The sequence below is a fragment of the Nitrospira sp. genome (genome assembly GCA_024760545.1).
Lineage (GTDB): Bacteria > Nitrospirota > Nitrospiria > Nitrospirales > Nitrospiraceae > Nitrospira_D.
The window spans coordinates 4081362-4308223 of sequence record CP060501.1; the positions used below are offsets into that span (position 1 = coordinate 4081362).

The window sequence follows — 226862 nt, forward strand, 5'->3', positions numbered from 1 at the left end:
GAAGACGTGATGGTCGCGGAAAAGGAAGGAACTCCCGTCTTCATCAAGACACTGGGAACAGTGACGGTTGGGCATCGCGTGCGCCTTGGCAAAGTGGGCATTGACGACCGTGACGATGTGGTGGAAGGTGTCGTGCTGCTTCAGCGCGGGTATAAGGCGTTACAGGTCTTGGATAAAGTCAGAACCAAGGTCGAGGAACTGAATGCATCGAAATTGCCCGCTGGAGTCAAGATCAAGACCTTCTATGATCGGACCACTCTGATCCATACCACGGTGGAAACGGTCACCGACATCCTCATCAGTGGAATGGTGCTCGTGTTCATCGTCCTGTTTGTTTTTCTGGGGCATCTCCGCGCGGCCGTCATCGTCGCACTGACGATTCCTCTGTCCCTATTGTTTACTTTCACGATGATGGTGTTTGTCGGACAGTCGGCCAATTTGATGTCATTGGGGGCGATCGATTTCGGGATCATTGTGGACGCGACGTTGGTGATGGTTGAATGTATCTTCTTCCAGTTGGCGCACAGGAAAACACCCGGGATCACGATTCATCAGCTCATCATCCGAGCGGCTCGCCAGGTCGGAAGACCCATTTTCTTTTCGACGGCGATCATCGTGGTGGCGTTTGTGCCCCTGTTTACGATGACCGGAGTGCCTGGGAAGATCTTTGCGCCCATGTCCATTACATACGGATTTGCTCTGGTCGGCGCGCTGTTGATGGCGTTTACGCTTGCACCCGTGCTGTGTTCGTTTCTCTTGAGATCGCCGATCAAAGAAACCGATACGGCGGTGATCGGCGTCATACGCAGGAGCTACATGACGGCTGTTGCATGGGCGCTGGAGCATAAGATAGGTGTGATTGGTTTTGCGACAAGCCTCGTCGTGCTCGGGTTTCTTGGGCTGCACTTGTTGGGCGGTGAATTCATGCCGACTTTGGAAGAAGGAAACTTATGGGTTCGAGCCACGATGCCGGTCGACATTTCGTTCGATCAGGCCGATCAACTGACCAACGAGATCCGCCGCATATTCCGAGAATCACCCGAGGTGGAAACGGTCATGTCTCAACTGGGCCGTCCGGACGATGGCACCGACCCTACCAGCTTTTTCAACGGAGAGTTCTTGGCAAGCCTCAAACCCATGTCTGAGTGGCGTCCACGAATGACCAAAGACAGGCTTATCGAAGAAATCGAGCATCGGTTGAAGACCATACCGGGTGTGGTTTTCAATTTCTCTCAGGTCATCGAAGACAATGTGGAGGAGGCGATGTCCGGTGTGAAGGGTGAGAACTCGATCAAGTTGTTCGGCACCGATTTGAAGACCATGGAAGCCAAGGCGGTCGAGATTGAATCGGTGATGAAGGAGGTTCCCGGAGTAAAGGATCTGGGCGTGTTTCGGCTGATCGGTCAGCCGAATCTGCTGATTCAAGTGGCCCGCGAAGCCAGCGCTCGGTATGGGTTACGGGTCTCGGATGTGAACGCGGTGGTTCAAGCCGCCATCGGCGGTCAAGCGGTAACTCAGGTGTATGAGGGAGAGAAGCTCTTCGATCTGGTCGTCAGGTTTCTTCCCGAGTATCGTCAGGATGTCGACTCCATCGGCAATATTTTGGTGAGCACCCCGGATGGAGCGCGCATTCCGCTCAAACAGGTGGCGACCATTACGATGCAGACCGGAGCCTTTATCATCAATCGCGAGAACAACGAGCGGTATATTCCGATCAAATTCAGTGTGCGCGACCGCGATCTTCAGGGGACGGTAGAAGACGCTCAGGAGAGATTGGCACAGCGGGTCACGTTGCCCGAGGGCTACCGTATGGAGTGGGCCGGGCAGTACGATCAACTCAAGGCGGAGCAGAAGCGGCTGGCAAAGATCGTTCCCGTGAGCCTTGTCATTATTATTTTCTTGCTCTATGTGACCTTCGATTCACTCAAGAATGCCTTGCTGGTGCTGGCCGTTGTCCCCTTTGCACTGGTGGGAGGCGCACTGTCGCTGGTGATCACCCATACCCATTTCAGTATTTCCGCCGCGGTGGGCATGATTTCGACGTTGGGAGTCGCAATATTGGGTGGCGTGTTGCTGGTCTCCCGTATCGAAGAGTTCAGGAAGTCAGGGCTTGACTTGCGACAGGCCGTGCTGCGCGGCGCCGATGTACAGATGCGTCCCATTTTGATGGCGACCTTGAGTGCGGGTATCGGACTGCTGCCCGCCTCCTTTGCGACCGGCATCGGTGCCCAGGCGCAGAAGCCCTTGGCGCGCGTGGTTGTCGGCGGAATGCTGACGGCGGCGTTCTTGATTCTCGTGGTGTTGCCGGTCCTCTACGAAATTGTGCATCAGCGCGATCGTCTTGAAGAAGTCGAATAGAGAGCGCCAGTCGCCCCCTGTGAGGGTGAAAGGAGTTTCGTCATCGTGAATCAATCATACCTATTCCGGTTTGGAATCGCTGTGGTGATCGGTCTGATTGGAGGGGTCACACCGCCGTATGGATCTGCAGATACAACGTCCCTGGTATGGCGGGTCCAAATGCCCTATGAGGCTCCGCCGAAGAATCCGGAGATACCGGATATCTCGATCCCGCCGAACAAGAGCCCGCTGAGTCCCGAAGAACTGCAGCGTGCCGAGGCCTTGCTGCCGTTACTGGAAGGCAAACAGGAGTTTTGGGCCATGGGAGAATTCGTCCATCTGGGAGAGCCCTCCGTCCCGGTCTTGGTCAAGGCACTCACTATGTCCAGTCCGAGAATCCGGTACAATGCGATCGAGACCCTGTTGATGATGAAAGGGGTAGCAGGGGTTTCAGCGCTCATCTCCACGGCAAAGGAGCAGGGTGAAATTCCTCGCGTGAGGGAACATGCATTGCGGGTTGCGGTCCGTCTGGATCCGGCCAAAGCGCCCGAAGCCATCGAGGTGATGGCGAAAGACCCCAATCCGTCGGTCAGAAAGGCTGCCGCGTTTGAAGCGCGGTATGTCCGGCAAAGGGCCGTGATTCCACTCTTGATCCCGATCGTAAGCGATGACGAACGCTTCGTGGCCCTGTCGGCGCTGCAATCGCTGTGGATCCTTACGCGCCATGAGACCGAATTCCACGATTGGGATACCTCGACCAAGCAGGATCGTGCGCTGTGGTCGAACGAATGGGTCGAGTGGTGGGACACCAACAAGGACGTCTTTGAGATTCCGGAACCTCGTCGGTCGAAGCGGAGCTCCTAGCGAAGGGGGAGGTTGCGGGCCAAGAGATTCCTATGTTACGAATATAATGATATGAAAACGAAGACGGGAACCATGCTGAATATCGCCAAACTGGGGAATCCGATCCTTCGCAAAATCGCCGCTCCGGTCGATCCCCGAGACATCAAATCGTCAGAACTGCAACGGTTGATCGACGACATGTTTGAAACCATGTATGACGAGCCGGGCATTGGGCTGGCCGCGCCTCAGGTATCACGCTCGATTCAACTGGTCGTAATGGCCTGCAAGGGCGAAGGGGGGTTCCCCGAGACAGTCCTCATCAATCCGTCGATCGTGTATTACGGTCCACAGCAGGTGGAGAGTTGGGAAGGCTGCCTGAGCGTCGACGGACTGCGAGGGAAAGTCACGAGGCCCTCCTTGGTGCGCGTCAAAGGACTCGATCGGAAAGGGAAGGCCCTGGATTTTGAGGCGACCGGCCTCTATGCGGTATGCATTCAACACGAGCTTGATCACTTGATCGGCAAAGTCTTTCTCGATCGTATGACGGACATGTCCACCCTGACGCAACTTCAAGAGTTCTCGCAGTATTGGCAACAAGAGCCCACAAACGTGATTTAATGCCTTCCGTGCCTGGCCGATCGTGAAATCTCTTTTTCGCGTTCTTCTCTATCTTCGGCCCCATCGGACACTCGCGATCGCGACGTTGGTCTGCGCCGGTTGCGCCACGGCGATGGAGCTGGTTCCTCCTTGGGTCATCAAAATCATCATCGACGACGTGATCCAGGCCAAACAAGCGTCGCTCTTGCCATGGGCGATCGGCCTCCTGGTCGGCGCCTATGTGTTCAAAAATCTGTTCGCCTCGCTGCGGATCAGGCTCAACAATCAACTTGAGCAGACCGTCGTCCATGATCTTCGCCGGCACATCTTTTCCGCCCTCCAACGCCTCTCGATTACCTATTTTGAGAATCGGTCCACGGGCGAGATCATGTCCCGAGTGACAAACGACACGGAGCATGTCGAGCGGATCTTTATCGATGGGCTCGAAGGGATGCTGACGGCATCGTTGACGCTTATCGGGATCACGGGGCTGTTATTCATGCTCAACTGGAAGCTGGCGGCACTTTCGCTCTTGCCGATTCCACTGCTGGCCCTGTCCGCGAGTTGGTTTACGTCCAAGGTTCACGGGTACTATCAGCAGACCAGACAAAGCGCCGCCGAGCTGAACGGCTATCTGCAAGATTCGTTGTCCGGCATCAGGGAGACGATGGGGTTCGGCCGACAAGAGCATGAACAGGCCAGGTTCGACCGGCTGAGCCACGCGTATAGTGAGAAGAACCTCAAAGCGATGGTGCTGTGGTCGGTCTATTCGCCGGGAATGATTCTCGTCGCGGCCTTCGGGACCGTCTTGATCCTGTGGTATGGCGCGGGAGAGGTCATGGAAGGCCGCCTCACACTGGGCGAGATGGTGTTGTTTCTGTCCTATCTGGCGATGTTCTACATCCCGATCAATCAGATTCATTCAGTCAATCATATGTTGCAACATGCGTTGGCGGCGAGCGAGCGGGTGTTCGATGTGCTGGATACGGTTCCTGAAGTCGCCGATCGTCCCGGTGCGGTCGCGCCGAGCCGGCGCGCCCATGGGGAGGTTCGATTCACCCACGTGAGGTTCCACTACCGTCCCGATGTCCCCGTGCTGAAAGAGTTCGCAGCGACGGTGCCGGCAGGAGAACGCGTGGCACTGGTTGGGATGAGCGGTGCCGGGAAGAGCACGTTGCTCAAGTTGTTGATGCGGTTTTACGATGTGACAGACGGGGCGATCCTCATTGATGGAACAGATATTCGGGACCTTCCGATTGCGTATCTGCGAGAGCAGATCGGGTTTGTGCAACAGGAACCGTTTTTATTCAACGGGACGGTGAAAGACAATCTCCTGTACGGCGACTTGAACGCGGATCAGGATCGGCTGGAAGCGGCGGCGCGCGTTGCGAGAGCGCACGAGTTCATTGCGGCATTGCCGGAAGGATATGACACCTGGATCGGTGAACGAGGGGTCAAGTTGTCGGTCGGCCAAAAGCAGCGGGTTTCGATCGCGCGGGTGTTGTTGAAGGATCCACCCATCGTTATTTTTGACGAAGCGACGTCCAATATCGACACGGAGACCGAAGTGAAAATCCGCGAAGCCTTGACCGACCTGACTGTTGGTCGAACCACGTTCATCATTGCCCACCGTTTGTCTACCCTCCATGATGTGGATCGGATTTTGGTGCTCGATAAAGGTCGGCTGGTGGAAGATGGCCGGCATGATGCTCTGCTCAGTCGTGGAGGGGTCTATGCGGGCCTCTACGAGGCTCAGTTCCAGGTATGAGCGCCTACCGGGAAGACGGCAAGAGTGGCCGGTCTTGACATTGCTTTCTTCCGAGGCTCACATTTAGCCGTACATTCGTGAATTGAGAGGGCACTGCGTGATGGACCGATGGGTCACACAGTGGGTGGACCGGCTTCGCATTCAACACAAGGTATGGGCGGCGCTTCTCTTGCTTTGTGTGCCGCTTAGTGTCGGCATTGCTCTTCATCTCTATTTCGTCCAACAGCTGCTCGTGCTTCAACAACAGCGGCAGGAAGTCATGCTGGCAGAAGAGGAAGTACATCTGCTGGGGAGACTGGCCATCGACATTGAAGACGGATTTCGCGGCTATGTCTTGACTCAGAGCCCGGCTTTTCTTGCTCCCCTGGCCGACGCGGAAGCGAGACTCGATCAAGCGTTGTCCAATGCCACCACGTCGCTCGCCAGGCTACCGGGTGCTTCGAACGGTCTCGAGAAGATCGAGCAGCACCTAAAAGTGTTGTTGCGATCGAAGCTCGATTTGATCGCGGACATTCGAAACGGACTGGCGGAGAAAGCGCTCGCCTATGTACGGTCTGGTGAAGGACTTCGACTATCCGATCTCCTACTCCAAGACCTCCGCACCCTCGAAGACCGCTTGGAACGAGAACGCAACTCACTTCAGAAACAGGCCGATGGGCTGTCACAGCGAACATTTATCGGACTGTGGGTGACCTTGGCCGGTGTGGTTGCGCTGGGATGGATTGTCTCACGAGTGTTGGCTCAAGCGCTCACCGAGCCTATCACGCGGCTTCAATCCGCCACGGCAAGGATCGGAGCGCAAGTCGATGTGGCGGGAATTACTCAACTGTTGGCCGACGGTGGAAAGACAAAGGACGAACTCGGTCAGTTGGCAGACGCCTACCTCGCCATGGCCCGCCGCATCGAGACGAATCTCAAGGAGATCGAGGCGCTCAATGCCATCGGGCAAGAGATCAATGCCAGCGGTCCGGACGAGCTCGACCAGGCGCTCTATCGAATCACAGACCGAGCGGTTGGATTGGTGCGCGCAGATATCTGTCTGCTGCTGCTGTGCGATGAACGGGAGATTTCTTGGATTGTTGAAGCCGCCTCCGGCGACTGGAACGACCGACTGAAGAAATCGGTTGTGCCTTGGAAAGAACTTCCGATTTGTGTCCAGGCGTTTGCGACGCGCGGGACGGCCGCCGGGGAACGGTCTCGTTCGGACGAGTGGCTCTGGACGAAGGGCAGCAACCTGATAGAAGGCAGCGTACTGGCGGTCCCGCTGTTGGCGGACGGAATTCCGTTCGGTGTCCTGTCGTTTATGAGCGAGCGACCACGGGCGGGACATGAGTGGAATCAGCGTTTGGCGGAAGGCTTGGGTCAGGAAATCTCGCTGGCCATTTTTAACGCGCGACTGCAGAGGGCGGCCCAACAAAAACAACGCGGATTGATGACACGCCTCCGGCAACTCGAGCATTTGGCGGAAGCGTTGGCTCATGATCTCAAGGGACCCGGAGCCCGCATGGAAGAACTTGCCCGGTTACTCATTCAACAGGATGTCGGGAAGCTCGATGCAAGGACAAAGCGCTGGTTATCGCTTATTGAAGAAAATGGAAAGGACCTGGTGCAGCGGGTGGAAGGTATCCTGACGGTGGCTCGTGTGGGTGCGGAACCGGGGATCGCCGTAGCCGTCGATCCGGCCGCGGTCATCCGTGAGGTGATGAAGGTCCATGCCGAAGAGATCGAACGGCTCCGGGCGGTCGTGTCTGTCGAACCAGGACTACCGCTCGTCGCCTGCCATGATGCGCATCTTCGACAGGTCTTTGACAATCTGATCTCGAATGCGCTGAAATTCGCTCGGGAGGGGGAGTCGCCTGCAGTGAAGATCCGCGCTCGTGTCCATGGTCCTTTGGTCACGTTCGATGTGGAAGACAACGGCATCGGAATTCCCCCGCATCAACGCACTCGAGTGTTTCAACCGTTTGTCCGTTTGTTGATGTCCGACACGACCGGAAGCGGGATCGGGTTGACCATCACCCAGCGCATCGTGGAGCTATACGGCGGCAAGGTGTGGATTGAAGACTCCGAAGGACCCGGCTGTACGGTACGGTTCACAGTCCCGGGTGTGCAGGAGTCCGTGGGGATGTTCAACGAGCGGGCGCAGTTGTCCACACGACTCGATGCGGCCGGTGTCATTCGACGGGAGGTCCCGTGAGGAAGGATGAGATGATGACCTACGGTGGAGTATCAGCCTTGCGATCAACCAGAGCCAGATCAACGGCGCCATTCACGATTTTGGTCGTCGAGGATAACGCAACGGACGTGGAGTTGATGCTGCATGCCCTCGAAGCGGCGGATCTGAAGCCGCTGGGGGGAGACTTCGACATGGAAGTGCGTCCCACGGCCGAAGGGGCCTTGCAATTGATCAGTGAACGGGCCGTCGATGTGGTGCTCACCGACCTCGTGTTGCCAGGGATGGACGGGCTGGATCTTGTCAGTCGCCTCCAGACGATCGATCCGGAATTGCCGGTGTTGGTGGTGACGCGGATGAACGCGGTCCCCATGGCCGTAGATGCGATGCGGCGAGGCGCGTTCGACTATGTGCTCAAACCCGTCAATGCCCAGGATTTAGGGATCCGTCTCCATCGGGCGATCCGAATCTCCGAAATACTGCGGCGGCATGCGATCTACGAACAGCAGGATCGCCGGCAATTCGAAGTCAATGGCTTCGTGGGGGGCAGCATTGCCTTCGAGCAAGTCAGGCGAAGTATCAGTGAGGCGGCCCAAGTCCAGTCCACAGTCTTGATCACCGGGGAAACGGGAACGGGAAAGGGGATGATCGCCCGAGCCATTCACCAGCAGAGCTCAAAGGCCGATCAACCGTTTCAGGTGATCGATTGTACGACGGTCCCTGATGGAATGATGGAGTCCGAGCTGTTTGGGCATGTGCGGGGTGCCTTTACGGGGGCTATCGCCGACAAACCGGGGCTCATTGAACTGGCGAACGGCGGCACCGTATTCCTGGACGAAATCGGGGAACTGCCTCTTCTCCTTCAAGCAAAACTCTTGCGTGTTTTGGAGGAAAACGAAGTACGTCCGGTGGGCGGAACCAGAGTTCGCCGAGTAGATATGCGCGTTATTGCAGCGACCAACCGAGATCTCGAGGCACGGGTGCGGGCGGGGACCTTCAGGAAGGATTTGTATTATCGGCTCGCCGTCGTCTCGATTCGAGTGCCCCCGCTTCGGGAGCGCCGTGAAGACGTTCCCCTTATCGCGCGCCATATGCTCAGCCGCCTCGTTCAAGCGATGGGCAAGGCTCCGTGCCATCTTGATGAAGAGGCGGTGCGCGTGCTGATGTCCTATGCTTGGCCCGGGAACGGGCGAGAGCTTCGCAATGTCATGGAGCGGCTGGTCATGTTTTTGACCAGCGATACCATTTCAGCTCGAGATGTCCAACGGGTGCTTCAGCAGGATGATACGGACAGTCTTGTGTCAGTGGACCCTGGTTTGGCCGCCCTTCCGTATATGGAGGCGAAGGAGCGAGCGCTCGAAGAGTTTACGAAGTCCTACCTGCGGGTCAAACTCGCGCAGCACGGCGGTGTCATCACGAAAGCTGCCGCAGACAGCGGAATTCCTCGTCAACATTTCTCACTGCTCATGAAACGATTTTTAGGGAGCGACGATGGTCTGGAGAGTCAGTAAGAGTTGTCGCCCGTAAGTAACAGTCCGTCTATAGCCGATCCTTCTTCAGGAATTCTCGTCTTTAACCTTCTACAGTCACGTTTATTTTTCGTAGCAAAATGATCGCCTAATCGAACTCATAATCCATTTCCCTAGGTCATTGCGACATCTTCTGGTCGGCGAATATATAAATATGCCGATATAAGATATTGATAGATCGAATAAAAAATAAAATTTATCATATGACGCATACCATCATATTCGATCGGCACGAGACGAGTCTTCCTCTTTTCTTCGGCGCCTTCCAATAGTTCAATTGTTTCCATTCCATTTCATGTAGTTAGCACCATCGATTCTATCTGGGCGTAGTTCTTTTCATCTTGGCAACGCTTTTGCTCTCAACCCCTAACGGTATTCGTAGTCTTCATACACCTACGATTTTGCTTGGAACTAAAAGAGCTCGGATGACGACCGAAAAGTACGAAAAAATTGCAGTCCCCAACTTGAGGAGGTAGCTACAATGTTCTTGTCACGTCGCCAATTTCTGAAGGTCTCCGCCGGCACGGTCGCCGCTGCCGCCGTGGCGGACAAGGTCCTGGCGTTGACCGCGCTCCAGCCGGTGATCGAGGTGGGCAATCCCCTGGGGGACTACCCGGACCGCTCCTGGGAGCGCGTCTATCATGACCAGTATCGGTACGATTCCTCCTTCACCTGGGTTTGCTCGCCCAACGACACGCACGCCTGCCGGATTCGGGCCTTTGTGCGCAACGGCGTGGTCATGCGCGTGGAGCAGAACTACGACCACCAAACCTATGAAGACTTGTACGGCAACCGGGGGACGTTCGCCCATAATCCCCGCATGTGTCTGAAAGGGTTCACCTTCCACCGGCGGGTCTACGGGCCCTATCGGCTGAAAGGCCCCTTGATGCGGAAGGGCTGGAAACAGTGGATGGATGATGGCTCACCGGAGCTCACTCCTGAATCCAAGCGGAAGTACAAGTTTGACAGTCGCTTCTTGGACGACATGCTGCGCGTCTCGTGGGATACCGCGTTTACCTATGCGGCCAAGGCCATGGTGGTGATCGCCACCCGTTACAGTGGCGAAGCCGGGGCGCGGCGGCTGCGGGAGCAGGGCTATGCGCCGGAGATGATCGAAATGATGAAGGGCGCCGGCGTGCGCTGCTTCAAACACAGGGCCGGCATGCCCATTCTCGGACTCATCGGCAAGCACGGGAATACCCGTTTCAACAACAGCGTCCTGCCGTTGTTGGACAGTTGGATTCGCAAGGTCGGACCTGACCAAGCTCAAGGAGGCCGATACTGGAACAATTACACCTGGCACGGCGATCAGGATCCATCCCAGCCGTTTTGGAACGGCACGCAAAACTGCGATGTCGATTTGAGCGATATGCGGTTCACCAAAATGAACACGAGCTGGGGCAAGAACTTCGTTGAGAATAAAATGCCGGAAGCGCACTGGAAGCTCGAATCGATCGAGCGCGGCGCTCGTATCTGCGTCATCACTCCGGAATATAATCCGACGGCCCAACGAGCCGACTACTGGATTCCTGTTCGGCCGAATGCGGATGCCGCACTGTTCCTCGGCGCATGCAAGATCATTCTCGATGAGAACATGCAGGACATCGACTATATCAAGCAGTTCACGGATTTGCCTCTGTTGGTCCGGACGGACACCTTGCAGTATTTGGATCCCCGGGAAGTGATTGCAGACTACAAGTTCCCCGACTTTTCACACAGCTATTCGGGCCGTGTCCAATCGTTGAAACCAAATCAGATCGAACGATTAGGCGGGTTCATGGTCTGGGACTCGGACAAAAAACAGGCTGTCCCGCTGCATCGCGAACAGGTCGGCTGGCATTTGGACAAAAGCGGGGTTGATCCGGCTTTGACCGGCACCTATCGTGTCAAACTCCTCAACGGTCGTGAAATCGACGCGATGCCGATTTACCAGATGTACTTGGTACACTTCCAAGATTACGATTTGGACACTGTGCACCAGATCACGCGGGCGCCTAAGGATTTGATCGTGCGTTGGGCTCGCGACAACGGCACGATTAAACCCGCGGCGATTCACAATGGCGAAGGGGTTTGCCACTATTTCCATATGACGGAGATGGGGCGGGCTGCGGCGCTCGTCATGACCTTGACCGGGAATATCGGCAAGTTCGGCACCGGTTGCCATACCTGGTCCGGGAACTACAAAGTGGGGATTTGGAATGCCACTCCCTGGTCAGGCGTCGGCTGCGGCGTCCACCTATCGGAAGATCCTTGGAATATCAATCTGGATCCCAACGCCCATGGAAAGGAAATCAAATACAGGAACTACTATTACGGTGAAGAGCCCGGCTACTGGAACCATGGCGATACGGCGTTGATCGTCAATACACCCAAGTATGGCCGCAAGGTATTCACCGGCAAAACCCACATGCCGAGTCCTAGTAAGCTACGTTGGGTGGTGAACGTCAACATCTTGAATAACTCAAAACACCATTACGACATGGTGCGCAACGTCGATCCGAACATCGAATGTCTCATCACGCAGGATATCGAGATGACGTCCGACGTCAATCACAACGATATCGCCTTCGCCTGCAATTCCTGGATGGAATTCACCTATCCGGAAATGACGGCCACCGTATCGAATCCCTGGGTGCAGCTTTGGAAAGGTGGCATTCGCCCTTTGTACGATACCCGCAACGATCTCGACACCTTCACCGGGGTGGCGGCCAAACTGGCCGACATGACGGGCGACCAGCGCATGCGGGACATCTTTCAGTTCGTCTTTCAGAATCGGGTTGACGTCTATGCACAGCGGATACTCGACGCCTCCAGCACCTTCTATGGCTACAGTGCCGACGTGCTGTTGAAGTCGGAAAAAGGGTGGATGGTCATGGTGCGCACCTACCCGCGGCATCCACTCTGGGAAGAGACCAACGAGTCGAAGCCGATGTGGACGAGATCCGGGAGAATCGAGACCTATCGCATCGAGCCGGAAGCCATTGAGTACGGAGAAAACTTCGTCGTGCATCGAGAGGGACCTGAAGCGACTCCTTACTTGCCGAACGCCATCTTCACGACGAATCCCTACGTCCGGCCCGACGACTACGGTATTCCGATTACGGCGCAACACCATGACGACAAGATGATTCGGAACATCAAACTGTCATGGGCGGAAATCAAGCGCCATAGCAATCCCTTGTGGGAGAAGGGCTATCAGTTCTACTGCGTGACACCTAAGACGCGCCACCGGGTGCATAGTCAATGGTCGGTGAACGATTGGGTACAGATCTACGAATCCAACTTCGGGGATCCGTACCGCATGGATAAGCGGACGCCGGGGGTGGGAGAGCACCAGATTCACATCAACCCGCAAGCGGCGAAGGATCGCGGCATCAACGACGGCGACTATGTGTATGTCGACGGGAACCCCGTCGACCGTCCGTACCGCGGCTGGAAGCCCAGCGATCCGTACTACAAAGTCGCGCGGCTCATGATCCGCGCGAAGTACAACCCTGCTTATCCATACCATGTCACGATGGCGAAGCATGCGCCCTACGTCGCGACTCCGAAGTCGGTGAAGGGCCATGAAACCCGCCCGGACGGTCGTGCCATCGCGATCGACACGGGGTATCAATCGAACTTCCGGTACGGCGCGCAACAGTCCTTTACACGCAGCTGGCTGATGCCCATGCACCAGCTCGACTCGCTGCCGGGTAAACATGCGAACGGACTCAAGTTTAAGTGGGGATTTGAAATTGACCACCATGCGGTTAATACGGTCCCGAAGGAATGCTTGGTCCGCATCACCAAGGCGGAAGACGGCGGGATCGGGGCCCGGGGGCCGTGGGAGCCGGTGCGCACCGGCTTTACGCCCGGGCAAGAGAACGAGTTCATGATCAAGTGGCTCAAAGGCGAACACATCAAAATCAAGGTCTAGCGGCGGGCTCGTGAAGCCTGAAGCGTCGCTCGTGAGATACGAGGGGCGCTTCACGAACAACGAGCAAGACGCGAGGCGGGATGCGAACCACTGACGACTTGCGTATAAGAAGGAGAATGTCCAATGCCTGAAGTCTATAACTGGCAACTGGGGCGGAAGATGTTGTACCCGTACGAGGAACGACATCCGAAGTGGCAGTTTGCCTTTGTGTTCAACATCAACCGGTGCCTGGCGTGCCAGACCTGCAGCATGGCGGACAAGTCGACGTGGCTGTTCTCCAAGGGGCAGGAATACATGTGGTGGAACAACGTGGAGACCAAGCCCTATGGCGGGTACCCGCAGTTCTACGACGTGAAGATCACGCAGCTGATCGAACAGGTCAACCCCGGAGGGCAGGTGTGGAACGTGCGGGTGGGCCGCAAACACCATGCGCCCTACGGCGTGTTCGAAGGGATGACCATCTTCGATGCGGGGGCCAAAGTGGGCCAGGCCGCGATCGGGTACATTCCGACCGACCAGGAATGGCGGTTCGTGAACATCTACGAAGACACCGCCACCTCCATGCGGGCCTTGGTCGAAGGGATCGACAAGACCGGCTTCTCCCGGGACGAGCCGTGGAAAATGACGGGGAGCAGCCTGCCGGAGCACGAAACCTTCTTCTTCTACCTGCAGCGGATCTGTAACCACTGTACCTACCCGGGCTGCTTGGCCGCCTGCCCGCGCAAAGCGATCTACAAGCGGCCGGAGGACGGCATCGTCTTGATCGATCAGAACCGCTGCCGGGGGTACAAGAAATGTGTCGAGCAGTGTCCGTACAAGAAGCCGATGTACCGGGGGACGACCCGAGTCAGTGAAAAGTGTATCGCGTGCTATCCCCGGATCGAAGGCAAGGATCCGCTGACGGGCGGCGAGCCGATGGAAACGCGCTGTATGGCGGCCTGCGTCGGCAAGATTCGCATGCAGAGCCTGGTGCGGATCGGGGAGGACGGCCTCTGGGCGGAGGATCGGTGGCACCCCCTGTACTACGCCATTCGGGTCGAGCAAGTGGCGCTCCCGCTCTATCCGCAATGGGGGACCGAGCCCAATGGCTACTACATTCCGCCGCGGCACAGCCCGCGCGGCTATGCCCGGCAGATGTTCGGTCCCGGGGTCGACAATGCCATCGAGAAGTATCTCGTGCCGAGCCGGGAACTGTTGGCCGTGCTGCAGCTGTGGCGGGCCAGCCAGCAGATCGTCTTCCGCTATGACGTGATTCCCGGGCCGAAAGTCTTCGAGACGCAGATCCACGGCAAGCGGTTCGAGATGTACAACGATACGGTCTTGGGCTTCAACAAGTCGGGCAAGGAAGTCGCCCGTATTCAGGTCGAGGAGCCCATCTATATTCGCCCCGCCGAACGCGTCACCTGGCTCTAGGCCTGGCGCGCGGCAGCCCCAGACCGTGGCACACCCACCCATGGTCTCGGAAGCAGGAGCGGAGGTCCGACGAGGAGCTCCGCTCCTGCTTTGCTAAAAAGTTGTGGTTTCGAGTACCTGTGGAATTGGATCGATAGATCCTGTCCTTTCCATCGCTCCTATCTCTTCCTCATGCGCTCAAGCTCCTTGTCCCTCGATGGAAACTTTTGATACCATTCAGAGCAATCACTTCCAGGCATGCTAAACGCTTGCCGGCACCAGGTAATAGTGCGGCAATGGATTGGCTTGGCCTGTGAGGTTGCGGATGAGCATGAGCGGCCGGTATATTCCATAGAAGAACGTGAGGCGGTCGATCGATGGTGCTGTTGTATGAGAGTGACCCGTTGGATGACGAGCATGCGCGAGGGCGTTTCTATCACGTCTGCCGAGGAAGAATCGATCGTATCCCGTTGAACGTTCCGGAACCGGATGTGCCGTACGAATGCCCGCAATGCGGAATTGATCTCGAAGCCGAGGATTTTTTCGTGGCGCTCCAAAAAGGATCGGTGTAGCACATGGGAAGCGGTGGAAGGAAAACGGTGGCGGTCTCGCGCGGCCTCATCATGCTGTGTGATACCTGCCATGATCAGGTGGTGGCCGAGAAACTGCCGGATGCCAAGAATTTTGTTGCTGATTTTGAAGCCCTGTTCGATACCATGTGTCTTGGCTGTACCGATATCAATCGACCCCTCATCGACGACATGGCCGGCAGCGGAGAATAGCCTCCTTCCGTTTTCCCTCTTGGGATATCCCGTACCTTCCGGACCTCGTTAACTCCGACGACTGAAGGAACGGAGCCATGCGAGACGTTTCTTGGCTCGGTCAAGATAGTCGCGAGACTTTTGCCAGCGTTGCTGTAACTGCCCATACATCCCATCCAGTCGAACTTGCTGTTCTGCAGAGAGTTTTCCCTTCAGATCAGCCACCCCTCGAGTCAGGATGTCTTCCACTTCCGCCTGGTGCGCAAATCTCAACTCCAAGATCGCGACATGGGCACGCGTCACGAGGGGTTCGATATCGGCTTGCTGAGCAGGTGTGAGCGAAAGTTCGTGTGTGAGTCGTTTCATGAGTCTCTCGTGCTGCGCAGCGGGCCCACGCTCGCCTCGACGCTCTTGCTCATAAGAATGATAGAACCAGCTTCCGGCGACTCCGCAGAGAATGCCGGCGCCGAACAGGACGACCAAACCTGCCCACAATGTGCCTCGTGACATGGCGCAACCCTCCTCCTCACGACGTGCTACTCGAAGAACAGCGGAGTAGATTCAAACTCCTCCGTCAGCAATCCCATCCCTTCGTGTAACGGTGCTTGCGACCAAGCCATCATCGAGACCGTCACGATCAGCGCAACGGCGGCGGCGATGGCGGCAGTCTGCCAGACAATACGCTCGACGCAAGTTTGTGGATTCAGCGGGGTTTCGACATTGCGGATGTCGCGCATCACCTGCTCAGTCCAGCCCGGTTTAAGAATCGGCACTGGTCGAACCCGATGCGCTTCGGTCAAGACGCGCTCAAGTTTTTGCAAGTTCTCATCTTCCGGCGTCATGTTCGCTCTCCCAATGATTGTTGATGAGGATCGTGCGAAGCGCCTGTCGAGCGCGGTGTGCTCGGACCTTGACGTTGATGATGCTCCATCCCAATAGCTGTGCCGCTTCGCGAACGGAATGCCCCTCGAGATGGACCAAGGTCAGTACCGCGCGATTCTCCGGAGAGAGTTGTTCAAGTGCCCACTCCAACACCTCCGCCGCTTCCCGTCTCCGGGCCTGCTCACAAAATTGGTCGTCCGACTGGCTCGCCAATACATGGTCCATCCACTGTTGATGTTCAGCAGTCAGGGCGCTGACCGGCAGCGCCTCGCTTTTCCGCGTCCTCCAGAAGTCATAACAGGTCCGTACGGCGATCCCGGCGAGCCAATGCTCAAATGCGACCGAACGCGAGAATTGTGCTAATCCGACATAGGCTCTGACAAACACATCGTGGGCGATTTCGTCGACACGATCCGCGGGGACTCGCCGACTGACGATTCGAATGACATGCTTCTGGTATCGGCTGATGAGATCGGCAAAGCGATCGATCTCTCCCCGGCCAATACGGCGAAGAAGCTCCTCGTCGTCTGTGGTTGCCCGACCTGGCGGTGCTTCATCGGCCATCGGCAGTCCCACCACACTGAGCGCATTCGTCGGAAGCGAATGGACACTCATCATACCACTCCGGTATGCCATGGTCTGGCATGCTGACGGCTGATGGAACTATCCGACTGACAAGCCATCTTCTGAGTTGTTCATCTCAATCCCGTAAACATCCATGTTGCCGTTTGAAGCGTTGGATTGCTCAATCCCATGCCCGGCTTTCCCCTCTGTTTCTTAGTCGCACGAAGATTGGAGAAGGTTACAGCCAGTTACAAAGGAGGATTGATCCCGGGGTTTGGTAGGACATTTCCCAGTTGGGAGGACAGCTTCGAAACCTTGGATTCCTGTTGGCTGGGTCACTCGATACCGGGAGAGGAAGCCGGAGAGGTAAGTCATTCATCTATTTGCATTCTTTCCCGTTGAAATACATGCAGGTTGATTCGCCGGATTTCACTTTCCAGCTCTTGATCAGAGGGAGCTGATCCTCACCGCGCATTTCGACCACAAAATCCACGAGTCCGGAAATAGGCAGCTTTTCGATGTGCGGCTTCGCCGGGTCCGGCACTTCGATGTAGAACACTTTTCCGCTCGTGGAAATGAGGATCTGATTCTGCTCCTTGTCGATGTAAATCACCGGACTGTAAAAACTCCGGTCTTCGGCGTAGACCGGTGTCAGCATCGAGGCGAATAGGTACGCTATAAGAGAAAGGCCGTAGCTCAATTGTCGTCGCCGAACGCGCACGTGCAACACCTCACAACCGGTTCAAGGGAACATTATTACATTCCCGCGAAGATGTGAACCGTAAAAATCAGGTTCAACGGATGAGGACATCGGCGAGAGTGACTCGGCCGGACCTGATCCAATAGGTCTTGATGTCTGGTTCGGAATTCATGAGCGAGACGAGAAGATACGCGGGAAGCGGCAGATTGATCTTCGGCCAAATCTCTTCATAGTCGGTGGCGATCTTGATGTCGGTAACCGAGGGCCGGGCCGGATCGTGAGGATGGGAGTGATAAACTATTTGAAGGTCCAGACCTTGGTTGCGCATATCCTTCTTCGCGGCCGAGAAGTCCTGCATGTCCATGACGAATGCGATTTCCGCGCGCTCAGCGGGGGACAGCCGTTCAAGGTGTGCGGCTTTCGCCGAATCGAACGAGGACAGATGTTGAGCGCCCTCCATCGCGACGATGTTCTTGATTCGATACAGATGGCTGACGAGGCCATCGGTTCCGGCCAGAAGCCCGCAGCATTCGTAGGGAGTGAGTTCTTTTGCGTGCGCGATGATGTCGTCGAGGATATGCTGTGGAATAACCAAGTCCGCCACGATCATTCACTAGATGGTGCAGCTGACTGCGTAATCTAGACTCAAATCCTTGATTTTGGGGTTTGGTCCGCAGAGCGGACAGGCCGGATCCTTCGGGCGATTGACTTTTCTGAATTTCATGTCGAGGGCATCGTAGATCACCAGCTTGTCGGCCACTGTTTCTCCGATACCGAGGATCTCCTTGATGGCTTCCGACGCCTGCAGGATTCCCATCGTGCCCGCCAAGACCCCAAGCACACCGGCCTCCTGGCAATTGGGTACTAAGCCGGCCGGAGGCGGCTCGGGATAGAGACAACGATAGCAGGGATAGCCCTGGTGCGGCTTAATGGTCGTCAGTTGGCCTTCAAACCGAAACATGCTGGCCGAGATCAGCGTAGTCTTGGCAAAGAAACAGGCGTCGTTGACCAAGAATCGCGTCGTGAAGTTATCGGAACCGTCGAGCACGATATCGTACTGCGAGACGAGCGGTAAGATATTCTCTGCGTCGACCAGCTGATGATAGGTCTTGATGGTAATGTCAGGATTGATCGCCGAGAGAGTCTTTCGACCGGATTCAACCTTGGGTTGTCCAAGCGTCGCAGTCGAGTGCATGATTTGCCGCTGGAGGTTCGAGAGGTCGACGACATCCCCGTCGACCAATCCAATAGTTCCAATACCGGCCGCGGCGAGATACAGACCGGCCGGAGAGCCGAGACCACCTGCCCCAATCAGAAGGACCTTAGCCTGGTTGAGTTTCAACTGGCCCTTTCCTCCGACGTCTTGAAGGAGGATGTGCCGGCTGTACCGTTGGATTTGTTTCTCGGTGAGTTCCATCTGATTCGTCTCTCGTCGTTCGTGAATCGTGAAGCGCGATCTTAACGCGAGATATGCTTTACGAAGTACGCGTCACGTTCTGTCATTCCACCACGTTCAATTCAATCGGATCGACGACACAGCCTTTGGCGCGTAACCCGGCGACCGCCCGTTCAATCTCCATCGTGTCACCGGTAAATTCCACATCCGCCCAGCCTGTCGTGTCGCGGACATCGGCTCGTCTGACATCGGTCACGACGTTATATTCACGTCCGATCTGATAAATAATCGGCTCCCGAATCTTGTCTTCGGGAAAACGAATATGGAAGCGAAAATGTGCCATGGCTATCCTCCCGCGATCGCCGGAACGATGGAAACCTCATCGCCATCCTTGAGGGAGGTGTCTTTCCCTTTGAGGAAACGAATGTCTTCTTCGTTGACATAAATGTTCACGAAGCGACGGAGCTCTCCCGTTTCATCGCACAGGCGATCTTTGATGCCGGGATGTGCGCTATTCAACACCTCAATCAGCTCTACCACGCTGCCGGCTTTGGTCTCGACCTCACCCTGGCCTTTGGTCAGGGGACGAAGGGGAGTCGGAATACGAACTTTGATCATGCGTCACCACCACCGTTCTTTCCCATTTTGAATGTCTTTTCGAAGGCCACCAGGCTGGGTTGGATGCGTACCGGGCGACCGACGGAATCGATCACTGCTTCCTGGGTCTTCAGGCCGTTGCCGGTGACGTAAGCCACCGTCACTTCATCTTTCTTGATCACTCCTTGCTTGACGAGCTTCTTGAGCACACCGATTGTCACGCCTCCGGCTGTCTCCGCGAAGATGCCTTCGGTTTGGGCCAGCAGCTGGATCCCTTCTACCACTTCTGCATCCGTCACCATGTCCATGGATCCATGACTCTCGGTGGTGGCCTTGAGCGCATAGTACCCATCGGCGGGATTGCCGATGGCAAGGGACTTGGCAATCGTCTGCGGTTTCACCGGTTTGAAGAAGTCGCGCCCCGCCTTGAATGCGGTGGAAATCGGCGAGCAGCCTTCCGCTTGGGCGCCGTTGATCTTTGTGTGAACGGCGTCGATCAGGCCCAAGGCTTTCATTTCGTGCAACCCCTTCCAAATCTTGGTCAACAGAGAGCCTGATGCCATGGGAATGACGACTTGATCGGGCGTTCTCCATCCAAGTTGCTCCACAGTCTCAAAGGCGAGCGTCTTCGAGCCTTCCGCATAATATGGGCGAATGTTGATATTCACGAAGGCCCAGCCATGTTCAGCGGCGATCTCGCTGCAGAGGCGGTTGACATCGTCATAGTTGCCCTCTATCTCGACGACGTGCGGTTTATAGATCAGATTGCCGAGCACCTTCGCGGCTTCAAGGTCGCCGGGGATGAACACGTAGCAGTGAAGATTGGCGGAGGCTGCGTGGGCGGCCACCGAGTTCGCCAAGTTGCCCGTCGATGCGCAAGCCACGGTTTCGAAGCCTAGCTCGCGCGCGCGTGTGAGGGCCACGGCGACGACGCGATCCTTAAACGAGAGGGTCGGATGATTTACCGTGTCGTTCTTGATGTACAGCTCGTCGAGTCCGAGATAGGCGCCGAGATTTTTGGCGCGCACGAGCGGAGTGAGCCCGGCGTGCGGGCCGACAAAATTCGTTCCCTCCACCGGCAGCAGATCGATGTAACGCCACATGCTGCGTGGGCCGTCCTCGATCTTCTTGCGAGAAATGGTTTTCTTGATTTCGTCGTAGTTGTACTTCACTTCAAGCGGGCCGAAGCACATCTCGCAGACGTGGATGGCTTTTGTCGGGTATTCCTTGCCGCACTCGCGACAGACCAGCGCTTTCATTTTGCTCATCGGCTCACCACCTTTTCAACGCTATGCGGATGAACGTTCGGCACATCCGGCATAGGGGTCCCCGTCATCGAACAGCTCAGTGATCGTCGGATGCTCCCCGCAGAGCGCACAGCTCGGGTTCCGGCGGACTTTGATCTCTCGAAACAGTGTCTTACGGGCGTCGAAGTCGAGCAAGCGATCCGTCAGCGGTCGTCCGATGCCCAGCACGAGCTTCAGCGCCTCGGTTGCCTGAATCGTTCCGATGATACCCGCCAGCACACCGATGACTCCCGCTTCCTGGCAGGAAGCCACCAACCCCGGCGGGGGAGGCGCTTTGAACACGCAACGATAGCAGGCCGATTTCTTTGGGATGATGGTCGTGACACGCCCGTCGAATCGAAGAATGCCTCCGTGGACCAGCGGTTTTCCCGCGAAGAAACAGGCGTCGTTGATCAGAAACTTCGCCGTAAAGTTGTCGACACCATCGATCACGACATCGTAATCGGCGAAGATCTTGAGCGCATTTCCGGCCGTGAGACGTTCTTCATACATCGACACCGACACGTCGGGGTTCAGCGCTTGGATCTTTTCTTTGCCTGACACGACCTTGGGACGGCCGATGTCGGGCGTATGGTGAAGAATCTGACGTTGGAGGTTTGTCAGGTCCACGACATCACTGTCGATCAACCCGATCGTGCCGACTCCAGCCGCGGCTAAATACAAAGCTGCCGGTGAGCCCAGACCACCGGCGCCGACCAGGAGAATCCTGGATTTGGCGATCTTCTTCTGCCCCTTGCCACCGACTTCGGGCAACAGAATATGCCGGCTGTAACGGTTGATCTGTTCTTCAGTGAAATCCATTGCGTCGCTCGTCGTTCGTGAAACGTGAAGCGTCTGAACTTCCGGACGAGATACGCTTCACGAGGTGCGCTTCACGCACTAGATATTGAAATACTTTTCTATGCTGATATACCGTTCGCCGGTATCGCAGAGCACTGTGACGACATTCTTACCGGGACCCAGTTCTTCGGCGACCTTTTGGGCGGCAAAGACATTCGCGCCGGCTGAGATGCCGACCAGCAGGCCTTCTTTCCTCGACAGCTGTTTCGCGGTTTGATAGGCCTCGTCATCCGTGACAATGATCACGCGATCGAGAATTTTTCGATTGAGCACCTTCGGAATAAATCCCGCGCCGATCCCTTGAATCTTGTGAGGGCCGGGATCACCGCCGGACAACACTGGTGAGCCGGCCGGTTCAACCGCGATGATTTGTACGTGTGGATTCCTTTCCTTGAACACTTCGCCGCATCCTGTGATGGTTCCACCGGTTCCTACGGCGGCCACGAAGGCATCGATCTTTCCTTCGAGCGCATCCCAAATTTCCAACGCCGTCGTCATCCTATGCATTGCGGGGTTGGCCGGGTTCGAGAATTGGTCAGGCATGAAATACGACGGATTCTGGGCCAGGATGCTTTCCGCTTCCTTGATCGATCCTTTCATACCTTCCCAGGCCGGGGTCAAGACCAACTGGGCCCCATACGAGGACAGCAAGCTGGCCCGTTCCATGCTCATGCTTTCCGGCATGACGAGGATCAACTTGTACCCGCGCACGGCAGCGACCAAGGCCAGGCCGATACCCGTGTTTCCGCTGGTTGGTTCGACAATGGTTCCGCCCGGCTTGAGCTTCCCTTGGCGTTCCGCCTCGTCGATCATGTTGAGGCAGATCCGATCCTTGACGCTGCCGGCGGGATTGAAAAACTCCACTTTCCCATAGATCGTGGCTGAGCCCGTGTTTGTCAGGCGGTTGAGCCGGACAAGCGGGGTCTTGCCGATCAGTTCAGTGATGTCCTTGTGCAAGGTCGTGCTCACCGACCCCCTCCCATATAGAAGAGAAACTCTATCTGATCACCTTCATTGAGGTGGGTCGTGGGAAAATGGTCACGTTCCAGCACCTTGTCGTTGACTTCTACGGCGACCATATGCGGCTCGATGTTCTTGGTTTGCAACAGATCGAGAACGGTTCCGCTCTGGATCTCCTCAGGCTTTCCATTGATCTTGACCTGCACAAATTCTCCCAAGTTGGCTTATAGATTGAAGAATTTTCAAAGTAACAAAGGCGCGCTCCGCTTGTCAAGGATGCTCCCTGTGTTCATGAGAGGCAAGGATCTTGGATTGGATTCAGCAAATCCATGGATGATCGTGACTCGAGCGAGAGTGACTTGACTTTGAACCGCCTCGTCGCCACTATGCCGCTGGTAAGGATGATGGGATGTGGAAAAAGAATTTCCTCTTTCGCGCTGCAGAATCTACTCCTTTACCTGAGTCTGAGAATGAACTGTTCCATGACACAGAACCGGCTCTGGATAGCGCCGGCCTCGTCTTGGACAAGTTTCTTTCCGTCTGGGTTCAAGGCGAGGGGACGGAGGACAAGCCGGATGCTTTTACGAATCTGTATGTCCGGACAGCGATGCTGGATGTCGGGAAGCAGGTGAGTCTTCTTCAACCCCTCCAAGGACGGTCTCATCAGATCAAGCAGCTGCTCACGCAGGAGCAAAAGCAATTTCTCCGACAATGGCTCCAGGTTCAAGCGCCACAGGCCTGGGAATCTTCGGAAGACCACTTCCGCGATCTCTTCGAGCTGGAATGACCCGGCCCGCTCAGTCCCGGTTCGGCAATCGGCTTTGTGTCGGTCTCTGGCTTGCCTGCGCAGTAATGGTCCTGATGGGGTCGCGTTGCGACGTCTCAGCTGCGTCGGTGGACGTCTGGTATTCCCCCGAGGATAAACCGCTCGAACGCGTCGTGAAGATTTATGATCGTGCCAAGCGGTACATCTTCGTGGCCGCGTACGGTTTGACATCGCCTCTCTCGGTGAAGGCGCTGGTCGAAGCCAAAAAACGCGGTGTTGATGTGCGTATCCTCTCGGATCGCGATCGGCTTCAGGATATGAAGCAGCAGACGGCTCTTTCAACGTTGCGGGAAGCCGGCATTCCGATCAAAATCAATCGACATGACGGTCTTATGCATTTGAAACAGGTCGTCGTCGATGACGAGGTCAATACCAACGGATCCATGAATCAGACCACCAGTGGAAACCGTTACAATGATGAGCGGGTGGATATTATTCGAGACCATGCGATTACCGTCAAAGCCCGTGAAAAGTTTCTCTCGCTCTGGACAGACCAGGAGCGATTCACAGAGTGGAAATAGCGAGAGAGTCACAGTCTTGAGACTTTGGAAAGAAGGCGCAATCTTGGTTGCCGCTCGGATGCATAGTCGAGTGGGTATAGATATGAGGAGCAATGGTTGAGGAAACGGATATTGCGGTGGTTGGAGCAGGTGGGGGTGGGGCAGTGCTTGCCCTGGCACTAGCCCAGAAGGGAATCAAAACGATTGTTTTCGAACAAGCGCCTGGACCTCCACAGGGCTTGCGAGGGGAAATCTTGCAACCGAACGGACAGCAAGTTCTCGATCGCTTGGGATTGCTGGGCCGATTGCCGGTGGAGTCCACGCGCATCGTGCATAAGTTTCATTTCTGCCGCGTCGGCGGCGAGCGGCTGTGCACCGTGGACTATGGGGATCTTCCACCACCCTACAATCGGGCCGTGGTGACATTGCCCAATGTGGCTCACCATTCGATTCTGAACGCGATCGAGAGCGAATCCTCCGTCTCGCTACGGTACCGCACGACCTTTATGGAGTTGCTTCGTGAGAATGGCCGGGTTGTCGGGCTGACGGCCCAGCAGGGAGACGACCACGTAACCGTGAAAGCGAAGGTGGTGGTAGGTGCCGATGGGGCGTTCTCAAAAGTTCGCGAAGCCTTGCAGATCCCAGCCGATCTCCATCTCTACCCGCAAGGGTACCTGATTGCCATGTTGGAAGCCGCGGTTCCTCTGAATGAAGCCAAGTATTTCGTCGGCAAGCGGACGATCCTCGGCATGTTTCCCGCCGCGGGGAACAAAGTCTATGCGTTCTATATGATCAACGCAGGGTCATACGACCGTTTGAAGGAGGGAGGCATTCCAGCCCTACAAGAGGCCTGGATCGGGATCGATCCGTCCAGCGAGGCAATATTTCGGACATTAGCCGATTGGAAGCAAACTGCCTTTATGCCGACCGGGCGTGTCCGCACTCCGACATGGGTGGCCGACGGGGCGGTGCTGATCGGGGATGCAGCGCATGCCATGAATCCGCATGCCTCGCAAGGACGCATGCAGGCTATGGTGGATGCGATGACACTGGCAGACCTCTTACCTGAGTGTCTGGCAAAGAACGATTATTCCGCCGGGACGCTGAAGGCGTACGAACACGCGCGTCGGCCTCACGTCACGATGCTGCAGAAGTTGGCCGACGAACAAGTGTTATTTTGGAACACGGCGAATCCGGCCATCGCGTTTCTCCGCGATCGGGTCTTTCGCACGCTCGATCACAACGCGCGCCTGCGCTATCGTGTCCTGTGCACCACGGCGGGACTCCGCAAGACCCCTCCATTTAGTCCTCTTGATCGGATCATGGCGGCTGGATTCCTGCCGGATCCGTCAGCTCGCCACATCGCAGCGGGAGGCATGCAGTAGGATCATGTCCCCGATAGACTGGACTATAGACGGCTTGCCCGATGAGACTCAAAAATTATTAAAGTCTTACATAAATGATGTCACAAAAGCATATGGAAATGAAGTAGAAGGGATCATCTTATATGGTAGCGCGGTGCGAGGAGAATTCCTGCCGGGGCGTTCCAACCTCAATGTGCTGTTGGTGATGTCGTCTTACGATCTTGCTGTCTTGAAAAAATATAACGCCATTCACAAACGCTGGAGCAAAGAGCAAGTGGTTGTTCCGTTGTTTCTGACGGCAGACGACCTCCAATCCGGTTCATCCGCATTCCCTCTCGAATATCAAGATATTCTCGAATGCCATCGGCTGATCTGGGGGCAAGATCCTTTCGTCGGCCTCAAAATTGACCCTCGGTATTTGGCTGCTCAAGTCATACAGGCGTTACGAGGCAATCTCCTCCGTCTCCGCCAGCGGCTCGTCGAAGGACAAAGTTCAGAAGAAGCCATTATCATTCTCTTGCCGCTGTCCGTTACGGCACTCCTTCCGGCACTGCGGGGTCTGCAACGATTGCTGGGGCGTCCGGTTCTTGCCCACGGAGAGCCTCTCCTGAAGGACCTCGAGTCCTACTTGAAGATCGATCTTGCGGGGCTTCATGACGCGCTATCACTCAAGCGTGGGCACATTTCTCCAGGCCAGAAGGAGATTCCAAGACTCATGGACCGATACCTCGACACTCTGACTCGACTCGTACACTCCACAGAAGAGTGTATCAAGCGATGATGCTTCGATCCGGCCGACGACTTGCCAGTGTGACTGTGCTGAGTTCGATCGTCGTGCTGTGGGCGGCAGCCGCTCACGCGTCATTGTACGATCGGCCCAAAGAGCGTGTGCCTCTTCCCAGTCCCATCGGATATGTCAGCGATCATGCGCAAGTGGTGGAGGCAGAATGGAAGGAACGCATTAGGTCCGTCTGCATAGACCTTGAAAAGAAAAGCGGCGTGGAAATGGTCATCGTGACGGTGCCCACGATTAAACCGTATCCATCGGCCAAGGAATACGCGGACGCGCTGTATGAAAAATGGCAAATCGGCTCCACGCAGCAGGAACATGGGGTGATGGTGCTGGTCGCCGTGCAGGAACGACAGGCGGCGATGGCCTTAGGGCGAAAAATGTTTCCGGTGATCACACCAACTGTCAGGAGTGAGGTCAGCCGAATCTATCTTCAACCTGCGATTGAGCGCGGGCATTTTGGTGAAGGTCTGTACCGATCAGCTGTTGCGCTGGCCACACCTGCGCAAGAGGTGAGGTTCGATGCCCCAACAAGGACTCGGTTTCGAGGCCTTGGGGTTTGGATTACGCTCGGCACCACCATTGCGATCATTTCATTTTTCTGGTGGATCAGCCGGCCGGATCTGCGGCACCCCTACAGGCGCATTCAAAATGGTGAATATTGGGGAACGGGTCAAGGCGGATTCGGAGGGAACTGGGGCGGCTTTGGCGGCGGCACGAGTGGGGAGGGGTGGAGATAGCGGAGAGAAGCGAAACTGACCCACGGATTTGGTGCGACTCATCTGTGCAGTGTCCCATACTGCCGGTTCTCAATTTTCTAACCATAGTGGAGATTCAGCAATGAACAGTACCTGTATCTGGAGCCGGTTCCAGTCGACGCTGAGCGTCGTTGCAATCCTATCTCTATTCATATCAGGCTGTGCAACCACGGCCCATGAAAGTAAGACCGCTTCAACTCCCTCTCAAGACATCACCGATGCCGCGATCGAACGCTACATTCGCACCCACCCGGAAGTGATCGTCCAATCGCTGCAAGCCATGGAAGCCAAGCGGCAGGCTGAACTGCAAGAGCGTCAAAAAACAGCTGTCGCGGCGAAACAAAAGGAGCTGCTGCACGATCCGACATCACCGGTCAGTGGAAATGCGAAAGGCGAGATTACCGTGGTGGAGTTTTACGACTACCGCTGCGGCTACTGCAAGAAAGCGGCTTCGGCTGTTACGGAACTTCAGAAGGAAGATCGCCGTGTGCGGGTGGTTTATAAGGACTTCCCAATATTGGGCGAGCCGTCGGAGCTTGCGGCCAAGGCCGCGCTCGCGTCTCAGGCGCAAGGCAAGCACCAGGCATTCCATGAAGCGTTGCTTGCGTCTCATGCCGATATGACCAAGGAAGCGATCTTGAAGATTGCCATTCGCGTTGGCCTCGACGCCAAACGTCTGGAGGCTGACATGGCCGACCCAAAGTGGCAGGCTGTCATCGAGAAGAATCGAGCGCTCGCTAACGAGCTCGGCATCTCGGGCACCCCCGGCTTCATCGTGGGAACCGAACTGGTGCCTGGAGCACTGGATTTGAATGGACTGAAAGAATTAATTGCTCGGGCGGGATATGGAAAATGACGAATGCGGAAATCAAAGCCGGCCAAACGAAACCAATATGGACTGGCAGTCACCTCGCGGCGCTTGACGACGGCCGCGAACCGGCCGAGAATGTGCGCGCGCGTGGGCGTGTATAGTCTCTTGCCGAGACCAACAGGATCCTAGAAAGTGAGCCTCCGGCTTACAACGAGAGACGAGGGTAACTTGAGGGACGGAAATATCAACCGGGGAGTCCTCAATGATCGACATCGTTCGCTGTCGGCATGGGATGCTGGTTGGCGCGGCGTGGTTGTGCTGCACCACATTTCTGTGCAGCCTCTCGATGGCCTTCGCGGAAGAACCGGCACCGCCGGCCACTGCTGACACGAGCCATGAAGAGATAGGTCAGACGGCAGAAGGTGTCGACAATCAGGGACGAGGGGGCCTGCCGGGGCTTGTTGAACCCAACGCCACCGTACATGTGACCGCGCCGACAGCGAGTCTCGCCACTGTCCGAAACGCGATCCAGGTGACGTCGAAGAGCGTCTCCGTGAACCTCCGCATCGCCCCGAACCTTCCGGTGACGGTCCCCGTCGAGATCAGCGTCGCATATATCTCTCCTGCCCAAACCCAGCGCCAGACGAAGACCTATAATCCCGCCACCGGTCTGACCCTTCTGTATCATGAGGCCGAAGGGGACGGTAAGCCTCGATCTATGCATCTCGATATCACGGTGCGCGAGCTGGTTCCGAATGGGCAATCTTTCTCATCCGGTAAAGATCTCACGATCATCCCGCTCTACGACGTCTCGCTCAGTCAGTTGAGGTTCGCTATGCTTTCCGCTTGTGATCTCCATGGGAAAAATGACATCACCTTGCGCTGGGACTCGCCTGACGGACGGAGGAGAGAGGCCAAATTTGTCGTCGCCAAACACGGGGAAAAGGTGATCAGGCAGTTCTCGTGGGGCCACCGGGGAGTCAGCGCGCAGTCGACTCTCGTTGAGCCAAGCATGCAATTTGTTGAGCGTGATCCCATCCCTGATTTGGGCTTCAACCCGTTACGTCGTTCATCAACTCCGTTAGTGCCGGGACCGAAGAAACAGGTGTTTAACTTTGTCTTGGATGAGAAGGCATCAGGGCCGTTTGACCAGACGACCGTGATCGCCGGATGTCAGGCGAGGATTAAATACCGCATCGACCGCAAGGTGATGACGTTTGATCGATTCTAGGGCATCTGTTTTCCTGCACACGACTGTGCGCGCTATCGACACGGAGTAACGTGCAACGGCGACGTGAGCCACTTAGTCATTACTTCCGAGCACTTGATGAAGGCCCTTCGGCTCGAGAGTGGATCGGAATTCTGATGATCCCAGGCGGCGTACTCACTCCTAGCACTAGGAAGATGGATCTACCACGGTGATAGGCCATCATTGAGAAGAATCTGGCTCTCAGCCAAACTCAAGATCATACCGTTCGCGAAAAAAAAGAACAGACCCTGACTCATTAACGGCTCACTCAGCCGATCTTGGGCTGCACAAGCCAGGTACTAGCTATACACATCTACCATGTCCTCCTTGTTCTGGCTTTTCTTCTGTACGTTGGTTATCGGTGTCGGCATCGTGCTGTGGTTCGGCGTTGATACTAGACGCGCGTACGCACGGATCGCCGGCAACAGCAGGATCTTACCGTCGCCGCCGGGAAATATTGAATTCAAGTGCGAAGGCAACGGGGTTCCTGTCCTGGTTATCCACGGAAGCGGAGGAGGGTACGACCAAGGTGAGCTCATCGCAAAGGCCCTCCTAGACGAACACTTCGAATGGATAGCGCCGTCTCGCTTTGGATACCTGCGCTCGACATTCCATCAAGGCGCGACGTTTGACGACCAAGCTGAGGCCTATGCCCACCTTCTCGATAGTCTTGGCCTGCATAAGGTTGCCGTCCTGGCACTCTCGCACGGTGGTCCGTCGGCGCTGCTGTTCGCGGCACTGTACCCTGAGCGGGTCTCCTCGCTTACGCTACTGTCCTGCGGGGTTGCGTCTTCGTTGGATGCGGGACAGGTCGAGGCAAGTCAAAAGGGGGAGGCGCTGACGATGATTTTCAAGTTCGATGTACTCTACTGGCTTGTCAGGAAGTTTCTGCGCAAGCGCCTGATGCGCTTGATGGGTGCCAGTGAAAGCGTGATCGCGAATTTCTCAACCGACCAGCGCACCTTGGTCAATCAGGTAATCGATTGCATGGCACCGGTCACTCCACGATATGCTGGGGTCGTGTTTGACAACAAGGCAGCGATGCCGAATGCGCGGGTGCACGCCATCCGCGCTCCGACACTCATCTTGCACGCAAAGGACGACAGTCTTCAGCTCTTTCGAAACGCAGAGTACGCGCTGGCCAATATCCCCGGGGCCCGCTTGGTTGCCTTCGATCGGGGAGGCCATCTTCTGCTTGCGGTCGAGCAGCCGGCTATTCAAATGGAAGTCAGGAAATTCATCTTGACCCATGCCGGCAAGTAATCCAGCAGGCTGGGGCCAAGATCGTTGTTCCGATCGGCGATCGCTCCTACGGGATGCAAGATTTTCGAATCGCAGATCCAAACGGTAACGAACTCAATATCGGACAGGCGCTCGCAGACGACAGCTGGCGCTGACTACTCGCTCTCCACCTTGCCATAGACCTGCCTCTCTCGGTGAACGATGGCCGTTCGAACAGCACATTGAACTACGCTCACAGATCGCGATCGGTCAACAGATTAAGGCGAAGCGAAACTAAGCGGCCATGATGAAGTAAGTACATTCTAGTAAGGTTGTCGCTGAGAACCAGTAGGTGCCCTAGTTGTGAGGAGTGCGATTGCATGTCAGCATCGAAATGCCGGATCGCTGAGTACATATCGCCGCGGGGCGCTTCGTGTCATGGCTGCAACGGCCGTGCAGTGAGTGGTAAGTGTGATGGACACAAATAATTCATCATTTAGTCGGAGCTTTTGGATCACTGGTATTGTTTTCATAGCGACAATTTCAGCCTCGTGTTCATATACAGGCCGACATGTGCTTGGGTTTTGTAAAACATTCGATGAGCTTCCGCTGACTCCGTCGGTTCAGACATTTCCGTCCGTCGGACTTGAAAATCTGGGGATTATCAAAGTGATGAATGGGACCGGCACTGCGACACTCGATCACGGAGCTTTCATGCGGGTCGAGCACAGTGTAGATATTCCGGACTACGCAAATAAGGCCACCGTTTTTCTTAACGGTTGGAACTTGAGTTACCGTGGTCCTGACGACCAGCATGTCGTCGGGCTTGCAACGTTAGTCGGTAGGGTCAGACTTGAGGGCAAGAAGCTGACATGGAATGCAATGGGTATCCTCAGCGACAATGATGCCGCTGAAGCGTACGCGTGGACCTACCACTATACCGTCATCGCCTGGAACGACACGGCGCTTAATGTGCTCGTGAACCACGACGACACCGACAATTTCTGTCAGCCGGGGACCGGCGCCTCGGACAACTTCTATTTCGCCGATAACAGAGAAACCTACACGGCTCTTTCCTCGTTTAGTTCGTTTCTCCAGAACCCCGACTTTCCTCCAAACGGGCCCGTTGCCATTCTCCCACGCGGGTTTGGATTCAGTTGGACCAACGACCACAAGTTGCTGCAACTGGCATACAGTTTGGATCACAGTGAAGCCTTTGCTGAGTACGGCAAGAAATATAAAAAGGCATTTGACGAGATTCCCGCTCCGTTGCCGACTCCCGCCAGCACCTTGGACGCGCGTTTTGTAAGTTGGAACACCTATGGCATTCTCAAGGACAATAGTCTGAGAAGGGAATATCTATTCGGCGAAATGGTCTCTGCCGTAGGTGGGAGTGATGTTGGAGCACGGCAACCTCCTTTTTCGATTCTGCCGCTTCAGAGTCCTAGCGGAGATGCCTGCATTCCTCAGGGCGACTTTCATGGTGTGCAGGCCGAAGACTTTGTCATTGAGAATGTCCCATTCGATTACGCCATACCGATGCTGACGGGTTGGGAGTTGCGTTACCCGTGTAATGATGAAAATGTTAAGGAGATCGGGATTTGGATAGATAGATGGGAATATGTGAAGGACCCTGCCGTCTCTACGGGAAGATTGAGTTATACGCTTTCTTCAGTCCTGCATGACAAGGATAATGATCCCGGACACAACCGCCGTCACAAAGTGACGATCCTTGGACTAAAGCCGACGAGCGCTGTGACAGCGAAACCGGGTGCGCCACGGTAGCGCCTTTCAGTCCGTCGGGATGGTCGATGCTGCGTTGTGTTACGCAAAGCCTTCTCTCGGTCCCACTGGAACTGCATGAAGCCATTCTAGAGGAGTGACTCAGTATTGTTCATGAGGCTCCGGCCAAACTTCTGCATCGTGAATAGAGTGCCCACGTTGCCATAGACCTGCCTCTCTCGAAAACGTAGAATGTGCCCAGCTGTCCTTCCTTCGTGGAGATCAAGAGCTAAGGGAATAGGCACATGAAGATCGCCATTATCGGTGCCTCGGCCGGTATCGGGCTTGAGGTGACGCGTCTCGCCCTTCAGAAGGGCCATGAAGTGAGCACCTTGTCGCGGCGGGTCGTTCCACTCCCAGATCACCCCAATCTAAGAAGGGTGCAGGGCAGTGCGACGAACCTCAATGACGTCAGGGCTGTAGTGGCGGGAGCCGAGGTTATCCACGTGACACTCGGCACAAAAAGTCCTTTCCCCACAACGATGTTCTCCGACTCGGCGCGCCTCTTACTTCAGGCATTACAGGAGACCGGTTCTTCCGCAACGCTTCTCGTGCTCACCGGGTTCGGTGCAGGCGATAGCTGGAGCTACAACGCTCTCCCGATGAGGATCCTGTTCACACTGTTGCTCAAGACAGTCTATGCGGACAAGAGCGAACAGGAGCGGCTGATTGCCGAGGCCTATCCACGCTGGGAAATTGTGCGGCCGGGCCGGTTAACCAACGGCACAATGACGGGCCGTTATCGCGTACTGGATGAGCTGGTCGAAGGGATGCGGATCGGGGCTATTTCCCGATCTGATGTGGCGCACTTCATGGTAGCGCAGGCGGAACACCCGACTTGCCTTGGCAAGTACGTGGCGCTTACGTACTGACGTCGATCAGGAGGTTCTGTCATGAAGTCAAACACCAAACGGGTATGCATCATGTCGTTCGTGGCGGCATTGGTGATCACGGGAGACGCTGTTTCTGCGCGAGCAGCAGAGGTTGAACCGATTTCGGAAGGGGCGCCGGTTCTGATGGTTCAGGCACCGGTTGCGCCTGAAGCCCCACAGTCGAGCACTCCACTGTCTGAGAACGCGCGCATCCTCGTGGGGCACTGGCGCAAGACGACCATCGTGTTCGAACAGCCAAAGGACGAACATTTGGTCTTACATGCCGACGGTACGTTGGAGAACTGGATCGTGACGGCTTCCAGCCGCTCGCCGATGACGCCTGGTGTGTGGAGAAGCGAAGGGAAGATTCTTGAACTGCTATTAGAAGGACAAGAGCACATCGCTCAGCCGTTTACGATCCACGAGGGGCAGCTTGTGTTTCCGAACATCCCAAACCGGCGCCGCTTCTGGGAAAAAATCGAGTGATCGAGCGGCAAAAACAAATACGCGGCGCTCATCTCCTGAAAGCGATGTGATGACTTTCGCCTCAGAAGCCCCTACCATTCTGTATCTTTTTCGATCCAAGAGTGAATCAAATCTGATTCAATTAAAATCTCTGTAAGGGTCTAACTCAAGCCAGCACCGCCGAATTCATTTGGGGATGCTCGCTGTGAAAGATTCTGACGCCATAGCATCGAACTTGCTAGCAATAACATATGAAGGTTTGTTCGCGTTCCTGCAGGGTTGAGGAGAGGTCGATGACTGTGGCGGTTTGTCTTGAATGCGGACGGATGAAGGCTGGCGCATGGACGTCCTGCCCTCACTGTAACTTTCAGCCACATGGTGAGGAGGAGCTAGCCAAGTCATTGATGGTGTCCGACCAGTGGGTCCCATCCGACATACTGGTAGAGTTCGCCGCTCGCCGGCAGTTGGGTGAACAGTTCAACTTCGAGCCGGAGTTGGTAGAGCAGTTCAAACAGCGGGTGGTGGCTTTGATCCCGCTTACTCAGGATGGGCTACCAGTTCGGAGCCAGGATATGCAGCAGCTCCCCGCCGAGATACCGGCCTTATCCGTTGAGGCTGCGCCGTTCCGCAAGCCGTGGTGGCGGTTTTGGAATTAGGAGAAATGACGGTTCTCTCGTCAATGTAAGAAAACGCTACCGAACGGCAGATTGATCTAGCGGATTCTGTCTAGGAACGGCCCGTCCTTCCTCCAAGTCTTGTAAGTCCGACCAAGCAGTGATGTCGGTCCGGGATGGATCGATGGCGGCAAGGTATTTTTTGAACCGTGCTGCACTCGCAGGAGAACTCGGTCCGCGGTTCAGCAGCTTCTGATTCCATTCTTCCAACTCGGCGGCCGTACGCGGCCGTGCCTGCCGTTCAAACCATCCCACGACTCCTTCATCGGCAGGATTGGCCTGGACAGCGTCCGTGAATTGCCCGCTGGTGATTCCCGCAAACTCCATCAGCCGTTCGTCCATCGGGCAGGGATAGATGTATTCGCCTTCGGTGCCGGCAAGCACGGCGCGACACTTGTCGATCATGCGCGCGAGATGGGCATAGCCCGCCAGCCTGAATCGCATGCTGCGGGGGAAGTTTTTCCGCAGATCCATAATCAGAGCAACTTGTGGTTCTTGAACGTCAGGTGTTTGACCACGACCTGCCCCTGCTCGTAGGAGATAATCCGTCTTGTCGCCGGCAGATCGCATGCGCCGACGCGGACATGGCTGTCGGTGAAGCTTTCGACATTGGTCAATTTGCCGTCGGTGGGTGAATAGTAATACACCGTGTATTTGGTAGTGAGATTCTTCTGATCCTGCGTGACCGAACTTTCTTCAACATTGATCGTAAACGCAAACGGATTCATGCCCGGATGGGCCATTTTTCGATTGATCTGTGTGATGCGATTGTCCTTAACGCGGTAAAAGGAATTGGAGCCATGGATGTTCAGCTTGGCGCCGAATGGATGGCCATCTTCCTCCATCGTGAGCGAATACTTCCCGTCGGATTCTTCGAAGCTCCGCGGCCCACGATGGACTGCGATCATGCCCAGCTGCTCTTGCGCCCACTTTTGTGTTTCACCGTCGGTCAACTGAACGGAGACTTCGCGGGGACTCTTGACGAGCACCGAGCCGCTGGTTTCTTTCCCGTTCACATTCACCGTGAGATCTGCCGTGAATCCCTGAAAATCCTTCGGCCACCGGGCGGTCGATTCGAATGCTCGGCGCAGGACCGAACGAGCTTGCGGGTCATCGGTTATGGTCGATGCTTCTTGCGTATGTTCCATGATGGCTCCTCTTAGAGAATGTACCAGACTGGTATAGTTATACCGAGGCCCGCGGTATTGCTCAATAGTGAAATCCCCTTGATTCGTCGGCATCTCGCCCTCAAAAGCGTGAGGACGCATTGCGGACAGGCCATACATTCGATATTCAAAAAACTTTATAGTTCTGATATACTTCGACAATTTTTAGGTCGGGATGTTGAGACCTTGTAGCCCCGATCAGCCGTGAGTCTTTGAGAAAGGGTGGGCATGGAACGACGAGCTGCTTCGCATACCGAAGAAGAGGAGATGAACCAACGCCGTAAATTGTTGAATGCGGCAAGGCGAGGCGACACGAAAGCCATCAGTAAACTGTTCGAGCTCTATCAAGTTCGCGTGCTCAGTGGAGATCAGCTGGCAAAGGTCAACAAAACGTCCATGTATATGGCTCCCGTTAAGAACTCACATGGGAGCAAGTCCAAGGCTCTGGACAAAAAGGCGAAATCGACCGCTTCGGCGGCGGTGAAGAATGCGAAGACGGTTCCAGCGAAACCAGCCCATAAAAAGCCGGTCAAAGCAGCTAAAGGCACATCCAAGCATAAGTGAAGGACGATTAGACTACTGCACAACCACTCTTAACCCTCCCCCTGCGAGTTTTGCCGCAATATCATTCGCCTGTTCCGTCGACCCGGCGAAGACGATCGCCTCTCCGTCGTGATCGATACGCCAAGCCAATTCAAATGCTTTGGTGGAAGTCATGCCGGGAATGAACCGGCAAAAGAGCTCGATGACTTGTTGGTAGGTGTGACAATCGCAGTTGTACACGACCACGCGCGACTCGAATCCGACGTCCAAGCCGATTTGCACATCTTCACTGGTTCCCGGAATCGTCTGTGGTGTGGAGGGTGTCGGCATCGAACAGAAATTCTAGCAGATCCGATGGAAAGGGTTCCTTTTTAAGCTGTTCGATCGCGAATCAGTAAACCGGATTTCTACACCTTGTCCATATCGATCACTTCGGTCGCGTCCCATAGGTTTTTCAATTCGGCGTCGGCTAATTCTTTCTCTCGATCCTCGGCAGTTTCTGCGCCAAACGTTTGGGCTGGTGGGCTCGATGCCGCGCTCGTGGGCGTATCCGCAGGAGCCGGCAATGTAGCCGGATGAGAGCGGCGACGTTTCTTCGTCGGATCCATATTTACCGGCATGACGTGCTCTCCGAAACTTCTGTTAGTGTCCTCCGGTTGCGAGCGTCTTGTCAATCCGGGAAGCGCTCGTTCATGTGAGACGGTACAATCAGGATAACCTTGCCGGACTCATGATGCGTCTGGCCCTGACTCACTCAAAAGAGTTTCTCCGCCACGGTATCGGCATAGTGCCGTCCCAAGGGAGTGAGCCAAACTCGATCCCGATCCGAGTTGAGCAATCCGGACTCCACAAGTTCGTCGATCTGAAGATCTCGCTCTGCCTGTTGAATTGTCCTTTGTGGGACACCGCGAAGGAGGCGCAGCCCGAATACCAGGGCGTCTCGCTGGCGCTCGGAGGTCGAAAGCGGTGTGCGATCCGTTATCGGCGGACACTGGGTGCTCAGCATGTCCGCATAGGCTTCGAGATCCGCAACGTTCCCAAATCTGGTTCCATCGAGATAGGACTGAGCGCTTGGGCCAAGTCCCAGATAGTCACCACCGGTCCAGTACAGCAAATTGTGCCGGCAGGCGAATCCGGGCTTGGCATAGTTGGAAATCTCATAGCGCGAAAATCCTGCCTCAGTGAGGAGGCCTTCTGCCGCGGACTCCATGTCGGTTTGAAGCGCATCATCGGCGGGCACGATGAGGTTTCGCGCCACGTCATGTGCGAGCCGTGTACCGTCTTCAACCGTAAGCGAGTAACAAGAGATATGCGATGGTTCAAGCGTCAGGAGCGATTCCAACGTATTCGTCCAATCCGTCAATGACTGACCCGGTAACCCGTACATCAGATCGAGGTTGACATTTGTAAACCCGGCGCGGCGCGCGGCCTGAACGGCAGTTGCCGTGTCCTGAACCCGTCCAAAGCGTCCAATGGGCGCAAAATCCTGGTCGTTCATCGATTCCGCCCCGAGACTGATCCGATTGAATCCGGCATCAGCTAAGACCGAAAGATCTTCGACAGTGACGGTAGATGGATGAGCTTCCACTGTGATTTCCGCTATCGGACTGGTCGGCCATGTGTCTCGAATCAGATTCAGAAGCGCGGCCAGGTGATCGGCGGGAAGGGACGTCGGCGTCCCGCCGCCGAAATAGATACTGTGCAGGGATCGACCGTTCAGAAACTCTTGCCGGCGATAGAGCGCCATCTCTTGGACGAGGGCGGAACGAAATCGGGCCATACGATCGGATTGAGCGATCTCCAGGTAGAAGGCGCAGAAATGGCACCGACGGCGACAGAAGGGGACATGAATATACAGGCCGATATCCACTGGGGCTGTCATCGTTCGAATGACAATGGAAGAGGCTTGGAAAAATCTCTCGTCAAGACAACCTCGATCTCATCTGTCGGGGACACCCCTCGGTTGCGGATGTGGGAAGCCCACCCTCCCTGCTGACGGAGCGATTCAAAGACGGTCTTGATCAGTTGCGGTTTGATGCGAGCTTCCCACTCGCGCACCCAGCTGTGCGCATCCTCGTCGCCGGCATAATCGTCAGGGAACGAAGCTTCGAGTGAGAAGCGAAGGACGAAAGATTTTTCTTCTTGATACATAGAGTTCCTGTCGTTGCCATTCAGCCGGTGTGATTTTATAATACGGGCTCACACTAAGGAGTCGTGACCTATGCCTATCTTCGAATATGTGTGCCGTGAATGCAATCATCGTTTTGAGTTGCTGACCCATGGATCGACGGCGGCAGTCTGCCCCAAATGCAAGGCCACCGAGCTCGACAAGCAGTTTTCCTCCTTTGGAGTGGGGGCCACGGCTGGCTGGGCTTCATCAGGCGGGTCAGGTGCCTGCGGCAGTTGCGGTGATCCCCGAGGACCCGGCGCCTGCTCGATGAACTAGCCACATTATTCATGCGCGCTTCTACTGCAACCGTCAAGACGCCGCTGCGACAGGCTTGGCCGCGCGCAAGCTCACGGCCAAGCGGGCAGGCTCGCCGCTCGGGCGGTCGACATACTGTTTCAAGTATGCCTCCCTTCCTTGCGACTCCGCGTGCCCGTCTCGCGTGGCGCCTTGGCGGTTTCGTTGCGAACCGCTATGAACAATGTGGGCTGAACCATCCATGAGCATGGCGGGTGAACAGGCGCTGCAACAGGCGATCTCGACTATTTTGCAGTCCGATCCTCTGATCAAGCTGCTGCAACAAGTACGATTGGGCCGCATGAAATCGGCGGACGCGGGATTGCGCGCTGTGACGGAATCGTGGCTCGGCATCTATGGCAAGGCGCTGACCACGGATGGCCTGACTCAATCCGGCCTTCGGCGACTGAATCCCGCCCCTCGACTTGGGGTCCTTGTCGAGACCGGGGTGCTCACCGACGAACACGCGGGCGTCATGGCCCTGAGGGCCTCTTACGATGAACTGCTTGCTCGCGCTCCTGTTGAGTAGGCTCCTCGCCCCCCTGCTTTCGCTCCTGTGCTTGTCTGATCTGATCCTTGCGCCGGCTGGAGTACGATCGGAAGATGCGGCGGGACTTCATCCCCTGAAGATGATTCCCTTGGCGCAGCTTGATTCTCTCTTACCATCGGGTACTCATCTCTTGATCGAACGGAGCGCCATTGAGGCGTTTCTGACGGCGTTGGAAGGGGCGCCTCCCGACTGGGCCGCGGTGTATGGCTCCGGCCACCATGATCCAGGCCATGACGATCGGCTCTTCAACCTGAATCGTGAGCGGGATGCAGCTCGCGAAGGGAATCCGGCTCTCAACCGGCATGTGGCATTTGTGTGGACCGGAGAATTGTCGCAATTCGATCCGGAGACCAAGGGGTATTCGGTGGCGGTCGGGCCTGAGTTCAATGCAACAGGTTGGGGGATGGTCCGATTCAAGCCCGAGGAGTTGCCGAGCAATCTGCGGGTACGACCGGACAACACACTCGCTGATCTCATCCGCAGGCGCCTCGCCGGACATGAGAAGGTGGAAGTGATTGTCGTAATGGCCGGTGCTTTGAGTCCTTCCGAGTCGATCATCTACGACTTCTCGCACGACGAGGAAGGCGTTGGTTTGATCATGCCCGTGGTGAGGGTCGAGCAGGTGGAGGTTGTATTCAGAAAACCATAAGCGCCCTGATGTTCGCGAAAGATAAGGTCTGTTGCCCCTAGACAAGGATAGCCGGCTAGTGTGCGTCGTTGGCGCAGCGAAACCCGGTCCCACTGGGGCGGCTGTCCATCGTTCCCCAATCACGATCGCTTGTTCGAAGGCTTGCCGCGGGTTTCAGCCATGACCCGCCGCGCATGGCTTTGATCGCCCCTCGACTTGGACCCTGAGGATCGCTCAGAGGCGCATTCCGGTAATAGTTCGGATCGTACCAGTCCTGCACCCATTCCGCTGCATTGCCGGCCATGCCGAATACACCGTAAGGGCTGACCGATTGGGGAAAGCGGTCCACCGGCATCGTCAAGATTTCTCCCTGTATGCCTTTTTCTTTGGCCAGACGAGCTCCGTCGCCCCTGATCCAGAAGGCGTCCCATTCCGCTCCGCTGTTGAACTCGATCGTTCGTTGTGCCCAATAGCTGGCGCTGTTGGCTTGTGTAAAGTCCCAGTCGTTTCCCCAGGGGTATCGCCGGCCGTCGGTTCCGCGCGCCGCCTTTTCCCATTCGGCTTCAGTGGGCAGGCGTTTCCCGGCCCAATGACAATAGGCGTCGGCATCTTCCCAACTCACGTTGACGACGGGATGGTCTTCGATGCCGGGAATAGGCCGATCGTGTGCCCAAAGCGTCGCGGCTTGGCTCGAGTTCGCCGGAGCGCGATGACCGGTCCCTCGAACGAATGCGGCATAGGCCTCGTTGGTCACCTCGTAACGGTCGAGTAGGTACCCACTGAGAAGGACACGACGTTCCGGGTGTTCGTCAGGAAAGCCGTCGCTCCCCTCGGGCGTTCCCATCGTAAACTCTCCGGAAGGAATCAAGACCATGTCGCTCGGAATTTCTGCGCCGTCAGCGGGCGGTTGATGGCCGACGGCGATCAACAGCACGCACAACCGGACAAGAAACCCTATCATTGGGGCTTTGTGAGACGGCAGACCTTGGCGACGGCATCGCGATAGGTCAGCCACAACGACAAGCTTCGTTTGACGCACGTCAGGACCGATGGTCGAAGCGCCGGCGGTGTGTAGTTCACGACCATGTCATACGCATCATATCGATGTCCTGCTTCAACCAGTTGGTGGGCTCGAACCAGGTCCATGCGGTTGGACGAAACACCATGATGACGGACGAGGGGGTGAATGCCGACGATGGATTCGATGTCTTCGGCGCTTTTCTTCTTCGACGGGGCACGAAGTTCTTGGCGATCCTTCACACTCCCTTCGACGAACACCGTCAAGGTTGCAGCGGCAAACACCCAATGGCGGTGGTTGGACATTCTCTCCAGCCAGGCTCGATAGATTCGGGCCGCGGGCAGGAGATGATCGCGTTCGAAATCCTTACGGCTGAAACCCAACCCTTCCATCATCGTCAGGAAAAGTTCAGGATGGGATTTCCCCAACGAGAGACCTCCGGTCTCTTCCTCGTAGATGTTTTCGGCCAACATGTGACGGACCGGAAAGGGCGGGTTCTTTCCCAGGATCCGCGCCAAGTAGACCGGAAAGTCTCGAACATAGACGGCGTACTCGTGCTGGAAGTGAGTCTTGAGCTGGGATTTGGTGAGCCTGCCCGAAGAAAAATGCTCCCAGGCCCAGTGATGTTTGGTGTCCATGATATCGAGAAGCGCTTCAAGGAACACAGATTTCTTCATGCGCGTGGACACGATACCTTGCCTTCTTGGGTCGTGCGTCGTTACAATTTGGGTCGAAGGGAACAGCCGATGAACCCGATCACGATACAGAATCCCGACGAAATCCTGAATGTGTTGGCCGACGTCACCCTTCGTGGGGCCGGTTTTACGACCGATTCGTTACTCGACTATGTGTTGGAAGAGGGGTTTACCGAACCCATCTTCCTCAATGCCAGCGGTGAAGATCCTACCGCCTTCTTCAAGGGCCAGCCGAACGCATGGGCGATCTACCAAGTCCGTGAATGGAAACGCGTGCTCACCATTTCGGGAGGTCCAGGCCAGGAACGGCGTGCCCGAATCACGGAAACGCCGTGACATCTTTTTGAGTGTAAAGAGATGGGCGGCAAAGTGCAATCAATGGAAGGGTTTCAAGCATACATGAGCGAGCAGTAAGCGGCGTATGCGGCGGATGATCCATCTCACCAACGCGCAGGACGTCGGCGAGCTCGCGATGATCAAAAGCTTGCTCGACGGCAACCGCATCGCATACGTCGTCCATGGTGAACATGTCAGCAGCTTGTATCCGGGGATGCCGTTCTTTGTGAGCCGCATCTTGGTCGATGTGGCCGATCAGGTTCGTGCCGAAGTGTTGTTGAGCCGGCTCCGGCTCTCCATTCGCGAGACACAGGCCTAACGCTGCCGCCCGGTAGCCTACGGCTGGATTTTGGGGTGGGGTTTCTCGGTCGGGAAGTCGCGAGAGCGGCGTTCGCCGGATCCTTCGTACCATCCGCCGATCAGGATTCCCTCTTCGAAATAGAGATAGCGGTGACGGACGACCGCCGCGCTTTCCCAATCCTCGAAGATCCATTCCTCTTGCCGTATTCCGTCTTTGGTGAAGGTGGTATTGATCGTCTGTGGCCCACCCCAGGACTGCAGCACCTGCTCCTTGCTCATGCCCACCATGACACGGTGTTGTTCGATGTGTTTCTGAAAGTCAGGGTCGCCAAGCTGAACGATCAGCGGCCAAATCACCGCCATGAGGACAAAGAGTGCGAGACCGGCATAGATGATGATCCTCACCGGGCGGCGGCGAATAAACGACGGTTCTTCGGGTTGTGATTCGGGCAAAGCCGGCTGAAGGTCGGTGGTCATGATGTCTCGCGAAAGCGGCGCATGCTAACAACGGCGTGTGATGGAGTCAAGGAATGGGCTGTTTTCAGTAATCAATTCCAAATGCCGGGCGAAACGATATACTGACAGCTATGTCGTATCGAGAATACCGGAGCGTCATTTCGGTCTGCTTGGCCGCTGCGTTCGCCGTCTGGCACTGGGGCGTCGTCGAGGTGCACGCTGCCACCGTGTATTCCTACATCGATGATCAAGGGACCCCGGTCTTTACCGACTCACCGGAGACGATTCCTGAAAAGTATCGCGCCAAGGTCAAGACTCACGAGCGTCCCGATCCGGTGAAAAAGTCGCCCTCAGTGGTGGATACGGTACGGGATACGGTCAAAGAACAGGTCAAAGGTTTCGGGTTTCAGCTGCCTTCGGTCGATATGAAGAATCCCAGTTGGACTCAGTCGCCCATTCTGACTTATGCCGGTATTGCGGCGATGGTCCTGTTGATTATCATGTATTTGAGCAAAAACAGTCCCATGATCCGGTTGCTGGCCATGGGTCTGCTGATCGTCATTGCGATCGGCACTCCCGTGCTCATGTATACGAGCGACGGGGGTCCGATGGATACCATGAAGAAGAAGGCCGCTGCATCGGGACAAGCTCAACTGGATCGCCTACAACAAGTTCCGCAGTAAGTCCCATCACTTCCAGTAGAATACTGTCGATCATTCCGAATATTTTGGAACGGGAACAGGCCTGGCTCGCGGTTTATCGGGAGTTAGTCGCTGGTTGAATTGATCAGAATATGGATTGGTCATGGGCTCATGGGTGTGCCGCTGGCGCTGCGTCACCAAGGCAAGGCTTTGCGCACTGATTTCCACACGATCGATCAGGGCATCGGTTGTGAGCCGGTCGGGAAGACCTTGCAATGAGAATAATTGAAAGCACAGGGTCCAATCGAGCTGATCCTTGCCGTGTTCTCTCACGATGAAACGCGCTTCCGGTGAGGGCTGGCCTTTGAACAACAACAACCAAATGTTGGATCGAAAGGCAGGGCTGGTTGCATCGGCCGAAGGACGAAACTCTGAGATGATGGCCGGGAGCCGGCTGATCGGCACAGCCGGGGATAATTCGATGTCCACCAGCCGCACGATCAACGGTCGGTTTTCTTCGTGATCGTTCGGATCGACTATGTAGCTGAAGGAATAGCGGATATCGATGCCCTCACGCTTGTAGGTGTACACATCTTCACCGTTTTCTGGGGAGACCAGCTTGCTGAAGTAGTTAGACCAATCGGCGATCGGGTAATAGGTGAAGACTCGCAGCGCGGATTTTCGGTCCCGTACCGCCTGCGGCATGCCAAGTTTGTCGTGCAGTTCTTTCTGGGAGAGCCCTAAAAAGCCATCCTCGAAATAGGCCGCCGCATGAGAGAGGCCCGGAAGGAGGATAGGGATTCCAAGGACGATCAACGCCGCCAGAGTTCTCGCGGCAACCTGAGGAATTGACATGGCTCCCCATGGTATGCGGATCGGCCGAAAGGTGTCAATTTGCAGTCTGGCTTCTTCACGAGTGGCCGACTGTCGGAGCCGTTGGCGTGCTGAACACCTTATCTCATCGATCACATATCTCTGGAAAGCGGCGCCTGCTACACCGTAAAACCTCTGTTGATAGACTTGCCAGGAACACTTTGCTCCAGTAGGATCAGGCGCAATATCTGATTGTGAAAGAAGGGGGTTTTGGCAATGGCGTCCGCGCCGGGAAGCAGCGAGCTCGAACGGCTTCTACATGAGCGGATTCTCATCCTCGACGGAGCGATGGGCACGATGATCCAGCAACGGAAGCTGGATGAGGCCGCCTTTCGCGGGGTCCGATTCAAAGATTGGAAGAAGGATCTCAAGGGTCACAACGACCTGTTGAACCTCACGCAGCCCACGGTTATTGAAGAGATCCATCGGCAGTATCTGGAAGCCGGCGCGGATATTATCGAGACAAATACGTTCAATTCTCAGTCGATCTCGCTGGCGGATTACGGGATGGACACCCTGGGCTATGAATTGGCCAAAGCGGGAGCGGAGTGTGCCCGACGGGCAGCCGTGGCCGTAGAGCAGGCCCAGCCGGGACGGCGCTGTTTTGTAGCGGGAGCGATCGGACCGACCACAAAGACCTCGTCGATTTCCACCGACGTCAATAGTCCTGCTTCACGTGGGACGACTTATGAAGAGCTGGTCACAGCCTATGACCAACAAGTGAGGGGTTTGCTCGACGGTGGCGTCGATCTCCTGCTCGTGGAGACCATCTTCGACACGTTGAATGCCAAGGCGGCATTCTTTGCGATCCAACAGGTGTTCGCGTCCGGCGCGCGGCGGGTCCCGATTATGGCGTCGGTCACGTTCATTCAAGCCGGCAGCAATCGTGGTGTGACCGGCCAAACCGTCGAGGCGTTCTGGAATTCCATCTCCCATGTGCCGTTGTTGAGTGTGGGGATGAATTGTGCGCTCGGTCCCAAAGAGATGCGTCCTCTGATCGAAGAATTGTCGCAGATCGCGCCGATCTACGTGAGCGCGCATCCCAACGCGGGCCTTCCGAATCCGTTGTTACCGACCGGATTTCCCGAGACGCCGGAAACGTTGGCCCCCCAGCTCCGGGAATGGGCGGAAAACGGGTGGCTGAACATCGTCGGCGGTTGTTGCGGCACGACGCCGCCTCATATCAAGCAGATTGCGGAAGCTGTGCGCGGGGTGAAACCGCATGCCCTCTCAAAAGTCGAGCCATACACACGACTGAGCGGTCTTGAAGCCGTCACCATTCGGCCGGACTCAAACTTCGTCAACATCGGCGAGCGAACGAACGTGACCGGCTCGCCTGCCTTCGCGAAGCTGATTCTGGCCGGCGATTATGAAGCGGCACTGTCGGTGGCGCGGCAACAGGTCGAGGGCGGCGCCCAAATTGTCGATGTGAACATGGATGAAGGCATGCTCGATTCCAGGGCGGCGATGGAAAAGTTTCTTCGCTTAGTCGCCTCGGAGCCGGATATCTGCAAAGTGCCCATCATGGTCGACAGCTCAAAGTGGGAGGTGCTTGAGACCGGCCTGAGAAATATTCAAGGCAAGGCCGTCGTGAATAGTATCAGTTTGAAGGAAGGCGAGCAGAAATTCATCGACCAGGCGACGCTCGTCCGTCGCTACGGTGCAGCGGTCGTCGTCATGGCGTTCGACGAACACGGCCAGGCGGACACACTGGAGCGCAAGAAGGAGATCTGCGCGCGCTCTTATAAGATCCTCACGGAGCAAGTCGGGTTTCCTCCGCAAGATATCATCTTCGATCCGAACATCCTGACCGTGGCGACGGGCATCGAGGAACACAATAACTATGCCGTGAATTTCATCGAGGCGGCGCGCTGGATCAAACAGAACCTGCCGGGTGCGAAAGTCAGCGGAGGCATCAGCAATATTTCGTTCTCGTTCCGAGGAAACAACGTGGTGCGGGAAGCCATGCACGCAGCGTTCCTCTATCATGCCATCAAAGCCGGGCTTGATATGGGCATCGTCAATGCCGGCCAATTGGCAGTCTACCAGGAGGTTCCTAAAGACTTACTTGAGCTGGTGGAAGACGTGTTGCTCAACCGGCGGCCGGATGCCACCGAACGTCTGGTGACGTTCGCGGAAACCGTGAAGGCGAAAGGGAAAACGGTTGCCAAGGACGATGAATGGCGCCAAGGGACGGTAGAGGAACGGTTATCCCATGCGCTCATCAAGGGCATTACGGACTACATCGATCAGGATACAGAGGAGGCACGTCGGAACTATGCCAAACCGTTGGAGGTGATCGAAGGACCGTTGATGGCCGGCATGAACGTCGTCGGCGATTTGTTCGGTTCAGGCAAGATGTTCCTGCCTCAGGTCGTCAAGAGCGCCCGTGTGATGAAAAAGGCCGTGGCCTATCTCATGCCGTTCATGGAAGAAGAAAAGAAGCGGACCGGTAATTTTCAGGCGCAGGGCAAGATCTTGCTCGCCACCGTCAAGGGCGATGTCCACGATATCGGGAAAAACATCGTCGGCGTCGTGCTTGGCTGCAACAACTATGAAGTCATCGATCTCGGCGTGATGGTGCCGTGCGAGAAGATTTTAGCCGCGGCTCGAGAGAATAAACCCGACATCATCGGCTTGAGTGGGCTCATCACTCCATCACTTGACGAAATGGTCCATGTGGCGAAGGAAATGACGCGCGAAGGCTTTGACCTGCCGCTCTTGATCGGTGGCGCGACGACCAGTAAGGCGCACACGGCGGTCAAGATCGCGCCTTCTTATGAACCGGGCGTGGTCCACGTCTTGGATGCGTCACGAGCGGTGGGTGTCGTGGGAAGTCTGGTCAGCCGAACGCAGAAGCCAGATTTCGTGAAACGAGTGCGGGACGACTATGAGCGAGTGAGACAATCGCACCGCGATCGAGGCGAGAAACCGCTCGTCTCGATCGCCCACGCGCGCGCCAATCGGTTCATATCGGACTGGGAAAAGACCGATATTCCCATGCCGTCGGCATTGGGCGTCCGGATGGTCCTCGATCAATCGTTGGTCGAACTGATTCCCTATATCGACTGGTCGCCGTTCTTTCACACGTGGGAATTGAGAGGACGCTATCCGACGATCTTTGAGGATCCAACCGTCGGCCCCAAAGCCAAGGAACTGTACGACGATGCGCGGCGTCTCCTCGATGAGATTGTTCAGAAGGGACAACTCAAGGCCAAGGGCGTCTATGGATTCTTCCCCGCATCGAGCGTTGGAGACGACATTGAGCTCTATCAAGATCTGTCTCGGAGGACCGTCCTCACGACGATCCATCATCTGCGTCAGCAATCGGAAAAGCCGACGGGACAGCCCAATCTGTCATTGGCCGACTATGTCGCGCCGAAGGAATCAGGCCGGCAGGACTACATGGGAGCTTTCGCCGTTACGGCCGGCATTGGGCTGGACGAACTGTGTAGGCGGTTTGATAAAGACCATGACGACTACAATTCGATCATGGCCAAGGCCCTCGCGGACCGCTTGGCTGAAGCCTTTGCTGAATTTCTCCATAAACGGGTCCGAGGAGAGTGGGGGTATGGCAAGAAAGAACAATTGACAAATGAGGATTTGATCCGTGAACGATACCGTGGCATCCGTCCCGCACCAGGGTATCCGGCCTGTCCGGATCATACCGAGAAACGGATACTGTTTGATCTCTTGTCGGCGGAAAAGCATGCCGGAATCATCCTGACCGAGAGCTTTGCCATGTTGCCAGCCGCGGCGGTAAGCGGGTTCTATTTTGCCCATCCGGACGCCAAATACTTTGCCGTGGGCAAGATCGGGAAAGATCAAGTCGAAGACTACGCCCACCGTAAGGGAATGGACCTCCGCACCGTCGAACGCTGGCTCTCGCCCAATCTGAACTACGAACCGGCCTGACGTTACTCTAGAACATCGACGATCGGCCTGCTGACCACGGATGCCGAGGAACCCCTGCGAGACGTCGTGCCACAGACCTCTAGGCTGTTGTCAGTGAGATGGCAGGCGCATTTCACACTTGAATAATTCTATCGGACAGTGGCTTACTATCGGCTCACTGCCGCAGGCCACGTAAGTCGTCCTTGTTTCCACGGCCTGTAGTCGTAAGTTCGGGTACATGCTCCGAAGCGATGGGTACGCAGAGGAGCAGAAGACGAGAACGGATGCCTCTCTTCATCGGCCGAAACTATCCAATGCCCCATGGAAGCGTTCAAATCTGTCTTGCGATGAGGGCTCGATGACGGCCAAATTCTTGATCGTAGACGATGACCACGACATCATCGAATCGCTCAAAAACCGTCTCAAATGGATCGGTCACGAGGTGGTCACGGCAACGGACGGCCATGCCGCGCTCGAGGTCATCGAGAAAGAATCCCCTGATCTCATGCTCCTCGACTTGGAAATGCCCCATGTGTCGGGGCTCGATGTTCTCGCCCGACTGGCTGCCTGGCGCAGCCAGAAGGAAAAGAGCAAACCCTTCCTTGATCAGCCCGTCGCTATCGTCATGACGGCGTTTGCGACCGTGAACAGCGCAGTCGAAGCCATGAGGCTCGGCGCGTTCGATTTTTTGACGAAGCCGTTCAAGATGGACCATCTCACCGTCGTCATCGACAAAGCGCTTGCCAACCTGTCACTCACACGTCGGGTCGAAACCTTGACCGTCGAACTCGATAAAGCATACGAAGTCGTCATGGGGAAGAGCGCTGCCATGAAGAGTGTGGTCGACATCGCCCGCCAAGCCGTTTGTTCTCCCGTCACGGTGTTATTGTTGGGAGAAACCGGTACGGGGAAGGAAGTCATCGCCCGCGCCATTCATCGGTGGAGCAACCGAGCATCGAAACCGTTCATGGTGGTCAATTGCGCGGCGATGCCCGAAAACCTGCTGGAGAATGAGTTGTTCGGGCATGAAAAGGGTGCGTTTACGGGAGCCACGACGAGAGAGATTGGGAAGATCGAAGCGGCAGACGACGGGACCATATTCCTCGATGAGATAGGGGACATGCCGCTCGCTCTTCAATCGAGACTGTTGCGTGTGTTGCAGGACCGGGAGTTCCACCGCATCGGCGGGCACCAGCATGTACGGACCAACGTACGGTTTATCGCGGCGACAAACAGAGACCTCCAAGCAGCCGTCAGGAACCAGGCCTTTCGCGCGGATCTCTACTTTCGATTGGACGTGATGACGCTGACGATGCCGCCACTCAGGGAGCGGGTGGAGGATATTCCGGAGCTGGCCCATCATTTTCTCGGTCAGCACGCGGCCACAGTGCGCAAACGAGGGATGAAGATCAGCCCGGAGGCGATGGCCTGTCTCTCACGCTATAGCTGGCCGGGCAACGTGCGGGAGTTGGAAAATGTCTTGGCTCGCGCCGTCATTCTCTGCGCGGACGATGCGATCAGGCCGGCCCATCTCCGTCTGTCGTCGCTGCAGCCTTACGAGGCAAATCACTTGAGTGAGGACGCGTCCGATTCTCTGTATTACGATGCGATGGATCGGTGTAGCCGGAAACTGATCGAAGAAGCGTTGAGCCGTGCCGGGTGGAACCAGACGAAAGCCGCAAAGGCGCTGGGCATCCAGCGAACCTATCTCACCAAACTGTTGCGCCAAAAGGGCATCTCAGGTCATCCTCCCCAGAACCGCTAAGGGGCCTTGCGCACCGGTGGCCCCGGCAAGCGGGGATTCCCATATGGGGAGGTATGTCGGGACATGAGAACCGGCTCCTCGTGATCAACCAAGCATGGGTTTGCCCCTGTCCATTTGACCAAGGTGAAGAAGAAACAGGCGCCCTGTCCCGCTACACTTTCCGCCCACAGGCGACCTCGATGAAGCTCAACCAAGTGTTTGGCGATCGGCAGGCCTAAGCCGGTTCCCCGTGTTTTAAGGGAGACGTGCTCCGATCGGTAAAACGGTTCGAAGATTCTCTCCGTTTCCCCGTGCGCAATTCCACACCCTGAATCTTGAACGGCGATTCGGACGAAGCCGTCGTCGGTCGGCTGTCCGGTGATCCGGATGATCCCGTGGTCCGGCGAAAATTTGACCGCGTTATGCAGGAGATTGGTCACGATTTGATGGAGCTTTTCGGCGTCCGCTTCGACCGAGGATAGTGTCGATGGAAACTGGACTTCGAAACGCAACTGTTTTCTGGCGGCAAGAGACTGTAACCCGTCGATTGCCTGAGCGACAACCAACGCCGTATTGACCGCGCGAAGATCCACTGTCGTCTCGCCCAGCTCAATTTTTGACAGATCGAGCAACTCCACGAGCAAGTGCTGGAGGCGCCCGATGTTCACTTGCACCCGTTCGAGCGTCTTCGCTTGCTCCGTTGTCAGCGGACCGTCGACACCCATCAGAAGGTTCTCGAGGCGGCAGGTAATCGAGGTCAATGGAGTCTTGATTTCGTGCGAAGCTGTGGAAACAAAGAATGACTTCCGTCGATCCAGTTCCCGAAGTTTGCTGTTGACGCGCCGCAGTTCCTCGGTTCTGGCCGCAATCGCGGTTTCCAACGTGTGATTCAGGTTGTGCAACGTGGTTTCACGTTCATGAATTGAATGGAGCATATGCGAGAAGACGCGGGTCAGGTCGCCGATTTCGTCGGAAGTCGTCGAGCGTAGGTCGATCTGGACGTTCCCGGCAGCGACACGGCTCGCAGCGTCCGTGAGGCGACGCAGCGACGTGGTGATGTGATGACTAAAGAAGCCAAGGAGGAGAAAACTTAAGACAAGAATGAGGACGGTAATTCCGATGGCCTCCCACATCAGTTTCCGGAGTTGCTCTTGCATCGAGAGGCTCGACATGCCCACTTCGACGATTCCCAGTAGAGGGCGGGGCGTCGTAGGCGTGCTCAAAACGGGCGCGTCGTATTGTTCGAAGAGGAGCCGCAAACTTGCATCCTGCGCGGTTGAGGACTCACTTTGGCGGATCGGGATGCCAATATCATAGTAGAGGGCGACATCTCGACCGACGAGCAAGGTCAGAATACTGGTGAGGGTAAAACCGCTTCTTGAGGAAAACATGGGGCGGCCATTCACGATGCGGACTTCACCGGTGACGGAAGATTCCAGGCGGAGAGACGGCAGAACCGGATTGACGGGAAGTACTGTGGACTGCGGCGTTGCCAGCAGGCGCTCCCACAGGCCTTTCCCGAGAGCCACCAGCGGCCGGCCGTCCGGCGTAAAAATGGACACGTAAGACACATCCTGAACGGCGAGGATTCCGCGAGCCAGCCGGACGAGCTCATCCCGGTCGCCCGTCACCACACCGTAGCGGCTGTTCACCGCGAGATTTTCGCCGAGGAGGCTGCCGCTTCTGTACAGCCCGCTTGTAATGCTGTCGATTTGCTGGCTGACCAAAAACCATCCGAGGGTGATGCAGGCTGCGCTGAGCAGCATCGCCGCCATGAGCATGAGTTGACCGCGAAGGCCATGCGGAACTCTGGGATATCGAAGCGGGGCGGATGAGACGAGGGGCAACTTTTCCATGAGAGTTCTATCGAATGCTCTTGTCCGTGTTCGGATGCTGTGCGACCGCGCCAGGCCCATAGAGAGTGGCGGCCATGCGAACCAGTTCTGGCGGCGGGGAGATCCCTAAATACTCGGCCACACGCAAGTTGAGTACGAGTCGCGGTTGGTCGGGATTGAGGAGCGAACCCAAGGATTTTGTGTCGCCATGGAGTAACCGAATCGCTTGTCCGCCTGCTTGCTTGCCGAGTTCCCAGGGCTGGAGCACCAGTCCACCTAAGGCGCCTTGGCGAATCATGGTATCGGAGAACGTGAACATCGGAATTTTGGCATCCAGCAGGGCCTTTTGAAAAAACGATACCGAGGCTTCCGTGAGGACGGTGCGGTCCTGGATGACCCACAGCGCATCAACCGTCGGCAAAAGCGCCTTTAAGGCATCGAACACATCGGTTGTCGAGCGGACAGGTGTGGGTACCAGGGTGATCCCGAGACGGCGTGCGCTCCGTCCGGCCTCGGCAAGAAAAGCGATGCGATCGTCTTCTTCATAGAGAACTCCCACGCGCTGCGCCCGGGGCAACAGCTCGTGAAGGGTGGATAATTGCCGGTCGGGGGACACCACGACACGAATGCCTACCATTCGTTCTGTCGGTATCTGATGCGTCTCCGGATTCAGCACTTGACTGAACACGACCGGCGTATCCGGCAATTCGAGCTTGGCGGCCAATGTGGCTTTGAGCCCTACGGCAAAGACGAGCGCCGGGGGGTCTGCGCGCAGCATTCTGGCAATCTCCCGTCCATTCGAGAGGCTTCCCTCAAGGTTGTATTCTTTGACGGTAGCCTGTGGTGGAATCATTGTGCGAAATCCTTGAATCGCTTCATCGTAATATGAAATGTCAGCGGATTTGAGGATGGCGATCTCTGCCGCGACTGCGGAGTGAAGGGCGGGTAGCACGGCGAGCAATCCCAGTGCGAAGCACAGACGGAGGGGAGCAGGCCTTCTATGCGGATGACGATTGATATGCATGGAGATCTCAGACCTCAAAGCCTAGCTCAGTTGCTCTCCATATTTCAAATTGACGTCCTTGTATCAAGTCCGCGGCCGATTCCGTATCGAATCTAATACCGCAGCGTCAGCCATCCCATCAGTCGACTGCCGATGACATCGCCCAAGGGATGCTCCCGGTGCTTGTCGTTGAGCGCGTTGAACGCGGATATCGCGACCTCCGCTTCGCGTCGATAGCCGGCTACCGCGGCTTCCTGCCAGAACCGATAGGCCCCGCGCAGATTCAAGAGCTGGTAGCTCCCGACATGTGGATCGGGCTGGATTACGCCGAAGTCGGAGAACATTGAAAAAGCGGAAGAAAGCGGATAGGTGGCGGCACCGACCCAGTGATAGGTGATCTCCCCGCTGAGTCCGTTTTCCCACTGGCCTCGGAGACCGGCGTTGTATTTGAAGCGAGGCCCGCCGCGCTGAGAAGTTCCCGTGAGGGTCTGGCCGATTTGTTGATACGAAAAGTTGCCGAACCCGCTCAACCATTTGGTCGCTAGGAATTCAAGGCCGGCTTCGCCCCCAAAGATGTCGGCCACTCCACCTTGGATGGGTGCCGGGACAGTCGTGGTGATCAAGTCGGAGATGTGGTTATAAAAGATGGCCGCACGACCCCTGAGCCGGTGCTGTACATACCAACCCTGATACTCCAGTTCATAGGATACGATTTGCTCAGGCCTGAGATTTCCCCTCCCGTTTACTTGGATAGGGGGTGGCGAGGGAAAAGGAACTGGGAGGGTGATGAGCACCCGAGAGTCATGATAGGCCTCAAAAAACGTCGGTGGGCGGTACCCAACAGCCATGGTGGCCCGGAAAGAATGGTTCGGAGCCGGGGTAAACACAAGCGAACCGCGCGGACTGATGGTGGGACTGATGAAGGTATCGAGGTCATACCGCACTCCGCCGACTACTTGGAACATGGGTGACGGCTTCCATTCCCCCTGTACATAGAACCCCATGCGATCCTCGGTGCGAAAGCGATCAATGAAGTTATGCGAGAGGGTATTATGCCGGTAGTTGATTCCGGCGGTGAGGCGCGTGGTGTCCCCCAACTCGATTCCCTGCTGAGCTTCGATATTGTACGTGTTGCCTCGCAGCCTCTGATCAGAACTGAAGCTTCGGTCAGTGAAACGCAGCAACGGCGCAAGCAGGGGATTGGTCGCGACAAGGCCTTCATCGATATCGTAGCCGTTCCAAAATCCACGAATAAAAAAATTCGGTCGTTCATAGACCGCGTGGGCATGCCCAAAATCTGGCACGCCGGTTTGCACAGCCGCATCTGTAATGAGACCGTCGAAGTGATTCACATCAACGAGGCCACCAGAGAACGAGAGCTTGGATTCACCTCCCAGGGCATACTCCGTCTGCACATTGAACTTGTTATCGCGATACGCCAACTCGCTGCCGTTGCGCCACTGCCGGTTTTGATCGAGGCCGTACGAGAGACGGAATCCCAATTTCTTGTAACTGTTGGCATAGATGGCAGCGCTGTTGATCGTGCCGTAGGCCCCCCCACCAACTTGAGCGGTGACACCTTTTATCTCTTCCGGCGATTTCGTGATGATATTGATGATGCCATCGAAGGCATTGAAGCCGTAAAGGACGGAGGCTGGTCCTTTCTGGACCTCGATGCGTTTGATCTCCGGCAAGGTGACAGGAATTGCTTTCCAGTACACGCTTCCTTGCACATCGACATAGATGGAACGGCCATCGACCATGACCAAGAGTTTGTTGCTGACCAGTTGATTATCCCCACGCATGCTCACGTTGAAGTCCGCGCCTGTAACCTGCATCACTTCCAGGCCGGGAATGCGCCGGAGCACCGTGGGAAGATCCGGAGCGCCGGACTGGCGGATATCCTCATCGGTGATGACGTACACGTTAGACGGCGCTTGTGAGATCGGCTGCTCGTGCCGGCTGGCGATGCTGACGGTTTCCTCTCGCATGAAGAGAAGTTCCTCTTTCAGCGCTTGCTCTGACGTCGATGACGTGCGTGGAGGTTCCATGCTCTCGTCCTGTGCACGGACTGAGAACAGCGGAAAGAACGGAACGGTGCAGAGGATCAGGCAAATGAGATACCAGCACATCCCTGTTTGGAGCCTCTCGTATCAGAAACGCCGCAGGGTACTCCGGTCCTAGGGGCGATATCCATGCTTTTCCTCAGTTGCGAAAAACTACGTAGTCCGTGCCTCGTTCGATGCTGCCAAGGTGGATCGAATCGATTCAACCTGAATCCTATTGGATTCAGTTATGCAAACCTAGACATCCTGGTTGATGCGAACGCACATCGAGCGTTCAACCTAAAGCCTCCATTATTGGACGGAGTTTTAAGGGGCGCATGGTGCCACCGCGGACCACAATATCCGGCACGACAAGGGCCATTTCTGTGCCAAGCTTCTTCGAATTGCAACGGGAACATACGAGCGGGACAGTCACTTCCTAAATGCTGTCGTGGTTCTCAGGGATTTCAGCGAGCCGATCCGAAGGGAAACAGTAGTGTTAACGACAGGTAGGCAGGACCGCAGATTATTGTCGCTGGTCGTGAGTGACTTGCTGCTGTTCGGCGCAAGCGGTTGCGGTTCACCGGTTTCCGATGGGCCGGAGAATCCGGTGTCCCGCACGGAAGTTGGCAAGGCTGATGATCGCACGACAGCGGCGCCGGCGCTTGCTGGGAAAGCTCGCACAGAGCCGACGATAGGGGCCGAATTAACCGACACGAGTCTGCGTAGCGAGGACAGATCGCCCGATGTTCGTGTGCGTTACCGAGCGCTGGAACATTGGGAGCAACAAGACAGCAAACCGAGTTGGACCACAATGGTGGTCGCCGTGAGCCATTCGAAGCGGGAGGGGGCAGGCGTGCGGAGAAACCGTCTGCCCCCTCATCAGGGACCGGGCGCGGCGTTCAACTTCCAGTGTTCGGAATTCGGCTCCTTCGCGATACAAAAAACCGCTAACGATCAACTCGACGACTACGCCCACTGCATGGGAACGGATCTCCGCACCGGCATTAGCGGCGGGACTGGGATTGTGGGTTAGGGTGTGGGTGCAGAGCGGGAGCAGCTTAGACCACTGATCTCAGCAGGTCATCCTCTACTTGCACCATGGCGTTTCGTAGAGCATTCACGAGCTGCCGGTACCGCTCTTCGGCCCAGGCGTTGAAGGACTCCGCGTCCGAGAACACGAGGTCCCATGCCTTGGCGGCATCCAGCATCAAAAGCTGTTGAGGTTTGTTGTGTCCCGGGAACAAGACGATGAGGACCGCAGAGTTGCCGGTGAGGCTGATGTCGGTGAAGATGTGCACCATTGAGGCGGACGGAAGCAGAACGTCCCGCGAGGCGGCTTCAGCGATCGGGTGATACAGGCGATGCAACAACTGCGCGGTGACCTCGTGAGGATTGGCAGGGGTCAGGAGGCGCGGGTTTGGTTTTTCCCCGAACAAGTTCTCGGTCAGATAAGTGGCGGCTTCCCACGTCGGCATCGCGCCGGAGGTGACCAAGGCTTCACAGAGGTACGCGATCCAATTTCGGCTTCGGGTACGCTTTCGAACCGCGGTCATCTTTTTTGCCATGCTCGGCAATGCCTTTCCCTCATTGGCCCCGATTGAGAGCGGGTGAGGTGCTTCAGGTAGGTTGAAACGAGTATATCGACGGTACCAAAGTGGGTCAACGAATTGCGGAGAAGTGAGCAAGCTGCGGGCCCTGAGCGCTCTCTACGACTGGCGGAATGTGGTGAGGTCCGTGCGGTCTGCGTATTGATCGCGGATATGCGCCAATTCATCGACCGATGCGACGAAGAGATCCAGCAGCTCGGGGTCGAAATGCTTGCCACGGTTTTTCAGCATCAGTTCAATCGCGTGACTGATCTCGAAGGCCGGTTTATAAACCCGCTGTGTCGTGAGCGCATCAAAGGCATCAGCGATCGCGACGATTCGTCCCTCGATAGGAATGGCCTCACCCTTCAGTCCGCGGGGATAGCCAGTACCGTCATAGCGCTCGTGATGGGTGTAGGCGATCAAGGCCGCGACTTTCAGGAGCTCTGCATCAGAACCGCTGAGAATTCGGTAGCCGATCTCCGCATGTTGCGCGATGACTCCGAATTCTTCCTCCGTGAACCGTCCAGGTTTCAGCAACACATGATCCGGAGTGCCGATCTTGCCGATATCGTGCATGGGGCTGGCGGTACGAATCAGGTCGCACCGTTCGGGAGACAGCCCCGCCTTGCGGGCGAGCAACTCGGAGTAGTGGGCCATGCGCTGAATATGTTGTGCGGTCGAGCTGTCACGGAACTCTGCGGCGATGGCCAGCCGTTGAATGGTCTCTTCGCGCGAGAGGCGGAGCTCTTTTTCGCTACGTTCAAGCCAGTCCAATGCCTGCTGTAACGCCAGCGTTCTCGTCCGGACCATATCCTCCAGGTTCTCGCGATGGAGACGGTTTTCCATCTCAAGCCGGCGGCGGCGGAGCGCGTTGGCGACGTCGATCAGTACTTCGTTCGACTCGAACGGCTTGATGATATATCCAAAGGCGCCGACATCTAGTGCAGCATTGGCCAGGACAGAGCTGTCGAGGCCTGTGACCATGATGGCCGCAGTATGATGATGTTCCCCGAGGGTGTGGCGTACGAGGTCCATGCCGGATTCTCCGGGCATATTGACGTCGCAGAGCATCAAGGCAAAGGGTTCCGATCCCAGTTTTTGTCGGGCCTCACGCGCGTCTGCAGCGCAATCAACGGAATAACCGTGAGATTCAAGCATGTAGGCGAGGAGACGTCTGATCGGCTCTTCATCGTCGACAACCAGAATGTTGCGGTTATCGAGAAGCGCCTGATGCGTGGAATCCAGAAGTGTCGCCATGAGTCGGATCTTGTTCGTTTCGTCGGGACCGAGGATTGTGTTGTGTACTCTCTATCGGCTCATTGGCGTCAGACCTGAATATGCGAGACCGGCGTACCCTTGGTGCACTTTTTATGCCAATGGATTTTGCCTCGATGGGGTCATTTCGTTATTGTCTCATGGTGATTGACTCGAGCGCTGAAGGATAGAATCGCTGCATCAGGAGAGGTTTTGGGATAGACCCCGTCGGATGATCCGATCCAGTCTCGATTCCGATGTCGGAGTATGCGTCAAAAGTTTGTACAGAATTCGTCAAACTCGGCCGGCAGCTTTTGTACATATGAGAAGAGAGCGGCACATCGACTCATCCGCGCTGCTCAACCGAGTGGTTGGTTTGCGCTTTCCCGGAGCCTTCACTATAATTCCGCTTTCACCGGTGAGGAAGGAACTTAGAAATGAGCGGAATTTCAGGGTTAGGACGTTTCGATGGGCGTCGGAAGGATCAAGTCCGCCCCGTTAAGGTGACGCGGAATTTTATCAAGCATGCGGAAGGGGCTGTGCTCATCGAGATGGGAGATACGAAGGTGATCTGTACGGCATCGGTGGAGGAAAAGGTTCCGCCGTTTCTCAAAGGCAAGGGCACCGGATGGGTCACCGCGGAATACGCCATGTTGCCTCGTGCGACGCACGAGCGGTCGCCTCGAGAGGCGGTCAAGGGCAAACAAGGCGGGAGAACGCTGGAAATTCAGCGCCTGGTCGGGCGAGCTTTGCGATCCGTTACCGACTTGTCTCAATTGGGAGAGCGGTCTATCTGGATCGATTGCGACGTAATTCAAGCGGATGGGGGTACCAGGACAGCCTCCATTACAGGTGCCTTCATTGCACTGGCCGATGCCTGTACCGTGCTGAAAAAGAGAGATCTCTTGAAAAAGATGCCATTAACCGACTACTTGGCGGCCATCAGCGTCGGAAAGGTCGGCGGAGAAGTCATGGTGGACCTGGCGTACACCGAGGATTCGATGGCGGAAGTGGATATGAACTTAGTCATGACCGGTCGCGGCCGCTATGTCGAAGTGCAAGGCACGGCGGAACGCACGCCGTTTGCCAAGCAGGATATGGATGACTTTTTGGCGCTCGGGTGGCAAGCCATCCAACGGCTTACCGCCATTCAGAAAGAGCTGATCGGTGAGCTCGATTGAAGGAATGTTAAACGAAATCGTCCTTGCGACTCGAAATCCGGACAAAGTCAAAGAACTTACTGCGCTTCTGGGAGACCTTGGAATCCGCATTCGAACCCTCGCCGATTTTCCTACTGCGCCGGAAGTAGAAGAAGACGGGCTAACCTGCGAAGCTAATGCTATAAAAAAAGCATCGGAGATTGCCCATGCGACGCGGACTCCGGCGGTCGCAGACGATACAGGGCTGGAGGTTGATGCACTGGGGGGGAGACCGGGTGCATTTGCGGCCCGCTATGCCGGCGAAGGGGCGACCTACCAAGACAACTGCAGGAAACTCCTCAAGGAGTTGGATGGCGTGCCCATGGCTGAGCGGACGGCTCGTTTCTTAACAGTGGCTGCATTGGCGATGCCGGGAGGACACTGTCGCGTGACCAAGGGCACCCTCGACGGCGTCATCGCTGAAGAATGCACGGGTTCACAAGGGTTCGGGTATGACCCTGTATTCTTCGTTCCAGGGCTTGGCCGTACGTTGGCTGAGTTGACTGCTGCGGAAAAGAACCGTGTGAGTCACCGTGCCAAGGCATTCGAAGCTCTGCGGGCTGTCGTGCAACATGAGATTGATGTCTGCGCTGAACGCAGCCCCACGGTCCATCAGCATTCCCAGTAAAAGGTACGAACGAGAGACTGTGTCACTTTCCACGATTGACCCTCACAGTGGGAATGAGTCCAGTAAGGTCACGACGATCGTTTGGGCCACCACGAGCTTCGGCCTTCTGTGGGCGTATATTCTTTGCGTGGGATTTCTTGAGGAAACGATAGCTGGGTTTCATGTTTCTACTGCACATGTCCTGATCGCCGTCCTGGTGGGAGTTGTCTTTTTAGGCATCGTGTTCACCTGGGCCGCGACACGAAGGCTGTTCGGCAACACGGCGATCCGAGACGCAGCCCTCGGAGCTTCGACCGTTGTGATAGGCCTTCTGGTACTTGATATCGGATACAGCGTTTTCCTGAACTCGTCTCAGCCTCGCTCGTCAGCTGGTGATCGGTCTTCAGATCCGAACACATGGGTCGGAGAGTTATATCCGGAATTGTACTACCCGACAGAGAAGAATTTTCGTCTGCATAAACCTGGGCGCACCGTCACCGGCTCCCATTATGGAGATATGTATCGGCCGGCATTGTTGGCTTCCCCGTTATTATCCGCTTCGGTGTTTTCCAAGAAGCACGTGACGGTATCGATTAACGATGACGGATTCCGCGAGACGTCCAAGCTCGAGGGGCATAAGATTCTGGCGATTGGTGACTCATTCACATTTGGCTGGGGGGTTGACCAAAGCCGAACGTGGGTGGAGCTACTGGAACACTCGATAGGCAAATCGATCTACAACATGGGAATGCATGATTCTTCCCCCAAACAGGAATTCTTGCTGCTCGAGCATGTGATCGACTCCCGGAAACTCGATCTCAAGGGGGGGCTACTGCTGTGGATGATTTTTGAAGGTAACGATTTGGAAGACTCCTATGACGACCTCCATCCGGCACAGAGTTCCGTCCCGACATCTGGGAGGCTCTTCAAAGACACGATCATTGAAACCCTCTGGGGGCTCCCCTCTGTCGTTCGGCAGGAGTCGGTTTTTGCGAGGTTCAAGGATGGCCGCATTGAGTTTTCAGGCCTTGGCGGAGACGATCGAACCAAAAGTCATTATGTGGTAGATGGGATTGCGTCGCCATTTCCGCTCTACACGTCTTCGCGGTTCGGAGCGACGCTCTTTATCCCCAATCAGCTCAAACGGGCTCAGAGCCCTGAGCAGTATGTTGAATCGCACCCTAATCGACGGCCGCTTCAGAAGACCTTTGAACAGATGCAGTCCTTGGCGCGTCGAGAAGGCTTTCGGGTTGTGGTGATTATCGCTCCAACTGATGTGCGATTATACAGAGCAGAGTTCGAAGATTTTCCGAGCTTGTCAGAAAAATCTTATTTCAATATACTGGTCTCACGGCTGGCTGATCAGTCTGGTTTCGAGGTCGTCAACCTGGAAGAGTCGCTGCGCCCTTATGCCACCAAAGAATTTCTATACTTTCACGATGATGACCATTGGAATGAACGAGGCCATGCGGCGGTTGCCAGTATTCTAAGCGGGTTTCTTCAATCGACCTCGGGGCGTAGCGCAGCCCGGTAGCGCGCCTGCTTTGGGAGCAGGATGTCGGAGGTTCAAATCCTCCCGCCCCGACCAAACCCCACTTCATGCGTACCGTCGGCTATTCATCGCTTTATCGTAATGAGTGCCGGCGGATAAAACCCATCAGTGATCTCAAGGTTTTTAACTTGATCGTGCCGACGCCGAATAGCTGGTAACATGCTCATGACGTCGTCCAGAGCTATTCGACGCGAGCCGGTGAGATAGTAGAAATCATCCGGCTCGCTCCCAGTTTCTATCCTCACTATGAACCCCCTTTTGATCCAAACTATTCGCCTCACGCCGATTACTAGCGGCCCGGGTCAATCATTACATACATTACTCCCACTACGGCACTGACCAACAGAACTTCTATCATCAACGCCATCATAGCCGCACACCTCCTTTCATGTAGAATTCGTTGCAATGCTCGCCTCGCACCTCCGTGTCCTGCATGAGCATTGTCAACGCTGTGATTGCAATGTTTATAGCGACTCAGACTCGTTCATATTCATGCCTTCATCAAAGATAATTCCCTGGGGCTTAAGCGTCTTGGTTAGACTCAGTGATAAAAACCAGCCTCCAGAGTGCAAATATGCATTGTGGATTCTCCAACCTTTGTTAATGCACGGTGCTAAAGCATTTCTTAGGCCACGCGTGATCACGCACAAATTATTGTATTTATGTCACTTTCCACTTTGATGCGAAGTTCAGACATCTCGCCTTCGAATCGGAACGGATTCCAACTGGATCGGATGTGATCCGAAAGGGAGAGGAATTGCGGTTATGGTAATGGTGCTGCACGCTGGCGGTTGGGGGAACTCACCGAGGACTCACCAGAAGACCCGGTGCGACCGTATCTTGAACGATCGTCACCGGGCCTTTGGCTGTGCGGGGATATGAGGGTACTGATTATGGCACTGGATTTTGTTGCGCGGCGGTCAGCTGATTCTTAAATTCGTCCGGCAACTTCTGCACCCAACCATTATAGACATTAGGCACAGGCAACACGCCCTGTCCGCCCATGCCCTTGTTGCCAGTGATCGGGTCGTCGGTCGGGGCTGCGTCGTTAGCCAGCACCACCCACCCGGCAATCACCGGCGAGTCTGGCCCCGTTTGGGTCACAATGCCGTCATTATCCGCATCGTAGTCTAAGACGATCAAACGATTGGAGAACTTGCTGGTGACATAGGCATAGTATCCACCGCCTTTCTTGGCGCCAAAGTTCACGCCGTGGCAGCCGGGATCGCACGCGATGCTTGCAACCAGGGTGTCGTTCTGGACATCGATGATCGTGATCGTCCCGGTCAAGGTGTTCCCCGTGATCACGAATTTCCCGTCCGGACTCACCGGCGTTTGGATCGGCAACCCACCGATGGCTCCATTCCCACCAACGGTGCCCGTAATCGGGTCGTAGTTTTGGAGCAAACTGATGTCCTTGATCTTGTTCCCTGTCGCCATATCGATCACGGAGATACTGTGGCCGAGGTAGTTGGACACATAGTACTTCGTCGAGGTCGGGTTGATTCCGGCGGCGATCGGCAGAGTGCCGGTAGCAGGTTTAGATTTGATCTTGTCAGTAATGAAATCCCAGAACGTGGAATCATTTGTATTGGAGTTGGGGGTCACCATCGTCTGGCCGTCATGGCCCATCCAATGGGCGTGCGGCTGTGCTTGCTTCTCCCCAGGTCGTTGCACCAGAATCCGGCGGTTGATAGTCAAGCTCCCATTTGCAGCCTTGTTCAGCTCAACCACGGCATCTTCCCCGTTAAGTCCCACGTGCACCTGCTCGTTATTGACCCTGGTCATCACGTGAGCGGGATCATGGCCGAGCACGAGTTCCTGTAATAACACTCCGTCTGCGCGTCTCAGGACGTATAAGCTGGTGCCGTGCCACTCAGTATTATAAATTTGCGTCTGATCGTGACTGGCCCACAGATTGTGCGCGTTATTCATTTTTTGAGCAGGCAGCGCGATCTTACGCTTGACGGTCCATTTGTCCGCTCCTTCCACGTCGACCACGGTCACGGTGCTGGGATAGGCGTCCCCCTTACCAGCGCTATGCTCGTACTGCGTATCGACCCACACTTCGCCCACTCCATCGATTGCGGGTGTCTTCAATGCGGGAATTGTATCGCCGTCAAACGCTCCTTGGAGCGCCAGGTTTAGGTCTGGAACGACTGCGGAAGCACCATCTTTGTCAGTGACGCGGACAGGTACCGCAGGGTAGGTTGGCTGATACTTCTCTCCCTCCTTGGTGTAGTCCTTCCAATTGGTCGGACTGGTGACGAGGAAGAATGCACGTAACAGTCTGAGGCCCAGGTTTGAATTGCTGGGGAAGGCGTTTGCTGCAGTTGCAGGTTTACGAGCATCATCCGTGTGGGTGACGCCTAAGAGATGGAGCTTCTCGCCGATGTCGAGCCCCTCGGTCTTCGCATCATCGACAATCACACCAGCCAACATGTAAGGATGCAGCTTGCACACGAACACATGGAGACCCGGGCTCCTCAGGACTACGTCATGGTCGTCCTTGTTCGCTTTGTCCTGATCAAGACGCTCAGCGGGGGTCGCATCGACGGGCCAAATCAGGCTCGTGACGGTGTGAAAGGCCTCAACGCGCGACTGGCCATTCGGGCCAAATTGTGACTTCGTTTGGAGAAACCGTACCCTGTCACCTGGCTTTACGATGGCCAAGGAACGAGTTCCGGCAACCGGAGTTCCAGTATCGAACCAGTAGCCCGGTTCGTCCGTCACGTCAAAGGTCACCGCTGCTGCAGGCCCCTTCCCTTGACTATTAGTGGAACTAGCAACAGGCGAAGCAGCGTCCTCGCCCGAACAACCGGCGACTCCCGCCGCAAGGCAGAGAGCAGCCACAAAGGTACCAGACCGGTTCATCGAACCCTCCTTTTGTCAGAGTAAAATCATTAATGGCGGTTATCTGAATAAGTCGTCGGCCAGGGCTAAGCATTTCTCGAGCCACAGAGGGTTCAAATCTAAGTGATTGTATTACAAAGCCGTTGACTCTCTTCGCATACATCTGATGGCTCGCTTCTGAATCAAAATGGATTCAGGGGGTGAATCAATTAGATACAGGAGAGTAGGAGAAGTAATTACGAAGGTCTCAGGTGGGTTTCCCTGAGAGGCCGAATATGAACGAGGATTTCCAAGAAGAGCCGCTTGCCGGTTAGATAAAGGAGGGAGAGGTTGGCGGCCTTCCTGAGATCCGTTTTTGGCGCAGCAGTTTGGTCAAGTAGGTGCGCTGAAGGCCGAGTTCGGCTGCCGCTTTCGTTTGGTTCCACCCGTTCCGAATCAACGCATTTTCGATAAGCTTTCGGCTATGGGCATCCATACTTTCATGATAAGAATGAAAAACGGTTTGACCATCTGCAGAAATGTCTGGTTCCTGCCTGGGGCGAGTGGGAGCATCAGGCAATAATAGATCTTCCGGTTCAATCGTGTCTCCGGTACATAAGACGAGAGCGCGGGAGATCACATTCTCTAACTCACGGATATTGCCGGGCCAGGAATAATGTTGCAATGCCTCCAACGCCACATCGCTGAGCACGAAACGTTTCTGAAGTCCCAGCTTGACGGGTCGAGAACTGATGAAGTGCTGCGCAAGAGCGAGAAGATCGTCCATTCGCTCCCGCAGGGGAGGCGGTGTGACCGTGATGACGGCAAGGCGAAAATATAAGTCTTCACGGAAAGTTCCTTGACGGATTGCCTGTCTCAGGTCTTTATTCGTAGCGGCAAGAACCCTCACGTCGACTTTGACCGACTTGGTACCCCCGACCCTGGTGAACACCTGATCTTGCAACGCGCGCAGGACTTTGGCCTGCGTGCTCATACTCATGTCACCGATCTCGTCGAGAAACAATGTTCCACCGTCCGCTTCTTCGAATTGGCCTCGCTTCATTGACGCGGCGCCTGTGAAGGCGCCTTTTTCATGCCCGAAGAGTTCGCTCTCGATCAATGTTTCAGGAATGGCTGCGCAATTGACGGCCACGAATGGTTTGTGGGCGCGAGGACTCCAACGATGAATGGCGCGGGCTAGAATTTCCTTGCCGGTTCCGGTTTCCCCAAGCAATAAAACGGTTGCGGTCGAAGCGGCCGCTTTTTTCGCACAAGCGAGTTGTACAGCCATATGCTTGTTTGTGGCGACGATGGGGTCAAGCTGGTCATCAACCTCCTTTCGAAGCCGATTGAATTGGTGATGGAGGGCGACGGTCTCCAATGCCTTCTTGATCACGACGGTCAAGTGATCCGCGGTAAACGGCTTCGGAACAAAATCGAAGGCACCGAGTTGCATGGCCTGCACGGCAAGCTCGATGGTTCCGAACGCCGTAAGGATGACAATGAGCGGGGTCGTGTACGTACCCGAAGTAGGCGGGGTGGCCTCTCCTTTAGGCTGATTCGCATGTGACATATCACGAACTTGTCGTAAGACCTCCAGCCCGGATTCCTGGCCAAGCTTCAAATCCAACAAGACGAGATCGGGCACCTCTTCGCGGATCAGGCGAAGCGCACTCGCGACATCGGTGGCGATGAGGGGCTCATGTCCCATCCAGGTGACGCGATTCTCCAAGCTCATGCGGATATCATTCTCGTCATCCACAATCAGTATCTTGGCGTGCATAGAATTCCCGTCCTTTCGAGATAGGCTTCTCCATCCCAAGGAATATGGCGATGCGCGGCGGATGGTTTATGTTGTCTGACTTGGCTCATGCGGCGATCCAGCAATGGGCAGCGTAAAGAAAAAACGTGATCCGGTCCCAGGTTGACTTTCCACCCAGATCCGCCCGTGATGTCTCTCGACAAGCGTTTTTGTGATGTACAGGCCCAGTTGGGCACCCTGTGATGCAGGCATGGCCGACGGCACCTCAGAAAACTCGTCGAAAATATACGGGAGGTGAGAGGAGTCTATTCCACAGCCGGTATCGGTGACGCATGTCTGTACGAATCCTGATGGGCATACACTAAAATCGACCACGACACGACCGCCGGATGGTGTGAATTTGATGGCATTTCCGACGAGATTCACCAGAATCTGCTCCAATTTGTCGAGGTCACCCTGGATCAATGGAAGATGTTCTCTCGGAGTCACAGCGAGGGACACGTGGCTATCTGATGCGACCGTTTCCAAACCTTCGGTAACGATCGTTGCAATCTGCCCGATACAGACATGTTCCAAGCGAAGATTGTCGGAACGTAGCCAATCAAGCAACTCATTGGCCAATCTCGCAAGCCGAGCGACGCTGTGTTTGATGCGTGTGAGATAGGTACGCTGTTGTTCGGTGAGCGGTCCAGTGACACCGTCGAGCATGTTTTCCGCGAAACTACGGATCGCTGTCATAGGAGTCCGCAGCTCATGCGAAACGACTTTGACATACTTTGATCGGCGCGTGTCGTGGGCCTGAAGCTGTAAATTGGCGAGTGACAGCTCTTCCGTCCGTTGCGCGATGCGCTCCTCGAGATGCTGCGTGAGCTCGGTCAGTTCGGAATAGGCCTTGGCATTGTCGATCGCGGCCGCAACGTGGCCGGCGATCGTTACGAGTATATGGAGGTCCTCTTCGCTGCACTGGCGTGAGCAGCGGTCGCCGGCGAGAAATCCCAATATCTTGGTATGGCTCTGGAGCGGTACGGCGACGAACGACTGCACGTCTGAACGGCGTGCCATCTCAAGTATCGGCGGGTACATCCGTTGTGTGACGGTTTCGACATCTTGGATCAGCAATGGTTTGCCATGAACGATGAGGTCGGCCGTGATACTGCCATTATCGACGACTGGTATGTCGATCCGGCGAATAGCCTCTGCGATCTCCGGCGAGACGCCGATGATTCTGGCAAGTGAAGCACAGTTCCGATCCGGATGGTGTAGGAACACAGTCATCCGAGAAAATCCAAGGTTATCGACGAGCAGGTGGAGCACCGAATCCAGCAGTTGGTTCATATCGAACATGTTGGCGCTCGCGATCGCAGTGCTGGCTTGATGGACCGTGGTCAATTGTCTGACCTGTTTCCTGATCGTGTCGAGGTTCATGGTGATCGCATGATTACGATCATGGAGGGACTGTGTCATCACGTTGAACACCTGTGTCAACTCACCGACTTCGTCGTGGGTGGAGGCTGTGAGTCGAACCGGTGCATCGTTGCGTTCCGCGAGCTGCCGAGCCGCGCCGGCCAGGCTCCTCAGAGGTGTGGTGATGCGTGATGTCAGAAAGTGAGCACTGAGGATGCCTGCCATGATGATGAGAACTGTCATGGCCGATACATTGCGGAGGATCACCAATAAAGCCTCTTTGGCCAGTGCGTCGGTAATTCCGATGCGCACGACGCCGATCACCGGAGAGAGTGTAGTCGGGGTCATTGAACCCTGCTTGTCTTCCAATTCGACCGAAAAGTGTGGCTGGGTGGGCTCGGACGAGGATGCCCGAAGGACGGGCATCGCAAAGTCAAACAAGGTTTCCTTGCGTACGAGATAGGGGAGGAGCCAGTCTGAATGCTGTTCTTGGGGGACTAATGTCTGCTCCGCAGACAGAACCAGTTTGGTCATGAGCGGAACGGTCAGCGGGGCCTGGAGCAGTGATGCTGAGATGCGGTCGTCCGGGTAGAGGGGCTGTTCCGTGGCCGGAGCGGACCCGTTCGACGTCCTCCGTGTGCGTTTGCTTTGCTGTTCCAGGATACGACCGTCTGCGGAAGTGATGGTTACGTAGACGACGTGGTCGATCGTCATAAGACTCTGTATAAATTGGCCAAGCGTGATGCGATCCTCGAGAACGACACCGGCGATCCGAAAGTGATCGTTCCGAACGGTATTGGTCAGCAAGATGTTTCCGAGTTCTTCCAGATTGTCCGTCATGGCCTGGCGTCGTGTTTCGAGGAAATACCAGCTCAGAGACGAACAGGTCATCACGAGAATAAAGCTGAACAAGCTTACGAACTTCAATCGGAGGCCAAAAAACCGAGCGGTGGACTTCGATTCCTGTCCGTCGTGAAGGTGTGTGCTCATGATCAGACCGGTCAATATGTCTCGTCGATAAGGCTGTCGAACTCTTTCGGAATCGTGATGTCCAAATACCGCGCCATCTTCTGATTGACCGTAATCTTGATCCGGTGAACTGAAATTGGCTTGAGCGGCAACTGTTCACCGTTCAAAATCCGTTTGGCAAGCAGGCCGGCTTCACGTCCGACTTCCCCGTAATCGATCGAGATACTGAGTAACGCGCCGAGACGTGTAAATTCAGAAGAGAACCCGACGACCGGAACCCGTTTGGCTACCGCCGATTCCAGAATGAAGCGAATCGATTCATCCGTCAGGACGGTTGAGTCCGGAATGAACCATAAGGCTTCGGATTCGGATAAAAGTGATCGCAGTTGCTGCGGGACTTCTTTCTCGTTCTCGACCGGAAACCCCTGTACTTGGAACTGGTGGTCGGCAGCTTGAGATTCTGCCTCCTTCAGCTTGGCCACAGTCTTGTCGGCACTGTAGATCACGCCGATGCGGCGAAGGGCGGGAAGGAACATGCGCATGACTTTGAACTGACGATCCATCGGAACTTCCAGCAGCACGCCGGCCATATTGGCGGCAGTGAGATGGTGTTTCAATGGATCGAGGATCATCATGTAAAGAATGGGAACGTCCACAATCTCAAGCTGAGCCGCCAGCGCTGCCTTCAGACCGACGGCAACCACGAGCGAAGATGTCGAATTGCGGATTGTCCTGGCAAGTTGCTTTCCCCGTTCCAGATCGCCTCGAAGATCATATTCAGCGTAGATGGAAGTCCCTGGCGCCGTCACCTTGAACCCTTCGATTGCCTCGTTGTAGGCCTTGAGGTCGGATGACTTCAGGATAGCAATCTCGCCCCCGGCAGCGTGAGCGCTCGCAGGGGCAACGGACCAGAGAGCGGTGAACACGAGGGACAGTAGCCATGTGTGTGAGAAGCACACTCTCATCTGTTTACGGCCGGTAAAAGGAAGAGCGAGCATCAATGTGCCGTTCTAGCCATGATCACGGAGACTCTAAGACCACTGCGTCAGGATAGCGCAACCGAAACGTTTGGATCGGACGAGAGACGGTATGTTTCTGTATGTGAACTTGTTCGGTTGAGAATGTTGTCGTTGTATTATTGTGATACAGCAAGCGCTGTGCCATTGGGATCAAGGGTTTCCCACTTCCTCAAATGACGCGGACAGGCTAGGGACACTTAGCCTCAGCGGTCTCGACTAAACTTCGCAGGGTGAATCCAAATAGATACGAACTGAATCCAATTAGATTCTCCAGCCTGGATCGCACATTGATACCGATGGGTAGCGTGCAAGCCACTATTGAGCATTGATCTGAATGGATCTGAGATCCCAGTCTGCCACGCCATGCAGGCCGACTTGCCTGAGCAAGGTGGCTCGCATCCTTCGCAGCGATGCATCTCTGGGATCCTTCGTGATCAATGAGCAGAGACAATCCATTGCGTCGTACCAGAGCCCCATCATGGCGTTGGTACGCACACTCTCACGATCGCAGTTCATATTCGGGGAGGCGATCGTCAGACATTCGCTGAACTCGCATCGCTCGATCATTCCGCCCGCGACGATATCTTGGGAGTGGGAGTCGGCATTGCGACGGGCGGAGACGAACCATCGATACTGGACATTGGGCTCAAGCACGAGTCCGAAAGCCTTGAGGTCGATAGACTGAACCCCTGCGTCAGTGGGAGTGGGGAGCGGGCCTTCATAGACCGGACGAATTTTCTGCGTGTCGTTGAGCGTGAATCGTAGAGGGTAGGTCGTCGGTTTCGAGAGATACCAACTGAGCGTGGGCGTCTGCTTGACGGTCAACCCGACATGGTCGGGCACCAATGCGACGATTTCGGGGTCATTGCCCTCCGTTCCCCGCAATGCTCCCCCGACACGCGCGCGGGGAGTCAACTTTTTTGGCGGAGTATAGACAGGATTTGACAAGTCATCCTGCTGACCTGCCGCTGGGCTGGTCGGTTTGTCTGCCGCAGCAACGAACCTATGTGGTCCAACAATGGTCAGGACGAGGCTCAATCCTGCGATTAGTAAAGCACTCGTGGAAAATCGCATGGATCCTCCTTTCATAGCCAATTGTTCAGCAGGAGAAATGGTGACCAGTAAGCCGGATGTTCATACACGCGGTCACCCAAGAGTTTCATCTGTGCGCGCTGGAGCGCGACGGCTTTCGACAGGGATGGATTGCGCAATTGCCGATAAAATTCGGAAATCAACGTCGCCGACGCTTCGTCGTTGATAAACCATAACGTCGCCAATGCGCTACGGGCCCCGGCCTTCAGTGCGACGCCGGCCAGGCCCAGAGCGGCGCGATCGTCACCGACCCCTGTCTGGCAAGCGCTCAAGGTCAAAAGTTCCAGCGGCTCTTGCCGGAACCGAAAGAGGCCGACCAGTTGATCAAGCGTCTGCATCGTCAATTTCCCGTCGAACGTCAGAAGAAACGAATCGTTTACGTCGGTTGAAAACATACCGTGCGTTGCTATATGCAACGCCCCATAGCGTCCATCGCGCAACTCCTGTTCCAGCCTTGGCGCCTGGAAGGCATTATTCATAAGTTGGTCGCTCGTGTACAGCTGCTCGATCGAGGCGACCTCCTCCGCGACGTAGGGAAGAGGAGGGAAACCCTGGACGGATTTCGTGAGGCCGACGGCTAGGAAGCGCAGCTTATCGCGGTTCAACGGTCTTGGATCGGTCAACGTAATGCCCGGAGTCAAGGCCAGGGCGAATTTTGTGATCAGGAAGGAAGAGCCGTCATGGAGGGACGCCAGCGGAATTGTGCGTAGTGAACTGTCCGGCACGAATACCAGTGTGGTAATCACTGAATTCAAAAGGTCCGGTTCGATCGGACGCACCAGCCAGTCGTACAACTGTTGTGCATGGGGTAGATACTCCCGGGTGGTCCGCTTTTCCACCACTCGGCGAAAAGCCCGGATCTCCTGGGTCAACCGGTCGGAGGTCACGGGCACCGAGATGCGCTTGAGTCCGGAGGGCAGGCTGACAAGCAGCTCCAGACGGGAGGTGAACATGATAGGGTAAATAACGGCAGTATCCGGAGACAAGTAATCGAACGTCGTCACTCTCGAGCGGACCGCATCGACACAGTCGTCCCGAAAATAGTCCCGAAGCTCGGCCGTCTTGTACGCCTCAATCGCATCTCGAGCTGCAAGCAGATACCCTTCGGCTGCTGTGCGCTCATCAGTGAGCGATGCCCGCTGGAGTAAGAGGTCGGCCAGCTCAAAGAACATCGGCTTTATGGCATCCTGGCCGGCGATAGGATCTTCGGAGGATGTTTGCGCCACCTCCACCCGAATCGGTTGGAGCGTGGATACCGCTTGTCGATAGGAAGCGATGGCGTTATCCAATTCTCCGATAGCGGCCAACTGCCGCCCCAACTGCCATTGCCAGCGGTAGAGGGACTCGGGTGCGTCCACCGATTGCGCCGCGAACAATGCCCGCCTGGTGAGTCGGAGCGCTTCATCCAGGCGAGACTCTGTCTCGTAGAGATGGCCGAGATACCCAAGAGCATACGACAAGGTTCTCTTGTCACCCAGCTGTTCAGTGACTGTGGCCGCTTCCTGGAGCATGCCCGCAACTCTCAATAACAGGGAATCGTGCATCTGGGGCAGCTGTGAGGCAAGGCGTTGGTAGACCAGAGCCATACCGATCAATCCGAGAGCTCTGTTGCGGGATGGTGACACGTCCTTCAACTGATCCAGCGCTGCATCGAGAGCCATACGGCTATTGACCGGTTGATTGAGGCGTAGCAGGACACGCGCGGCATTGGTGCGGCCGGTGGCAGCGAGTAGTTGCAAGTTGGCCTTTTGTGCGAAGCTCACGCATTCATCGAACGCATTCAGCGCTTGCTGGTCTTGCTGCTTCAACACGAACAGGATGCCGAGATCGTTCAGCGAAGCGGCCATGAGCGGCGAAGAGTCGTGTTTTCGTGCTAACGCCGACGCTTGATGGAGATATTCCGATGCTTCGTCCAGTCGCCGCAACGTCAAATAGGTGCGCCCCAGATGGCCGAGGACGGAGGCCTCAACCAGGGGATCGCCGCCCATGTGTGCAAGCGTAAGGGCCAGTTCCAAAGACTGGAGCGCTTGTGCGGATTGCCCCAAGGCCATCGATGCCTGAGCAGACAGAATGAGCGCTTCGACTTGAGCCGGACCGTTCCCCATACCTTTATAGAGATCCGCAGCCTGTTTCCAATGGGACAAGGCCTCACCGAACGCGCCGCGCTCAAAATGCTGGCCGCCTTCCCTCATCAATGAATCACCGGGAGATAATGTTTGATGCGATTCTGATTGCGTGACGGCGAACAGCAGCACCATCACGAAGAATAGAAAGCAGATTCCGCGCAGAACGAAACGGAGGGCAGGTCGAGTACATAGTGATGTCGCGTGGTTCATCATTACAATGCCTGGACCACTACCTGGAGATGAATGCCATAGTCTTGGAGGTTGCCGGATGGATGGGGCACATGATTGAGCGGTACGCCCCAGTAGAGTTCGAATCGAGCCCTGTCTCGGGGCAGGACGTTCCAGCGGACGCCGAGACCGACGCTGGCGAGCGTCTCGGGAGACGGTGTGCTGTCACGCGAGATCCAGGCTCGTCCGACGTCAACGAACTGGGCAAACTGAACCATATCTTCGCCGCTGGCAAACTTGAGGAGGGGAATCCGGCTTTCCACGGAGGCGATGAATCCGTTGTCCCGGACCAGCGTGTTTTCCCGATAGCCGCGCACGCTGAAGCGCCCTCCCATCGGGATCTGTTCGAGCGGAAACAACCGGTTGTTGCTGAGCTGGAGATCAAACCGTCCTAGGATCTGCCAGCCGCCCCATTGGTCGAGACGTTTCACCGCCTGGAGTTGTCCCAACCAGGACACAAACCGGCCGCTGGGCAGCGGATCGCCCTCGGGGGTGAGCCTATCGCGCGAATTGATTGTGGCTCCTAGGACATCGAAGCCCAGGCTGACGCGGGAGCGGAACGCAATCACCGAGGATGAAGTTCGGTGCTGATACTCCTGAATGAACCGAAGGGCGCTCACGGTGCTCACCCCGGTGTCGGATGCCCCGGGAACAAAAATAAACGGTTGCCCAGGTAAGTCGAAGGCCGAGGTAATCTTGTTGGAGAGATGCTCGCCGGTGATTGCCACGGCGAGTTCGTCGGTCAAGCTTCGATAGATCGGTTGCCGGAGCGTTAACCCGAAGATTTCCGACTCCGAGTTCAAGTCCAACGCGCGAAACTGGTCGCTGACGACCACAAACTCGTTTCGGCGATACGACGTGGTGAAGGTGGTATCGTACCGGTTCAGTGGCAAGCTGTAAGAGACGTCGATGATCGGGTGCACCCCACGTGAGCCGCCGACGGTGAGGGTGAGAGGATCTCCGTGGCCTGTCACATTGAGGTGGGCCATGGTGATCAGACCTCGCTCTGCACCCACCGTCGGCGTCTGGAAGTTATTGAACTCCAGCCACGTTTTCCACGGACTGGTCTCTTTGACTTTCACGTTGAGAACACTTTCCCCACGCTGGTCGCCTGGGCGCAGTTCGGCATTGATTCGTTCGATGCGGGGATCACGCTGGAGCAATTGCAATCGCTCTTGGATCGGTTCGAGTTTGAGTGGAGGACGCGCGCCCAGGGCCACACGGTCGTTCAAGTAGCCGCGCCGAAACCAGTTCGTTCCTTCGACGTCGATTCGTGACAGGGCTCCCTCTATGATCTGCACCTGAATGACACCGCCCTTCACATCCTGATCGGGAATGATGGCACCGGAGGTGATGTAGCCATTGTTGACGTACAGGAGCGTCAACGCGAGCCGCAGACGTTCCAAATCTTCGGTCGTCAAGGTTCGGTTCGTATAGGCCTTGGTGATGGCTTCGACTTCTGCGTCCGAGAAGACGGAATTGCCGGTGACCTGGATGGCATTCACAAACACGCGCACCTGGCCGAGTGGTTTCTGCACCTCGCTGTCCGGCAGCGGTGGAGGCACCACCGGGAGGGTGGGGCTTGGTGTCGGTGAAGGCGGTTTGAACTCTTTCTTGAGCGGAGCAGGCGGTTCGCCGGATCGAAGCGTGGGGTCAAAGATCGGAGGAGCGACTTGTGCTGAGAGCGGGGAAACAGTCGCGAGGATAGTCATGGCCAGACCACAGGAGAGAAAGGCTTGGGCGATGATCCGGCGCCGGGCTCCTGGAGCCGAAGCACCGGTGCCAACCGTCATGAGTGGCAGCCTGTGGATCCACTCGCAAACGCTCGAACCAAAAACCCTGGCGGCGTCAGCCGTCGAAGGGACACGATCTCGGTCTCAGTCACACGTGCGATCGCACTCGGACTTGTCGTATGCTCCAGTTCCTCTCCAGTGAAATGATCCATCGACACGGGGCTACTGAGCCACCCGCCTGGCTGGGAGGGGAGGGCATCACGTCCGGCGACAATGAACGTGCTCTGTTCGCCGCCGGCAAGTGCCGCACAACGGTTTTGCAAGAGCGCCTGGATTTCGCTCGGCTTCGACGGGAGCTGCGTGACCGTCTCACTCAAGTTCGAGGTCGACGATTGAATCGATACCTTGCCGCTCTGGCCAAACTGTGACGATGCGTCCACGAGGCTGGTGGGATCCTGTAGGAACCGGGCTGTACTAATCGTGATATCTCCCCCGCGTCCTAGCACCGCCTGTGTGAGGATCGCACTGTTGTCTTGTACGATAACTTCTTTCGGGTCGATGGTGATTCTTCCACTGTCTCCAGAACCCTCGAGCACCGACGTGCTGATTCGGCCATTCGCTAAGTGAATACGATCGATCGCGATAATATCGATATTGCCACCTCTCGCTGATTCTGCTTCAGTCGTAATTCCGCCGTTTCGTACCATGAGTTCCCGTCCGGCATCTACTTTGATATTTCCTGCGCTTCCTGGACCGGTACTGCGGCTGGATATGTGTGCACCGTTCTGAAGCGTGACGGAGTTGGCATTGACGAAAATGCTCCCGCCCAGCCCGGGTCCTTTTGTTTCAGAAAAGATACCGCTTCCCGAGCCGTCAATGACTACCGACGCCGCCGGACTGCCTAAGGCCTGGATCGTAATAGACCCACCCACACCCGAACTGCCAGAGAGTATAGAGCTGTTGAGCTTGCTTCCCTCCGAAAGGGAAACGTTCTGTGCATTAATGTTAATCGGACCGGAATTTCCAGCGCCTTGCCCTATTGTGTTCATTACGGATTGGCCAGAGAGCAAGATCATAGGCGAAGAAATCTCAAGGCTGCCTACATCCGATAGGAAGCTAAAAACTCGAATGTCGCTTCTGTCATTCATTAAGATTGATTCTGTTGCGTGGATATTAATTTTAGGAATCGTGGAGGGCAGCGGCTCAGAGAATGTAGAGCTGTATATTCTGGCTTGATTCGACAGAGTAAGCGTTTTAGTTTCAAGATTGATTACACCAGTTCCGCCAGTCCCTTCGGGGTTCTCGTTTGTAATAGGAAAAGGTGGTTGGCCTAAGATATCTCCTTCCAAGGAAATTGCATCTGATGTGACCACAGAGATGTTCCCTGACCTCCCATTCCCACCGGTTGTACGGATACTTCCATTCGAGATGTTGAGATTTCTAATTGCGAGCGAGATATTGCCAGACGGCTCAGTGCTGCTACCTGGTAATGTCTCAATTCTTCCACCATTCTCAATGTTCACGGTAGCTGAAGGAGCGGTGATATTGATTGATGCACTGGTTCCACCATTCGCTCCCATGGTGGCTGTCTGAATGATGCTTGGGTTGTCAAAGATCCCCATGCCCGCAATAGAGATGAAGTCGGCTCCATGAATAGTGATTGGGCCTGCCTGGCCAGGACCGTCACCAAATCCGCGTAACAAGTAATTCCATCCACCGGTTGAGGCAATACGACCTCCTGATAAGATATTGAGTTTGGTAACATCTATTGTGATAGGCTGACCAGAACCCGCCCCTGTAGTAAAAGTTGCAACCTCACCCGAATTCTCAATGGTCAGCCTCGGGGTTGAGATGGTCAAAGCTCCGTCCCCACCACCCCCCAGAGTTCCTGCGAAAATTCCACTCGGTATAATTCCGATATCTGACCAAACGCCAGAGGTGGAAGTGTCACCATATCCAGAAATACTGATGGCTTCTGTAGCGACGACATTCAAGTTCCCACCACCTACAGATGATGAACTTTCATTGCTCGTGACTATCTGAGAAGCTCCGCTTAGATCAAGAGATCCAGTCACAATACTTATCGCTGTACCATCTGCTCCACTGGTTGTAGTACCGAGAACACGACTCCCTTCTGTCAAGGTGATAGAGTCCCTATTATCGCTGGTTGTGGAGGGAGTCCCAGTTGAGAGAGTCGCTTTCGTGACATTGAGTACAAATTCACCGCTGCGAATAGATATAACACTTGTGGCACTATCACGGTTGTCTATCCATGATTGTGGGGAGAGCGAAATGACGCCATAAGTATGGAACACTTGTCCGTCTCGATTGGGAGCGGCTTGCAAATTCTCATAAATGAACTCTCCAGGCGAGTGAGCACTTCCTAGACGAATGTACCCATTTGGCGCAAGTAGTTTAGCTGTTTGAGACGTGCCGCTCTCGAATGCTCCCTTCTGGATCTCGACATTTCCACCGGCCAATGTAAGCTGAGATCCAGTTGAGACAGCCAGATGGGCACCTTGCACGATGATTCCGCCAGAGTTTGAGGTGAGAAACCCAAAGGCTACCACTGGAGCTGCGCTGAGCAGAGCATCTGACCCTACGTCTGGCACTGCGTTAAATAGAGAGCCATCGGTCGAGCGAAGATAATTGGCTGTGGTGAAATTGACTGAACCCCCGACATTTAATGTTGCCCCGGGGCCAAAGACAATGCCAGCAGGGTTCATAAAAAAGAGGTTTGCGTTTGGATAATAAGAGGCACTATCGATAGAGCCGAATAAATGGGAAGGGTAGCCACCGGTAACCCGCGCAAGAAGATTACTGACGGAGTTATCTGGTACTAAAGTTGTGGTTTGGAATTGGCCAGTCTCCAGAGGACCAACGGAAAATTTCCCAAAACTATGAAACAGATTGCTCCCCACCTGGATGCCGTGCGTAATACTATATACGGTTCCGCCATGAGGTGGAGGAGTTACGGTGGTGTGAAGACCTGACGGCGTAATGTCGGTTGATACCTCCGCTTGGATTTCGGTACTGGCAATCAACAGTAGGAGGCAGATTATTTGAGTTAGGATCAGCACAGATTCTCCCTAGATCTCATTTCACAATCTGCACTCCAATACAGCCTCCATCCAGTAAGGAAATGCCCAGACAGGCCCTACTTCCTTGGCTCAATAGCCCCTGAAGTTCTGACAGTAGAGATGTCGAAGGGGCCGAAACTGTCTCGTCTTTAGGGGGACATCCCATTTGCCCATCCTCTTCATCCGGACAATCATCTGGGTTCATTTGTGCCGAGGCTCTTGCGTAGCCAGTTGTGGCAGGAAACTCTATAGACTGACCACTTGCAATAGAGAACTTAAGTTTTACTATGACTTTCCGGTTTCCTGTCATGACGTTGGTAGTTGATGGAGTTGGTGATACCGTCTTGTCAAATGTAATAGTGGGATATTGAGCTGTGATGGCAGACGAGGCGAAAAGCTGTGTCCCAACCGGATGTTCCAAAGCTGACGAAAGCGTAATCTTATTAGAAGGAGAAGCCCCATTGATTCTTCCATTCATGCGAGTGTTGTAGTAGATGGGGCTGTAATCAACACTAGTTGGGCCAGGAACAAACACGTGTTCGAATGTCAAGACGTAATCTGTGATTGTGGTTTTCGCTACGAGTTTAGTGTTTACTAGTTTAAGAATATCGTTGGTTCCACCATCTATAGCCTCGATCCGTGCCGTCCCTCCACTAGACTGAAAGTCAAGATTTGCATTGCATGTTGCGGGGAGGTTGGCGGTTGGTGCTCCACTTCCAGAACAATAAACCGTAGTGCCAGCTAAATTTGTAACTTTCCAGTTTATGGCACCAGCCTCCGGGGCGTGAAGAAGTGGTGTTAGAAGGCCTGTCACCAAAAAACCTAGTAACGTCAATCTTGCCTTAGGCATGTTCTTCTCCCCTCGTAAGAAAATGATCATGTACCGCGTGTCTCGCCTGGGTCTTAATACTTTGAAAAATTATCTGTTCCTGGAGACAATCGCACAGGACTGTTTTCTAATATATTCCGAGTTGTCTACTTTGGCTGTGTCGTCTGCGCTTCCAGCGGGGGTGCGGGTGTTCTTATAGAAAACATTCGGATTCGAATACAGAGCAGCGCGCTGGCAGTCTCGAATATTATTGGCTTTGCATTCCCTCTTAGTTGCCATCACCGTATAGGTCTTTTCTTCAAGACTTAGATGCCCAAAATTAGAGGAAGTGTTATTGCCATTAGGTACCTGCTCATCAAATCGTGTATGTCGCGTACCAAGGTTATGCCCAATTTCATGCGCAAGAGAGTAATAATTTGCCGCACAGCCTACCTGAACAACTGAAAAACCATCCTTCGCATTTGGAAGTCGACCATCAAATTTCGGCGACGCCCCACAATAGTCACCACTGGAAACCAATAGACTTACGAGATCGGCCTTTACCGCATCGCGTAATGCACTCGCTTTGGTTCCAAAATGAGCTGGGTCTTGAAGTTTACCTAGATCATCCTCTAGTACCCCGCTTTCTTGAAAGTCGTCCCGTGGGACTAACATCGTGTCCGCGATTTGGACTTCTGCGTTAATGTAACTGTGTTTAAAGGCGTCATTCGTTACTCCTATGGCCCTGTTAACTACTCCAGTGATATTTCCAAGTTGGTGATTCTGCAAAAAATCTTTAGTATCTTGGGTGTAGAGGATTAGTACATCAATAATGCATTGTCCCGAGTCTTGCTCCTCATGAACCAGGCCACGACGTTCACGCCGGTCATCGTCGGGAAACCGATCTGAGTCCCACTCGTAGATGCGAGTTAGGCCGCTCTCTAGAGTGACGATTTCATAAATTAGCCCCTCACTCGTGATCGTGGCTGTAATTTGCTGGCTCACTGTATCTACGATGAAAATGGCATCGCCAACTACCTTGCCCTCGAGGGCTACAGGGCCCGACCAACGATAGGTGTTCACAAACGTATCTGTTTTTCCTTTGACACGCGTGTATGTGTTTGGTGAGAATTGTAGCGTGACATCGGGAAACAGCCTCAGGGGGATCGGGTGTAATGGGGTGTTGATGATGCGGGGAGCTAACCTTTTCCAGTCCAGTTTACCCTCACGAAAACGACTTCCTGCTATGACCTTGTTATAGAATTTTTGACCGTTCCCGGGTGGAACATAATTGGTTTGACCTTCGCGAGGCATAGTGTCAATGGCAGAGTTATCACCTGTGCTTTTCTCATCAAATAAGTCTAGTATCGGAGTATCAGGATAACCACTGCCTGTGAGCAACGGGACTAAACTCAGCAGAAAGACGGCGCAAACGCGCACACCATCTTGGTAGCTGGGTAGCTTCATTTAGTCATCTCCTTAGTCCAGCGGACCAATTATCCGAATCTCCCCCATATCCACTCTGAGAGGTGGGGATGGTAGTAGCGCTAAAGTGTAATTACAAGAGGTCTAGAAGGTCCTAATATTTTCGTATTGAGTTTTCCAAAAACTAGCCACTAAGGCCTAATTCTATACGGCATATGCAGTTGAACTAAGCACTACCGATTTCAGCAGATAGGGCGCGATCCCTTTTCTGCGCGGTGTATATTCCTGTTGCGTATTCTGAACAATAACCCTTATGAGGCAGTGGCTTTCCCCTTCATTGCCTCAGACGCTAAAGCTCAGCCAATCATTTCCACTGTATCCTGTATCCCCAGTTACAATGGTCCGTGCATCTAAGCTCAGCCCTCTCGTAAAGTCCGTTCAGCTCTGACTTGATCGAATCGACAGGCAATCTCGAAGTTGTGCTCATCGGGATATGCCTTGGCCATCTCATCACCGATACGATCACGCTCGCTGTGGCACTCCTGGGATGTCGGATATGTCTGGAGCAAGGTCACTGTGTTTATTCCGGGTACTGTGTTCATGAGAACGATCACCAACATCCACATGGTGTCTCCTTTCGGTAGACACGCTGGTTCCGTTCAAGGAACCCTGCCACTTGCCGATCTGCTTTTGGTCTGATCGGCCCTATAGTCTGCTCGCACTAGCAAAGGGCGAGCCATGCATGCGACTTCAAATTCTCGCGTGCACAAAAATTCGCGCGAGGGCTTGACTGTCACGCTGCTGCCGCATTTGTCGATGACAAGATTCCTATTTTGTATTTTATGGAAAGGGAATAGTAGTGAACCCAAACAGATTCAACCTGAATCCAATTTGATTCACCGCACGCTGTCGACTATGACTGGAACGGTGGTGAGGGACTTATGAGATGGTCTGCTTGACCACGTAGCAGGACAATGAATACATGCTTACCTCTGGAGCCGAAAGGCGTCAAAGGTTTTCATTGCCTCGTTAGAGGCGGGGGCTTGAGACGGTGTAAAGCGGCGCGCCAGTCAATGGCACCGTGGAGGTGTTCATTCAACTGTGCAAGGACGGTCCGACCAGGGAGCATTTAGGACCTCAGATACCCACGGTACCGTTGCTCTCTCCCGTCCTTGAGAGTCGAGCTCGTCAACGGCTGGCGAGCTGCAACATTCCGTAGAGCGTTCCGAAGATAGCAACCAGTATGTACACTTCCATAAAAGACATCATGATGAGCACCCCTTTCTTGTGTTTACCAGCGCTATTAGTACACCCCCAAGATGAAACCTCCATGATGAAACCGTGAAGAGTTCTTCATAAATGTCTGTTTTTCCATTGTTTCTTCCTCCAACGTCCATCTCATACCCGTGAAACTTGCGGAAAAACGAGGCGAATGTTGCAGCGGCGACAATACCTTTGCAGAGATTCAGGAAGTGCTCGGGCACAAGTCCTTCAACATGGCGTTACGCTATGCGCATATGAGCAGATGCATCTGCGAACGGCATTGGAGTCGCTCGACGGCCTGACACCGGATGTTGCATTGCTTGACCGAATGGCACATAAAATGGCACAAAATGCTACATCCACCAGTGATTGAGTCCTCTCATGTGCGCCCGTAGCTCAGTTGGATAGAGCATCAGCCTTCTAAGCTGAGGGTCGCTGGTTCGATTCCAGCCGGGCGCACCACTTTTCGCGTACTTACAAACCACCGTTCACTATGGGAACCGTCTGGGAACCGCGTGGCGAGACGGCTATAGCCTTCTCCGTGGATAAAGGGGCCATAGGCTCGCCCACGAACCTTCCGAACAATCAGTGATAAAGATTGAAAAGGTTGGTTGCGGGGAGGCGATTCGGTCACGATTTAACCCCACGGTGACCATCGCCTTGACGGCGTGAATTCCCCCCGCTAAGCATGACGAAATCGACCCGTGCTTTCCCGTTCTATTTCCGCTTTCCCCCGCATATACCCCTACGCTATCCCTGCGGTTTCTCGCGCCTATTTCTTCCAGATTGGATACGATAGTTCTGCCACAGTTTAGCCACGACACGAGCACTATGGTATGGTGTAGCCACTGGTTTGGTCGTGCTATTTCAAAGGTCAGAAGATGGTTGGATATATCACGTTTTTCGTGTTGCTTCTAATTGCCGCTGGAGTAAATGCGGCCGAACGTATGAATGGTCTTGTGGAGGTTCCCGCCCTCCATGCAAACCTTAATGCAGGTGGCCCCGACACGCCGAGGGGGCCGGTAGTGTTGTTCACGGAGCCGTCTCTCCAGGCGCCAGTGGCGGTTGTGGTTCGAGACCGGAAGCATCTTGAGTCTAGGGAGCACGGCTATGGGCAGGTTTCAGCAGTGGTCTACGATATCAAGTATCATCTCGATGTACCGTGGTACAAGTTGCGATATTCTGATGGGAAGAACGAGATGTTCGCATGGCTCAATCAAGCCAATGCTGGACAGTTTCGGATGTACTATGACCTTGTTGCTAAGTCCCTGACTCATTTCACCGACGCCTGGGACAAGCGTGTCTATCAACTTCCTGAGGCGTCTGCTCCGTTCACACGCTATGACCAGTTCGGAAGGTATAAGAGTGTAGCGGTGGCAGGTGCACGGTATGGAAAAGACCTGAAAGATCTGTGGTTGCTGGTCGTCATAGTGGATGGCAGCATCTGTCATGGTCCGGATGGCCCTGATGGGAACACCATTCTTGCGACTGGCTGGGTTCCGGCCTACGCCGAGAACGGCTCTGAGACGGTGTGGTATTCCTCAAGGGGTTGCTGAGGGGCGCTTCGTTCACGACTTAACCCTACCGTGCCTATCGCCTTGACGGCGTGAATTACCGATCCAGTGCGGGATCTTTCTGTCCCTCCAGAATCTGTGTTGTTACATCGGAGACCGATTGGCGGATGCTGTCTTTCTCGCCTTCCGAAAGGCCATCCGTGAGGAACAAGGCCTCGGAGACGAATGTTGCGGGCGTGATTCGATCACGAATCTGGTACCCAGGAGGGCTGTAGCCCTTCCTGTGCACAAGGGGTCCGTCGTTTCCTTGCTCCTAAACGAAGGCCTCACGCCCTGGGAGGTGCAGAGCTACATCGGGCATCGCTCTCTGGTCATGACCTGCAATACCTATGGGCACCGGTACCCAGGCTCGAGCCGGGTCGAAGAAGCTTTAGTGAAGTTTCTACCGGAGTAACTGTTCCTTGTAGCCTAGAAATACCCTCAATACAACGGATCTGGTCAAACATACCCCGCAAGATCCGTCTAGGCATCGACCGCGAAAGGCCAGGCTTCAAAAACCCTTCTTTGCCAGTGATATAGCGTTATTGATTTTCTTAGGTTTTTATCTCATCCTCTGCGCTGTTTTTGGCGTTCATTCAAACGTGCACTGATTAGACAAGGGAGGGGTGAATGAGTCTAAAAATAGGTACATGGCGCTGTAACATTAATGGCGTTGAATGCGACCTTAATATTGGAAGCGTCAATGGCGAAGGCGTTATGACCGGCGAACTGAAAAGATTCATACCAGAAGGAACTATTACAGTAGAAGGAATCTGGGACGAAACGTCTCGCAAGCTTTCGTTCACTATTCCGCCAAAACCAGGACCCATAGCGGACCAATACGCGCCAGCGATATTTGAAGCCGTCGTATTTAGTACGCCCCGCAATCCAGCACCTGGTGTCGATGTTATATGGACAATGAGTGGATTCCTTAATGCTGCTGGCCTAGGGTTTGTATTTTCTCAGGGGGGCAATGCGAGGCGAACCACCTTTGGTTGGTTTGCCAGCATCACAGAGGTTGCGTAATCCTCTTGATCCAAGCGAACTGAATATATTCGCCCGACGGGGGACCCAGGCGCGTCAGACGCCTGAGCGATGATGAATTAAAGCGAATAATGTTTACAGTAGAGTGCAACTCTGCATGGTGCGCGGGTGGTGCGTCGAGGGGGTAGGATCAGGGTCGTTTTGCCGCATTCTGCCCACCAAAGGGCTTGAACTCATTGAGGGGCACAACCCCGGAGCGAACTTCTAAGCTGAGGGTCGCTGGTTCGATTCCAGCCGGGCGCACCATGCCTTGCTTGGCGTGTACCGCCGCCTCTTTAGAGTTTTCTGGAATTAATTGGCGGCGGATAGACCCCTTGAGTGTCCCTCCTGTTTCTTCGAGAATTCTTACTCGTGCCGCGCGCTCGTCATCGAACTGTCATAGCGGCGAATACATTCTGATTCTTAGCGTTACCAACAATCGAAGGGCCTACGTGATCGCGAATAATCGGGCTGAGGGGAATGCACCGGTAACGATTCAGGCATTGATGAACGGCTTTCAACCTGATTTTGGCGCGGTATTATGACGTGGGCTCCCGTGAATCGATCAGTCGCTGTGCCTGTTTCAACGCGGCAGCTTGTGCCTCTTCGCGGGATTTAAAGCTGCCTTCAGGTCGTCCTCTGTTACATCTCCATCGTGTTGACTCGAACTCAAAGATGACATAGCGACAACTCCAAGTTCCATCCGCATGCTGATCAGGAGTCCTCAGTTCGACCCAGCGCTTATTGTTGTCGGGCATTGAGGTCTCCACCAGGCTCTCGCCATCCATGACCATGAGCATTCCTGACGCTCAGCTTCATAAGCAAGCCACAGGCCACGGCTGATCCCCGCGAATGCTGTGAATGCTGAGTATCGCGGGTTTCCTCCAGAGGAAAGTCCCATGAGGTGAATCACAGTTGATACATAGAGAATCTAAATGAATTCAGGCTGCTTTTCGGGAAGAGCAGGGGATAGTCCTGAATCTCCAGCATTTGTGAGTCTGAGTCCTCGTGGCCGTCAGTGGTCTGCAACTTGCTGATGGAAATGCATACGCATCTTGGACCGTCCAACCCGTAAGGTTCCAATCATCGGGACGCCGAACGCTGACGACAGTTTACACACGCAATCATGGGATCACCCATTTGCAAACTATTCGAATGTCCTAGAAGAGAGCCAGGAAGGAGGGACCTATCATGAGAGTCAAGCGTCCACTTGTTCAGCAGTTGTTGGCGGGGATTACACTCTTTTTCGTGCTCGGTGCTCTCTCGATGATCTGGCCCGCCATCATGACGCTCTTCCTTGGTGTACTCCTGCTTCTCCAATCGTGCAGCGCCGAACCGACAATGACGGCGCTGTTGTGGACCGAAGTCGGTAATTAGCCAATCTTTGTCGGCTCTTTTCGACGCCCAGGTCTCCCCGCGATGCTCTCGCGAGAAGCAAGAACACCGGCATTGTCTGCCGAAACATTCGCCAGGAAGGGAGGGTTTTCTGATACTCGTGAGAACTCTCCGGCGGGGATAAACCCCTCCAGCGTGCGCTGTATCGTCGTCATGCCTCAAAGCGCCCGCCAGTCGTTCGGGTAAGCGCAGAAGCGGGTTGCATTCCCTAATAAATTCCATGACAAGCGGGTTCCCCCAGTAGACATTCAACAGTGTCGTCCCCTATAGTTTTAGGCGCAATCTCAACCTTCCAAGGATCCGATCGCGTATGCGCCAGTTCCTTCGCCTCCGTGTCGTGATCGGTATTCTGGCTGGTCTTCTTGTTCTCTACGCGCTGGTTGGGTTTTTCCTGCTTCCCTATCTCATCAAAGCGTATGGTATTCCCGCTGCCGCCGAGGGGATCAAGCATCCCGTCGTCCTACGTGACGCGGCGTTCAACCCATTCACGCTGTCTCTGCAGCTCAATGGATTAGAAGTGCGGGATTTAGATCAGACGCCGCTCTTGGGGTTTGAAGAATTGTTCGTCGATCTCGATGTGAGCACGCTGTTCTTTCAGAAGATCTCGTTCGACGAAATTCGCCTGTCGATGCCCTTTGTGGCGGCCAGGGTGAATTCTGAGGGGAAGCTGAATCTGATGTCGTTGGCTTCCCCGGCCGATGACACGGGGTCGAAACCGACTCCGACGACAAGCGAGCCTAAGCGGATGATGCCAGTGGAGATCGATCTGCTGGACATTGACCGGGGGATCTTGGAATACCGAGATGAATCCAAGCCGAAGCCGGTCATCATCGATGTCGTGCCGATCCAGATCGTGCTACGGAACTTCAGCACCATTCCGTCGCAGGGAAGCGAAAACGCCCATGCCTTTAGGGCGGAGATCGGGAAGGACGAAGTGGTGACGTGGGAGGGAACGATCTTTCTGGAACCGGTGGAGTCCGACGGCAAGATCAGTTTATCCGGGGTCAAACTGAAGACCCTCTATCAAGCTGTGCGCGACCAGTTTCAGTTCGATATTCCGCAGGGCGTTCTTGGTCTGTCGGCGTCCTATCATTTCGATCTCCGAGGTCAGGGGCCTGAGGCGATCGTGAACAACGGAAAAGTGTCGTTGCGGAATCTGGCAATCGTGGAACGGGGTGAGATCGAACCGGTGGTGAATATCCCGGCCTTTGATGTGGAGGGGATTCACTTGGATTTACAAAAACAGACGATCGATATCACCAAGGTCCAGTCGATGAATGCCCGGTTCGATGCGTGGCGGGAATCGGATGGTGTGCTCAACTATCAACCGCTGTTTACACCGGTCGGCGGTGGAGAAGCAGTGGAGAAATCCTCGCGTGGGAACGTCAAGGAAGCGAAGCCGGCAAAGCCCTGGTCCATCACTGTCGACGAGGTCGCCATCAAGAACTATGGCGCGTCGTTCGAAGACCGGACGCTTGAGCGCCCCGGCCATGTGAATGTAGATGCGATGAACGTCACGGTAAAGGATGTACAGATTCCGTTCCGGAAACCGCTGCCGATCGATGTGTCGCTGAAATTGAATGAGACCGGATCTATCAACGTGAAAGGGAAGGTGGAGGTGGAACCGCTGGTTGCCGATGTGGACCTCAAACTGGAACACATCGACATCCATCCCTTTCAACCGTATCTCGATCAGTTCCTCAAGGCCGACGTCGTGGAGGGCGCGATTGATCTCAATGGAACGGCGCACTTTGCCAAGGAGCATGTGAACGAGCCCTTGCTGCGGTTTCAGGGAAACCTGGCGGTGAATCGGTTGGCGCTCGTGGATCGGAAAGACTTTGAAAACGTGGTGACGTGGAAAGCGTTGAACGTGAATCAGATCGCGCTGGGTGTTGAGCCGACGGCAGTGAAGATCGCAGAAATCATCTGGCAAGAACCGTCCCTCCAGATGATGATCGATGCCGAAGGGCAACTCAACCTCTCGCGTCTCGCCGCATCGCCTCCCCCCGGCGATCAGGCAGCGGATCAAAAGGGACCCAAGGCCGAGAAGTCTCCAGCCAAATCGGCGGAGCCCGTCCCTGTGACGATCGACCAGGTCAAGTTGGTGAAGTTGGCTGCGACGTATCAGGACCTGTCAATTGAGCCAAAGGTACGGACCAGTCTCACGGATTTCGGTGGCACCATCAAAGGATTGTCGTCGAAGCAACTAAAAAAAGCCGATGTCAACCTGGCCGGCAAAGTCGGACGCGCGGCCCCGCTCAAAATCGCGGGGAAGATCAACCCATTGAGTGAAGACGCCTTCACCGATCTGATCATCACACTCGGCGGGATGGATTTGACACCGAGCAGTCCCTACACCGGCAAGTACGTAGGATATGGCTTGTCGAGAGGTAAGCTGTCGCTCGATTTGAGGTACAAAGTCTCGCAGAAAGTGCTGGAAGCGGAGAACCTTGTGCATGTCGACCAATTGACGTTTGGCGAGAAGACGAATAGCCCGGATGCGACCTCGCTCCCCGTTCCGCTGATTGTGGCGCTCTTGAAGGATCGCAAGGGCATGATTGAAATCGACATGCCCATTCGAGGCAATCTCAAGGATCCGGATTTTAAGTACGGCAAGGTGGTCATCTCGACGTTGCTCAATCTGCTGGGGAAAGTCGTCGCGTCGCCCTTTGCCTTGATGGGAAAACTCGTGCCGGGTGGCGGGGGCGAGGAGGATTTGCAATTTATCGAGTTTCAGCCCGGGAGCGCTTCGCTGGCCAACGGCGAGATAGCAAAACTAGACGCATTGGAGAAGGCGTTGGATGAGCGAACTGGGCTCAGGCTGGATATCACGGGAACGTTTGATGCGACGCTTGACGGCGCGGCGCTTCGGACGATGAAACTGCGGGAACAACTCTTCGCGCTACGTGGTGGAGCGAAATCCAATCAGGAGGAACTTTCGCCACAAGAGGAACAAGGGCTGGTGGAAAAACTCTTTGCCAAACTGCCCGTGCAACCCACAGACCCAACCGCAGATGGGTCAACTCAGCCGACGGTGGAAGAGATGAAGCGGAAATTGGCGGCAGCCGTTCAAATTTCCAATAGTGAGCTGGAAACGCTGGCACGCCAACGCGCTGAGGCGGTACGCGATCGGCTCCTGGAGGATGAAAAGCTCACGGAGGAGCGAATCGGCCTCCTTGATCCGGCCGGTGCCGAGTCCGGACATGAAAAGGTTCGAACTCAGTTGTCGCTGTCTGCCGGCTCATGAGAGCGGCCTCTGTCAGGTAGGTTCTTTCTAGAAATGTAGTGGAATGACGTCCGGCGAGTAGAGGTCGTGATTTTGTTACTTGACGTTGTACCGCATCCGTGTCCCGTGCAGGAGTGACAGCTCAATTTCTGAAGCGCTGAGCTCCCGAGGAAAGAGCACCCCTGAAATCTTACAGGCGTTGATACTGGCGCCGTCCATAATCGCCTTGCTTAAGTCGACCCCTCGGAGGTCGGATTGTCGAAAGTAGCAGTCGCTGAAATCGAGCCCGTCCGCATCGAGGCCCCGGAGGTCGAGACCACGCAGATCACACCCCCGTAGATCGCATGTATCCCCCGAGGCCTTCTTCACGTTGAACTCCTTGATGCAGCCTTCACGCAGCATCAAATACATCGGATCATTCGAAATATGCAGATTCGTACGTGTTGGGACTGTCTTATCCATATCCTGCTCCGCCGAAAGCCTCATGAGCCATATCGGCATGAGGACACAAAACTTGAGGTGGTCAGTGCTGTTCGTCCAGTGTGAATCAGAGCGTCCGGTGTTCGACGCGTGGCGCTCTCCCTCTTGCACTCGCCTGTTGCAAAACAGTATGGTACTGATTCAGCGTATTTTACGTAGACTACATTACGACACAAGGAGGTTTGTCATGGCAGTACGATTGGGAGACGAGGCGCCGAACTTTACGGCGGAGACGACAGAGGGAACCATTAATTTTCATGAATGGCTTGGGAACGGCTGGGGAATCTTGTTTTCACACCCCAAGGACTATACACCCGTCTGCACGACAGAGTTGGGGACGATGGCCAAGATCACCCCGGAGTTCAAGAAGCGGGGAGTGAAGGTTATCGCGGTCAGCGTTGATCCGATGGATTCTCATAAGGGTTGGATCAACGACATCAACGAAACCCAAAAGACGACGGTGAATTATCCCATCATCGCCGATCCGGATAAGAAGGTGGCGACGCTGTACGACATGATCCATCCCAACGCCCTCGACAATATGACCGTGCGATCGGTCTTTATGATCGGTCCAGATAAGAAGGTGAAGCTGACATTGACCTATCCGGCGTCCTGCGGCCGGAACTTCGATGAGCTGTTGAGGGTGATTGACTCCCTGCAACTGACATCGAAGTTCAAAGTCGCGACCCCGGCGAACTGGAAGGAGGGCGAAGATTGCATCATCACTCCAGCGGTGAGTGACGCCGAAGCGAAAGATCTCTTCCCTAAGGGATTCAAGACCGTGAAGCCCTATTTACGGTATACGCCGCAGCCTAACCGGTAAGTTTTGCCGATCATTTTGAATGTAGACGAGCGGGGAAGTGCCCTTCCCCGCTCGTTTCTTTTTCCCCGGTATTAAGGTCTTCCCTGCGAGCATCTCCGTTGCGACTTTATGCCATGCGTTCCATCGGCAAATTATTAAATTATAATACCCACGTAAATATCATGAATTGATCAATAAACGAAAAGGATTCTGCCCCCAGAGAATCCGTGATAGTCTCGCCGGTATCACTTCCCCATCCCCGATGATCCCCGTGCCTAACGGGAGAGTTGTTTGATAAACAGCGGCCGACAGCATCCTTCGTCATCCGAACTAGGGGAAGCCCGATCAAGATCTAGGGGAAAGCTGGGTCTGTATTAGGGAAAAGCCTGGGTTCAAGCCTGGTTAGGAGGGTTCTGTGAGAAAAAAATCTTGCTATGTTTTGACGACTTAGGCATACTTACCGCCGACTTTCTGAGTTCATCTGTCGTGGGCAACTGGTACATATTACTCACAAGGGAGGGCATCAGTATGAAGGGACATTTTAAAAGGCGGTGGTCAAGGTTTGCAGTTGCTGGCGCCGTTATGGCCCTGGTAGCTGGAATGGGATCCACGCTGCCCAGTGCCTATGCTGGTGGCACAATCAAAGCCGATGATGATAAGTGGATTTCCGTTGGTATGGGTATCCGCACCAGCTTCAACGGCATAGAGGGCGCTGCAGGGGGCGCTTACAGCAACGACTTCAAAGTGGACAATGCTCGTATCTACATCAACGGGCAGATCCACAAGTACGTCAAGTTTACGTTCAACACGGAATGTTTCAACTGTAACGTCGGTGGTGGCGCCAGTCAGTTTGGCGGTAACTCCAACATTGGGCTGCTCGACGCGATCGGAAAATTCGAGTTCAACGAGTTGATCAACCTCTGGGTCGGACGTACCTTGGTACCGAGCGAGCGCGGTGAGTTGAACGGTCCTTACTACCATGCGACCTATGATGGCTTCCGGACACCATTTTTCCCGTCTGATTTCAGCGGCAACTTCCCAAGCGGTCCTAATGGAGGTACTGGTGGACAGGCCGGTCTCTATGGTCGTGACAACGGCGCGGTCTTCTTCGGAAAGGTCCATCCATTTGGCACCCACCTGTTGTACGTCGCATCCGTATTCACAGGGAACCGTGGTGGTCCAAATCCAACTGGCAGCTTGTTGTACGCCGGTCGTCTGCAGTGGAACCTGTTGAACGATGAAGACAACCCCGGCTACTACACGAGCGGTACCTACTATGGGACGGCTGGAGACATCCTCGCGATTTCAGGAAACGTGGTGCACCAGAAGGATGGCGCTGGTAATCCTGTGGCCAATGCTGTTTCCGATTTTACCGGTCTCTCCGTCGATCTGTTGTTTGAAAAACTGTTGCCGAACAACCTCGGTGTGTTCACATTCAACGGTGAGTTTAAGCGCTTCTTCGCAAATTACGGCACTCAGGCTTTCGAACCAGGCAATGGCGCCTTTGGAAACTGCTTTTGTATATTCAACGGCCACTCCTGGTCGGTGTATGGCTTGTACTTGATCCCGCATCAGGTTGGTATCGGACGGTTCCAACCCTATGTTCGGTTTACCAGTATTGACCCACGCTACTCTAACACGCGGCAGGAATGGGAAACCGGGGTCAACTATATCATTGCCGGCCACAATGCCCGCATTTCTGCCTACTACCGGTATGGGGATTTCAACGGGAGCGCAGGAGGGTTCTCATTCATGGCTCCTGGTCAAGCCGTGCAAAAAGTCGATTCGTTCCATGTGGCCTTGCAGTTGCAGTACTAAGCACGTCGCGTGAACTAGAAAGTCTGTTCCTCAAATGAGAGCCGGAACCCACATCGTGGGTTCCGGCTTTTCTTTTTTATCCTTCCGCTAAAGTGTTGTTTCCTGCTGGAAGGAGCACGTGGCGGTCTCAGCCGACTAAAAGGTGAAGTGAGGAAACTAGACAAGCACTAGGCCGGCAGCGCGGACCTTTCTCCACGAAGGGGTGGTCAGAAAGGTGTTGAACTCCGATGACATCCCTGGAAACAGACTGGAGGCCTCCCGTATGTGCGGATAGGCCGGAGATGGACGTTGTGGCGTGGCCTCTCTGGTCAGTTGCTCCAGCCATTGGGCTTGCGCTTCCGGTAAGATGAGTACCTGATCTGTTTGAGATCCGGGGAGAATGACCCGTGATTTTTTACCGGTCGATGCACAGATCACCGGTTCACCCAGCCACACGAATCGGCGTTCTGCAGATGAACTGTCTTCGGCTCTCCGGGTCTTGAGCAGACGGTTCAGCCACGTGGACGGCACATGGGGGCGGGGAACGTCGCAATCGAACCATTGGCGGACATCGAGATCGAGTCCCCGCCGCTCGAGATAGTTCAAGAGTGATCGCCGTAGGCCTTCGCCGAGCCAAACCGGGGCTTCTCCACGACGATCGTCATGCAGAAGATCATTCTCGGCAAAGCCCTGAAACTCAGGTCCTAGAATACGGAGGCCATGCCCGGAAGGATTCAGACCGACCGGGCTATGGGCCGTGACGGTAAAGCGGTGCCAAAAGGCGGATTGCAGGAGATCGGCGGCCACAAGTTGACGAACACGTTCGAGCGAATCGACCGTCTCCTGAATCGTTTCCGATGGGCACCCATACATGAGGTACGCATGGATCAGGATCCCGGCCTCTTTGAATCCTGCGGCAACCAACGCGGTCTGATCAACGGTGATACCTTTTTTCATTTTGTCCAATAAACGGTCTGAAGCAGCTTCAAGCCCCGCTGTCACGGCGATACAGCCGGAGGCAGAGAGGAGACGGCAAAGGTCCGGTGAAAAGGCGGTCTCGAAGCGGATATTGCCCCACCAGGTGATGTCGATACGCCGCTCCAGGAGTGCGAGCGCCAGCGACTTCAAGGCAGCGGGCGGTGCCGCCTCATCAACGAAGTGAAATCCCCTCCGACCCGTCTCTGCGATGAGCTGTTCAATCTGCTGAATGAGGCGATCAGTCGGCGTCATCTCGTAGCGGCTGATGTAGTTGAGCCCTACGTCGCAGAAGGTGCATTGTTTCCAGTAGCACCCGTGTGCCACGGTCAATTTATTCCAGTGGCCCTCCGACCAGAGACGATGCATCGGGTTGGTACTGTCGAGAACGGTCAGGTAGCGATCCAGTGCCAGGCCGCGATAGGTCGGACAGCCGATGTCGTTCATCGTGAAGTCGGTTGATGAAGGGTCGTCGGCATAGACCACACGGTCCGCTTCGCGATACATCGTGCGGCACAGAGATCGGCGTGGGCGTCGGCCGGAGAGGTGTTCGATCAACGAGAGGATCGGCCGTTCACCGTTGTCGAGCGTGATGAAATCGACGTAATCAAACACTCGAAGGTCAGCCACACGGCGCAATTCTGTGTTCACGTACCCGCCGCCGATGGCTACCGGCAGATCGGGATAGTGTTGCTTGATCGTTTTTGCGATAAGGAATGCGCCATACAGATTGCCGGGGAATGGTACGGAAAGACCGATCAGCGATGGACGGACCCGCTCGAAATGTTTCCAGAACGACATCAACATCCATTCATCAATCACAGTTGGCGGCTCAGCTAAGGCCGCGGCGATTTGATCAAAGGAGGAGGCGGAGCGTCCGATGTGTTCGGCATATCGGCTTAAGGCAAAATGTGGGGTGATGGTGGCTTGGACCAAATCAGCCAGGTCTTCAAGAAAGAATGTGGCCCATTGTTTAGCCCTATCAACCACGGATACGGATCGAGGGAATGTCTTACGACCCCGAAATCTTGGCCCCTGAGGTAGCACGCCAGGCTGAATCAAGTGCGAGGCGGCATCTGGCGTGTCTCCCTGCAGGAAGGCGATGACGGGTCCGACCATTGCGATGTAGCTGTGCTCCGCTTTCATCATGGCGAGCGCTTCCTTGGGAAGAGAGCCGTCGTAGTCGCGCAGTTGCCTGAAGATACATCGTAGGCCGTCAGGGCTGAACAGGCGTAGTACCATTTCAATGCCCAAGTCAGCTTGGTCGACCTGGATTCTGCGAGACTCAAGAAACCCTGTCAGATAGGCGGTGGATGGGTAGGGGGTATTGAGCTGAGTCAACGGCGGAATCAGCAACAAAACACGAGGGGAAGTCATGACTCGACATAGCATACAGAGAGACTCGAATGCTATGTCCGGCGCGGAGAGCCGGTTGTCAGCGATGTGCTCGTTTCAGTGTCGAGATCGATGTGCGCACATGGTGTGCTGGTCAGTTGCTCCTACTTTCTTAGGTCTAGGATACTGCCGAGCAAGGCATCTCCCGTCTTGAGAGTATGCAGGTTGGCTTCGAAACTGCGTTGCGCCAAGATTTGTTGCACCGTTTCTTCGCCAAGATCGACATTCGAAAGCTCGACCATGGCCGGGCTGCTGCCTGTGTCTCGAAGGACGGTTGGGCCTGCGGAATGATCTTTCTCAACTACCGGAAGGACGCCGCCGGTAGGTACCTCGACAAACTCCGTCTTCGATCTCTTGAAGCCGTCAGTGTTGACGTTCGCAACATTGTGTGCCACGACTTCGATCTGTTTACCAAAGGCCGTCAGGCCTGAGAGTGCGGTATGGATCGCGGAAATCATTCGGCACCTCCGATCGGTTGGGACTGTAATTCAGAGGAAGGTACCGGGTGAATGGGAGGGAGGTCCAGACTGGTCAGGTCGTCGATTGTGTGGCAGCTAGGCTGACCCTGGAACATGTTCCGTCCCTGTTAAGGTCCCTCGGCTTTGCGTCCCACCCTCTCGGGTGGTTTGCCTTTTTCACCCTGTCGAACACTGTATCGGCTGTTCTGCCTGATACTTGAGCGAACGACTAGTTGAAGTGTAGCAGAAGCCGGTGTGTGGGAACTGCGAACGACCGCCACCAACCAGCAGGATCGAACACATAGGACGCAGGCAGACTGCTCACCTCAATCGAGGATGGCGAGTTCCTCCCGAACACTTATAATGTGACACCCCTAGGCTTCTGGCTCAGATAATGAGTATAGGGGTATGCCAGGCCGCGACCAAACCTGTAACACTGACGGTCCTCGGGACAAATCTCCAAGCACTGTTGCGAAACACCGAGTGATCATCGCATCGGGCGCCCCTTGTGAATGTCAGAGTAGACTCCGGCGAGCCACTTCTGTAAAGTGGCGCCATGCTTTCTTCCGACAAATTTGTCCTCTATAGTGATTTCAACTGTCCTTTTTGCTATGCCCAGCATGAGCGGCTGCATCAAATGGATTTGCTGCGTCGCTGTGAATGGCGCGGAGTGCAACATGCACCGCATCTGCCGAAATCGATGAAACCTTGGCAAGGGTCGTGGGAGGCTGAACTGCGGCATGAAGTGGCGGTAGTACAACGACTGGCTCCCGGTCTTCCTATCGCATTGCCGAGCGGTAAACCGAATACTCAGGCCGCGATCGAACAAGCGATCTCGTTGTTAGGACAGGATGTTGCGCGCGGAATGGATTTTGTTCAACGGGCATACCGCGCTTTCTGGTGTGAAGGACAAGACATTTCCGATCCAAAGATCCTGGAGCAGTTGGCGGGAGAGCATTTCACTGAAGACGTTGACGGGCACAGTCGCAGTACCGCCCAGAAATGGGAGACGGCATGGCACGCAACAGGCCAGACCGGTGTTCCATTGATCGTTGCTCCGGATGGAGATTTCCTGGTCGGCTATGTATCGGCAGATCAGGTACGGTCCTTCTTTTCGGGATAGGCCAAGCCGCAATCAACAAAACCGCTCCCCACACGCCAGCTACTTAAGCGCGTTGTGTCATTGCGCTTGCTTGGTAATGCCTAAACCAGTGCTGCGGCTAGCGCAGCCCTTCACGGTCGAGAAACGTCAATTCGGCCACTGCAGATTTATCTAACTCACCTTTCCCCAATTCAATCAAGCGACGGTATTGGCTCAGTGTTGCATGGGCGACCGGCAGAGAGAGTCCGGCACGGTGAGCCAGGTCGAGCGCGATGGTCGAATCTTTTGCGGCATGGGCGGCGGAGAAATAACATTCGTGCGCGCGTTGCTGCATATCTTCTCCGTCGGTTTCCAGCACACGGGAGGCCGCGCCCGTTTGGCCGAAGACTTCGCGCAGTAGCGTGAGGTCGATTCCAAGCGCCGCTCCCAGTCCCAACCCTTCCGCCAGCGCGGCCGTATTACTGTTCATCACCATGTTTACGAGTGCTTTCACTTTTGCCGCCTCGCCGGCCTGGCCGATATATCGCACAGTGGTTCCGAGCGCTTCCAGGATGACCTTCGCATTGGCAAAGACCTCGGGGTTGCCGCCGCACATCAGGTACAGTGTGCCTTGTCGAGCTTGGGTGATGCTCCCCGCCATGCACGCTTCCAGGCATGTCCCACCCTGTGCCGTGACCAGCCGTTCAATATCTCGGTGAACGCCTGGGGAAAGGGTCGCGCAGTTGATGAAGAGCCGGTCTCGGGCTTTCCCAAGAAGGCTGGCTTCGTTGTGCTCAGAGAAGATTGAACGCATTGCCGCATCGTCGGAGATGACTGTGATAATGACGGTGGAACTGCCGGCTACCTCAGCCGGAGTCTGCGCAGCATGGATCTTGAGCTCAGCGGCTAGTGACAATGCAACCGCTGGTTGTAGGTCGTAGACCGAGGTCAGACGGAAATCACGTTCGTGAAGTCGGCGCGCCATGTTGGCGCCCATGCGGCCTATTCCGACGAACCCGATGCCGGCTGCTCTGTTCGCCATGAGAAAGGTTCCTTTCCGGGGGAGCGTGATCGGCGAGCGCGATTGCTAGAGCTGACGATCTTCTACCGATTCAGGACGAAGTTTGCTCCATCGAAGATTGGTTTTCCCATCAGTCGTCGTAAAGCCACGGTCATGGAGGGCAACGATGCTGACCCGTTGTTGCTGTTTTTGGACGGGGTGGAGTTGTGGGATGCCGTCTTTGGTCTGTACGGTTCCACGGAGCGTATCCACGATCAGCAGGCTCGTGGCCGCAGAGGGTTTGATCGCCCACACGAACGTGGCGGATCCGCCCGCATAGGTGCCGGTTCCTTCCCACGCGCCGACCAAGTCCGGATCGACCGTTTTGAGTTGGAATACCGGCACGCTGGTCGCTTCTCGCCGCAGTTTCCACAGTTCAGCCGGAATGTGCGGCGGGTCTTGATCGATCGAAAGCCTCGTCCAGGTCGCCTGGACGCTGCCGGTGCTGGCAAAGGAGTTCGGGGAATTCTTGCGGTATGTCCCTTTCCATCCAAGACCCTTGAAGGTGTTCGCTCGTTCGAGAGACCACAGCCCTGCTTCGGCATTCAAGACACCCTCAAATTGCATCATCGAAGAGAGCGACCACTCCAGGTTCGGCTGGATGATGAGCAGCAGGTCATGTTGAGTCGTACCCTGTGTCACACGAGCGTGCCACGTTCCTATCAGGCTCCCGGAATTCAGAGCCGCTGCTTTCTGGGGCCCGACCTGGGTCCCGGAGGGAGCAGGATGTGTTTGCGTGAGCGCGACAGGAGCTGTGAGAGGGACGGGTTCGGCCTTTATTCCGTGATCGGTCGGGGGGGCGGTGGGAGTGGGTGGGAGCGTCGCAGTCAACGTCGCTCCATAGCGAGTTGCGACGGTCCGGCTCAACACAGTGGCAGATTCACCGAGATGATTCTGTTTGGTCGAGGCGACGATCACTGTCACCAGCGCATCCTTATGCATAAAAGTCAGGCGGGACAAGGTAGGAGAGGAGTCGATTCTCACCGCCCCGTCACCCAAGCCGGGTATCAGGAGGCTGTCGCGACGTAAGCGCTCTTTGTTGAACCAAGTCCGCCGGTCCTTGCCGGAGGCTTCATCAAGCTGAATGGTGACGGCATTGCCTTCGTGGCGTTGAGCTTGGAAGAGACAGGTCATCGGTTCGGTGGAAATTCCCTCCCGAACCGGTTCTCCGAGGGCTCGTTCCGCATCTGCGACCGTCATCAAGGAACAGGGGTCTGTCTTCGACGCGAACAGACTGCCCGTCTCACCACACGAAAGAAGGAATGGAAGGAGGAGAAGAAGAGATGTAGGCGGTAGTGCTCGGCGGAACATGACAATGTTAACTCGATGATCCGTGGTCTCGAATTGTACCGCGAATCAGCCGGGGAGTGCCAGCGGCGATTGACGGGAGGCCGGTCGCTTACGCTGGTGTGCAGGAAGGCCGTTGGTCGAAAGAAAATAGTGATAGTCCGGCACAATCAGCCGGCCACGAATTTCAGTGCGACCCCATTGATGCAATAGCGAAGGCCGGTCGGCTTCGGCCCGTCCTTAAACACGTGACCCTGGTGACCCTCGCATCGGGCGCAATGCACCTCCGTACGAGGGACAAAAATTTTGAAATCGGTGCGGCTTTCGATCACGCGGGGATCGATCGGCTGCCAGAAGCTGGGCCAGCCTGTACGGCTGTCAAACTTGTGCTCGGAGGAGAACAGCGGTAAGTCGCAGCCGGCACAATAATAGATTCCGGACTCGTGGTTCTCATGCAGCGGGTTGACAAACGGGCGTTCTGTATCTTCATGCCGTAATACTCTGTAGGCAGTCGACGACAACTGCTTCTTCCATTCTTCATCGGCCTTTGTCACTTTGACGATTGGAGCGATCTGTACTTTAGGAGGCATAAGAATCTCCTTTTGGCGTTGGATAGGACGACTGCTGATCAGTCGTCCATCCGACACGAACCTTACATCGCCATATAACTGGGTCACCTCTTGATCCTGTTACCGAAATGGTAAAGTCCAGGAGATCGGAATGCAACTGCGATGGAGAGTGTCGTGTGACGCGCTCTCTCAGTCCGGCCTCCGCATTCCATCAGGTGTTCAGAGACGTTCTCCGAAGTAACTTCCACATCTCCGGAAATGAGAGGTTCGGTTCAGTCAGTTCCGGCCGAGTCAGATCGATGAGAATGTTGTAAAGGTGAGTGTTTGGGTTTTGCACTTGAATGACGGGGTACCAACATTCGTACCGCAGGTCCCACCGATCACGACAAGATAATCGCAAATAGCACCTGCTGAGGGGCTTCGCCCGGATTGGCGCTTCCGGACCAAGAACGATCGGGATGGCGTGTTTCCGGTGCCGTGGCCCTTCAGGATGAATGGTTTTCACCGAAAAGTCGCCGTCCCATCCGCTCAGCTGGAGCACGCAATCGAAGGCCGCTCCGCGCCCGGCGTTTTCCAATTCCGGTGTCAACGTAATTACATCTCCGGCATTCATCGTCGAGAGGTTGGTCACACGAAGGGCGGGTTGATGTCCTTGAAACTCTTTCCTGGTTTTCGCGATGAATCCGCGGAGAAAGAACATGCCGGCTCCACCGAGGATGAGAAGCACGAATAAGCTGATCAGCACTGACCAATCCACAATGTTCGTGTCCCGGGTGTATACGCGACAGGGTCTGAGGAAAAACCTACGTGGTGGAGAAAGAGGTGTCAACAGCAGAAGTAAAAGAGGTTCGCTCGGGGTAGCCGTTAGGGTGTGTCCCCTTGAAATCTAGGACATGAGCCTGACGTCGTCGGATAGAGGACTGGCCGGGAACGATGAAAACAGAGCTGCTCCCACGTTCCACATTTCTGGCAGTTGCCAAACCACTCAGTGACGAGGAGAGGAATGGTTGGTTCTGCCTTCATACAGCACGTTCGGCAGAGAAATCTGGTATGAGGTTTGTTCATGATCAAGCTCTTCCCAAAGAATCAAGTATACCTGACCGAGGAGAAATCACATGGCGAGAGGAAGTGCCGCAATTACGGACATATAGGGGCTGTGCGTGGCCCGGCTCAAACGAGGGGCAGCGGCGAGGGGACGCTTAAGAGGCGTCGAGATAGGTGTGACGAGCTTGCCCTCGATCAAACATGCCCGTATTCTACCACCACTTCCAAGGGGGTGAGACATGGGGACCAACGAGTCTGACTCCAAGTTACGCGTGGAGTGGCAAGTGGTGAAGCACGCACCGGTGTCGTTTGGCATAGCGTTATTAACGGTCTGTTCTTTGATCGGAGGAGGGCTTTATTGGCACTTTCACACAAAGCTAGTACTCCAGACAGACAAGATCGCATTTCTCAGAGAGGAAAATGACCGGTTAAGGAACGAAATCGAAAGGCTCGTGAAGATCAATACTCTTCAAGGCGCAGCATTGAAGGAGATCCCAGATACGAAAAAATAGTTGAAACAGGACGGAGCTTTCTTTTTGGCGTGACTGCCAACAATCGACCAGATGGCAACAGTTCAAGCTGTATGCGTGCACCACAAGTCGAAGAATTCTGACCGCTCGTCGATCTTGGGCGAGCCTCTGTTCCGCCGCAGGAACGCTACGAAAAATTTTTCTCTTCGACGGTGATGTCCCGATACTTTGAAATCTGAATTCGCTTGCCGGGATTCTGATGGACCTTCTTGATGACCTTGTCCTCGACGAATTGCCGTAACTCCTGGATGGACATGGGGTCAGCTAAAAACGCCTCGTTGAATACGAGGTGCCAGGACTGCTTGCCGGCGCCGTTGGTAAAAGTGAATGTCGGTCGTATATCCTGACGGAACTTCACATCTACGAATTGCTTTTCGAGACATTCCCGTATGGACTGAAGTTTTGTCGGACCCATTCCATCTTTACCACTTTCACTGTCCACAGATTCCTCCATGACATATAGACGCACCTGTTATTACTGTATGACTGGCACGTGGATAGTCGGTCTTACATCCTCTTCGGCAGCTGCTCCTGGGCACCCTCCTCAAACTTCAACGCTGCCAGTAATCGGCTTGGTTCACGATCGCTCTCATTTAGTCCCGTCCTGAAGCGATTGCCGCTCCTCCGATTGTTCCTTTGTTTTTGCATTGGAGCATGCGTGGAGCAGCCGGTCGAGGAATTTCTTAAACTGAGACCGGGTGTTAATCTAAATACCTCCAGATCGGTACTCGGCCTAGGTCTTGGCGACTAATCGCATTGAAGGGGGGAATGCGTCCTGCATTCATGCCTTGGTCGGAATGTTAGGGAGTCTCCCAGTACCGGCCGAGACAAGAAGATGATAGCATGACAGAAGAACAGAGCAGTGGAAACATTACGAACCGGTAACGGAAACGCTATCGAGGACATGATGTAAAAATTGCGCTGTTCGTGGAGGGCTCCGTTCCTGAAACAGGACGGAGCTTTCTTTTTGGCGTTAACAATTGTAGACCTCACGTCCCTTTACCACGGAGTCACATATGCGGATCCTTGTGGCAGTGGATGAATCCGAAAACGCGTTGCATGCCGTGCGATATGTGGGGTCGCTTCTCCGGCAGACGCCAGATGTCATCGTTACGCTCTTTCATGTGCTTAAACCCATACCACGCGGCTTATTGGAGCATGGCGGATCTGAAAATCCCCACATGGAAGAAGTGCTGAGCGATCGTTTGAGGGAAGAACGGGAGGCGTGGTTGAGGCAGGAAAAAGAGGCAGAATGCCCTATTCTCGAGCGAGCCTGCGAGACATTGATCCGTGCCGGCTTTGACAAGAGCCGAGTCGCCCTGAAGTTTGGACATGAGGACGACATTGCGACTACTATTCTCGAAGAAACGAGAAAGGGACATCACGACACGATCGTCGTGGGCCGCACGGGCACGACTGGAATCACGCGAATCTTCGGCGGCGGTATCACTGACCATCTACTGCGTGATGCGCAAGACGTAGCGATCTGGATTATCACAAGGCCTTAAGCCAAATCATTCTTTCCTATGGGTTTTCCCGGTTAGGTAACTCCTCGCAAACCGGTACGATGATTCTCGCAGGGGTATGACATGTCGAACCAACCTTATCGAGCTGTTTTCTCTGCGGCCTTTGTCTGGGGGAGTCTAATCATATTTCTGATGCCACCAGCACCAACCTTGGCTTACCAGTTCGTGGTTCACGCCACAAAATAAACATCGCGTTAACACCACCGTAACTTCAGTACGGGAGACTCTTGACGGTCAGTGAGTAACGCAACCACCGCGATGCGGAGTCGTGAACTGTGAAAACCGCATTCGCTGCTTTATCAACAGTAGCTATGCAACTTATGGTGACTGTCCAACGAAGGCACCGCCGATCTCGCGAACAAGCTGTGCGGAACCCTTTCATGCAGCTGGCATCGCTTCTGCATTTCTTCTTTCACGGACTTCTCAGCAAATGGTGATGGCTGGAGAAAACGACCATGCTGGATTATAAGCACCGCAAGATTGAGCTAACTCCCAGACGGCAAGCCGACGGAACGTGGCATTGCCAGTATCGCATTATTGAATTCAGAGAAACCTGTTGGGGATATCGCCAAGGATATCCTGAGGGAATCTTTGCCTCTCGTGATGCTGCCGTATCGATAGCCCTGGAAGAGGCGAAACGTATCGTGGACATGCTTGAATGCCCTATCCAAGATCCACTGTCCGAATCCGACTCGGTTCTTGCAACATATGCCAGCCGGATGGGAAAACTGTTTGCGTGGGCTCGATGATAGCTGGTGAGTTTCCGTTAGTTAGATTACGGACAATCGCCCGCCACTCGATACCCGCCTTATCGTGCGGGCTTCCGCCAATCCCGCAGTGGGACGGGGTGAGGATCAGTCTATAATCCTCCCAAAGTATGGCTCTGGTCATTGACCCGCGGGATCGGTATATCTTGCTCCCCGTCATGGGCTTGAGACTGATTTCCCCTGTGCAGCAACCCCAATGGGTGCAAGGTTTATTGGCCACCGCGGCTGTGGCAACGAAGCAGAATTCCACTTTCGGAGGCCGCTTCTATCGAAGCCCCACCGACCCCTTCCCCCCCCGGAAGCACCTTGCCTGTCACGTTCCACCTCCAGCCGAGGCAATCGCGTTACATCACCGTTAAGACCAAGAAGTGTTACCGAGAAAGCTATTCGACTAGACCGCATGGATGATAGCTTTGGAGTGTGCGGTATCACCCCTTTCCGGGCGAGGCACTCATGGAGTACAGCAGATGACCAAGAAAGAATTAGATTCCGACAGGATAGTGGGGAAACTCGATCTCTTGCCGATGCAGAACAGGCAGTGCTCACCCATCGGGATAGGGAGAAACCTCCCGGCAAGTGGTTTGAACAGACTACCAACCCCAAGTACAAGGAAGAGACCTCAGGCCCGTTCCGCCGTGTTCTCACTATTGGCCGGTAACAGTGTCCCTTGCTCCGCGCGGTTTAACGACCCGCAAGGTGCAATACCTCGTAGGCCACTCCGAATATGGCGGCCAATATGAATACTTCAATGAGCATTAACATGGTGTCCTCACCTCCCTTCTCTTCTTTCTTAAGGCTACACGGCGAACATGAATTCTCGATGACGATATCGTGAACACTTCTTCATATATCTGAACCACAAAAAGAGGAACCTATGGAACCGCCCCACAAGTACAGCTAGGACGGCCCATAGGTTCCTCTGAAGTGCCCTGCGAGGGAGGCACTTCTACGACTGGTGGTCCTTTCTATAGACCACGACAGCCGTCACCACGACCCCGAGAAGCGCCGCTCCGAATATCAGCCAGTTGGCGTCCATAGTATCCCGTATCTCCCCTGTCCTTGTTCGATACATCAGCGTACCGCAGTGAAATGAAGGACGAGTGAAGAGTGCGTGAAGAACTACTCATGCAAGGGAGCGTCGGCATCCGGGGTTTCGGCTAGGGGCCCCTCTCGCCAGCATTGCCTACAATGATACTGGTATGCTCAGTATCGGGAGGTCGCATAGGCGCTTGGAATACCATGGGAGGTTGCTATGACAGCGGTACGGAAATTATCAGATCCTGAGATCAGAGCACGCTTAACCAACCTGAACGCTTGGTCCTTAGATCGCGGAAAGCTCTCCAAGGAGTATAAATTCAAAGATTTTGTCACGGCGTTCGCCTTCATGACCAAGGTGGCCCAAGCAGCCGAGGCGATGGCTCATCATCCGGAGTGGTTCAACGTCTATGACACCGTGAAGGTGCACTTATCGACTCACGATGTGGGCGGTATCAGCGAGCGTGACTTTGACTTAGCCCAAAAAATCGACCATATCGCCAAAAGTTAAGTATGTCCCTTCCAGGATCGATCTGGGATCTGAATTGCTCGCGTAATCTCTCCATTTCTCTTCGAGCCGAGATGTTCTGACAAATCATCCGGCATGAAAGGCATGAGGGTGGTTTTCCTGACAGGAAGGATGGATGAAGTCCTTTCATATCGAAGGTTCAGGACGATTCTTCACCTTATCCGGTCCTCATCCAGGAAGTCGATAATACGTCACGAGAGCGCGCTGTCCGCATTTCTCGCAGGTTCCTTCCTCGCTGGTGGGACCATAGTCAGAGGCCGGTCGAGGGGCGAAGAGATGGGCATCGAGGAACTGTCTCTCTTTCTCCGTCTTCACTGTGTCCGGAAATAACGTGTCGATGCATGGTTGGCAGTATTTGGCGGTTGCTATCATCGGGCTTCCAGATTTACTCACCACCCTTAAACGGAATCTATGCACCAGCAAGAGGAACGCGGCTTAAGTACCGTGATGAGTACTCACTGCGCCTTTTGCAATCGAGTGCCCAAGTGTACTTATAAACCGCTCGCCGCAGACGGGTTATGCTGTGTTTCAGTCTTTCCGTAGCCGGCCGACCAGGCGTGGTTTACAACCAGTGTCCCGGCTTCTTTACGCGACAAGAGGGGATCATAGAGCACGGTATAGCGGCTCTGTATCTCCGTTCGAAATGCGGTCTGCGCGTCGGTCGGAATCCCCGCTAGGACCGCCAAGGATGTCAAATATTCGCCATGCCCCTGCGCAATATCGCAACTCACGCCATCATAGGCATGGGCCACGAACTGTTCTAATCGCTGGCGAGCCTTGGCAGAAGGATCGGGGAGAGGGCTGTTGCCGGAGGTGCTCGACGTAAAGTCGCCGGTCAGCTTGAAGGGAGCTCCAACGGTTTCAGTGGTCGGCCCGCAGGAGACTCCGCCCAATAAGAGGATTGGAAGAAAGAGAGCAGCGTTGATTTTCATGTTTTCCTCCTGGGTAATCGAGTGCATTGGAAGAATGAATGATGTGTCTAATTGTTCTTAGCATGGTGCATGCTTCGGCATGGACTAGACAATCCCCTGGCTTCGACTTGAAGGCGAAACAGTCTCGCTATAGCCCCCCAGCCGCGGGCAGCCGTCCTTAGCCGACCAACACAAGCGCATGGAAGCATTCACGGTGCCTTTCACGGTGCTCTGTCTCCTGACTTCGTTAAAGATGTCCTATGAAGCCGCAAAGAAACGAGCCGAGCCGTACAACAAGATGGTGAGAGAGCTGCCGGACATGCGGCGGGATACGATGGAGCTAGTGAAGACAGCGGTGGCAGAGAATCGGCGAGCCTACGTCATCGTCAACAACCGGTGCGAGGGGAATGCTCCGTTGACGGTTCAGGCGTTAATGAATGCGCTGCAAGCAGTCGTGGACTGATGAGGGGTTCGGACATGTAGATCGGGAGTCAATTTGATCATGTATCCCGCATGATAAAATTCACGTAGCGGGGTGAACATGTCAGGTGGATGGCAGATCTACCATCGGCTTGATCACGCAACCTATTGAGATTGTAGATTAGTCGCTCACGACGGCGGGAAGCTTCACGGTTCGAACAGGTTTGTTACGGGGAGGCGATTCCGTCAGGATTTAACCCCACCGTGACCATCGCGTTAACTGCGTGAATTACCGATCCAATGCGGGATCTTTCTGTTCATCCAGAACCTGTGTTGTTACATCTGATACCGATTGGCGGATGCTGTCTTTTTCGCCTTCCGAAAGGCCATCCATGAGGAACAAGGCCTCAGAGGCAATGGCGAAGTCTCGTATTGTTTGCCGATGGTGTAGCCTCTGTGTTTTGGATTTATGCACGAGTTGGTCGATAACGTTGGTCATCTCAGCTGTGTAATATGATATCCAATCCATCTCGTCCTGAGTGAGAGGAATGGAATCTGGCGAAGCCGCTGCAGAAATGAGGTGTTCACAAGTGCGGGAATAGTCCTTAACTTCTTTTCGGAGAGATATCATCGCGCGACTGCCTTTTCTCACCAAAGTCGGCGGTCAGGCCTTCCATGAGGCCGCCGTCAGATGTAGTTATAGGATAGACTGTTAAGCCTAGGCTTTACTGGCGGGTAGGTCAACCGGAGAATGCTGGTTACGGGTTTATAAGCAAGGCTCACGGTCAGGTCATGTCGAGGCGTTGGGTAAGCAATCGACTATTACACGGTCAGGGCCGCGCGGATGGCCTGGTATAACTCCTCTGGCGAGGCTTCCTTCGTCAGGTAGGCCGACGCGCCTGCGGCTTTCATGTCCTGAGCCACTGCGGCACTTGGATAAACCGAGAGCCCGATAATGACGATCTTGGGGAGCGTATCCTTGATCCACCGCGTCGCTACGATGCCGTTCATCCTGGGCATGCTCACATCCATTAAGATAACATGGGGCTGCACCTGTTGCGCCAACACGCAGGCCAGCTCTCCGTTTTCTGCTTCTCCGACCACCGTGAACTCACCAGAGGCATTCACCATGTTTCGCAACTCCTGGCGGATCAGGCGATGATTCTCGACCACGAGCACGCGAACGGGCTGGGATGATTGTGCACTGGAGTTGTCGGAATCGGGGTTACGTTCCATAGCCACACACAGCTGGACGAAGTGGTTTTATCCAAGAACCAAGCGGCGCCAGATTAGCTCACCCTAACAAGAGATCATGCTAGGAGATAGCCTAGCGAGGAAATACGGCAAGCAACAGTAGGACAGAACGGGACGGGTAACGGCCGGAAACATCGGCAACGGGTCACTTACGATACTGGCGATTCACGACCTCACTTGATTCTGCACGTGAATTAATGATCGTTTCTGCCGCGAGGAGAGAGGCCACCCTGGCCCCGCTGGGAGAATGAAAGGTTCCCTCAGAAACGCCTTCACCTCGATCCGCATACCTCAAATAAGAGCTAGTTTTCTGAGCGAGCTGCCGGGCATAAGGCGATGAGGTCAGCTTGGTATTCGATAATAAGTGAGAAGTGCTTCGTGTCCGCAGTTATCGCATATGCCCTGTTGAGTGAGAGGAAGCCTATCCTGACCGAGCACCGCAAACTGGAAGAGGCTGGCCCTATAGTATTCAATTTGCCTTTCGGTCCTCGGAGTGATTGACGACAACCGGTCACTGCACTTCCCACAGTACTTGACTGTTTTAGTCATAGAATTCGTTGGAATGTGGCATGTGATTCCTGCGAGGTTAGCCTGGGAACTGAAAATAAATCAGACCCTCCGTCCGTCCACATTTATCGCATGTTCCCTTCATGTCGACTGGACGAAGCTGCCGGACACTAGTCCGGAAACGCCGAATACTATTTTCACTGCTGGCTCGTAACATCGATAACAAGTCAGAACATCTCGAACAGTATTTAACGGTCCTACTAGTCATGATTGCGCTTTCTTGGGAGTCAATTGCTTTGATTGCTTCTGGATGGTCGATTATCTAGGACTGGGTAGAAAGTGGTACTAGGACAATGCCTAGGACGATTACTAGGACATATGAGGGTAAGCCGCTGCTCAATCCAATCCTAACTTTCTCAACGCGAAGATCTTCAGGATCTCGTCTGACGCCATTTCGCGACATGAAGTTTGAGCCGCATATCGTGGTTGTCTACCATGCCCAAGAACGGCAAAGACACCTAGCTGTCGATTTATTTATCCTCGGTTCTCGTACAAAGATCTGTCTCACGAACAGGCGCACCCTGCCCCCGGCATAAGCTTGGGTTCCCATATCGACTTTGCAACACGAGGACAAAAGGAGGGTAGCGGCAAGTACTAACCGCTTTTTAACTTTGTAGACGGGTCAAAGATGGTCCTGCCAGCATGTTGTTGTACCTTACCCTTACCAGATATCAAGTGAGGCACAACGATCTATTCGCGGCCTACTAATAAGGCCAGCGTATACATCACCCCCACAATGGCACTCAAGATACTCAGTTCGATAGCCAGTGATCCCATCGATTCTCACCCCCTTTCTAAATTGTCGTGGTCCCCTAAATATTGCTGTCCCGACATGTTCGAACAACTCTAGCGTATTTTCTTGATAACGCCAGTTTTTGCTGGTAATGACTCAGAACCCGATGGATCATGGTGTGTCATAGTGCTCTGCCATCGCCGTGGCACCACGACTGCCACATGCTGCATTGTTGTGGTCTGCGTTAAGGCCCAGCCCAACCTGCTCCAACGGCCTTCTCTCTCGGAATGCTAGCAAGTCTGCCAGAATTTCGGTGATCGTCCGACTTAACCGGTTGATTTCATCCACTGACGCGACATTCCCACCTGCTTGCTTTTTTCGATTGAAAGACCGTACAGGTGTACCCGCGTCGATCAACCAGAGTGAACGCACTAACTCATTCCTTCGACTGGCCACGCTTTCTATCCTATTCAGAATCCCCCGAAAATATTCGCGGTCCTTCTCTTTGTAGAGGAGCCATTCCTCGCTGGAGCGTAATTTCTCCACCAGATGTTTAGTAGACAAGTCCCTTGTCAGAACGTGGGCCGTCCGAGTGGCAAGCCCCCATGCGTCCCAGGCAAAACTTTCCAAGGAGATATGGAGTAGGGAAAAACGGATGGTCAGTTTGCCAAGGGCTCTCTCATAGGGAGCCTCAAAATGTGCTTGTGCTCGAAAATTCCTCTCCAACTTTCGGAACGCATCAGCAGCCATGTCACTATCCTGGTTCACCATCCCAATCGTTTCCTGTTTGCTCCTCGTTCTCAGGAACCATGTCGAATAGAAAATTCCATGCCCGAATGGACAGCAAGTAATGAGCCTACGGCGATTTCGCGGAAAGGATATGCATTCACACGTATTGTCGTGTGTCTGGTAACAAGAGGTGCGATGAGGTGGATCATTTGGATACAGGTAGAATCCAAATGGATTCATGCTTTTTAGGGGAAAATGTAGCGACTAAGCGACCGCTTGGCTTCAGCCTAGTCAAGCCAGGGACAATTTCTCAGCGTCCTCTGTCCGTTTATTTAAGCGCTGGGGGGCAAGTTCAGAATCTATCTGGACTTTGGCGGCTTTCAAGGCAGCGATTTCGGCAGCAAGCGAGGTGAGGAACTGCGATGTGATACATCCCCCTTTCGAATTCACCTTGACTCTCAGGCCCTCCATAAGAATGGAGTACTGACATCCCCATTGTCCATCCTCGTGGCGTTGGGGATCCAATCTGATTATGTATCCCGCATAATAAAAGTCACGCAAAGGAGTAAACATGATTACATAAACTGTTGGGAACCTCGGCGACGATGCCTCCCTTATTTGGTTTTAGTTAGGAGCTCTTTCAGTTTGTTGTACCCCGGCGCCTCGGGATGACAGTAATATTCGGTCAGAGACCCATTGCCATTCCTGATCGAAATGCGGAAACTGTTTCCATGAGCCTCGATTTTGACCGACTCGGCAATGTTCAAATACAGATCCTTATTTACCTGGACGATGTTGTCCACCTGCTATTCTCCGCAAAGACGAATCTGTCGTTCAGCCCATCTACCTAGCACTCTCGCCTGACCAGTGAGAATCGGTCGTCGTATTCAGCTCCTTATGTATACTTGTGACGAGGGGATAGCTAGGGCCGCCTCTCTCGCCTGGTCAGCACAAAAAGGCCCTAGGGTGACTAGGCTTGGGTAAAGGGCTGATTGCCCCTAGTACACTTTATTCATAGCCGTGGGTATTTCCTACAGACTAGTGTGAGTCAGCCTGATGATCCTCTCTGCTTCCGTGTGAAGCCTGTGTTACTAGCCGGTGCTCCGATAGGTGACGAAACCTTCTAGCAATATTTCTAGCCCAAACAGAGGAAACTCCTAGTTGTTGCGAGTAGGTGTTCGAGGGGGGAAATAGCTCAGCGGGGAGAATCATCATTGCCGACATACAAGCAACGCAGAATCGAGTTAGTCCCCATCTGTCAGGCTGACGGGACGTGGCAATGTTCGTATGCCATTATTGAATTCAAGCAAGCCTGCTGGAGGTGTCAGGAAGGGCACCTTGAGGGTACCTTCTCGTCCCGCCAAGAGGCCAAATCGGCTGCCTGGAAGGAAGCGAAACAGATCGTCGATGCATTTGAACCATATGCTTTGCCGCCTCTGCGTCCGAGTCGATTACGCGACATGATCCACTGACGGGTACTCAAGGGAAGTGGACCTAAGTACCTGCCAGCCCCTCGAATCGGCGCACCCTCCACCCGTCATAGGCTAAGGTTCCATATTGGGTTTGCAACACCTGGACAAAAAGGAGGGCGGAAATGCAAAGTCTAGATAGCATTCACTTATCTACAGCAAAGACCGGCATGCGACGGGGAACTTCCCGGCCATAGAAACGAGATAGTATTGAATGATATCTCGCTCATCCGTCGTCAGTTCCTCTGGTAACACGCCATCTCCCAGCAGATGCTCCGAGGCGTACACAAATAAATTCACTTCCTGGCGAATAAAATCCATGGAGCCATCGCTTTCTGAGACATAACGGATACCCTTATGCTTGTTTAGGGTATCCTGCCCCTTCGTGATAGGGTCTGTATAATGCCACTATGCGCATCTACTGACGGACTTCCTCAATTATCACGCTGCAGCGTGGTCGCATGGCCTTGCTCCGTGACATAAGCTTTGACCACGTCTCCTGTCTTCACCGTATACAACTTGGTACTCTTGTCGACACTAGGGCAAAAGGACCTTAACAGAGGCTATTAAAATCCGTCTGGCAAGATCGTCTTGTCACCTGCGGCTTGATTTATTCGGGTATCGACCCTCCTCTCGCGGATCCAAAAAGAAATCAATTTGAACCACTCTGATGATTGGGTCGCGTATGATCACAAGCGGACATAAAGGCCATATTGGAGTAGGCATGGCCCCGGGACAGTACTCTTTCACTTATGTCGTGACATCCGCCTCCCACGACACGCTTGCCGGGCACCATTGCCAAATACCGAGGCTGATGATGCGGGTCAGTGACGCTGGGATACAGACAGTGCGGTCCACTGTCACATGGCGGTTGATTAACTTCGTTGGTTCGCCACAACGTTTCAGATAATCATCGGCTTTGATGTCGTGCAGGGTTATGTGAGGGACGAAGAATGCCAACACAGGAATCGGAAGAACAGCCAAAGACGAATTATCCACTCCCTCGGACCCTGAACAATGGGTGCCGGTCTTAGCAGATTTCACATCGTCGTGGATTAAGGCCTTTGTACAGCCGCTTAGCACGCATAGCAGAGATACCGACAAGGAAAGCACTCTAAATAAACCAGGTAACTCCCCCATAACAACTCCTTTCCTTTAATGGCCTCGTGTATTAGCCTGCCTCAGACATGCTGGCATCATCACACTGGCTGACCTCCTCAATACGACTGAGCAGCAAATCTTGATGAATAAGGGGTGCGGAGAACAGACGCTGCGCAAAATTGGGGCACTGCTGACCCGCCTCGGACTGTCATTCAAGCCAGCTAAAGAATCACCCAGCACACAGACATCAGGAAGCATCCGCGTTTAAAAATCAGGGAACAAGAGCAAGAACGACATACCCCTCAGTCGATATAGAAACTACCGCCGCTCACTGGATGGAAACCTGCCTAAATGGCGGGGCATTACCTTTTTGAGGTGCTAGTATCGCCGCCCTTTTTCGCGGCATCGATTGATCCGGCATACCATTTATCAGCTCAGGTTTCGAGCTCGTCCTTACGGTCGCCGTAGCGTTCTTGGACCTTACCTTTGAACTTGGCGTAGTTTCCTTCAATCTGCATCAGATCATCATCGGTAAACTTCCCCCACTGTCGTTTGAGCTCTCCCTTAGAATTGATCCCATTTCACATATCTCTTAACTCATGGCATGGCGAGGAACGACTAGCTTAGTCCCTAGCGAATATAGTGGGGGTGGCTCCTAACACCGCTATATTAGACGATGATTCAACGTCCTCGTTGCAGCGCAACGGTCTCACCTTCTCCGCGTGTGGCGAAAGAGCCATGAGCGAAGACGAACCCTGGTCAAAGTATGGTTGATAAGAGCCCCGGAATGTACCAGGCATGCCCTTGCTATTAAGTCCTACGGATTTATCACGCACCAAGTAGGGGGTTGGCATAGGCCCACCAACAAACTGGAGGTTTTCCCGGACTGTTTCATCCCCGCGAGGTCTTCCCAGTACTGAGCCACCCTGCTGCTGACTATCATACGCTTAGCTTGGAATATGGAGTCCAAACACGAAGGAAGGGCAAATGTGAGGTGATAAAGATGGATGACATTTATCCCATGGTTGCCATTGTCGTGTTCTTGTGGGGCCTCATGATTTGGGCCTCAATTCCAGAGGAAGAGAAAAGATAGACAATCTTGATTTGTCTATCAGACTCAAGGGCAAGGTGCGGACGCATCTATCGCCGATACACAGCGGCGTACGTCTGTTTGAGAGGCTTAAAAGAACTGGATTACGGGCTATTGTGATTAGGAAGGTGGAATAGTCTTCTATTTGTGGGAGTGACATCAAACCGCTATGACAGCGCCTGACGAAACAGATCTATTAAAAACAACTCAAGGAGATTCGGAACTATCTCAAAAACAAGTTTCCTGGGTAACAAATAATCAAACCTTCGGTCCATAACATCGAAGCATTTTCCGAACGCATAGAGCAAATCAGGGCCTAGCCACAGTCGGGTGTAGGCGGCGTGAACGTCGCGATGGCCAAAAGCAATGACGGCACAATTCCCTATCTTGTCGGATGCTGCCCAGGGGAGAAGTTCGATAACCTCCCCCTTACTAGTCCAAGCTTACTCATAAACCTCTCGCCGCAGTCGGGTTATGCTTTTTTCAGTCTTTCCATAGCCAGCCGACCAGGCATGGTCAGAACCAGCCTCGAGGCCTCTTTAGGCGACAAGAGAGGATCAGATAGCACGGCATAGCGGCTCTGCATTTCCGTTCCAAATGCGGTCTGCTCGTCCATCGGAATCCCGGCGAGGACCGCTAGAGACGTTAAATACTCGCCATGCCCCTGCGCAATATCGCAACTCACGCCATCATAGGCATGGGCCACGAACTGTTCCAATCGGTGGCGAACCTTGGCAGAAGGATCGGGGAGAGGGCTGCTGCCGGAGGTGCTCGACGTAAAATCGCCAGTCAGCTTAAAGGGAGCCTGAAGGGTTTCAGTGGTTGGCCCGCAGGAGACTCCGCCCAGCAAGAGAATTGGAAGAAAAAGAGAAGTCGTGATTTTCATGCTTTCCCCCTGGTTAATCAATTATAGAAAGAACGAATGGTCTGACTAGCTATCACTAGCATAATGTGTCTACGGCGTGGACTAGACAAAGCCCTGGCGTGGGGGCGACTACCGGCCCGCGATGTAGTTTCTCGGCTAGGCTCGCGTTGAGGAATATTCGAATCTACTGCGGTAGGAATCGACCCGATCGGTTGGTCTGGTCAATTTGAAGCCCTCCTGGAGCATGCTGGCGTCACATTCCCCGCTGGGGTAGAATTCCGCCCCATGCCTCTTTCCCCGCTCGTTCGATTCGGGACTTCCACCTGGACCTATGAGGGCTGGCAAGGTCAGGTGTACCTGAGGCAGTACGCCAAGACGACCTTTGCACGAGAATGCTTAGGCGAGTATTGCCAGTATCTCTACAACGGGAAGCCGCTCTTTCGGACGGTCGGTAATGACTCCACCTTCTACCGGCCTCCATCCGCTAACCAGCTTCGCAAGTACCTGAACCAAATCCCCGAAGACTTCGAGATGTGTTTTAAGGTGTTAGAAGACATCACCATTCCTAGTTTTGCCACTCATTCCAGATATGGGCTGAGAGCAGGCAAGCTAACCCCCCATTTCCTTGATGCCAAACTCTTTAGGGACCTGGTCCTGACGCCATTTCGAGAGGCAAAGTTCCATGAGCATACAGGGCCTTTCCTCTTTGAATTTCAGCGACATGGGTTTTCTGTGGAGGGGTTTTGTACCCGACTGGATGCGTTCTTTACTCAACTACCGAAGGAGTTTAAGTACGCTGTTGAAATTCGCAATGCTGGATTACTTGGTCCTGCTTACCGCCAAGTGTTAGAACGGCATGGGGTGGCTCACGTCTATAATCACTGGTGTTACATGCCGTCGTTGGCAGAGCAGCACAAACGCATGGGAGAAACCTTCACAGCTCCCTTTACCGTACTGCGACTCCTCACCACCCTTGAAGATGTCCTACGAGGCAGCCAAGAAGCGGGCGGAACCGTATAACAAGATTGTGGGTGAACTCCCCGAAATGCGAAAAGATGCGGTTGCACTCATTCAGCAATCGGTCAAGGCAGCCAAACCAGCCTATGTCCTCGTGAACAACCGCTCAGAGGGGAATGCCCCTACCACCATTCAGGCATTGGTTGACATGATCTAAACTGTCTCCTTTCATGTTGTCGGCCTAGGGTTACTCCCAGTTCCGCGCCCCATCTCAGCCGATCAGACTTGATTTCCTTCCAATAAATAAATCCAACGCAGCTCACCATGCATGAGGTGCGATCATGAGGATCACCGCTAAATTCTGTTCTCGGTGTCGTGAGAGGTTGTCGTACATCTAGACGAGGAATGACCTGGAGATACAGTTTTACTGGGCCAGCGTCCGCCGACCCGGTGCGGTCACGCAAGAGGGCCTCTGCGAAAACTGTGGGCGCAAGCAGATGCTGACCTATTATCAGCTCCCAAGCTGGCCTTGAGACTTGAGAATCTAGTCAGATTGTCTTGGGACTGACGACTCTTCACCGAGAACGATTCAATACTGCACAGAGGTGTTGTATGAGAACATTCCTACCTTCGATACTGGTGGTTGGACTGTTGGGCTCTGGACTCGGTGTGACTTACGCAGCCGATCCCTATCCAACAGATGCTATGGCGGGGAAGGAAACAAGTCCCAGCCTCAAGGAGCGTTTGACGGAAGACACCATTACAGGTCCCTTAATAAAAACAGAAGGTGAGTATTACTTCATCCAGGCCGATCGTGGGTTGCAGAGGATCCACGTCGACAAAAGTACCCAGTTGGATTCTGTGAAGCCAGGCGACATGGTCCGAGCCTATGTGACAGACCAAGGCCATACGACGACCTTGCAACGTTTGAAGTGAATCAGTGTCGGAGCACGACACCAGGTTTTCACCCAGTGCCAGGCTGGATGTGAAAGTCATACTATGAAAGTGGAACAGCCAGTGAAAATATTATGAGACATCCCTCCCTAATATAGAAACTGCGCTGTTTCCATTAAACTCGGAGAGCATTGTCTTCTTTTAATCTCTTCAGGTCTCCTGACCTGTTCCACGAGGCCAACTCGCGAGATTTTCGAACAGATTTCTGAAAGTCACATCAGATTCACCCCGGCCTTGAGGTATGGGGCCTTGAGCACGAATCTGGGCTCAGAGTTGTACCTATGAAGGCAAGAAGAGTGATACTGAGGCTCACAGGGAGTAGATAAAGAAAATGCCTTTTCTATCCGTGCCCCCACTTCTTGTGTCCTCCAATTTCAAACGCCGGCCAATCGTTTGCTGACAGACGGTACCGTCGATGCACCCTTACTCTGTGATATATCCTCACTGAAAGACCTCCGGGACTCCACTGTCTTCGCGCAGTCGAAGAAACCGATCAGGTTATCTTCAATCAGTTTGTCGGTATGCGTTATGGGGAGGTGACTATGAAGCTGTGGGCTATGGATGTGTATCTGGTCCTGTGCGGTAAGTGGCATTGAGTTCGCGACTCCGTTATCGCTTTCTGCCGATGATCGAGACAAGGCGGAGGCAGGGCCCGGGTCAACATGGTGCCATCTCCATGCCTGTGAGATATATGGCGATGCAAGCGCCTATTGCGTGCATGGCTGCATAACCGTCCATATCCAAGATCCTGAGAAAGCAGCAAATACGCCTTACTTTAAATGGCTCATAAGGGAGCGGGTAGGTTATATTAAAGGCCTTTTACGGTGTGTATTGCTCTTTGCCTCGTGGTGGAACATCCGTCGTGTTAGGCTTGGTGGATTAAGGAGATGATTTCGGGCTATCCAGATATATATGTGTAGAGCAATTTGCTCCTGTTGCTTCGTGCCGCAGTCAACCCATCCTCTCGCTTGATCTGCGCCACCGAACGCACAGGAGGTACCATCCGCTAATTGGATGTGTGGGGAAGCCCCACTGAAACCGACGAAGGGCAGATGTTTTCTCCACCGGCTACGGGGAAAGCTTTGGCCAGAATACGATCCATCGCAGATTTCAGTGAGTGCCCCGTCATCTCCTCCGGACGAGTCTGCATGGAAGCCTGAAAGGATGGAAGCAACCCCAGCGTGTCGAGGATGGTGGGGGTGATGTCGACGACCGAGGCCTCGCACAGTGATGCGAGCGCCTCACCTTCCTCCTGGCCGCCTCGTACAAAGAGGATCGGCACGAGGGAGTCTGAGGCATTGAGATGCCCATGGTCGGAATGAAAGTGTCGATGCGTGGACACGTCGAGCTGCTCCAATACCCGCCCGTCCTGCTTATTGAGATAGGTCAGGTGTTTCGACCGGTCGGCTAATAGAATGATATCCGGAGCACTCAGAGGATCCGTAGGGAGCCGTGATGCGAGGCCCGTCACCCGTCGGACGGCCATGGGGTAGGAGGGACTGTTTAACCGACTGTACTCCAGAGAGATGGCCGGTGATAGCTGCACCGTGGTTCCATCAAATTGATAGGGAAGATAGTCATAACGGTTCTCTTGTTTGATGAGGACCGCGTCCGGGTCCTGGTGATTGGCATGAAGCGTGAGCAGGACATGTTCCACAATCGGCACGAGGTCACGGTGGTAGTCAGGATTCTCTGTCCACTCCCCGGTCGAGGGCTTCACATGGAATCCCAGCGCCCCGCCATTCAGTGTGGCCACCACATTGGACTCTCTGGCAATCGCTCCTCTTGAGAACAATCCAAACGCGGCACGGATTTTTGATCCCAAGGTTTCGTCGATCAAGGACGGCAGTTCAAGACGATAGGCCGTCCCTCGCACCGTATTCAGTTCATCAAACACGAGCTTCAGGTCGTCGATGCCAACGGCGGTATTCCAATCAATGGCCGTATGCCCATGGTCCGAGACCAGCACGAAGAGGGTGCGTTCCAGCACGGCCTCATTCCGCACTCCGCTCCATCGAATCGGATCGATGGACCTCATCCCAGATCCCGTCGAGGCGTGGTGCTGCTTGGTAAGCGCCGGATCGCCTGCGATGAATTTGGCAATAAGATCATCGAGGTGGGCAAGATATTCTAAACGGGCCTGTTCCGGGTCTTCCGGCGAGACATGCTCGGCATGGTCCAGTCCGGCAAAATAGATTGTCAGGACACTCGGAAGTCGTAATGCACCCGATGTCAGGTCGCCGTCATTGAATTGTTGGATCGCATGGACGGCATCCCATAACGCGTTTGCATCGACGGCGGTACTTCGGTTCTGGGTATAACTCAGAAGCGTGTCCACATCCGCCGGGATCACTCCCGCCCCACTGCCACGCGTGAGCATGTGGTGCACGACGATGCTCTGCCCGCCATGTTGGTCGATATGTTCATAGAGGGTCTTGACCTGAGGGTTGAGATCGTCGGAGAGGAAGTCGTCCGCTAGTTGCACCTTCAGCGCATCGAGATGATACTCTGTGTAGTACCGAGCGACGGCGCGATCTCGGGAAAACAGGCTATTCCCTGCAATGCCATGGGCGCCGGGAAACACACCGGTAAAGGCCGACGTCCAGGCTGGGTAGGTGTAAGAGGGGAACACTGTGGTCGATTGTTGGACAGCCACCCCCTTGGTGAAGACCAATCTGCCCGACTCCGCCCGCACCCCAAACAGATCGTGCAGGCCCCCCACTTTTCGCGAAGGACTGTGTTCGAGATAGTGGACCAACGTGTCGTGTGCGAGTCCATCAATCGCAAAGATCACAACATGCTCAATCGGATGACCATTCAGCACCCCCTGCAATCTGCTCTGGGTAGGGTGTGGGGCTGGAGCGGGGAGGAGGCGTTTGCAGCCGGGTAGCCCGAGAAGGAAGCAGACCAGCAACACGACCGGTAGAATGTATGTGATAGTGGATCTGGAACTCATAGCGGGCCCCTTCCCCTGGTGAATGTAGGCGGGCATTCTAGCAAGAGATGCGGCCTCTCTGTAGGCGGGGATGTGAAGGATTGACGTCGACTGCGAGGCCCCCCCTGAGGAACGCTATGCATAGGGGACCCCGCCTGAGGAAGGACTGAAGAAGGCTTACTTAATTTCGTGGACCTTTCCTGTCACGGCGTCCACATAGACTTTGTAGGTAGATTTCCCCTCTACGATCTCAATCTTGTAGACCACACGACCATCGTCTTTCCCAATATTCGCTTCAACTGTTTTGCCAGGGCGGGCCTGCTCCGCGGTTTTAATCGCGTCGATCATGCTCACGGTGGATTTGTTACTCAGCTCTCGATCACTTTCGAAGAGGGCCCAGGCCGGCATCACCGTCCCAGCGAGCAACAGCAGCATTCCAGCCAACAAACTAATCTTTTTCATTGAGTCACTCCTTGGTTAAAAGTCTAACGTCCATTTGATGGAATAGTATTATTCCTCTTACCTACCTTTTATACCTAGGCAACCCCCTAAGTGAAACATCAGAAATTCGCGATTTCTTAAACATCGACCTTGTACCTTGCCGCGCGTTTCGATAGGCTTCTGAAAACCTGTGCGTCCGACCTGCTTTCATACCTGGCAGATCCTTTGAGCAGCCGCTGCGAAACGGAACGATGAGACTATCAAACGGTAGGTCTTAGGTGGGGAGGAAGTGTTCGAGATAACTACCGGGCTGTGGGTGGATCAGGGGTGCACCGTAGGCTTTCGTATCACACGGTCTGTTCGATGGCATAGCCCAACGCATCAATCGAGCACTCTTTGGGCAAAGAGATGAACGCGCTGGCCGATTGCATTGTGATAACGGGCGCCAGTGTAGTGGCGTTGTGACGCTGGAAAGCGGGTATGGTCCCTCCTATTGCATTGCGTTTGACCAGCCTACGATCCGCAGCTCCGTCAGTGTTTCTGAAAGCTGATGAAGTCCCAAGAATGCAACAAAACCAGCAAGTCGTGGTGCTCTCCGACGCCGGCGCAGATCTCCGGCAGGCACGGGAGTCTTTCCATGTTAACGGCCATATATTCACGTCACCCTCCGCTTGACCCTTTCTTTAGCAGGCCATCAACCAAGGGCTCGCGAACGTGCGAGTAGGGATCGGCACGGAGATCTCGCGGGAACGGGAGCGAATCACGCACGGGTTGGGACAGGGTAACGTCGAGGAGGCACGCAGGCGGTTGCCCCATGCTCCCTGTCGGTTCCATGTTTACAGAACTCTCCCTCCGGCATTGGCAGAATCCAGAACGTCAAGGGGTTGATACTGTGGTCCACGGCGTGACCCAGAGCCCGTGTCGCAGGGCATTTACCCAGTAGGTCCTCCTGCTCACAAGGTCTATGCTCTAGATGTCGATACGGGCACTATTATGAAAGGGAGGATTTATGATTCAGCGAAGTCTTGAAATGGCGAGTAATATTCAATCAAGAATACAGACGGCGAACAGATAAAAGTGCATGTGGACAAGAGCACGAAGCTGGACAAGGTCGCAGACGGCGATATGGTCAAAGCCTACGTCGTACTATTGCTCCTCGGGTGCTCCTGAAGGAACTCGAGCGAAAATTCTACGGTCTTAAGCCCAATCGTCTCCTCGGATCTACAGTGGATGGGTGCCCCCTCAGAGAAAGCGGCGGGGGCGGGCATGCTGGGCAGCCCACCGCGTGGGGATGGGGCTACTTCTCAACCCGCAGTAATCTGGTCACATGGTCTTTATCGGTGGCCCGATTCCGGACATTGTCTTTACTCTATCACGCATAGGTGTTCTTACCGTGACCGCTCCACCTCCGAAACATTTCTTGTTGCTCCGCGAGTTTCATCTGGCCGATGTGCTTACCTTGGCCAATGCTGCCTGCGGACTCGCCGCCGTGTTCTTCGCCATGCACTATATGAGCAGCCGGTCGCCGGCCCATTTCTTCGCCGCGATAGCCTTATCGCCGGCGGCGCTGCTCTTCGACTGGCTCGACGGCCGGGTAGCTCGGTGGCGGCATCAGCAGTCGGTGCTCGGACGTGAATTGGATTCACTGGCCGACATTATCTCCTTCGGGGTCGCACCGGCCGCTCTCGGATTCGCTGCCGGTCTGCGGGGAGGGTGGGACTGGATCGCACTGACGTACTTCGTCTGCTGCGGGGTGAGCCGACTTGCCCGCTATAATGTAACCGCCGATCGCCTCTCCGGGGGGAGGGACAAGGTCGCCTATTTTGAAGGCACCCCGATTCCCACCACCGCGTTGCTTACCGGCCTCCTCGCCGTGGCCGCCTGGCAAGATCGACTCGACGAGCGTCTCTACTGGGGCGCATGGACCCTCGGACTCTGGGATCTACATCCATTGTCCCTCATGTTCGCCATTTCCGGAACACTGATGATCAGCAAAACTCTCCGCATCCCTAAACTCTAGGGCGCATGCGCGTCAGTATGCGATATATTTTACATTTCGGGACGATGATTAGACGCCTCTGATTACTGAAAGGCCACACGCGCGGTGACCTCCCCCCGGTTGTTAAGCCACATACTCAATTAGACTTGCATACAGTGACCCGCCCCGCGAATGTAGGCCGAACCAGATCTGCATGCAATAAGGGATATTCCTAGCTCCCAGGACGCGCGTTGAGAATATCGTGACGGAATGGGACAGCACAATAAAGAGGCGTGTCCTGAGATCAAACAGCGTGTGGATGTGCTGGCGGAATGGATGCTCACCCATGGGCCCTTTGCCATGCAGGAACGACATCGTAACGCCAATTCAATGGAGCGGTTGTACTGGCATTATGGTTATCTCATGGCACTGCAAGACATGCTCTCTATGGAACAAGGAGGCATCGAGCAAGTGGACCCTCCCATCACAGAAAAGGAGCGGGCATCATGAGCGAGCACAACGCAGTCGTCGCCATTTATGACACGCACACCGAGGCCGAGGCCGCCATCAAAGAGCTCAAGCGAGCATCCTTCAACATCACGAAGCTTTCAATCGTCGGGAAGGACTACCACTCAGACGAACACGTGGTGGGCTATTACAACACCGGTGATCGGATGAAATACTGGGGCACACTCGGCGCACTCTGGGGCAGTGTCTGGGGGTTGCTCCTGGGCGCAGGGTTCTTCGCCATCCCGGGGATCGGCCCGGTGTTGATCGCGGGACCTCTTCTCGGGTGGGTCCTGGGGGCGCTTGAAGGGGCGGTCGTAACCGGGGGCATGACGGCGATTGGGGCAGGGCTCTATAGCTTGGGAATTCCAAAAGATAGCGTTCTCAAGTACGAAATGGCGCTGAAATCCAACAAGTTCATCCTGGTGGCTCATGGCACGGCGGACGAGGCCGCGCAGGCCCGAAAGATTCTCCACACGACACAACCGCATGTACTCGACACACATACGACGGTACCTGAAGAGAAAGGCGCCGTGGCCTAGTATGTATTGTTCGTGATCAGCATATCTCCCCTCGGTTGCAAGGAAGGATTTCAATCGTAGAGGCCATATTCCAGGAACACACGAGTTCTGAACCGAAAGGACCTGATATGACGAAACGACTCATGCTGTGTCTGTTCGCATTGATCACGGGTTTCATGATGGCACCCTTTTCCCATGCCGGAGAGTCCAAGCTGATCGAAGGGAGCGTCCTCAAGATCGAGGGAGAATTTTATACCGTCCACGACACGGCGGGCCACGAAGTCCGCCTCCACGTTGACAAGACGACGTATCTGGAGGGCGGCGTGTTCAAAGTCGGTGACAAGGTCGAAGCTCACGTGACTGAGAAGGGTCATGTTCGCTCCATGATCCACTTGACTGGGTCGGGCACGATGGCCACGCCTGGCTCCAAGATTGTGGAAGGTGACGTGCTGAAAACCGAGGGGGAGTATTACATCGTCCGTGATCGATCGGGCCACGACGTGCGCCTGCATGTCGACAAGACGACACATCTGGAGGGCGGTCCCTTTCGAGTCGGAGATAAGCTCGAGGCTTATGTGACGGAACAGGGCCATGCTCGATACATGTATCACATCGCACAATTCCAGCCGAGTCCTTAGGCGCAGATGGCCCACTGATTAGGACAGCAGATCGAACCGTTTGACAATCAAATGTGTCGGGAAAGGGATGGCGAGATCTCTTGAATCGATGAGTTGATGCGCTGCTTTCAGAGCCAATGATACTGATACCTGGTGTTGCGCATGCGGAGGAGTCACACAGCAGCCATCGAACATTCTCGGGAGTCGTGATCAAACAGGGCACCGGGATCACCGTAAAGACGCCAGAGGGAGCTGAGTTTCAGGTTAATGAAAATCAATCACATCGTCACGGCCATGTCGCCTTCAAGGAAGGTGATGAAGTCAGCGTGGTCGTAGATGAAACAACGCAGCCATTGACCTTCATCACAATGGCAAAGAAGGAAAACATACCTTCGTCACCTGCAAGCTAATGCAGCTTGGCAAAATGGAAAAGCAAGTCAAACTCTAGTCACTCGATGGATAACTCGCGCAGTAACCTTCTCTCACTCTCGCCGATAGGGATCTTGATCAGGGTGGTGCATCCATCGATGTGCCATGTCCAAATTGCTGCGGGCCTCCAAGGTCTCCTGACCTAGCCCCCTTAAACGGGTCCAGATCCTCTGTTAGGGTCGGGCCGAAAGGAGGGCTGTATGCCACGTCTGCGTCACACCGTCGAACAGATCCTCAGCAAACTGCGTGAAGCCGAAGTCGCCTTGAGCAAAGGCCAGCCGGTTGCGCAAGTCTGTCGAACCCTGAGCATCACCGAGCAAACGTACTATCGGTGGCGCAACGAGTACGGCGGTCTCAAAGTCGATCAAGTCAAGCGCCTGAAGGAGCTGGAACGCGAGAACAGTCGCTTGCAACGAGCGGTGGCCGAGCTGACCGTCGATAAGCTGATCCTGAAAGAAGCCGCGGAGGGAAACTTCTAAGCCCAGCGCGCCGACGGCAGACGGTGGACCACTGCTGCGTGACGCTGGGCCTCGCCGAACGCCGCGTCTGTCGCGTGCTGGGCCAACCGCGCTCGACACAACGCTATCAGCGTCAGCCCCCGGATGATGAAGCGCCGCTGACTGCGGCCATCATCCGGTTGGCGAGCCAGTATGGCCGCTATGGGTATCGCCAGGTGACCGGATTGCTGAGGAACGATGGCTGGCGGGTGAACCATAAGCGTGTGGAACGGATCTGGCGGCAAGAAGGGCTGAAGGTGCCGAAGAAGCAGCCGCCGCGTCGGCGGCTCTGGCTCACGGACGGTTCCTGCGTGCAACTCCGAGCGGAACGGCCGAATCACGTCTGGGCGTATGACTTCATGGCGACTCGGACGGAAGACGGACGTCCAGTGAAACTGCTGACGATTGTGGATGAATACACGCGGGAGTGTCTGGCCATTGATGTGGCGCGACGGTTGCGATCGGACGATGTCCTCTTTCGACTTGCGGAGTGATGTGTCCAGCGTGGGGTACCACGACATAGTCGCTCGGATAACGGCCCCGAGTTCGCCGCCAAGGCAGTGCGCGAGTGGCTCTAGCGCGTCGGCGTGCAGGCGCTCTTCATCACCCCAGGCAGTCCGTGGGAGAACGGCTATATTGAAAGCTTCAACGGAAAGTTACGGGATGAACTGTTGGATCGGGAGTTGTTTGCTACACTCTGGGAGGTCCAGGTGCTCGTGGAACGGTGGCGCCCGACGTATAACCGGATTTGGCCCCATAGTGCCTTAGGCTATCGTCCACCCGCTCCGGAGTCCATCGTGCCGCATTGCGCATGACTCACATGCACGCTGGTACAACCACAGGGGACAGGTCAAGCTTCCGCTACGCAAAGTACGTTTTGTCTCCAGGGATCGTCAGCGCAGTATTTTCAAACGGTTAGAATCGCTGTGGCGCAATATAACAGCTTCCGTTCCATTGCCCCTGGGACGACAGCTTGCCGATACTGTTGCAGAACAGCTATTCTGAATCACTGGCATGACACGATCCGGCGTCATATTTTATCCTTTCCATCTGTGCCACGAGCGCACCTTGCAGTGGCTGCTGGAGCGGTATCAGCAGGTGCATTTCCGGGACTATATGGCCATACAAGTCAGTCCTTTCTGCGGAACAACGGCCTTTCCCGAACGTATGGGAGATTCCTTCCCCGACCTCCTGGCAAGCAAACGACTGGTGCAGGGGTACAACGTCAGCGGACCGCTCAAGCCGGACACCTGCATCGCCGTGGATCGTGATCTAACAGATTCAACGTGGCGTGGGCTCTTTCATAGCGCGCTGGTGGAGAATCGCCGATTCCAACGCGGTCTGTTCGACGGCACAGACATCACTGGGCGTCACAAAGCTGGCCATGCCGAGCAGACCTTGATGGTTCGTCTGAAGGATGTTTCGTTCGAGACGACTCCCTTTACGGTGGCTGGTATCCGTCAACTCAGCCGGCGACGGCTCATCGGCAGAGAAGCTGATCTCTTCGACTATGGCCTTGCCCTACTGAAAACCTCCGCCTCACTGGTGTATACAATAGAACTGGCGACGGCTGAACAGCTGGCCGTTGCGACTGACTCGCGCGCCCATTTCACATTACTCACTCGGCTAATAGAACGAATGGGCTTCACGATCGAGAATGGGTTGGTCGAACAAGGCATGTCTTAACCATTACACTCAGGTCTGCTAGAACCTCCGCCCATGCCTGCCCCATCAACGCCCCAAACAATTCCGGATGTCACTGAAGACATTGAGACCGGCAGTGGCAGCGGATTGGGGGAGAAGCCGGGATAACGGAATATTCGATCAGATCAGGGCAAATGACGCCGTGTAATTCTGCTTTGGGCCGATAGCTGATGCTGACTGCCGGTCGAGGCTCAACTGCTACAATTAATTCCGGTCGAGAAGTGCATTCGAAGACATCGTGAACTAGACTGGCCTACAGCCCGGTAGAGAAAAGCTTCCCACGCGCGTCCCATTGCATCTCTGGGAGAGTCAACTGATGAAATCGAGATCGCCAATGTCGCGAAAATTGGGGCGAGATTGCGAAGAGTAGAGAACCTAACTATCGTCTCGAGACTCGGTGGCGGGGGGACCAACATTACAACTCTCCGATTAATTCGCGGTCGAGATTTGAACTCGTGAATAGTTGGAACTAGACTGGCCAAGCCCCCCACAGAGAGTGCTCCCTCAAACCAGCCCCATCGCCTCTCTGGTACAGAAGATTTGGAGATTCGAGGGCGGCAATCTCGCGGAAATGTGGGCGATTTTTAGAAAGATAGAGAACCTAATAAACGCCTCGAGACTCGGTGGCGGAAGGGGCGAGATTTGAACTCGCGGATGGGTTACTCCATCTCCGGTTTTCAAGACCAAACCAAACCATATGCCTCCAATTCCTCAAACATACAGAAGGACGTGAAAACTCACAACAGGAGCGAGTCTTAAGCGGATTGGAAGGTTTGCATCTAGTTGCGTGGGGTGTGAGGGGAGGGAGGGGCAACGGTGACACTTATGGTTACACCTTTATTTCTAGCACCTACCCAGGAGAAGACCCCCCGGGCTCTTTGCTGCAGGCGGCCTGACCACCCTAGAGGACACCGACGACTAGCCATGTATTCACAGCGTTCCTGCTACCAGAGCGACCACCCCGGGTCTTCCCAAAACGATTCGCTCCCAAAAGGAACCCCCGCGTCCAAGGAACCCCGGCACCGTCCTTCGGTCCCTTGAAGCGGCGGGGCTAGGGGCGGAAGCGGCAAGTCTGCCGATTTGACAGCAGATGATGGCAATCCACTCATGGTGTGGCGGTGGTATCCTTAAAGGATAATCAACTGTCGGCCAGGTGAGCCGCGATGCTAGCAAGAGGACCACTCATGGATATTCAACATGAGGACATTAAGCGTTTCATTGTCGCCTCGCATAACTTGCTCAATCCCAGCGTGAAACTAGACGAGTTGACCACGATGGAACGAGGACTGATTCAACATTATGTGTCTATGATTGCCGCGAAATTTCCAGCGGTCACCCCCTAGCTGACTCGCACGCTTTACGGAAGTACATGCTTGCAACTCAGCGGCTACAGCGAACCGGTTTGGCTTGCGCTGGATGGTTTGGAAGCCCCGTTTAGTCCTGAAGCTATCTAACGCAGTCCGGTTAGCTCCCATTCATCTATAATTTTCCTGCCCCATTCGAAGCCGGCCTCGTAGCATTCATCAAAACTTGAATAAGGAAAATTGTCTTCGATGGCCTTTCCCCGGACGAACGGATCAATCAATTCACGACTATTGCCTTTTGGGAAAAAGATGTCTACTCGCCTTTTAAATAACCCTTTCCTTTCCGCGCTCTCACACGGCCATGAGTGCATTGTGATGCCTTTGTAATTAGTGTAGCCTCCCCCGTGTGATCTGATTTGGTCATTCACATCATCTCCTCCGTCGAAATGAATCCCCCCAGCAAGGAATGCGCCCAAGTAGAGTCTCATTGGAATCCGATGTTTGTCGTAGGCGACCGAGTTACGAAGTGAATCGATTCCGATTCTCATAGAATCAAAATGGATTCAGGTGCCTGCATCAATCGCGGCTGATCGAAAGGCCGTCACGGAAAGGATAGTCGTGTAGACGGAGCCTACCGGAAATGATAGAGAAGGCGATGCCTGTCGGCCAAATTTTTGGACAGATTCTCGCGAGTGAGATGAGGTAGGTGGCGTTCACACGTCGGATTGTGATTGGCTACTTCGATCATGTGCAGGGGCATGAAATCGTCCATCATCTGCGGCAGCTAAAGTTTAATCGGCTGCTCAACTCACGTTGCACAACTACAAGCGGCATGTGACGGCTTATTCGATATCCAGCCTCGGCTGGCCGAGTATCTAACCGAGTCGGGTGTTTTAGACTTCGGGTATGTCATGACCTATGCTGATATATTTTGCGTGGCCCACGAGCTGTTCGATATGACGGCCGTGGACATCAATCATCGTGAGAGGGTGTACCCCCCACCCGACAGAGAGCTTATTCAGCTCGAGAAGGACTTGATCCAGGGCCTTCCGAAGGATGTGGCTGAGGCTTACCGTCAAGACCAGCTTCGGCGAACGGAGTTTGAGAGCGAGGTAATTCTGCGTGTTCGGGCTGTTCGTGAACAACGAAAATAGAAGCGTATAGGAGTTATTTCCCCTTCGGCAGCTGATCCTCCTCAAACCTTATCGGCTCCAGCTAATCGGCTTAGCTATCCCACCGAAGCTCCGGGGATTTCGCCATCAATGATCAGCTTGCCGTAGTTAATACAGATGGCCTCGGCTTCGTCCTTACTCGCATATGCTTCGTCTTTGAGGAAATGAAGCGAGTGTTCTTGGTTGTGAATGGACCACGAAATGAAAAGGTTCAATCCCCACATGCCGCTCTCCACAAGCTGCTGCGGTGCAGGCCGAATGATGAATCCTTTGTAGGCCACTGCTCGGGTCATGTCGATTTACCTTGAGCACGTTAGTGAATAGAACGCCTACACCCAAGAATCAATCTGGCCCTTCGCGGCCTTCAACGCGGCTATTTCTGCAGCAAGCGATGTTGGGAAGTCCGTTTCCACACATCCCTCCTTCGAATTCACTCTAACCTTCAGGCCTTCCATAAGAATGGAATACTGGCATCCCCATCGCCCATCCGCTTGGCGTTGAGGAGTGAGTTTGATCATGTATCCCGCATAGTAAAAGTCACGCAAAGGAGTAAACATGATTGAATGGATCGCTGGTGCCTCGGCGAGTAAGCCTCCCTTATTTGGCTTTCAATAGGAGTTCTGTCAGTTTATTGAGTGGCTCGGAGTGACACAGATTGAGGAAGCGGTCCAACGGTACGAACATTTGTCTCAACAACGAGAACCGGTCGAGAGCGCATTGCGTGACCTCATAAGTGAGATGAGCATAGGCATACATTTATGTGCGTTGACGAGGCTATACCTACACAGAGTGGGGCACTATCAACAACTAGGCGGTGGCTCTAGTAACAATACGAATGTTGCTGGGTGCTACGCCAGATACCGGGAGGACAATGTCCAGAAGCTGAGGTGAAAGAGCATGAGCGCCCAAGACTACAAAAAGTTGAGCTCTCGAGAGCGCCGGGTCCTTCAATCGGTGTGGGGTGGGCTGAGCGTCAAGGAATATGACGAGGAGGATTGGAAGAGACCAACATGGATTCATGAACAGACAGCGAGAACGTTCAGCATACGCACTCATGCGTGGAGCGGATAACCTTCATCGGGTCGGATGGATTCTTGCCGGGAAGTTTCTTCGGCTTGGGGTTTGGCTTTGGTCCCGGCACGGACTCATCATGCCGGAGCCCAAGCCCGATGTCACGAAGGGGAGAGGGAACTCTTACCAGTGCTTGGGTCGTTGAGGTGTGCTCTGATCCGTCTCACGAGGTCTGTGCCTTTTCGGGTCAATGTGAGCAGGACATAGCGGTCATCCTGAGGAGAGCGCTGCCTTTTCACCCGGCCTCCCCGCTGTAGGCCTCTCAACATAAGGCTCATGGTGGGACTAGTGACGCCGAGGACCCTCGCACAATGCTGGGCATGGGTACCGGGGGATTGTTCGAGATAGAGCAACACACCGGCTCGGACTGGTGTCACACCAAGCGCTGACAACTCGGGCCGGTACTGACGCAACACCTTGATGGGGATCGTCCAGGCGTCAGATCGTCCTTTCTGGTGACCGCTCACATCAGCCTCGTCGTTCCGTGTCTGCCATAAGGATCTGCAATTCGAGTGAGACGGAGCATGGCACTCCCAATCAGGTGTGCCCATGAAGCTGATTGAATCGACAGTCTGTTAATCTGGTTTTCTGTAGTAGGTAAGAACCGTCGTAAGGCCGCATCTATCACACGATCCCACTTCAGTTTGTGGAAACCTTTGATCATTCAGAGTCGTCCCCTCAACCAGTCTTCTGGCGTCCCAGAATTCTTTCTCTGTACCTGTCTTCACTGATGCGAGTGATAACCTACGAATACAGTCCGGGCAGTACTTTGCTGTGTTGGTCATGGTGAATCTCGATTGGCGAAACCGCGCCTTACTATGGAATGGGACTGGTCGAGCGTCGGCTTCATCGATGCGGATTCCAATACGCCCGGAACTTTGTGCGCTCACAATACCGAACGATTCGCGTGACATACTCGTCCGGAAGCGTCCAGCCATTGGCATAGCCTTTTTGATTGAGGGCGGTCACGACTTGAGGAACCTGGGACTGAGGGAATAGGTCCCGCCGATCCACTTGCAGCGAAGGCTGAGCTTTGCGGGACTGAAAGTACCGGATTACGAAAAACCTAAGAGGACCCAACATCCACCAACCACGGACGACTTGAGCCGAACGAAGCAGCCATCGTCTCTTGTGGAGAAAAATTCTGAATCGGTAGTAGAACTGGGAAATTGGTGTCAACACCGCCATATCTCCTCTGTGAAATAGGAGTGGCAGAGCCGCTGAAAGCTGAGCCTCCAGCAACGCCGACATCACTCTGTGAATATGCAAACTGTGAGTTCAGGCAGTGCTATGCTTGGGGAGGATGGAAGACGGAGGTCACAAAGACAGGAAGATGAACCGTTGATTGACCAATGATAAGCAGACGGCTTGAACCTGATGTTTCTGGTTCAGGAACCACCGGGGTGAGCGGAGAGTCTTCCGAGACAGACTCCACAAGTGTGTCTGAAGACGTGAGGAGATCGATCAGGGTACCGGGCAGTCCCAACATCTGCGTGCATACACACATGCACAGAAGTCCGACCACCACGAGCACTCCATACCGGCGATATGACACTCCCCCGATTCTCATGTATGAAGACTGCATACCTTTACTGCTTATGCGCTTGTTGACTAAATGTTGCTTTACGAACCAAGCAATTAAATTCAACTGCAGCACAAGGCATGCCACCCGGCAGAACCATTGCTCAAATACACCATCATCTTGATGCAACTCCCTGAAAGTTTGGAGAGATACATCCAACGTGAGAGTTCGTAGAACCTAAAGTTGATATATGGCGAAGTGAAGGATATGACCTTCATCGCCGACAGTCACCAGAGTTCTTTAGATGATGTTGGCCAACAGGCTGGAGAATGGTTATACCCGACCGTGGCCGCGCTGATGTTATCGGCACGCTGAGATTTCGGGGCGGTTGGAGACTAATAGATTGAATTTATTCACTGAGGCCATGTCGGGCGTTCCCAAATCCTGTTGTTCAGTAACACGGTATTTACATCTCTCTAGCGTTGATGCCCGATCCTTATCCCAGGGGTCTGCCTAGTGTGATAATCATACAAGACAGACCTTCACTCTCATTGTAGCTATACATGTGTGTATACCAATATTGGTTGAGACATGAAAGCGGTAGCATGACTTTAGAACGGAACAATGGAAACATTGTGAACCGGTAACGGAAACGCTATCGCCTGATGTAAACTTTGCGCTGTTCGATGAAGGCTCCGTCCTTGTGAGAGGACGGAGCCTTCTTTTTGCCTCGAAAATATTATTGATTATGCTCAACAGGAGTTGCGAGCCATGATCCCAAGCGATCAAGTAACCTATAATGAGCCTGAAAAACGCTATGAAATGCCGTTCGGCAACCTGGTTTACGCCAATGTCCGGAAGGATAAGAATACGCTCGATATAGATTATGCTTTCGCGCCGCAAGAATTGCCCGGCAAGGGTGTGGCCGGGGAATTCATGAGTAAATTAATGGAAGTGGTGCGTGCGGAAAAACTGAAGGCGGTGCCCCTATGCGGCTATGCCGCCAGTTGGCTCCGGCGGCATAGCGAGTATCAGGATCTGATTTCTGATTAGTGCCAAGCATCGTCTTTCTGGATCGGTCGGCAAGGCGCGGAACTGATGCGCCTGCCCTGTGGCAACTTCACCTTCAATTGATCCGAAGGGAATGCGCCGTTGACGGTTCAGGCGTTGATGAACGCGGTGCAGGTCGGCGGGATTTGAGTAGTCTCACCATTTCTAGAACTCACGCAAAGGTTTTCTGCAGACCGGAAGGGTGGCCGGAATATTTCCCAACAACCATCGGCCTATGGGCGACGAGGCTGCGATGAAGACACAGTTGTGTGCAGATGAAAAAACAGTAGCCTGTCCAGCAAAGGACCCCGTTCTTTAGAGCAAATGATTGGCCCAGTGTTCTTCTGAGACCAGCGCGAGCGGATGGCCCCGTCCAATGAGGCGCAATGCGCTTTGGATCGTTGGATTACGCGGGGAATAAAACCTGTCTCGAGTGTCGACCGCACCGATAATGACATAGTTCGTCTTTGAGTTGACCGCAGTCTGAAACGTGCCACCTCGTTCCGTAATCTCATAGTCAATGTTCACACGCGGTCCCATGACGAAGCGACCAGTGAGGCAGAAGTTGTGATTGGGGAAGACGACAGGCGGTGCTGGCTTCGTCAGTATCGGAGCGAGTGAGTTGTCCAGGGCGGGCGTGTCGCTCGTCGCTTCGCTCAGGATAGCAATGGTATGAAAGAGATCTAGTCGTTCGACAATTGGCGGGATCTGACCTTCCAGAATGTCATTAATCCGTGCAGCGAGAACGTTCGCAGGCCATACGTCGACAGTGTGTTGGTTTGCATCGAGCCAGCGTTGTAAAAGGTCTCGCTTTTCCTTTGTGATCTCCGCAAGTGGTGCCTTGAACTTAAGAATCTGGTCTCGGAGGGCCTTAATATGTTCGTCTCCTTCGTCATCGAGCGGGGGAGGTCGACGTAACATGTAGAGTCGTTTAGGCATAGCTACAAAGGATTGTTCCTTTGACGGCTAGTTGAGTGCACTTCCCCTTCGATTAGGAGATTAGAACGGCAACGATCAGTATGTTTCAGTTCATCGAAAACAAAGGTGTGTGAGCAATTGCACAGTTAAGGTAAACGCAGCTACTGAGTAATCGGCCTTGCGGCAACCATGGGCTGTCCATCGTCATCTGCAGGTATGTACTCGGGTACTGAAACTTGGATAGTGTGTCCTGGATTGATCGATTCTCGAACAAGATGTTTTCTGCCAGCCAATAGTTCTCCCGCCGTGCTGTTGTACCTGACACTAATTTCTATCCATTCCACGCGTTGATGACCTGTGTTGGTCAGCGTAACGGTCAGCTTTGCCATGCCGAGATTGTCGACTTGCGTGAAAGATTTTGACTTGATCAAAAGCGACTGAGCGTTTACAGGATTCTGGATTAGTGGTGCTTGTTGGACCTCCCCGAGGCTGGCTTGAACACTCGAAACACCGATTAACGATGCGAGCAGAGCTACAGACAGCAGCGACAATGTGACTGTTGCTAGCGACAAGCTACCAATAGAGTTCGAGCTGGATGTATTCATTGCGACCTCCCCTTGGATACTGATCACCGTCCGTGCGTCCCTGGCGTATATCCGTTAGATCATTTGCCCTTGCCCTTGTCGCGGTACTCCTTCAGAAGGTCCTCGATCGCATGTTCAAGGAGTTCATTTATATACCGTTGTTCGACTACCGAAAGATGTTCCAAATCCTTCATGAGGTGAGGATCAAGACGAACCCCATTGATGCCTGACTCTTGCTGAACGTGGCCTGGCCATGAGTGGGCAAGCTGTAGCAGAGAATCTCCGGGCTATCAATTCGCGGTGGATGACACTGTTTTGATATATGGCGGTGAATCCAGTCTTCAGCTAACCCTTCTCTGCAGAAATTCCCTGTATCAGAGAAATCTACAGGGAAATTTGAAATTACCGTGCGGTTTTTGCCCATTTGTTCTAGGGAAAGGCCTATCTCATGCGGCTGTTGACGATTCCCTCAAGAATTCCACGCATTCGAAGAAACAGGGAATTAACAGGGAATAGTTTATGCTGAGGGCGTTTCCCAATCAAGGGGTAGGTGTCCCATTAATTGCCTTTCAAGACGGGAATGAACGGCACCATGAAGTAGTTTCAGACATGTGCACTGCCGTACTCTAAATGTGGACAGGTCATTGCTAGATTGTGACCAGTCTCTTTAGAGAATTCAGTCACTGCCAAGGCTCCACTCCTCAAGGGCTATCTGGTAGGACCCGCCTGCTCCTCCATACCGAGGTCCACGGTCTTCATCTGCCGCGATCATCTTGAACAGATTCTGCTGTGCTTCCGGCACCTTCTGTGAGGACTTCACCCTGTCTACGGGCTAACCGGGGGCACAACACCAGCGATAAATGTGCAAAGGCATGGAAAGTTTGGCTAACCGTTTGCTAGCATTAGCCTCTGTTCGTTTTAGCGTTAGCAACAGTATGTATTAGTGATTCACAATTGTGCGGTTGCCCTTCACTCAGGGAGGTAAATTATGACCTGTCCCCACGTGACCGCTCTAAAGCCCGTTCCCGCTCGCACTTTAGGATGTGAAGAATGCCTGAAAATTGGATCGTCCTGGATGCATCTCCGTCTCTGCCTAACCTGCGGTCATGTCGGCTGCTGTGACAGCTCACCTAATCGCCACGCAACAAAACATTTCGCGCACACGACCCATCCGGTGATGGCCTCTTTCGAGCCTGGCGAACGATGGGCCTGGTGTTACGTTGATCATATGGATCTGGACGTGCCGGCGCGTGTCGTGCCGTTCTTGCAGTAGAGAGTCAGGCTCTTTGTCCTCATGAGGAGGTTGAGACATGGCCGACCACAACTTGTCCACGGTCGCCTTTCCCACCCTCGACGACGTTCAAGTCGCCACGCTGGCCAAGTTCGGCACGCACCGGGGCTTGCGTGACGGGGAGCACCTGTTCAAGGCAGGCGATCGTGACTACAAATTCTTCGTCGTCGAGAGCGGCGCAGTGGAGATCTTGGAGCATTCGAGCGGCGAGCCCAAGGCAGTCACCCTGCACGAAGTCCATGCTTTCGGCGGCGATGTCAGTTTGGTGACTGGCCGGCCTGCGCTGATCAGTGCGGTGGCTCGTGGCGACACCAAGGTCTTCGAGATCGCGCCCAGTGACATCAGGCGCATCATGGGCGAGCGGCCGGCACTCGGCGAGTTGCTGCTTCGCGCATTTATTGCGCGGCGCGAATTGCTGGTGGCGTCGGACTTTCAAGGACTCCGAGTACTCGGGGCTGGCTCCTCGCGCGACACCTTCCGTATTCGTGACTTCCTCGCCAGGAACCAGGTGCCGTTCACCTGGATCGATGTGGATCATGACCCTCAAGTGGGCGCACTGCTACGGAGCTTTGGCCTCAGCGAGGCTGAAACTCCGGTGGTCGTCTTCGGATCCGAGCCGTTACTACGAAATCCAACGACCCGAGCATTGGCCGACCTCATCGGAGTCAGACGGCCGCTGAGACAACAGGTCTATGACTTGGTGGTTGTTGGTGGGGGTCCGGCGGGGTTGGCCGCAGCCGTGTATGCATCATCAGAAGGGCTCGCCACCGTCGTGATCGACGCGACCGCTCCGGGCGGACAGGCCGGCACGTCCTCCAAGATCGAGAACTACCTCGGCTTCCCGACCGGCATTTCCGGCTCAGACCTTGCGAACCGCGCCATTTTGCAAGCCCAGAAATTCGGCGCCCAGTTCTCGTCTCCCACCCAGGTTGCACGCTTGGAGTACAAGAACGACAAGACCGTCGTCTGGTTCGACGCTGACGAGCATGTCTCGACTCGATGCGTGTTGATTGCGACGGGGGCTGAGTATCGCAAGCTGGATGTTCCAAGGCGTGAGCAGTACGAGGGCTTGGGCGTCTACTATGCTGCCACTACGACAGAGTTGCAGCTCTGTCGGGGCTCGGAGGTCATTGTGGTAGGGGGAGGAAATTCAGCCGGACAAGCCGTCATGTTTCTTTCGGAACAGACCCTGCGGGTATTCTTACTTCTTCGCGGAGGGGACCTGCGTAAAAATATGTCCAGCTATCTGGCGGACCGCATCGAGGGCGCCGACAACGTCGAGGTACTGCCCGATGCGGAGATTTGCCGCATGCTAGGAGACCAGTGGCTGGAAGCCGTCGAAATCAAGAACCTCCGCACTGGCGAGACACGAACGGTCCAGACCTCTGCCCTCTTTACCTTTATCGGGGCAATCCCCTGCACCAATTGGTTGCCCGCTGAGATAGAGACCGACTCTAAGGGTTTCATAAAGACTGGGCGACTGGTGTCAGCCTCGCCGTTCTGGACTGCCCACCGGGAGCCGTTCCTGCTCGAGACTAGCCGTCCTGGCGTCTTCGCCGCGGGGGACGTGCGGCTCGGTTCCACCAAGCGCGTGGCCTCTGCGGTGGGGGAGGGAGCGATGGCGGTGCAGTTCGTTCACGAATACCTCGCCTCCGGTTAAGCGCATGAGTCCTCTTGTCTCGTTCCGACAAGTTTCGGCTCGCATCGGTCAGAAACATATTCTGAACGATCTCAGTTTCGACGTCGAAGCTGGCGAGACCCTCGTGCTCCTAGGTCGTAGCGGCTCTGGCAAGACCACCGCCTTGAAAATGGTGAATGGCTTGCTACTGCCAAGCGCCGGTGCTGTCATGATCGAGGGGACATCCACGACCGCCTGTGACCTGATCCGGCTGAGGCGACGCACTGGGTACGTGATTCAGGATGCGGGCCTCTTTCCACATTTTACTGTGGCTGCCAATGTCGGACTGGTTCCGCGTCTTGAAGGTTGGGAGCTCCGCGACATCGACATACGCGTCAAGTATTTGCTGACTCAGCTCGGGCTTCCGCCGGTGCATTTCGCCACGCGCTATCCCCGCGAGTTGTCCGGCGGCCAACGTCAGCGGGTGGGGGTCGCCCGCGCACTCGCAGCAGATCCTCCGTTGTTGCTGTTGGACGAACCCTTTGGCGCGCTTGATCCGGTGACCCGTGTGGAACTGCAGCAGCAGTTCCTCGACCTGCGCGATCGGTTCAAGAAAACAGCTCTGCTCGTCACCCATGATGTCCGCGAAGCGTTGTTACTGGGTACCCGTATCGGGGTGCTTCACAATGGTCGATTGGTTTTCCTGGGTGGACGCTCCGAGTTCCTCAAGGCCGACGGGAAGGAAGCTCGGGCCTTTCATACGTGCATCGAGGAGAAGTGGAAAGAGACGATCTGATGTCTTCCGCGTTGGCGCGCGACATACTCGATTTGACGCTTGAACACCTGTTCCTGGTGAGCCTCTCCATGGCGATTGCCTCGGCCCTTGCCATTCCGGCGGGCATTTTGCTCACTCGACGCACGTTCCTTCAACGGTGGGTGCTGGGATTTGCGAATATCATGCAAACCGTGCCAAGTTTGGCGGTCTTCGGATTTTTAATTCCTCTTCCCTTCCTGGGTGGGATCGGCAAACACGCGGCGATTGTCGCCCTCGTACTGTACGCGCTCTTGCCAATCCTGCGAAATACGCTCACCGGCATTCTGGGTGTGGACCCAGCCGTGCGCGAATCTGCGATCGCCATGGGCATGACGGGACGGCAGCTTCTCTGGGAGGTCGAGCTCCCGCTGGCGGCAAGGACGATTTTGGCCGGCCTGCGTATCGCGACCGTGACCACGATCGGGACGGCGACGATTGCCGCTGCCATTGGCGGCGGCGGACTCGGTGTATTTATTTTCCGCGGCCTGGCCTCCGTCGATACAACGCTGCTTCTGGCCGGTGCGGTTCCGGCTGCCGTGCTCGCGGTGGCGGCCGATCGAGGTCTCGAATGGGTCGAACACAAGTTATCGCCTGTTTGATCACTGGACTGTGGGCCGCAGGAATCGTCGGCTGTACGAAGGAACCTCCAATTACGGTCGGCTCGAAGAATTTTACCGAGCAAGTTGTCCTCGGCGAGATCGTTGCACAACATCTGGAACATCGGCTTGGCCGCCGCGTTGATCGAAAACTCAACTTGGGAGGGACCATGTTGGCTCATCAAGCGCTCGTGCGTGGAGAGATTGATCTCTATCCGGAGTACACGGGGACAGCGCTGACGACGATTCTGAAGTTACCGCCTGCCCATGATCCAGCGGCAGTAACGGCCCTCGTCCGAGCGGAATATCGGGCGCAATTCGGCGTCGAATGGATGGAGTCCTTGGGCTTTAATAATACCTTCGCGATGGTGATCCGTGGAGACGATGCTAGGAAGAACGGGATTGAAAGTTTGAGCGACGCAGCGCGGTATTCTCCAGGCTGGAACCTTGGTGTGGGCTATGAATTCCAGCAGCGACCCGATGGATTGGACGGGTTATTGAACACGTATCATCTTCCCCTGCAGGGATCGCCTAAGACCATGGACCTCGGATTGCTGTACAAGGCACTCGATCAACGACAGGTGAGCATGGTGGCCGGAAATGCCACTGATGGCCAGTTGTCGGTTTTGGATGTGGTGGCTCTCAGGGATGATAAGGGGTATTTCCCACCGTATGACTGTGTGTTAGCCGTGCGGAGCGAAAGTCTCGAAGCCAACCCCCAGTTGTGGCAAGCCCTCACTGAATTGGCTGGGCTGTTCAGTAACGCAACCATGCGTAAACTGAACTATCAGGTGGACGGGGTCCATCAGCCCATCAAGGAGGTCGCCGAGCAGTTCCTTCGGGAGGGAGGGTTACTTCACTAGTCGGCGATCAGAAGGCTCTCGGCAAACGTCCATTCAGAATCAAGCCATTGAGCTTCGCACAGAAATCCTGTTTGTTGAGCAATGCCAGAAATCTCCTCAACTCGGAATTTGTGGCAGGCTTCTGTCCAGATCGTTTCACCTTCTCTGAAGGTACAGGTAAAGTCCGCGGCCCGAATCGATACGGTTTGTTTCTTGGTCGAGCGGAGGTGCATTTCGATGCGCCGATCCACTTCGTCATACCGGACGACATGCTCGAAGTGCCGCAGGATAAAGTCTCCTCCGAGTTCCCGATTAATCCGAGCAAGCAGATTCAAGTTGAAAGCAGCAGTTACACCCGTCGGGTCATCGTAGGCCAGCAACATATCATGGATCGATTTTTCCACGTCAGTTCCAAGCAGAAGTGCGTCCTTGGGCTGCAACTGGTGGCGGATGTCGCGCAGAAAATTCTCTGCTGCCGGCGGATCAAAATTGCCGATGCTACTTCCAAGGAATAGGACCAGCAGGGTCTGATCCGGTCTTCGGCGAGCCGCCGCTTCCTGAAGCCCTTCCAAATACGATTTCTCCAGCCCGACCATGCTCATTGCGCCGACGGCTCCTAGTTCTTGGTGACATTTAATAAGGGCTGCGGCGGATATATCGATAGGAAAATAGGCAACTGGCTCTCGGTCGGCAAGTGCCTCCAATAGCCAGCGAGTCTTTCGTCCGGTGCCACTTCCCAGTTCTATGACTGTAATAGGGGGTGGAAGATGATTGAGTATTTCCCCGGCATGACGACGGAGGAGGCGCCCCTCAGCGCGGGTCAGTCCATATTCTGGTAGCAGGGTGATTGCTTCAAACAGTGCCGTTCCCAAATCATCATATAGATACTTCGAAGGGAGTTCGCGTTGGCCCACCTTACTAAGGCTATCGCTTACTGCATCGGCGAATTCCTGGGCGGCATTGGCTTGCTCAGTTTCTGAGAGCATCCAGTTAGTCCTCCACACAGCGAAATCCGGCATAGACATAAGGGTAGTCGGGCCGGAACCAGTTGCGAAATGATCGCCGCAACAATCGAGCGTCTGTTCGCGGGGACGCACCCTTGAGTACGTAATGGTCGCCACCAAAGAACTGGGCCGAGTAGCCGGGATAGAATGAAAAGGTTTGGAATCCAGGGAATGGCTGGAAGGCCGTCGACGTCCATTCCCATCCGTTCCCGACCAGTTGAGAAACTCCGAATGCGCTGTCACCCAGCGGGGTTGCGGTCACGGGAATAGGGTCCCATCGGTACCCGCCGAAGTTACCCCGTTGGCTATCAGGCAGTTCATTGCCCCAGGGATAGACTCGTTCTTCATCACCATGTACCGTTCCGTACGTGGCTCGATGAAATTCGGATTCGGTGGGCAATCTCTTGCCGGTCCAAGCTGCAAAGGCGGACGCCTCTTCGTGAGTGGCATAGACCGGCCAATCGAATGGCAGCGGAACTTCTTCCCACATGCCTCGCCAGTACCACTGGCCCTTATGCCTCCTCCAGAAGTGAGGCGGGCTACCGCCGGCGCGAACGAATTTGAGATACTCTCCATTCGTAATTTTGTATTTGTTCATTGCAAACGAGGCGACCGTCACTTCATGGCTCTCGAATTCGTTGTCCCATCCAAACTGCTTCTTGCCATAGGCATCCTCGCGCGATTGACCTAGCGTGACCGTTCCACCGGGGATTTCAAGCATCACCTGAATGGGAGCTACGCTCTGGGGAGGTGATGCTACCAAGGGGATATGCTTGTGTTCGATCGAAAGGGAGTGGAGGAGATAGGCAAAGGTCTCGGCATGCATCAACCGATGCTCCAGTGCGATGGAGAGCAGTTGTTCTGATGTCTGGTTGTAAACATCGCTCAGTGCTTGCCGAACGCGGCGGTTGTATTCTCGCACTTCTGCTATTTCCGGCCAATCCGAGCGCTCATCCTGTTGGGTTTGTCCTGGTTTCGGATCAATGCCGAACGCAAAGAGCTGGTCGAATTCTGGAGAGAAGGATGGAACCACTACTGCTTGGCTCAGAAGGTTCCAGTCAAAAGCCTCGAGATGCCCGAGGTAAAAAATTATCCGGTGGCGCTCGGGGACCGGTCGTTCATAAAACGCCTCTGGTCGAACGAGACCGAATAAGGCATCTGTGTTCGTACGAGCATGAGTCAGGATCTGTGCGAGACAGGTTGTCGTGGCCGTCATTGTATGCATCGAGACGCATCTTGCTCGGGAACAGCGGCCGTATTTCTTCACGATAACATCGAGCTGCGTACGGTACAGCGTCAGGCTAATAGGCTAGATATGATCGAGAAAGACCACAGCTCGGGTTTTCCCTAGTTGATGAATCAAGGAGAAAGTACACACTCCGTCGGCGAATGATACTCCGACGCTTAATATTCAATTCTTGTATTCGGATTCTTCCTCTGAAGCCTTTACCGACGACTATCGCATCAATGTGATGCTCAGCCTCGTCGGAACAAGTCAATCAAAGAGGACATTACAAATGCTACGGAGAACGAAATGATCGGCCAATAGACAAAACAAGAGGAGGCAATCATGAGCACCACTGAAGTCCGTAGTGACAACACGATCGGCAAGGCGGTAGCCGCAAAAGTGGATATGAAGCTCGAGATTGTGGTCATCCCCGTCTCGGATGTCGGCCGTGCGAAGGAATTCTATGAAAGGCTCGGGTGGCGGCTCGACGCTGACTACGACAACGGTAAAGACTTCCGCGTGATTCAGTTCACACCGCCAGGCTCCGGGTGCTCGGTCATCTTCGGTACGAATGTCACCGCGGCCGCACCCGGCTCCGCCCAAGGCTTGTACTTGATTGTTTCCGACATTAAGGCCGCCCGCAAAGAGCTGCTTGATCGCGGTATCCAAATCAGCCAGGTGTTTCATGACGCCAGCGGTGTGTACGCTGGTAAGGACGAACCGTATCTGTTTGGGCGGCTCCGGGTCAGTGGTCCGGATCCCGAGCATCGCAGCTACCGCTCATTCGCCTCGTTCCATGATCCCGACGGCAACGGCTGGCTGTTCCAGGAAATCACAACTCGATTACCCGGTCGCATCGACTCCTCGGCGACGACCTTTGCATCGGTGAGCGATTTGGCGAGCGCGTTTCGGCGTGCAGAATCTGCCCACGGAGTACACGAAAAGAACGTACTGGGGGGAAAGCGCGACGAAAACTGGCCCGAGTGGTATGCCGCATACATGGTGGCGGAACAGGCGGGGACGGTGCTACCGACGTAAGCGACGAAAGCGTCATCGTCGGCGATTCGCGTAGAGTGACCTGCAATCTTTGTTAAAGGAGGTGTCTGGTGCCGCGGCATTTCGATGCCATCATCATCGGGACTGGTCAGGCAGGCCCGGCTTTGGCTGCGCGGCTTGCGGCCGGAGGCATGGCAGTCGCCATTATTGAACGCCACGAGTTTGGCGGCACTTGTGTGAATACGGGGTGTATCCCTACAAAGACTCTTGTTGCAAGCGCGTACGCGGCACATGTTGCCCGCCGAGGCCCCGAATATGGTTTTGCTGTCAATGGCGATGTGCGCGTCGATATGAAACGGGTGAAAGAACGCAAGGACGAAATTTCTGGACGGTCGAATAAGGGCGTGGAGGAATGGTTGCGAGGACTCAAAAACTGTACGGTGATCCAAGGCCATGCTCGCTTTCAGACGTCCCACACTGTGGTGGTCAACGATGATGTCCTGCAAGCCGAGAAAATTTTCATCAACGTTGGAGGACGCGCCTCTGTTCCCGCGATGCCGGGGATTCAAGATGTCCCATTTCTCACAAACTCTTCAATGATGGATGTCGACTTCTTGCCGGAACATCTCGTCATCATTGGCGGAAGTTATATCGGCCTGGAATTCGGCCAGATGTATCGCCGCTTCGGGAGTGAAGTCACGATCGTCGAAATGGGACCGCGCCTGATTGGGCGTGAAGACGAAGATATTTCCGACGCCGTGCGCCAAATTTTGGAAGTAGAGGGGATACAGACCAAATTGAATGCGAAATGCATATCACTGGCGAAGCGCAACAGCGGTATCGCTGTGGGCATCGGATGCGATGAGGGTCCGCCTGAAGTAGTAGGCACGCATGTCCTTCTGGCGGTGGGACGTATTCCCAACACGAACGACCTGGGGCTCGATCGGGCAGGGATTGCGACCGACCAACGAGGCTACATTGTCGTTGATGATCAACTGCAAACGAACGTGTCCGGCATCTGGGCCCTGGGTGACTGTAACGGCCGCGGCGCCTTTACGCATACGGCTTACAACGATTACGAGGTCGTTGCGGACAATCTCCTGGGCGGAGACCACCGCCGCGTGTCGGACCGAATCCAGGCGTACGCTCTATATACAGACCCGCCATTAGGCCGATGCGGCATGACGGACGTCGAAATACGAAAGTCTGGGCGTGCTGCACTCGCGGCGAAACATCCGATGAGCCGAGTGGGCCGGGCTGTGGAGAAGGGAGAAACCCAAGGTTTCATCAAAATCTCCGTTGATGCTGAAACAAAACACATTCTGGGTGCGGCGATTCTTGGGACCGGAGGCGATGAAGTGGTTCACGTGTTGCTGGACGTCATGTATGCAAAGGCGCCTTATACGGTCATACAGCGCGCAATGCATATCCATCCGACGATTGCAGAGTTTCTTCCCACCGTCTTATCCAAACTGGAACCCTTTGCGTAGGAGGCAGCAATCGGCGGTCGACGCTACCGACGCGGATTGTTCCTAGTGACAACACGCGTTCGAGGTATACAACCATGAGCAGCTCACGGAAGACAGCCATCTTGACCGGAGCCTCGCAGAGGATCGGCGCGGGAATCGTGAAGGGGTTTATCGACCGAGGTTTCAACGTCGTTTCCAATTCCCGGAACGTGACCCAATCCAGCGAGGTCGTGGCTTCCAACCAGGTCGCTCTGGTGGATGGCCATCTTGGCAAACCAGCCACTGCAGCCGAGATCATCCAGACGGCGTTGTCTCGCTTCGAGTCGATCGACGTACTGGTCAATAACGCCGGTATCTTCATCAACAAGCCGTTCATGGATTACACCGCCGAAGACATCAGAGTGCTCGTCTCGACGAACGTCATGGGCTTCTTGCACATCACTCAACTATCCATCAAACAAATCTTAGCGCAAAAGACCGGCGGGAGCATCGTCACGATCACGACAGCTCTTGCTCGCAACCCGATTCTGGGCGTGACAGCGGCGATACCGATTGGTCCTAGGATATGTCATATCCCGGTTTTTTGAAGAGAACTGCACTTTTTCTGGTCGCATTCATGACAGCGGCATTCGCCGCCTGCACAACCGAGCAGCCATACAATCTAGCTGGACAGGAGAGAACAGGCAAACTGGGCATGGTAGTTTTCCCAACTTCCTGCTCTAACCGTGCGCAAGCGAACTTCCTGCGGGGGGTGGCCGCGCTTCATTCCTTCTGGTATGAAGTGGCACTCGACGAGTTTCGGGCGTCCACCACAATTGACCCGAATTGCACGATGGGCTACTGGGGCGAGGCGATGGCGCACAATCACCCGCTCTGGGGTGATCCGCAGGAGACTGAGGAGGCGCGCAAGGTACTCGCAAAGATCACCAACATTCCGATACTGACGTCCCGCGAGTTCGGCTTTTTGCATGCGATCAAGGTTTTGTATGGCGAGGGCGAGAAGCCTGCCCGTGACCGTGCATACTCGGCAGCAATGGAAAAACTCTTCCATGACTATCCGAATGATGTGGAGGTGGCACTTTTTTATGCGCTTTCGTTGATAGGGACTGTCGGTGCGGATGATCCAGCGGGTTTGAAAATTCGATTGCGGGCTGGTGCCATCGCTTCTGATGTGTACCAAAAGAATCCCAATCATCCGGGCGCAGCGCATTACATCCTGCACGCATATGACGACCCCGAACACGCTGCCCAAGCACTCCCCGCCGCGCGGCGCTATGCCGAAATCGCCCCCGCAGCCCCCCACGCTCTTCACATGCCTTCGCACATCTTCCTGCAACTCGGAATGTGGGCTGAAGCTGCAGCCTCAAACGAAGCTTCGTGGACGGCTTCGGATCAATGGGTGAAGCAGAACAATCTGCCCATCAGCAAGCGCGATTACCACGGCCTGCATTGGTTGCAGTACATCTATTTGCAACAAGGACGCTACGGTAAGGCGGAACAATTACTCAACATTATGCGACAAAGCCTCGCCGAATTTCCGAAAGATGACCCTTACAATCTGATGTTCGGATCATTCACCTATGCCAGCATGACGGCCGCATTTGTGGCAGAGACAGAGCGATGGGACGCGGCGTCGCCCCTGTTGGATTTACCTCGAGCGGGGATGGAGGACGTCAAATCTAAGGTGGGGGGCAGTCCCAAACCAGCATATGTCGTCATCCCTCAGATTCCAGCTCTCTTCACGCGGGGTTTAGTCGCAGCCGTGCAGGGGTTGCGCGATGCTCCAAAGTATAGAGTCGAGATTGCCACCATTCGTGAGGAAAAATCCGGCGAGAAAGAGCCTTTCATCGCGCAAGTGGTCAGGATGACGGAGATTCAAGAGCTGGAAATCGCCGCCATTGTCAATCTCGAAAAGCATGACGTTGACGGTGCGATCAAAACCATGAAACTCGCCACCGCACTGGAGGAAGCAATGTCACCACCGTCAGGCCCGCCTATAGTGATCAAACCCCCACACGAATTGTTCGGCGAGATACTGTTGCGAACGGGCCACCCCAAAGAAGCCGCACTCGAGTTTTCGACTTCGCTCCTCAGACACCCGAATCGTGCACGTTCGTTACTGGGGGCGGCACGCGCTGCTACCAAGATCGGAGATACTCGACGCGCAGCACACTTCTATACTCAATTCGCCCATCAATGGCAGCAGGGCGATGCGAAGCTACCAGAGCGAGGCGAGGCGGAGAATTACTTGAATCAGATGGGTTCACCTTAGCGTGGTCAGAGACAGAACTGCCTAACGATTCACTCAAGAGCCGAGGAAATCATGCCGCTCGCTGGTCGTCTTGTTCACGACATCAAGCGATGCCAGACTCAGAGAATAATTCGGTGAGAAGTTCGTTGGAGACGGCCTGCAACTTCTCAACGGTCTCAAGGTGCGTGGGGCTTAAACGGGCATGCTTGAAATAGCGCATGAGATCGAACTCCTTTGAACATTCTTACACTCTTATGGCTGGGTAAAAGCCGTGAAGGGAGATTGTCATGCCAAAAGCCATTTGGAATGGGGCGACGTTAGCCGAAAGCAGCGAGGGGCAGGTGGTCGAAGGGAACTACTATTTCCCGCGCCAGTCAATCAATCGAGAGTACCTCCAATCAAGCGTGAAGCGGCCAGCCATACCATTATAGTTGACGTGCAATGACTCTGCGTAGAACCATCTTTACGCCATCAGGTCTGGTCGGCTGCCACCTCCGGGAGCATGTCCCATATGCCGTGGGTATGGCGGAAGCTGGGTAAATTAGTATGTTTTCATAACTTCCTCCCATAGAGAATCGTCACAGCGCACGAGGAACATGTCCGGCCTAGGGATCTGGAGTATGGACAGTTTTGTAATGGGGCTTAGCCTAATGGGTCTTCATGATAATAACCACAACCTGCCGTCGGGTCCTGGAAGGCTCACCGGCGGCACCTTGTGAGAAAGGCGGTGGCGTATGGCAACCTCTTCCATTCCTTCCGTTTGAAATGATGTACACCGAGTTCCCTGTAAAGGCATAACTCAACCGATAAACCCGAGGAGGATGGCATGCAGACAAGGGGGTTCTTCGTCGCATCAATACTTATGGGGCTCATTCTGTGTGTCCCACTTGCCGCGAATTCAGCTGAAAAACAGGATGCAACCCACAGGAAGCTTACCGGCATTGTGGTGACGAAAGCAGGCGGGCTCACAGTCAAAACAGCGAACGGGACTACATACCAAACAAACGAGAATGCCTCTCGACGACACGGACATGAAACGTTCAAAGCCGGTGACGAAGTTTCGTTCATACTGGACGGGAATAATCTCGTCATTGATACGCATCTCAAGGGTGAGGAGGGTGAACATCAATTTGTGACTGGGAAGTTGGTCTATATGGGGAGGGATAAGAAGATCGTCAAGCTGCAAACCAGCGAGGGTGATAAAGAGTTCCCGCTATAGAGGCTTGAGGTGAAAGCGACGAATATCGCTGAAGGCTCCATGGTTACCGTGGAACTCAATGAGGCAGGGACAGTAATCGACCTGCATCGGGCCAAGTAGGGACAGAAGTCCAACTGTCTGAGGGCTATTGGAGATCGTCCAGTAGGTAAAGGTTAAAGAGGTGAGGGGACTGTAGGCTAATTATAACTAGTGGCTGATCAGGAATATGTAATATTGCTGCACTCCGCGTTCGGTCTGCTATGGCTCATTCACTTGAGACAGGTCGCTCTGTGACATAAGGGTGCTGTACCAAGAGCAACTCCGCGAACCAATGCGTGAGTCATCGTTCCCGCGCCACCCGACACCCAACGAGTGCACCTTTCTTTTTTATTCGGGTTGTGCAACCCACAGGTCCTTGGTTTCCTGACTCAACTTGGGTTCCATCGCCCCTCCGCATCTTCACTGGTTAAATTTCGTCTTCTGACATCCTCTTGAAGTTTCGAATAAGCGATAGAAACTGTCCCTGGCAATAGCCTATCAGCTGGCAGGCTTTGGCGACCTGGCCGAGCCCACTCGACCTATGGGGTTGTTCCCCATGATGGAGAGGGAGTGTCGCTTCTCCCAACTGTCTCAAGTCCCCGCACCCGAGGCAGCTGACCAACAAGATGAATCGCTGGCGCACATCGAGCCAGAGACACTCCTGGGTCGCTGTTACATTGCTGGTGATCGAGCGCGACTGCGAGGGACCCATGGCCCTTGCCCTCAATCGCTGCTTCAGGCTGCCTATAGGCGGAGTACGGCGAGGCAACTACGGAGAGCTTTGGGTCGCATGGTATTTGCAGTGCAAGCGGTTCGGAATTTCGCCTAAAAGGAACTTGACTCGGAATACTGAGCCTGCTCAAAATATGATGACGTTGGCAACCCTTCAAACTGGTCGAAGACGGTGGCGCTCTCATAAGGAATTTGCACGATGCCCTGCTCATCTTCGAAGTGCCTGCAGTTGGTCGAGTGTTCGGGATGAAAGGGTTCACTCCCTATACGCCAAGTCAGTATTATGAGTAGACGACTAAACGGTAGCCGCTAGCGCCCAACAGCGATGTTTCAGAGCACCACTACCTGTCAACGCAGAGACCGATCACTCTGAACCTGTGACCCTTCACCCATATGCAATGATGTCACGGAAAATACCAGTGACCGTCATTTCAGGGTTTCTCGGCGCCGGGAAGACGACGCTGGTCAATCATGTCCTCACGCACCACACTGGCGCCAATATCGGGGTAATCGTCAATGAATTTGGCGAGGTCGGGATTGACGGGGACCTGATCGTCGCGGACGAAGACGCGCTGATAGAGATCCGTAACGGCTGCGTCTGCTGTACCGTGCGTACCGACCTGGTGGCCGGTGTGAAAGTGCTGTTGGCACGCGATGATATCAAGCTTGACCGCCTCATCATCGAAACCTCAGGGCTGGCTGATCCGGCGCCCGTCTTACAGACGTTTCTGGCTGACGCAGAACTCTTGGCCCTCGTCGAACTGGAATCTGTTGTCACCCTGGTCGATGCAGCCAATCGTCAGCATCAGCTTGACGATGACATGGCCCGTGAACAGATTGCTTTTGCCGATCTGATTATACTGAACAAAGTTGATTTGCTGGAGAGTGATGCCCTCGAACCACTGGAACGCGATCTGCGCGCCATCAATCCGGTCGCGGCTATCATCCGCACCACGCACTCCGAAGTGGCAGCCGAGACGCTCCTCGGCGTCCCCCGGTTCTCGTTGCCCCATGTGCTGGCGATCGAACCCGGTATTCTGGAAGGCTCGCACGACCATGACCACGACACGTCCATCACCTCCTGCGCGGTGGAGACCAGCCAACCCCTTGACCCGGAGCGCTTTCATCGCTGGGTCAATCAGCTCGTTCAACGACAGGGGCAACACCTCCTGCGCATGAAAGGGGTGTTGAATTTCCAGGGCGAGGCCCGGCAGTTTTACTTTCATAGCGTACACATGCTGCTGGACGCAAAGCCCGGAAAGCGGTGGTCGTCAACGGAGACGCGCCAGAGTCGATTCGTGTTCATCGGCCGTCACCTAGATCGCGCGATGCTCCAACGCGGATTTCTCGATTGCGTACACGACCTTGCTTGTCATCCCGTTGCCCAACCGGTCTTGTAATCGGAGGGTGTCATGAAACTCCAACACTACATTGGCGGTCTGGAGAATCTTGGACCGGTCAATTTTTTTGACAAAAAAGTGTTCATGGCAGAGTGGGAAAAGCGCATTTTCGGCATTCACACCGTGATGATGGCGGAAAGCGCCCATTTGGCGAACGCGCTGCCGAAATATCCGATTGCGCAAGTACCGACTACGTTCAAGGACACCTGGACTTGGGCCTCACTGCGGACCGGTGCCGAAGGTATGCACCCGTTCGAATACTTTAAATATCGGTATTACGAAAAATGGCTAATGGGGATCAGTCAATTTTTCGTCGAGCGCGGCTATATTGCCGCCGAAGAGCTGGCTACCTTGACCGAGCACTACCGTGCGAATCCCAAGGCGGCACTACCTGAGCATCACAATCCCGCACTCAAGGAACAGGTCATCAGGTATCTCCATCACGGGGACTCCGCCCTGCGCACACCGGTGGCTCCGGCCCGCTTTCGCGTCGGCGACACCGTCACCGTCGCCGATCCGAAAGCCGCCGATCACACCCGACTGCCGGGATTCTTGCGGAACAAGCGGGGGACCATCAGTGAAGTGTACCCGGGCGCGTTCGAATATTTTGTATCCACCGGTCCAGACGGCTTAGTCGGACCGCAGCAGGTGTATGGGGTGGCGTTTCACGCCTCGGACATTTGGGGAAGGGACAAGAGTGAACCTCACACTATCATTTATGCCGACCTGTTCGATGTCTATCTTCTGTCAACTCACTAACATCAAGTGAGGGACCACGCATGGCCGAACTATTCGAGTACGATGAGAACCGCGAAGCCAGCAACGCGGCCAAAGTCCACGCACTCGAAGCGCTATTGATCAAAAAAGGTGTGCTCGGCAGTGATACCGTCGATGCGGTGCTCAGCCATTTCGAAACCGTGGCAGGCCCGTTTAACGGCGCTCGTATCGTGGCGCGGGCGTGGGTAGACTCAGCATACCAACATCGGTTGCTGGAGGATACGCCGAAGGCCATCGCCGAACTAAACTTCCCGGGGATGACAGGCGCCGAAGGCGAACACATGAAAGCCGTCGCCAATAGTGCAACGGTGCACAATCTGGTGATCTGCACTCAGTGCTCGTGCTATCCGTGGCCGGTGCTCGGCCTGCCGCCCTACTGGTACAAAGATCCGGTGTTCCGGGCGCGTGGGGTGCGAGAACCGCGCGCCGTGCTCCGTGAACTCGGTGTGCCGATTTCGGCAGAGAAGGAAGTGAGGGTATGGGATAGCAGCGCACAGATCCGCTGGTTTGTCCTTCCTGAACGGCCGGCGAACTCGGAACACCTGACCGAAGCACAACTTGCTGCGCTGGTCACACCAGAAGCCATGATGGGAGTGGCACTGGTTCCCTCTCCGCCAATCAGATAAGGCCCTTGATGTTTACTCGATTCGAAGAATATGCCGCGACGCAAATGCTTGGGCAACCGGACTCGCCACCGCGGAGCGAAGGAAAACTGTTCTTTGCCGAAGCATGGCAACGCACGGTGTTCGGTCTGGCACTGGCGCTGTCCAAGGAAGGCCATTTTGAATGGGAGGATTTCAGGCACAATCTGATTCATGCGATCGCGGCGTGGGAACAAAATTCGTGTGCTGGCGAGATCAAATGGGACTACTACGAGCACTACACCAGGGCGCTGATTGAAGTACTCGAACAATGCGGAGTGCTCGAGCCGGGCGAACTGGAGCGGCAGATGACTCCAGACAGGCCAAACACGTGACCTCCCATTATTTCCGGACTCATACTGGTCCTGATGGGGGACCGGCATACAGTGTTGTCTGGGCCTGAGTATTCATCGGTCTGTGCAATCATCGGACCTGCCCGGCGCAGCAGATACGGCTGCTCTTGGATGACTTACGTGTGAGCGTGGTTTCCTTGCTTCCAGGGGCGCACTCCCGAGAATCAAGGAGGATGTATGGCAGCGCAGCCAGTCAGTCAATCCGATAGGTTGTACCTAGACAGTCTTACCCTCGCACTAGTCGTCAGCGGCCTGGGTATCTGTACAGAGGAGGCGGTCGCGGATCTGCGCCGTTATCTCGAGTCCCAATCGATCACGCACACCTCAGGGGAATTCGACGCGTCCCTGGAGCGTGCGAAACGGTACTTTTCCCAAGGGGACGCCCATCTCTTTCTCTGCGACGGAGAGCCTTGTCAGCAACGGAGAGGTTTTGAGGCCACCTCCACCGCGCTGCAGTCTGAGGCGGAACGCATTTGCTGTCGCATATCACCCACGGCCTGCCAAGGGCCTTGCAAGCAAGCGCCGGTGGCGATGCTGCGGGTGGGCCATGGATGTGAATTATTTTCCCAATTCGTCGGCCCTCGGGAATGGGAGGCGGTATTGGGGTTGGCTCAACGAGCGACTCAGGCAAAGACCTTGCTCGTCGATGCCGGGACGGCGCAGCCGTTCCGGTTCGATCCCGTCCATGAACCGCAAAAGCCCAGTGCCGCGCTCGAACATGTCCGGTTTCTGTTAGGACATTTCGAAGGTGTGGTGGAGTTGCCTCATGAGCAACGATCTATTCAGAAGGAAGTGGTCGGAAGTTGGGAGGCGGGGGGGCGCTTTGTGAGTCTTCGGATGGCGGCCACCTATCGACGGACGAATGGTGAGTGGGATCGACATCAGGCCTTTATTATCCTGGGCCCGGACGATAAGACGGGGGCTCTCGTCAGCCGCGCTTACACGGATGGGGGATTGATCCATGAGTTTGACATCGTCATCGAGGAAAGGCGGCTGATGTTTGCGGATCGGGTGCCGCACCACGTGTCCGCAGTGGCCGCTCGAAAAGTGCTGATTCCCACCGCGCATGGCTATCATGAGACTCTGGAATTAGACCGGGGCCTTGGGGTCTACGAACCCTATTACACTATCCCCATGCAAAGGAAGGAGCGCTCGATTTCTTCATGACTCCGCTGGGGACGGAGGAGGAAAGGCGAACGAAGGACGGGCGCATGCAAAGCATATATGCGTGAATGTTTGATGACCTGTTCTCCTCGTTCTTTGATCTTCGTCCCTTTCTTGGAGACTTCCAGATCTAAAAACTCCCAGCCCTTCATCGTGGGAAACTTCCCACAAGGATGCTTCACCATGGCCCCAAACGGGATAAGCTGAAAGATCTTTCCGACGGGATACTCCTTGTCCGGCACGCTGTCGCGGAAGATCCGCATCGCTCCTTACAACTTCTTCGGATCATCGTGCCTGAAATATGTATTTCTGATCTTTGGCCATTCGAAGATGCAGCCAATGCTTTGCTCTGTCACGGTTATGTCTTGAGCGACACGCCGGATAGCATAAATAGCCCGAGCTCGGTCGCAAGGAGGGTCAGTTTAAAGACATAGGCCGAAAATTTTCCGATCATCGAGATCTAATGGCACATGTGGTGTACTCCTTCCTTGATGATAGCCTTCCAAAATGAGAGACCGTGCAGTGGTCTCGCGACGTATCGTCATACATATAGTAAAGTTCTTCATTGCCGGTTGGATCAGGTCTGCACTTCTAAGATGAATTCCACCTCGACCGGCGCGCCGAGTGGAAGGCTTGCGACGCCATAGACCAAACGGCACGGGTTCTTGTCTTTTCCGAACACGGCTTGGAGCAACTCCGACGCCCCGTCAGCAACTATCGGATGATCACGAACATCTCCTGAGGTCGCCACCGACACACCGAGTCGGACGATCCGCGTCACGTTGTCGAGCGAGCCCAAATATTGTCGCACCACCGCGAGGCCATTCAGCGCCGCGAGGTGAGCGGCCCGGCGACCTGTTTCGACATCAAGCTCTGCGCCAACGCGTCCAACGAATTTCGCCTCGTGGTCTTCCGTCGGCAGCATCCCGGTCAGAAACAGAAGATTGCCCGTCTGGACCGCTTCCACATAAGTGCCGAACGGCTTCGGCGGCGCCGGGAGTTTGATGCCAAGTTCTTTCAACCGCGTCTCTGCACGTATTGAGTCGGCAGTCATGATGCACTCTCCATTTCATTACCAGCGGCCGAAGTGGGAACCGCCATCGACGTACAGGATGTGCCCCGTGACGGTCACGGCTTCGGTCAAGTACATGACGGCATCCGTGATGTCTTTGACTGTCGAGGGGCGGCCCATCGGCGACAGGCTTTCCATCATAGCCTTCGGAGTCTCGCGGTGAAGCGGCGTCGTAACGACGCCCGGAGAGACGGCATTCACGCGGATGCCGTCCTTGGCGTACTCCATGGCCAAGTGCTGGGTGATGGTTTCAAGGCCGCCCTTGGTAATCATCGGCACGGCGGCCGTGACGCCTCTGATCGGGTTACGGGCGAGTGCCGCCGTGATTGTGATGATGCTTCCGCCGGTTGTCTGTGCCAACATGTGTTTGACGCAGTATTGGGTGAGGTAGAGGAAGCCTTCCACATTCGTCGAAATAAGCGCCCTGAAATCTTCAGCTGTGTAGTCCGTGAAGGGCTTGATGAAGAAGATGCCAGCGTTATTGACTACGACGTCGATCGACGTGAAACGGGACAGCGCCGTCTCAACGACCTTGGCGGCAGTGGCTGGCTCGCCGATGTGGCCGTCCACCAGCGCGACGTGGTCGGACGCCCCGACTTCGGTGGATTGGGTCACATTACGGGAATTGGCCACGACGTTGTACCCCTGGTCGACAAACCGGTTGACAATTCCCGCGCCAATCCCTTGCGAGGCTCCGGTTACGATGGCGGTCTTCCGGCGGTTGTTCATAGTCGTCTGCTGGCCCAGTCAGTGGTCGCCATCATAGAAGAACTGCTCGCGTGTGATCTTGTCGTTTGTGACCGTGTAGACACCGACCTCCTCCAAGGTAATCCGTCGGCCGGTGGATTTAGGGGTGACGTCGAGGGTGAAGTAGACGGTGAACTGATCGGGTGTCGCGCCGTTGTAGAACGGCCCGGCCACGGTCTCGCCGTGGAAGGTTTTGTCGGAGACCCAGTCCTCGGATTTCTTGATCACCGGGCCCTGGCCGGCGGTTTCCTTGCCATCGGCTTCAACCGACACGATGTTGGGCGCGTACATCGAATGCATCACGTCGAAGTTCTTGCCCTGTCGACAGAGCTCCACAAACTTGCTTGCGACGGTTCGAAGACTCATGGTTGCCTCCAATGGGTTGAATGTGGTGAACGGGGTAGTCGGTGCGCCATGCGCCGCGTCCATCGGTATATCTCGATCGCCGTGTCGTCCGATATCACATTGTTAACACCACGCGGAACCGCGCCTTGCCGCTTAACATGCGCTCGTAGCCGGCCGCAGCTTGTTGGAGCGGAATCGTCTCGACCATGGGCCGAATGCCCGTGAGGGCGCAAAAGTTCAATGTCTCTTCTGAATCCCGAGCGGTCCCTGCCGGCCATCCTTGAATAGACCGGCGGCTGAGAATCAGTTGAACGGGCGCCACACTGATCGGATCGGTCGACGCCCCAACCACGAGCAGTTTCCCCCCCACTCCGAGTCCGCCCACGAGCGCCGATATGGCTTTGCTGTCCGGCGCGGTCGCCAGAATCACCGACGCTCCTCCAAGGGACGTCAGTTCTTTCGCAATGTCGACAGCCTCTGTATCGAGATAGTGAGCGGCTCCAAGCTTCAGGGCCAGGGCCTCAACGATTTACAGAGGATCTTCGACGGCTGCCAGCGGATCGGGAAAGGTCGCCTGACATTCCAGACATCGCAGCTGGCCCGATTTGGACCCATCTCCTGAGCGAACCTCATCCACTGCACGACTGTGTATACACGCCGTGCGCTACTTCAGCGATGATGCCGGTTCAACGGCTACACGTGTTTGGGGTGGAGGCAGCATAGACAGGACTCCTTTCTGACGTGTGTATGATGTTCACATCCAATCTGCTCCCGGCCCCTTGCCAGAGGAGATTGCGGAGGAGACGAGCCAGTCGCAGGCACGGATGTACTCGTGAAGTTCTTTGTGCAAGCGGGAGAAAAGAAAGGGGGACGCCGCATAGACATCCGTGTTCTCACAAGGTGTCGGCGGAGGGTCTTCCATAACCCGACGGCAAGTTGTGGGTTGGATTATAGGTGAAGAAGCCTATGACTATTCGAGTGGGCTGTCAACCTGGGTCGCTGCGCTGTTATTGCTAGGGCAGGCAGCAATGCTCTAAGTCTGCCAAAGCCATCTTTCAAATACTGCTCGGGATGCTGCTGCAGGCTATCGAAGGTCACCCCGACCACTCCAAAAGGCAATCCAGACTTATTGGGTAAGACTTCGCAAACTTGGTTCAGTCATTCAACCTGGAGTTTGCTATAACTGTGGACAAAGTGCGGTTCTCACCTCTTATCGGATACCAGACTGAACAACCGAGTGGAGATTACACTGCCAATAGCCCAAGGTTCTTCCCAATATTATCCTATCTGCCAGCCTCTACGTTCGAGGAGGCAGAATAGCTAGATACAGCTGGCATCTATCATGTGCTGCCCAATGTGAATCCCCTTGGCATGGGCCTCGTCTTCTGTTTGTCCTGGTGCTCCAATGGTCTCAACCACCTGTGGGTCATCTTCCTCATGAGAGGGTGCTGGCCAGATCGTTGTTTCAATCAGCCACGTGTGGCCAACGTGCCGCACGGCCGTAACAATCTTTCTGCCCTTGTGGATGGTCTCCATGGTTACTGCTTCAGCAGATCCTTAATCGCCTCCTCAACCCTCAGCGGCTCCAGCGAACCGGCTGAGTTATCCGACCGATAGACCGGGAAACTCGCCGTCAATGATCCGTTGGCCAAGGGCAATGCAGTGAGCTGTGGCTTCCTCCTCCGTCGCAAACTCATCGGCTGTATAGAACTTTTTGCTTTTCTCCCTGTTTGGAGCGGACGACGAAATAAAAAGCTTCACACTCCACCTATCGGTATCCGCTAGATGCTCGGGTGCGGGTCGAATGGTGAAGCCTTTATAGGATACTGCGCGGCTCATGTCGATTGACCTTGAGCATGTCAGTGAATGGAACGGCTAACTCGGAATTCTGCCAATGTAGAGTTTACCGCCGCTTTGAAGGGGAGACTCGCATGAAAGGTCACGGCTCGGCGGGCCGAGACCATCATCGCTTCGCCTGTTCGTGGATTCCGGCCCGGGCGAGCGTGCTTATTTCGGACCGTAAACTTACCAAAGCCGGAGATGATGATCGGTTCACCTGCCTGAAGGGTGGTCTTGAGAAGGCTCAGAATCCATTCCAACACTTCAGCGGCCTCGTCCTTCGAGATGTCCGCGTGCTGCTCAATTCGCCTGGCAATATCCTTCTTTACCATGCCCTATGGCTTCTCCTTGGGCAGAAGACCCTTCTTCTCGAGAACCCTAATCAAATCCTGCCTGCTTTCCCCTGTGCGCTATCCAACCGATTCGCCAGGAACTTGGCCATCAATGATCAGTTTGCCGTAGTCAATACACATGATCTCGGCCTCGTCCTTCGTCACATACGCCTCGTCTTTGGAAAAATGATGAGAGTGCTCTTTGTTCTCAGTGGACCATGAAATGAACAGGTTCAATCCCCACAGGCCGCTCTCCACGAGATGCTGAGGGGCAGGCCGAATGATGTAGCCTTTATAGGATACTGAACGGCTCATCTCCGTAGTCCTTGGAATCCGCTAGTATAGAGTGGCGTATTGTAGGAGAGTCATCAATTGAGGCGCAAGGAGCTGTCATTAGTCCCGAAGGTTATTGAGGGTATATGTAAGCCCATCAGACGTGGATTGGTTCGAGTTTCCCGAAGGCGTTGTAAGAGGGTAATGTACGCATATCTACCATACGAACAACTCCTAAAGTTCATTAGGCATGCGAGAATGATAAAATGTGTGATGCCCTCCTTAAAGCATTCCAAGGCCCGTTCTATGACCAACCAGAAAGGAAAGAGTTGCAGGAAGGTAAACCGCTACAATTCTTCTTTTGAGCCAAAGGCTTCACTCAAGCAACCTCCAGACACCGGGCGCATCCCGTGGTTGCCACTCACCCCCAGAATCGGCACGGACGCCTAGCGAGTCGGCTTATCCTTGAGCCTTGTCCGTACCCGCCTGTGTCACTAGAAGGGCGAGCATTTCCCAATCTCCATATAGGGCGTATCGGTCTCGTCGCCCATTATTTTCTTCTTCCCGCCAGTGGGTACACCCTCACCAACGTCGAGCATGCCTGGCGCATCATCCCCGATCGGATCGGCTTGCACGATGTGCGGATTCACGAACTCCGACGCACTGCCGCATCCTGGTTGGCAATCGACGGCGCCAATCTTCCCGTGATTCAACAGGTCCTGAATCCTTCTAGCCTCACATGCACCCAGGTTTATGCCAGGCTCTCGCCCCATCGCGCCGCCACCGCCTCGTGCTCTAGAACAAAACGAAAGGACACACGAGTGGCCGGGGTAAGCACAAGCGGGTCAGTTCTGTGCCATCGTGAATCCCCGAGCCGCAATACGGGAGGCGCTGACGTTAGGGACACCTGACCGTCGTCATTGTATGAGCGGCTTACGACTGCTTAGCAGGATTATTTGATTTGGTCAGGTGAGGGGCAATCTTAGAGAGGACTTCCCCGCAGTAGTACTCGATCAAAAGGGCTTCATCATGGGTGAGGGGTCGGTTCTGAGCAATAGTCGAGAGAATGTGTTCGCACGCTGAAGAGAATATATGGACTTCTTTTGCGAGCTCCATCAACGCTCCTTTCCCAGGCTTAAATGTGGCGGCATTCTGCCAGAAGCAGTGGTGGAGCCAATACCATCCGAAAGGAGGGGGGCTCTGAGCGGCTCGCGGTACGAGAAGGGGAGTAGGCTTGGGTTACTTCTTGCGGCTACCCTTCTTCTTCGTAGCCTTACGCTTGCGTGTAGGTGTACATGGGTCACTCATGGTCGCGCCAGCCACTCCCCGAGCGAGTTTCATGCGAGTAGCGGGATTCTTTCCGGGAAGCTTCTTAGGTACGGGGTTCATTGTAGTTCTTCGCTTGGGTTGTAACATGTCTCCCTCACGCCAAGTTAGTCGATTTTGGGTTCGACGGCAAAAAAACGTATCTTACGATCAAGACTGAGATGCTGGGGCGAAAGAATGTAGGTCCCATACATGCTCGGGATCCAGATTCTATTCGCCGTGATCTCACAGAATCCCGACAATACATAGACGACTCCACCGACAAGTCCACCCCCCAGGGCAAATGCCGCTTTAAATGGGAAGTAGAGGATCGTGGCGACGCCTGCGGTGAGCTGTAGGTCAGGAGGAGCTTGACTCCAAGCCGGAGGAACCAATACGGAGCAGCAGATGATGACCACGATGAGCACCACCAGAGGGAATCTCATAGGAAACGATTCCCGACATTTACCAATACACCAACATCCCCCAATCCATGACTCAGTTATCACGCTGCAGCGTCCTCGTATGGCCTTCTTCTGTGACATATGCCTTGATCATATCCCCCGGCCTCACATGATCCAACTTTGTACTCTTGTCTATATGGATCTTTATCCCTATCCCGTCCTCATCTGCGATGTAGTAATACTCTCCCGCGATCGCCAGCAACGTGCCCTTGATCGTACCCTTTGTGAGGCGTTCTTTACTCGTGGGACTGGCTTCTTTTTCCGTCAGGGAATTGGCGGCATACATCACCGTGATTCCCGAGTTCAACAGGCCAATTGTGATTATCGATAGGATCATGGTTCTCATAAAGGCTCCATGAAGTGTTGGACCATTATCGCTGAGGACCGCCATGTCCAGAACTGGGCAGGTACCTGGCTGTATGAGCGGCTTACGGCTGGCCAGCAGGAGTACTCGATTTGGGCAGGTGAGGCGGGATCTTGGAGAGAAGCGCCTCTTCTAATTCTTGTTGAGCTGTTTGACTCGGTCTGGAATCTGCGAGATCTTGGTGTTGATGTCACCGAGTAGCTTCCATGCACTATCTCGCGCCGCTTTGCCACAGGGCGTCATTTGCAGAGCCACGAGCACTGTTTTCAGGCGTGCCTCCAATTCTATTTGTTCCAGTTCGAGGTCTTCGCGCAGCTTGATCACCCTTTCTTCGACTGGTTCTGACGGTTGCACTTTGGTGAGCAAATTCTCTGTCTCACTGGTCACGAGTTGGTTCTCTTGCACATACGCAGGGAACGCCAGTTTCCAGATTGGTGGGAACAAACATGGGTTCTCCATCTGGACACATACCTTCTCGGATGTTGTCCCCCTTGCAGGAAATCAATGGTGAGGATAGGACGATGATAATGGCGAGTTGGCGGTACATTCCTTTTTCAACATACGCTCCTTGCCCGGTGGGAGAACTAGGCCTTCTCCCTGACTACGAAGGCGGTGGACCCGGCGCTGCAAGCGCAAGCGGATCGGTTCTGTGCCATCGTGAGTTCACCGGCTGCGTTACCGGAGGAGCTGACAGAGGAAACAGCTGAGGATGTTGCTGCGGTATAGGAGCGCGGTCTGGCAGTATAGGTTGAAGCTTTAGGTGAGCGGACGGCAGCAGTTAGCTTGTGGCAGTTTGTTTATGGCTCCCTCCAGGATATGGAGGCACTATGCTTGAGCGTTCCAGTACAGGGATATTTTTGAGACGCTATTCTGAGAGTTGAACCTAGGCACAAATTCTATTATAATAGTTTTAATATAGCCAGGGTCAAGTCTGGAGCTTGACGCATGATAATAATTATATTATAATGGCATCGATACTGTACGACTATGCGGATGGCAAAGAGCCGAACCCTATTACTTCATGGTTGCAGGGGTTGCCCCTAGAGCAATTGGCCCAACTGAATCTTAAGATTAAGCAGCTGAAAGAATGCGGCGACCAGATATTACCTAACTTCGTAACTGCCGCAGTTGGGTCGGTTGACGTACAAGAGATCAAAGTTAACGGCAGGATGGCGCTTCGGCTCCTTATTTGCCGGGGGCCAATCGATTCCAGGCTGCCTCCTCAAATGGGCAAGGTGAAAGCTCCATATCCTGCCTATGAATTCACCTTATTATTTGGCTCTGAAGAAAGGGACAATCGCTATGTCCCCCATGATGCTGTGAAGCAAGCAGAAAATCGCCGCCTGGCAATTGTTGCAGACAACAGGAAAAGGGAGCCACACGTCCATGTTAGACCACCAAACGATACAGGACCTACACGATAGTAAGGAATATGCTCATTCATATTTGAATGAATTCTTGAACTCCTATCTCGCAATGCAGATTAAATTCCTTCGAGAAAGTCGTTCCTGGACTCAAGAAGAGCTTGGGGCCGCCGCAGACATGGCGCAGGAACGAATCGCGGTCTTAGAAAACGTCAATCATTCCGCCTGGAAGATTAGTACATTGCAGAAAATAGCTAAGGCTTTTGATCTTACCCTTAGTGTATCCTTTGAAAATTTCAGCGCTCAGATTCGCAAATTGGATAACTTTACTGCGGAGTCAATGGGCTCATTGGCCAGAACTCCACGGGTACAGGACTTGAGTGTTTATCTCCATCGAACGCCAATTAAAGAAGCTACCGCTGTTGGTATTCCTGGGGTCGAGGCAATAGGTACAGCAGAGCAAACGAATCCATTGGCCAGAACTACGACAACTGGGAGAAGGATAAGGCGAGGAACTACACAAAGGACATATCGGCGTCCTTCAAGAACATCGGCTATTTCTGACGCATATACGGGAGAATACATACATGCCTAAGCAATCAAAGACGCCAAAAACGCGAGAGAAGAATATACTTAAAAGTGAAGACACTCCTTCATTCTATGCCAATAACATTGATTTGAGTGTATCTACTTGGGACTTTCGGCTAAAGGGAGGAGAAATAATACAGGCAAATAAGGATTCCATTACCATCAAAGAGCTATTCACTCTTTACCTTTCTCCTAACCATGCCAAGATGTTGTCTATTCTTCTTTCTGAAAGGGTGGCAGAGTATGAGAAAAGATTTGGTGAGTTACCGCTTCAACCTAAGGCCGACTAAGCTTTTTCCATTGTGCAGTCGCTGCTTTCTATTAAACCGAACCAATGTGGAATTTGATTATTCGCCCTTAGAGGGCTTGCGTCATTTAGTAGGATGTGATAGCGCTTAAAAGTATCACATAGAATCCTTACACACCCAGAATACTCGGTGTCAAAAGGCATGTTGAGGAAGCACCATCCTCGGCATGCCTTTTTTTTGCCCGGAGGACACAATGAATACAACAAATGAAGCCGACCCAACCAACCTCGTAAATCCTGCGGCAATTCTTCGTCCCCAAGATGCTCAACGTCATGTGGCCTTGAGTCGCAGCTCCATCTATGCGCGGCTAGCGGAGAACGATTTCCCGAAGCCAATCAGACTTGGGCCCAGAGCAATTGGATGGCTCAAATCAGAACTCGACGAATGGCTCGCAAGCCGACCGCGTTCAGAGAGTAGGACGATGAAGCCATGACTCAGGACCTTGGCTTTGAGCATGTCGGGAACATACTCTCCGGGGTTCTCAAGGAAATTTCACGGCGTGCCGAATTGCGGCCTCGCGTCGAGGCCGAACGTCAGCAGTCAGTGAGCGATGAAGAGTTTCTGATGCTTGCCGAGAGGACTGGTGACCGCCTATGAGTCATCCCACCCTCGACCAGATCATCACCTCCACACATGCCAAGCAGAACGGGTCGGACCAATGGCTGGGGCATTGCCCCGCCCACGGATCCCGGCAGAACCGTGACCTGAGTATTGCCCTGCGGGACGACAAGATCCTCCTCAACTGCTTCGCCGCCTGTCAGACCGAAGCGGTCTGTGGTGCGCTCGGCCTTGGCCTCACTGACCTGTTCCTCACAGCTCGAACCACTCCCAATGCGATGCGCCCTCGAACTCCATCGAAGCCGGTGGATCGTGCACACATTGCTTTTCAATTCGAGCTCGGTGCTCTCGATCGGCGCATGCGCGCCGAGCGGGTGCTCGAACAGGCTTCTGGACAGAATTGTGAAGTGACCGATAATGAACGGGACACGCTCATGGGGATTGTGGCGCGGGCTTATGAAGACCTCGAGCGTGCAGAATGGCTCGAAGGCCTGGCTGACCACTTCCGTGAGTACTCCATCCGTCAAGGAAAGGCGGCATGATGGACGTAGCTGAGCTGGCAACCCTGTCTCGCCAGCACCTCTTGTCTGAATCCTCTGAGGACCTCCTGCTGACCCATACGGAAGTGAGCGGGCTGCATCGGCTGACCTCTCAGTCCTACCCACTGGAGTTTGTATTCGATCGGCTGGCGGAACGGCATGGCGAAGAGCGGGCCGAACTGACCGTTAACTACCTCGGGCGGCCTCTCATGGAGAGCATCAGCGTCACGCTGACCTCTGCCGTGACCCATAAGAAACTTGCAGGCCAGCTTGAGGACCTCGTCAGCTCTGCACCCTGGGATCTGTTGCTCCCGCATGCCTGTGCGACGGTCTTGAAAAAGCATCGGGCTGGGGAGCCGCTCGTCACGATCTGCAGCCAGACCCCGATTGAGCCGCTCACCTTCAGCATCAACCCGATCGTGTTCAAGGGCAAGATCTCCATTCTGTACTCGAATGGTGGGCAGGGAAAATCCACCTTCGCGTTGCTCTTGGCCATGCTCAGCTCGGTTGGTGGGTCCGTGGCCGGATTCTCGGCTCTGAATGGGAACAGTCTCTTTCTCGACTTCGAGGATGATGTGTCAGTCCATGCCCGTCGCCTCCAAGCCATTCAGATGGGCCATCCTGACCTGCTGTCGGCTCGCGTGGCGTATCGGCGGTGCGTGGAACCGCTCCATAAGTTCGCGCCCATGCTCATCCGGCAGATCCAGCAGGACCACATCCAGTTCGTCGTCGTGGACTCCATTCTGGCTGCGACAGGGGGCGATTCCAGCGCTGAGGCGACCACCCAGCTCTTTATTGCCTTACGAGCGCTCAATGTCTCGGTGCTGTTGATCGGGCATACGCCCAAGAACCTTGCAGAAGGACAAGACAGTCCCACGCTCTACGGCAGCGTGTTCAACTCGAATTTCGCCCGGGCGACGTGGGAACTGAAGAAGGAGCAAGAGGTGGGCGAGGATCGGCTTATTATCGGGCTCCTCAATCGGAAGTCCAATCTCTCTCGGCTCCATGCGCCTATCGGCCTTCAGATTAGCCATGAGGACGGCGGGACCCGCATCACGTTTGAGCCCTATGACCTGGCCGACGTGCCGGATATGGCGGCGGAGCTGCCCCTTCCAAACCGGATTCGGAATCTTTTGGAGAGCGACGGAACCCCTCGATACGCGAAAGCGATCGCGGATGAACTGGGAGCCTCGTTGCCCAATGTCCGCACGACCCTCTCCCGGAACGACGGACGAAAATGGGTGCACCTCCAAGGGGAGGGAAAAGAGCTCCTATGGACGGTCCTGAATGCCCGAAATTGATGTTCAACAACGATGTTCAACAAGGGTTGTTGTACAACAACATTTTGACATGTTGAACAAACCACTTAAGTGCTTGTTCTGAAAAGGAAACCATTGTTTAACATGAGTGTTGAAGATGCATGTTGTACAACAGTCCCCCTCTCTTTAGAGAGGGGAGTGTTGAACATGTTGTTAAAGAGAAGAGGGAAACCCATGAGGAAGGACCTCACGAAGGTGAATCAGGTGGCTCAGGGGAATGCGGCAGCCGATCCGGTTCTGAACTAGAGGAAAAGAGAATGCCGTTTGAAAAAGGAAGAGAAAAGACGGGAGGCAGGCAGATGGGCACCCCCAATCAAGCCACGGTTGAATTTAAGGAGTTCTGGCAGCAGTTTTTTGAATCTGAGGAATATCGCGAGAACTTAAAGACAAGGCTGCTGGCCGGCAAAGCCGATCACATGGAGCGCTATGCGGCGGAGTTATTGTACGGGCGGCCACGCCAAGAGATCAGCGTAGAGGACAACGCCCTCAGCATCACCATCAACAGGGGGCTCGTCGGTGACCGCCCGCAGAACGGCCCTGTGCTGATCGAGGATCAGGCCACACGTGGCATCATAGACGACAGCAGGGCCGATAACGGGATGTGATGAAGCAACCACTGCTCACCAAGCGCCTGTATAGCCTGCCGGAAGCGGCCATGTATCTGGGCCGGTCGACCTGGTCGATACGTCGACTGATCTGGAATGGCGAGCTCCCCCAGGTTCGTGCCGGGGGCCGAGTCCATGTGGATGTCCGGGACCTGGACGAGTTCATTGACAAGAACAAGGTCTGTGAGGAAGCGGCTCATTCCGTATGGCGGCAGCTTGACACAGGGAAAGCAGATCTGTTATCTAACCAGATAACATGAGAATTAGGGCTATCCGTGAAGCAAAAGGACTATCAATTCGGGCACTCGCCGCGAAGGCCAAGATGGGCTATCCGTTCCTGTGTAACGTCGAGAATGGCAAGGCAGACCCATCACTGAGTACGCTGAGGCGGCTCGCCAAGGCTTTGAAGGTAAAAGTCGTGGAGCTTATTGACGAGTAGGGAGGACGCTTATGGGCATGCTCTATCGGCGAAAGAAACGCGATCCCATCACGCAAGCCTTGGTCGAGTTCGGCCCATGGTGGATGAAGTATTACCGGCAAGGACGACCCTTCTACGAAAGCACGGAGACTGAGGATAAGACCGAAGCCCGGCGCAAGTTGAAGAAACGAGAGGGGGAGGTCGCATTAGGACTGCACTATGGCCCACAGGTCGAGCGTACGAAGTTTGAGGATCTCGTGATCGGGATCCAGCAAGACTACACGATGAACGCCCGTAAGACCTTACGGCGCTTGCAAGAGTATGTGGCTCACTTATCCGGTTTCTTCAGCCATATGCGGGCCTCAGCCATCACCACAGACAAGATCAAGGCTTACATCACCCAACGCCAGGAAGCGGGCGCGGCGAACGGCACGGTGAACCGAGAGATTGGGATCTTAAAGCGGATGTTTCGCCTGGCCCATCAACAGACGCCCCCCAAAGTCGCCCGGATTCCCTATATCCCAATGCTGGAGGAGCGCAACATTCGATCGGGCTTTTTTGAGCACGAAGACTTTTTGGCTCTTCGCGGGGCCTTGCCGGATTATGCCCAGGTGACGGTGACCCTTGCCTATTACAGCGGGATGCGAATGGGGGAAGTGTCCTCGCTACAGTGGAATCAGGTCAATTGGTTGGAAGGCAAACTCTACTTGCGAGCTCAGGACACCAAGACCGATACACCACGGGTTCTCTATCTCACTGGTGACTTACTGCGGGTCCTGACGGCCTGGAAGCAGCGCTGTGATCAGAATTGGCCACAATGCTCGTGGATTTGTCACCGGGGCGGAGTGCGGCTGGAATCGCTTAAGCATTCGTGGAGGAAGGGTTGTGAAGCGGTAGGGCTCGGAAGAATGACTGAAGTTGAAGGCACAGAGGAAAAGGTATGGGTTGGAAAGATCCCGCATGATTTCCGTCGCACTGCCGTTCGAAATATGGTTCGCGCTGGCGTCCCCGAGAAGGTGGCCATGGCGATCAGCGGACACAAAACTCGATCTGTGTTCGATCGGTATAACATCGTAAACGAAGCGGATCTCGAACGCGCCGCACGTTCTTTGACGGAATATTTTGAACGGGAAAAATCAAAAATGGTTACACTTTCGGTTACACCAGCAAAATGGAATGAGCGGGTGAGGGGAGAGGACGAAGCCGAACTGGTTGGAATGTCAGCGGGAAGTGTGGAGCTGGCGAGAGGAATCGAACCTCCAACCTGCGGTTTACAAATCAGTTACAAGGGGTTGTTCAAGTCTTTGAAGATTTGGGCAATCCCTCCTTCCTTCAATCACAGAGCCAATTTCGTTGTCGTTTGACTTCGTACCCCTTCATCTCAATTCAGCCCGTCTTGTTGCTGGGACTAACACCCTAATAACACCTGTCACCCCGGGATGATCGGCAGACCCCCCACCCCCCTTAGGAATGGGTCCCATATTGGATTTGCAGCACCTGGACAAAAGGATGACTTGGGATTAATCTGGCCAGAATAAGTGCTGGCTATCGATTAGATTTCTTGCTTTTTGCAGCGTGGCTGCCTCTGCCTTCAACGAGATATTGTCCCGCCTTATTTCTGGACACGTCCTGACACTTGAGCAAGCACTGTTTCTATAGTCTCGTAGACACAATTCGCGACGGCGGTATTGCCTTGTGGCGAATAGTGGCTATCCAGGAACCGGACAGCAGGATCTAACTCTAACAGGCAGGGACTGGGATCAATGTAGGGAATGCTGGCCTGATCCAACATTCGCTTCCCGAGGGATAGGGGTGTGCTGAGGCTCTGAAGATCTGTCCTACTAGGGAACCACACCACGAGAGGAATCGACCCCGCTTCTTCGGCCGACCGTATAAACGTCCTCAAAATCTCTATATTGGTCGACAGAATGGCTTCTTCAGAGAAGTTGGCCCCCGGGGCCGACCAAGCGGGAAACAGACTCGTGATCAGGCGAACGAGATAAGAAGCATGATACCACCGTTTTTGCCAGTCGCCCGGTCGGTAACCAATGTCATACTTGATAGAGGGAAGTGTCGAAATCCTTGGGGCGGAAAAGATTTCCTCAGGGGAAAGCGGATTCGGATTGATGTTCTGAATCTCTCCATCTCGCAGAACAAACCGAGATTTTGAGAAAGGTAGGCCCCAACCACTGGACACAAAGGGATAGACCCACATCGTGCGGGTGAGATCGTAGTCGATGAAGCCGAAGATCACCACTTTCGGCTTCCACTTGACCACTTCTGTTTCGTATCGTAGATATGCTTGGCCGAGGCTATATCCCGGAACCCCAAAGTTGAGGACCCTATAGTCGTCACCCAGCATCTGATCTACCTTATCTCCCCAGGTCTCTTGAAATATCACCTCATCGCCGAACGCAAAGGAATCCCCTATGATGGCAATATCCGTCTTTCGTTTGAGCTTGACGTACGAAACATCCTGATCTGCGGCGCGGATCTTTTCTTTGCTTGACCAATAGGGTCCTTCCCCCTTATCGAAACTATACCTATTTACTCCGAGGGTCCATCCCATGTGGTCATCATGGACGAAGAACGCACGGTCAGAGCGGCTCTTCTCGACAAAGGGCCGGTAGTCGCGTTTCGTCAGCTCCCAATCCCTCGGCTTCAACACGGTGTTCCCGACCTTTTCACGACCCAAGTCATGACGCACGACGGCTCGGACGGCGAGCTCACCGAGGACAAGGATAACTACCACTGTGATGAGATGCATCGTGACGATCAAACGGAAGGAGCGTGAAGGCGACCGCTTGTGGGTGAGATATCGTCTCAGAACGAGTGTCCCACCTATAAACAAGGTAGCAAGAGCACACCCAAATGCCAGGCCTGGCCGACTGGAGAGGAAGACGTCGAAAGGCCGTGCACCTTTCATATGCAGGGCGGTCATTACCACCGCCGTCGAAACTTCTAAAACGAAAAGGGAGGCAAGCAACAGCACATCGCGCCGTGAGACTTCATTGGCAGCCATTGCAGCCCCTGCCCTGAGTGAGGAAAAGAAATGGGAGAGAGTCGTTTTTGAGCTGACTTTTGAACATCACATGATCTTGTCGGTGGGTTTCTGTTTCGTCGCTAAGTGAAGTCGTAGAAGCGACATCATAGACTCTAGGGGCTTACCCCAGCCTTCGCCTACTAGGCAATCCCCTAGGATCAATTATTAACGCCTAAGTTAATTTAGTTTTATTGAAGATACAATTCCATTGGCGGTGAGACATCTGGATCATTTAGATTTCCTCTGTATCCATTTCCCCCTCTTAGGACAGAAATGGCTCAGACTTTGCTCCCCTATCAAGAGCATGATCGAGCCCCCCACCAGGAAATGTATTTGGGACCCATATTGGGTTTGCAGCACCAGGGCAAAAGGAGGCGGTAGGCGAATTGCAGCCTTAACAGAGGCTATTAAAATCCGTCTGGCAAGATCGTCTTGTCACCTGCGGCTTGATTAATTTGTGGATATCGACCATCCTCTTGTCGATTCAAAAAGAAATTTTGAGTTCAACACAAGAACAGGAGACATTTCCTGGCCGTTTCGTTCGCGTATCCCCTTCCTGGCTTAAGGGCACTCGGAATAACAGACGTTCTGATAGGTAAAGACATTTGGCGCGGTGGGGTTAATCGTGAGTTTGAGCCATTCATTCGGTACATTGGTGGAGCCTTGCACCGTGATGCGCGTGAGGTTTGGCACGGGTTGCGTTGAGTGTATCGGAGAAAGGACCACACCACCGGTACAGCCAGTGGTCGTCGTGGTATTCACACATCCGGTTCTATCGGTCGGATCCAATGGTCGGTCCACCCGATAGCGATGCGTATCACCGTTGAGCAACAGCACGGGGCCTCCATAGGCGACGGCCTTAGTGGCCAGCGCCTGCACAAACGCACGATAGCCTGTCAGCCCATCACCACCAGCCGCCGTTGCCGTGAGATCCCACATGTCGGCCTGAATGGCGATCACCACCGCCCCGGCCTTCTTGGCTTGGGCAATCTTAAACGCTCGGTTTAGCCAGCGCAGATTGGCCGCGTTGCGGTCCGTGACTTCCTGCTGACGAGCCGATTCGTTTAAGAACGGCGAACCCGTGCCGCCATTCCAGCGCAACCCATCGTTGTTGGAGCCGGGGATGTTCAACGTGATGAAGACCACATTGGACTGGGTCCACATGACGTTCTCCACGAACTGCGCATCCGCGGGGACCGTAAATTCCTGGGCTTGGGACTTCACTTCTTTTGGGGTGCCGCCAATGGTGTACCCCGGAATCGGGAAAAATAGCTGGCGGACAGCCGCCAGTTCATTCAAGGGGTAGCCGCTGGTAGATTCCTTTGCTTTGTGGCAGTCCGTCCACTCATTATCACCAGGGGTATAGACGAAGGGATCAGTGAATTTCTGAAAGATATCAAAAATCTCCTGATTATAATGAGGCAGAGCGGCTGTGGGGATCGGGCTCAATCCTGCGCCTGTGCAGGGCTGGCTCCCTGCGTGGATATCGCCGACGTGGATCACGAGGCTCACATCGGGATCGTTGTTGACCGAGTTGTAGAGGAGTGGCGCATTCGTTTTTAGGGTGGAACTATAGGGCCATCCACCAAACACGGCGACCGTCAGCGGGCTGCTAGGATGTTCTGCCAGCGCTGCGCTCGTGCATACGAGACTGGCCACCGCATACACGGTCGCCAATCGTAGAGACTTTCTCAGCATTGTCCTTCCCCTCTCAGTGGAAGTAACCATAAACCCCAGTACACGAACCATTCCCGCTAACTACTGGTAGCAACCTCCTCCGCAAGCCCCCCTCGCACCGGCATACCCCCACCGGCTTAGGTAACGGGTCCCATATTGGGGTTGCAACGCCAGGGCAACAAAACTGAAGGATCTATGCAATTAACTAAGGGGTGTCGGCTTAGTGTGATAACCATACAAGACAGCGCTTCACTATTCACTTCTTCGTCAATCTTCCTATACTTTGTTGGCCCACTATCTGTTATCCCAAGCAGCCTTCTCACGTGTAACTCTTTAGTTCTACATATTAGTACTCCAGAATATCTTTAGGGCATTCAGGTTGCTGTTATAGACTTTAGGAAGTATGCAGAATGAACCGTGCGCGAATACCTCATACTTCCCAGAGAATGATTAGGAGACAATGATGGCTAATATGGTTGCAGGTTTCTTCTGCACTCGCACACACGCGGAACAGACGAAGTCCGAACTCGCAAAGTTCAAGAATATTCCTGCTATCCATATGCAGGTCTACGACCACCCCGGGGTTCAGCCCATGGCCCGTACCGACAGAAGCTGGTGTGACAGTCTTAAGGACTACCTTGGATTTGGTCACTCAAGTCAGGCTCTGTACCCTGAAGGCGTTCGGCGTGGCGGGCCGGTTCTCGAGGTCACAGCTGAGGCGTGTCACATCAACGCGATTGCCGCTTTGTTGAATCGATGCGGGGCGGAGGACATCTCGATCTTCACGGCAGCAGAGGCGACGGTTGGGCAACAAGAGTAGTCTCCTACGATATTTATCAAGGCAACCACACCACTGTATTGCCCCGCTTCTGCCACTCGCATGGTGGCAGGGGTGTGGATCAATCCATAACCCTTTCCTTCCTCGTCGTGCCTCTTGCTCCAACGCTTCAAGCGCTGTATTGCCTGGCGCATACTTCCGATACCACCAGCACCGACCTTCTTTGACTTACTCTGTATCGTGACATTCTGGGCGAGCTCAAGTTGGACCTGGCTTGTTTCCCTCGCTCTCCAAAGGTCTGCTTCTTCCCTCCCATAGCCGTTGGGCCTTACAAGAGACGCACCATTTTTCTGGTCACTGTTTTACACATTCGATCAGCACTGCAGGAGGGTGAGCGAGATAGTCATTCCAGAATGCTCCATCCTCCATCCCCTGTGGATGGGGAGAAACCTCCGGCAAATGAACTTTGAAATCCTGGAATCCTGCCGCAGTAAACGCGTTCTCGTATGCCTCTAGGGGTAAATAGTAGTTCTCGATCTGGATTGAGGAGTCATCGAGATAGACCGTCCAGACGATTGGAGCGCCTTCATAGGCGTGGTCTGTGAGCGTAATCGTGAAGCCATATTTCCGATAATCCGTATGCCTGAAGGTGTAGAGATCAGGATTCCCGGTGAAGGTGACGAACCGTCCTCCTGGCTTTAAACGGCTCGCGAGCCCACGACACATGGCCAAGAGCTCGTCCTGGTTACGTGCGTAGACCAAGAGCCAGGCGGACACCGCGAGATCGAACTCCTGCTGAACTCTTTCTGTACAGGCATCTTCGACGCGGTATGTAATGCCCAGCGGATGATGCGCTTCCTGATCGAGGGCTAAACGAATCATGGCTTCAGAGAGATCAATGCCTACGACTTGACCCGCACCCCACTGCCGGAGTTTGCGTGTGTAGAACCCTTCTCCACAGGCGACATCCACGACTTTTTTCCCTTCAATGTTCCCGAGACGCTTCAGTATGGAAAACGTCTCGATCCGCGAACGCCACGGATGCTCTTTGCATTGCTTATATTGCGAGGCAATCGCGTTATAGTCAGTGGTCATCAGTTTTCATCCGATAGCCAAAGGAACGACGTAGAAGTTACCACAGCCTGCCGCAATCCGCACACCCTCCCACCCGTCGTGGTTCTGAGACTCTCTTGAGGCATTCGCCACCGGGGCAAAATGGGAGAGCTACACTCTTACCCTAGGGGTCTTCTTAGTGGGGTAATCATACAAAATAGACCTCTCACACTCTCATTTATGCGACACATTTATATTGGTACTGCCTGTAGATTCTAAGTAGTTTCACGTGTAAGTCATTACATCTACGTACGAATCGCTCATAGTGTTCTGGGCATATCCTTCCTGGCATTCAACTTGCGGTTATCTTGTGGGGGGCGGCTTACAAGGGAGGTGGATATGCAACAGGGATTGCATGTGCCCAGAACAATCAGGGCGGCCTTGTTTGTCCAATATGAATGGCATCTCACGCCGAGAGGATGGATTCTCGGGGGGTGGTGTACACCTGAATCGGTCACCTCACCAACGCCGCCTCCAGATGATCGTGTTGAGACATGGATGATCACAGCAACACCCTACAAGAACCTGTGCGTTCCTGCGCAACAGCAATGGTCGCTCGTCTGGGTCTCTTCTCAACATAGTGCGGCCCAGCGACGCGCATTACGGGCGTGGCATCGTCTGCCCGCGCAAGGGTGGGAGGATTCTACGCCCACCTCTTGGGACTTTCCTCTGAACTAGTCTTAAGTGTGCCCGCTACCGACCAACCCATAAATGGCGCACTCTGCCCACGTCATGGGCTGAGGACTCTCTTAAGGGATGCAACACCAGAGCAAAAGGTGGGTGGCCACTCTAGCGCGATGTGCAGGTAGAGGAGGCTAGGCAACGTAAACTAGGGAGAATGGTATAGAATAGATCGGCTATTTGTGCTAATGCTATTCCCCTCATGAAAGAGGGGGGCATGATCGCCCAAGGCTACAAAGACTTGAGCCACCGCGAGCGCCAGGTTCTGCAAGCGGTCTGGGATGGGCTGAGAGTCAAGGAAATTGGGGGTCGCCTAAGAATTGCCTCACGGACGGTGGAGTATCACAAAGCGGTGATCCTGAGAAAGTGGCATTGCCGGAATTTCCTAACTGTCTGTCGCTTAGCCTTGAAGCGGAGATATTTGAAGATCTAGCTGGGAGTTTCATGCCTCTTCTTCATTGAGGCTCTCCACTCTCACGGTGGAAGGGGGTGAGGATCTACCCATAACCCTTTCCTCGTTTCTCGTGCTTCCTGTTCCAACCCTTCCAGGACTGTATCACCTGGGGCATATTTTCTATACCACCAGCACCACCCACCTTTGACTAGTTCATGGTTCAAGTTGCGATTATCCGCCAATACTACAGTACCGAGCGTGCGCCCATACCTATCCTTGCCGGTTGTCTGAATCGTGACGTTCTGACCAAAACTTAAGTTAGACGTGGCCTGCTTCGCCCACTTACCGAAAGCCTGTTTCTTCTCTGGGCAATCGATACCCACAAGGCGGATGCGTTCGGCATTCTTGTTGTGAAGAACTTCGATGGTGTCACCATCTTTGACGGAGACCACCCGTCCCGTGAAATCGGTTGCGTGGGATGGATAAGCAAAAAGGGCAAGTAGGACGATAGAGAGAAGTAGGGTTTGATACATCGCACTCATTATAAACTATCCGAAAGTAAGCGATGTAATGTGCCTATTTCAAAGGGCGAGGACGTCCGTATAAAGCTTTCTTAAGTGGTCATCAGACATATCCAAGATTGGCTCATACATGAACGAATTTAAGTGGATATGCTCGGGGGTCATAAGAACTACGCGTTCAAGGATCTGTATTGCGGCAGTCTCACCTCTAAATAACTCCTTAAATTTGGCGAGTAGTGCCTGCGTTTGGTTCGACTTGATTCCACCGAAATATGAAGGGTCGTCAATTCTCATTGTCATGAATCGTTCTGCGACTAACCGTATTGCGATGGAAAGTACTATCTTGTTTTCAAAGTTGATACTCGCACCTGCCACAAGGCATTTGTTAGCTTCCTCTTTTATGATGTCAACCACTGGCTTGTTACCGTTCTCTGAGCTACCGCTTGTTCCAAAAACCTCATTGAAGATTGCGTCGAGTTCGTTTTGAGCAATCCCAATAGAATCCTGTTTCCAATGCAGCAGCGACGTTAGCCTTATGAAACAAGCGTCCTCCTCCCCCTTGGTATATTCGATTATGTTGCGGATAAATGGAATTGAAGCAATTTTCTTTGATGGATCAGTGAAAAAGTTCAGTTTCCAATCTTTAACGAAAATATTCTTAATACCTGTGGCCTGTTTAAGAGAAAGCTCTCCTGCAATACTTCTGGTAGTCATAAGGCAGTGAGAGTACTTGACGAACCTACTTTCCACTGTACGGAAGAAGTCGAAATTATGTGTTAAGAGGATTTGCATAAAGTTCGGTTCGTCAGCTATGTCCTTCAAGTATTGAATGATGGCGTACTTATTCTTGTAGTCGAATGAGTCCGCGATATCATCCACTATAAATAGAGTTTCCTGGCTTGCCTTCTTTCGAGCTTCAACCTCGAAAATAATATTGAGTATATAAAGAGCTTTCTTCTCGCCAGTACTTAAGGTCTTCAGCAGGGTGACTTTATCGACGGAAGCTGTATCAGTCCCGTCTACATAGGTGAATCCCAGAGTAAGCATTGGCTCTTGTCCCAAAATAACCGAGATTCTGTTCTCAGCCATCAGCTTAAACGGAACAAAAAAACGGTCATTAAAGATCTCAATTACCGATTACCATTGGGTTCTCTGTTTACTCGCTTCTTCCTCAATCTTTCTCTTTCTCTCTTCAGCGGCCTGAAATCTTTCAATTAAATCCTTATAAAGATCGATTCGCTCTTTGAAATAGGACTTCCAAATCTCTTCCTTAAAACCCTCAATGTTTGCCAGCTTTGGCAAAAGCTCCTCATGATCGCTGAGATACGCTTGGAATCCTCTAAGGGCCGCATTCTTTGTAATTAGCTTTTCAATCTCTGAAAACTTTTGCCTGAGGTCTTTGTCCTTGGAAATGCTTTCTTTTTCTTCTGCAATCAGCGCCTCCAGTTGCTTGACTGTAGTGACCTCCAATTTCTTGTCACCATTCAAGCTCACTGTATGTTTGGCGTCAAAGAAACCGTTGTCAGCTAAACTCTTCGCTATGGTGGAAGCGTTATAGTAAGTAAATGTACCTTTTTTAAAGTACGTAGACGCAGCTAACAGCTCATTGTATCTCTTGATATACTCTTCGATGGTAGTCTTTACATCCTTCGTAGAAAGAAGCGATAGTACCTTCTCATCGAAAATCATGTCGTACTCGATGTTTGCAAAAGGAGCGTCCTTCTGAGAGATCACCTCGTCCTTAACGCGGATCAAAGCGCGATAAAACTCTACATCGCTTTTTGTAAATGTCGAAGAAATCTCCCTAGCTAGGTCCTTCCTCGATCCAGATTGTTCCTTAAGAGCCTTAATGAATCTCTCCCTGGATGCATCAATATCTTCATGAAGCTTTTCGTATTCTTCTCTCAGCTTGGCATCAACCAATAGCGTCGAAGTTTTCTCTGTATGACCCAAAACTTCATCATAAGGACAAATGACCACAACATTGTCCTTTGGTATAGGCACAGCATTCTCATCGGTAATTACTCTCTTGCATGTTCTGGCAGGGAATATCCGATCCTTCGATACGATGTTCTCAGCTACGTCTTTAAACGTTTGAGCCAGAGAGGTTTTCATTGCTCCATTGGGAGCATAAATGGCGTAAACCTTTTGTCCCGTAAAATCGAAGTCAGTCCTGAGCTTTTTAATTCCATAACAATTTGCGAGGTCAACTTTGAGCTTTTGCATTTATGCTCCGGCTTTTGTTTATTGGACACAATGTAATAGAAAAGGGCACACATTGTATTTGTTTTACAATGTGCGGATCTACGCAAATGGAACGACTCATTGACTTGGTCGGTGGTTTGGATTTACTTCAGATGCTGATTCAAAAGGATTAGACATGTTGAAGATAAATGTGCATAGATCGTCACTGCTTAATCCGAATTGAACCGGGTGGTCGGGAAATAAAAAAATATGCCAATCCTTTGGCAGGTGATCTACCCGGGTCATCGTGTGTTTGCCTTCCTTGGTATAAACATATGCCAAGTCAAATATTCCAGCATCACCACCGTTGAGGACGAGATGAAATACCTCTGCATTTGTTTCTCTCTTATGAGTTATTTCTTCAGCTGTGAGCTGGCTCACATATGCGAATTCAAGCATGTATTTGCATCCTAGGAGAGAGGCCTCTTTGCTTTCCCGCGGTAGCTTTTTGAGTTTTGCCTGCAGCGTTACTATGGTTTCGCTCGCCTCTATAGCACGTGCTTTCCACTGAGCAGAAATCGACAACTGGGCCCAGGACGGCAATGGCTCCGCGAGCAGAAACAAGAGAAGGGATATGAGACATAGTTTCGTTCTCATTTGATAGGCTCCTCTCCTAAATCCAAGCCTTTGACAATTCGTGGATTGCGTTGGGTATGATTTCGCCTCGTGCCGTTCACAAAGCGTTAATTGCATTTGAATGCCGGAGCATTAGGGAGGTAAATGGAGGCGTATTGTAAGATTGTATGTATTTGAGACGCAAGCAGAGTCAGTAGGTATATTACTTCCTCACTTCTCCCATATTGACCATGGTGACAAACCCTCAAACCCACATGTAACACCATCCTAATTCCTCATCACATGTGGATCACATCCGATCCAGTTAGGATCCATTCCGATTCGAAGGTAAGATGGCCGAACTTCGCATCAAAAAGTAAAGTGACGTAAATACCATATGTTCTGCGTTATCACGAGTGGCCCAAGAAATGCTTTAGTACCTCGCTTGAAGAAGGTTGAAGAGTCCACGATGGACTTCTGCACTCTGGAAGCTAGTTTCATTACTGAGTCTCGCAACAATGCTTAGGCCGCAGGGATGAAGGTAGGATCTGAGCGAGTCTGAGTCGCTATCAAATCAGCATTGACCATGTTCAGGAAGGACACGGAGGTGTGCGGTGAGAGTCGCCACAAATGCTGGATGAAAGGAGAGGTGAGGCTATGTCATTGATGCTAGAAGCTCTATTTGTTAGTGCTGTAGTGGGGTTACTGTATATAGTGCTTGCCCCGGGCCGCAATTGATTGGAGTGACGCACCTGGCTTCGATTCAGCGAGGTTTCGTCGTGAACCTAGAGAGCGACGCGGGCCGGGATGCGGTCCGTTTACCCTTTACCGGCTCGCCTCAAATACTTCCCGACAGGACTTGTGTCATGTAGATGTCGGAGATCCTGGGGCTGTATCACAAATTTGCCGCAACGAACGCGAAGCTTGGATACAATCGGTCTGAGGGAATGCCCCAATGCCGATTCAGGGACTCGTGGAGATGACCATAGACGCCTCTTCGGCGATGACTCAACAATCGGTCGATTTAGCGACACCAGCCCCAACGTGCTGACCAACACCGTGCAGAGAGAAATGCACAAAGACCGTTCAAGCCTTGGTCGGCATGTTAGGATCTTTCCCAGTACTGACCGAGACCTGCGTACGCGAGGCCCAGGGAAGAAGCGATGGTTTCGGCCTGAGCAAGATGATCTTTCACCATTGGTACGGCATCGGTTGCCCATTGACGAATTGCGGGATTCTTCTCCTCACGTGCGACGTGTTCGAGTTGCTTCATTTCCATCGCGTGTTCACGCAAGATGAAGGTGCTATAGGCGCGATCAAACTCCTTGCCTGCTGTTCTAGTTAGTTCAGCATTCATCGCGGTATGCGACTCGCTCAATCTGTTCACGAGCTGAAATCTCCCCTTCGAGGCCAACTGCCGAACCTCTTGGCCGAATTTTAGATGGTCGACCACCATTCGGGCACCGAACCGTTTGACTTCTTCACTCTCGGCTTTCTGCGTTGCCAACTGACCAAGATCGATTTGCTCCAGCTGAGCGGCAGCGGCTTGTTGCAGGAAGGCTTCGGTGATTTGTGAGGAAACGTCGGGAGCGGTCATAGCGCAGGAGATTGAAATGACGACAGCAGCAATGCCACTTATGATCGATGTGAAAGGATGAGCCATAGCGCCCTCCCCATGGTCCGAGGATGACATGTTGGCGGCTGCTATATGAAGACAGCTTCTTCACTAATCATGGCTGACTTCTAGGGGCGGCATACTAGGAAAGAGACTAGGTGGGACGTAAAGAAGCCTAGTTAAACAGGTGATCGCTTCATTCCCTTGCATCGGGGGCTTGCGAAGATGCCGTGAGTGAGACCGATTCGCTCAACCCCGATTAATAAGTGTCTTGGTTCACATGGCTATCTGTGTGTGTTACGCAGAGATGAAAATAGAATTGACACGCTAGCAGGATAAGCATATCCAATTTTGAGCAGTTTTCAGTCTAGTGGTTCCTCGTGTTGGACAGGAAATCTTGCTGAGGGATAATTGCCATGCCCAATCAATCGGATGACATTACGACCTTGATAAACAAGGTTCATGCTTTTTGCGGGACCAGGCCCCAGGATTTCACCGGTCGCCAATCCCTTAGCTTGAGTGATGATGAAGAAACCAAACTCCATCAACTTGCATGGCTCGGCATCGTGCCATTAACCGACTACTATGAGTTCCAACATTTCAAACTTGCTGATAATTTATGGCACAACCCAAAGGCGGGACTTCCGAGGTTTCGAACCATTGATCAAATTCGAGCCTGGGTGCAATGGAGGGAAACAAGGCAGTTTGTAACGGAACGCGGGCACGTCACGGAAACCGTCTTCATTCGTTTTCTGCCCAGCTTCCGATACATTCGGCGAACAATTCGTCAGACACCAAATAAGGCTCTTTTTCAGACAATCAGTCACATCGAAGAGGTGGAATTCGCAGACCTTCGCGCCAGTATGGATTTTGATACAGCTTGGAAGAAACTAATCCAGGACATGCAGACGAATGCTGTCGAACACTTCAAATGGAGTGTTCAGGATGCATTGTCTGCTGAACAGACAGAGCATTTACAACAATTAGTTTTGCTCAGCAAAGCGGATGTGCAACTGATCTATATCTTGTCACAGGGTACACGAAAGGAAACCAAGTGCTATTCGTTACTCGAAGCCTATCAACCTCTCATAGAACAGGCTATAGAGGAGGTGACGAGGGTGCAGGTAGGAAAAGCACAAGAAAAAAGGAAGACAAAAGTAGGACCTGACGATTTAATACACGATACTTCAGCCAAACAGTTAGAGGATATTCTGGCAGTATTACGGAAAGCGTTTCTCACGTGGGACCCTCTACGTGCCCCGCTTCCAGCATGGGTGCAGTTCAAGCTTGGCAAAGAAACTCAAGGACTATCTCACCACGACTATCAACCTTCAGAACAAAAGCCCGAGAAGAGAGCCGATGCGGAAGGCTTTGAGGTTCTGCTGGATAATGAGCGAGGGAAACGGCGTTCGGGAGATTCGTTTCTGCCAAGTATTGACCCCACGCTCATCCCAATACCCGTGCCCTTGGAGGGGGAAGATCCAGAAGACCTGCAAGCTGCCGTTAAGAACGCTATGCAGGAAGTTATGATACGAGAACTTGGAGCACTGCATTACCAACGGCGCTTCGTGGATGGGTTGTCAGCTGCAGAATTTGCGAAGGAACTAGGGTCAAACATGAATCGCAACAGTATTGCGAAACGAGAGGAGCGAGCCCGTAGGGACGCCTTCACAGAACTCACAACCAAATTCGGTCCGAATATAGGCCAACATCTCTTCGGGGATTAGCCCGCCGCCCCACCTCACTCATAAGTCATCGTTTTCATTAGCTTGTCACACTTTTAACGAAAACCGGATCTTCTTCTTGGTGAGAGCGAGACGTTTCGTTTCGCAAATATCAATCTTTCACCAAGGAGAGTCCATGAAGGACGATCAGACGAGCAGAGTTGAAGGGAATGGGCAGAGTACCAGCTCGGCACCCCCCTCCCTCTCCCTTATTAGCCATGCAACACTGCAACCGCCTGAGGGTGAGACCACTTCAGGTGATTCAGGACGGGCCCCGGAGCCCATTCCATCACCCCCTGAGTTAGCTAGAGCCCCCCATATCCTGGAGCGATTTATCGAGACCATCAGGACGTGTGGGGTGGTTGGCGAAGATCGCGCGGCTCAGCTCATTTTTCTCGTCATGATCAGCCGATTTCTCGAACGGATGGTGTCTGCCGTTCTCAAGGGGCCCTCAAGCGGGGGCAAGAGCTTTATCCTAGCCACAGTCCTGAGATTCTTTTCCAAGCGTGCCTATCATGAACTGACGGGCATGTCTGAACGAGTGCTCGCCTATTCTACAGAACCCCTGTCTCATCGCTTCCTCGTACTCTATGAAGCCGCTGGGATTGGCCCATTTGGCACCTATCTCATACGATCCCTCTTGAGTGAGGGGTGTATTCGTTATGAAACCCTCGAACAAACAAAGGAGGGTTGGAGGCCAAAGGTGCTGCATCGCCCTGGCCCTTCCGGGTTCCTTAGCTCCACAACGGCCATAAAGCTTCATCCTGAGAATGAAACCCGCTTCCTTTCAGTACCGATCTCAGATACCCGCGAGCAAACCCAAAAGGTGTTGGAACGTCAAGCCGACGGGTTAACTGATCAACCTGATCTCAGCGAATGGCTAGATCTCCAAAACTGGCTGGAAAAGGTTGAACATCGCGTGAACATCCCTTTTGCGAAGCAATTGGCTCACGCTTTACCCCCTGTGGCCCTCCGATTGCGTCGAGACTTTCCAATGCTGCTCAGCCTGATTAAGGCCCATGCCATTCTTCACCAGCTGAATCGAAAAAAGAATGCGAACGGGCACATTCTCGCAACCCTGGAGGACTATACAGTTGTCCAAACCCTCATTAGCGATCTACTCGCTGAAGGTGTCGGTCTGAGCGTGCCTTTGACTGTACGTGAGACCGTCGAAGCGGTACGGACCATTCAGGCAAAGAAGAAGTCCTCCAAGTGGGCCACGGTTCTTGAGGTTGCAACCATATTGCATCTCGATATCTCTTCTGCCTCCAGGCGAGTCAAGAAAGCGCTCTTGCTGGGCTATCTCGCCAATGCGGAGCATGGAAGAGGCAAGCCCTACCGCTTGGTGATTGGAGAGCCCTTACCCGAAGAGAAATTGCTTCTCCCAACACCAGAGGAGCTGAACGGTTGCACGATTGCAGAGAAAACAGAGGAAGGAAGGGGGCATGAATAACGTAAACAGCCAGAATACGGATCGCTACCTGAGTGAGCCTGATCTACGAAGCTACCTCGGCTATAGCGCGTCCACCATTCGACGATGGAGGAAGCTGGGGCTCCCTTCTATCGGTAGTAACAGATTGAGGCGGTATCACCTTACTTCTGTACTGAAATGGCTCAATGAGCGCAGATAGGTCTCAGCTAGTCCAGACACGTCCGGGTTAGTCTGGCCTCACACTTTGTAGATTGCCGGACAGTGATGAGTTCTGTGCGCCCCTTGGCGATTTACAAAAAGAGCAGAAATAGCACATTCCGCAATTTCAATAGGTTGTGAACCGGTGCCTAAACGGATCAAAGGAGGTCGGATGAATAGTGTTCCTGCCATAGAACGTCGATTACTCACAATCCAAGAAGCCGCACAATATACCGGCTTATCAGTCCATACCCTCTACACAATGACCAGCCAGAAGCGGATTCCCTATGTGAAGGTCGGTCGGCTCACTAGGTTTGATCGAGAGACGCTGGATAAGTGGATCAAACAACAGACGGTCATGCCTGTGCCAAAATGGGGTTGACACAGTCGGTGCTTTTAAGCTAGCTTATGGCATGCAGACACGGCTCCAGGAGTGGCGAGAGCGACGAGGGTTAAGTCAGAGGAAGCTGAGTGAGCTATCGGGGGTGCATCACGTCTCCATAGCCAGACTCGAATCCGGTCAGCTTGACCCCCAACTCTCAACACTCCTTAAGCTCTGTCAGGCACTGGATATCACTCTCAACCAACTCGTAAGGGTGGCCGAGAAGCCACAGAAAGGTAGGTAGTCCAATGGGACTGACCAGAAAGGGGAAATGCAGTAGACGCTGTGAGCAAGGTCGCAAGGGCCTTAGCTGTCCCTGTCCCAAGGTGTGGTCATACTATGTCGAGTTTCATGTGTTGGATGATGGCAGAGCACTCACTCTGGCGTCAGCCGCTCAGGGTGGAAAGCTCAAGCGGTGGAAAGTGGGCGGTATGAATAAGACCGTGGCGAAGCAACAGGAAGTTCTAATCAAAACTGATCTCATGAAAGGAGTTATCAAGAGCGACAAGGATAGGATGGTCACATTTGAGGAGTGGGCGACTGACTACCTGCAATTAGAGGAAGTCCAGCGCCTACGGTCACTCAAGGACCGGGTGAACGTGGTCCGACTTCAGTTGATTCCGTATTTTGGGAAGAAACACCTGACAGCCATCACCCCGGAGGATGTGGAAGCCTACCGTGCTCAACGGAAGAAGTTTAACGGCAAGACACCAAGTCTCCAGACAATTAATAATGACCACATCATTCTGAAACACTGTTTAAACGTGGCGAAGCGGAAACGACTACTCACCACGAATCCGGCTACACTCGTCCCAATCCCATGCGCCAACAATGAGCGGGATCGTGTCTTGACGGCTGAGGAGTGGGAAGGGCTCTACGAGGTAGCATCCCCGCACCTGAAGCCGATTTTGCTCACCGCGTACCACCTAGGGCAGCGATTAGGCGAGATTCTCAATCTGACATGGGATCGGGTTGATCTGCATCGGGGGATCATCACCTTGCGTGGCGTGGATACGAAGACCAACAAACCTCGCCAGGTTCCAATGACACCCCAGGTGAAGGCAACCCTGGCATCGTTATCAAAGGTGCGGGATCTGTCCCACAAGTATGTGTTTGTGTTTAAGCGCAATCCGATTCGAGAGGTCAAAACGGCATTCAAGACCGCCTGCCGAAACGCCAATATTGAGAATCTACGCTTTCACGATTTGAGACACTGTGCAGCGACCAACTTGAGGCGGGCGGGGGTCGATACGACGACGGCCATGCAGATCATTGGTCACAAGTCACCGCTCATGTGGAAACGTTATAACAGCGTAGCGGAGAGTGATTTACTGACGGCTGCGAATAAGCTGAATGCCTACCTTTCTAACACCCTTATAACACCTGCCGATTCTTCTGATTCGGTACAAACCGTAAGTGCTTGAAAGGTTGGAGCCGGCGAGAGGAATCGAACCTCCAACCTGCGGTTTACAAAAGGCTTCCCTCGAGAATCCCCAACAACCTGAAACCATAGCGCAGCAGCCTGATTCGCCTGATTCACCAAGGGCCTAGCTCCCGACTGCCTGTTGCATCCAATTGCGTGGGGTGTGAGGGGAGTGAGGGGCGACGGTGACACTTATGGTTACACTTTTATTTCGAAGGACTACCGAAGAAAAGACCGCCCGGCCCTTTCGCCGTAGGCATGGGCGCCATGTGGAGTCCTCCACGACTAGCCATGTATTCACGGCGTTCCTGCTACCCGACCCCCCTCGGGTCTTCCCCAAAACGATTCTTCCCAAAAAGGAAACCCCGCGATCAAGGACTTCCGACAGCCGGTCAGCTGGGCTGAAGCGATAAAGGTTTCTAGAGCTTCCGCGACCGTGCGGGAGCAGAGAGGAAAAAGAGATCTCGTATGAGGACTGGAATGGTTGGGCCGGACCACTGGAGCCACCACCCTGAAAGTCCGTTTCCCAGGCACAACTCCCTCCCTAACACCCAACCAAGGTAAGGAGGAACCATGCCGCTTTCTATCAAAGGACACAGTAGACGTCATCAAGGAAGCTGCGCGCATTGTGCTCGACGTAGAGCATGCGAGTGCCAAGACGAAATAGGCATGAAGAAAGTCGCGCCGCCTCGGAATGGGAACAGACCTCCCTGCTGAGCGAGCGGCCTTGCACTCATCCTTCAAAGAAGCAGAACGTTCTGGACCCGTATGATAATGTCGTCCTGAGAGAACATATTGACCAGCTCCTGTTTATATTCCTGCCACCATTGTTCATCTAACTCAGCCGCCATGACTTCAAAAATAACAATGTCATCATGGCGGGCGGCATTCTGTTCGTCCTTCCATAAGCCTTCGGCGGGTGCACGAGTATACGCAGTCAATCCGCCGAACTGTGTTGCCAATGCCTGTCGAATGCGGGTGTAGTTCTCTCCTGGGAACGACTGATCGTTATTGTCCCGAACCGGAAGAAATATTTGGATCACGTGCATTCTGATCCCTTTTGCCGTCGAAACGAGGCTATGTTAAATGTTTGTGTTGCATCCAGAGAGGTGCTCATTGTCGCCGAGTGCCCCCCTCTTATTCTTTGAGACGCGACTCGATTGTGGACATAGCATGCCCCCACGCTCATGGATCTAGAATTACCCATTCGTCGCTATCGGTTTGACAGTGATCACGGGGGATCCATCGTCGCCGGGAGGGCTGTACTCTGGGAGGGTGAATTGCTTGGTTTGTCCCGGCTCAACTGATTCCATCACCAAGTGTCCTCGTCCTCCGACGAGACCCCCTGTTTTGTTCTTGTACAGGACGAGCACTTCGAATTGTTGAATGGCTTGGTTCCCGGTATTTGTCAGCGAGATGGTCAGAGTAAGACAAGCGTCGCCCATCTGAGCCCACGACGTATTCTCGACAATCAGAGACTGAATAGGCGCCGTCTGAGATTCAATAGAAACGTATTGCGCGCCGTTGACCCCAGAGCGTAGAGCGAACATACATACTATTAGTGCGAACAGTGACGCCAGCCATCTTGAGCTATTTTGATTCATATCATCCTCCCGGCTCATCATCACAACTGCCGAGGACGCGGTATTTTGTGCGCAACTTACACCAGTACTCCAGGTTTCGCATGCAGCCGCTTCCGCTTCATGGCGAGTCGGGTAGGAGATGAGGGTCACCTTCCTGTCCGGCGTGCAGATCGCATGAGGGCCGTACCAATCACCACGAGTCCAACCCACCAGGGAAGCTCTTTGTTAGACGCCGCTGCTCGACTGGATGAACGAACCGTGTCCCTCACGGCCCAGCGTCTCGTGTGTGTGCGCGTCGTGCTGTCTCCGCTGCTAGACAAGAGATCGGAGACTCCGGGAGCATTAGCTTTTCGGGGATCCGCGACCATGGCATGCTCAGAGGGGACAATGCGTCCCCCGACTGTGTTTGCATAGACTTGCGTAAATTCAGCACCAAAGAGCAGAATCTGAGACGAATAGTAGACCCAGACGAGGATGATCACCAAAGAGCCGGCCGTCCCATAGGCAGAGCCTACATCACTCTTCCCGAGATATAACCCAATCGCGAATTTCCCGATCGTAAACAGCAACCCGGTAAGCACCGCGCCGACCCATACATCACGCCAGGCCACCTGGGCATCGGGTAGCACTTTGAAGATCATGGCGAATAGACCGGTGATCACCGCGAGCGAAATGAGGAGCTCCAAGACTTGCAGCACCAACTCCGGTGCCGGCAGCCATCCGCCAAACCATTTCCCGAATGCTGCCAATGCGGCGCTCAGGGTGAGCGAGACGAGGAGTAGGAAGCCAGTTCCCAGGACCCCCACGACGGACAAGAATCGATCCTGGATCAGTCCCCACAGACCGCGCCCCTCTTTGGGCTTTACGCCCCAGATTGAGTTTAAGGAATCTTGGAGTTGAGCAAACACCCCCGAGGCCGCGAAGAGGAGTGTCCCGATGGCGAGGACGGTGGCAACGATCCCAGTGGAGGGTTCACTTGCCCGTTCCAGCATATCTTTGATAGCTGCCGCGCTTTGCGGCCCCACCAGACGTCCAATCTGCTCAAGGAGGTAGCCTTGCGTGACCTCCTGGCCGAAGATGACTCCGATCATCGCAATGAGCACCACGAGCAGGGGCACCAAGGAGAGGACCGTATAATAGGCCAGGGCCGCTCCATGACGCGGAACCTTATCATCGCTCCATGCGGAGAAGGTGTCCTTGAGCAATGTCCACAACTGCGCGGGTTGCAGCAGCGTCTTCCAGGACGAGGGCATGCGTGTTTGCTTGTCCTTGTTATACGTTTTGTTGGTGAATACTCGATTTGTATTATGCCCCCGTGTCTCCGGTTCGGCATCTGGGAAGGCCCCCCATAGTGGCGACACCGGATGGAGTGAGTGGCGTACGCCAGGGGGCATACCAGTGTCTCGCCACCACGTTATGACTCAGACTTCCATACACCGCTATGAAGGTCACCTCGCTGTCAAAATGGGTCAACGCGAAAAGGCGTATTGCCATGATGGATTTAAGTTGTTTGCCCCTTCACCTCGATACTGCAAACGCATTTGTCGGCCGATTATCCAAACGCCGAAAGGGTCCCGCAACAAGTTTCGATATGACCGGGAGACCCGGCTCTTCATGCTGGGAAGCATTTTGCCGGAAGACATGATGTTCCCTTTGATTTCGGATTTCTTTCGTCCACTCTCGGACAGGATGGTGGCTAGGGTAGGCAAAGAAAGAACATCACGTGGTTTTCATTCTCGTCAAGGAATTCCATAGGACAAACTCTCCAACGAATCATATCGAGTCAAATTGTAGACCTGGTGCATAAGGAAGACGTATGGATCTGACAAAAAAACACACCGCCGTATTTGCCGCGATCGCTGGAAATCTTGGGATAGCCGCGACGAAATTCATCGCCAGTGCCATGACAGGAAGCTCCGCGATGCTAGCGGAGGGCATCCATTCACTTGTGGATACCGGGAACGGTGGGCTCCTCTTACACGGGTTACGAATGAGCAGGAAACCGGCCGATGAAGAGCATCCTTTTGGGCATGGCAAGGAATTGTACTTTTGGGCTCTGATCGTCGCGATCTTGATCTTTGCCGTTGGTGGCGGCATGTCGTTCTATGAGGGCATTCTTCACATCCTCCATCCCAATCCCCTAGGGGATGGCACATGGAACTATGTAGTTTTGGCCTTCGCCTTCGTCTTTGAGGCCATTTCGTGGTCCGTGGCATGGAAGGTCTTTCGGGGTGAGCGAAATGGGCGTGGGGTATTTCAGACGATACAAGCCAGTAAAGACCCGACCACCTACACCGTCTTACTGGAAGACTCTGTCGCCCTTCTTGGCATTGTCATCGCCTTTCTCGGCATCTTCCTCGCAGGATGGTTTGAGAATCCATACTTCGATGGTAGTGCCTCGATGGCCATTGGGGTCTTACTGGCGGGGGCAGCTATCGTGTTGGCGTCTCAGTGTAAACGACTGCTGATCGGTGAGGGGGTAAGCCGTGACGCGCTAGAGAGAATTCAGAGAATGGCCAAATCCGATCCGGCTGTGGAACTGACGAAGCGCCCGTTAACAATGTACTTCGGACCACACGAAGTGTTGCTGGCCCTCGATGTGCAGTTTCGTGCAGGTATTTCGGCGGAAGAAGTGACGGCGGCGGTCGATCGGATTGAAAAACAAATCAGGCAGCACTACCCTGACATCACTCGTATCTACATCGAAGCTGAGGCGTTAACAGTGAGGTATTTAAAGCTACAACCCGCCCCCGCGTGAGCGGAAAAGAGCTATGGCAGCCGAAAGCTGAGAGCAATGAGACACGCTACCTCATCCAGTGGGCGGCAGCTGCCCCGGGCGCCGCTTTCCCGGGCTCACGACGGTTCAGCAAGGTCATTACACATGAGCCGTTCTTTACCAAGGGCGTTGCCTAGTACCTATGCCGTCCCACTCAAGACACAATATCCAGAATATGGAAATTTCTGCACCCCTTGGCAAACAACCGAATTTATTTAATCAACTGGCGAATGGTTGCGCTCGCTTACTCGGTACCGCTGGCGCGTTCGGCATGGCTCTGGGGGTTGTCGCTCTCTGGGCGATTACCGGCCCGTTTTTTCATTTCAGCGACACCTGGCAATTGGTGATTAATACGGGCACGACCATTGTGACGTTCCTCATGGTCTTCTTGATCCAGAACACCCAGAATCGGGACAGCGCGGCGATTCAACTCAAGCTGGATGAGGTGATCCGTTCAACCAAAGGTGCTCACAATGCCATGTTGGACCTTGAAAAACTCTCCCAGAAAGACCTGGACAAGATGCGATTATTATATGAGCAACTGGCCGATAAAGCGCGGTGCCAAGACGCACAGAGGGAGGCCGTGCTAGGCACCCCCATCATTCACACCGAAATACTGGAGTGCCTCGAGGTCCGAAAAACCGAACACTAACCGAAGCCGCTTGTTCTGCCCCCCTTCCTCCATAGCTCCCGAAGACCAGCTGTCCCGATCGATCATCGTGGCCGCCCGATGACGCTTGCGCCTCCAGGGTGACCGAATCTCACCTCGCACATAGCGAACTCGGTATCTTCCCTAGAGATGATCGGCGTTACTTACCTTGTTGAGCTGGCGAGTACCCTAGTACCGCGGTGGTGGTGTGCCTGATGAGATGAGACAAATCGGTGGGCAAGTGGGTCACTTTGCCTTTAGTAGGAGTTCTTTCAATTTGTTATACCCCGGTGCCTCGGGATGGCAATAGTATTCCGTGAGGGAGCCAGTGCCGTTCCGGATCGAGATACGAAAGCTCTTCCCATGCGCTTCGATCTTCACCGCTTCCACAATGTTGAGATAGAGGTCCTGATTCCATGACCTCTCCTACTGGTGACAAATCTCCTCTTGGATTATGGGATGCCCACTCCACGCCTACGGGCTCACCCGTACCAGGCGGTCTCGTTGGCGTCGCCGGCCTGATGTTTGACCGCCAAGGTCGGCGCAGGCTGTGCCAGAACGGTGTGCACGAGCCCAATCAGGCGGTCACCCTCGAACGGCTTGGCCAAAAACGGCAGCGTGCCCCGCTTGATCCCATGAATGGCCAGTTCTTGATCGGGATTCCCCGACATCAGGATGATGCGGAGGTCACTCCGGATCATGGTGGCACGCACAGCCAGTTCATGCCCGTGGACGTGTGGGAATAGGGTGGATCTTGACGCGAGTTGAAAGCCCGGGGGCGGTAAGACCAAATCGGCAAGCAACAGGTCGATCGGGCCTCGATGCTGCGTGCAGATTTTGAGCGCCTCGGAACTGCCGTCGGCCTCCAGCACGGTAAAGCCTGCCCCTTCTAGAAGAACCTTGCAGAGATTGAGAATCGACCGTTCGTCATCCACCACTAAGATCGTTGGCGAACCCACAGGGGCTGTCCTCTCCCTCTGAATGTCCATGCGCAATCGTCCCGCTCCGATCATAGGACGGAGCAGGTCTGAGGGCGAGAAAAAACCCTACATTCCCGATTGTCGTGTGGATGACAATGTAGACGCCAAAAAAAAGGAAGCCCGCTATAAAAAGAAACCAAGATTGGGCCAATCCCGGCTCTCGCACCACCCCAGATGAGCATGTCTACTAGCTGGTGCTTGCGCAGCTTCGGGAACGGACTTAGACTAGTTATAAAATCCGCACGAACGGAAGCCGAAGAAGTGCATCGAGCAAGCGCAGAAACGTTTCTGCCGAGAGAGGAGCCGTTCAATGAACGACGATGACCTATCCGGCCGGAGTCCCGAGGAGCTGAAGGCGAAATGCTTTGCAGCCATGACCGTTGTCTTTGGCATATCCAGCGAAGAGGCAGAAGCTATCTATCAGCAGGTCATGAATGAGCCGTCCTCGCAGCGCTATAGGAACCTCGCCTGGATCTCCGGGCATCCATGGAGAGCGGGATTGTATTGGTACCGGAAACATGTGGGGGACACACCGTTCATTGTGGAGGTGTCGAAGCTTGAAACTGGAGCATTGAGGGCCAGAGATTTGGACCAAGGAACGAGATGGGTGACATGGAATGGCCAATGGGCTGGGCCCTTGGAGCCGCCATCATGAGAGGACGCTCCAAGGAAACTGCGCTTGCCCTCTGAGTTTGCACGCTGTCGATTGACAAGATCGATCTATAGAAGCTTCCGTACGCCCTTTCTATTTCTTCTCCTGATTCCCCGGCCGTGCGAAAGGAATTTCGTAAAACTCATAAATCAGTACTTCCTGCTGTTGGTCGCTAAAATCAGGCCAATGCTTCTTGTCAAATCCCGGTGCCTTTTTGAGATCCCTTTTGCTGACATCCAATACAATCTTTTTACCGTTGGCATTGAACGTGATCGCCTCCCAGGGAACCACGAAATATTTATCCTTAATGCCGAGGAACCCTCCAAAATCCAAGACGGCATATTGAATATCCCCTTCGGCGGGCTCCAGGACCAGATCCTTTATGGTTCCTAAACTCTTCCCATCCGTGCCCTCAACTTTCATTCCAATCACATCGCTGGCTTTGAGCACCCCCGTTTTGTTCCGGGCCTCAACCGTTGAATCGGTCATGACCACGATCACGGCAACCAGTGCACTCATGATCAGATTATGCCACCTCCACAATGCAGATCGTTTCCTCATGTTGTTCCTCCTAGCTTCAGAAGCGTGACCAAGAGACCCATTATGGCACCGGCTATTGTTCGAGGTGTTCTTCGGGGACACCCAGAGAAGACGCGATGGTTTTCGCCTGGGCGAGGTGGTCTTTCACCACGGGTACGGCGTCGGCCACCCATTGCCGAACCTCTTGATTCTTCTCCTGGCCTGCACGTTTTTCGAGCTCCTTCATTTCCTTCGCATGTTCCCGCAACATCAGGGTGATATAGGCCCGATCAAACCCCTTGCCTGATGCGGCATCGAGCTCAGCTTTCATCCCTGTCAGCGAGTCGCTCGGCTGGTTTACGAGCTGCAGTCCTCCCTTCGCCGCCAGGCGCTCAACCTCTTTCCGAGCCTTCTGGTGGTCGGCCACCATCTGAGCGCCGAACTGTTTGACTTGCTCACTCTCGGCTTTCTGTGTAGCGATCTGACCCAAGTCGATGTGCTGCTGCTGCCCAGCGGCGGAGGTTTGCAGGAAGCCTTCGGTGGTTAGTGGGGGAACGTCGGGAGCAGCTAGGGCCCAGGAAGTTGAAAGGATGACCACAGCAAGCCCCCATACGATCGATGCGATAGGATGAGACATAGCGCCCTCCTCATGGTGAGATGTAAGAGACAATGCAATGGGGGTGCGGTAGAACAACCTCCATGACAGGGCTCATCATGGCGGACTTTGATGGGGCTTCGTACTAGAAAAGCCCTTAGGGGTACGAGCCCAGCGACTAGAGGTCGTGACGGTGGCAAGGCTGAGAGCCATAGGACGTGAAACTAGATGTGGGTAATCTTATGTTGTGTAAGTATCGATGGGACTATGTCCTGCGGAACAAATCGATTGGAGGGGTATATGGGAGATTAGGGGATCTCCCAGAACCCACTGAGACCTGGAAGCGTTAGTCTAGTATCAGAACAGCACAGTCGAAACATCGTGAACCGGGAACGGAAACGCTATCGAAGACATGATGGAAATATTGCGCTGTTCGCTAAGCTCCGTTCTTGAAAGAGGACGGAGCTTTCTTTTTGGGTAAAGCTCGGAAAGTTTTGCAGAGAAGCACCCCAATTGTGTAGGCAAATTTATACGTGTGCCTGAGAGGATCCGAAACCTCGAACGCTGTTTGCAGCCCCAAAGATGCGAAGTCGGTCGCTACTCGAGAGGGAGACGTTCGATCAGCTGTTTGATTATTGAAAAGAGAGATAGTGCGCCCTCTAAGTTCATACATGGCCGCAGGGCCGGTCGGCAAGCTATGTCGATATGATTCGTCGTCTGGTTAGCGTCGTGTGCTGGTAAGTTCCCTCATTCACGAGGGGGCTATGTGTTTTCCGAGTATGGACCCGCCGTGTTCTTGGCTACGATCAAGCAAGAAATATCGAGCTGCAGGTCGGCCAACAGACGAGAAGGAGGCCCAACATGAAAAGCCGCTGTACAGAACGCCTGCACATGAAGATATGTGGAGTATCCCTTCCTATCATGGTGGGACTTGTGTGGCTGGTGCTACCGAATTGGGTGTTCGCTGAAGGGGAACAGAAACCTACGTCCTCGAAACCGTCGGTGGAGAAACAAGCGACGGACATGACAGGCGGACAACCAGGGCTGGTTGAGGAATATGATGTGGTTCCAGTCCCACGAGGGGCCTTAGTTGATGACAAGGGTATCGCGCTTGATCAGGTGGTCAAAAACTCCAAAGGCGAGACGCTGGGAACCATCGAAAAGCTGATGAAGGATACCAAGACCGGCAAGATCGAATACGCGGTACTCCAAGTCGATGGCACCCAACACCAATTACCTCTGAAATGGAGCCAATTCAAGGTCACCGGTGGACAGCTGACCCTCAATGCCACGAAAGAGGAACTGCAACCTTCGACCAACGCGGCACAGGCTAAAGACAAGTCTCCGGACGTTTCCACCTATATGGAGGAGATCGACAAGGTTCGGCGTGAACCGAAGCCGCAAGGCATGCCTTCCGATGTAGGAGGCAGGACGGGCGAAGCAACTCTGCGAGGATCAGGCAACCGGCAAGATGCAGGCGCGACCAACCCTGGGGTAGGACCGGCAGTGGGGAGCGACTTTGGCACGGAGGCGGGAATCGGGAGCACCGGTTCAACGGGCAGTACAGGCTCTTCGGGCGGTGCAGGATATGGCGGTGGGAAAGGATCATCGGATGGGTCGGGAGGCGGCGGAAAGTAGGCGTGTCGCCTTGAGAGATCGGTGAGGCGGGTAGATTCTCCGAGGGTGTGTTTCAGCGTCAACAAAAAGGAGGTATCTCATGGTTACCATCCTATTAGTCATTTTCGTGCTGATCTTTATAGGGGCCCTGCCGACCTGGCCCTATAGTGCGAATTGGGGCTACTACCCCAGTGGAGGATTTGGCCTCGCTGCGCTGGTGATCTTGATCCTCCTCTTGATGGGACCGGTTTAATTGATCTGAGGCCCTTCTTGGTAGGGCTCGGCTGACTTTGGTCTCAATTATCTGCTTGGCATATTGTCCAGCACGGAACTCGGTGGAGTTTCGCTATGATTGTGTTGAGCCGATGCACAGAGTGGAAAGGTAACACCGCACTAGGAGGAAGCATCGGCATCACACTTTTGGTTCATGCTTAACACAGAAGGAGGATCGGAAGATGCGCGATAGAAACAGAAATCATGACGATGAGGGGGAGGTGACAGGATGGTCCGCTTTTGTGGCTGGCGCATTGATTGGGGCCGGGGTGGCCCTGCTATTTGCGCCTCAAACGGGCCCAGAGTTGCGGGGCAGGTTGCGCGACTATGCCGATCGCGCAAAGGACGATTTACTGGAGAAGGCGGAAGAGACATGGGATGCCGCGGTGGAACGCGGTAAGGAATATTATGACAAGGGAGAAGAGGTCCTCCGTGATGTTGGCGAGTCGGCCCAGGACTATGCACGAGAAGGACAGGAGAGGATGAAGGATGTCAGTCGGTCGGCTCAGGAATTGGCCAAACAAACACAACACATGGTCCGTGAGCCGGGGCGGTCAGCATTGTAATACGTGCAGCATAGTGAGGACGATGGAGAGGATAGCCTAGAAAGATGAGCGAGAAGGAGAGTGGCCTCAACTTTATCTTAGAAGAGTACGCCGCCGCACTAGAGGAGTGGATGCGAGTCCATGGTCCGTATGCCATGCACAAAGAACTCCATCTCGATGTGGACATAACCGAAGGCGGGTTTTGGCGGGCTGGTTATCTTCAAGCGCTTCAGGACTTGCAATCCCTCATTCGGGATTGCGACCTAAGCGACACCTGTACCCATCAGGACAAGTCTCATGTGTTCCACTAGGCCATCACGTCAAGCTGATAAATGAGCAAAGATATCGTCCATTTCCAATGGCACTTGACACCCAGAGGATGGGTTCGGGGAGACTGGTCTGCCAACGAACCGCTTGAATCCAGGACGCCCCCACCGGCTGATCGAGTTGAAACGTGGGTAACCACGGAAACCACATATGATATGCAGTTCGCAAAAGCGCACAAGGAATGGACGCTGACGTGGGCGTCACCGGAGCACAATGAGGAAGAACGAACTGCCTTACGGTCCACTATCCGTACACTCTCACCAGAATCTGAGAATCCAAGTCTTAAAACCTGGGACTTTCCGTTGAATCAGTTGTGACATCCTATTAACGACTCTGCTTCAATGTGCACGCTTCAGGTAACATCCTAAGAGCATCTCTCCTGTGCAGGAACCCTCGCTTCCTTTTCCAGCGTGCCACTATGCGTTTTACCAGTATGCCGCTTGGAAGAACTGCCATAGGTTGAGTAAGACACTGTTGGCATCTGTCTTAACAAAACCACATCATAAGGAGGCTTTTATCATGTCCGTTATAGAGAAATCCATTGACCTCAATGTTCCGGTTCGGACGGCCTACAATCAATGGACCCAGTTTGAAGACTTTCCTCGGTTCATGGAGGGGGTCGAGCAAGTCCGACAGATCGACGACAAACATCTGCACTGGAAAGCCAGTATTGGCGGAAAGCAGGAAGAATGGGATGCCGTGATCACCGAGCAGGTGCCTGATCAACGGATCGCCTGGCGAAGTCAACAGGGGGCGAAGAACGAAGGGATCGTCATCTTTTCCCCTGTGACCGAAGGGAAGTCGAAGATCAACCTGCGCATCGAGTATGAGCCCCAGGGCGTGGTCGAGAAAACGGGTGATGCGGTGGGAGTAGTGTCTTCACGCGTGGAAGGGGACTTGAAACGATTCAAAGAGTTTATCGAAACGCGAGGACAAGAAACCGGTGGCTGGCGGGGGAATGTCAGGTGAGAACAAAGGATGCAGATCCCCAAATGCTCCAGTGGTGACACCTAGGCGGGTCGATAGGCCCCTCAACCAGGAGGAACCATGAAGATCACAATGGCGAGTCTTGTTTTAGCTTCAGCTCTGATCAGTGTGCAACCTGGGACCGGTCTTGCGGCTTGGGGAGATGGCCCCGGTTGCGGGTTTGGGAAAATGGTGTTTACGACAGAACCGAAGTCGATTCTTCTCCAGCACTTCGGATCCACGTTGAATGTGCCGACTCAACCCTTTGCGATTACGAGTGGCACATCAGGCTGCACGAACAATGGCATGATCGTCAAAGAGGATAGGGCAACGGTATTTGCAAGCGTCAACTATGACAATCTCTCACAGGAGATGGCGCAGGGATCTGGGGAGCATCTCGCCTCGCTGGCCACGTTGTTAGGCGTACCTCCTGATCGTCAACTCGGATTCTTCTCATTAGTTCAGGCCCACTATCGATCTCTGGTTCAAGCGGGGGACAATTCGCCGCAAACCATGTTGATTGCCCTGCAGGCAGCGGTCGCGGAACAGCCCGATTTGTCCACGGTTCCTAGGAAACATTGAGAGGAGTGAGACATACGTTTCGCCACAACAGCACCAGTCCATGCGCGATAACAATTGTTGACAAGATGTTCGATGGTCGAAGTGCAAGGAATAGGCGCTGGCTCGGTATTACGTGTCTGATTGTGAAGGGGGATTGTTCAAGTACAGAAGACTTGAGCAACCCCCTTCGCCTCTAAGCAGCCCGCTGCTACTTCAATAGAGCGACGTCAGGAAAATCAACAAGGGGCCTAAATCGTTAGGATTTAGAAAAGGGCTGCTTGGCCTTTGTATACTTGTTCACCACGGTTTCCTTGCGCTTCATGACCGCTGCTTCTAAGGCTTCCCAATCAATATTGCCTTCCTGAGCTCTGGGCAACATTTCGCCCTCTTCTTCTTCGATATGGTGCTTGACGAGCTCGCCCAGGACTTTGAACTTGGCCTGAAAGATTTCATTCATAGGCTTGAGCTTCTTGAGTTCCTTAATCAGAACGTGAACGAGATGGTGTTCCTCGATCGCCTCGTTCATCTTCTCGTCGTCGTCAATGGCTCTGCGGATCGCCGGGTAAATGAGCTTCTCCTCCAAGTCGGCATGCACCTCCAGCTCCATGATGGCGGTGGCGGCAATGTCCGCTTGCTGCTTCCCTTCGGCTGACTCGAACTCTTCGAAGAGCCCTTTCACCTTTTCATGGTCCTCTTTCAACATCTCAATCACCCCGGATGTGACGGGCGCTTGGCTGGTCATCGTGTCCTCCTTTTGGTTCACCCAACAGTTATTATTGATTTCGTACGTGCCGCTGGATCGTTTGAGCGGAGGCTAAATGGCTCTGCAATTCCGGCCGTATTTCTTGGAGAAACCGGTGGAATTGCCGGTCATTCACGGCATCAGCCATGTCTTTGACGAGGTCCACCGATTGCTCATGCATTTTGATTTGGTATTTCATGTACGCCTTATCGAAATGCGGCCCCTTCTTCTCGCGGAGATTTGCCATCGCCTTGTGATGGGTGTTGTCCACACTCGCGGCCAGCGCCGTTTGGTGGGGCTCCATTCGGATCCGCTGAGCCAATTGGCTGGTTTCCTGCAGCTTGGCGTCGTGTTCCTTCACCATGCGTGAGGCGTACGCACGCACCTCCTCGGAAGAGGCTCGTTCGCGTGCCAGTTGTCCGGCATCCACTTCACTGCGGTTGATCGAATTGAACACGCCGAGCACGTCCGCATCAGACATGGTTGCCCCGGGCATGTACCGTTGCGCCAAGGAACAAGCGGATAGAAGGGCGCAGGCCCCTATAGCAACGGCTACAATCAGGATGGATTTCATCTGGCCTCCTTTGTGATGTGGTGATTTATATCGGCACGTGTAAACAGGCTCATAGAAGGTTGCCCTATAGTGAACTTGTACTAGGCAGTGTAAGAGGCTTTGAGCGGGTGTGATACTAGGAAAGGGCATTGCGGGAAACGACTAGTTAACGAGAGGCGTGACGAGTGTCAAGCTCATCGAAGGGTGACGGTGCGAGCCACACGAAGTGAGCCGAAGAACGACGAGTGCGCAGAAGAGTGTTTGCGTCATGAAGGAGCCGCAGCCACAATGAAAGACGATGACCTATCCGACACGAGCCGAGAGAAGCTGAAGGCACAAACCTTGAAAATGGTGACGAGGATCTATGGCATCTCTCGTGAGGACGCCGAATCGATCTATTGCCAGGTGATGCATGAACCACCCCCTCCGAAGCGCACACGTGAACTGAGCTGGAAGGGGGAAAGGCCGACGACGCCAGGGCTGTATTGGTATCGGCGACATGCGGCTGACAAGCCCGTCATTGTGCAAATATGGAAGCTGAAGAACGGGAGCTTGCGGGCGAGGTATCTGGATTTAGGAATCAAATGTGCTGCACAGGAGGGTGAATGGGCCGGGCTTCTAGAGCCGACCCACTGAATGACTCATTTCTAAGAACCACTCCTGTCTCGAACTGGCATTCGTGATGCCGAAAGGAAGTTATCATGGAGTACAACCTTGAGGAGGAACTTCGGACGACCATCCATGACCAGGTCGAAGCCTTGGTCGAGATCAAACGCCGAGCACAGAGTCTCATTGATGGAAACAGCAATACGCTGACGGAGGCCGCCCAAATTGTGCTCCTTGCCGAGCGAGCGATTGATAACAAAACCACGGCATGACCTCACCGCTCATTTGCCCACAGGTGAACCCGCCAATGCGCGACACGTGCTTGCACAACGGCGACATTCCTCAGCGCAAGGGCCACATAACGCATGCTGAGGGGCATGTCGCTCGCAGGCCTCCGCACATTGATCGCAAACGTCCGCGCATAAGCGGGTGATTTGTTCAGACCAAACACTCGCGCGACTGACCCATTGTGCTGTTACGAGACAGATCTCAGCACACTCTCGACACAGGCGGATGCATTTCGCCATGGTCTCATGATCTTTCTGGCCTCCGTGATCATGCATGCCAATCATCTCATCGGAACAATTGTTGCAAATATGCGCGCAGGCAAACCCGCATCGGCACATTTGTGTTGTTGTGGAGTCAATGTGGAAGATGTCGTAAGCATGAATGCCCCCTCTTGTGCGTTGCCATCTGGGTCCTGGTTCGACACCCATCTAAAAGACGATCCATTCTTCTCGTCTGGACGTACCAGTCAGGAAGCTTTCTTGCGAGGAACTTTGGCCCCTTGGCGTCGTGCTTCGGACAAGCCGATCGCGATGGCTTGTTTTCGACTGGTCACCCGTTTGCCGCTCTTCCCGCTTTGAGCCTGCCTTGTTTTCGCTTCTGCATCGCTCCTTTCACTGACTTCTGAGCACGCTTTCCATACTGTGGCATGTTCGTCCTCCATACTCACTCCGTACTCAACTGTAGTCCGGTGCGATGAGTCAATTGTCACGTTGCAGCGTCGTCGCATGGCCTTGCTCCGTGACATAGGCCTTGACCACGTCCCCTGTCTTTACCGCATCCAGCTTCGTAGTCTTGTCGACGTGGATTTTGTGCAGTCCACTATCGGTCTGGATGAAATAATACTCACCTTCTTTTTTCATTAAGGTTCCGAGGATCGTATCTTTCGTCAGACGCTCTTTGATGGTTGGGCTGGCTTCTTTCTCAGCCATGGCATCGGCTGCGCAAGGCAGACCGATTCCAGAGCTCAATAGTCCGACTGTCAGTATTGAGAGTAGTGCTGTTTTCATAAAACCTCCCATGTCAGCGGTGAATTATGACTGAGTCTTGCATTGGATAGAGACCTGGAGTACTGGGCAATCGCCTTATTGGCTTGAGGGATGTCCCGGGTGGTATGGAGGTGAGAGGAGTGTATCGTTATAAGAATAGACAGAAAGAGTTTGCTGGATCTTCGCAGAAGTCAACCAACAAAGGAGGGTCAAACATGCGAAATGTGTCCAAGATGATAGGAACGACATTGCTGACAGTTCTGTTGTGCGCAGGTTTCTCCACGCTCGCACTCTCCGTAGACCGGGAGGTCTATGACAAACCGAATGTGCAGACGGGCAACATCATTAAAGGGAAGGTCATGAGTGTGAATCCGGACGCGAAGGCTGCACAGACGTGGCATGTGGGAGTGAAGGATAACGACACCGGTCAGGTGGTCGTTCTTCATGTCGATAAGACGACCACAAGGAAGGACATTATGATGAGCCCCGATTTGGGAGACAATGTTATTGCTAAATATAATGAGCAAAAACACGCCATCTCTTTCCTGACGGATCAAGCAATGAGCCACTGATCACTCCCACGAGCGAGGCATTCATCCGAAACACCTCACAAACAAGGAGAAGCCGACATGAAGATCCGTAACATGCGTGCACATATCGTGATGGTAAGTATACTTTTACTGTTCACTGGAGGGACTGTACAGGCACAGCTAGGCGGTGGAACTTCTCCCGGCGGTTCCCCGGGTATGGGAAGTGGGCCCGGAAAGTCAGGGGAATCGGGGAACTCGATGAACCAAAATCGGCACCACGATAGTACACCGTCGGGTCCGATGGGGGAAGGACGCCCTGCAAGACCAGGACAAGGGAAGGAGTCACCTCTGGGAGTGCCTGATTCAAGTGGAGCTAGTCCGAGAGTACCTGGCGGCTCCGGACCAGGGTCTGGCACTGGCAGTATCGGATCGGGGGGAAGCATGGGGTCGGGTGGTGGTATGGGATCATCTGGCGGCTCGGGAGGAGGCGGAAAGTAAGAGGGTGGTCATTTTAAGTAATGAAAGGCGGGAGCAGCTTCTTCGACGAACCTGCTCTGTTGAGGTATTGGGAATGGCCTTCTCGTGAAGCAGTCTTCTCCATGGTTTCTGAAACTGCTCGCTATCTATTATTTGGTTCAAGGATTGCTGTTGATTGCCGTTGGAGTTGGCGGGTTAATTCTCGTAGATCAGAATCAACTGCTTGTGGTCAAGGAGTGGCTTCATGTCGTTCGCGTGGACCCTGAGAATCGCTTCATTCATTGGCTCCTGACCACCATCCTGCCAGTGACGAATGAAATGCTGGAGGCATCCAGTATTGGCTTCTTTGTCTATGGCGGACTCGCGTTTGCACAAGGGGGAGGGCTCTGGTTCTCAAAGCCCTGGGCCACCTATCTCTCGGTCGTCGTGGTGGGTTCGTTCATCCCGTGGCAACTGTATAGCCTGCTCCACGAGGTGACCGCGCTGAAGCTTCTCTCGCTCTGTATCAATATCGTGATCGTTGGGTATCTGCTCGTGAGTGCATGGCGTACGAGTAGCGTTGAGACGAACGAGCCAGCGTCGTGTCATTGTCAGTCGCGATAGGCGACGCCATGGATGCGCTATTAAACTGGATCTCAGTATACGGCTATCCAGCCCTCTTCTTCCTGCTCATGCTGGGCATCGTGGGATTGCCAATTCCCGATGAAACCTTGCTCACCTTTTCCGGGTATCTCATTTCCAAGGATCAGCTCGGGCCGATGCCAACAATGGCCGCTGCGTTTCTCGGAAGCATCTGCGGAATCACCATCAGCTATGGCATCGGTCGTTGTGTGGGGCTGTATGTCGTCCGTAGGGTGGGCCAGAGACTGAGAATCGCGCCTGACGACTTGGATACAGTCAACGCTTGGTATAGGCGGTGGGGGAAATATGCCCTCATCTTTGGCTACTTTGTGCCGGGGGTTCGACATCTTGTGGCCCTGGTGGCGGGATCATCGAAGTTGCCGTTGGCGATCTTTATGCCCTTCGCCTATACGGGAGCACTCCTATGGTCAGCGACGTTTCTCGGATTGGGCTATGGGTTAGGGGACACATGGGCGCAGGCGTCCGCCACCGTTCACCGAGCTCTCGCGATCGCTGGTGGAATGGTCGTCGTGGTTCTCATTGGACTCCTCGTCATTCGGATGAGAAAAGAACATCCATGATGGCCAAGGTTGAGTCTGGTCTCCTGTACTTATCTGGATGAGTGCCTTTGCCAGGAAATTGGCGCGTGGGGCATTGCCGGGAGAGTGTTGAGAAGAATTCTTTTTGATCAGCGAGACATTCAAGCCAACGACAACCTCGTCTCGATCCCTAGGTTCTGGGGGGGCGTGAGAGAGAATCTCCACGGAGAGTGCTTGTCGTGCACTTTGCTCAATTTTTAGGCAGTAGGCTGCCGTGCAGACCTCATCTAATTGTAAAGAGGTGGGCACAACTTGTTTTTCCATAAATACACTTGCCGACTGAATCAAATGATTATAAAGGTGTCACCAAGCCACTTGATTGTCCTTAGTCCTCCTTTCCCACGGTCGCAGAGGGTAGGGATTTTATCTATAAACCCTTTACCTGATGCATCCGCACCATTTATCGGCTCACCCCCCACCGGCATGAGGAAAGGGTCCCATATTGGATTCGCAGCATCAGGAGAAAAGGCAGGCTATGTACCGTCAGGGGCCCTTCGGGGGGGAAGGGCCTCATGACCCAGTCCGGCCAGGGGAATTCTGAGTACTCAAGCTTGTCTGTTCAGAGCACAATGTCAATGGGCAAGTGATTGCCCTGGAAATCTGAAGAAAACTCGGGCCTTCAAGTCCAGGTGCTGTGGTTCGACAAATTCTAAGGAGTGATGCGATGAAAAACAAGAATCTAACTATATGTCTGCTTTTGACAAGTGTCTGGTTAGCCGCGCCGGTCTTAGTGTCACCCAAGGGACTGCCTTACTCTGCAGAAAGCTCGGGCGCTCAAAATTCCTTCATTCACAAAGTGCAGAAAATTGAGGATTTCTCAGCTAAAAGCCATGTTTCCAGTTACGACGGTGAGGCATTCAAAGGATCTTCTGGAGACAAGTCCAGTGGCACGGGCATGAGATCCTATAGCGATTCTCTGGGGCCATCATTCGATATTCATCCTGGCGCTAAGGGTGATACTTCTTCGTCCGGTCCTTGGTGGGACCGTAGATCGTCGGGCGATCCGAGCGTCAAGGATTTGAGTGGCATGGATGGGGGTGGGTTTGCACCACCTGGTAGTTACACCGGTTCTGAGAGACGTTTTTAGAGGACGAGGATGGTAGCGGCCCCCTCAAGCATAATCGGATCGCCCTTACAGGAGATTCTGCAGAGTCCCAGGCTACAGATCGCTTGAGTTGGCTCCAGACGTTCTCGGTTCCATTGGGTCCTCCCCGTTGATTGGGCCAGCAAGCAGCACTCTATCGCCGGCCTGGTTAAAAGGGAAGCACCTTGTTAGCTAGTCAATTCCAGATTTAGACAAACTTCTGAAGAGGATAGAAACAATGCTTGTTAGACCATGAAACGCCTAGCCCGCTGGGCCTTAGAGCAAACCGGCTCTGGATCTAGATTTCTCATGAAGCGAGATTGTGGAGTGAGTGGTCCACATGGGTATCCGGATGCCCCGTGGATGTGTACAGTACTGAAATCTGCCAAAGAGGTGCAAGAAAGCATACTGCCGTGGCTTTCCCTGTATGGGTACATGAATCTTACGGCGGGAAATCTAGCCTTCGATAAGAAGACTCGAAGAGGGCCGATCGTCTACGAGTATTCAGACATAACTAATACTAAGTTCTCTAGAGGGTCTCTTGATGCTGTTACTTGTCTCAGTGTCATTGAACATGGGGTGAACCTCGATGCCTATTTCAGTGAGATGTCTCGGATCATCAGAGCGGGAGGAATCCTTATCACGTCGACTGACTACTACGAGACGCCAATTGATACCAAGGGCCAGGAGGCATTCGGTGTCCCTATCCACATATTCACGAAGGATGAGATTGCCCATGGCCTTGAAGTGGCTGCCCGATATGGTTTTTCCCTCATGTCTCCTATTAACCTGAGCTCCCCAGAAAAGGTTGTCCACTGGAAGGAATATGACCTGCGCTATACGTTCGTAATTTTCTCTTTGCAGAAGGTATGCTAAGAAGTGTTTCACTTTTTAGACTTGTATGTGGAAGCGCAAGGAGATCACGTAGGCCTATTGCTTCCTCACTTCTCCCATATTGACCGTGGTTACAAGCACTGTAACCATTGGTAGCATGAAGAAGATCCAGTACTACAAGCGACCTGCTCTCGGCTATATGGTTATTCTATTTGCCAGAGGCAGCAACTACCTCGGCATGCATCCAACATTACACACCGTGATTGAGTATCAATACGGTTCCCGTTACTCCTACCCCGCACGTGACGAAGCTGAGGCACGTGAGCAGGCGGTCTCGTATAGTATCAGCCCAATAACAGACCATTACTCTCGGCTTGGCACATGGGCGGAAGCGAGAATTTATCCCTTTGGCGGTCTCATTCGAGATATGCGCTTGATCGATAGACGGTCACGCCGATGATTGGCGCTAGGTGATGCGATCGAATGAGCACGAATGCTCCAGTGGCGCCACCTGCAGAGGAATGGGAAACAAATATCAAGCCCTTCGTCACTTAAGCATCCATCACATCGAAGCATGTTCCGAAGGTTTAGAGGGAACCCAGCGCCCCGCCGAACCGTTCCCATCCAAGAGGCATTGACCACACGAGCCGGTTTGCGTAAAGTTTCAGTATCACGAGCGAACGACCAGACCGTCATCTGTGCTTGAGGTGTGTATGACGCGGATCTCTGGATCTCTTCTCTCAGTAGCGATGGTGGCAGTCTTTTCACTCGCTCCGGCCTTTGCCGAGACAGCGGAAAAGCCTGAAACAGTATGGGCGTGTCCTCAAGCAGACGGCAGTATTCTCTACACGAACAAGGAACGCGACGGCTGCCAGGCATTAAGGCTGAAGCCGCTCCCCGTGGTCCCAAATGTAAAAACCATGCCGACGATACCTCACCCCATACCCGATACCACGCATAATCGTGAACAGAACGCCTACCAAAAACAGGCACTTTCAGAGATCCGAGGGCACGGTGCCGGAGTGCGCCAAAGGGTGGTATGGGAGTATTGCACCTTCGGGGCCGCTTCGAGAAGAAGTCTGCTCGCTCTACTCGGAATGGGCTGCTGAGGTAGGATCACCCACGCATGCCCCTCTCCCCGCTCATTCGCTTCGGGACCTCTACTTGGACCTATGAAGGCTGGCAAGGTCAGGTGTACCTGAGGCAGTACGCCAAGACAGCGTTTGCCCGAGAATGTCTGAGTGAGTATTGCCAATATCTTTATCACGGTGAACCTCTTTTCCGCACCGTCGGTAACGACTCCTCCTTCTACCGGGCACCAGCTGCCAACCAACTCCGTTACTATCTCAACCAGATCCCGGAAGACTTTGAAATGTGTTTTAAGGTTTGGGAAGACATCACGGTACCGTCATTTACTCAGCTTCCACGCTATGGCCTACGAGCAGGGAAGGTCAATCCTCATTTCCTTGATGCCAGGCTATTTAAGGACCTGGTCCTGACGCCATTTCGAGAGGCACAGTTCCATGAGCATACAGGGCCGTTCCTATTCGAGTTTCAGAGGAATGGATTTCCTGCGGAGGAGTTCTATACCCGGCTGGATGCGTTCTTTACCCAACTCCCGAAGGAGTTTAAATACGCTGTTGAGATCCGCAAGGCGGGCTTGCTCGGTCCTGCCTACCGCCAAGTCTTAGAGCGCCATGGGGTGGCCCATGTCTATAATCACTGGTGTTACATGCCGTCGTTGGCAGAGCAACACATGCGCATGGAAGGAAGCTTCACGGCTCCCTTCACCGTCCTGAGGCTCCTCACACCCCTCAAGATGAGCTACGAGGCAGCCAAGAAACGGGCAGAGCCGTATAACAAGATTGTGGGTGAGCTACCCCAGATGCGAAAGGATGCGGTTGCACTCATTCAACAATCGGTCAAGCTCTCTAAACCGGCTTATGTGCTTGTGAACAATCGCTCAGAGGGCAATGCGCCCACCACCATTCAGGCACTGGTGGAGATGCTCTAATGCCCTCGTATTTGTTGTCGAACAAGGTGTTCTCCTAGTACTTCAACTTCCATCCAAGTCCATTAAATTTAATTCCATTCGCTGGACTCCTCCGTGATTTACTGAGCCACTATCCGCAGACCATGTGCGGTCACGCAAGGGGGACTATGCGAAAAACTGTGGGCGAAAGCAGATGCTTACCTATTATCAACTACCAAGCTGTCCCTGATACTTGAAGCGGTCTATTCAGATGGTCGCGGACATCGTGAGAGGGAAACCTTGCCCGTAGCTCCAGTCTTGAGTTGTGCCCTGATGCGTCTTACCAGATTCATGCCTTTCCGGGTCAATGTGAGTAACACATAGCGGTCATCCTGAGGAGAGCGCTGCTTTCGGATCAAGCGGTTCTGCTGAAGGCTCCTGATCACGTAGCTCATGTATGGTTCTAGAACACCAAAGACCCTCGCGCATTGACGACAGTGGGTGCCGGGGTTTAGCTGAAGATAGAGTAAAAGACCAACTTGAATGGGCCTCACTTTAAGCGCCGACACTTCCGGATCGGAATGATTCAACACGTTAGCTTGGATCGTTTGAGCGTTTGTTCGTGTCCTCAATCGACTTTTTGTGATCTGGTCCGTGGCGCTATGTTACCTAGAAATATTTGAGAGGGCAATGTACGCATATCCACCATACGAGAAACTTCTGATGGTCAACCGGGATGCAGTATTTGATAAAATGACCAATGCCGTCCCCAAAGCACTCCAAGTCACGTTCCAACACCATCCAGAAACGGAAGAGCCGTCCGAAGGCAAAGAGCTTCAATTCTCCTTTTGAGCGAAAGTTCGCACTCAAGATCCCAGACACCAGCCGCATCCCATGGTTGCCCCTCAATCACAGGATTGGCGGGGACGACTAGTCAGTCCTTGCTTGTCGGCCAAAGGCTCGCCTTGGTTGCGCAACTCCTATCGGTCTCCCGATGAGTCTGGCATAATTCACCCCCAAGACCACTGGAAAGGGGGCTTCGATGCAACTTGCACAAGAAGTGAAAACATTCTCTGTGGCCTGTGAACACATTCTCGCCGCTATCGCCCAGAATCGCCCACTCACGAAGGATGAGGCCCTCATGATTGAATACTACTGTGTGGAAATCCTGTCCAAGATCGCGCCTCACTTGACTAAACCGGGGTGATCATTCCGTTCCATTCCTTTAGATTTTCCGTTAGCGTTCTCTACCGGCATGATCGGCATACCCTGCCGTGGTTCAAGCTTGGGTCCCATATTCCATTTGCAACACCAGGACAAAATGCAGGGTGACGGGCTGGGGGTCAAATAGGCAGAAGGCACGGCGGGAGAGGTCAACGTAGAGCCCCTGTATCAGTCTGGTAGGCGATAATAAGTGAGAATGTCCTGGCGACCACATCTGTCACAGGTCCCCGCGTGAACGACCGCACCCTGCTTGCGGAGGCTGGCCCAGTAGAACTGTCGCTCATCATCAGTCCTGGGAAGCATTGATGTCACCTCATTTCGACAGCTGGGACAGTATTTCGCCGTCATGGTCATTGGGATGCCCTCTATGGGTCCATAGCGCCGCACACTCTGATGAAGGAGCGTCTCTAGTGTAATAGTTTTCAAGGGGGCACAGTATCAGCCAAATGATGGAGGACATCACGTGAATGGAGGTGATTAGTCGGCAATCAATCTGCCGGTACTGAATCCATTGAATCCTGGGTATCAATGAGTCTTCTCGCTTTCAGCAGAGCGGCTGCTTCGGCCGCTTGGTCTGTCGCGAAAGAACCCGAAGGATAAGCCGAGATGCAGACCGATTTAATTGGCGACAATTCAACGTACAGAGATTGACAATGCCATGCTCCGTCATTGGCTAGGCGAATGAGCAAAGAGATCGTGCGACCTTTATACACGTGCGTTGAGGACGGTTCGAACGAACATCCACCCATACGTATAGGATCGGACGTTTAGTGGCCTTTGTGTGCTGGTGGGTTCCCCGGTTCACGGGAGACAAGCAATGGAGGACGCAGGAGCTGATATGTCCAACTTTGAGCAATCGCAGAGAATCGACCTGCTCGCACCATAGATGAAATGCCATATGTGACCATTCGGGCACTCTAAATGTCTTATATGATGCTCCTTATTGGAGAATCGTACTGCGTAGCTCCTGAGAAGAACGTCTTCTTCATTGTGGCGAACTGTATTTTCTGAGGCTAGGAGGACAATAAACCTGCCTTCAAACAGAGAATGGTCAAGAATGCACATGATTCAGCTATTCAGTCGAATCCGTGAGTCTTGCACTCGGATGTGATGAATTGGCAGGCCTGCGGGGAACCGAATGCAAACTACCCCCTCCGGCGTTGAGGGGGACATTCAACGGCTCTCACGAACGAGTGGCTGCGGAGAGGACTACCGGCTGAGCTTGCGCGAACTCTGGAATAAGACTAGATACATCGCTCGAAGAGGGTAGGGGTGTGAATTCGCACAAGATGAAACAGACCATTCGGAGCAATTGCCTTGGCTTTATTGATCGCCTCTTCCTGGAAGGCCGCCACGTATGCGCTTTTCGTCAGAATATCGATGACGACATACTGTCCACTATAGTGTTGTTCGTATTCGGCTTGGAACCGTTCCGCATAGATCTGCTCGCCTCTCTCCGCAATGATCTGATCGCTTGAGTAATGAGTTCTGGCTATCATGACTCCATGTTGATCGTCTCGCGATTCTTTCACCACTCATATTGTCCCTAGGTGGGGAATTACGTAACACAAGATGGCTTTCAACTGCGAGAGGCGAGAGCTAGGCCCAGTGAACGTGAGTCGGGCGTTCCCTCACCGTGACGTTAGATGCTGGCCCAGCCTGCTTGTGTGCGAACCAACGCCTGTGGATGGGCTCTCATGATATCGAACATGTCTGTTGCTATGCTCTGGATTGAGGCATAACAGCACAAGGCGATCATGGGAGATGCCGCAATGAGTGTCGTGGCTTGGCGCTCGAAGCGCATAAAGGCCTGGCGAGATTCGATTGAGGTAAATCGTCCCGGCCCACCCACGGCCCGCACACTTCCATAGCCGAGCTGACTAGCCAGAGCCGGTAAGTCGGCCAGCCGATCCAGGGAATCATCCACATCGAAGGTGCCAACACCATACCAGTCCTCCGCAGACGAAATGAACAGCTGCTTTGTGGCTTGCAACACCGGACCGTTCAGGTCGTGGGTGGACAGTTCATCAAGCACTAAGGGGATGGTCAACGGTGGGGGAAGAATCCAGAGACACAACTCAGCTTCGGCAAGTCCTGCGCTCAGAAAAGCTGCTGTGACCTGTAACAATTCGGTCGGCTGCCGATAAAACATACACAGATGCGATCCCAACGGGATGTCATGGGTCCCACGAATTCCACTGGCAGGCATGGGGTTACCTTTCGAGGTCAGGCCCCCGTAACCATCGCGTTCAACTGCGTGAATTACCGCTCTAAGGCGGGATATTCCTGTTCATCCAAAATCTGTGTGGTGACACCGGAGATCGATTGGCGGATGCTGTCTTTTTCGCCTTCCGAAAGGCCATCCGTGAGGAACAAGGCCTCGGAGGCAATGGCAAAGGCTTGTAACGTGTCCCGGTCGTGGAGGATCTGAGTTTTGGAACCCCGCACGAGCTGGTCAGCGAGGTTGGTCATCTCCGTCGCGTAGTACGCGATCCAATCAATCTCGTCTTGAGTAAACGGAGTGGAATCGATCAATACCGATGCAGCAATGAGGTGCTCGCAAGTGCGGGAATAGTCCTTAACTTCTTTTCGGAGAGGTATCATTGCGCGACCGCCTTTCTCACAAAAGTCGGCGGTCGGGCCTTCCAAGAGGCCGTCGTCAGATGTGGGTTAGAGCAGAGGAGCAGTTTGAGCTGATGAGGAGACGATGTCAAGGGGGAAGGTTGCAGGGTGAGCACGTGTGGAACTTAACCATGCTGCAGGGCTTCAGTCACCATTATGGTCTTGGGTCCCATATTGGGGTTGCAACACCAGGGCAAAAAGGAGGGGTATCGGTAACTAGCATAGGAGTAGCAGTTTTTACTCCGAGGAAAGTCTTGCCCACTGCTGGAAGCAGCCTGGTAGAAAGCAGAAAATGATGGATCGTCGCTTCCTTCACTGAGATCATAGGTTGTTTGATCGGATGACGGCACACATGACGAAGATTTTAGTCATCGACGATGATGCCCGCGACCGGGAGCTCCTCATGGCCGTCCTAGAGGAAGGAGGTTATGAAGTTACATGGGCAGACAATGGTGGGGCAGGGTTAATGTTATGTCACCAGCGAACTCCTGATGCGGTCGTGTTGGACCTCAACATGCCCGGAATAGACGGTCTCAGCCTCCTGCGGCAATTGCGGATATTGCACCCCACTCTCCCTGTCGTCGTGTTTAGTGGACGCAGCACAGCAGAGGTTGAGGAAGAGATGCTGAACCAGGGCGCCACGGCCTTTATTCAGAAGGCCTTTTCCCTGGATCTCCTGGGGGCGGCATTGCGGGAGGTCCTGCCCGCTCCCACACGACCACCCTGTCATCAAGAGGAGAACGTTATGCCGTCGTCCATCGAGGCCGAGTTACGAAAGGCCAGGACAACCATTACCGGTCTGATTGAAGTCTTGAACACCATCAAGGGACGAGCACGGAACATTGTAGAGGACAGGGAAGACGTTACAAAAGCAGCGGCTCGCATTGCGTTGGATGTAGAGCAAGCAATCGCCCAGATCAAGAAAACATGAAGAAGTCATCCCGCCTCGCATGGAAATTCCCCCACCATCTTAGGCTAGACCTCTATACCGCTCCTAACCAAGCTCGTAAGCAGGCTGGCGAATGCTATGAACGCCACAGGGATGAGCGTCGCGCCTAATTGTTTCCTTCTTGTCTCCATATGTTTCGCAGTATTGAATTACCCTGTGGAGTTGGCAAATATGGATATCCCTTGGGATTCCTCGCTCGCACAAGAGAGTCTCGCCCTTTATTTGGCTTTCGCTAAGAGACTTTTGAGTTTCTCATAGCCAGGGGCTTCGGGATGGCAATAATACTCGGTGAGAGTCCCCTGGCCATTGCGGATTGAGATACGGAAGCTCTTGCCATGCGCCTCGATCTTCACCGTCTCCGTAATATTGATATAGAGATCTGGATTCACCTGAACGATGTTGTCCATTACCCCCTCCCATCAATGACCATTCAGTTGAAAAGGAGCCTGAGGGAGTATACGTGAAATGGATTGGGGCTCAACGAAAAGGCGGATTGGCTCATGGGAAATGTATTGCTTTTGATTCCTATCTATTTGGTATAATAATTGTGCCGTGAGTCCTGTGGGGTCAGCCAGCCCCGCATATTAGGGACCATCCAGCATGAGGATTGAAACATTTCATGTTGAGTGGCATCTCACCCCACGCGGCTGGGTGCGTGGGAACTGGTCCACGGACAAACCCCTGGCTCTGAAAATCTCTCCCCCTGACGATCGCATTGAGACGTGGGTCAAGATCGAAATCACGCACGACCGCCAGTACTCCCGCACCCACATGGAATGGTCGCTGACGTGGACTTCCCCCCAATACAGTGAACTCATGAAGCAAGCCTTCAGGACACGCATCCGTGTGCCTGCGCCGGAATCTGCCAGTCCACGCATCTCGGTCTGGAAATTTCCCCCGGCCTAAGGTGCTCTCTTCAACTCAAATGCTCGCCCAGCCTGCTTCTGTGCGAACCAACGCCCGTGGATGGGCCCTCATGATGTCGATCATGTTTGTGTCCAAACTTTGAATTGAGGCATAGCAGCACAAGGCGATCATGGGAGATGCCGCAATGAGTGTCGTGGCTTGGCGCTCGAAGCGCATAAAGGCCTGGCGAGATTCGATTGAGGTAAATCGTCCCGGCCCACCCACGGCCCGCACACTTCCATAGCCGAGCTGACGAGCTCTAGGAGGTAACGCAGCAAGCCGCTTTAGGGAATGATCGATATCGAAGGCGCTCTCACCATACCAGTCTCCCGAAGAGGAGATCTGGAGCTGCTTGGTAGCTTGCAGCGCCGGACCATTGAGGCCGTGATCGGACAGTTCGTCAAGGGCTACCAAGATGCTCATCGGCGGTGGAATGATCCAGACACACAACTCGTGGTCGGCGAGACCCGCCATCAGAAAGGATGCAGTCACATGGAGAAAGTCTTGGGGCCGTCGATAGAACAAGCAGAGATGGGATCCTAATGGGATGTCATGGGTCCCGCGAATTCCACTGGCAGGCATGAGGCACCTCCTCCTCCTCGCAGGTTTCACGAACCCTGCTGCTGATGCTGCCGCCTTATCAGACGTATCAGGAAGTATTTAACGAGGGTCTTCGGCGGCGGCCTGCGGATCGGGAAAGGTCGCCTGACATTCCAGACATCGCAGCAGGCCCGACTTAGACCCGCCTCGTGAGCGAACCTCATCCACGGCACGACCGTGTGTACACGCGGTGCGCTCCTTCAGTGACGATGCCGGTTCAAGGGAGACACGTGTTTGGGGTGGGGGCAGCATAGGCAGTACTCCTTTCTGACGTGCGTGTAATGGTTCGATACAAGCTGTTCCCGGTCCATTGCCAGAGGAGAGTGCAGAACATACGAGCCGGTCGCAGGCACGGATGTACTCGGGGAGTTCTCTTGCAAGCGGGAGAAAAGCAAGGGAGACGCCGCATGGACACCTGCGTGCTCACAAGGTGTCGGCGGTGGGCCTTCCAGGACCCGACGGCAGGTTGTGGGGTGGATTGTAGGTGAAGAAGCCTATGACTATTCGAGTGGGATGTCAACCTGGGTTGCAGCACTATAACTGCTAGGACAGGCATCAATGCTCTAAGTCTGCCAACGCCATCTTCTACTCAATTTTCGCCACTCTCACGGTGGCATGGGGTGAGGATCAATCCATAAGCCTTTCCTTGCTTTGGGGTTCACAAGTACGACCATAGGCGGAATGAATCCAATTATATTCTATGTGAATCGATGTGATTCACCTTCTGGAACTGCTTCCGACAGAAACACCACATAATACGTGCTCTTCTCTCCATTTTCGGGTGGCTCATCACTGGCTTATTTGTTGCTCGTACATCGCTGCCAACATCCCCCATCACTGGAGAAAGGTGCCTGATGCCTACTACTCAAAATCACTCTAGGTCCAACCCCAAGCCAATTCCCAAAGTAAAGAGTAAGAAGAAGTTGGATCAATACATTTTTTATGCGAACCCCAAACTCAAACACCCGCCAAGCACGACTAGCATACCGTGGTTGCCGAGTACACCCAAGATTGGCACGGACGGCTAGTTAGTCGGCTTATCCTTGAGCCTTGTCCGTACCCGCCTGTGTCACTTGAAGGGCGAGCATTTCCCAATTTCCATATAGGGCGGATGGTCGCGTCGCCCATTATTTTCTTCTTCCCGCCAGTGGGTACACTCTCGCCAACCTCGAGCATGCCTGGCGCAGCATCCCCGGTCGGATCGGCTTGCACGATGTGCGGACTCACGATCTCCAATGCACTGCCGCATCCTGGTTGGCAATCGATGGCGACAATTTTCCCGTGATTCAACAGGTCCTGAATCCTTCTAGCCTCACATGCACCCAGGTTTATGCCAGGCTCTCGCCCCATCGCGCCGCCACCGCCTCGTGCTCTAGAACAAAACGAAAGGACACACGAGTGGCCGGGGTAAGCACAAGCGGGTCAGTTCTGTGCCATCGTGAATCCCCGAGCCGCAATACGGGAGGCGCTGACGTTAGGGACACCTGACCGTCGTCATTGTATGAGCGGCTTACGACTGCTTAACAGGATTATTTGGTTTGGTCAGGTGAGGGGCAATCTTAGAGAGGACTTCCCCGCAGTAGTACTCGATCAAAAGGGCTTCATCATGGGTGAGCGGTCGGTTCTGAGCAATAGTCGAGAGAATGTGTTCGCACGCTGAAGAGAATATATGGACTTCTTTTGCGAGCTCCATCAACGCTCCTTTCCCAGGCTTAAATGTGGCGGCATTCTGCCAGAAGCAGTGGTGGAGCCAATACCATCCGAAAGGAGGGGGGCTCTGAGCGGCTCGCGGCACGAGCAGGGGAGTAGTCTTGGGTTACTTCTTGCGGCTACCCTTCTTCTTCGTAGCCTTACGCTTGCGTGTAGGTGTACATGGGTCACTCATGGTCGCGCCAGCCACTCCCCGAGCGAGTTTCGTGCGAGTAGCGGGATTCTTTCCGGGAAGCTTCTTAGGTACGGGGTTCATGTTCGCTTTGCGCTTGGGTTGTAACATGTCTTCCTCACGCCAAGTTAGTCGATTTTGGGTTCGACGGCAAAAAAATGTATCTTACGATCAAGACTGAGATGCTGGGGCTAAAGAATGTAGGTCCCATACCTGCTCAGGATCCAGATTCTATTCGCGGTATGGCCTTCTTCTGTGACATACGCCTTGATCGTGTCACCCGGCTTCACAGGATCCAACTTGGTGCTTTTGTCTACATGGAGTTTTATCCCTATCCCGTCCTCCTCTGCGATGCAGTAATACTTTCCGGCGATCGCCAACAACGTGCCCTTGATCGTACCCTTCGTGAGGCGTTCTTTACTCGTGGGGCTGGCTTCTTTCTCCGCCAGGGAATTGGCGGCATACATCACCGTGATTCCCGAGTTCAACAGTCCAATTGTGATTATCGATAGGATAATGGTTCTCATAAAGCCTCCATGAAGTGCTGAACCATTGTTGCGCAGCACAGCCAGGCCAAGAACTGGGCATGTACCTGGCTGTATGAGCGGCTTACGGCTGAGCCAGCAGGAGTACTCGATTTGGGCAGGTGAGGCGGGATCTTGGAGGGAAGCGCCGCTTCTAATTCGTGTTGAGCTGTTTGACTCGGTCTGGAATCTGCGAGATCTTGGTGTTGATGTCGCCCAGTAGCTTCCATGCACTATCTCGCGCCGCTTTGCCACATGGCGTCATTTGCAGAGCCACGAGCACTGTTTTCAGGCGTGCCTCCAATTCTATTTGTTCCAGTTCGAGGTCCTCGCGCAGCTTGATCACCCTTTCTTCGACCGATGCAGAAGGTTGCACTTTGGTGAGCAAATTCTCCGTCTCACTGGTCACGAGTTGGTTCTCTTGCACATACGCAGGGAACGCCAGTTTCCAGATTGGTGGGAACAAACATGGGTTCTCCATCGGGACACGTACCTTCTCGGATCGTGCCCCCTGTGCAGAAAATCAATGGTAAGGAGAGTAGAGGGAGAATGGCGAGTAGGCGGTACATTCCTCTGTCAACATACGTCCCAGGCCCAATGAGGACAACTGGGCCTTCTCCCTGACTACGAAGGCCGTGGATTGAGCGCTGCAAGCGCAGGCGGGATTCTTCCCGCGGAGTTTCCTGGGTACAGGGGGTCATGGTCGCTTTTCGTTTGGGTTGAAGCATGCCTCCATGATGCCAGACCGATGGATGCATTGCTTGATGTAGTCTCGGTTCGGGTCACGGGTTCGGTGACGACTCTGCAGCAACCCCTCTAATTACTCTTTCCGCCTTGCACGTAGAATAGTTGCCCTCCTACAATACGCCGCGCGGTAGTGGGTCAGTTTCGATTTCTTAAATATTGCCTCTGCTTAAGCGGTCATGTAAGCTAGGGGCATGAAGAAAAACAAACCATCTACCGACATCAATGTGACTGCTCATGACATTCTGCAAGCTATCACCGGCGAACCTGCTGGGACAACTTCAGTTAAGAAGAAGCCTGCCGGTATTCCCACCAAAAATCCTGCCGCTGTCGCTCTAGGCCGCTTAGGAGGGCTGAAGGGTGGCAAGGCAAGGGCGGCGAAGCTCTCGGCCAAGAAGAGATCCGAGATAGCTAAGAAAGCCGCCCAAACTCGCTGGAGGCATAACCCAGCGAATTTATAGACTCCCGCAATAGATAGAATTACGGGCTATCTTTCATTTTTTTGGATAAGCTATACTTCTTGTAGTTTTATATACGTTTTATACATAGGGACGGTCTATAGCTCCTCGGCCAGGAGAGCTGTATGAAAATAAACGATTTAATACTTCGTTGTTATGCGGAAGAGGAAAAGGATGGCACTTGGTTTGCCATTTGTCTAGACCTGAACATTTATGCTCGTGGCGATAGCTATGAAGAGGCACGTACTAAGCTAAATAAATTGGCTATTTGCTATCTGAGAGAAGCCATAGAGGAAGATTCACAGTATTTCGACGATCTGGTCCCAAGACGTGCTCCATTGGGATTTTGGATGCGATATGTATATGGAAAGGTTTTGAGCCTATTTTCTGAAAATTCTACACACGGATTCACTATGCATCTCCCAATGATTCCTGCTGCCTGCTAGTGCCTTTCAAGCCGCTCCCCTGTCGTATTGTTCGGGCCATTCTCACGGAACTTGGTTTTATTGAAAAACCCTGCCGGTCGGGTACTTCTCATGAGCAATGGGAAAAGATTGAGAATGGGCATTTCTATAAAGTGACCATTGATTGTCATCGTGGCGAAGTAAAGGCATCTGACATTAAGAGTATTATTGGGCAAGCCGGATTAACCAAGAAAGAGTTCTGGAAACTAGCAGGGCTGTGAATATACCTACCATCTACGTACATTAGCATCTCTTTGCTTTTGCTTTGATAGGCATCGCATCTGTTGTTCATCGTCCTGGCTATGTCGAACGATATAAAGACCGTTACAAGAATTCTCTGTGGTTCATGTGTAGGACCGCATTTACTATCTTAGTAGAGCGTTCAGTAAAGTATGCGGATGAGAATGGTCGAACGCTCGAAATTGTGTTTGAGGGAGCAGGTAAGAGAGAGGATAGGGACATGATACTTTATCTAAAGGAACTCAAACGGACCGGCAATCCATTTAGTCAAAGTGCCTCTGAAGGCTATGCCCCATTGACAGGACCTGATTTTCAGCGTGTAATTTTAGGTGAGCCGCATCGGAAGACTAAGCTCGTGCCCATGCTACAGATTGCCGACTTAATTTTGTATCCAATCGCAAAGGGCGGGTACGAGACGACATATCAATCCTATTTCAGGCTCATGGAAGGTGGAAAACTAATTGACTGCGCGTTGTCGAATGATCAAAAGGCACTGCGAGGAATAAAGTATAGTTGTTTTGATTTCAAAAAAACTAAAGGCCCGGAGTGAAATCCGGGCCTTTAGTCGGCTTGCTAGCTATACGCAAACCCCAGGGCAATGCCCCTATATCTGACTAAAACTGATATAAAACAGGTTCAAGAAATTTCTTGGCTGACGATATTTCATTGAGTAATCATATATTTATAAATTGGCACTGACAGTCAAGAATACACTTAAGAATGACCTGATATGGCTTGTGATCGCCTAAAGAATGTCGTGAGCAGCAAGGCTGGGATGTTTCATCTACCCTTCGAGACCCTGCTTCTGCTGCCAAATCTCGAAGAAGGTCCGAAGGCTATCTATGGCTAAGGCTACGGTCTCTACTTGTATGTGTGTAAGCGGACCGTCCCGCTGCAGATACGTCTCGAGCGAAGAACTGGCAGCCAGGAATTTGGCGACCAACCGTTGGGCAATTATCTCATCAGGAGTCATACGATCATCTTACATCACGCTTCAAGCAGGTGCATTATGAGATCCAGCGCTTCATTCCAGGACCAACAGAAGGGGACATGCCTAGTAAACCAGGATTACACTTCGCGAAGTCCGGGCAAAGCCTGCATTCTGCGGCGACCATGAAAGTCTGTAAAGATGCGAACTGAGCAGGACGTAGTTCGAGCTTGGACAGCCAATGAAATCCTTTTGCGCGAGAAAGTGCACCCGCTTGTCATCGAGCCTTTGGGGCAGCCCCCTGGACTTCGAACTGAAACAGAGTGAGAGTACATTCTCGCCGCCTTTCTTGGCCGTTGCTTTGATTCCTTTAGGTCAATCCAAGTCTTATGTAATCCAAAGAATGAGGCTCACCTGTGGATCGATGCATACATTCTTAGCCGCTCAATATTTGAAGTGGATGTAACATTACGCTGGTGCAAGAAGAAACCATGTAACCTTGATAGGTTTGTGGATGATTATCATTTGAAGGTCGCCCAAATGTTTGATTCGCTTTCCGAGCCACAAAAGGCTGATGTGGCGTCAGAGAGGCAAGCGCAGATACGGGAGCGAGAAGCGAGGGTTCTTGAGAGGTATCAACGCGGACATGGAACGATGAGTGTCATGAAGAGCCTTGAACAGATTTGCAAAGAACTGAGTCAGAACGAGCCCGAGCCAAATACCCTATGGGAATATAACAAACTCTACAGAGAAGCATCGAGTTTTGCGCATCCCACTATGTGGCACCTCTTCTCATATCGCGCCAAGCTTTCACCCGTTACTGAAGTGACTCCCTCGCCGGATACCGGATATTGGGCACTCCTGATTTCCGGAGGGTGCTTCTTACGCATTCTGGGACAATGGAATAATCAGTTCAAGCGTCTGCCGGAACCGCAACCGTTCGAATGGATGGTCGAATGGGAAAGGACGTCAGGACAGGATAAGAATGATCATTAGGCTCATGAAGGGATTACTTGCATTGGGGATGGGGGAAAGAGACCAATTAGGGAGATACGATTAGAGATGTCTTGACAGATATTTTGGAGTGTGTTAGGGTGCTTTTGTCAAAATAGTGACGACGATCTTAGTCGGTGGAGAGGCTGACAGCCTCGAAGATCCCAAAGGACTTCCACCGATGAGCGCGGTAAGCTGACAGCTAGGCCGAGCGAGACGTGATCCAGGATACTAACTGGTCACCTCACTCGGCCTTTTTATTTGTCCGACAGGTGGCCGAACCCAGGAGGCACGCCATGCCGGACAATATCTCCAACCATTCTGCGGTTCTTCGCATCAAAGACATTCAGCGCCTGATCTCACTGAGTCGCAGTGCGATCTATTCTCGCTTGTCAGACCTCGACTTCCCAAGACCAATCAAACTCGGACCTCGTGCAATCGGTTGGCTGAAATCTGACATCGAAGCGTGGCTTGCAGGTCGGCCTCGCTCTGCAGATAGCAGGAGGGCGAAATGAGTCATTCAAAAGGTTTTGAGCCCATCGGCGACATAATCCCAGACGTTCTGAAAAAGATTTCCCAGTGCGCTGAGCTGCGCCTTCGGCTCGAAGCGGAGCTTGGCAGACCAGTCAAAGATGATGAATTTCGTGTTCAGGCGGAAAGGGCAGGGTGCTGGCTATGAGTCATCCCATCCTCGACCAGATCATCACCTCCACACATGCCAAGCAGAACGGGTCGGACCAATGGCTGGGGCATTGCCCCGCCCACGGATCCCGGCAGAACCGTGACCTGAGTATTGCCCTGCGGGACGACAAGATCCTCCTCAACTGCTTCGCCGCCTGTCAGACCGAAGCGGTCTGTGGTGCGCTCGGCCTTGGCCTCACTGACCTGTTCCTCACAGCTCGAACCACTCCCAATGCGATGCGCCCTCGAACTCCATCGAAGCCGGTGGATCGTGCACACATTGCTTTTCAATTCGAGCTCGGTGCTCTCGATCGGCGCATGCGCGCCGAGCGGGTGCTCGAACAGGCTTCTGGACAGAATTGTGAAGTGACCGATAATGAACGGGACACGCTCATGGGGATTGTGGCGCGGGCTTATGAAGACCTCGAGCGTGCAGAATGGCTCGAAGGCCTGGCTGACCACTTCCGTGAGTACTCCATCCGTCAAGGAAAGGCGGCATGATGGACGTAGCTGAGCTGGCAACCCTGTCTCGCCAGCACCTCTTGTCTGAATCCTCTGAGGACCTCCTGCTGACCCATACGGAAGTGAGCGGGCTGCATCGGCTGACCTCTCAGTCCTACCCACTGGAGTTTGTATTCGATCGGCTGGCGGAACGGCATGGCGAAGAGCGGGCCGAACTGACCGTTAACTACCTCGGGCGGCCTCTCATGGAGAGCATCAGCGTCACGCTGACCTCTGCCGTGACCCATAAGAAACTTGCAGGCCAGCTTGAGGACCTCGTCAGCTCTGCACCCTGGGATCTGTTGCTCCCGCATGCCTGTGCGACGGTCTTGAAAAAGCATCGGGCTGGGGAGCCGCTCGTCACGATCTGCAGCCAGACCCCGATTGAGCCGCTCACCTTCAGCATCAACCCGATCGTGTTCAAGGGCAAGATCTCCATTCTGTACTCGAATGGTGGGCAGGGAAAATCCACCTTCGCGTTGCTCTTGGCCATGCTCAGCTCGGTTGGTGGGTCCGTGGCCGGATTCTCGGCTCTGAATGGGAACAGTCTCTTTCTCGACTTCGAGGATGATGTGTCAGTCCATGCCCGTCGCCTCCAAGCCATTCAGATGGGCCATCCTGACCTGCTGTCGGCTCGCGTGGCGTATCGGCGGTGCGTGGAACCGCTCCATAAGTTCGCGCCCATGCTCATCCGGCAGATCCAGCAGGACCACATCCAGTTCGTCGTCGTGGACTCCATTCTGGCTGCGACAGGGGGCGATTCCAGCGCTGAGGCGACCACCCAGCTCTTTATTGCCTTACGAGCGCTCAATGTCTCGGTGCTGTTGATCGGGCATACGCCCAAGAACCTTGCAGAAGGACAAGACAGTCCCACGCTCTACGGCAGCGTGTTCAACTCGAATTTCGCCCGGGCGACGTGGGAACTGAAGAAGGAGCAAGAGGTGGGCGAGGATCGGCTTATTATCGGGCTCCTCAATCGGAAGTCCAATCTCTCTCGGCTCCATGCGCCTATCGGCCTTCAGATTAGCCATGAGGACGGCGGGACCCGCATCACGTTTGAGCCCTATGACCTGGCCGACGTGCCGGATATGGCGGCGGAGCTGCCCCTTCCAAACCGGATTCGGAATCTTTTGGAGAGCGACGGAACCCCTCGATACGCGAAAGCGATCGCGGATGAACTGGGAGCCTCGTTGCCCAATGTCCGCACGACCCTCTCCCGGAACGACGGACGAAAATGGGTGCACCTCCAAGGGGAGGGAAAAGAGCTCCTATGGACCGTGCTGAATGCCCGAAATTGATGTTTAACAAGTACGTTTAACAAGGGTCGTTGTACAACAACGTTTAACAGTCTTTAACAATGCACGTAAGTGATTGTTCTATAAGTGGAAACATTGTTAAACATGAGTGTTAAAGATGCATGTTGTACAACAATCCCCCTCTCTTTAGAGAGGGGAGTGTTGAACATGTTGTTAAAGAGAAGAGGGGAAACCATGAGGAACCTCACGAAGAGCGATGCAGGTATCAGGCCTTCCGTACCAATCCGTTCCCTCTGAAGTGGAGAGGGAAGAGAGGCTGATGCCAATGCAGTTTGCAAAAGGCCGAGAGAAAACCGGAGGCAGACAGATGGGGACACCCAACCGAGCCACGGTCGAGTTCAAGGAGTTCTGGCAGGAGTTTTTTGAGTCGGAGGCATATCGCGAGAGCCTGAAGGAGAGAGTCCTAGAAGGAAAAGCCGATCACATGGAACGGTATGCGGCTGAGTTGTTATATGGACGGCCACGCCAAGAGATCAGCATGGAAGACAATTCACCCCGGATATTCATTAATAGGATGCTCGTCGGCGAGCGCCCGCAGAACGATCCGACGCTGACCAAGGGTCAGTCTATACATGGCCTTCTCGACGACAGCAGAGCCGATAACGGAATGAAATGAAGCACCCACTGCCTACCAAGCGCCTGTATAGCCTGCCAGAAGCCGCTATGTATCTGGGCCGGTCAACCTGGTCGATACGTCGACTGATCTGGAATGGCGAGCTTCCCCAGGTTCGTGCTGGCGGACGGGTGCATGTGGACGTGCGGGACTTAGACGAGTTCATTGACAAGAATAAGACATGTGAGGAGACAGTCCCTTCTGTTGTACAGCGGCTTGACAGAGAGAAGGTGGAAATGTTATCTAATGGGATAACATGAGAATTAGGGCTATCCGTGAATCAAAAGGACTGTCAATTCGGGCACTGGCAGCCAAGGCCAAGATGGCTTATCCGTTCCTGTGCAATGTCGAGAATGGCAAGGTAGACCCATCACTCAGCACGCTGAGGCGGCTTGCCAAGGCTTTGAAGGTGAAAGTCGTGGAGCTTATTGACGAGTAAGGAGGACGGTTATGGGGATGCTCTATCGGCGCAAGAAACGCGATCCCATCACGCAAGCTCTGCTTGAGTTTGGGCCCTGGTGGATGAAGTACTACGATCATGGGCGACCGGTCTATCAAAGCACCGAGAAGACGGAGAAGCGCGAAGCGTCAGCCGTTCTCAAGCGGGCTGAAGGGAAGGTTTTGGACGGCCAACGAGAAGGGCCCATGATTTACCGAACTCGATTTGAAGACCTGGTCGATGGACTGAAACAAGAATATGCCCTCAAGGGCCGAAAGACGTGGGATCGGCGAGAGTATAACCTCGATCGGCTCAAACCTGTGTTCGGCGGAATGCGCGTCAGAGCCATTACGACCGACAAACTCCAAGAGTTCATCGCCAAACGGTTGCAGGAGGGTGCAGCAGCCGCTTCGGTCAATCGTGACTTGGATTGCTTGCATCGTATGATGGTAATCGGATCTCGCCAGACGCCCCCCAAGGTGGGCCGCATTCCTCATTTCCCCAAGCTGGCTGAGCACAATGTCCGCGAAGGCTTCCTGGAGCACGATGAGTTCCTTTCTATTCGAGGGGCAGCGCCGGACCATCTGAAGGTGGCCATGACCATCGGCTACTACACGGGGATGAGGTTGAGGGAAATCATCAGCGAACGGGGTCTTCGGTGGGATCAGGTGAAACTGGAGGAAGGCAGCATCCGCCTTTCCTCAAGCGAGACGAAGACCAAGACACCTCGCGTCATCTACATGGCCGATGATTTCTTGTTGGTCATGAAGAAAGCCAGAGAGATTCAGGTACGCGATTTTCCATCTTGCCCATATGTGTGTCATCGGAATGGCCAGCCGTTCAGCAACCTGAAAGTAGCCTGGAACACGGCCTGTAAGCGGGTCGGGGTTATGGGGAAAACCTTTCATGACCTCCGCCGCACGGGAGTGAGAAACCTCATACGAGCAGGGGTGCCTGAGACGGTCGCGATGAAGATCAGCGGACACAAAACACGATCAGTATTTGACCGCTACAACATCACCAGCGAGGATGATCTCCGTGAAGCCGCGAAGCGACTGAATCGGTACATTCAGGAGAAAAAGGTTACACTTTCGGTGACACCAGAGATACTTGAGGAAGAAAGCCGGGAGGATGGTGAATCACAACCTATTGATATATGGCGGAGGGGGCGAGATTTGAACTCGCGGATGGGTTACCCCATCTCCGGTTTTCAAGACCGGCACGTTCGGCCGCTCCGTCACCCCTCCGTGTGCAATATACGGTGTGATCTCAATGGGTTCGCTTGGTAGGCCTTCCACCATTTCTAAGTGAGGGTCCGCCTGGGGCGCGTTTTCGGCATACATCACTTCCGATGTGACCGTCTCAACGGACTCATCATCCAGTCGGTGTACTTGATGCCGATGGTCTCCCTCAAAGAGGTGCGAGTATACATCCAATGTGATGTTGATGCTACTGTGACCGAGTTGTTGTTGGATGTATTTCACATTCGTGTTCTGCTGAATTAACAGACTGGCAAAGGTGTGTCTCAGGTCATGAAATCGTATTCGCCGAAGCCCAGCTGCTTCTAAGCAGGCATATAAGCCCTTCCTCAGTATCTCATTGGTCATGCGGTTGCCGTATGGAGTCAAGAACACCCATTTCTGCATGGGTTGTCCCTTCAGATTCGCTTCAAGCTGTCGAGTCTCTTTGAGTTTCAGCAACTCCGCTTTCAGCTGAGGAGACAGATCCACACGCCTTATCCGGTTAGTTTTAGTAGATGTCTCCTGTCTTCTCACGACATTGTTTCTGACCTCAAGGAAAGCGCCCACGAAGTCAATATCCTCCCATCTCAAGCCGATCAGTTCACCTTCCCTCAGTCCTGTCCTGACGGCACAAAGGAGTGAGGGATGGATCAAGTGAAACCGATCTTTGGCAGTGGCAAGTAGAGACCTTACCTCGGCTGCAGTGAGTGGGTTGATATGAGCGCTTGTCGCCTTGCATCCCTTCACAATCATTCCAACCTTGGAAACTGGATTCGCGCTCACGGTGCCATCGTCAATGGCATGGTTGTACAGCTCTCGGAGCGGGGTCAGGATGTTGAGGATCGTCCGCTTTGTCAGTCCCTGATCGTTTAGTTTAGCAACAAAGTCCTTAACATCCTTTCTGGTCACACGATCCAGTGTATGGGAACCCAGGGCAGGGTAGATGTGCTTATTACAGACCTGCCGATAGCCTGAGCTTGTTGAGAATTTGCAATTGGTTTCAACATAGGTCTTAAGCCAATTCTCCATGTATTCTTTGAGAGTAACCTTGACCGTTTCGTTCTGTAAAAGGACTACGGAACTTCCATTGGCAGCCGCCCATTTAATCTTTGCTTCGATCTTCCTCGCAAAGTCCAATGCCACTTTTTTGTCAGAGAACCGTTTCCTCTTTCGGTTGTTGTTGTGGATGATGGAAACCCACCAGCCAGACTTCCCGTTCCGCTGGGTGACTTTGACTCCCATTCGTTCCTCCTTCCATTGAATTGTTGGACGTATTGCTCATGTCCGCATTGTATGCTATAATCCTAGCATAATATGACACTACATAACAATAACGCTATTGACATTATTGAATCGGTACTGTAAAGGTCCGGTATGGATTCAAAGGTACTACCTAAAGAGCAGTTTAATCTCCGCATCGATTCCGCGTTGGCCATGCAGACAAAGATTCTTGCCATTCAGAGAAAACAACGCCCAAATGCGATTGTCGAGGAGGCCTTGAGAGACCTTCTAAAGAAGTACAAGGTCAAAAGCTGAGGGTGTGACAATCGCTGGGGGACTTCCTCTAGCGCTGTATTGCTCGATTTTCCTCCATCTCTTTCAGAGTTTCATCGACCAAAGCATTAATATCCAATTGGACCACTTGTCCTGGTCAAGAAATGGTCAATGTCTATTGGGCGAACAAGAACTTTGGTCCTAGGCCCTGCCTGATAACTCGGTAGGCCCCCACCAAGCCAACGCTTCATAGTCCGGGAAGAAACTCCGGCCCATACGGCTGCTTGCTTCAATGGTAGATAACCCGGTTTATCCATCGTTCAGCTAAATCGCGGTTCCATAGGGACCCACTGAATGACTCGATTTCCATTGTTTGCTGTCGAATGCACAATCCATTGAAATCATTGAGAATGACATTTCTGCTCTTTTTGTATATTCCTCTGGGGCATATAGAACCCATCCCCCTCAGACCAATCTCCAAAGTGTGGACCCAGATAAGCCCAGACTAGCCGAGACTATCTCCGTTCCTTGAGCCATTTCAGTACAGAAGCAAGGTGATACCGCCTCAATCGGTCCTGGCCGATACAGGGCAGGCCCTTTTTTCTCCAACGCCGTATCGTGGACGGACTATAGCCAAGGTAGCTTCGTAGATCGGGTTCGCTCAGGTAACGATCTGTCTGTATGTTCTCATCCGTGGTCGCTGAACTCGTCATTCATGCCCTCCAATGGCCTTAATAGGTCATTACTGGATCAATCTGGTAATCCCCGCCTTTCACCTACTATTACCCCTTACAGTTTCCGCCAAGATTTCCGTCATGGCGGATTAAGTCCCCCCGCGCCGATAGAAGGTGACAAGTGCGGCGGTCTTAAACCGCCGCCATGTCTTCTATCTATAGGCGTTGGCGGTTGGCGGAATCGTTTCCACCGCTCAAAGCCCCCTAGACAGCGTTTACCTCTGGCCGTAGCCGATATTTCCCATGGGCAATCCTTTCAACCGTTCCCTCATCGCATAGGTCCTCTAGCGCATATTCTCCTGTACGCTCGGCAATGCCTTGCAGCCTGAGGTACGCCAGAAGGTCTTTCCTCGTTGAAGTGAACATCTGCTGATCTCGCAAATAGGCAAGAATCGCTTCCTTAGCCTCCTGAGCCTTGCTTCGGTCTTCCTCACCATTCGCAGGCTGTCCGACATAGCGCATGATCACCGAACTTTGCTCGTCATCGATGCCCTCGGTCACCAGTTGCACTTTGAAGGGCTCGATTTCAGGGGCAACACGGTTCTTCTCGCAACGGATCGTGAGCACGTCGTCTTGGCTTCGAGTGATCGCGTAGGCCAGATCGGCTCCTGCCAGGATGTCCGTTGAACCACTCGCACGATGCTTGACCGCGTCAGGATTCTGAGCGTTCGGCTTCTTCATATGATGGGAGATAATCAGTGTCTTCCCCGCCGACAGGATAGGAGAAGCACTGTCCCAAAACCTAGCCACATGCGTGGCTTCATTTTCGCTTCCAACGAGCACACGCCTCATGGTTTCGACCACAATTATTTCAGGGTCAAACCCGACTAACCGTAAATCCCTCAGTACGCCTTCCACCTTCTCTTCAGTGAAGCGCACACCTAAATGGCTGACGGCATGAAAGGGGATAGACACACCCTTCAATCCCATACCCTCCCCCATCCGCTTCACTCGCCGCCGTAGTTCATGGCCGGGCATCTCTTCGTCGATATAGAGCACGGATCGGGGCTCTGAAATTTCGAACGTATCGAGCCAGGCACGACCGGCAGCGAGGTGTAGGGACAGATCGAGCAATGTCCAGGATTTCATGGAACCATATTCCCCGAACACAACGATTCGAGATTGTCTTGGGATCAGCGGTTCCACAAGCCAGTCAATCGGCGGGAGTGGCTGCTCCATGATGCTCTCAAAAGACACCAGTAGGTCGGCAAGGTCAGGAAACATAAAATGATTCGTCGCGTCATCATCGAATGAGGTCATGTCATCTCCATGGGTAAAGTTAAGTGTCAAGGCACACCAATGGCGCACCCGGTTCGGGGTATACCTGGCCATGGAATGCCACTCTGTAATCGAGGGTAGAGAGACGAGGTGACCAATGAAGCTGGGTCACCTGCGGAGGGCCCATCCGCCGTCTTCTATACGGTCATGCCCTGCAAGCCCGTAGAGGATGTTCAGATCTAGGAATCACTCATGGTGGCCCTCCTCAAAGAGGAAAAGGATAATGTTATTCAGCGGCATGTGGGTTATGACCTTCATTTCTGATGAGGATGACTACATCTAGCGACCATGAATTTTTGTCAATACCAAATATTGTGTGTGTACTGGGGAATGAGAGGAAAGCCTGTGGATAGTCTTAATGTGAACGACAAATTATCCACCAAAATGACCCCTAGAATAAGGCCTCAGCAAATTACCCTCGTTATTTGAATCGACCGCCGAGACCGAGAACCACAACGTGTGTATCTGCCACATCCGTCTCATACCGGCTAAGAAACCACCAGTTGTGTCTTGCGGTATTCGGCCGAACAACTGACTCTAGAAGTTTCTTGCTTTGTGACTGAAACATCTGCCGAATGAATTGCTGTTCTCGAGTCGGTGTACGCTGATCCATTCCGTCCACCGCTTTGCCGAGTTCTTGTTCAATAAAGCGAAATATTAGGCAGTATTCGCACCACGGTTCGGACTTTTGCGGGTTACTGCGGCGACTCGATCAAGTCGACGACCTCGAACGCATCGGCATCTCTTCGATTGAACCCACTACTGTCAGCGACGAATTATTTGAACTCCTCGCGTCATCGGAGAAATTCTGTCCGTACCTGCATATCCCTTTGCAAAGCGGGGACGACCAAGTCTTGCAGGCTATGAATCGCCGCCATAGTAGTGCAACGACCGCTGGAGTCCCCCATCCCTCCTGTCACATTTTCGATCACGACTACCGCTGTCAGTACCGTCGCATTTTTTCCGCCAATGCCAATGCGACAAATCCGAGGTTGAGAAGCCCTCAATGCAGAGTTGTGTCAATAACATCTATCCACGGCGCCGACCTAACCAGGGAGGAACCACCCGATCCATCACGGGAGCCCAGAGGAATTTGAGGGTATAGGGAAGTCCGACCAGCGTGAAAATACCGATGGTCTTGAGATCGACTCCCTCGACCGTCACCCAGGCCTGTAAGGTACCGGACGTGAGCGCAAGCGGAAGGCCCGAGGCAAAACCCAACGGCAGCATCACCAATATGCGCCGATTCATGAGACCGGTCAGGTCGAAGGATCCGTGTTTCATGGAAACTCACTCGTACGTACGTCGGCTGAGCCTGTTACCAGGGCTGGCCGTTGAACAGACAGGGCTTGTACCGTGAGATATCGAAATCCGTATTTTCCTGATAGACCTATTCGTTACCGTTGACCCGTCCTGCTCCGGATCGTTCCACATAATGTGACTCCACCGACAGAGTTCATCTCCCTATAATGATGCCCTCCTATGAATATCCGTGCATCCCTGCATACGCTCGGCTGTCCAACTCGACCTGCCTGCCTATCTTCCTCCCGCCCACGGGCTCGGGAAGCGGTGCAAGTCGGAGGATACCGGGCGGTCGTGCTGACCGGAGTGAAAATCGGGCCCATAACACCCTCACGGCGCCGACATCCGTCGCGGAAAAGCCAAGCCCACCTATTAGAAAGGCGGTCTGGAGTGTAGATGCAAAGGCATCTCCAAGCTTGTAGAGGATAATCACGGCCAAGAAGCCCCACGCATGGGGCCGGGTGAAGAATTCAGCGAGAGGCGCGCCGACGGCTTCTTTCAGGCTCTTCGGGGCATCGGCCACAAGTGTGGGAGCCGGGCTCACTGGGACGATAGCCAACCCTGCATGAGGGTCTGGCTATTAGTTTGGAGTAACCATTAAGCCGGGATGGGAGCAAATGCATCACAATCAATCACGCAAAAAAAGAAAGCCCCGCCCTTTTTCAAGGACGGAGCTTGTGAACAGCGCAATTTGCACATTATGTTTACGATAGGGTCACTGCTATCGGTTTATAATGTTTCCACTGGGCTGTTCGATTGTGATGTTATGGGGACATCTCTCCAGCCCGTACTCGGAAAATCGCCAAGCTCACTCTCTGAGTAATCCTAAGAAAAGCTCAATGCGTGCTCGACTTCCTGAGCGTCAATAGGCGAGTCGTGGGTGCCCTCGATCATCTGATGGTAGGAGGACTGCACCCAGTAAGTCCTGTCCGCATCCAAGTGTATACGAACTTGCCCCGTCCGGCTCATGTAATCAATGGCGAGGAAAAGCTGGTTCCATGTGATCTCCGGACAGAGGTTCATGACCTCTTCCAAGGGGCACTCTGTACCCAATTGTTCTAATGCTGTGTGGATTCGCTCAATCAGGATGGGCATACATCACCTCCGCTGTCGTTGAGGGAGACGCTCCATTAAGCAGTGCAGAGGCTCTACCCTAGAGAATGGAGGAATCCACATACACTAGGAGATACCCCAGTCTAGGACAACAAACGCTACACTAAATATCGACGATAACAGCTTTGCTAAATCAACGTGCGGAATCCCTACCATAGTGCTCTTCCTAGTGGTTCACGCTAGAACATCCTGACAGGATGAAATCTGTACCCTCAGGCCAATAAGCACGTTCACCAGCCCAAACTCCCCAAGATACGTGGATATTCCGCCTGCGAATCGCGATTCCGAAGTCGGCCAATGGCTTTACAGGGAGAAACGGCACATGATGAAGGAAGAAAAAGCGACACAGATAGTAATCGTCGACGACCATACCCTCGTCCGGCAGGAAATTCGGTCTCTATTGGAAGGGTATCCAGACATTGACGTCGTGGGAGAAGCACGTAATGGCCTCGAGGCGATCTTCATGGTGGAAAAATTCCGCCCACACGTCATCCTCATGGACATCAACATGCCGAAAATGAATGGCATTGAGGCCACAGCTCAAATCAGCAAAGGTTATCCGGACACAATTATCATTGGGTTCTCAGTGAACACGACCACGGAGAACCAAGAGGCGATGAAACGAGCCGGTGCCGTTCAGCTTGTCGCGAAGGATGCGGCGGTCGAAGAGCTGTGTGAAGCCATTCGCGAGGCGGTGACGAATCGTGAGACGTCTCAGTCATCAGCGCCTAATGAGCAAACCGCTGGGTAATACTGGCAATTAGTTCAACTTTGTGGATGCGGTACCGAGGAACCTATGCTATTACCTTTCAGAAACAAGAACGGTCAGTTCGGAGAATGAGGGGAGGAAACTGCAGGTGCGATGCCAAGTTTTGTAAATCACTGGACTGGTTATGCGGCGCTGGCCGTGTTTGTCGTTGCCTACATTTTGGTTATTCTCGAAGAATCCATTCAGCTTCGTAAATCCAAACCAGTCATGGTCGCGGCAGGCGTGATTTGGATTTTAGCGGCGCTTGCCTACAGCACACAAGACCGATCGCATGCTGCTGCGGAAATCCTCCGGCATAACCTGCTTGAATATGCCGAGCTGATGCTCTTCCTTCTTTCCGCGATGACCTTCATCAATACGATGAGCGAACGGAATATCTTCGAGGCATTGCGTACCCGGCTTATTTCGTTGGGATTATCGCTGCGTGGGGTATTCTGGCTAACAGGCATTCTGGCGTTCTTTATCTCCCCTGTGGCCGATAACCTCACGACGGCTTTGGTGATGGGCGCGGTGGTCATGGCAATCGGCGCGGGCAACGGGCGCTTCATCGCCTTGGGATGCATCAATGTGGTCGTGGCCGCCAATGCCGGAGGCGCGTTCAGCCCGTTCGGGGATATTACGACGCTGATGGTCTGGCAAAAAGGCGTGGTGAAATTCGGAGAGTTTTTCGCGCTGTTTGTTCCGTCTCTCGTCAACTGGCTTGTGCCAGCGGCGGCGATGGCCATGACAATCCCTCGCGACAAGCCGCTAGCCACGATGGAGGACATGGAGGTCAAGCATGGCGGCTATATGATTGTTCTATTGTTTTTACTCACCATAGCCGGAACTGTGGTAATGCACCATTTTCTGGAGATGCCTCCGTTTCTCGGCATGATGACCGGACTTGGTGTCCTTAAGTCCTATGGGCATTTTATCCGGCGGAAGGAGTTAGACGAATGGACGGACATTCCCGTGGGTGATGACGAAAACAACGGGTTATTGAAACCCGCCATTAAGCCGTTCGATATTTTCATCAGTATAAAACGTGTGGAATGGGACACGCTGATGTTCTTTTACGGCATCATGCTATCTGTCGGTGGCCTTGGTGCGCTGGGCTATCTCGCCGTTCTGTCCGGTTTCCTTTATGAAGGCCTAGGCGCGACGCCCGCCAATATCCTCGTGGGGATCTTGTCAGCAGTGATAGACAACATTCCCATCATGTTTGCCGTCTTGAGCATGAACCCGGATATGAACCTCGGCCAGTGGCTTCTGGTCACGCTGACCGCAGGGGTAGGGGGGTCGCTTCTGTCGATTGGTTCGGCTGCGGGGGTGGCGCTTATGGGACAAGCACGTGGTGTTTATACCTTCTTTGCACACCTGAAATGGACAGGGGCGATTGCGTTGGGCTATGTGGCCAGTATCGGCGTTCACCTCGTGATGAACGGCCACCTTTTCAATCCCTAAAAGTGGGTTAGTTGTGATTCACAGAAGATAAAACACAACAACTTTTTCCTGACCGCAATCCTCGCAAATTCCCATCTCCGTTCTTAATTTCTTATAGTCAACAGGAGAGCCAGCATAGTAGAGATGGCCAGCGCTCACAAATTCCTTTTGTTGTTCATTTCGCTGGTATACAGGCAACTTCCCAAACGCAATGCAGCAATCCGCGCAATATTTAGCCGTTTCCTTCATTGGCGGCGCTTAATCCATACTCAACCTAAACCGTCTTTATACATGAGGAATTGGAGAGAAACGCGTAAATTTTCTGTAAGAATTAGGAGGTTGCGGCCTGTTACTAGAAATGCTGAGGAACGGCATAGGGTACAGGGCTGTTTCATTCAGAGAGGATAGAACCACACGACCTTTATTCGACCGCATTTTTCGCAAGTTCCGGTATCTGTTCTTACAGTTTTCTTGTAATCAACGTGAAACTTGCCCGCTTTCAAAAATTCCCTTTCCTTTTCACTCTGCTTGTCAACAGGCAGTACGCTGAATAGCGCGTGACATTCCCCACAATATTGAGCCGTCTGTCCCATTGGTCGGCTTCCTTTCAGC

The 226862-nt window shown here is 53.9% G+C and carries 238 protein-coding genes, 3 tRNA genes, 6 pseudogenes and 1 riboswitch (1 of these 248 only partly in view); of the genes and pseudogenes, 134 read left to right on the plus strand and 113 right to left on the minus strand.

Annotated elements, in window-relative coordinates; genetic code table 11:
- The 10 genes from H8K03_19260 to H8K03_19305 all read left to right on the plus strand — a co-directional run.
- A protein-coding gene (locus H8K03_19260; GenBank protein ID UVT19893.1) for an efflux RND transporter permease subunit crosses the window boundary here: on the plus strand, nt 1–2358 show its 3' portion. 714 nt of this gene lie to the left of the window's left edge; only the last 2358 of its 3072 coding nucleotides appear in the window; its start codon lies beyond the left edge, outside the window; it ends in the stop codon at nt 2356–2358.
- 42 nt (nt 2359–2400) lie between these two features.
- The gene (locus H8K03_19265) at nt 2401–3201 is read left to right on the plus strand and encodes a HEAT repeat domain-containing protein (GenBank protein ID UVT22548.1); all 801 of its coding nucleotides are present in this window, start codon (nt 2401–2403) and stop codon (nt 3199–3201) included.
- Between the two features lie 51 nt (nt 3202–3252).
- The gene (def, locus tag H8K03_19270; GenBank protein ID UVT19894.1) at nt 3253–3798 is read left to right on the plus strand and encodes a peptide deformylase; all 546 of its coding nucleotides are present in this window, start codon (nt 3253–3255) and stop codon (nt 3796–3798) included.
- A gap of 22 nt (nt 3799–3820) precedes the next feature.
- Nucleotides 3821–5545, plus strand: coding sequence for an ABC transporter ATP-binding protein (locus H8K03_19275; protein ID UVT19895.1), 1725 nt, complete (start codon nt 3821–3823; stop codon nt 5543–5545).
- 97 nt (nt 5546–5642) lie between these two features.
- Nucleotides 5643–7742 (plus strand): CHASE3 domain-containing protein, encoded by a 2100-nt coding sequence (locus H8K03_19280; GenBank protein ID UVT19896.1) that lies wholly within the window; start codon nt 5643–5645, stop codon nt 7740–7742.
- 11 nt (nt 7743–7753) lie between these two features.
- Nucleotides 7754–9229: a sigma-54-dependent Fis family transcriptional regulator gene (locus H8K03_19285; protein UVT19897.1), complete on the plus strand. Its 1476-nt coding sequence runs from the start codon at nt 7754–7756 to the stop codon at nt 9227–9229.
- A 499-nt stretch (nt 9230–9728) separates the two neighbouring features.
- Nucleotides 9729–13166 carry a molybdopterin-dependent oxidoreductase gene (locus tag H8K03_19290; GenBank protein ID UVT19898.1) on the plus strand — a complete coding sequence of 1146 codons (3438 nt, stop codon included), beginning with the start codon at nt 9729–9731 and terminating at the stop codon, nt 13164–13166.
- 123 nt (nt 13167–13289) lie between these two features.
- The gene (locus H8K03_19295) at nt 13290–14579 is read left to right on the plus strand and encodes a nitrate oxidoreductase subunit beta (GenBank protein ID UVT19899.1); all 1290 of its coding nucleotides are present in this window, start codon (nt 13290–13292) and stop codon (nt 14577–14579) included.
- A gap of 356 nt (nt 14580–14935) precedes the next feature.
- Complete coding sequence (locus H8K03_19300; protein ID UVT19900.1) at nt 14936–15130, plus strand: hypothetical protein; 195 nt, start codon at nt 14936–14938, stop codon at nt 15128–15130.
- Nucleotides 15131–15133: 3 nt separating this feature from the next.
- Nucleotides 15134–15340, plus strand: a complete 207-nt coding sequence (locus H8K03_19305) for a hypothetical protein (protein UVT19901.1) — start codon at nt 15134–15136, stop codon at nt 15338–15340.
- A 48-nt stretch (nt 15341–15388) separates the two neighbouring features.
- On the opposite strand, the gene H8K03_19310 is transcribed toward H8K03_19305, so the two are convergent.
- From H8K03_19310 to thiS, 12 genes are all read right to left on the minus strand, one after another.
- Nucleotides 15389–15829, minus strand: coding sequence for a hypothetical protein (locus tag H8K03_19310; GenBank protein UVT19902.1), 441 nt, complete (start codon nt 15827–15829; stop codon nt 15389–15391).
- A 26-nt stretch (nt 15830–15855) separates the two neighbouring features.
- The gene (locus tag H8K03_19315; GenBank protein UVT19903.1) at nt 15856–16161 is read right to left on the minus strand and encodes a hypothetical protein; all 306 of its coding nucleotides are present in this window, start codon (nt 16159–16161) and stop codon (nt 15856–15858) included.
- A complete protein-coding gene (locus tag H8K03_19320) occupies nt 16145–16819 on the minus strand; it encodes an RNA polymerase sigma factor (GenBank protein ID UVT19904.1) in 675 nt (224 codons plus the stop codon). Before H8K03_19320 ends, H8K03_19315 begins: the two co-directional genes overlap by 17 nt.
- Nucleotides 16820–17144: 325 nt before the next feature.
- Nucleotides 17145–17486: a hypothetical protein gene (locus tag H8K03_19325; GenBank protein ID UVT19905.1), complete on the minus strand. Its 342-nt coding sequence runs from the start codon at nt 17484–17486 to the stop codon at nt 17145–17147.
- A gap of 73 nt (nt 17487–17559) precedes the next feature.
- Entirely contained in the window at nt 17560–18069 is a 510-nt protein-coding gene (locus tag H8K03_19330) for a M67 family metallopeptidase (GenBank protein UVT19906.1), read from the minus strand.
- Between the two features lie 9 nt (nt 18070–18078).
- The gene (gene moeB, locus H8K03_19335) at nt 18079–18882 is read right to left on the minus strand and encodes a molybdopterin-synthase adenylyltransferase MoeB (protein UVT19907.1); all 804 of its coding nucleotides are present in this window, start codon (nt 18880–18882) and stop codon (nt 18079–18081) included.
- 82 nt (nt 18883–18964) lie between these two features.
- Nucleotides 18965–19204, minus strand: coding sequence for an NIL domain-containing protein (locus H8K03_19340; GenBank protein UVT19908.1), 240 nt, complete (start codon nt 19202–19204; stop codon nt 18965–18967).
- A 2-nt stretch (nt 19205–19206) separates the two neighbouring features.
- Nucleotides 19207–19479 (minus strand): MoaD/ThiS family protein, encoded by a 273-nt coding sequence (locus tag H8K03_19345; protein UVT19909.1) that lies wholly within the window; start codon nt 19477–19479, stop codon nt 19207–19209.
- Nucleotides 19476–20726: a threonine synthase gene (locus H8K03_19350; protein ID UVT19910.1), complete on the minus strand. Its 1251-nt coding sequence runs from the start codon at nt 20724–20726 to the stop codon at nt 19476–19478. The genes H8K03_19345 and H8K03_19350 overlap by 4 nt, the downstream gene beginning before the upstream one ends.
- A 21-nt stretch (nt 20727–20747) precedes the next feature.
- A complete protein-coding gene (gene moeB / locus H8K03_19355) occupies nt 20748–21566 on the minus strand; it encodes a molybdopterin-synthase adenylyltransferase MoeB (GenBank protein ID UVT19911.1) in 819 nt (272 codons plus the stop codon).
- Nucleotides 21567–21644: 78 nt separating this feature from the next.
- A complete protein-coding gene (cysK, locus tag H8K03_19360) occupies nt 21645–22574 on the minus strand; it encodes a cysteine synthase A (protein UVT19912.1) in 930 nt (309 codons plus the stop codon).
- Nucleotides 22571–22771 (minus strand): sulfur carrier protein ThiS, encoded by a 201-nt coding sequence (gene thiS / locus H8K03_19365; GenBank protein UVT19913.1) that lies wholly within the window; start codon nt 22769–22771, stop codon nt 22571–22573. Before thiS ends, cysK begins: the two co-directional genes overlap by 4 nt.
- Before the next feature lie 203 nt (nt 22772–22974).
- On the opposite strand from thiS, the gene H8K03_19370 reads away from it, so the two are divergent.
- From H8K03_19370 to H8K03_19425, 12 genes are all read left to right on the plus strand, one after another.
- Nucleotides 22975–23352: a hypothetical protein gene (locus H8K03_19370; GenBank protein ID UVT19914.1), complete on the plus strand. Its 378-nt coding sequence runs from the start codon at nt 22975–22977 to the stop codon at nt 23350–23352.
- The gene (locus tag H8K03_19375) at nt 23349–23912 is read left to right on the plus strand and encodes a phospholipase D family protein (GenBank protein UVT19915.1); all 564 of its coding nucleotides are present in this window, start codon (nt 23349–23351) and stop codon (nt 23910–23912) included. Before H8K03_19370 ends, H8K03_19375 begins: the two co-directional genes overlap by 4 nt.
- 92 nt (nt 23913–24004) lie before the next feature.
- On the plus strand, nt 24005–25276 hold the full coding sequence (locus tag H8K03_19380; protein ID UVT19916.1) for an FAD-dependent monooxygenase: 1272 nt from the start codon (nt 24005–24007) through the stop codon (nt 25274–25276).
- A gap of 133 nt (nt 25277–25409) precedes the next feature.
- The gene (locus H8K03_19385) at nt 25410–26036 is read left to right on the plus strand and encodes a hypothetical protein (protein ID UVT19917.1); all 627 of its coding nucleotides are present in this window, start codon (nt 25410–25412) and stop codon (nt 26034–26036) included.
- A complete protein-coding gene (locus H8K03_19390) occupies nt 26033–26785 on the plus strand; it encodes a TPM domain-containing protein (protein UVT19918.1) in 753 nt (250 codons plus the stop codon). The genes H8K03_19385 and H8K03_19390 overlap by 4 nt, the downstream gene beginning before the upstream one ends.
- Before the next feature lie 100 nt (nt 26786–26885).
- On the plus strand, nt 26886–27659 hold the full coding sequence (locus H8K03_19395) for a DsbA family protein (protein ID UVT19919.1): 774 nt from the start codon (nt 26886–26888) through the stop codon (nt 27657–27659).
- Between the two features lie 217 nt (nt 27660–27876).
- The gene (locus H8K03_19400; GenBank protein ID UVT19920.1) at nt 27877–28845 is read left to right on the plus strand and encodes a hypothetical protein; all 969 of its coding nucleotides are present in this window, start codon (nt 27877–27879) and stop codon (nt 28843–28845) included.
- Nucleotides 28846–29181: 336 nt separating this feature from the next.
- The gene (locus H8K03_19405) at nt 29182–30126 is read left to right on the plus strand and encodes an alpha/beta hydrolase (protein ID UVT19921.1); all 945 of its coding nucleotides are present in this window, start codon (nt 29182–29184) and stop codon (nt 30124–30126) included.
- A 531-nt stretch (nt 30127–30657) separates the two neighbouring features.
- A complete protein-coding gene (locus H8K03_19410) occupies nt 30658–31869 on the plus strand; it encodes a hypothetical protein (protein UVT19922.1) in 1212 nt (403 codons plus the stop codon).
- Between the two features lie 242 nt (nt 31870–32111).
- The gene (locus H8K03_19415; protein UVT19923.1) at nt 32112–32738 is read left to right on the plus strand and encodes an NAD(P)H-binding protein; all 627 of its coding nucleotides are present in this window, start codon (nt 32112–32114) and stop codon (nt 32736–32738) included.
- A 21-nt stretch (nt 32739–32759) separates the two neighbouring features.
- On the plus strand, nt 32760–33224 hold the full coding sequence (locus tag H8K03_19420; GenBank protein ID UVT19924.1) for a hypothetical protein: 465 nt from the start codon (nt 32760–32762) through the stop codon (nt 33222–33224).
- A gap of 272 nt (nt 33225–33496) precedes the next feature.
- Nucleotides 33497–33859 carry a hypothetical protein gene (locus tag H8K03_19425; protein ID UVT19925.1) on the plus strand — a complete coding sequence of 121 codons (363 nt, stop codon included), beginning with the start codon at nt 33497–33499 and terminating at the stop codon, nt 33857–33859.
- A gap of 36 nt (nt 33860–33895) precedes the next feature.
- Here H8K03_19425 and H8K03_19430 read toward each other — a convergent pair whose 3' ends face one another.
- Entirely contained in the window at nt 33896–34351 is a 456-nt protein-coding gene (locus H8K03_19430) for a DUF5069 domain-containing protein (protein ID UVT19926.1), read from the minus strand.
- Nucleotides 34352–34353: 2 nt separating this feature from the next.
- Nucleotides 34354–35025 carry a DUF3386 family protein gene (locus H8K03_19435; GenBank protein UVT19927.1) on the minus strand — a complete coding sequence of 224 codons (672 nt, stop codon included), beginning with the start codon at nt 35023–35025 and terminating at the stop codon, nt 34354–34356.
- A gap of 246 nt (nt 35026–35271) precedes the next feature.
- Here H8K03_19435 and H8K03_19440 point away from each other — a divergent pair, with 246 nt between their 5' ends.
- Nucleotides 35272–35607 carry a hypothetical protein gene (locus tag H8K03_19440; protein ID UVT19928.1) on the plus strand — a complete coding sequence of 112 codons (336 nt, stop codon included), beginning with the start codon at nt 35272–35274 and terminating at the stop codon, nt 35605–35607.
- A gap of 12 nt (nt 35608–35619) precedes the next feature.
- Here H8K03_19440 and H8K03_19445 read toward each other — a convergent pair whose 3' ends face one another.
- From H8K03_19445 to H8K03_19460, 4 genes are all read right to left on the minus strand, one after another.
- A complete protein-coding gene (locus H8K03_19445; protein ID UVT19929.1) occupies nt 35620–35916 on the minus strand; it encodes an ATP-dependent Clp protease adaptor ClpS in 297 nt (98 codons plus the stop codon).
- 77 nt (nt 35917–35993) lie between these two features.
- Nucleotides 35994–36206 carry a hypothetical protein gene (locus tag H8K03_19450; GenBank protein UVT19930.1) on the minus strand — a complete coding sequence of 71 codons (213 nt, stop codon included), beginning with the start codon at nt 36204–36206 and terminating at the stop codon, nt 35994–35996.
- Nucleotides 36207–36340: 134 nt separating this feature from the next.
- Complete coding sequence (hemW, locus tag H8K03_19455; protein ID UVT19931.1) at nt 36341–37456, minus strand: radical SAM family heme chaperone HemW; 1116 nt, start codon at nt 37454–37456, stop codon at nt 36341–36343.
- 8 nt (nt 37457–37464) lie between these two features.
- Nucleotides 37465–37737: a hypothetical protein gene (locus H8K03_19460; GenBank protein ID UVT19932.1), complete on the minus strand. Its 273-nt coding sequence runs from the start codon at nt 37735–37737 to the stop codon at nt 37465–37467.
- A 70-nt stretch (nt 37738–37807) separates the two neighbouring features.
- On the opposite strand from H8K03_19460, the gene H8K03_19465 reads away from it, so the two are divergent.
- The 3 genes from H8K03_19465 (at nt 37808) to H8K03_19475 (ending at nt 39249) form a co-directional block, all read left to right on the plus strand.
- Entirely contained in the window at nt 37808–38032 is a 225-nt protein-coding gene (locus H8K03_19465) for a zinc ribbon domain-containing protein (protein UVT19933.1), read from the plus strand.
- 220 nt (nt 38033–38252) lie between these two features.
- Nucleotides 38253–38579, plus strand: coding sequence for a hypothetical protein (locus tag H8K03_19470; GenBank protein UVT19934.1), 327 nt, complete (start codon nt 38253–38255; stop codon nt 38577–38579).
- The gene (locus H8K03_19475; protein UVT19935.1) at nt 38548–39249 is read left to right on the plus strand and encodes a hypothetical protein; all 702 of its coding nucleotides are present in this window, start codon (nt 38548–38550) and stop codon (nt 39247–39249) included. Before H8K03_19470 ends, H8K03_19475 begins: the two co-directional genes overlap by 32 nt.
- A 55-nt stretch (nt 39250–39304) precedes the next feature.
- Here H8K03_19475 and H8K03_19480 read toward each other — a convergent pair whose 3' ends face one another.
- Both H8K03_19480 and H8K03_19485 read right to left on the minus strand, forming a co-directional pair.
- The gene (locus tag H8K03_19480) at nt 39305–40189 is read right to left on the minus strand and encodes a formylglycine-generating enzyme family protein (protein ID UVT19936.1); all 885 of its coding nucleotides are present in this window, start codon (nt 40187–40189) and stop codon (nt 39305–39307) included.
- The gene (locus tag H8K03_19485; GenBank protein ID UVT22549.1) at nt 40186–40923 is read right to left on the minus strand and encodes an iron-containing redox enzyme family protein; all 738 of its coding nucleotides are present in this window, start codon (nt 40921–40923) and stop codon (nt 40186–40188) included. The genes H8K03_19480 and H8K03_19485 overlap by 4 nt, the downstream gene beginning before the upstream one ends.
- Nucleotides 40924–40992: 69 nt before the next feature.
- Here H8K03_19485 and H8K03_19490 point away from each other — a divergent pair, with 69 nt between their 5' ends.
- Nucleotides 40993–41277, plus strand: coding sequence for a hypothetical protein (locus H8K03_19490; GenBank protein UVT19937.1), 285 nt, complete (start codon nt 40993–40995; stop codon nt 41275–41277).
- Between the two features lie 85 nt (nt 41278–41362).
- Entirely contained in the window at nt 41363–41596 is a 234-nt protein-coding gene (locus H8K03_19495; GenBank protein UVT19938.1) for a DUF2007 domain-containing protein, read from the plus strand.
- 17 nt (nt 41597–41613) lie between these two features.
- Here the strand turns inward: H8K03_19495 and H8K03_19500 are convergent, their stop codons facing one another.
- A complete protein-coding gene (locus tag H8K03_19500; GenBank protein ID UVT19939.1) occupies nt 41614–42054 on the minus strand; it encodes a hypothetical protein in 441 nt (146 codons plus the stop codon).
- Between the two features lie 110 nt (nt 42055–42164).
- Here H8K03_19500 and H8K03_19505 point away from each other — a divergent pair, with 110 nt between their 5' ends.
- The gene (locus H8K03_19505) at nt 42165–42716 is read left to right on the plus strand and encodes a DUF4124 domain-containing protein (protein UVT19940.1); all 552 of its coding nucleotides are present in this window, start codon (nt 42165–42167) and stop codon (nt 42714–42716) included.
- Between the two features lie 30 nt (nt 42717–42746).
- Here the strand turns inward: H8K03_19505 and H8K03_19510 are convergent, their stop codons facing one another.
- Nucleotides 42747–43529 carry a hypothetical protein gene (locus tag H8K03_19510; protein UVT19941.1) on the minus strand — a complete coding sequence of 261 codons (783 nt, stop codon included), beginning with the start codon at nt 43527–43529 and terminating at the stop codon, nt 42747–42749.
- Nucleotides 43530–43763: 234 nt separating this feature from the next.
- Here H8K03_19510 and metH point away from each other — a divergent pair, with 234 nt between their 5' ends.
- Together metH and H8K03_19520 are read left to right on the plus strand one after the other, a co-directional pair.
- Nucleotides 43764–47462, plus strand: a complete 3699-nt coding sequence (metH, locus tag H8K03_19515; protein ID UVT19942.1) for a methionine synthase — start codon at nt 43764–43766, stop codon at nt 47460–47462.
- Nucleotides 47463–47799: 337 nt separating this feature from the next.
- The gene (locus H8K03_19520; protein ID UVT19943.1) at nt 47800–49206 is read left to right on the plus strand and encodes a sigma-54-dependent Fis family transcriptional regulator; all 1407 of its coding nucleotides are present in this window, start codon (nt 47800–47802) and stop codon (nt 49204–49206) included.
- Here H8K03_19520 and H8K03_19525 read toward each other — a convergent pair.
- From H8K03_19525 to H8K03_19535, 3 genes are all read right to left on the minus strand, one after another.
- Nucleotides 49203–51041, minus strand: coding sequence for a HAMP domain-containing histidine kinase (locus H8K03_19525; GenBank protein ID UVT19944.1), 1839 nt, complete (start codon nt 51039–51041; stop codon nt 49203–49205). The genes H8K03_19520 and H8K03_19525 overlap by 4 nt on opposite strands.
- A 7-nt stretch (nt 51042–51048) precedes the next feature.
- Complete coding sequence (locus H8K03_19530; GenBank protein ID UVT19945.1) at nt 51049–52044, minus strand: hypothetical protein; 996 nt, start codon at nt 52042–52044, stop codon at nt 51049–51051.
- 92 nt (nt 52045–52136) lie between these two features.
- Nucleotides 52137–54074 (minus strand): TonB-dependent receptor, encoded by a 1938-nt coding sequence (locus H8K03_19535; protein UVT19946.1) that lies wholly within the window; start codon nt 54072–54074, stop codon nt 52137–52139.
- A gap of 490 nt (nt 54075–54564) precedes the next feature.
- Here H8K03_19535 and H8K03_19540 point away from each other — a divergent pair, with 490 nt between their 5' ends.
- Nucleotides 54565–55104: a hypothetical protein gene (locus H8K03_19540; GenBank protein UVT19947.1), complete on the plus strand. Its 540-nt coding sequence runs from the start codon at nt 54565–54567 to the stop codon at nt 55102–55104.
- 25 nt (nt 55105–55129) lie between these two features.
- On the opposite strand, the gene H8K03_19545 is transcribed toward H8K03_19540, so the two are convergent.
- Nucleotides 55130–55636, minus strand: a complete 507-nt coding sequence (locus H8K03_19545; GenBank protein ID UVT19948.1) for a hypothetical protein — start codon at nt 55634–55636, stop codon at nt 55130–55132.
- 141 nt (nt 55637–55777) lie between these two features.
- Nucleotides 55778–56917: a response regulator gene (locus tag H8K03_19550; GenBank protein UVT19949.1), complete on the minus strand. Its 1140-nt coding sequence runs from the start codon at nt 56915–56917 to the stop codon at nt 55778–55780.
- Between the two features lie 434 nt (nt 56918–57351).
- Between H8K03_19550 and rph the strand changes: the two genes are divergently transcribed.
- The 4 genes from rph (at nt 57352) to H8K03_19570 (ending at nt 60308) form a co-directional block, all read left to right on the plus strand.
- Nucleotides 57352–58095: a ribonuclease PH gene (gene rph / locus H8K03_19555; protein ID UVT19950.1), complete on the plus strand. Its 744-nt coding sequence runs from the start codon at nt 57352–57354 to the stop codon at nt 58093–58095.
- A 4-nt stretch (nt 58096–58099) separates the two neighbouring features.
- Nucleotides 58100–58741 (plus strand): XTP/dITP diphosphatase, encoded by a 642-nt coding sequence (locus H8K03_19560; protein UVT22550.1) that lies wholly within the window; start codon nt 58100–58102, stop codon nt 58739–58741.
- Between the two features lie 19 nt (nt 58742–58760).
- Nucleotides 58761–60254: a hypothetical protein gene (locus H8K03_19565; GenBank protein ID UVT19951.1), complete on the plus strand. Its 1494-nt coding sequence runs from the start codon at nt 58761–58763 to the stop codon at nt 60252–60254.
- Nucleotides 60232–60308: transfer RNA gene (locus tag H8K03_19570), tRNA-Pro, on the plus strand. Before H8K03_19565 ends, H8K03_19570 begins: the two co-directional genes overlap by 23 nt.
- Before the next feature lie 855 nt (nt 60309–61163).
- On the opposite strand, the gene H8K03_19575 is transcribed toward H8K03_19570, so the two are convergent.
- The 11 genes from H8K03_19575 to H8K03_19625 all read right to left on the minus strand — a co-directional run bounded on the left by H8K03_19575 (nt 61164) and on the right by H8K03_19625 (nt 79376).
- The gene (locus H8K03_19575; protein UVT19952.1) at nt 61164–63146 is read right to left on the minus strand and encodes a YncE family protein; all 1983 of its coding nucleotides are present in this window, start codon (nt 63144–63146) and stop codon (nt 61164–61166) included.
- Nucleotides 63147–63435: 289 nt separating this feature from the next.
- Nucleotides 63436–64887 carry a sigma-54-dependent Fis family transcriptional regulator gene (locus tag H8K03_19580; protein ID UVT19953.1) on the minus strand — a complete coding sequence of 484 codons (1452 nt, stop codon included), beginning with the start codon at nt 64885–64887 and terminating at the stop codon, nt 63436–63438.
- Nucleotides 64888–64953: 66 nt separating this feature from the next.
- A complete protein-coding gene (locus tag H8K03_19585) occupies nt 64954–67260 on the minus strand; it encodes a GAF domain-containing protein (protein ID UVT19954.1) in 2307 nt (768 codons plus the stop codon).
- Nucleotides 67261–67271: 11 nt separating this feature from the next.
- Nucleotides 67272–68237 carry an ABC transporter substrate-binding protein gene (locus H8K03_19590; protein UVT19955.1) on the minus strand — a complete coding sequence of 322 codons (966 nt, stop codon included), beginning with the start codon at nt 68235–68237 and terminating at the stop codon, nt 67272–67274.
- A 336-nt stretch (nt 68238–68573) separates the two neighbouring features.
- Complete coding sequence (locus H8K03_19595; GenBank protein ID UVT19956.1) at nt 68574–69332, minus strand: DUF928 domain-containing protein; 759 nt, start codon at nt 69330–69332, stop codon at nt 68574–68576.
- An 11-nt stretch (nt 69333–69343) separates the two neighbouring features.
- Nucleotides 69344–71542: a CHAT domain-containing protein gene (locus H8K03_19600; protein UVT19957.1), complete on the minus strand. Its 2199-nt coding sequence runs from the start codon at nt 71540–71542 to the stop codon at nt 69344–69346.
- A gap of 146 nt (nt 71543–71688) precedes the next feature.
- Entirely contained in the window at nt 71689–73497 is a 1809-nt protein-coding gene (locus H8K03_19605) for a ShlB/FhaC/HecB family hemolysin secretion/activation protein (GenBank protein ID UVT19958.1), read from the minus strand.
- Nucleotides 73494–76517, minus strand: a complete 3024-nt coding sequence (locus tag H8K03_19610; GenBank protein UVT19959.1) for a filamentous hemagglutinin N-terminal domain-containing protein — start codon at nt 76515–76517, stop codon at nt 73494–73496. The genes H8K03_19605 and H8K03_19610 overlap by 4 nt, the downstream gene beginning before the upstream one ends.
- A 16-nt stretch (nt 76518–76533) precedes the next feature.
- The gene (locus H8K03_19615) at nt 76534–77367 is read right to left on the minus strand and encodes a hypothetical protein (GenBank protein ID UVT19960.1); all 834 of its coding nucleotides are present in this window, start codon (nt 77365–77367) and stop codon (nt 76534–76536) included.
- A gap of 69 nt (nt 77368–77436) precedes the next feature.
- Complete coding sequence (locus H8K03_19620) at nt 77437–78792, minus strand: hypothetical protein (protein UVT19961.1); 1356 nt, start codon at nt 78790–78792, stop codon at nt 77437–77439.
- Nucleotides 78793–79166: 374 nt separating this feature from the next.
- Complete coding sequence (locus H8K03_19625; GenBank protein UVT19962.1) at nt 79167–79376, minus strand: hypothetical protein; 210 nt, start codon at nt 79374–79376, stop codon at nt 79167–79169.
- A 1022-nt stretch (nt 79377–80398) separates the two neighbouring features.
- Here H8K03_19625 and H8K03_19630 point away from each other — a divergent pair.
- Nucleotides 80399–80475, plus strand: a tRNA-Arg gene (locus tag H8K03_19630).
- A 419-nt stretch (nt 80476–80894) separates the two neighbouring features.
- The gene (locus H8K03_19635) at nt 80895–81569 is read left to right on the plus strand and encodes a hypothetical protein (protein UVT19963.1); all 675 of its coding nucleotides are present in this window, start codon (nt 80895–80897) and stop codon (nt 81567–81569) included.
- A gap of 55 nt (nt 81570–81624) precedes the next feature.
- Here the strand turns inward: H8K03_19635 and H8K03_19640 are convergent, their stop codons facing one another.
- A complete protein-coding gene (locus H8K03_19640; protein UVT19964.1) occupies nt 81625–81816 on the minus strand; it encodes a hypothetical protein in 192 nt (63 codons plus the stop codon).
- A gap of 380 nt (nt 81817–82196) precedes the next feature.
- Between H8K03_19640 and H8K03_19645 the strand changes: the two genes are divergently transcribed.
- A complete protein-coding gene (locus tag H8K03_19645; GenBank protein UVT19965.1) occupies nt 82197–82592 on the plus strand; it encodes a hypothetical protein in 396 nt (131 codons plus the stop codon).
- Between the two features lie 536 nt (nt 82593–83128).
- On the opposite strand, the gene H8K03_19650 is transcribed toward H8K03_19645, so the two are convergent.
- Nucleotides 83129–83347 carry a hypothetical protein gene (locus H8K03_19650; GenBank protein ID UVT19966.1) on the minus strand — a complete coding sequence of 73 codons (219 nt, stop codon included), beginning with the start codon at nt 83345–83347 and terminating at the stop codon, nt 83129–83131.
- Nucleotides 83348–83780: 433 nt separating this feature from the next.
- Between H8K03_19650 and H8K03_19655 the strand changes: the two genes are divergently transcribed.
- Nucleotides 83781–83966 carry a hypothetical protein gene (locus H8K03_19655; protein UVT19967.1) on the plus strand — a complete coding sequence of 62 codons (186 nt, stop codon included), beginning with the start codon at nt 83781–83783 and terminating at the stop codon, nt 83964–83966.
- Between the two features lie 328 nt (nt 83967–84294).
- Nucleotides 84295–87231: a DUF748 domain-containing protein gene (locus tag H8K03_19660; GenBank protein ID UVT19968.1), complete on the plus strand. Its 2937-nt coding sequence runs from the start codon at nt 84295–84297 to the stop codon at nt 87229–87231.
- Nucleotides 87232–87306: 75 nt separating this feature from the next.
- On the opposite strand, the gene H8K03_19665 is transcribed toward H8K03_19660, so the two are convergent.
- Entirely contained in the window at nt 87307–87621 is a 315-nt protein-coding gene (locus H8K03_19665) for a pentapeptide repeat-containing protein (GenBank protein ID UVT22551.1), read from the minus strand.
- 256 nt (nt 87622–87877) lie between these two features.
- On the opposite strand from H8K03_19665, the gene H8K03_19670 reads away from it, so the two are divergent.
- Together H8K03_19670 and H8K03_19675 are read left to right on the plus strand one after the other, a co-directional pair.
- A complete protein-coding gene (locus tag H8K03_19670; GenBank protein UVT19969.1) occupies nt 87878–88513 on the plus strand; it encodes a peroxiredoxin in 636 nt (211 codons plus the stop codon).
- Between the two features lie 507 nt (nt 88514–89020).
- Nucleotides 89021–90310 carry a hypothetical protein gene (locus H8K03_19675; GenBank protein ID UVT19970.1) on the plus strand — a complete coding sequence of 430 codons (1290 nt, stop codon included), beginning with the start codon at nt 89021–89023 and terminating at the stop codon, nt 90308–90310.
- A 156-nt stretch (nt 90311–90466) separates the two neighbouring features.
- On the opposite strand, the gene H8K03_19680 is transcribed toward H8K03_19675, so the two are convergent.
- Complete coding sequence (locus H8K03_19680; GenBank protein UVT19971.1) at nt 90467–92641, minus strand: radical SAM protein; 2175 nt, start codon at nt 92639–92641, stop codon at nt 90467–90469.
- Between the two features lie 122 nt (nt 92642–92763).
- Nucleotides 92764–93117 carry a flagellar biosynthesis protein FlgC gene (locus tag H8K03_19685; GenBank protein ID UVT22552.1) on the minus strand — a complete coding sequence of 118 codons (354 nt, stop codon included), beginning with the start codon at nt 93115–93117 and terminating at the stop codon, nt 92764–92766.
- A gap of 88 nt (nt 93118–93205) precedes the next feature.
- Nucleotides 93206–93300, minus strand: a riboswitch (cyclic di-GMP riboswitch).
- 373 nt (nt 93301–93673) lie between these two features.
- Between H8K03_19685 and H8K03_19690 the strand changes: the two genes are divergently transcribed.
- Nucleotides 93674–94240 (plus strand): DsbA family protein, encoded by a 567-nt coding sequence (locus H8K03_19690; protein UVT19972.1) that lies wholly within the window; start codon nt 93674–93676, stop codon nt 94238–94240.
- A 97-nt stretch (nt 94241–94337) separates the two neighbouring features.
- Here H8K03_19690 and H8K03_19695 read toward each other — a convergent pair whose 3' ends face one another.
- The 4 genes from H8K03_19695 to H8K03_19710 form a co-directional block, all read right to left on the minus strand.
- On the minus strand, nt 94338–95240 hold the full coding sequence (locus tag H8K03_19695; GenBank protein ID UVT19973.1) for an NAD(P)-dependent oxidoreductase: 903 nt from the start codon (nt 95238–95240) through the stop codon (nt 94338–94340).
- A gap of 45 nt (nt 95241–95285) precedes the next feature.
- Entirely contained in the window at nt 95286–96458 is a 1173-nt protein-coding gene (locus H8K03_19700) for a hypothetical protein (protein UVT19974.1), read from the minus strand.
- A gap of 257 nt (nt 96459–96715) precedes the next feature.
- On the minus strand, nt 96716–97135 hold the full coding sequence (msrB, locus tag H8K03_19705; protein ID UVT19975.1) for a peptide-methionine (R)-S-oxide reductase MsrB: 420 nt from the start codon (nt 97133–97135) through the stop codon (nt 96716–96718).
- Nucleotides 97136–97325: 190 nt separating this feature from the next.
- Nucleotides 97326–97871, minus strand: a complete 546-nt coding sequence (locus H8K03_19710) for a hypothetical protein (GenBank protein UVT19976.1) — start codon at nt 97869–97871, stop codon at nt 97326–97328.
- A 526-nt stretch (nt 97872–98397) separates the two neighbouring features.
- Here H8K03_19710 and H8K03_19715 point away from each other — a divergent pair.
- Nucleotides 98398–98670 carry a hypothetical protein gene (locus H8K03_19715; GenBank protein ID UVT19977.1) on the plus strand — a complete coding sequence of 91 codons (273 nt, stop codon included), beginning with the start codon at nt 98398–98400 and terminating at the stop codon, nt 98668–98670.
- A gap of 145 nt (nt 98671–98815) precedes the next feature.
- Here the strand turns inward: H8K03_19715 and H8K03_19720 are convergent, their stop codons facing one another.
- The gene (locus tag H8K03_19720; GenBank protein UVT19978.1) at nt 98816–99130 is read right to left on the minus strand and encodes a hypothetical protein; all 315 of its coding nucleotides are present in this window, start codon (nt 99128–99130) and stop codon (nt 98816–98818) included.
- 574 nt (nt 99131–99704) lie between these two features.
- On the opposite strand from H8K03_19720, the gene H8K03_19725 reads away from it, so the two are divergent.
- From H8K03_19725 to H8K03_19735, 3 genes are all read left to right on the plus strand, one after another.
- Complete coding sequence (locus H8K03_19725) at nt 99705–100196, plus strand: universal stress protein (protein ID UVT19979.1); 492 nt, start codon at nt 99705–99707, stop codon at nt 100194–100196.
- Nucleotides 100197–100669: 473 nt separating this feature from the next.
- Nucleotides 100670–100963: a hypothetical protein gene (locus H8K03_19730; GenBank protein ID UVT19980.1), complete on the plus strand. Its 294-nt coding sequence runs from the start codon at nt 100670–100672 to the stop codon at nt 100961–100963.
- A gap of 1270 nt (nt 100964–102233) precedes the next feature.
- Nucleotides 102234–102527 (plus strand): 4a-hydroxytetrahydrobiopterin dehydratase, encoded by a 294-nt coding sequence (locus tag H8K03_19735; protein UVT19981.1) that lies wholly within the window; start codon nt 102234–102236, stop codon nt 102525–102527.
- Between the two features lie 509 nt (nt 102528–103036).
- On the opposite strand, the gene H8K03_19740 is transcribed toward H8K03_19735, so the two are convergent.
- Nucleotides 103037–103477, minus strand: a complete 441-nt coding sequence (locus H8K03_19740) for a DUF3015 family protein (GenBank protein ID UVT19982.1) — start codon at nt 103475–103477, stop codon at nt 103037–103039.
- Between the two features lie 193 nt (nt 103478–103670).
- On the opposite strand from H8K03_19740, the gene H8K03_19745 reads away from it, so the two are divergent.
- Nucleotides 103671–103919 carry a DUF72 domain-containing protein gene (locus tag H8K03_19745; GenBank protein UVT19983.1) on the plus strand — a complete coding sequence of 83 codons (249 nt, stop codon included), beginning with the start codon at nt 103671–103673 and terminating at the stop codon, nt 103917–103919.
- Nucleotides 103920–104165: 246 nt separating this feature from the next.
- On the opposite strand, the gene H8K03_19750 is transcribed toward H8K03_19745, so the two are convergent.
- The 6 genes from H8K03_19750 to H8K03_19775 form a co-directional block, all read right to left on the minus strand.
- Nucleotides 104166–104405, minus strand: a complete 240-nt coding sequence (locus tag H8K03_19750; protein ID UVT19984.1) for a hypothetical protein — start codon at nt 104403–104405, stop codon at nt 104166–104168.
- Between the two features lie 293 nt (nt 104406–104698).
- Nucleotides 104699–105118 (minus strand): response regulator transcription factor, encoded by a 420-nt coding sequence (locus H8K03_19755; GenBank protein UVT19985.1) that lies wholly within the window; start codon nt 105116–105118, stop codon nt 104699–104701.
- A 1483-nt stretch (nt 105119–106601) separates the two neighbouring features.
- Nucleotides 106602–107180 carry a hypothetical protein gene (locus tag H8K03_19760; protein UVT19986.1) on the minus strand — a complete coding sequence of 193 codons (579 nt, stop codon included), beginning with the start codon at nt 107178–107180 and terminating at the stop codon, nt 106602–106604.
- A 593-nt stretch (nt 107181–107773) separates the two neighbouring features.
- Entirely contained in the window at nt 107774–107962 is a 189-nt protein-coding gene (locus tag H8K03_19765) for a hypothetical protein (protein ID UVT19987.1), read from the minus strand.
- 819 nt (nt 107963–108781) lie between these two features.
- Nucleotides 108782–108949: a hypothetical protein gene (locus tag H8K03_19770; protein UVT19988.1), complete on the minus strand. Its 168-nt coding sequence runs from the start codon at nt 108947–108949 to the stop codon at nt 108782–108784.
- Between the two features lie 429 nt (nt 108950–109378).
- The gene (locus H8K03_19775; protein UVT19989.1) at nt 109379–109768 is read right to left on the minus strand and encodes a hypothetical protein; all 390 of its coding nucleotides are present in this window, start codon (nt 109766–109768) and stop codon (nt 109379–109381) included.
- A 55-nt stretch (nt 109769–109823) separates the two neighbouring features.
- Between H8K03_19775 and H8K03_19780 the strand changes: the two genes are divergently transcribed.
- A complete protein-coding gene (locus tag H8K03_19780; GenBank protein ID UVT22553.1) occupies nt 109824–109997 on the plus strand; it encodes a hypothetical protein in 174 nt (57 codons plus the stop codon).
- A gap of 166 nt (nt 109998–110163) precedes the next feature.
- On the opposite strand, the gene H8K03_19785 is transcribed toward H8K03_19780, so the two are convergent.
- Complete coding sequence (locus H8K03_19785; protein UVT22554.1) at nt 110164–110304, minus strand: CsbD family protein; 141 nt, start codon at nt 110302–110304, stop codon at nt 110164–110166.
- Between the two features lie 987 nt (nt 110305–111291).
- Nucleotides 111292–111705, minus strand: coding sequence for a DUF3015 family protein (locus tag H8K03_19790; GenBank protein UVT19990.1), 414 nt, complete (start codon nt 111703–111705; stop codon nt 111292–111294).
- 264 nt (nt 111706–111969) lie between these two features.
- On the opposite strand from H8K03_19790, the gene H8K03_19795 reads away from it, so the two are divergent.
- From H8K03_19795 to H8K03_19805, 3 genes are all read left to right on the plus strand, one after another.
- A complete protein-coding gene (locus H8K03_19795) occupies nt 111970–112704 on the plus strand; it encodes a DUF72 domain-containing protein (protein ID UVT19991.1) in 735 nt (244 codons plus the stop codon).
- Nucleotides 112664–112858, plus strand: coding sequence for a DUF72 domain-containing protein (locus H8K03_19800; protein ID UVT19992.1), 195 nt, complete (start codon nt 112664–112666; stop codon nt 112856–112858). Before H8K03_19795 ends, H8K03_19800 begins: the two co-directional genes overlap by 41 nt.
- A gap of 395 nt (nt 112859–113253) precedes the next feature.
- Nucleotides 113254–113577 carry a hypothetical protein gene (locus H8K03_19805; GenBank protein UVT19993.1) on the plus strand — a complete coding sequence of 108 codons (324 nt, stop codon included), beginning with the start codon at nt 113254–113256 and terminating at the stop codon, nt 113575–113577.
- Between the two features lie 1024 nt (nt 113578–114601).
- Here H8K03_19805 and H8K03_19810 read toward each other — a convergent pair.
- Together H8K03_19810 and H8K03_19815 are read right to left on the minus strand one after the other, a co-directional pair.
- A complete protein-coding gene (locus H8K03_19810; protein ID UVT19994.1) occupies nt 114602–116551 on the minus strand; it encodes an alkaline phosphatase family protein in 1950 nt (649 codons plus the stop codon).
- 156 nt (nt 116552–116707) lie between these two features.
- Entirely contained in the window at nt 116708–116992 is a 285-nt protein-coding gene (locus H8K03_19815; GenBank protein ID UVT19995.1) for a PepSY domain-containing protein, read from the minus strand.
- A gap of 1306 nt (nt 116993–118298) precedes the next feature.
- Here H8K03_19815 and H8K03_19820 point away from each other — a divergent pair.
- The 9 genes and pseudogenes from H8K03_19820 (at nt 118299) to H8K03_19860 (ending at nt 125682) form a co-directional block, all read left to right on the plus strand.
- Complete coding sequence (locus H8K03_19820) at nt 118299–118991, plus strand: CDP-alcohol phosphatidyltransferase family protein (protein UVT19996.1); 693 nt, start codon at nt 118299–118301, stop codon at nt 118989–118991.
- A 228-nt stretch (nt 118992–119219) separates the two neighbouring features.
- Nucleotides 119220–119459, plus strand: coding sequence for a hypothetical protein (locus H8K03_19825; GenBank protein UVT19997.1), 240 nt, complete (start codon nt 119220–119222; stop codon nt 119457–119459).
- Nucleotides 119456–119998 carry a DUF1269 domain-containing protein gene (locus H8K03_19830; protein ID UVT19998.1) on the plus strand — a complete coding sequence of 181 codons (543 nt, stop codon included), beginning with the start codon at nt 119456–119458 and terminating at the stop codon, nt 119996–119998. Before H8K03_19825 ends, H8K03_19830 begins: the two co-directional genes overlap by 4 nt.
- A gap of 107 nt (nt 119999–120105) precedes the next feature.
- Nucleotides 120106–120615, plus strand: a complete 510-nt coding sequence (locus tag H8K03_19835; GenBank protein UVT19999.1) for a hypothetical protein — start codon at nt 120106–120108, stop codon at nt 120613–120615.
- A 185-nt stretch (nt 120616–120800) separates the two neighbouring features.
- Nucleotides 120801–121004: a hypothetical protein gene (locus H8K03_19840; protein UVT20000.1), complete on the plus strand. Its 204-nt coding sequence runs from the start codon at nt 120801–120803 to the stop codon at nt 121002–121004.
- A 219-nt stretch (nt 121005–121223) separates the two neighbouring features.
- A pseudogene (locus tag H8K03_19845) lies at nt 121224–122335 on the plus strand (IS3 family transposase).
- Nucleotides 122336–122534: 199 nt separating this feature from the next.
- Nucleotides 122535–123206: a hypothetical protein gene (locus tag H8K03_19850; GenBank protein UVT20001.1), complete on the plus strand. Its 672-nt coding sequence runs from the start codon at nt 122535–122537 to the stop codon at nt 123204–123206.
- Nucleotides 123207–124408: 1202 nt separating this feature from the next.
- Nucleotides 124409–124567 carry a hypothetical protein gene (locus H8K03_19855; protein UVT20002.1) on the plus strand — a complete coding sequence of 53 codons (159 nt, stop codon included), beginning with the start codon at nt 124409–124411 and terminating at the stop codon, nt 124565–124567.
- Nucleotides 124568–125439: 872 nt separating this feature from the next.
- Nucleotides 125440–125682: a hypothetical protein gene (locus H8K03_19860; protein ID UVT20003.1), complete on the plus strand. Its 243-nt coding sequence runs from the start codon at nt 125440–125442 to the stop codon at nt 125680–125682.
- Between the two features lie 74 nt (nt 125683–125756).
- Here the strand turns inward: H8K03_19860 and H8K03_19865 are convergent, their stop codons facing one another.
- From H8K03_19865 to H8K03_19880, 4 genes are all read right to left on the minus strand, one after another.
- On the minus strand, nt 125757–125993 hold the full coding sequence (locus H8K03_19865; GenBank protein ID UVT20004.1) for a hypothetical protein: 237 nt from the start codon (nt 125991–125993) through the stop codon (nt 125757–125759).
- Nucleotides 125994–126872: 879 nt separating this feature from the next.
- Nucleotides 126873–127238: a MarR family transcriptional regulator gene (locus H8K03_19870; protein ID UVT20005.1), complete on the minus strand. Its 366-nt coding sequence runs from the start codon at nt 127236–127238 to the stop codon at nt 126873–126875.
- 379 nt (nt 127239–127617) lie between these two features.
- Nucleotides 127618–127953, minus strand: a complete 336-nt coding sequence (locus tag H8K03_19875; protein UVT20006.1) for a hypothetical protein — start codon at nt 127951–127953, stop codon at nt 127618–127620.
- A 106-nt stretch (nt 127954–128059) separates the two neighbouring features.
- Nucleotides 128060–128356, minus strand: coding sequence for a hypothetical protein (locus tag H8K03_19880; protein ID UVT20007.1), 297 nt, complete (start codon nt 128354–128356; stop codon nt 128060–128062).
- Between the two features lie 708 nt (nt 128357–129064).
- Between H8K03_19880 and H8K03_19885 the strand changes: the two genes are divergently transcribed.
- Entirely contained in the window at nt 129065–129346 is a 282-nt protein-coding gene (locus H8K03_19885) for an N-acetyltransferase (protein ID UVT20008.1), read from the plus strand.
- A 312-nt stretch (nt 129347–129658) separates the two neighbouring features.
- On the opposite strand, the gene H8K03_19890 is transcribed toward H8K03_19885, so the two are convergent.
- Together H8K03_19890 and H8K03_19895 are read right to left on the minus strand one after the other, a co-directional pair.
- The gene (locus H8K03_19890; protein ID UVT20009.1) at nt 129659–130282 is read right to left on the minus strand and encodes a hypothetical protein; all 624 of its coding nucleotides are present in this window, start codon (nt 130280–130282) and stop codon (nt 129659–129661) included.
- 140 nt (nt 130283–130422) lie between these two features.
- Nucleotides 130423–130866 carry a hypothetical protein gene (locus tag H8K03_19895; GenBank protein UVT20010.1) on the minus strand — a complete coding sequence of 148 codons (444 nt, stop codon included), beginning with the start codon at nt 130864–130866 and terminating at the stop codon, nt 130423–130425.
- A 967-nt stretch (nt 130867–131833) separates the two neighbouring features.
- Between H8K03_19895 and H8K03_19900 the strand changes: the two genes are divergently transcribed.
- The 5 genes from H8K03_19900 to H8K03_19920 are packed head-to-tail and all read left to right on the plus strand — an operon-like array spanning nt 131834 to nt 136027.
- Nucleotides 131834–132118: a UBP-type zinc finger domain-containing protein gene (locus H8K03_19900; GenBank protein UVT20011.1), complete on the plus strand. Its 285-nt coding sequence runs from the start codon at nt 131834–131836 to the stop codon at nt 132116–132118.
- Between the two features lie 37 nt (nt 132119–132155).
- Nucleotides 132156–133796, plus strand: a complete 1641-nt coding sequence (locus H8K03_19905) for an FAD-dependent oxidoreductase (GenBank protein UVT20012.1) — start codon at nt 132156–132158, stop codon at nt 133794–133796.
- 4 nt (nt 133797–133800) lie between these two features.
- Nucleotides 133801–134550 (plus strand): ATP-binding cassette domain-containing protein, encoded by a 750-nt coding sequence (locus tag H8K03_19910; GenBank protein UVT20013.1) that lies wholly within the window; start codon nt 133801–133803, stop codon nt 134548–134550.
- On the plus strand, nt 134550–135167 hold the full coding sequence (locus H8K03_19915; GenBank protein ID UVT20014.1) for an ABC transporter permease: 618 nt from the start codon (nt 134550–134552) through the stop codon (nt 135165–135167). The genes H8K03_19910 and H8K03_19915 overlap by 1 nt, the downstream gene beginning before the upstream one ends.
- Nucleotides 135137–136027, plus strand: coding sequence for an ABC transporter substrate-binding protein (locus H8K03_19920; protein UVT20015.1), 891 nt, complete (start codon nt 135137–135139; stop codon nt 136025–136027). The genes H8K03_19915 and H8K03_19920 overlap by 31 nt, the downstream gene beginning before the upstream one ends.
- Here the strand turns inward: H8K03_19920 and egtD are convergent.
- The gene (gene egtD / locus H8K03_19925; protein UVT20016.1) at nt 136024–136992 is read right to left on the minus strand and encodes an L-histidine N(alpha)-methyltransferase; all 969 of its coding nucleotides are present in this window, start codon (nt 136990–136992) and stop codon (nt 136024–136026) included. The genes H8K03_19920 and egtD overlap by 4 nt on opposite strands.
- A gap of 4 nt (nt 136993–136996) precedes the next feature.
- Entirely contained in the window at nt 136997–138235 is a 1239-nt protein-coding gene (locus H8K03_19930; protein ID UVT20017.1) for an SUMF1/EgtB/PvdO family nonheme iron enzyme, read from the minus strand.
- 345 nt (nt 138236–138580) lie between these two features.
- Between H8K03_19930 and H8K03_19935 the strand changes: the two genes are divergently transcribed.
- The 11 genes from H8K03_19935 to H8K03_19985 all read left to right on the plus strand — a co-directional run bounded on the left by H8K03_19935 (nt 138581) and on the right by H8K03_19985 (nt 149261).
- A complete protein-coding gene (locus H8K03_19935; protein ID UVT20018.1) occupies nt 138581–139276 on the plus strand; it encodes a glyoxalase in 696 nt (231 codons plus the stop codon).
- 68 nt (nt 139277–139344) lie between these two features.
- Entirely contained in the window at nt 139345–140724 is a 1380-nt protein-coding gene (locus tag H8K03_19940; GenBank protein ID UVT20019.1) for an FAD-containing oxidoreductase, read from the plus strand.
- 74 nt (nt 140725–140798) lie between these two features.
- On the plus strand, nt 140799–141290 hold the full coding sequence (locus H8K03_19945; GenBank protein UVT20020.1) for an SDR family NAD(P)-dependent oxidoreductase: 492 nt from the start codon (nt 140799–140801) through the stop codon (nt 141288–141290).
- Nucleotides 141291–141319: 29 nt separating this feature from the next.
- Nucleotides 141320–142975: a hypothetical protein gene (locus tag H8K03_19950; protein ID UVT20021.1), complete on the plus strand. Its 1656-nt coding sequence runs from the start codon at nt 141320–141322 to the stop codon at nt 142973–142975.
- A 266-nt stretch (nt 142976–143241) separates the two neighbouring features.
- Nucleotides 143242–143385, plus strand: a complete 144-nt coding sequence (locus tag H8K03_19955) for a DUF427 domain-containing protein (protein UVT20022.1) — start codon at nt 143242–143244, stop codon at nt 143383–143385.
- Nucleotides 143386–143780: 395 nt separating this feature from the next.
- Nucleotides 143781–144173, plus strand: coding sequence for a hypothetical protein (locus H8K03_19960; protein ID UVT20023.1), 393 nt, complete (start codon nt 143781–143783; stop codon nt 144171–144173).
- 1148 nt (nt 144174–145321) lie between these two features.
- On the plus strand, nt 145322–146323 hold the full coding sequence (locus H8K03_19965) for a GTP-binding protein (protein UVT20024.1): 1002 nt from the start codon (nt 145322–145324) through the stop codon (nt 146321–146323).
- A gap of 12 nt (nt 146324–146335) precedes the next feature.
- A complete protein-coding gene (nthB, locus tag H8K03_19970; GenBank protein ID UVT20025.1) occupies nt 146336–147082 on the plus strand; it encodes a nitrile hydratase subunit beta in 747 nt (248 codons plus the stop codon).
- Between the two features lie 20 nt (nt 147083–147102).
- Nucleotides 147103–147726 (plus strand): nitrile hydratase subunit alpha, encoded by a 624-nt coding sequence (gene nthA, locus H8K03_19975; GenBank protein ID UVT20026.1) that lies wholly within the window; start codon nt 147103–147105, stop codon nt 147724–147726.
- 8 nt (nt 147727–147734) lie between these two features.
- Nucleotides 147735–148076, plus strand: a complete 342-nt coding sequence (locus tag H8K03_19980; protein UVT20027.1) for a nitrile hydratase accessory protein — start codon at nt 147735–147737, stop codon at nt 148074–148076.
- 195 nt (nt 148077–148271) lie between these two features.
- A complete protein-coding gene (locus tag H8K03_19985) occupies nt 148272–149261 on the plus strand; it encodes a (2Fe-2S) ferredoxin domain-containing protein (GenBank protein ID UVT20028.1) in 990 nt (329 codons plus the stop codon).
- Here H8K03_19985 and H8K03_19990 read toward each other — a convergent pair.
- The 8 genes from H8K03_19990 to H8K03_20025 all read right to left on the minus strand — a co-directional run bounded on the left by H8K03_19990 (nt 149216) and on the right by H8K03_20025 (nt 153908).
- The gene (locus H8K03_19990) at nt 149216–149521 is read right to left on the minus strand and encodes a hypothetical protein (GenBank protein UVT20029.1); all 306 of its coding nucleotides are present in this window, start codon (nt 149519–149521) and stop codon (nt 149216–149218) included. The genes H8K03_19985 and H8K03_19990 overlap by 46 nt on opposite strands.
- A 314-nt stretch (nt 149522–149835) precedes the next feature.
- Nucleotides 149836–150312: a RidA family protein gene (locus tag H8K03_19995; protein ID UVT20030.1), complete on the minus strand. Its 477-nt coding sequence runs from the start codon at nt 150310–150312 to the stop codon at nt 149836–149838.
- Between the two features lie 18 nt (nt 150313–150330).
- Nucleotides 150331–151059: an SDR family oxidoreductase gene (locus H8K03_20000; GenBank protein UVT20031.1), complete on the minus strand. Its 729-nt coding sequence runs from the start codon at nt 151057–151059 to the stop codon at nt 150331–150333.
- An 18-nt stretch (nt 151060–151077) separates the two neighbouring features.
- Nucleotides 151078–151443, minus strand: a complete 366-nt coding sequence (locus tag H8K03_20005) for a nuclear transport factor 2 family protein (protein ID UVT20032.1) — start codon at nt 151441–151443, stop codon at nt 151078–151080.
- A 94-nt stretch (nt 151444–151537) separates the two neighbouring features.
- Nucleotides 151538–151951, minus strand: a complete 414-nt coding sequence (locus tag H8K03_20010; protein ID UVT22555.1) for a zinc-binding dehydrogenase — start codon at nt 151949–151951, stop codon at nt 151538–151540.
- 1073 nt (nt 151952–153024) lie between these two features.
- Complete coding sequence (locus tag H8K03_20015) at nt 153025–153261, minus strand: hypothetical protein (GenBank protein UVT20033.1); 237 nt, start codon at nt 153259–153261, stop codon at nt 153025–153027.
- Between the two features lie 20 nt (nt 153262–153281).
- On the minus strand, nt 153282–153593 hold the full coding sequence (locus H8K03_20020; protein ID UVT20034.1) for an integration host factor subunit alpha: 312 nt from the start codon (nt 153591–153593) through the stop codon (nt 153282–153284).
- A gap of 78 nt (nt 153594–153671) precedes the next feature.
- Nucleotides 153672–153908, minus strand: coding sequence for a hypothetical protein (locus H8K03_20025; GenBank protein UVT20035.1), 237 nt, complete (start codon nt 153906–153908; stop codon nt 153672–153674).
- A gap of 446 nt (nt 153909–154354) precedes the next feature.
- Between H8K03_20025 and H8K03_20030 the strand changes: the two genes are divergently transcribed.
- Nucleotides 154355–154777 carry a tyrosine-type recombinase/integrase gene (locus tag H8K03_20030; GenBank protein UVT20036.1) on the plus strand — a complete coding sequence of 141 codons (423 nt, stop codon included), beginning with the start codon at nt 154355–154357 and terminating at the stop codon, nt 154775–154777.
- 522 nt (nt 154778–155299) lie between these two features.
- On the opposite strand, the gene H8K03_20035 is transcribed toward H8K03_20030, so the two are convergent.
- The 3 genes from H8K03_20035 to H8K03_20045 form a co-directional block, all read right to left on the minus strand.
- The gene (locus H8K03_20035) at nt 155300–155617 is read right to left on the minus strand and encodes a hypothetical protein (GenBank protein ID UVT20037.1); all 318 of its coding nucleotides are present in this window, start codon (nt 155615–155617) and stop codon (nt 155300–155302) included.
- 52 nt (nt 155618–155669) lie between these two features.
- Nucleotides 155670–155981, minus strand: a complete 312-nt coding sequence (locus tag H8K03_20040; protein UVT20038.1) for a hypothetical protein — start codon at nt 155979–155981, stop codon at nt 155670–155672.
- A gap of 150 nt (nt 155982–156131) precedes the next feature.
- On the minus strand, nt 156132–156443 hold the full coding sequence (locus tag H8K03_20045) for a hypothetical protein (GenBank protein UVT20039.1): 312 nt from the start codon (nt 156441–156443) through the stop codon (nt 156132–156134).
- Between the two features lie 521 nt (nt 156444–156964).
- Here H8K03_20045 and H8K03_20050 point away from each other — a divergent pair.
- The 11 genes from H8K03_20050 (at nt 156965) to H8K03_20100 (ending at nt 163062) form a co-directional block, all read left to right on the plus strand.
- Nucleotides 156965–157423, plus strand: coding sequence for a hypothetical protein (locus tag H8K03_20050; protein UVT20040.1), 459 nt, complete (start codon nt 156965–156967; stop codon nt 157421–157423).
- A gap of 22 nt (nt 157424–157445) precedes the next feature.
- Nucleotides 157446–157958 carry a helix-turn-helix transcriptional regulator gene (locus tag H8K03_20055; protein ID UVT20041.1) on the plus strand — a complete coding sequence of 171 codons (513 nt, stop codon included), beginning with the start codon at nt 157446–157448 and terminating at the stop codon, nt 157956–157958.
- Nucleotides 157951–158241: a DUF3467 domain-containing protein gene (locus H8K03_20060; protein ID UVT20042.1), complete on the plus strand. Its 291-nt coding sequence runs from the start codon at nt 157951–157953 to the stop codon at nt 158239–158241. The genes H8K03_20055 and H8K03_20060 overlap by 8 nt, the downstream gene beginning before the upstream one ends.
- A 211-nt stretch (nt 158242–158452) precedes the next feature.
- Nucleotides 158453–158692: an AlpA family phage regulatory protein gene (locus tag H8K03_20065; GenBank protein ID UVT20043.1), complete on the plus strand. Its 240-nt coding sequence runs from the start codon at nt 158453–158455 to the stop codon at nt 158690–158692.
- Nucleotides 158689–158856 (plus strand): hypothetical protein, encoded by a 168-nt coding sequence (locus H8K03_20070; GenBank protein ID UVT20044.1) that lies wholly within the window; start codon nt 158689–158691, stop codon nt 158854–158856. Before H8K03_20065 ends, H8K03_20070 begins: the two co-directional genes overlap by 4 nt.
- A complete protein-coding gene (locus tag H8K03_20075; GenBank protein ID UVT20045.1) occupies nt 158853–159359 on the plus strand; it encodes a hypothetical protein in 507 nt (168 codons plus the stop codon). Before H8K03_20070 ends, H8K03_20075 begins: the two co-directional genes overlap by 4 nt.
- Nucleotides 159356–160657: an AAA family ATPase gene (locus tag H8K03_20080; GenBank protein ID UVT20046.1), complete on the plus strand. Its 1302-nt coding sequence runs from the start codon at nt 159356–159358 to the stop codon at nt 160655–160657. Before H8K03_20075 ends, H8K03_20080 begins: the two co-directional genes overlap by 4 nt.
- A 275-nt stretch (nt 160658–160932) precedes the next feature.
- Nucleotides 160933–161280: a hypothetical protein gene (locus H8K03_20085; GenBank protein ID UVT20047.1), complete on the plus strand. Its 348-nt coding sequence runs from the start codon at nt 160933–160935 to the stop codon at nt 161278–161280.
- Nucleotides 161280–161540 (plus strand): helix-turn-helix domain-containing protein, encoded by a 261-nt coding sequence (locus H8K03_20090; GenBank protein ID UVT20048.1) that lies wholly within the window; start codon nt 161280–161282, stop codon nt 161538–161540. The genes H8K03_20085 and H8K03_20090 overlap by 1 nt, the downstream gene beginning before the upstream one ends.
- Entirely contained in the window at nt 161537–161719 is a 183-nt protein-coding gene (locus H8K03_20095) for a helix-turn-helix transcriptional regulator (protein ID UVT20049.1), read from the plus strand. Before H8K03_20090 ends, H8K03_20095 begins: the two co-directional genes overlap by 4 nt.
- 11 nt (nt 161720–161730) lie before the next feature.
- The gene (locus H8K03_20100) at nt 161731–163062 is read left to right on the plus strand and encodes a site-specific integrase (protein ID UVT20050.1); all 1332 of its coding nucleotides are present in this window, start codon (nt 161731–161733) and stop codon (nt 163060–163062) included.
- Between the two features lie 248 nt (nt 163063–163310).
- On the opposite strand, the gene H8K03_20105 is transcribed toward H8K03_20100, so the two are convergent.
- Nucleotides 163311–164720 (minus strand): SGNH/GDSL hydrolase family protein, encoded by a 1410-nt coding sequence (locus H8K03_20105; GenBank protein UVT20051.1) that lies wholly within the window; start codon nt 164718–164720, stop codon nt 163311–163313.
- 582 nt (nt 164721–165302) lie between these two features.
- Nucleotides 165303–166370, minus strand: a complete 1068-nt coding sequence (locus H8K03_20110) for a hypothetical protein (GenBank protein ID UVT22556.1) — start codon at nt 166368–166370, stop codon at nt 165303–165305.
- Between the two features lie 520 nt (nt 166371–166890).
- Between H8K03_20110 and H8K03_20115 the strand changes: the two genes are divergently transcribed.
- Complete coding sequence (locus H8K03_20115) at nt 166891–167238, plus strand: hypothetical protein (GenBank protein UVT20052.1); 348 nt, start codon at nt 166891–166893, stop codon at nt 167236–167238.
- 312 nt (nt 167239–167550) lie between these two features.
- On the opposite strand, the gene H8K03_20120 is transcribed toward H8K03_20115, so the two are convergent.
- A complete protein-coding gene (locus H8K03_20120) occupies nt 167551–168291 on the minus strand; it encodes a class I SAM-dependent methyltransferase (protein UVT20053.1) in 741 nt (246 codons plus the stop codon).
- 916 nt (nt 168292–169207) lie between these two features.
- On the opposite strand from H8K03_20120, the gene H8K03_20125 reads away from it, so the two are divergent.
- Nucleotides 169208–169423, plus strand: a complete 216-nt coding sequence (locus tag H8K03_20125) for a helix-turn-helix transcriptional regulator (GenBank protein ID UVT20054.1) — start codon at nt 169208–169210, stop codon at nt 169421–169423.
- A gap of 41 nt (nt 169424–169464) precedes the next feature.
- Here H8K03_20125 and H8K03_20130 read toward each other — a convergent pair whose 3' ends face one another.
- From H8K03_20130 to H8K03_20145, 4 genes and pseudogenes are all read right to left on the minus strand, one after another.
- Nucleotides 169465–169926 carry a thermonuclease family protein gene (locus H8K03_20130; GenBank protein UVT20055.1) on the minus strand — a complete coding sequence of 154 codons (462 nt, stop codon included), beginning with the start codon at nt 169924–169926 and terminating at the stop codon, nt 169465–169467.
- Between the two features lie 39 nt (nt 169927–169965).
- Nucleotides 169966–172131, minus strand: a pseudogene (locus tag H8K03_20135) (phage infection protein).
- A 96-nt stretch (nt 172132–172227) separates the two neighbouring features.
- The gene (locus tag H8K03_20140) at nt 172228–172746 is read right to left on the minus strand and encodes a hypothetical protein (protein ID UVT20056.1); all 519 of its coding nucleotides are present in this window, start codon (nt 172744–172746) and stop codon (nt 172228–172230) included.
- A gap of 1063 nt (nt 172747–173809) precedes the next feature.
- A complete protein-coding gene (locus tag H8K03_20145; protein ID UVT20057.1) occupies nt 173810–174367 on the minus strand; it encodes a DUF4142 domain-containing protein in 558 nt (185 codons plus the stop codon).
- Nucleotides 174368–174735: 368 nt separating this feature from the next.
- On the opposite strand from H8K03_20145, the gene H8K03_20150 reads away from it, so the two are divergent.
- The 5 genes from H8K03_20150 (at nt 174736) to H8K03_20170 (ending at nt 179479) form a co-directional block, all read left to right on the plus strand.
- Entirely contained in the window at nt 174736–176046 is a 1311-nt protein-coding gene (locus H8K03_20150; protein ID UVT20058.1) for a sigma-70 family RNA polymerase sigma factor, read from the plus strand.
- A 133-nt stretch (nt 176047–176179) separates the two neighbouring features.
- The gene (locus H8K03_20155; protein ID UVT20059.1) at nt 176180–177496 is read left to right on the plus strand and encodes a hypothetical protein; all 1317 of its coding nucleotides are present in this window, start codon (nt 176180–176182) and stop codon (nt 177494–177496) included.
- 349 nt (nt 177497–177845) lie between these two features.
- Entirely contained in the window at nt 177846–178055 is a 210-nt protein-coding gene (locus tag H8K03_20160; GenBank protein UVT20060.1) for a helix-turn-helix domain-containing protein, read from the plus strand.
- A gap of 31 nt (nt 178056–178086) precedes the next feature.
- The gene (locus H8K03_20165) at nt 178087–178299 is read left to right on the plus strand and encodes a helix-turn-helix transcriptional regulator (protein UVT20061.1); all 213 of its coding nucleotides are present in this window, start codon (nt 178087–178089) and stop codon (nt 178297–178299) included.
- A gap of 187 nt (nt 178300–178486) precedes the next feature.
- Nucleotides 178487–179479, plus strand: coding sequence for a site-specific integrase (locus H8K03_20170; protein ID UVT20062.1), 993 nt, complete (start codon nt 178487–178489; stop codon nt 179477–179479).
- A 739-nt stretch (nt 179480–180218) separates the two neighbouring features.
- Here the strand turns inward: H8K03_20170 and H8K03_20175 are convergent.
- The 3 genes from H8K03_20175 to H8K03_20185 all read right to left on the minus strand — a co-directional run bounded on the left by H8K03_20175 (nt 180219) and on the right by H8K03_20185 (nt 182314).
- Complete coding sequence (locus H8K03_20175; GenBank protein UVT20063.1) at nt 180219–180527, minus strand: hypothetical protein; 309 nt, start codon at nt 180525–180527, stop codon at nt 180219–180221.
- 150 nt (nt 180528–180677) lie between these two features.
- A complete protein-coding gene (locus H8K03_20180) occupies nt 180678–181028 on the minus strand; it encodes a hypothetical protein (protein ID UVT20064.1) in 351 nt (116 codons plus the stop codon).
- 179 nt (nt 181029–181207) lie between these two features.
- Nucleotides 181208–182314: a YihY/virulence factor BrkB family protein gene (locus H8K03_20185; protein UVT20065.1), complete on the minus strand. Its 1107-nt coding sequence runs from the start codon at nt 182312–182314 to the stop codon at nt 181208–181210.
- A gap of 563 nt (nt 182315–182877) precedes the next feature.
- Between H8K03_20185 and H8K03_20190 the strand changes: the two genes are divergently transcribed.
- Entirely contained in the window at nt 182878–183819 is a 942-nt protein-coding gene (locus H8K03_20190) for a cation transporter (protein ID UVT20066.1), read from the plus strand.
- Nucleotides 183820–184012: 193 nt separating this feature from the next.
- On the plus strand, nt 184013–184489 hold the full coding sequence (locus H8K03_20195) for a low affinity iron permease family protein (protein UVT20067.1): 477 nt from the start codon (nt 184013–184015) through the stop codon (nt 184487–184489).
- A gap of 479 nt (nt 184490–184968) precedes the next feature.
- Here the strand turns inward: H8K03_20195 and H8K03_20200 are convergent, their stop codons facing one another.
- A complete protein-coding gene (locus H8K03_20200) occupies nt 184969–185445 on the minus strand; it encodes a response regulator (GenBank protein UVT20068.1) in 477 nt (158 codons plus the stop codon).
- A 331-nt stretch (nt 185446–185776) separates the two neighbouring features.
- Here H8K03_20200 and H8K03_20205 point away from each other — a divergent pair, with 331 nt between their 5' ends.
- Entirely contained in the window at nt 185777–186121 is a 345-nt protein-coding gene (locus tag H8K03_20205) for a hypothetical protein (protein ID UVT20069.1), read from the plus strand.
- A 90-nt stretch (nt 186122–186211) separates the two neighbouring features.
- On the opposite strand, the gene H8K03_20210 is transcribed toward H8K03_20205, so the two are convergent.
- Together H8K03_20210 and H8K03_20215 are read right to left on the minus strand one after the other, a co-directional pair.
- The gene (locus H8K03_20210) at nt 186212–186679 is read right to left on the minus strand and encodes a PRC-barrel domain-containing protein (protein ID UVT20070.1); all 468 of its coding nucleotides are present in this window, start codon (nt 186677–186679) and stop codon (nt 186212–186214) included.
- Nucleotides 186680–186731: 52 nt separating this feature from the next.
- Nucleotides 186732–187274: a DUF4142 domain-containing protein gene (locus H8K03_20215; GenBank protein UVT20071.1), complete on the minus strand. Its 543-nt coding sequence runs from the start codon at nt 187272–187274 to the stop codon at nt 186732–186734.
- Nucleotides 187275–188093: 819 nt separating this feature from the next.
- Between H8K03_20215 and H8K03_20220 the strand changes: the two genes are divergently transcribed.
- From H8K03_20220 to H8K03_20245, 6 genes are all read left to right on the plus strand, one after another.
- Nucleotides 188094–188870 carry a PRC-barrel domain-containing protein gene (locus H8K03_20220; protein ID UVT20072.1) on the plus strand — a complete coding sequence of 259 codons (777 nt, stop codon included), beginning with the start codon at nt 188094–188096 and terminating at the stop codon, nt 188868–188870.
- 79 nt (nt 188871–188949) lie between these two features.
- Complete coding sequence (locus tag H8K03_20225) at nt 188950–189102, plus strand: DUF3309 domain-containing protein (GenBank protein ID UVT20073.1); 153 nt, start codon at nt 188950–188952, stop codon at nt 189100–189102.
- Nucleotides 189103–189304: 202 nt separating this feature from the next.
- On the plus strand, nt 189305–189688 hold the full coding sequence (locus H8K03_20230; GenBank protein ID UVT20074.1) for a YtxH domain-containing protein: 384 nt from the start codon (nt 189305–189307) through the stop codon (nt 189686–189688).
- Nucleotides 189689–189732: 44 nt separating this feature from the next.
- Nucleotides 189733–189978 (plus strand): hypothetical protein, encoded by a 246-nt coding sequence (locus tag H8K03_20235; GenBank protein ID UVT20075.1) that lies wholly within the window; start codon nt 189733–189735, stop codon nt 189976–189978.
- 535 nt (nt 189979–190513) lie between these two features.
- Entirely contained in the window at nt 190514–190963 is a 450-nt protein-coding gene (locus H8K03_20240) for an SRPBCC family protein (GenBank protein UVT20076.1), read from the plus strand.
- 78 nt (nt 190964–191041) lie between these two features.
- Nucleotides 191042–191542 (plus strand): DUF3015 family protein, encoded by a 501-nt coding sequence (locus H8K03_20245; protein UVT20077.1) that lies wholly within the window; start codon nt 191042–191044, stop codon nt 191540–191542.
- A 235-nt stretch (nt 191543–191777) separates the two neighbouring features.
- Here H8K03_20245 and H8K03_20250 read toward each other — a convergent pair whose 3' ends face one another.
- Together H8K03_20250 and H8K03_20255 are read right to left on the minus strand one after the other, a co-directional pair.
- On the minus strand, nt 191778–192263 hold the full coding sequence (locus H8K03_20250; protein UVT20078.1) for a hemerythrin domain-containing protein: 486 nt from the start codon (nt 192261–192263) through the stop codon (nt 191778–191780).
- 31 nt (nt 192264–192294) lie between these two features.
- Nucleotides 192295–192837 (minus strand): DUF4142 domain-containing protein, encoded by a 543-nt coding sequence (locus H8K03_20255; protein UVT20079.1) that lies wholly within the window; start codon nt 192835–192837, stop codon nt 192295–192297.
- A gap of 267 nt (nt 192838–193104) precedes the next feature.
- On the opposite strand from H8K03_20255, the gene H8K03_20260 reads away from it, so the two are divergent.
- Nucleotides 193105–193452 (plus strand): hypothetical protein, encoded by a 348-nt coding sequence (locus H8K03_20260; GenBank protein ID UVT20080.1) that lies wholly within the window; start codon nt 193105–193107, stop codon nt 193450–193452.
- A 65-nt stretch (nt 193453–193517) separates the two neighbouring features.
- A complete protein-coding gene (locus H8K03_20265) occupies nt 193518–193694 on the plus strand; it encodes a hypothetical protein (GenBank protein ID UVT20081.1) in 177 nt (58 codons plus the stop codon).
- Between the two features lie 9 nt (nt 193695–193703).
- On the opposite strand, the gene H8K03_20270 is transcribed toward H8K03_20265, so the two are convergent.
- The 3 genes and pseudogenes from H8K03_20270 to H8K03_20280 form a co-directional block, all read right to left on the minus strand.
- On the minus strand, nt 193704–193985 hold the full coding sequence (locus tag H8K03_20270; protein UVT20082.1) for a four-helix bundle copper-binding protein: 282 nt from the start codon (nt 193983–193985) through the stop codon (nt 193704–193706).
- A gap of 191 nt (nt 193986–194176) precedes the next feature.
- Nucleotides 194177–194358, minus strand: a pseudogene (locus tag H8K03_20275) (hypothetical protein).
- A 50-nt stretch (nt 194359–194408) separates the two neighbouring features.
- On the minus strand, nt 194409–194717 hold the full coding sequence (locus tag H8K03_20280; GenBank protein ID UVT20083.1) for a hypothetical protein: 309 nt from the start codon (nt 194715–194717) through the stop codon (nt 194409–194411).
- Nucleotides 194718–194911: 194 nt separating this feature from the next.
- On the opposite strand from H8K03_20280, the gene H8K03_20285 reads away from it, so the two are divergent.
- The 7 genes from H8K03_20285 (at nt 194912) to H8K03_20315 (ending at nt 200855) form a co-directional block, all read left to right on the plus strand.
- Nucleotides 194912–195268, plus strand: a complete 357-nt coding sequence (locus H8K03_20285) for a hypothetical protein (GenBank protein UVT20084.1) — start codon at nt 194912–194914, stop codon at nt 195266–195268.
- Nucleotides 195269–195808: 540 nt separating this feature from the next.
- Nucleotides 195809–196306, plus strand: coding sequence for a DUF2127 domain-containing protein (locus H8K03_20290; GenBank protein UVT20085.1), 498 nt, complete (start codon nt 195809–195811; stop codon nt 196304–196306).
- Between the two features lie 8 nt (nt 196307–196314).
- Nucleotides 196315–196905, plus strand: a complete 591-nt coding sequence (locus tag H8K03_20295) for a DedA family protein (GenBank protein UVT20086.1) — start codon at nt 196315–196317, stop codon at nt 196903–196905.
- 682 nt (nt 196906–197587) lie between these two features.
- Nucleotides 197588–198010 (plus strand): hypothetical protein, encoded by a 423-nt coding sequence (locus H8K03_20300; protein UVT20087.1) that lies wholly within the window; start codon nt 197588–197590, stop codon nt 198008–198010.
- A 360-nt stretch (nt 198011–198370) separates the two neighbouring features.
- On the plus strand, nt 198371–198883 hold the full coding sequence (locus tag H8K03_20305) for a methyltransferase domain-containing protein (protein ID UVT20088.1): 513 nt from the start codon (nt 198371–198373) through the stop codon (nt 198881–198883).
- A 671-nt stretch (nt 198884–199554) separates the two neighbouring features.
- The gene (locus H8K03_20310) at nt 199555–199950 is read left to right on the plus strand and encodes a hypothetical protein (GenBank protein UVT20089.1); all 396 of its coding nucleotides are present in this window, start codon (nt 199555–199557) and stop codon (nt 199948–199950) included.
- 17 nt (nt 199951–199967) lie between these two features.
- Nucleotides 199968–200855 (plus strand): DUF72 domain-containing protein, encoded by an 888-nt coding sequence (locus H8K03_20315; GenBank protein UVT20090.1) that lies wholly within the window; start codon nt 199968–199970, stop codon nt 200853–200855.
- A gap of 221 nt (nt 200856–201076) precedes the next feature.
- Here H8K03_20315 and H8K03_20320 read toward each other — a convergent pair whose 3' ends face one another.
- A complete protein-coding gene (locus tag H8K03_20320) occupies nt 201077–201268 on the minus strand; it encodes a winged helix DNA-binding protein (GenBank protein UVT20091.1) in 192 nt (63 codons plus the stop codon).
- A 587-nt stretch (nt 201269–201855) separates the two neighbouring features.
- Here H8K03_20320 and H8K03_20325 point away from each other — a divergent pair.
- Nucleotides 201856–202020, plus strand: a complete 165-nt coding sequence (locus tag H8K03_20325; protein ID UVT20092.1) for a hypothetical protein — start codon at nt 201856–201858, stop codon at nt 202018–202020.
- A gap of 1261 nt (nt 202021–203281) precedes the next feature.
- Here H8K03_20325 and H8K03_20330 read toward each other — a convergent pair.
- The 3 genes from H8K03_20330 to H8K03_20340 all read right to left on the minus strand — a co-directional run bounded on the left by H8K03_20330 (nt 203282) and on the right by H8K03_20340 (nt 204641).
- Nucleotides 203282–203536, minus strand: a complete 255-nt coding sequence (locus H8K03_20330) for a hypothetical protein (protein ID UVT20093.1) — start codon at nt 203534–203536, stop codon at nt 203282–203284.
- Between the two features lie 143 nt (nt 203537–203679).
- Nucleotides 203680–204246, minus strand: a complete 567-nt coding sequence (locus tag H8K03_20335) for an MEDS domain-containing protein (GenBank protein UVT20094.1) — start codon at nt 204244–204246, stop codon at nt 203680–203682.
- A gap of 53 nt (nt 204247–204299) precedes the next feature.
- Nucleotides 204300–204641 carry a hypothetical protein gene (locus H8K03_20340; GenBank protein UVT20095.1) on the minus strand — a complete coding sequence of 114 codons (342 nt, stop codon included), beginning with the start codon at nt 204639–204641 and terminating at the stop codon, nt 204300–204302.
- Between the two features lie 370 nt (nt 204642–205011).
- Between H8K03_20340 and H8K03_20345 the strand changes: the two genes are divergently transcribed.
- Nucleotides 205012–205590 (plus strand): response regulator, encoded by a 579-nt coding sequence (locus tag H8K03_20345; protein UVT20096.1) that lies wholly within the window; start codon nt 205012–205014, stop codon nt 205588–205590.
- A gap of 236 nt (nt 205591–205826) precedes the next feature.
- On the opposite strand, the gene H8K03_20350 is transcribed toward H8K03_20345, so the two are convergent.
- A complete protein-coding gene (locus tag H8K03_20350) occupies nt 205827–206015 on the minus strand; it encodes a hypothetical protein (GenBank protein ID UVT20097.1) in 189 nt (62 codons plus the stop codon).
- A 193-nt stretch (nt 206016–206208) separates the two neighbouring features.
- Between H8K03_20350 and H8K03_20355 the strand changes: the two genes are divergently transcribed.
- Nucleotides 206209–206514 (plus strand): hypothetical protein, encoded by a 306-nt coding sequence (locus tag H8K03_20355; protein ID UVT20098.1) that lies wholly within the window; start codon nt 206209–206211, stop codon nt 206512–206514.
- A gap of 15 nt (nt 206515–206529) precedes the next feature.
- On the opposite strand, the gene H8K03_20360 is transcribed toward H8K03_20355, so the two are convergent.
- The 3 genes from H8K03_20360 to H8K03_20370 form a co-directional block, all read right to left on the minus strand.
- Complete coding sequence (locus tag H8K03_20360) at nt 206530–207096, minus strand: MEDS domain-containing protein (GenBank protein UVT20099.1); 567 nt, start codon at nt 207094–207096, stop codon at nt 206530–206532.
- Nucleotides 207097–209187: 2091 nt separating this feature from the next.
- Nucleotides 209188–209523, minus strand: coding sequence for a hypothetical protein (locus tag H8K03_20365; GenBank protein UVT20100.1), 336 nt, complete (start codon nt 209521–209523; stop codon nt 209188–209190).
- Nucleotides 209524–209674: 151 nt separating this feature from the next.
- Nucleotides 209675–209986, minus strand: coding sequence for a hypothetical protein (locus H8K03_20370; protein UVT20101.1), 312 nt, complete (start codon nt 209984–209986; stop codon nt 209675–209677).
- Between the two features lie 472 nt (nt 209987–210458).
- Between H8K03_20370 and H8K03_20375 the strand changes: the two genes are divergently transcribed.
- The 4 genes from H8K03_20375 (at nt 210459) to H8K03_20390 (ending at nt 211976) form a co-directional block, all read left to right on the plus strand.
- Nucleotides 210459–210725, plus strand: coding sequence for a hypothetical protein (locus H8K03_20375; GenBank protein UVT20102.1), 267 nt, complete (start codon nt 210459–210461; stop codon nt 210723–210725).
- A gap of 122 nt (nt 210726–210847) precedes the next feature.
- Nucleotides 210848–211168, plus strand: a complete 321-nt coding sequence (locus H8K03_20380; protein UVT20103.1) for a DUF1902 domain-containing protein — start codon at nt 210848–210850, stop codon at nt 211166–211168.
- Entirely contained in the window at nt 211168–211407 is a 240-nt protein-coding gene (locus H8K03_20385; GenBank protein UVT20104.1) for a type II toxin-antitoxin system HicA family toxin, read from the plus strand. The genes H8K03_20380 and H8K03_20385 overlap by 1 nt, the downstream gene beginning before the upstream one ends.
- Before the next feature lie 239 nt (nt 211408–211646).
- Nucleotides 211647–211976 carry a hypothetical protein gene (locus tag H8K03_20390; protein UVT20105.1) on the plus strand — a complete coding sequence of 110 codons (330 nt, stop codon included), beginning with the start codon at nt 211647–211649 and terminating at the stop codon, nt 211974–211976.
- Nucleotides 211977–212210: 234 nt separating this feature from the next.
- On the opposite strand, the gene H8K03_20395 is transcribed toward H8K03_20390, so the two are convergent.
- Entirely contained in the window at nt 212211–212399 is a 189-nt protein-coding gene (locus H8K03_20395; protein ID UVT20106.1) for a hypothetical protein, read from the minus strand.
- Nucleotides 212400–213017: 618 nt separating this feature from the next.
- Here H8K03_20395 and H8K03_20400 point away from each other — a divergent pair.
- The 8 genes and pseudogenes from H8K03_20400 (at nt 213018) to H8K03_20435 (ending at nt 217913) form a co-directional block, all read left to right on the plus strand.
- On the plus strand, nt 213018–213350 hold the full coding sequence (locus tag H8K03_20400) for a hypothetical protein (GenBank protein ID UVT20107.1): 333 nt from the start codon (nt 213018–213020) through the stop codon (nt 213348–213350).
- 293 nt (nt 213351–213643) lie between these two features.
- Nucleotides 213644–213862: an AlpA family phage regulatory protein gene (locus H8K03_20405; GenBank protein UVT20108.1), complete on the plus strand. Its 219-nt coding sequence runs from the start codon at nt 213644–213646 to the stop codon at nt 213860–213862.
- Nucleotides 213863–214022: 160 nt separating this feature from the next.
- Nucleotides 214023–214529 (plus strand): hypothetical protein, encoded by a 507-nt coding sequence (locus H8K03_20410; protein UVT20109.1) that lies wholly within the window; start codon nt 214023–214025, stop codon nt 214527–214529.
- Entirely contained in the window at nt 214526–215827 is a 1302-nt protein-coding gene (locus H8K03_20415; GenBank protein UVT20110.1) for an AAA family ATPase, read from the plus strand. Before H8K03_20410 ends, H8K03_20415 begins: the two co-directional genes overlap by 4 nt.
- Nucleotides 215828–216104: 277 nt before the next feature.
- Nucleotides 216105–216461: a hypothetical protein gene (locus tag H8K03_20420; protein ID UVT20111.1), complete on the plus strand. Its 357-nt coding sequence runs from the start codon at nt 216105–216107 to the stop codon at nt 216459–216461.
- Nucleotides 216458–216718, plus strand: a complete 261-nt coding sequence (locus H8K03_20425; GenBank protein ID UVT20112.1) for a helix-turn-helix domain-containing protein — start codon at nt 216458–216460, stop codon at nt 216716–216718. Before H8K03_20420 ends, H8K03_20425 begins: the two co-directional genes overlap by 4 nt.
- Nucleotides 216715–216897 (plus strand): helix-turn-helix transcriptional regulator, encoded by a 183-nt coding sequence (locus H8K03_20430; protein UVT20113.1) that lies wholly within the window; start codon nt 216715–216717, stop codon nt 216895–216897. The genes H8K03_20425 and H8K03_20430 overlap by 4 nt, the downstream gene beginning before the upstream one ends.
- Nucleotides 216898–216908: 11 nt before the next feature.
- Nucleotides 216909–217913: pseudogene (locus tag H8K03_20435) on the plus strand (tyrosine-type recombinase/integrase).
- A gap of 141 nt (nt 217914–218054) precedes the next feature.
- On the opposite strand, the gene H8K03_20440 reads toward H8K03_20435, so the two are convergent.
- The 3 genes and pseudogenes from H8K03_20440 to H8K03_20450 form a co-directional block, all read right to left on the minus strand.
- A tRNA-Ser gene (locus H8K03_20440) sits at nt 218055–218144 on the minus strand.
- 165 nt (nt 218145–218309) lie between these two features.
- Nucleotides 218310–218891, minus strand: a pseudogene (locus H8K03_20445) (site-specific integrase).
- 9 nt (nt 218892–218900) lie between these two features.
- Nucleotides 218901–219380: pseudogene (locus H8K03_20450) on the minus strand (phage integrase SAM-like domain-containing protein).
- A gap of 132 nt (nt 219381–219512) precedes the next feature.
- Here H8K03_20450 and H8K03_20455 point away from each other — a divergent pair.
- A complete protein-coding gene (locus tag H8K03_20455; GenBank protein UVT20114.1) occupies nt 219513–219674 on the plus strand; it encodes a hypothetical protein in 162 nt (53 codons plus the stop codon).
- 473 nt (nt 219675–220147) lie between these two features.
- Here the strand turns inward: H8K03_20455 and H8K03_20460 are convergent, their stop codons facing one another.
- From H8K03_20460 to H8K03_20480, 5 genes are all read right to left on the minus strand, one after another.
- The gene (locus H8K03_20460; GenBank protein UVT20115.1) at nt 220148–220345 is read right to left on the minus strand and encodes a helix-turn-helix domain-containing protein; all 198 of its coding nucleotides are present in this window, start codon (nt 220343–220345) and stop codon (nt 220148–220150) included.
- Nucleotides 220346–220570: 225 nt separating this feature from the next.
- Complete coding sequence (locus H8K03_20465; GenBank protein ID UVT20116.1) at nt 220571–221626, minus strand: AAA family ATPase; 1056 nt, start codon at nt 221624–221626, stop codon at nt 220571–220573.
- 1047 nt (nt 221627–222673) lie between these two features.
- Nucleotides 222674–222928 carry a hypothetical protein gene (locus H8K03_20470; protein UVT20117.1) on the minus strand — a complete coding sequence of 85 codons (255 nt, stop codon included), beginning with the start codon at nt 222926–222928 and terminating at the stop codon, nt 222674–222676.
- Between the two features lie 196 nt (nt 222929–223124).
- On the minus strand, nt 223125–223490 hold the full coding sequence (locus H8K03_20475; GenBank protein ID UVT20118.1) for a hypothetical protein: 366 nt from the start codon (nt 223488–223490) through the stop codon (nt 223125–223127).
- A 281-nt stretch (nt 223491–223771) separates the two neighbouring features.
- Nucleotides 223772–224041 carry a hypothetical protein gene (locus H8K03_20480; protein ID UVT20119.1) on the minus strand — a complete coding sequence of 90 codons (270 nt, stop codon included), beginning with the start codon at nt 224039–224041 and terminating at the stop codon, nt 223772–223774.
- A 340-nt stretch (nt 224042–224381) separates the two neighbouring features.
- On the opposite strand from H8K03_20480, the gene H8K03_20485 reads away from it, so the two are divergent.
- Nucleotides 224382–224810, plus strand: coding sequence for a response regulator transcription factor (locus tag H8K03_20485; GenBank protein ID UVT20120.1), 429 nt, complete (start codon nt 224382–224384; stop codon nt 224808–224810).
- 111 nt (nt 224811–224921) lie between these two features.
- Nucleotides 224922–226271, plus strand: coding sequence for a sodium:proton antiporter NhaD (gene nhaD, locus H8K03_20490; GenBank protein UVT20121.1), 1350 nt, complete (start codon nt 224922–224924; stop codon nt 226269–226271).
- Nucleotides 226272–226862 lie beyond the last annotated feature (591 nt).

Excerpts from the sequence above, each read along its gene's own strand:
- H8K03_19695 (UVT19973.1), bottom strand. The coding sequence starts at position 95,240 with ATGGCGAACAGAGCAGCCGGCATCGGGTTCGTCGGAATAGGCCGCATG.
- H8K03_19340 (UVT19908.1), bottom strand. The coding sequence starts at position 19,204 with ATGGCACATTTTCGCTTCCATATTCGTTTTCCCGAAGACAAGATTCGG.
- H8K03_19525 (UVT19944.1), bottom strand. The coding sequence starts at position 51,041 with ATGGAAAAGTTGCCCCTCGTCTCATCCGCCCCGCTTCGATATCCCAGA.
- H8K03_20165 (UVT20061.1), top strand. The coding sequence starts at position 178,087 with ATGCAGACACGGCTCCAGGAGTGGCGAGAGCGACGAGGGTTAAGTCAG.
- H8K03_19850 (UVT20001.1), top strand. The coding sequence starts at position 122,535 with ATGACACGATCCGGCGTCATATTTTATCCTTTCCATCTGTGCCACGAG.
- metH (UVT19942.1), top strand. The coding sequence starts at position 43,764 with ATGGCGTCCGCGCCGGGAAGCAGCGAGCTCGAACGGCTTCTACATGAG.
- H8K03_19505 (UVT19940.1), top strand. The coding sequence starts at position 42,165 with ATGTCGTATCGAGAATACCGGAGCGTCATTTCGGTCTGCTTGGCCGCT.
- H8K03_19380 (UVT19916.1), top strand. The coding sequence starts at position 24,005 with ATGGTTGAGGAAACGGATATTGCGGTGGTTGGAGCAGGTGGGGGTGGG.
- H8K03_20100 (UVT20050.1), top strand. The coding sequence starts at position 161,731 with ATGGGCATGCTCTATCGGCGAAAGAAACGCGATCCCATCACGCAAGCC.
- H8K03_20300 (UVT20087.1), top strand. The coding sequence starts at position 197,588 with ATGAAAAACAAGAATCTAACTATATGTCTGCTTTTGACAAGTGTCTGG.
- H8K03_20260 (UVT20080.1), top strand. The coding sequence starts at position 193,105 with ATGAAAGACGATGACCTATCCGACACGAGCCGAGAGAAGCTGAAGGCA.
- H8K03_19955 (UVT20022.1), top strand. The coding sequence starts at position 143,242 with ATGCCAAAAGCCATTTGGAATGGGGCGACGTTAGCCGAAAGCAGCGAG.
- H8K03_19480 (UVT19936.1), bottom strand. The coding sequence starts at position 40,189 with ATGATAGGGTTTCTTGTCCGGTTGTGCGTGCTGTTGATCGCCGTCGGC.
- H8K03_20160 (UVT20060.1), top strand. The coding sequence starts at position 177,846 with ATGAATAGTGTTCCTGCCATAGAACGTCGATTACTCACAATCCAAGAA.
- H8K03_20205 (UVT20069.1), top strand. The coding sequence starts at position 185,777 with ATGAACGACGATGACCTATCCGGCCGGAGTCCCGAGGAGCTGAAGGCG.
- H8K03_19715 (UVT19977.1), top strand. The coding sequence starts at position 98,398 with ATGGGGACCAACGAGTCTGACTCCAAGTTACGCGTGGAGTGGCAAGTG.
- H8K03_19680 (UVT19971.1), bottom strand. The coding sequence starts at position 92,641 with ATGACTTCCCCTCGTGTTTTGTTGCTGATTCCGCCGTTGACTCAGCTC.
- H8K03_20460 (UVT20115.1), bottom strand. The coding sequence starts at position 220,345 with ATGACGAGTTCAGCGACCACGGATGAGAACATACAGACAGATCGTTAC.
- H8K03_20075 (UVT20045.1), top strand. The coding sequence starts at position 158,853 with ATGAGTCATCCCACCCTCGACCAGATCATCACCTCCACACATGCCAAG.
- H8K03_19860 (UVT20003.1), top strand. The coding sequence starts at position 125,440 with ATGACCTATGCTGATATATTTTGCGTGGCCCACGAGCTGTTCGATATG.
- H8K03_20400 (UVT20107.1), top strand. The coding sequence starts at position 213,018 with ATGAAGAGCCTTGAACAGATTTGCAAAGAACTGAGTCAGAACGAGCCC.
- H8K03_19445 (UVT19929.1), bottom strand. The coding sequence starts at position 35,916 with ATGCCGACACCCTCCACACCACAGACGATTCCGGGAACCAGTGAAGAT.
- H8K03_19465 (UVT19933.1), top strand. The coding sequence starts at position 37,808 with ATGCCTATCTTCGAATATGTGTGCCGTGAATGCAATCATCGTTTTGAG.
- H8K03_19625 (UVT19962.1), bottom strand. The coding sequence starts at position 79,376 with ATGTGGATGTTGGTGATCGTTCTCATGAACACAGTACCCGGAATAAAC.
- H8K03_19485 (UVT22549.1), bottom strand. The coding sequence starts at position 40,923 with ATGAAGAAATCTGTGTTCCTTGAAGCGCTTCTCGATATCATGGACACC.
- H8K03_20345 (UVT20096.1), top strand. The coding sequence starts at position 205,012 with ATGACGAAGATTTTAGTCATCGACGATGATGCCCGCGACCGGGAGCTC.
- H8K03_20120 (UVT20053.1), bottom strand. The coding sequence starts at position 168,291 with ATGACCACTGACTATAACGCGATTGCCTCGCAATATAAGCAATGCAAA.
- H8K03_19395 (UVT19919.1), top strand. The coding sequence starts at position 26,886 with ATGAACAGTACCTGTATCTGGAGCCGGTTCCAGTCGACGCTGAGCGTC.
- H8K03_19650 (UVT19966.1), bottom strand. The coding sequence starts at position 83,347 with ATGCCCGACAACAATAAGCGCTGGGTCGAACTGAGGACTCCTGATCAG.
- H8K03_20415 (UVT20110.1), top strand. The coding sequence starts at position 214,526 with ATGATGGACGTAGCTGAGCTGGCAACCCTGTCTCGCCAGCACCTCTTG.
- H8K03_19405 (UVT19921.1), top strand. The coding sequence starts at position 29,182 with ATGTCCTCCTTGTTCTGGCTTTTCTTCTGTACGTTGGTTATCGGTGTC.
- H8K03_19725 (UVT19979.1), top strand. The coding sequence starts at position 99,705 with ATGCGGATCCTTGTGGCAGTGGATGAATCCGAAAACGCGTTGCATGCC.
- H8K03_19425 (UVT19925.1), top strand. The coding sequence starts at position 33,497 with ATGACTGTGGCGGTTTGTCTTGAATGCGGACGGATGAAGGCTGGCGCA.
- H8K03_19690 (UVT19972.1), top strand. The coding sequence starts at position 93,674 with ATGCTTTCTTCCGACAAATTTGTCCTCTATAGTGATTTCAACTGTCCT.
- H8K03_19900 (UVT20011.1), top strand. The coding sequence starts at position 131,834 with ATGACCTGTCCCCACGTGACCGCTCTAAAGCCCGTTCCCGCTCGCACT.
- H8K03_20130 (UVT20055.1), bottom strand. The coding sequence starts at position 169,926 with ATGAGTGCGATGTATCAAACCCTACTTCTCTCTATCGTCCTACTTGCC.
- H8K03_19810 (UVT19994.1), bottom strand. The coding sequence starts at position 116,551 with ATGAGTTCCAGATCCACTATCACATACATTCTACCGGTCGTGTTGCTG.
- H8K03_20245 (UVT20077.1), top strand. The coding sequence starts at position 191,042 with ATGAAGATCACAATGGCGAGTCTTGTTTTAGCTTCAGCTCTGATCAGT.
- H8K03_20355 (UVT20098.1), top strand. The coding sequence starts at position 206,209 with ATGAGGATTGAAACATTTCATGTTGAGTGGCATCTCACCCCACGCGGC.
- H8K03_19735 (UVT19981.1), top strand. The coding sequence starts at position 102,234 with ATGACAGCGGTACGGAAATTATCAGATCCTGAGATCAGAGCACGCTTA.
- H8K03_20125 (UVT20054.1), top strand. The coding sequence starts at position 169,208 with ATGATCGCCCAAGGCTACAAAGACTTGAGCCACCGCGAGCGCCAGGTT.
- nthB (UVT20025.1), top strand. The coding sequence starts at position 146,336 with ATGAAACTCCAACACTACATTGGCGGTCTGGAGAATCTTGGACCGGTC.
- H8K03_19910 (UVT20013.1), top strand. The coding sequence starts at position 133,801 with ATGAGTCCTCTTGTCTCGTTCCGACAAGTTTCGGCTCGCATCGGTCAG.
- egtD (UVT20016.1), bottom strand. The coding sequence starts at position 136,992 with ATGCTCTCAGAAACTGAGCAAGCCAATGCCGCCCAGGAATTCGCCGAT.
- H8K03_19830 (UVT19998.1), top strand. The coding sequence starts at position 119,456 with ATGAGCGAGCACAACGCAGTCGTCGCCATTTATGACACGCACACCGAG.
- H8K03_19290 (UVT19898.1), top strand. The coding sequence starts at position 9,729 with ATGTTCTTGTCACGTCGCCAATTTCTGAAGGTCTCCGCCGGCACGGTC.
- H8K03_19605 (UVT19958.1), bottom strand. The coding sequence starts at position 73,497 with ATGACGGTTGGCACCGGTGCTTCGGCTCCAGGAGCCCGGCGCCGGATC.
- H8K03_19800 (UVT19992.1), top strand. The coding sequence starts at position 112,664 with ATGTCCTACGAGGCAGCCAAGAAGCGGGCGGAACCGTATAACAAGATT.
- H8K03_19935 (UVT20018.1), top strand. The coding sequence starts at position 138,581 with ATGAGCACCACTGAAGTCCGTAGTGACAACACGATCGGCAAGGCGGTA.
- H8K03_20250 (UVT20078.1), bottom strand. The coding sequence starts at position 192,263 with ATGACCAGCCAAGCGCCCGTCACATCCGGGGTGATTGAGATGTTGAAA.
- H8K03_19770 (UVT19988.1), bottom strand. The coding sequence starts at position 108,949 with ATGGATTTTATTCGCCAGGAAGTGAATTTATTTGTGTACGCCTCGGAG.
- H8K03_20350 (UVT20097.1), bottom strand. The coding sequence starts at position 206,015 with ATGGACAACATCGTTCAGGTGAATCCAGATCTCTATATCAATATTACG.
- H8K03_20320 (UVT20091.1), bottom strand. The coding sequence starts at position 201,268 with ATGAGCTACGTGATCAGGAGCCTTCAGCAGAACCGCTTGATCCGAAAG.
- H8K03_20065 (UVT20043.1), top strand. The coding sequence starts at position 158,453 with ATGAATACAACAAATGAAGCCGACCCAACCAACCTCGTAAATCCTGCG.
- nhaD (UVT20121.1), top strand. The coding sequence starts at position 224,922 with ATGCCAAGTTTTGTAAATCACTGGACTGGTTATGCGGCGCTGGCCGTG.
- H8K03_19905 (UVT20012.1), top strand. The coding sequence starts at position 132,156 with ATGGCCGACCACAACTTGTCCACGGTCGCCTTTCCCACCCTCGACGAC.
- H8K03_19550 (UVT19949.1), bottom strand. The coding sequence starts at position 56,917 with ATGGCGACACTTCTGGATTCCACGCATCAGGCGCTTCTCGATAACCGC.
- H8K03_19930 (UVT20017.1), bottom strand. The coding sequence starts at position 138,235 with ATGCATACAATGACGGCCACGACAACCTGTCTCGCACAGATCCTGACT.
- H8K03_19675 (UVT19970.1), top strand. The coding sequence starts at position 89,021 with ATGAAGGGACATTTTAAAAGGCGGTGGTCAAGGTTTGCAGTTGCTGGC.
- H8K03_20285 (UVT20084.1), top strand. The coding sequence starts at position 194,912 with ATGCGAAATGTGTCCAAGATGATAGGAACGACATTGCTGACAGTTCTG.
- H8K03_20390 (UVT20105.1), top strand. The coding sequence starts at position 211,647 with ATGATACTTTATCTAAAGGAACTCAAACGGACCGGCAATCCATTTAGT.
- H8K03_19885 (UVT20008.1), top strand. The coding sequence starts at position 129,065 with ATGATCCCAAGCGATCAAGTAACCTATAATGAGCCTGAAAAACGCTAT.
- H8K03_20360 (UVT20099.1), bottom strand. The coding sequence starts at position 207,096 with ATGCCTGCCAGTGGAATTCGCGGGACCCATGACATCCCATTAGGATCC.
- H8K03_20115 (UVT20052.1), top strand. The coding sequence starts at position 166,891 with ATGGTTGCAGGTTTCTTCTGCACTCGCACACACGCGGAACAGACGAAG.
- H8K03_19295 (UVT19899.1), top strand. The coding sequence starts at position 13,290 with ATGCCTGAAGTCTATAACTGGCAACTGGGGCGGAAGATGTTGTACCCG.
- H8K03_19700 (UVT19974.1), bottom strand. The coding sequence starts at position 96,458 with ATGACGGTCGCAGATGCGGAACGAGCCCTCGGAGAACCGGTTCGGGAG.
- H8K03_19590 (UVT19955.1), bottom strand. The coding sequence starts at position 68,237 with ATGCTCGCTCTTCCTTTTACCGGCCGTAAACAGATGAGAGTGTGCTTC.
- H8K03_19420 (UVT19924.1), top strand. The coding sequence starts at position 32,760 with ATGAAGTCAAACACCAAACGGGTATGCATCATGTCGTTCGTGGCGGCA.
- H8K03_19450 (UVT19930.1), bottom strand. The coding sequence starts at position 36,206 with ATGCCGGTAAATATGGATCCGACGAAGAAACGTCGCCGCTCTCATCCG.
- H8K03_20080 (UVT20046.1), top strand. The coding sequence starts at position 159,356 with ATGATGGACGTAGCTGAGCTGGCAACCCTGTCTCGCCAGCACCTCTTG.
- rph (UVT19950.1), top strand. The coding sequence starts at position 57,352 with ATGAGCGGAATTTCAGGGTTAGGACGTTTCGATGGGCGTCGGAAGGAT.
- H8K03_19375 (UVT19915.1), top strand. The coding sequence starts at position 23,349 with ATGACCCGGCCCGCTCAGTCCCGGTTCGGCAATCGGCTTTGTGTCGGT.
- H8K03_19855 (UVT20002.1), top strand. The coding sequence starts at position 124,409 with ATGGATATTCAACATGAGGACATTAAGCGTTTCATTGTCGCCTCGCAT.
- H8K03_20375 (UVT20102.1), top strand. The coding sequence starts at position 210,459 with ATGAAGAAAAACAAACCATCTACCGACATCAATGTGACTGCTCATGAC.
- H8K03_19300 (UVT19900.1), top strand. The coding sequence starts at position 14,936 with ATGGTGCTGTTGTATGAGAGTGACCCGTTGGATGACGAGCATGCGCGA.
- H8K03_19585 (UVT19954.1), bottom strand. The coding sequence starts at position 67,260 with ATGAGCACACACCTTCACGACGGACAGGAATCGAAGTCCACCGCTCGG.
- moeB (UVT19907.1), bottom strand. The coding sequence starts at position 18,882 with ATGGAACTCACCGAGAAACAAATCCAACGGTACAGCCGGCACATCCTC.
- H8K03_20295 (UVT20086.1), top strand. The coding sequence starts at position 196,315 with ATGGATGCGCTATTAAACTGGATCTCAGTATACGGCTATCCAGCCCTC.
- H8K03_20050 (UVT20040.1), top strand. The coding sequence starts at position 156,965 with ATGGCATCGATACTGTACGACTATGCGGATGGCAAAGAGCCGAACCCT.
- H8K03_19865 (UVT20004.1), bottom strand. The coding sequence starts at position 125,993 with ATGACCCGAGCAGTGGCCTACAAAGGATTCATCATTCGGCCTGCACCG.
- H8K03_19815 (UVT19995.1), bottom strand. The coding sequence starts at position 116,992 with ATGAAAAAGATTAGTTTGTTGGCTGGAATGCTGCTGTTGCTCGCTGGG.
- H8K03_20070 (UVT20044.1), top strand. The coding sequence starts at position 158,689 with ATGACTCAGGACCTTGGCTTTGAGCATGTCGGGAACATACTCTCCGGG.
- H8K03_19430 (UVT19926.1), bottom strand. The coding sequence starts at position 34,351 with ATGGATCTGCGGAAAAACTTCCCCCGCAGCATGCGATTCAGGCTGGCG.
- H8K03_19520 (UVT19943.1), top strand. The coding sequence starts at position 47,800 with ATGACGGCCAAATTCTTGATCGTAGACGATGACCACGACATCATCGAA.
- H8K03_19760 (UVT19986.1), bottom strand. The coding sequence starts at position 107,180 with ATGGCTGCTGATGCGTTCCGAAAGTTGGAGAGGAATTTTCGAGCACAA.
- H8K03_19670 (UVT19969.1), top strand. The coding sequence starts at position 87,878 with ATGGCAGTACGATTGGGAGACGAGGCGCCGAACTTTACGGCGGAGACG.
- H8K03_20105 (UVT20051.1), bottom strand. The coding sequence starts at position 164,720 with ATGGCTGCCAATGAAGTCTCACGGCGCGATGTGCTGTTGCTTGCCTCC.
- H8K03_19665 (UVT22551.1), bottom strand. The coding sequence starts at position 87,621 with ATGTATTTGATGCTGCGTGAAGGCTGCATCAAGGAGTTCAACGTGAAG.
- H8K03_20325 (UVT20092.1), top strand. The coding sequence starts at position 201,856 with ATGCAACTTGCACAAGAAGTGAAAACATTCTCTGTGGCCTGTGAACAC.
- H8K03_19315 (UVT19903.1), bottom strand. The coding sequence starts at position 16,161 with ATGACGCCGGAAGATGAGAACTTGCAAAAACTTGAGCGCGTCTTGACC.
- H8K03_20095 (UVT20049.1), top strand. The coding sequence starts at position 161,537 with ATGAGAATTAGGGCTATCCGTGAAGCAAAAGGACTATCAATTCGGGCA.
- H8K03_20000 (UVT20031.1), bottom strand. The coding sequence starts at position 151,059 with ATGAACAACCGCCGGAAGACCGCCATCGTAACCGGAGCCTCGCAAGGG.
- H8K03_19790 (UVT19990.1), bottom strand. The coding sequence starts at position 111,705 with ATGAAAATCACGACTTCTCTTTTTCTTCCAATTCTCTTGCTGGGCGGA.
- H8K03_19320 (UVT19904.1), bottom strand. The coding sequence starts at position 16,819 with ATGATGAGTGTCCATTCGCTTCCGACGAATGCGCTCAGTGTGGTGGGA.
- H8K03_19535 (UVT19946.1), bottom strand. The coding sequence starts at position 54,074 with ATGGAACCTCCACGCACGTCATCGACGTCAGAGCAAGCGCTGAAAGAG.
- H8K03_19400 (UVT19920.1), top strand. The coding sequence starts at position 27,877 with ATGATCGACATCGTTCGCTGTCGGCATGGGATGCTGGTTGGCGCGGCG.
- H8K03_19645 (UVT19965.1), top strand. The coding sequence starts at position 82,197 with ATGAGTCTAAAAATAGGTACATGGCGCTGTAACATTAATGGCGTTGAA.
- H8K03_19500 (UVT19939.1), bottom strand. The coding sequence starts at position 42,054 with ATGACCACCGACCTTCAGCCGGCTTTGCCCGAATCACAACCCGAAGAA.
- H8K03_19750 (UVT19984.1), bottom strand. The coding sequence starts at position 104,405 with ATGGATTGGATATCATATTACACAGCTGAGATGACCAACGTTATCGAC.
- H8K03_19685 (UVT22552.1), bottom strand. The coding sequence starts at position 93,117 with ATGATTTCCGCGATCCATACCGCACTCTCAGGCCTGACGGCCTTTGGT.
- H8K03_20395 (UVT20106.1), bottom strand. The coding sequence starts at position 212,399 with ATGACTCCTGATGAGATAATTGCCCAACGGTTGGTCGCCAAATTCCTG.
- H8K03_19415 (UVT19923.1), top strand. The coding sequence starts at position 32,112 with ATGAAGATCGCCATTATCGGTGCCTCGGCCGGTATCGGGCTTGAGGTG.
- H8K03_19615 (UVT19960.1), bottom strand. The coding sequence starts at position 77,367 with ATGCCTAAGGCAAGATTGACGTTACTAGGTTTTTTGGTGACAGGCCTT.
- H8K03_20270 (UVT20082.1), bottom strand. The coding sequence starts at position 193,985 with ATGCATGATCACGGAGGCCAGAAAGATCATGAGACCATGGCGAAATGC.
- H8K03_20015 (UVT20033.1), bottom strand. The coding sequence starts at position 153,261 with ATGAGCCGCGCAGTATCCTATAAAGGCTTCACCATTCGACCCGCACCC.
- H8K03_19620 (UVT19961.1), bottom strand. The coding sequence starts at position 78,792 with ATGAAGCTACCCAGCTACCAAGATGGTGTGCGCGTTTGCGCCGTCTTT.
- H8K03_20240 (UVT20076.1), top strand. The coding sequence starts at position 190,514 with ATGTCCGTTATAGAGAAATCCATTGACCTCAATGTTCCGGTTCGGACG.
- H8K03_20060 (UVT20042.1), top strand. The coding sequence starts at position 157,951 with ATGCCTAAGCAATCAAAGACGCCAAAAACGCGAGAGAAGAATATACTT.
- H8K03_19835 (UVT19999.1), top strand. The coding sequence starts at position 120,106 with ATGACGAAACGACTCATGCTGTGTCTGTTCGCATTGATCACGGGTTTC.
- H8K03_19635 (UVT19963.1), top strand. The coding sequence starts at position 80,895 with ATGGTTGGATATATCACGTTTTTCGTGTTGCTTCTAATTGCCGCTGGA.
- H8K03_19795 (UVT19991.1), top strand. The coding sequence starts at position 111,970 with ATGCCTCTTTCCCCGCTCGTTCGATTCGGGACTTCCACCTGGACCTAT.
- H8K03_19310 (UVT19902.1), bottom strand. The coding sequence starts at position 15,829 with ATGTCACGAGGCACATTGTGGGCAGGTTTGGTCGTCCTGTTCGGCGCC.
- H8K03_20405 (UVT20108.1), top strand. The coding sequence starts at position 213,644 with ATGCCGGACAATATCTCCAACCATTCTGCGGTTCTTCGCATCAAAGAC.
- H8K03_20085 (UVT20047.1), top strand. The coding sequence starts at position 160,933 with ATGCCGTTTGAAAAAGGAAGAGAAAAGACGGGAGGCAGGCAGATGGGC.
- H8K03_19440 (UVT19928.1), top strand. The coding sequence starts at position 35,272 with ATGGAACGACGAGCTGCTTCGCATACCGAAGAAGAGGAGATGAACCAA.
- H8K03_19285 (UVT19897.1), top strand. The coding sequence starts at position 7,754 with ATGATGACCTACGGTGGAGTATCAGCCTTGCGATCAACCAGAGCCAGA.
- H8K03_19915 (UVT20014.1), top strand. The coding sequence starts at position 134,550 with ATGTCTTCCGCGTTGGCGCGCGACATACTCGATTTGACGCTTGAACAC.
- H8K03_19740 (UVT19982.1), bottom strand. The coding sequence starts at position 103,477 with ATGAAAATCAACGCTGCTCTCTTTCTTCCAATCCTCTTATTGGGCGGA.
- H8K03_20420 (UVT20111.1), top strand. The coding sequence starts at position 216,105 with ATGCCAATGCAGTTTGCAAAAGGCCGAGAGAAAACCGGAGGCAGACAG.
- H8K03_19470 (UVT19934.1), top strand. The coding sequence starts at position 38,253 with ATGAGCATGGCGGGTGAACAGGCGCTGCAACAGGCGATCTCGACTATT.
- H8K03_19985 (UVT20028.1), top strand. The coding sequence starts at position 148,272 with ATGGCAGCGCAGCCAGTCAGTCAATCCGATAGGTTGTACCTAGACAGT.
- H8K03_20175 (UVT20063.1), bottom strand. The coding sequence starts at position 180,527 with ATGCACGTGATCCAAATATTTCTTCCGGTTCGGGACAATAACGATCAG.
- H8K03_20220 (UVT20072.1), top strand. The coding sequence starts at position 188,094 with ATGAAAAGCCGCTGTACAGAACGCCTGCACATGAAGATATGTGGAGTA.
- H8K03_19950 (UVT20021.1), top strand. The coding sequence starts at position 141,320 with ATGACAGCGGCATTCGCCGCCTGCACAACCGAGCAGCCATACAATCTA.
- H8K03_19655 (UVT19967.1), top strand. The coding sequence starts at position 83,781 with ATGAGAGTCAAGCGTCCACTTGTTCAGCAGTTGTTGGCGGGGATTACA.
- H8K03_19995 (UVT20030.1), bottom strand. The coding sequence starts at position 150,312 with ATGACTGCCGACTCAATACGTGCAGAGACGCGGTTGAAAGAACTTGGC.
- H8K03_20230 (UVT20074.1), top strand. The coding sequence starts at position 189,305 with ATGCGCGATAGAAACAGAAATCATGACGATGAGGGGGAGGTGACAGGA.
- H8K03_20330 (UVT20093.1), bottom strand. The coding sequence starts at position 203,536 with ATGATAGCCAGAACTCATTACTCAAGCGATCAGATCATTGCGGAGAGA.
- H8K03_20145 (UVT20057.1), bottom strand. The coding sequence starts at position 174,367 with ATGGCTCATCCTTTCACATCGATCATAAGTGGCATTGCTGCTGTCGTC.
- H8K03_19490 (UVT19937.1), top strand. The coding sequence starts at position 40,993 with ATGAACCCGATCACGATACAGAATCCCGACGAAATCCTGAATGTGTTG.
- H8K03_20025 (UVT20035.1), bottom strand. The coding sequence starts at position 153,908 with ATGAGCCGTTCAGTATCCTATAAAGGCTACATCATTCGGCCTGCCCCT.
- H8K03_20305 (UVT20088.1), top strand. The coding sequence starts at position 198,371 with ATGTGTACAGTACTGAAATCTGCCAAAGAGGTGCAAGAAAGCATACTG.
- H8K03_20210 (UVT20070.1), bottom strand. The coding sequence starts at position 186,679 with ATGAGGAAACGATCTGCATTGTGGAGGTGGCATAATCTGATCATGAGT.
- H8K03_19595 (UVT19956.1), bottom strand. The coding sequence starts at position 69,332 with ATGCGATTTTCCACGAGTGCTTTACTAATCGCAGGATTGAGCCTCGTC.
- H8K03_20140 (UVT20056.1), bottom strand. The coding sequence starts at position 172,746 with ATGAGAACGAAACTATGTCTCATATCCCTTCTCTTGTTTCTGCTCGCG.
- H8K03_19990 (UVT20029.1), bottom strand. The coding sequence starts at position 149,521 with ATGCGGATCTTCCGCGACAGCGTGCCGGACAAGGAGTATCCCGTCGGA.
- H8K03_19350 (UVT19910.1), bottom strand. The coding sequence starts at position 20,726 with ATGAGCAAAATGAAAGCGCTGGTCTGTCGCGAGTGCGGCAAGGAATAC.
- H8K03_19370 (UVT19914.1), top strand. The coding sequence starts at position 22,975 with ATGTGGAAAAAGAATTTCCTCTTTCGCGCTGCAGAATCTACTCCTTTA.
- H8K03_19510 (UVT19941.1), bottom strand. The coding sequence starts at position 43,529 with ATGTCAATTCCTCAGGTTGCCGCGAGAACTCTGGCGGCGTTGATCGTC.
- H8K03_19530 (UVT19945.1), bottom strand. The coding sequence starts at position 52,044 with ATGCATATCAATCGTCATCCGCATAGAAGGCCTGCTCCCCTCCGTCTG.
- moeB (UVT19911.1), bottom strand. The coding sequence starts at position 21,566 with ATGGATTTCACTGAAGAACAGATCAACCGTTACAGCCGGCATATTCTG.
- def (UVT19894.1), top strand. The coding sequence starts at position 3,253 with ATGAAAACGAAGACGGGAACCATGCTGAATATCGCCAAACTGGGGAAT.
- H8K03_20340 (UVT20095.1), bottom strand. The coding sequence starts at position 204,641 with ATGATACCTCTCCGAAAAGAAGTTAAGGACTATTCCCGCACTTGCGAG.
- H8K03_19545 (UVT19948.1), bottom strand. The coding sequence starts at position 55,636 with ATGGCAAAAAAGATGACCGCGGTTCGAAAGCGTACCCGAAGCCGAAAT.
- H8K03_19495 (UVT19938.1), top strand. The coding sequence starts at position 41,363 with ATGCGGCGGATGATCCATCTCACCAACGCGCAGGACGTCGGCGAGCTC.
- H8K03_20035 (UVT20037.1), bottom strand. The coding sequence starts at position 155,617 with ATGAGATTCCCTCTGGTGGTGCTCATCGTGGTCATCATCTGCTGCTCC.
- H8K03_20470 (UVT20117.1), bottom strand. The coding sequence starts at position 222,928 with ATGAAACACGGATCCTTCGACCTGACCGGTCTCATGAATCGGCGCATA.
- H8K03_20430 (UVT20113.1), top strand. The coding sequence starts at position 216,715 with ATGAGAATTAGGGCTATCCGTGAATCAAAAGGACTGTCAATTCGGGCA.
- H8K03_20195 (UVT20067.1), top strand. The coding sequence starts at position 184,013 with ATGGAAATTTCTGCACCCCTTGGCAAACAACCGAATTTATTTAATCAA.
- H8K03_19660 (UVT19968.1), top strand. The coding sequence starts at position 84,295 with ATGCGCCAGTTCCTTCGCCTCCGTGTCGTGATCGGTATTCTGGCTGGT.
- H8K03_19560 (UVT22550.1), top strand. The coding sequence starts at position 58,100 with ATGTTAAACGAAATCGTCCTTGCGACTCGAAATCCGGACAAAGTCAAA.
- H8K03_19805 (UVT19993.1), top strand. The coding sequence starts at position 113,254 with ATGAGAACATTCCTACCTTCGATACTGGTGGTTGGACTGTTGGGCTCT.
- H8K03_20180 (UVT20064.1), bottom strand. The coding sequence starts at position 181,028 with ATGTTCGCTCTACGCTCTGGGGTCAACGGCGCGCAATACGTTTCTATT.
- H8K03_19895 (UVT20010.1), bottom strand. The coding sequence starts at position 130,866 with ATGAATACATCCAGCTCGAACTCTATTGGTAGCTTGTCGCTAGCAACA.
- H8K03_19730 (UVT19980.1), top strand. The coding sequence starts at position 100,670 with ATGCTGGATTATAAGCACCGCAAGATTGAGCTAACTCCCAGACGGCAA.
- H8K03_20215 (UVT20071.1), bottom strand. The coding sequence starts at position 187,274 with ATGTCTCATCCTATCGCATCGATCGTATGGGGGCTTGCTGTGGTCATC.
- H8K03_19775 (UVT19989.1), bottom strand. The coding sequence starts at position 109,768 with ATGGGGGAGTTACCTGGTTTATTTAGAGTGCTTTCCTTGTCGGTATCT.
- H8K03_20315 (UVT20090.1), top strand. The coding sequence starts at position 199,968 with ATGCCCCTCTCCCCGCTCATTCGCTTCGGGACCTCTACTTGGACCTAT.
- H8K03_20020 (UVT20034.1), bottom strand. The coding sequence starts at position 153,593 with ATGGTAAAGAAGGATATTGCCAGGCGAATTGAGCAGCACGCGGACATC.
- H8K03_20190 (UVT20066.1), top strand. The coding sequence starts at position 182,878 with ATGGATCTGACAAAAAAACACACCGCCGTATTTGCCGCGATCGCTGGA.
- H8K03_20380 (UVT20103.1), top strand. The coding sequence starts at position 210,848 with ATGAAAATAAACGATTTAATACTTCGTTGTTATGCGGAAGAGGAAAAG.
- H8K03_19600 (UVT19957.1), bottom strand. The coding sequence starts at position 71,542 with ATGAGGGAAGGCGGCCAGCATTTTGAGCGCGGCGCGTTCGGTGAGGCC.
- H8K03_19475 (UVT19935.1), top strand. The coding sequence starts at position 38,548 with ATGAACTGCTTGCTCGCGCTCCTGTTGAGTAGGCTCCTCGCCCCCCTG.
- H8K03_20185 (UVT20065.1), bottom strand. The coding sequence starts at position 182,314 with ATGCCCTCGTCCTGGAAGACGCTGCTGCAACCCGCGCAGTTGTGGACA.
- H8K03_20155 (UVT20059.1), top strand. The coding sequence starts at position 176,180 with ATGAAGGACGATCAGACGAGCAGAGTTGAAGGGAATGGGCAGAGTACC.
- H8K03_19820 (UVT19996.1), top strand. The coding sequence starts at position 118,299 with ATGGTCTTTATCGGTGGCCCGATTCCGGACATTGTCTTTACTCTATCA.
- H8K03_19435 (UVT19927.1), bottom strand. The coding sequence starts at position 35,025 with ATGGAACATACGCAAGAAGCATCGACCATAACCGATGACCCGCAAGCT.
- H8K03_20235 (UVT20075.1), top strand. The coding sequence starts at position 189,733 with ATGAGCGAGAAGGAGAGTGGCCTCAACTTTATCTTAGAAGAGTACGCC.
- H8K03_19825 (UVT19997.1), top strand. The coding sequence starts at position 119,220 with ATGGGACAGCACAATAAAGAGGCGTGTCCTGAGATCAAACAGCGTGTG.
- nthA (UVT20026.1), top strand. The coding sequence starts at position 147,103 with ATGGCCGAACTATTCGAGTACGATGAGAACCGCGAAGCCAGCAACGCG.
- H8K03_20090 (UVT20048.1), top strand. The coding sequence starts at position 161,280 with ATGAAGCAACCACTGCTCACCAAGCGCCTGTATAGCCTGCCGGAAGCG.
- H8K03_20425 (UVT20112.1), top strand. The coding sequence starts at position 216,458 with ATGAAGCACCCACTGCCTACCAAGCGCCTGTATAGCCTGCCAGAAGCC.
- H8K03_19920 (UVT20015.1), top strand. The coding sequence starts at position 135,137 with ATGGGTCGAACACAAGTTATCGCCTGTTTGATCACTGGACTGTGGGCC.
- H8K03_20410 (UVT20109.1), top strand. The coding sequence starts at position 214,023 with ATGAGTCATCCCATCCTCGACCAGATCATCACCTCCACACATGCCAAG.
- H8K03_19575 (UVT19952.1), bottom strand. The coding sequence starts at position 63,146 with ATGAACCGGTCTGGTACCTTTGTGGCTGCTCTCTGCCTTGCGGCGGGA.
- H8K03_20265 (UVT20081.1), top strand. The coding sequence starts at position 193,518 with ATGGAGTACAACCTTGAGGAGGAACTTCGGACGACCATCCATGACCAG.
- H8K03_20225 (UVT20073.1), top strand. The coding sequence starts at position 188,950 with ATGGTTACCATCCTATTAGTCATTTTCGTGCTGATCTTTATAGGGGCC.
- H8K03_19345 (UVT19909.1), bottom strand. The coding sequence starts at position 19,479 with ATGATCAAAGTTCGTATTCCGACTCCCCTTCGTCCCCTGACCAAAGGC.
- H8K03_20485 (UVT20120.1), top strand. The coding sequence starts at position 224,382 with ATGATGAAGGAAGAAAAAGCGACACAGATAGTAATCGTCGACGACCAT.
- H8K03_20310 (UVT20089.1), top strand. The coding sequence starts at position 199,555 with ATGACGCGGATCTCTGGATCTCTTCTCTCAGTAGCGATGGTGGCAGTC.
- H8K03_19390 (UVT19918.1), top strand. The coding sequence starts at position 26,033 with ATGATGCTTCGATCCGGCCGACGACTTGCCAGTGTGACTGTGCTGAGT.
- H8K03_20455 (UVT20114.1), top strand. The coding sequence starts at position 219,513 with ATGGATTCAAAGGTACTACCTAAAGAGCAGTTTAATCTCCGCATCGAT.
- H8K03_19965 (UVT20024.1), top strand. The coding sequence starts at position 145,322 with ATGATGTCACGGAAAATACCAGTGACCGTCATTTCAGGGTTTCTCGGC.
- H8K03_20280 (UVT20083.1), bottom strand. The coding sequence starts at position 194,717 with ATGAAAACAGCACTACTCTCAATACTGACAGTCGGACTATTGAGCTCT.
- H8K03_19305 (UVT19901.1), top strand. The coding sequence starts at position 15,134 with ATGGGAAGCGGTGGAAGGAAAACGGTGGCGGTCTCGCGCGGCCTCATC.
- H8K03_20005 (UVT20032.1), bottom strand. The coding sequence starts at position 151,443 with ATGAGTCTTCGAACCGTCGCAAGCAAGTTTGTGGAGCTCTGTCGACAG.
- H8K03_20335 (UVT20094.1), bottom strand. The coding sequence starts at position 204,246 with ATGCCTGCCAGTGGAATTCGTGGGACCCATGACATCCCGTTGGGATCG.
- msrB (UVT19975.1), bottom strand. The coding sequence starts at position 97,135 with ATGCCTCCTAAAGTACAGATCGCTCCAATCGTCAAAGTGACAAAGGCC.
- H8K03_19580 (UVT19953.1), bottom strand. The coding sequence starts at position 64,887 with ATGCACGCCAAGATACTGATTGTGGATGACGAGAATGATATCCGCATG.
- H8K03_19945 (UVT20020.1), top strand. The coding sequence starts at position 140,799 with ATGAGCAGCTCACGGAAGACAGCCATCTTGACCGGAGCCTCGCAGAGG.
- H8K03_19980 (UVT20027.1), top strand. The coding sequence starts at position 147,735 with ATGTTTACTCGATTCGAAGAATATGCCGCGACGCAAATGCTTGGGCAA.
- H8K03_20150 (UVT20058.1), top strand. The coding sequence starts at position 174,736 with ATGCCCAATCAATCGGATGACATTACGACCTTGATAAACAAGGTTCAT.
- H8K03_19880 (UVT20007.1), bottom strand. The coding sequence starts at position 128,356 with ATGCAGTCTTCATACATGAGAATCGGGGGAGTGTCATATCGCCGGTAT.
- H8K03_20465 (UVT20116.1), bottom strand. The coding sequence starts at position 221,626 with ATGACCTCATTCGATGATGACGCGACGAATCATTTTATGTTTCCTGAC.
- H8K03_20255 (UVT20079.1), bottom strand. The coding sequence starts at position 192,837 with ATGAAATCCATCCTGATTGTAGCCGTTGCTATAGGGGCCTGCGCCCTT.
- H8K03_20040 (UVT20038.1), bottom strand. The coding sequence starts at position 155,981 with ATGAGAACCATGATCCTATCGATAATCACAATTGGCCTGTTGAACTCG.
- H8K03_20170 (UVT20062.1), top strand. The coding sequence starts at position 178,487 with ATGAATAAGACCGTGGCGAAGCAACAGGAAGTTCTAATCAAAACTGAT.
- H8K03_19460 (UVT19932.1), bottom strand. The coding sequence starts at position 37,737 with ATGTATCAAGAAGAAAAATCTTTCGTCCTTCGCTTCTCACTCGAAGCT.
- H8K03_20365 (UVT20100.1), bottom strand. The coding sequence starts at position 209,523 with ATGAGAACCATTATCCTATCGATAATCACAATTGGACTGTTGAACTCG.
- H8K03_20480 (UVT20119.1), bottom strand. The coding sequence starts at position 224,041 with ATGCCCATCCTGATTGAGCGAATCCACACAGCATTAGAACAATTGGGT.
- H8K03_19890 (UVT20009.1), bottom strand. The coding sequence starts at position 130,282 with ATGCCTAAACGACTCTACATGTTACGTCGACCTCCCCCGCTCGATGAC.
- H8K03_19960 (UVT20023.1), top strand. The coding sequence starts at position 143,781 with ATGCAGACAAGGGGGTTCTTCGTCGCATCAATACTTATGGGGCTCATT.